The sequence below is a fragment of the Nitrospira marina genome (assembly GCF_059568365.1).
On record NZ_JCANTH010000001.1, the window covers coordinates 3863594 to 4094279 of the forward strand.

The 230686-nt window shown below is 50.2% G+C and carries 202 protein-coding genes, 4 tRNA genes and 1 pseudogene (2 of these 207 cut by a window edge); 72 read left to right on the forward strand and 135 right to left on the reverse strand.

The features are described 5' to 3' along the window. The 10 genes from aroA to folD all read right to left on the reverse strand — a co-directional run. Positions 1-688, reverse strand: the 5' portion of a protein-coding gene (gene aroA, locus LX98_RS16650; RefSeq protein WP_496429938.1) for a 3-phosphoshikimate 1-carboxyvinyltransferase. 611 nt of this gene lie to the left of the window's left edge; only the first 688 of its 1299 coding nucleotides appear in the window; its start codon is at positions 686-688; its stop codon lies off the left edge, out of view. Further along, positions 685-1572 carry a prephenate dehydrogenase/arogenate dehydrogenase family protein gene (locus LX98_RS16655; protein WP_496429939.1) on the reverse strand — a complete coding sequence of 296 codons (888 nt, stop codon included), beginning with the start codon at positions 1570-1572 and terminating at the stop codon, positions 685-687. Before LX98_RS16655 ends, aroA begins: the two co-directional genes overlap by 4 nt. A gap of 37 nt (positions 1573-1609) precedes the next feature. Beyond that, on the reverse strand, positions 1610-2623 hold the full coding sequence (aroF, locus tag LX98_RS16660) for a 3-deoxy-7-phosphoheptulonate synthase (RefSeq protein WP_496429940.1): 1014 nt from the start codon (positions 2621-2623) through the stop codon (positions 1610-1612). 22 nt (positions 2624-2645) lie between these two features. Next, positions 2646-3731, reverse strand: a complete 1086-nt coding sequence (gene hisC / locus LX98_RS16665; protein WP_496429941.1) for a histidinol-phosphate transaminase — start codon at positions 3729-3731, stop codon at positions 2646-2648. 127 nt (positions 3732-3858) lie between these two features. Further along, the gene (gene pheA / locus LX98_RS16670; protein ID WP_496429942.1) at positions 3859-4941 is read right to left on the reverse strand and encodes a prephenate dehydratase; all 1083 of its coding nucleotides are present in this window, start codon (positions 4939-4941) and stop codon (positions 3859-3861) included. A 155-nt stretch (positions 4942-5096) separates the two neighbouring features. After that, entirely contained in the window at positions 5097-6068 is a 972-nt protein-coding gene (locus tag LX98_RS16675; protein ID WP_496429943.1) for a methyltransferase domain-containing protein, read from the reverse strand. Positions 6069-6432: 364 nt separating this feature from the next. Further along, a complete protein-coding gene (locus LX98_RS16680) occupies positions 6433-7110 on the reverse strand; it encodes a hypothetical protein (protein ID WP_496429944.1) in 678 nt (225 codons plus the stop codon). A gap of 69 nt (positions 7111-7179) precedes the next feature. After that, a complete protein-coding gene (locus LX98_RS16685) occupies positions 7180-7461 on the reverse strand; it encodes a hypothetical protein (protein WP_496429945.1) in 282 nt (93 codons plus the stop codon). Between the two features lie 192 nt (positions 7462-7653). Next, positions 7654-8442 (reverse strand): 3-methyl-2-oxobutanoate hydroxymethyltransferase, encoded by a 789-nt coding sequence (gene panB / locus LX98_RS16690; protein WP_496429946.1) that lies wholly within the window; start codon positions 8440-8442, stop codon positions 7654-7656. Positions 8443-8470: 28 nt separating this feature from the next. After that, on the reverse strand, positions 8471-9328 hold the full coding sequence (gene folD / locus LX98_RS16695) for a bifunctional methylenetetrahydrofolate dehydrogenase/methenyltetrahydrofolate cyclohydrolase FolD (RefSeq protein ID WP_496429947.1): 858 nt from the start codon (positions 9326-9328) through the stop codon (positions 8471-8473). A gap of 210 nt (positions 9329-9538) precedes the next feature. Between folD and LX98_RS16700 the strand changes: the two genes are divergently transcribed. Further along, positions 9539-10513 carry an NHL repeat-containing protein gene (locus LX98_RS16700; RefSeq protein WP_496429948.1) on the forward strand — a complete coding sequence of 325 codons (975 nt, stop codon included), beginning with the start codon at positions 9539-9541 and terminating at the stop codon, positions 10511-10513. Continuing rightward, the gene (locus tag LX98_RS16705) at positions 10510-11181 is read left to right on the forward strand and encodes a hypothetical protein (RefSeq protein WP_496429949.1); all 672 of its coding nucleotides are present in this window, start codon (positions 10510-10512) and stop codon (positions 11179-11181) included. Before LX98_RS16700 ends, LX98_RS16705 begins: the two co-directional genes overlap by 4 nt. A gap of 37 nt (positions 11182-11218) precedes the next feature. On the opposite strand, the gene LX98_RS16710 is transcribed toward LX98_RS16705, so the two are convergent. The 22 genes from LX98_RS16710 to LX98_RS16815 all read right to left on the reverse strand — a co-directional run bounded on the left by LX98_RS16710 (position 11219) and on the right by LX98_RS16815 (position 29800). After that, positions 11219-11686, reverse strand: coding sequence for a peptidylprolyl isomerase (locus tag LX98_RS16710; RefSeq protein ID WP_496430624.1), 468 nt, complete (start codon positions 11684-11686; stop codon positions 11219-11221). 175 nt (positions 11687-11861) lie between these two features. Further along, positions 11862-12611 (reverse strand): ribonuclease III, encoded by a 750-nt coding sequence (gene rnc, locus LX98_RS16715; RefSeq protein WP_496429950.1) that lies wholly within the window; start codon positions 12609-12611, stop codon positions 11862-11864. A 171-nt stretch (positions 12612-12782) separates the two neighbouring features. Next, positions 12783-14036 carry a beta-ketoacyl-ACP synthase II gene (fabF, locus tag LX98_RS16720; RefSeq protein WP_496429951.1) on the reverse strand — a complete coding sequence of 418 codons (1254 nt, stop codon included), beginning with the start codon at positions 14034-14036 and terminating at the stop codon, positions 12783-12785. Between the two features lie 121 nt (positions 14037-14157). After that, a complete protein-coding gene (acpP, locus tag LX98_RS16725) occupies positions 14158-14388 on the reverse strand; it encodes an acyl carrier protein (RefSeq protein ID WP_312646215.1) in 231 nt (76 codons plus the stop codon). 56 nt (positions 14389-14444) lie between these two features. Further along, complete coding sequence (fabG, locus tag LX98_RS16730) at positions 14445-15188, reverse strand: 3-oxoacyl-[acyl-carrier-protein] reductase (protein ID WP_496430625.1); 744 nt, start codon at positions 15186-15188, stop codon at positions 14445-14447. 41 nt (positions 15189-15229) lie between these two features. Further along, positions 15230-16165 (reverse strand): ACP S-malonyltransferase, encoded by a 936-nt coding sequence (gene fabD, locus LX98_RS16735; protein ID WP_496429952.1) that lies wholly within the window; start codon positions 16163-16165, stop codon positions 15230-15232. Positions 16166-16236: 71 nt separating this feature from the next. Further along, positions 16237-17052, reverse strand: a complete 816-nt coding sequence (locus LX98_RS16740; protein WP_496429953.1) for an SDR family oxidoreductase — start codon at positions 17050-17052, stop codon at positions 16237-16239. A 121-nt stretch (positions 17053-17173) separates the two neighbouring features. After that, entirely contained in the window at positions 17174-18148 is a 975-nt protein-coding gene (locus tag LX98_RS16745; RefSeq protein ID WP_496429954.1) for a beta-ketoacyl-ACP synthase 3, read from the reverse strand. Between the two features lie 21 nt (positions 18149-18169). Beyond that, positions 18170-19165, reverse strand: coding sequence for a phosphate acyltransferase PlsX (gene plsX, locus LX98_RS16750; RefSeq protein WP_312646210.1), 996 nt, complete (start codon positions 19163-19165; stop codon positions 18170-18172). Between the two features lie 45 nt (positions 19166-19210). Further along, the gene (gene rpmF, locus LX98_RS16755) at positions 19211-19393 is read right to left on the reverse strand and encodes a 50S ribosomal protein L32 (RefSeq protein ID WP_312646209.1); all 183 of its coding nucleotides are present in this window, start codon (positions 19391-19393) and stop codon (positions 19211-19213) included. Between the two features lie 38 nt (positions 19394-19431). Further along, positions 19432-20049, reverse strand: a complete 618-nt coding sequence (locus tag LX98_RS16760) for a YceD family protein (RefSeq protein WP_496429955.1) — start codon at positions 20047-20049, stop codon at positions 19432-19434. Positions 20050-20099: 50 nt separating this feature from the next. Next, positions 20100-20351, reverse strand: coding sequence for a 30S ribosomal protein S18 (rpsR, locus tag LX98_RS16765; RefSeq protein WP_376753428.1), 252 nt, complete (start codon positions 20349-20351; stop codon positions 20100-20102). Next, positions 20351-20761, reverse strand: coding sequence for a single-stranded DNA-binding protein (locus tag LX98_RS16770; protein ID WP_496429956.1), 411 nt, complete (start codon positions 20759-20761; stop codon positions 20351-20353). The genes rpsR and LX98_RS16770 overlap by 1 nt, the downstream gene beginning before the upstream one ends. Then, positions 20745-21092 (reverse strand): 30S ribosomal protein S6, encoded by a 348-nt coding sequence (gene rpsF, locus LX98_RS16775; protein ID WP_312743999.1) that lies wholly within the window; start codon positions 21090-21092, stop codon positions 20745-20747. Before rpsF ends, LX98_RS16770 begins: the two co-directional genes overlap by 17 nt. Before the next feature lie 506 nt (positions 21093-21598). Next, positions 21599-22171: an aminoacyl-tRNA hydrolase gene (pth, locus tag LX98_RS16780; RefSeq protein WP_496430626.1), complete on the reverse strand. Its 573-nt coding sequence runs from the start codon at positions 22169-22171 to the stop codon at positions 21599-21601. Between the two features lie 9 nt (positions 22172-22180). Further along, the gene (locus LX98_RS16785) at positions 22181-22900 is read right to left on the reverse strand and encodes a 50S ribosomal protein L25 (protein ID WP_496429957.1); all 720 of its coding nucleotides are present in this window, start codon (positions 22898-22900) and stop codon (positions 22181-22183) included. 44 nt (positions 22901-22944) lie between these two features. After that, positions 22945-23886 carry a ribose-phosphate diphosphokinase gene (locus tag LX98_RS16790; RefSeq protein ID WP_312743993.1) on the reverse strand — a complete coding sequence of 314 codons (942 nt, stop codon included), beginning with the start codon at positions 23884-23886 and terminating at the stop codon, positions 22945-22947. Positions 23887-23998: 112 nt separating this feature from the next. Further along, entirely contained in the window at positions 23999-24946 is a 948-nt protein-coding gene (ispE, locus tag LX98_RS16795; protein ID WP_496429958.1) for a 4-(cytidine 5'-diphospho)-2-C-methyl-D-erythritol kinase, read from the reverse strand. An 18-nt stretch (positions 24947-24964) separates the two neighbouring features. Beyond that, positions 24965-26197 (reverse strand): type II secretion system F family protein, encoded by a 1233-nt coding sequence (locus LX98_RS16800; RefSeq protein ID WP_496429959.1) that lies wholly within the window; start codon positions 26195-26197, stop codon positions 24965-24967. A 55-nt stretch (positions 26198-26252) separates the two neighbouring features. Then, entirely contained in the window at positions 26253-27365 is a 1113-nt protein-coding gene (locus LX98_RS16805) for a PilT/PilU family type 4a pilus ATPase (RefSeq protein ID WP_496429960.1), read from the reverse strand. Between the two features lie 24 nt (positions 27366-27389). Beyond that, the gene (locus tag LX98_RS16810; protein ID WP_496429961.1) at positions 27390-29213 is read right to left on the reverse strand and encodes an ATPase, T2SS/T4P/T4SS family; all 1824 of its coding nucleotides are present in this window, start codon (positions 29211-29213) and stop codon (positions 27390-27392) included. A gap of 14 nt (positions 29214-29227) precedes the next feature. Next, positions 29228-29800, reverse strand: coding sequence for a CDP-alcohol phosphatidyltransferase family protein (locus tag LX98_RS16815; RefSeq protein ID WP_496429962.1), 573 nt, complete (start codon positions 29798-29800; stop codon positions 29228-29230). A gap of 169 nt (positions 29801-29969) precedes the next feature. On the opposite strand from LX98_RS16815, the gene LX98_RS16820 reads away from it, so the two are divergent. The 22 genes from LX98_RS16820 to LX98_RS16925 all read left to right on the forward strand — a co-directional run bounded on the left by LX98_RS16820 (position 29970) and on the right by LX98_RS16925 (position 53936). Next, the gene (locus LX98_RS16820; RefSeq protein ID WP_496429963.1) at positions 29970-30287 is read left to right on the forward strand and encodes a hypothetical protein; all 318 of its coding nucleotides are present in this window, start codon (positions 29970-29972) and stop codon (positions 30285-30287) included. Positions 30288-30849: 562 nt separating this feature from the next. Further along, the gene (locus LX98_RS16825) at positions 30850-31731 is read left to right on the forward strand and encodes a mechanosensitive ion channel domain-containing protein (protein WP_496429964.1); all 882 of its coding nucleotides are present in this window, start codon (positions 30850-30852) and stop codon (positions 31729-31731) included. 301 nt (positions 31732-32032) lie between these two features. Beyond that, a complete protein-coding gene (locus LX98_RS16830) occupies positions 32033-32557 on the forward strand; it encodes a sigma-70 family RNA polymerase sigma factor (protein ID WP_496429965.1) in 525 nt (174 codons plus the stop codon). Next, positions 32554-32736: a hypothetical protein gene (locus tag LX98_RS16835; RefSeq protein ID WP_496429966.1), complete on the forward strand. Its 183-nt coding sequence runs from the start codon at positions 32554-32556 to the stop codon at positions 32734-32736. Before LX98_RS16830 ends, LX98_RS16835 begins: the two co-directional genes overlap by 4 nt. 15 nt (positions 32737-32751) lie before the next feature. After that, the gene (locus LX98_RS16840; protein WP_496429967.1) at positions 32752-33606 is read left to right on the forward strand and encodes a mechanosensitive ion channel family protein; all 855 of its coding nucleotides are present in this window, start codon (positions 32752-32754) and stop codon (positions 33604-33606) included. A gap of 96 nt (positions 33607-33702) precedes the next feature. Next, positions 33703-33912, forward strand: a complete 210-nt coding sequence (locus tag LX98_RS16845) for a lipopolysaccharide assembly protein LapA domain-containing protein (protein WP_496429968.1) — start codon at positions 33703-33705, stop codon at positions 33910-33912. Positions 33913-34466: 554 nt separating this feature from the next. After that, complete coding sequence (locus LX98_RS16850; RefSeq protein WP_496429969.1) at positions 34467-34907, forward strand: Asp23/Gls24 family envelope stress response protein; 441 nt, start codon at positions 34467-34469, stop codon at positions 34905-34907. Positions 34908-35012: 105 nt separating this feature from the next. Next, complete coding sequence (locus LX98_RS16855; RefSeq protein WP_496429970.1) at positions 35013-35444, forward strand: Asp23/Gls24 family envelope stress response protein; 432 nt, start codon at positions 35013-35015, stop codon at positions 35442-35444. Positions 35445-35461: 17 nt separating this feature from the next. Continuing rightward, positions 35462-35797, forward strand: a complete 336-nt coding sequence (locus tag LX98_RS16860; protein ID WP_496429971.1) for a hypothetical protein — start codon at positions 35462-35464, stop codon at positions 35795-35797. 4 nt (positions 35798-35801) lie between these two features. Beyond that, the gene (gene amaP / locus LX98_RS16865; RefSeq protein WP_496429972.1) at positions 35802-36386 is read left to right on the forward strand and encodes an alkaline shock response membrane anchor protein AmaP; all 585 of its coding nucleotides are present in this window, start codon (positions 35802-35804) and stop codon (positions 36384-36386) included. 24 nt (positions 36387-36410) lie between these two features. Beyond that, complete coding sequence (locus tag LX98_RS16870; RefSeq protein WP_496429973.1) at positions 36411-36617, forward strand: hypothetical protein; 207 nt, start codon at positions 36411-36413, stop codon at positions 36615-36617. Positions 36618-37164: 547 nt separating this feature from the next. Then, entirely contained in the window at positions 37165-37305 is a 141-nt protein-coding gene (locus LX98_RS16875) for a hypothetical protein (protein WP_496429974.1), read from the forward strand. A gap of 427 nt (positions 37306-37732) precedes the next feature. Then, positions 37733-38212: a hypothetical protein gene (locus LX98_RS16880; protein ID WP_496429975.1), complete on the forward strand. Its 480-nt coding sequence runs from the start codon at positions 37733-37735 to the stop codon at positions 38210-38212. Between the two features lie 223 nt (positions 38213-38435). Continuing rightward, positions 38436-39269, forward strand: a complete 834-nt coding sequence (locus LX98_RS16885) for a mechanosensitive ion channel family protein (RefSeq protein WP_496429976.1) — start codon at positions 38436-38438, stop codon at positions 39267-39269. 4 nt (positions 39270-39273) lie between these two features. Further along, positions 39274-40137 carry a CBS domain-containing protein gene (locus LX98_RS16890; protein ID WP_496429977.1) on the forward strand — a complete coding sequence of 288 codons (864 nt, stop codon included), beginning with the start codon at positions 39274-39276 and terminating at the stop codon, positions 40135-40137. Continuing rightward, positions 40134-41438: a magnesium transporter gene (mgtE, locus tag LX98_RS16895; RefSeq protein ID WP_496429978.1), complete on the forward strand. Its 1305-nt coding sequence runs from the start codon at positions 40134-40136 to the stop codon at positions 41436-41438. Before LX98_RS16890 ends, mgtE begins: the two co-directional genes overlap by 4 nt. Positions 41439-41627: 189 nt before the next feature. After that, positions 41628-42662 carry a CNNM domain-containing protein gene (locus LX98_RS16900; RefSeq protein WP_496429979.1) on the forward strand — a complete coding sequence of 345 codons (1035 nt, stop codon included), beginning with the start codon at positions 41628-41630 and terminating at the stop codon, positions 42660-42662. A gap of 233 nt (positions 42663-42895) precedes the next feature. Beyond that, positions 42896-46306, forward strand: a complete 3411-nt coding sequence (locus LX98_RS16905) for a hypothetical protein (protein WP_496429980.1) — start codon at positions 42896-42898, stop codon at positions 46304-46306. A gap of 83 nt (positions 46307-46389) precedes the next feature. Next, positions 46390-47592 (forward strand): hypothetical protein, encoded by a 1203-nt coding sequence (locus LX98_RS16910; RefSeq protein ID WP_496429981.1) that lies wholly within the window; start codon positions 46390-46392, stop codon positions 47590-47592. 685 nt (positions 47593-48277) lie between these two features. Beyond that, on the forward strand, positions 48278-49591 hold the full coding sequence (locus LX98_RS16915; protein WP_496429982.1) for a TolC family protein: 1314 nt from the start codon (positions 48278-48280) through the stop codon (positions 49589-49591). After that, the gene (locus LX98_RS16920; RefSeq protein ID WP_496429983.1) at positions 49588-50805 is read left to right on the forward strand and encodes an efflux RND transporter periplasmic adaptor subunit; all 1218 of its coding nucleotides are present in this window, start codon (positions 49588-49590) and stop codon (positions 50803-50805) included. Before LX98_RS16915 ends, LX98_RS16920 begins: the two co-directional genes overlap by 4 nt. Continuing rightward, positions 50802-53936 carry a CusA/CzcA family heavy metal efflux RND transporter gene (locus LX98_RS16925; RefSeq protein WP_496429984.1) on the forward strand — a complete coding sequence of 1045 codons (3135 nt, stop codon included), beginning with the start codon at positions 50802-50804 and terminating at the stop codon, positions 53934-53936. Before LX98_RS16920 ends, LX98_RS16925 begins: the two co-directional genes overlap by 4 nt. Positions 53937-54234: 298 nt before the next feature. On the opposite strand, the gene LX98_RS16930 is transcribed toward LX98_RS16925, so the two are convergent. The 5 genes from LX98_RS16930 to LX98_RS16950 form a co-directional block, all read right to left on the reverse strand. Then, positions 54235-55071 (reverse strand): hypothetical protein, encoded by an 837-nt coding sequence (locus LX98_RS16930; RefSeq protein WP_312646172.1) that lies wholly within the window; start codon positions 55069-55071, stop codon positions 54235-54237. A gap of 821 nt (positions 55072-55892) precedes the next feature. Next, complete coding sequence (locus LX98_RS16935) at positions 55893-56702, reverse strand: hypothetical protein (protein ID WP_496429985.1); 810 nt, start codon at positions 56700-56702, stop codon at positions 55893-55895. Between the two features lie 517 nt (positions 56703-57219). After that, positions 57220-58461: a metallophosphoesterase gene (locus LX98_RS16940; protein WP_496429986.1), complete on the reverse strand. Its 1242-nt coding sequence runs from the start codon at positions 58459-58461 to the stop codon at positions 57220-57222. Between the two features lie 154 nt (positions 58462-58615). After that, on the reverse strand, positions 58616-60019 hold the full coding sequence (locus tag LX98_RS16945) for an ATP-binding protein (RefSeq protein ID WP_496429987.1): 1404 nt from the start codon (positions 60017-60019) through the stop codon (positions 58616-58618). After that, a complete protein-coding gene (locus tag LX98_RS16950) occupies positions 60012-60692 on the reverse strand; it encodes a response regulator (protein WP_496429988.1) in 681 nt (226 codons plus the stop codon). The genes LX98_RS16945 and LX98_RS16950 overlap by 8 nt, the downstream gene beginning before the upstream one ends. A 274-nt stretch (positions 60693-60966) precedes the next feature. Here LX98_RS16950 and LX98_RS16955 point away from each other — a divergent pair, with 274 nt between their 5' ends. Further along, positions 60967-62124 (forward strand): LbtU family siderophore porin, encoded by a 1158-nt coding sequence (locus LX98_RS16955; RefSeq protein WP_496429989.1) that lies wholly within the window; start codon positions 60967-60969, stop codon positions 62122-62124. Between the two features lie 64 nt (positions 62125-62188). Here the strand turns inward: LX98_RS16955 and LX98_RS16960 are convergent, their stop codons facing one another. The 6 genes and pseudogenes from LX98_RS16960 to LX98_RS16985 all read right to left on the reverse strand — a co-directional run. Then, on the reverse strand, positions 62189-62659 hold the full coding sequence (locus LX98_RS16960; RefSeq protein ID WP_496429990.1) for a carbohydrate-binding protein: 471 nt from the start codon (positions 62657-62659) through the stop codon (positions 62189-62191). Between the two features lie 208 nt (positions 62660-62867). Beyond that, positions 62868-63446 carry an antibiotic biosynthesis monooxygenase gene (locus LX98_RS16965; protein ID WP_496429991.1) on the reverse strand — a complete coding sequence of 193 codons (579 nt, stop codon included), beginning with the start codon at positions 63444-63446 and terminating at the stop codon, positions 62868-62870. 115 nt (positions 63447-63561) lie between these two features. Continuing rightward, positions 63562-63924, reverse strand: a complete 363-nt coding sequence (locus LX98_RS16970) for a nuclear transport factor 2 family protein (protein WP_496429992.1) — start codon at positions 63922-63924, stop codon at positions 63562-63564. 72 nt (positions 63925-63996) lie between these two features. Beyond that, positions 63997-64677, reverse strand: coding sequence for a DNA-3-methyladenine glycosylase family protein (locus tag LX98_RS16975; RefSeq protein WP_496429993.1), 681 nt, complete (start codon positions 64675-64677; stop codon positions 63997-63999). A gap of 88 nt (positions 64678-64765) precedes the next feature. After that, on the reverse strand, positions 64766-65542 hold the full coding sequence (locus LX98_RS16980) for a methyltransferase domain-containing protein (RefSeq protein ID WP_496429994.1): 777 nt from the start codon (positions 65540-65542) through the stop codon (positions 64766-64768). A gap of 57 nt (positions 65543-65599) precedes the next feature. Beyond that, a pseudogene (locus LX98_RS16985) lies at positions 65600-65713 on the reverse strand (steroid delta-isomerase); the annotation flags it as partial. Between the two features lie 556 nt (positions 65714-66269). On the opposite strand from LX98_RS16985, the gene LX98_RS16990 reads away from it, so the two are divergent. The 3 genes from LX98_RS16990 (at position 66270) to LX98_RS17000 (ending at position 68280) form a co-directional block, all read left to right on the forward strand. Further along, a complete protein-coding gene (locus LX98_RS16990) occupies positions 66270-67250 on the forward strand; it encodes an HNH endonuclease (protein ID WP_496429995.1) in 981 nt (326 codons plus the stop codon). Between the two features lie 203 nt (positions 67251-67453). Further along, positions 67454-67651: a hypothetical protein gene (locus LX98_RS16995; RefSeq protein WP_496429996.1), complete on the forward strand. Its 198-nt coding sequence runs from the start codon at positions 67454-67456 to the stop codon at positions 67649-67651. 41 nt (positions 67652-67692) lie between these two features. After that, entirely contained in the window at positions 67693-68280 is a 588-nt protein-coding gene (locus LX98_RS17000; RefSeq protein ID WP_496429997.1) for a DUF1353 domain-containing protein, read from the forward strand. Positions 68281-68528: 248 nt separating this feature from the next. Here LX98_RS17000 and LX98_RS17005 read toward each other — a convergent pair whose 3' ends face one another. The 4 genes from LX98_RS17005 to LX98_RS17020 all read right to left on the reverse strand — a co-directional run bounded on the left by LX98_RS17005 (position 68529) and on the right by LX98_RS17020 (position 71554). Continuing rightward, positions 68529-69611: a serine hydrolase gene (locus LX98_RS17005; protein ID WP_496429998.1), complete on the reverse strand. Its 1083-nt coding sequence runs from the start codon at positions 69609-69611 to the stop codon at positions 68529-68531. Between the two features lie 42 nt (positions 69612-69653). Continuing rightward, positions 69654-70172, reverse strand: a complete 519-nt coding sequence (locus LX98_RS17010) for a DivIVA domain-containing protein (RefSeq protein ID WP_312646158.1) — start codon at positions 70170-70172, stop codon at positions 69654-69656. A 23-nt stretch (positions 70173-70195) separates the two neighbouring features. Beyond that, positions 70196-70495, reverse strand: coding sequence for a YggT family protein (locus LX98_RS17015; protein ID WP_312646157.1), 300 nt, complete (start codon positions 70493-70495; stop codon positions 70196-70198). A 309-nt stretch (positions 70496-70804) separates the two neighbouring features. Further along, entirely contained in the window at positions 70805-71554 is a 750-nt protein-coding gene (locus LX98_RS17020) for a YggS family pyridoxal phosphate-dependent enzyme (protein ID WP_496429999.1), read from the reverse strand. Positions 71555-71669: 115 nt separating this feature from the next. Between LX98_RS17020 and LX98_RS17025 the strand changes: the two genes are divergently transcribed. Further along, positions 71670-72104: a hypothetical protein gene (locus tag LX98_RS17025; protein WP_496430000.1), complete on the forward strand. Its 435-nt coding sequence runs from the start codon at positions 71670-71672 to the stop codon at positions 72102-72104. Here LX98_RS17025 and pgeF read toward each other — a convergent pair. The 17 genes from pgeF to asnS form a co-directional block, all read right to left on the reverse strand. After that, a complete protein-coding gene (gene pgeF / locus LX98_RS17030) occupies positions 72101-72856 on the reverse strand; it encodes a peptidoglycan editing factor PgeF (protein WP_496430001.1) in 756 nt (251 codons plus the stop codon). The two genes, LX98_RS17025 and pgeF, sit on opposite strands and share 4 nt — an antisense overlap. A gap of 4 nt (positions 72857-72860) precedes the next feature. Then, positions 72861-74057, reverse strand: a complete 1197-nt coding sequence (ftsZ, locus tag LX98_RS17035) for a cell division protein FtsZ (RefSeq protein ID WP_496430002.1) — start codon at positions 74055-74057, stop codon at positions 72861-72863. A 112-nt stretch (positions 74058-74169) separates the two neighbouring features. Further along, positions 74170-75423: a cell division protein FtsA gene (ftsA, locus tag LX98_RS17040; protein ID WP_496430003.1), complete on the reverse strand. Its 1254-nt coding sequence runs from the start codon at positions 75421-75423 to the stop codon at positions 74170-74172. A gap of 3 nt (positions 75424-75426) precedes the next feature. Beyond that, entirely contained in the window at positions 75427-76248 is an 822-nt protein-coding gene (locus LX98_RS17045) for an FtsQ-type POTRA domain-containing protein (protein ID WP_496430004.1), read from the reverse strand. Continuing rightward, positions 76245-77213: a D-alanine--D-alanine ligase gene (locus LX98_RS17050; RefSeq protein ID WP_496430005.1), complete on the reverse strand. Its 969-nt coding sequence runs from the start codon at positions 77211-77213 to the stop codon at positions 76245-76247. The genes LX98_RS17045 and LX98_RS17050 overlap by 4 nt, the downstream gene beginning before the upstream one ends. Positions 77214-77287: 74 nt before the next feature. After that, positions 77288-78208: a UDP-N-acetylmuramate dehydrogenase gene (murB, locus tag LX98_RS17055; protein WP_496430006.1), complete on the reverse strand. Its 921-nt coding sequence runs from the start codon at positions 78206-78208 to the stop codon at positions 77288-77290. Positions 78209-78246: 38 nt separating this feature from the next. After that, on the reverse strand, positions 78247-79626 hold the full coding sequence (gene murC, locus LX98_RS17060; protein ID WP_496430007.1) for a UDP-N-acetylmuramate--L-alanine ligase: 1380 nt from the start codon (positions 79624-79626) through the stop codon (positions 78247-78249). Between the two features lie 312 nt (positions 79627-79938). After that, the gene (gene murG / locus LX98_RS17065; RefSeq protein ID WP_496430008.1) at positions 79939-81027 is read right to left on the reverse strand and encodes an undecaprenyldiphospho-muramoylpentapeptide beta-N-acetylglucosaminyltransferase; all 1089 of its coding nucleotides are present in this window, start codon (positions 81025-81027) and stop codon (positions 79939-79941) included. Positions 81028-81044: 17 nt separating this feature from the next. After that, on the reverse strand, positions 81045-82223 hold the full coding sequence (ftsW, locus tag LX98_RS17070) for a putative lipid II flippase FtsW (protein ID WP_496430009.1): 1179 nt from the start codon (positions 82221-82223) through the stop codon (positions 81045-81047). Next, positions 82224-83645: a UDP-N-acetylmuramoyl-L-alanine--D-glutamate ligase gene (murD, locus tag LX98_RS17075; RefSeq protein ID WP_496430010.1), complete on the reverse strand. Its 1422-nt coding sequence runs from the start codon at positions 83643-83645 to the stop codon at positions 82224-82226. A 13-nt stretch (positions 83646-83658) separates the two neighbouring features. After that, positions 83659-84735, reverse strand: coding sequence for a phospho-N-acetylmuramoyl-pentapeptide-transferase (gene mraY / locus LX98_RS17080; RefSeq protein WP_312646141.1), 1077 nt, complete (start codon positions 84733-84735; stop codon positions 83659-83661). Positions 84736-84865: 130 nt separating this feature from the next. Continuing rightward, positions 84866-86281 carry a UDP-N-acetylmuramoyl-tripeptide--D-alanyl-D-alanine ligase gene (locus LX98_RS17085; RefSeq protein ID WP_496430011.1) on the reverse strand — a complete coding sequence of 472 codons (1416 nt, stop codon included), beginning with the start codon at positions 86279-86281 and terminating at the stop codon, positions 84866-84868. 15 nt (positions 86282-86296) lie between these two features. After that, positions 86297-87811 (reverse strand): UDP-N-acetylmuramoyl-L-alanyl-D-glutamate--2,6-diaminopimelate ligase, encoded by a 1515-nt coding sequence (locus LX98_RS17090; RefSeq protein ID WP_496430012.1) that lies wholly within the window; start codon positions 87809-87811, stop codon positions 86297-86299. Positions 87812-87814: 3 nt separating this feature from the next. Beyond that, on the reverse strand, positions 87815-89584 hold the full coding sequence (locus LX98_RS17095) for a penicillin-binding transpeptidase domain-containing protein (protein WP_496430013.1): 1770 nt from the start codon (positions 89582-89584) through the stop codon (positions 87815-87817). Continuing rightward, positions 89581-89928, reverse strand: a complete 348-nt coding sequence (locus LX98_RS17100) for an FtsB/FtsL family cell division protein (RefSeq protein WP_496430014.1) — start codon at positions 89926-89928, stop codon at positions 89581-89583. Before LX98_RS17100 ends, LX98_RS17095 begins: the two co-directional genes overlap by 4 nt. Continuing rightward, complete coding sequence (gene rsmH, locus LX98_RS17105; RefSeq protein WP_496430627.1) at positions 89925-90845, reverse strand: 16S rRNA (cytosine(1402)-N(4))-methyltransferase RsmH; 921 nt, start codon at positions 90843-90845, stop codon at positions 89925-89927. The genes LX98_RS17100 and rsmH overlap by 4 nt, the downstream gene beginning before the upstream one ends. 186 nt (positions 90846-91031) lie before the next feature. Next, a complete protein-coding gene (gene asnS, locus LX98_RS17110) occupies positions 91032-92333 on the reverse strand; it encodes an asparagine--tRNA ligase (protein ID WP_496430015.1) in 1302 nt (433 codons plus the stop codon). 112 nt (positions 92334-92445) lie between these two features. Here asnS and LX98_RS17115 point away from each other — a divergent pair, with 112 nt between their 5' ends. Beyond that, positions 92446-92766, forward strand: a complete 321-nt coding sequence (locus LX98_RS17115) for a rhodanese-like domain-containing protein (RefSeq protein ID WP_312646130.1) — start codon at positions 92446-92448, stop codon at positions 92764-92766. A 50-nt stretch (positions 92767-92816) separates the two neighbouring features. On the opposite strand, the gene LX98_RS17120 is transcribed toward LX98_RS17115, so the two are convergent. The 15 genes from LX98_RS17120 to LX98_RS17190 form a co-directional block, all read right to left on the reverse strand. Continuing rightward, positions 92817-93746: an NAD-dependent epimerase/dehydratase family protein gene (locus tag LX98_RS17120; RefSeq protein WP_496430016.1), complete on the reverse strand. Its 930-nt coding sequence runs from the start codon at positions 93744-93746 to the stop codon at positions 92817-92819. A 66-nt stretch (positions 93747-93812) separates the two neighbouring features. Continuing rightward, positions 93813-94595, reverse strand: a complete 783-nt coding sequence (locus LX98_RS17125; protein WP_496430017.1) for a TlyA family rRNA (cytidine-2'-O)-methyltransferase — start codon at positions 94593-94595, stop codon at positions 93813-93815. 66 nt (positions 94596-94661) lie between these two features. Next, entirely contained in the window at positions 94662-94907 is a 246-nt protein-coding gene (xseB, locus tag LX98_RS17130; RefSeq protein WP_312646127.1) for an exodeoxyribonuclease VII small subunit, read from the reverse strand. A 112-nt stretch (positions 94908-95019) separates the two neighbouring features. Beyond that, entirely contained in the window at positions 95020-96363 is a 1344-nt protein-coding gene (gene xseA / locus LX98_RS17135) for an exodeoxyribonuclease VII large subunit (RefSeq protein WP_496430018.1), read from the reverse strand. 9 nt (positions 96364-96372) lie between these two features. After that, positions 96373-97152 carry a TIGR00282 family metallophosphoesterase gene (locus LX98_RS17140; protein WP_312743874.1) on the reverse strand — a complete coding sequence of 260 codons (780 nt, stop codon included), beginning with the start codon at positions 97150-97152 and terminating at the stop codon, positions 96373-96375. 20 nt (positions 97153-97172) lie between these two features. Continuing rightward, a complete protein-coding gene (gene rny / locus LX98_RS17145; RefSeq protein WP_496430019.1) occupies positions 97173-98735 on the reverse strand; it encodes a ribonuclease Y in 1563 nt (520 codons plus the stop codon). A 707-nt stretch (positions 98736-99442) separates the two neighbouring features. Beyond that, positions 99443-99736, reverse strand: a complete 294-nt coding sequence (locus tag LX98_RS17150; protein ID WP_312743868.1) for a cell division protein ZapA — start codon at positions 99734-99736, stop codon at positions 99443-99445. 16 nt (positions 99737-99752) lie between these two features. Then, positions 99753-99986, reverse strand: coding sequence for a cell division protein ZapB (gene zapB / locus LX98_RS17155; protein WP_312646122.1), 234 nt, complete (start codon positions 99984-99986; stop codon positions 99753-99755). A gap of 49 nt (positions 99987-100035) precedes the next feature. After that, a complete protein-coding gene (locus LX98_RS17160; RefSeq protein ID WP_496430020.1) occupies positions 100036-102288 on the reverse strand; it encodes a transglycosylase SLT domain-containing protein in 2253 nt (750 codons plus the stop codon). A gap of 358 nt (positions 102289-102646) precedes the next feature. Next, entirely contained in the window at positions 102647-103495 is an 849-nt protein-coding gene (locus tag LX98_RS17165) for an HDOD domain-containing protein (protein WP_496430021.1), read from the reverse strand. A 215-nt stretch (positions 103496-103710) separates the two neighbouring features. Further along, positions 103711-105558, reverse strand: a complete 1848-nt coding sequence (locus LX98_RS17170; protein ID WP_496430022.1) for a PAS domain S-box protein — start codon at positions 105556-105558, stop codon at positions 103711-103713. A gap of 117 nt (positions 105559-105675) precedes the next feature. Next, the gene (locus tag LX98_RS17175; protein ID WP_496430023.1) at positions 105676-107139 is read right to left on the reverse strand and encodes an ATP-binding protein; all 1464 of its coding nucleotides are present in this window, start codon (positions 107137-107139) and stop codon (positions 105676-105678) included. Continuing rightward, positions 107136-108422, reverse strand: a complete 1287-nt coding sequence (locus LX98_RS17180) for an ATP-binding protein (protein WP_496430024.1) — start codon at positions 108420-108422, stop codon at positions 107136-107138. Before LX98_RS17180 ends, LX98_RS17175 begins: the two co-directional genes overlap by 4 nt. Before the next feature lie 280 nt (positions 108423-108702). After that, a complete protein-coding gene (locus tag LX98_RS17185; RefSeq protein WP_312646115.1) occupies positions 108703-109266 on the reverse strand; it encodes a response regulator in 564 nt (187 codons plus the stop codon). Next, a complete protein-coding gene (locus LX98_RS17190; protein ID WP_496430025.1) occupies positions 109266-110051 on the reverse strand; it encodes a sensor histidine kinase in 786 nt (261 codons plus the stop codon). Before LX98_RS17190 ends, LX98_RS17185 begins: the two co-directional genes overlap by 1 nt. An 833-nt stretch (positions 110052-110884) precedes the next feature. Between LX98_RS17190 and LX98_RS17195 the strand changes: the two genes are divergently transcribed. Next, positions 110885-114379 (forward strand): acyl-[ACP]--phospholipid O-acyltransferase, encoded by a 3495-nt coding sequence (locus LX98_RS17195; RefSeq protein WP_496430026.1) that lies wholly within the window; start codon positions 110885-110887, stop codon positions 114377-114379. A 187-nt stretch (positions 114380-114566) separates the two neighbouring features. Here the strand turns inward: LX98_RS17195 and LX98_RS17200 are convergent, their stop codons facing one another. Further along, positions 114567-116252 (reverse strand): tetratricopeptide repeat protein, encoded by a 1686-nt coding sequence (locus LX98_RS17200; RefSeq protein WP_496430027.1) that lies wholly within the window; start codon positions 116250-116252, stop codon positions 114567-114569. A gap of 1298 nt (positions 116253-117550) precedes the next feature. Beyond that, positions 117551-117625 (reverse strand) — tRNA-Thr (locus tag LX98_RS17205). A 265-nt stretch (positions 117626-117890) separates the two neighbouring features. Between LX98_RS17205 and LX98_RS17210 the strand changes: the two genes are divergently transcribed. Both LX98_RS17210 and ubiA read left to right on the forward strand, forming a co-directional pair. After that, positions 117891-118364, forward strand: coding sequence for a DUF2914 domain-containing protein (locus LX98_RS17210; RefSeq protein ID WP_496430028.1), 474 nt, complete (start codon positions 117891-117893; stop codon positions 118362-118364). 144 nt (positions 118365-118508) lie between these two features. Further along, complete coding sequence (ubiA, locus tag LX98_RS17215; protein ID WP_496430029.1) at positions 118509-119357, forward strand: 4-hydroxybenzoate octaprenyltransferase; 849 nt, start codon at positions 118509-118511, stop codon at positions 119355-119357. A gap of 264 nt (positions 119358-119621) precedes the next feature. Here ubiA and LX98_RS17220 read toward each other — a convergent pair whose 3' ends face one another. The 31 genes from LX98_RS17220 to serC all read right to left on the reverse strand — a co-directional run bounded on the left by LX98_RS17220 (position 119622) and on the right by serC (position 154554). Continuing rightward, complete coding sequence (locus LX98_RS17220; RefSeq protein WP_496430030.1) at positions 119622-120659, reverse strand: c-type cytochrome; 1038 nt, start codon at positions 120657-120659, stop codon at positions 119622-119624. Next, positions 120656-121492, reverse strand: coding sequence for an ethylbenzene dehydrogenase-related protein (locus LX98_RS17225; protein ID WP_496430031.1), 837 nt, complete (start codon positions 121490-121492; stop codon positions 120656-120658). Before LX98_RS17225 ends, LX98_RS17220 begins: the two co-directional genes overlap by 4 nt. Positions 121493-121536: 44 nt before the next feature. After that, positions 121537-122265, reverse strand: a complete 729-nt coding sequence (locus tag LX98_RS17230) for a c-type cytochrome (RefSeq protein ID WP_312743831.1) — start codon at positions 122263-122265, stop codon at positions 121537-121539. 27 nt (positions 122266-122292) lie between these two features. Further along, positions 122293-122931 (reverse strand): c-type cytochrome, encoded by a 639-nt coding sequence (locus tag LX98_RS17235; RefSeq protein WP_496430032.1) that lies wholly within the window; start codon positions 122929-122931, stop codon positions 122293-122295. A gap of 60 nt (positions 122932-122991) precedes the next feature. Further along, positions 122992-124800: a cytochrome ubiquinol oxidase subunit I gene (locus tag LX98_RS17240; RefSeq protein WP_496430033.1), complete on the reverse strand. Its 1809-nt coding sequence runs from the start codon at positions 124798-124800 to the stop codon at positions 122992-122994. A 119-nt stretch (positions 124801-124919) separates the two neighbouring features. Beyond that, on the reverse strand, positions 124920-125750 hold the full coding sequence (locus LX98_RS17245; RefSeq protein WP_496430034.1) for a hypothetical protein: 831 nt from the start codon (positions 125748-125750) through the stop codon (positions 124920-124922). Between the two features lie 79 nt (positions 125751-125829). Further along, positions 125830-126942, reverse strand: coding sequence for a cytochrome b N-terminal domain-containing protein (locus LX98_RS17250; RefSeq protein ID WP_496430035.1), 1113 nt, complete (start codon positions 126940-126942; stop codon positions 125830-125832). A 28-nt stretch (positions 126943-126970) separates the two neighbouring features. Continuing rightward, positions 126971-127915, reverse strand: coding sequence for a Rieske 2Fe-2S domain-containing protein (locus LX98_RS17255; protein ID WP_496430036.1), 945 nt, complete (start codon positions 127913-127915; stop codon positions 126971-126973). Between the two features lie 26 nt (positions 127916-127941). After that, the gene (locus LX98_RS17260; protein ID WP_496430037.1) at positions 127942-128754 is read right to left on the reverse strand and encodes a c-type cytochrome; all 813 of its coding nucleotides are present in this window, start codon (positions 128752-128754) and stop codon (positions 127942-127944) included. A gap of 24 nt (positions 128755-128778) precedes the next feature. Continuing rightward, positions 128779-130494, reverse strand: coding sequence for a cytochrome ubiquinol oxidase subunit I (locus tag LX98_RS17265; protein ID WP_496430038.1), 1716 nt, complete (start codon positions 130492-130494; stop codon positions 128779-128781). A gap of 38 nt (positions 130495-130532) precedes the next feature. Further along, on the reverse strand, positions 130533-131093 hold the full coding sequence (locus LX98_RS17270; RefSeq protein ID WP_496430039.1) for a c-type cytochrome: 561 nt from the start codon (positions 131091-131093) through the stop codon (positions 130533-130535). Positions 131094-131901: 808 nt separating this feature from the next. Continuing rightward, positions 131902-132249, reverse strand: coding sequence for a hypothetical protein (locus LX98_RS17275; RefSeq protein WP_496430040.1), 348 nt, complete (start codon positions 132247-132249; stop codon positions 131902-131904). Between the two features lie 88 nt (positions 132250-132337). Beyond that, a complete protein-coding gene (hpnH, locus tag LX98_RS17280) occupies positions 132338-133354 on the reverse strand; it encodes an adenosyl-hopene transferase HpnH (protein WP_496430041.1) in 1017 nt (338 codons plus the stop codon). Positions 133355-133459: 105 nt separating this feature from the next. Continuing rightward, positions 133460-133535 (reverse strand) — tRNA-Cys (locus tag LX98_RS17285). Between the two features lie 89 nt (positions 133536-133624). After that, the gene (gene ispG / locus LX98_RS17290) at positions 133625-134821 is read right to left on the reverse strand and encodes a flavodoxin-dependent (E)-4-hydroxy-3-methylbut-2-enyl-diphosphate synthase (protein ID WP_496430042.1); all 1197 of its coding nucleotides are present in this window, start codon (positions 134819-134821) and stop codon (positions 133625-133627) included. Between the two features lie 9 nt (positions 134822-134830). Beyond that, on the reverse strand, positions 134831-136726 hold the full coding sequence (gene dxs, locus LX98_RS17295; protein ID WP_496430043.1) for a 1-deoxy-D-xylulose-5-phosphate synthase: 1896 nt from the start codon (positions 136724-136726) through the stop codon (positions 134831-134833). Between the two features lie 122 nt (positions 136727-136848). Next, complete coding sequence (locus LX98_RS17300; RefSeq protein ID WP_496430044.1) at positions 136849-137589, reverse strand: TRAP transporter TatT component family protein; 741 nt, start codon at positions 137587-137589, stop codon at positions 136849-136851. A 70-nt stretch (positions 137590-137659) separates the two neighbouring features. Beyond that, positions 137660-138868 carry a BamA/TamA family outer membrane protein gene (locus LX98_RS17305; protein ID WP_496430045.1) on the reverse strand — a complete coding sequence of 403 codons (1209 nt, stop codon included), beginning with the start codon at positions 138866-138868 and terminating at the stop codon, positions 137660-137662. 12 nt (positions 138869-138880) lie between these two features. Next, positions 138881-139540 carry an ABC transporter substrate-binding protein gene (locus LX98_RS17310; RefSeq protein ID WP_496430046.1) on the reverse strand — a complete coding sequence of 220 codons (660 nt, stop codon included), beginning with the start codon at positions 139538-139540 and terminating at the stop codon, positions 138881-138883. Between the two features lie 65 nt (positions 139541-139605). Continuing rightward, a complete protein-coding gene (gene mlaD, locus LX98_RS17315) occupies positions 139606-140049 on the reverse strand; it encodes an outer membrane lipid asymmetry maintenance protein MlaD (protein WP_376753427.1) in 444 nt (147 codons plus the stop codon). A gap of 124 nt (positions 140050-140173) precedes the next feature. Continuing rightward, on the reverse strand, positions 140174-140941 hold the full coding sequence (locus LX98_RS17320; protein WP_496430047.1) for an ATP-binding cassette domain-containing protein: 768 nt from the start codon (positions 140939-140941) through the stop codon (positions 140174-140176). Positions 140942-140949: 8 nt separating this feature from the next. Then, positions 140950-141717, reverse strand: coding sequence for an MlaE family lipid ABC transporter permease subunit (locus LX98_RS17325; protein ID WP_496430048.1), 768 nt, complete (start codon positions 141715-141717; stop codon positions 140950-140952). Further along, a complete protein-coding gene (locus LX98_RS17330) occupies positions 141714-142499 on the reverse strand; it encodes a phosphorylase family protein (RefSeq protein WP_496430049.1) in 786 nt (261 codons plus the stop codon). Before LX98_RS17330 ends, LX98_RS17325 begins: the two co-directional genes overlap by 4 nt. Positions 142500-142580: 81 nt before the next feature. Beyond that, the gene (gene shc, locus LX98_RS17335; RefSeq protein WP_496430050.1) at positions 142581-144749 is read right to left on the reverse strand and encodes a squalene--hopene cyclase; all 2169 of its coding nucleotides are present in this window, start codon (positions 144747-144749) and stop codon (positions 142581-142583) included. A gap of 164 nt (positions 144750-144913) precedes the next feature. Then, positions 144914-146221 (reverse strand): nucleotide sugar dehydrogenase, encoded by a 1308-nt coding sequence (locus LX98_RS17340; protein WP_496430051.1) that lies wholly within the window; start codon positions 146219-146221, stop codon positions 144914-144916. 112 nt (positions 146222-146333) lie between these two features. Further along, on the reverse strand, positions 146334-146780 hold the full coding sequence (locus LX98_RS17345; protein ID WP_496430052.1) for a prepilin-type N-terminal cleavage/methylation domain-containing protein: 447 nt from the start codon (positions 146778-146780) through the stop codon (positions 146334-146336). A 368-nt stretch (positions 146781-147148) separates the two neighbouring features. Further along, the gene (locus tag LX98_RS17350; protein WP_496430053.1) at positions 147149-148900 is read right to left on the reverse strand and encodes a tetratricopeptide repeat protein; all 1752 of its coding nucleotides are present in this window, start codon (positions 148898-148900) and stop codon (positions 147149-147151) included. Positions 148901-148982: 82 nt separating this feature from the next. Next, positions 148983-150338: a replicative DNA helicase gene (gene dnaB, locus LX98_RS17355; protein WP_312646074.1), complete on the reverse strand. Its 1356-nt coding sequence runs from the start codon at positions 150336-150338 to the stop codon at positions 148983-148985. Next, positions 150325-151653: an ATP phosphoribosyltransferase regulatory subunit gene (gene hisZ, locus LX98_RS17360; protein WP_496430054.1), complete on the reverse strand. Its 1329-nt coding sequence runs from the start codon at positions 151651-151653 to the stop codon at positions 150325-150327. The genes dnaB and hisZ overlap by 14 nt, the downstream gene beginning before the upstream one ends. A gap of 71 nt (positions 151654-151724) precedes the next feature. Next, on the reverse strand, positions 151725-153308 hold the full coding sequence (gene serA, locus LX98_RS17365) for a phosphoglycerate dehydrogenase (RefSeq protein WP_496430055.1): 1584 nt from the start codon (positions 153306-153308) through the stop codon (positions 151725-151727). Positions 153309-153471: 163 nt separating this feature from the next. Beyond that, positions 153472-154554 carry a 3-phosphoserine/phosphohydroxythreonine transaminase gene (gene serC / locus LX98_RS17370; protein WP_496430056.1) on the reverse strand — a complete coding sequence of 361 codons (1083 nt, stop codon included), beginning with the start codon at positions 154552-154554 and terminating at the stop codon, positions 153472-153474. Between the two features lie 204 nt (positions 154555-154758). Between serC and LX98_RS17375 the strand changes: the two genes are divergently transcribed. Next, positions 154759-155037, forward strand: coding sequence for a hypothetical protein (locus LX98_RS17375; protein ID WP_496430057.1), 279 nt, complete (start codon positions 154759-154761; stop codon positions 155035-155037). Between the two features lie 52 nt (positions 155038-155089). Here LX98_RS17375 and LX98_RS17380 read toward each other — a convergent pair whose 3' ends face one another. Both LX98_RS17380 and LX98_RS17385 read right to left on the reverse strand, forming a co-directional pair. Continuing rightward, the gene (locus LX98_RS17380) at positions 155090-156109 is read right to left on the reverse strand and encodes a tetratricopeptide repeat protein (protein ID WP_496430058.1); all 1020 of its coding nucleotides are present in this window, start codon (positions 156107-156109) and stop codon (positions 155090-155092) included. Between the two features lie 43 nt (positions 156110-156152). After that, positions 156153-157643 (reverse strand): FAD-dependent thymidylate synthase, encoded by a 1491-nt coding sequence (locus LX98_RS17385; protein ID WP_496430059.1) that lies wholly within the window; start codon positions 157641-157643, stop codon positions 156153-156155. A gap of 187 nt (positions 157644-157830) precedes the next feature. On the opposite strand from LX98_RS17385, the gene LX98_RS17390 reads away from it, so the two are divergent. The 3 genes from LX98_RS17390 to LX98_RS17400 all read left to right on the forward strand — a co-directional run bounded on the left by LX98_RS17390 (position 157831) and on the right by LX98_RS17400 (position 161055). Continuing rightward, entirely contained in the window at positions 157831-159195 is a 1365-nt protein-coding gene (locus LX98_RS17390) for a sodium-dependent transporter (RefSeq protein ID WP_496430060.1), read from the forward strand. A 129-nt stretch (positions 159196-159324) separates the two neighbouring features. Then, positions 159325-159495, forward strand: a complete 171-nt coding sequence (locus LX98_RS17395) for a hypothetical protein (RefSeq protein ID WP_496430061.1) — start codon at positions 159325-159327, stop codon at positions 159493-159495. 930 nt (positions 159496-160425) lie between these two features. After that, a complete protein-coding gene (locus tag LX98_RS17400; RefSeq protein ID WP_496430062.1) occupies positions 160426-161055 on the forward strand; it encodes an acyloxyacyl hydrolase in 630 nt (209 codons plus the stop codon). Between the two features lie 363 nt (positions 161056-161418). On the opposite strand, the gene LX98_RS17405 is transcribed toward LX98_RS17400, so the two are convergent. Together LX98_RS17405 and LX98_RS17410 are read right to left on the reverse strand one after the other, a co-directional pair. Further along, positions 161419-163023, reverse strand: coding sequence for an FG-GAP-like repeat-containing protein (locus LX98_RS17405; protein ID WP_496430063.1), 1605 nt, complete (start codon positions 163021-163023; stop codon positions 161419-161421). A gap of 726 nt (positions 163024-163749) precedes the next feature. Then, complete coding sequence (locus tag LX98_RS17410; protein WP_496430064.1) at positions 163750-166569, reverse strand: InlB B-repeat-containing protein; 2820 nt, start codon at positions 166567-166569, stop codon at positions 163750-163752. A gap of 966 nt (positions 166570-167535) precedes the next feature. Between LX98_RS17410 and LX98_RS17415 the strand changes: the two genes are divergently transcribed. Then, complete coding sequence (locus LX98_RS17415; RefSeq protein WP_496430065.1) at positions 167536-169101, forward strand: glucan biosynthesis protein; 1566 nt, start codon at positions 167536-167538, stop codon at positions 169099-169101. A 697-nt stretch (positions 169102-169798) separates the two neighbouring features. Here LX98_RS17415 and LX98_RS17420 read toward each other — a convergent pair. The 9 genes from LX98_RS17420 to LX98_RS17460 all read right to left on the reverse strand — a co-directional run bounded on the left by LX98_RS17420 (position 169799) and on the right by LX98_RS17460 (position 181185). Further along, complete coding sequence (locus LX98_RS17420; protein ID WP_496430066.1) at positions 169799-170674, reverse strand: aldo/keto reductase; 876 nt, start codon at positions 170672-170674, stop codon at positions 169799-169801. 101 nt (positions 170675-170775) lie between these two features. Continuing rightward, positions 170776-171333 (reverse strand): DUF427 domain-containing protein, encoded by a 558-nt coding sequence (locus LX98_RS17425; protein WP_496430067.1) that lies wholly within the window; start codon positions 171331-171333, stop codon positions 170776-170778. Between the two features lie 286 nt (positions 171334-171619). Further along, entirely contained in the window at positions 171620-172486 is an 867-nt protein-coding gene (locus LX98_RS17430) for a DUF6279 family lipoprotein (protein WP_496430068.1), read from the reverse strand. Positions 172487-172657: 171 nt separating this feature from the next. Next, positions 172658-173299 carry a redoxin domain-containing protein gene (locus LX98_RS17435; protein ID WP_496430069.1) on the reverse strand — a complete coding sequence of 214 codons (642 nt, stop codon included), beginning with the start codon at positions 173297-173299 and terminating at the stop codon, positions 172658-172660. Positions 173300-173985: 686 nt separating this feature from the next. After that, positions 173986-174318 (reverse strand): P-II family nitrogen regulator, encoded by a 333-nt coding sequence (locus LX98_RS17440; RefSeq protein WP_312646053.1) that lies wholly within the window; start codon positions 174316-174318, stop codon positions 173986-173988. A 27-nt stretch (positions 174319-174345) separates the two neighbouring features. Further along, the gene (locus tag LX98_RS17445) at positions 174346-177597 is read right to left on the reverse strand and encodes a putative inorganic carbon transporter subunit DabA (RefSeq protein ID WP_496430070.1); all 3252 of its coding nucleotides are present in this window, start codon (positions 177595-177597) and stop codon (positions 174346-174348) included. A gap of 40 nt (positions 177598-177637) precedes the next feature. Beyond that, complete coding sequence (locus LX98_RS17450) at positions 177638-178804, reverse strand: hypothetical protein (RefSeq protein WP_496430071.1); 1167 nt, start codon at positions 178802-178804, stop codon at positions 177638-177640. 84 nt (positions 178805-178888) lie between these two features. Next, positions 178889-180583 carry a proton-conducting transporter transmembrane domain-containing protein gene (locus tag LX98_RS17455; protein WP_496430072.1) on the reverse strand — a complete coding sequence of 565 codons (1695 nt, stop codon included), beginning with the start codon at positions 180581-180583 and terminating at the stop codon, positions 178889-178891. 525 nt (positions 180584-181108) lie between these two features. Continuing rightward, positions 181109-181185, reverse strand: a tRNA-His gene (locus LX98_RS17460). Between the two features lie 238 nt (positions 181186-181423). On the opposite strand from LX98_RS17460, the gene rpsT reads away from it, so the two are divergent. Continuing rightward, positions 181424-181696 (forward strand): 30S ribosomal protein S20, encoded by a 273-nt coding sequence (rpsT, locus tag LX98_RS17465; protein WP_496430073.1) that lies wholly within the window; start codon positions 181424-181426, stop codon positions 181694-181696. Positions 181697-181719: 23 nt separating this feature from the next. On the opposite strand, the gene holA is transcribed toward rpsT, so the two are convergent. The 6 genes from holA to LX98_RS17495 form a co-directional block, all read right to left on the reverse strand. Next, complete coding sequence (holA, locus tag LX98_RS17470; RefSeq protein WP_496430074.1) at positions 181720-182808, reverse strand: DNA polymerase III subunit delta; 1089 nt, start codon at positions 182806-182808, stop codon at positions 181720-181722. Positions 182809-182857: 49 nt separating this feature from the next. Further along, positions 182858-183529 carry an LPS assembly lipoprotein LptE gene (gene lptE, locus LX98_RS17475; protein ID WP_496430075.1) on the reverse strand — a complete coding sequence of 224 codons (672 nt, stop codon included), beginning with the start codon at positions 183527-183529 and terminating at the stop codon, positions 182858-182860. Between the two features lie 43 nt (positions 183530-183572). After that, positions 183573-186203 (reverse strand): leucine--tRNA ligase, encoded by a 2631-nt coding sequence (leuS, locus tag LX98_RS17480; RefSeq protein WP_496430076.1) that lies wholly within the window; start codon positions 186201-186203, stop codon positions 183573-183575. 312 nt (positions 186204-186515) lie between these two features. Then, positions 186516-186764, reverse strand: coding sequence for a hypothetical protein (locus tag LX98_RS17485; protein WP_496430077.1), 249 nt, complete (start codon positions 186762-186764; stop codon positions 186516-186518). Positions 186765-187099: 335 nt separating this feature from the next. Next, positions 187100-188842 (reverse strand): excinuclease ABC subunit UvrC, encoded by a 1743-nt coding sequence (gene uvrC, locus LX98_RS17490; protein WP_496430078.1) that lies wholly within the window; start codon positions 188840-188842, stop codon positions 187100-187102. A 31-nt stretch (positions 188843-188873) separates the two neighbouring features. After that, a complete protein-coding gene (locus LX98_RS17495; protein WP_496430628.1) occupies positions 188874-189272 on the reverse strand; it encodes a VOC family protein in 399 nt (132 codons plus the stop codon). Positions 189273-189498: 226 nt separating this feature from the next. Between LX98_RS17495 and LX98_RS17500 the strand changes: the two genes are divergently transcribed. The 15 genes from LX98_RS17500 to LX98_RS17570 all read left to right on the forward strand — a co-directional run bounded on the left by LX98_RS17500 (position 189499) and on the right by LX98_RS17570 (position 206364). Further along, on the forward strand, positions 189499-190875 hold the full coding sequence (locus tag LX98_RS17500) for an outer membrane protein transport protein (RefSeq protein ID WP_496430079.1): 1377 nt from the start codon (positions 189499-189501) through the stop codon (positions 190873-190875). Between the two features lie 94 nt (positions 190876-190969). Next, on the forward strand, positions 190970-193330 hold the full coding sequence (locus LX98_RS17505; protein WP_496430080.1) for an ATP-binding protein: 2361 nt from the start codon (positions 190970-190972) through the stop codon (positions 193328-193330). 681 nt (positions 193331-194011) lie between these two features. Beyond that, a complete protein-coding gene (locus tag LX98_RS17510) occupies positions 194012-194866 on the forward strand; it encodes a shikimate dehydrogenase (protein WP_496430081.1) in 855 nt (284 codons plus the stop codon). After that, a complete protein-coding gene (locus tag LX98_RS17515) occupies positions 194863-195369 on the forward strand; it encodes a shikimate kinase (RefSeq protein WP_496430082.1) in 507 nt (168 codons plus the stop codon). The genes LX98_RS17510 and LX98_RS17515 overlap by 4 nt, the downstream gene beginning before the upstream one ends. A gap of 1016 nt (positions 195370-196385) precedes the next feature. Beyond that, positions 196386-196883: an MEKHLA domain-containing protein gene (locus LX98_RS17520; RefSeq protein ID WP_496430083.1), complete on the forward strand. Its 498-nt coding sequence runs from the start codon at positions 196386-196388 to the stop codon at positions 196881-196883. A 361-nt stretch (positions 196884-197244) separates the two neighbouring features. Beyond that, positions 197245-198306 carry a glucokinase gene (glk, locus tag LX98_RS17525; RefSeq protein ID WP_496430084.1) on the forward strand — a complete coding sequence of 354 codons (1062 nt, stop codon included), beginning with the start codon at positions 197245-197247 and terminating at the stop codon, positions 198304-198306. Positions 198307-198539: 233 nt separating this feature from the next. Next, positions 198540-199241: a ribose-5-phosphate isomerase RpiA gene (gene rpiA, locus LX98_RS17530; RefSeq protein WP_496430085.1), complete on the forward strand. Its 702-nt coding sequence runs from the start codon at positions 198540-198542 to the stop codon at positions 199239-199241. 163 nt (positions 199242-199404) lie between these two features. Continuing rightward, the gene (locus LX98_RS17535) at positions 199405-200961 is read left to right on the forward strand and encodes a Do family serine endopeptidase (RefSeq protein ID WP_496430086.1); all 1557 of its coding nucleotides are present in this window, start codon (positions 199405-199407) and stop codon (positions 200959-200961) included. 113 nt (positions 200962-201074) lie between these two features. Further along, on the forward strand, positions 201075-201422 hold the full coding sequence (locus tag LX98_RS17540; protein WP_496430087.1) for a cupredoxin domain-containing protein: 348 nt from the start codon (positions 201075-201077) through the stop codon (positions 201420-201422). Positions 201423-201604: 182 nt separating this feature from the next. Then, a tRNA-Glu gene (locus LX98_RS17545) sits at positions 201605-201682 on the forward strand. Positions 201683-201800: 118 nt separating this feature from the next. Beyond that, entirely contained in the window at positions 201801-202895 is a 1095-nt protein-coding gene (locus tag LX98_RS17550; RefSeq protein WP_312646021.1) for a deoxyhypusine synthase family protein, read from the forward strand. 84 nt (positions 202896-202979) lie between these two features. Continuing rightward, positions 202980-203684, forward strand: coding sequence for a thioredoxin domain-containing protein (locus LX98_RS17555; protein WP_496430088.1), 705 nt, complete (start codon positions 202980-202982; stop codon positions 203682-203684). Positions 203685-203801: 117 nt separating this feature from the next. Continuing rightward, complete coding sequence (locus LX98_RS17560) at positions 203802-204062, forward strand: hypothetical protein (RefSeq protein WP_312646018.1); 261 nt, start codon at positions 203802-203804, stop codon at positions 204060-204062. A gap of 32 nt (positions 204063-204094) precedes the next feature. Continuing rightward, positions 204095-205528: an aldehyde dehydrogenase family protein gene (locus LX98_RS17565; RefSeq protein WP_496430089.1), complete on the forward strand. Its 1434-nt coding sequence runs from the start codon at positions 204095-204097 to the stop codon at positions 205526-205528. A 245-nt stretch (positions 205529-205773) separates the two neighbouring features. Next, positions 205774-206364 carry a pyruvoyl-dependent arginine decarboxylase gene (locus LX98_RS17570; protein WP_496430090.1) on the forward strand — a complete coding sequence of 197 codons (591 nt, stop codon included), beginning with the start codon at positions 205774-205776 and terminating at the stop codon, positions 206362-206364. Between the two features lie 401 nt (positions 206365-206765). On the opposite strand, the gene xth is transcribed toward LX98_RS17570, so the two are convergent. Next, entirely contained in the window at positions 206766-207542 is a 777-nt protein-coding gene (xth, locus tag LX98_RS17575) for an exodeoxyribonuclease III (protein WP_496430091.1), read from the reverse strand. Between the two features lie 108 nt (positions 207543-207650). Here xth and LX98_RS17580 point away from each other — a divergent pair, with 108 nt between their 5' ends. Further along, positions 207651-208271 (forward strand): hypothetical protein, encoded by a 621-nt coding sequence (locus LX98_RS17580; RefSeq protein ID WP_496430092.1) that lies wholly within the window; start codon positions 207651-207653, stop codon positions 208269-208271. 104 nt (positions 208272-208375) lie between these two features. On the opposite strand, the gene LX98_RS17585 is transcribed toward LX98_RS17580, so the two are convergent. The 3 genes from LX98_RS17585 to LX98_RS17595 form a co-directional block, all read right to left on the reverse strand. Then, on the reverse strand, positions 208376-208906 hold the full coding sequence (locus LX98_RS17585) for a DUF2726 domain-containing protein (RefSeq protein ID WP_496430093.1): 531 nt from the start codon (positions 208904-208906) through the stop codon (positions 208376-208378). Between the two features lie 54 nt (positions 208907-208960). After that, complete coding sequence (locus LX98_RS17590) at positions 208961-210121, reverse strand: anhydro-N-acetylmuramic acid kinase (RefSeq protein WP_496430094.1); 1161 nt, start codon at positions 210119-210121, stop codon at positions 208961-208963. Between the two features lie 86 nt (positions 210122-210207). Continuing rightward, a complete protein-coding gene (locus LX98_RS17595) occupies positions 210208-210642 on the reverse strand; it encodes a GNAT family N-acetyltransferase (protein WP_496430095.1) in 435 nt (144 codons plus the stop codon). A gap of 361 nt (positions 210643-211003) precedes the next feature. On the opposite strand from LX98_RS17595, the gene LX98_RS17600 reads away from it, so the two are divergent. The 17 genes from LX98_RS17600 to LX98_RS17680 form a co-directional block, all read left to right on the forward strand. Beyond that, positions 211004-211729: an alpha/beta hydrolase gene (locus LX98_RS17600; protein WP_496430096.1), complete on the forward strand. Its 726-nt coding sequence runs from the start codon at positions 211004-211006 to the stop codon at positions 211727-211729. Between the two features lie 284 nt (positions 211730-212013). Beyond that, on the forward strand, positions 212014-212262 hold the full coding sequence (locus LX98_RS17605; protein ID WP_312646008.1) for a BolA/IbaG family iron-sulfur metabolism protein: 249 nt from the start codon (positions 212014-212016) through the stop codon (positions 212260-212262). 4 nt (positions 212263-212266) lie between these two features. Further along, complete coding sequence (locus tag LX98_RS17610; RefSeq protein ID WP_496430097.1) at positions 212267-212599, forward strand: glutaredoxin domain-containing protein; 333 nt, start codon at positions 212267-212269, stop codon at positions 212597-212599. Positions 212600-213085: 486 nt separating this feature from the next. Beyond that, a complete protein-coding gene (locus tag LX98_RS17615; protein WP_496430098.1) occupies positions 213086-213757 on the forward strand; it encodes a tetratricopeptide repeat protein in 672 nt (223 codons plus the stop codon). A gap of 138 nt (positions 213758-213895) precedes the next feature. Then, on the forward strand, positions 213896-214579 hold the full coding sequence (locus LX98_RS17620; protein WP_312646005.1) for a prepilin-type N-terminal cleavage/methylation domain-containing protein: 684 nt from the start codon (positions 213896-213898) through the stop codon (positions 214577-214579). 130 nt (positions 214580-214709) lie between these two features. Continuing rightward, positions 214710-216395 carry an ATPase, T2SS/T4P/T4SS family gene (locus LX98_RS17625; protein ID WP_496430099.1) on the forward strand — a complete coding sequence of 562 codons (1686 nt, stop codon included), beginning with the start codon at positions 214710-214712 and terminating at the stop codon, positions 216393-216395. Continuing rightward, complete coding sequence (locus LX98_RS17630) at positions 216388-217599, forward strand: type II secretion system F family protein (RefSeq protein ID WP_496430100.1); 1212 nt, start codon at positions 216388-216390, stop codon at positions 217597-217599. Before LX98_RS17625 ends, LX98_RS17630 begins: the two co-directional genes overlap by 8 nt. After that, positions 217596-218399 carry a hypothetical protein gene (locus LX98_RS17635; protein ID WP_496430101.1) on the forward strand — a complete coding sequence of 268 codons (804 nt, stop codon included), beginning with the start codon at positions 217596-217598 and terminating at the stop codon, positions 218397-218399. Before LX98_RS17630 ends, LX98_RS17635 begins: the two co-directional genes overlap by 4 nt. A gap of 281 nt (positions 218400-218680) precedes the next feature. Then, positions 218681-219601, forward strand: coding sequence for a prepilin-type N-terminal cleavage/methylation domain-containing protein (locus LX98_RS17640; protein ID WP_496430102.1), 921 nt, complete (start codon positions 218681-218683; stop codon positions 219599-219601). Then, on the forward strand, positions 219537-221084 hold the full coding sequence (locus LX98_RS17645) for a hypothetical protein (protein WP_496430103.1): 1548 nt from the start codon (positions 219537-219539) through the stop codon (positions 221082-221084). Before LX98_RS17640 ends, LX98_RS17645 begins: the two co-directional genes overlap by 65 nt. After that, complete coding sequence (locus LX98_RS17650) at positions 221081-221668, forward strand: hypothetical protein (protein ID WP_496430104.1); 588 nt, start codon at positions 221081-221083, stop codon at positions 221666-221668. The genes LX98_RS17645 and LX98_RS17650 overlap by 4 nt, the downstream gene beginning before the upstream one ends. After that, positions 221635-222150 carry a hypothetical protein gene (locus tag LX98_RS17655; RefSeq protein WP_496430105.1) on the forward strand — a complete coding sequence of 172 codons (516 nt, stop codon included), beginning with the start codon at positions 221635-221637 and terminating at the stop codon, positions 222148-222150. The genes LX98_RS17650 and LX98_RS17655 overlap by 34 nt, the downstream gene beginning before the upstream one ends. A gap of 28 nt (positions 222151-222178) precedes the next feature. Beyond that, positions 222179-223789, forward strand: a complete 1611-nt coding sequence (locus tag LX98_RS17660) for a secretin GspD/PilQ domain-containing protein (protein WP_496430106.1) — start codon at positions 222179-222181, stop codon at positions 223787-223789. Continuing rightward, positions 223786-224613, forward strand: coding sequence for an AAA family ATPase (locus LX98_RS17665; RefSeq protein WP_496430107.1), 828 nt, complete (start codon positions 223786-223788; stop codon positions 224611-224613). The genes LX98_RS17660 and LX98_RS17665 overlap by 4 nt, the downstream gene beginning before the upstream one ends. A 28-nt stretch (positions 224614-224641) precedes the next feature. Then, on the forward strand, positions 224642-226042 hold the full coding sequence (locus LX98_RS17670; protein WP_496430108.1) for a tetratricopeptide repeat protein: 1401 nt from the start codon (positions 224642-224644) through the stop codon (positions 226040-226042). A gap of 422 nt (positions 226043-226464) precedes the next feature. Continuing rightward, a complete protein-coding gene (locus LX98_RS17675) occupies positions 226465-229725 on the forward strand; it encodes a response regulator (protein ID WP_496430109.1) in 3261 nt (1086 codons plus the stop codon). 294 nt (positions 229726-230019) lie between these two features. Beyond that, a protein-coding gene (locus LX98_RS17680; RefSeq protein ID WP_496430110.1) for an HD domain-containing phosphohydrolase crosses the window boundary here: on the forward strand, positions 230020-230686 show its 5' portion. It continues 437 nt past the right edge of the window; only the first 667 of its 1104 coding nucleotides appear in the window; the start codon lies at positions 230020-230022; its stop codon lies off the right edge, out of view.

A 230686-nucleotide genomic window follows, 5' to 3' on the forward strand; every position in this document is an offset into this window, starting at 1 on the left:
CGATCGGCTTTCCATCAAAGGAGGGTCGCCCTTGAAGTTGCACGGTGCACCCATCAACCTGAAGGGGAACTCCCAAATAGGATAAGAGACGCTCCGTATGATCTCGGGATCGTCGAGGCTCCTTCACAATGGTGGTCCCTTCGGCAAAGAGCCCGGCCAAGAGGACGCACGATTTAATTTGGGCGCTTGCGACAGGGGATTCGTAGAGAATCCCCTTGAGCCCGGTTCCTTGAATAGCCAAAGGAGCCAACTCACCGCCACGTCTTCCCGAGATGACGGCCCCCATTTGACGGAGAGGAGTGACCACCCGGCCCATCGGACGACTTCTCAGAGAGGAATCACCAGTCAGAACGGAAAAGAAATGTTGCCCGGCTAAGACGCCGGCCAAAAGGCGCAAACCCGTACCGGAATTTCCACAATCCAACACATTCGAAGGTTCCTGCAGGCCCCAGAGTCCTTTGCCGGTCACCTCAAGTCCCTCAGGCGTTTCCTCTACATCAGCGCCTAGGGCACGAATCACATCAAGGGTATTCAGGCAATCCTCGCCTTTAGAGTAGCCTGTAATACGTGTTCGGCCCTGCGCCAAGGCTCCAAAGATGAGGGCGCGATGCGTAATGGATTTGTCCCCCGGTACCGACAGGCTGCCACGAAGGGGTTTTTTGGTCGGAAGAATGGTGAACTGATTCATATCAATCGTTCTCGGGAGGCTTTGGCCCGTGCAATCGCCTCGTACAATCCAGGTGCATCCCGTTTGCTCAACAACTCCCGAAAATTTTGTAGCTGTTGAATATACCGATCAACCATCTCGACCAAATTCCCATGATTGGCCACACAAATATCCCGCCACATTTCAGGAGAACTGGCCGCAATCCTCGTGGTATCGCGCAACCCTCCGCCGGAAAAATTCAGCAAGTCCGCCGGCTGAGATGTTCGTCCTTGCAATGTCTCCAGGGTGTGCATGAGAGAAAAAGCCGCGATATGAGGCAAATGACTCACTGCACCGAAGACCCAATCGTGGTCCATGGGATCCATTAACGCCACCACAGATCCGACAGTTTCCCAAAGGTGACGAACCCTTTCCAAAGCCTGGGCATTCGTATGGGGAGTCGGAGTCAGAATACATCGAGCGCCTTGAAACAAATGCGAATCGGCGTGCGCCACCCCCGATTTTTCTTTCCCGGCAATCGGATGGGCGCCGATAAAAAATGTCGAGGGAGGCACCCGGGCTTCAATTTTTGAGACCAGTTGGCCCTTCACGCTCCCAACATCACTCACGATGGCCGACGGGGCCAGATCTTTTCCCCACAGATCAATTTGGGAGAGGTAGGTCTCTACAGGAGTGGCCAGGACAATTAAATCCGATTGGCTCACCGCCCGATGTGCCTCCAAGGCAAACTGATCAATGGCACCCATTCGAACGGCGAGTTCGAGATTTTCTTGTCGACGACCGATCCCCACGACCGTTTTGGCCAGGCCCTGTTCTTTCAGTGCAAGGCCGAGAGAGCCTCCAAGCAAGCCTATCCCGATAATGGACACGTGGCGGAACAGCGGTTCTAAATGGGAAGTCGACATGATGGAAGGCAAAAGTGTCGGAATCTCAAAAGAACAATCAAAGTTCCCGGCCGACAGCCTGCGCCACCTTTTGTAAATCATTCATGAGTTGGGTAAACCGGCTGGGCTTCAGCGATTCCTCTCCATCGCACAAGGCACATTCCGGATTAGAATGGACTTCAATCAACAAGCCGTCAGCTCCAGCCGCAATTGCGGCTTTGGCCATAGGGGCCACAAGCTTCCAATTCCCGGTTGCGTGACTTGGATCAACAATAACAGGCAAATGCGTCATTTCTTTCAGGGTGGGCACCGCACTTAAGTCGAGCGTATTGCGATACTGAGGCTCAAAGGTGCGAATTCCCCTTTCACACAGCATGACATTCCGATTGCCACGGGACATAATATATTCTGCGGACAAAAGTAACTCTTTAATCGTGGCCGACAGCCCACGCTTCAACAAAACGGGTTTGTCATAGGCCCCAACCTCTTTTAACAGTTCAAAATTTTGCATATTGCGGGCGCCAACTTGGATCACATCCGCCTTTTCCAAAAAATGTCCGAGATCACGAGCATCCAAAATTTCACTCACTACCGGAAGGCCGGTTTGTTTCCTGGCCTCAGCCAAAAACTCCAATCCTTCCTGTCCCAACCCCTGAAAGGAATAGGGCGATGTACGAGGCTTATACGCGCCGCCACGCAAAATGGTGGCACCGGCTCTAGCCACTTCTTGGGCGATGCCCACCGTAATTTCTAATTTCTCCACCGCGCAAGGACCGGCCATAATCACGATCCGACTTCCTCCAACCTTCACGCCGGCCACGTCGATGACGGAATCGTGTTTTTGAAATTCACGGCTCACTAACTTCCAGGGAGCTAGAATCGGAGTCACACTTTCCACACCGGGAAACACGCTCAAGGGTTGCCCTTGCAGCACCCGGTCATCGCCAAGCACCGCTACAATGGTCCGTTCTTTCCCCTTCGTGATTTGCGTGACCATCCCTAACGAACGAAGACGATCAATTAAGTGATCAACATTCTGCTCTGTGGCTTCGGGTTTTAAGACGATAACCATTAAATGAATCAGAATCCTTGCGCTAGGACAGGGTGGAGAGCACTCGGGTTAACGATTCAAGAAAGCGCCGATTTTCGGTCGGTTGCCCAATGGTCACCCGGAGCATTGGCCCACGAATATGCCGGACAATGACGCCTTCCCGAAGCAACGCGTCAAACGCACGCCTTCCATCAATCCCTACATTGAAATACAAAAAGTTGGCTTGACTGGGAACGGGCTCTAAGCCCATGGTGATCAGCCTCTCTTGCAGAAACGTCATTTCGGCTTCATTCATAGCCCGGCTTTTGGCCACATGATCGTCATCGGACAGGGCTGCTCGTGCGGCTTCTTGAGCCAGGCTATTCACGTTGAAAGGGGGACGAACACGATTTACATATCCGGCGATTTCTTTGGTCGTACACCCATAACCCACTCGCAACCCTGCCAATCCATAAATTTTTGAAAATGTCCGTAGTACCACTACCGGCCGCCCCTCACGAACATACTGCAAGCTGTCCGGAAAATCGGGATGTCGCACGTATTCATAATACGCTTCATCAAATACGACGACCACATGATCAGGAAGTCGAGAGAGGAAGCCATCGATTTCCCGTGCCGTCAGCATGGTGCCCGTGGGATTATTCGGATTGCAGAGAAAAAAGAGCCGCGTGCGGTCGGTGACCGCGTCCACCATGGCTGCTATATCATGGACCCAATTTTTCAAGGGCACTTCTACCGGTACACCATGCCCTCCCAACACAGAGAGCTTGTACATGACAAACGTCAGATCGGCCATGACCGCTTCATCACCAGGAGAGAGAAACGCGCGAACTAAGAGACTAATGATTTCATCTGACCCATTGCCCACCAGAACCTGATCATCGGAAACCTTCCACCGCTCAGCTAACGCTTGCCGAAGGTAGTGAGCCCCGCCATCCGGATACCGGTGAAGCGACGCGGCTGCCCCTGCTAAAACCTGTAGCGCATTTGGCGAAGGACCCCAAGGATTTTCATTAGAGGCCAGCTTAATTGCCTGAGTTATTCCCAGTTCCCGCTCTAATTCGTCCAAGGGTTTCCCTGGAGAATATGGGGTTAAGGAAGCGATTGTGGGATGAACACGCAATGGCATGGGCTTACATTCTTTCTTTTGTACACCTGCGGGAAATATCAGAAAACTTCATTTCAACCTGAAACGATCCTGTGCCCCAGCCCCTTCCGAACCTCCATACTTCAAGGGCCACAGGTTGGGCCAGACTCTACTGATGAGAAGAATACGAACCCAGAACCTTCATCATCAAACAACGAGACCTGACTTCCTCCAGGGCCTTTTTCAGGCGATCATCGTCCTGATGTCCCTCCAAATCCATATAAAACAGATATTCCCAGACTTTTCGTCGGGTAGGCCGTGATTCAATTTTGGTCATACTAATGCCGTGCGATGAAAACGGGCGGATCAGGTCATACAAAGCTCCAACCCGGTCCTTTGCTGAGACAATGATCGAGGTTTTATCACGACCGGTTGGTTCAGCTCCCTTTTGGGATAAAATGAGGAACCTGGTGAAATTATTAATGTTATCTTCAATTCGTGATCGCAGAATATTCAACCCATATAGCTGGGCAGCTAATTCGGAGGCAATGGCCCCTGCTGTTGGATCACTCACGCACCGTTCAGCAGCCCGAGCCGTACTTGGCTCTTCCGCAAAATTCACAGAAGGCAAATTGGTTTCCAGCCAGTTTCGGCATTGGGCAAGGGCATGCGGATGAGAATAGACCGTCTTGACTTCTTCTAATTTTTCCCCTTTCGAAAGAAAGTGATGGGAAACTTCCAGCATCACTTCACCATAAATCAACAAGGGTGAATCCACGAACAAATCTAACGTATGGTTGACCACCCCTTCCGTTGAATTTTCTATGGGAACCACGCCAAACCGCATACGTCCCCGTTCCACTTCATCAAACACATCCTTAATACTATTGACCGACACGTAGTCGGCCGATCCCCCGAACTTCCGCATGGCAGCCAGATGCGTAAACGTGGCAGGTGGCCCTAGATACGCGACCGTTTGTGTTCCCTCGAGAGAAAGGGACGCCGACATAATCTCCCGGTAAACATGACGCAGGGCCTCACTAGGAAACGGCCCTGGATTCTTGCGCATCAACCGTTCCACGATCGCCACTTCCCGCCCAGGCGTGTGAAGATGGGCAGACGAATCCTGTTGTTTTTTCAGATGCCCAATTTTAATGACGTATTGGGATCGCTCATTTAATATGTTCAGAATGTCGTCATCAAGCCGGTCGATCTCTTGACGGCATTGTTGCATGTCCTCTGGAAGCTCCATGAGACTCATCCTTTATTCTGCAAAATCTGCAATTTAGGCAGGAGCATACAAGGAATACCATGCTCTGGCAAGCAGGCGTTTCCCCCTGTCAGTTTGCGACTTTCCTTCATAAATAGGGCTACATTTCCCGACCACTAACGCTGGGTCTTTCCCGGTCAGCACGGCACCAGGAATACATACCGCTGAAGGCGATCACTCAAACACCGATCGGTCGCTTTGATCGTCCAGTCGGAAAAGGTGGCGGTAATCCAGTCCAAGGTCATAGAGGAATCCCCATAGGTCACGTCACCGTCGATCGGGGCCCAGTTGTGCGGATTGAAGGCGAAGCCTTCTTCGCGATGTCGAACGGCTAGGGCCACTTTCTGCTCGGGTGATGTATGAGGGTCATGCTCCCAGTTTTCGACAGGGCGAATGGTCATGGCCAACAGGCCATCATCCGCAATATATTTCCGTAAAGTGTTCAACGAGGTTATCATCGCTCTGCGGGACAAATGAGTATACACAGAGAAGGCATAAATGAGGTCAAACTTTGTCTCCCCAACCGGTAGGGACGTAGGCAAATACTCGGATACTGCGAAATTTGTGCACAGTCCCGACTCCCGGCAAAGCTCAATTGATTGTTCCCGGGGATCAACCCCGAAGATTTTTTCCTCGGCAGTGAAGTAATAGAGCAATTGCGCGATACGCCCATAACCGCATCCGAAGTCTAAGACAGTGGCATTATCCAATTGCCTCCCGGTCACGCGCGTGTAGTTATAACTCAACGCACGCACGAACGCCGTGGTTTCCTTGAGCAATGCCACCCCATGGTTCCCCGTCCAGCTTCGCTGAACCTCATCACTCGCCATCGAAGGGAGTAATCGTGAAAGCTTGGGGTACCCAGGATCAGGCATGGACAAAATAACCAAACCGAAGTCATCAAGACTGAGTTGACGAAGACCGGTTATGGCATCCCGACGAGTAACCACCCCTGGGTCATTCTCCAATGCACGCATGACCTCCCTGATATACCCAAACATATGGTCTTTGGTGGAATCCACACTCACGGACACAGAAAACGCGGATGGAAGCTCCTTTAACAGCTTCAACCCATAGGGCCTTAATATTTTTTTAATGAAGTTTTTCATCGCCTGTTGAACATGCTCCCCATTCAATTTCCTCTTTCATCCTGTCAGAAAGCTTGCAGACGTCCGCGTTCAGATGAGCATAGTGATTAACAAATTTAGGGGAGAAAGTCATAGGCTGGCTTAACAGGTCGAGGTCGCGGAAAATGGATAATGAGCCTTTCTTAGACTGCTCGTGAACTCCCGTGATGCCCATGCACCAATCAAGACGAAAAGTTTGAAATCTAATGACTAAAGTTGTATCCAATCATAGGTAGCCCCAAGAAACCCACAATAACGCTTTGCGGAAAAATACGCACAAACCCTTTCCCCTTTTCCTAAGATTAGGCGAAATAATACTGTTGCGACCGGCAAATTGATTACCATATTAGCTGGCCTCTTCCCGCCATGGGTAGGTTGCATCCATATTCCTTTGAACATCTTGTAGCTTTCTCTCTGCCCACACAGCAGCCTCGGAAATAGCGTCATCAGGTGTGTCTAGTGAATATGCCTTCTCCAAAATGACGTTGCTAAAGGTCGAAGCGGCAGCTGTCATCCATGAGCCACCTTGGCCATCGACCCGAAGAAGAACTGTCACCCAGCGATTCTGCTTGCAGAGTTCAACCTCTGTCAGATGCCCCGATTTTGAAGAATCATCTACTATGACGAATTGAGCGATTGCACCGATAGCCACTACTTTTTGTGCAAGATCGTGATAGGGGTGGTCTGGAACATCCTTAATCAGCAATGGATCGTACCCGAGATGCTTTAATGCATCCCCGATGGCGACAAGACGAGCCATTCCGTCTTGGTCATAATGGCCCCAAGAGTAGCACTGTTTTCTGCTTAAAGGTTTCAATGTACTGACGAATAGAGTCGTGTCGTTCCTGTGCTCTTTTGCTTTCGACAAGAGCTGCGAGAACTTCATCCTTCGCTCGCGAGATAGCTCTTTCTCGGCTCCAAAATTGAGCAGAACGGTTACCGTACATTTCGCCATAATGAAAATGATGTCTCCAGTCCCTCGCTTCAAAATTGATATTTTTAATGAAGAGCTCTGCCCCGTCATTCATCAGCCGAAATGGAAAAGCACCGCTTAGCGTCGCATCTGAAATGCCGCTATTTGAGCCAATAATGCTCAATAATGGCCCGTTTCGCGAAGCCAAGCTGGTGCGGACACCAGCAGGCCTTCAATTCTTGCACTGCCTCTCTGTGTCTCGATGACCGTGGTTTCAGCTGGGAAGTACTCGATGGCTGTTCCAAATTGCGTGGACACATATCCAATAATGCGAGCTGGCAAGAGGGAGAGATGAAACAACTCCTTCCCGATCTCGGACGAAAGATAACTATCGGCTGTATTCGAAAGGCAAGAATGAAAGACTTCTATGTATTCCCGTAGGCTATCTTCAGTGACATTCATTACTTGTACCCGAGAAATTTGAAATAATTAGACTGATCCGCATAGCAACAAACCCTTTGATGAGTTCACAGAGTGACGAAGTTAGTCAAGTTGCTGATGGAAAGCGGGTAGTCTGGAAAGATTGAAGGTTGGCAGAGTGTGGAAAACGTTCAGCCCAGAGATCGTAAGGAGTATGGGGTAAGGATTTATTTTTTAATGATAACTTTCAGCATGGGTGGGGAATTTTCCGCATTCAACTTCTTCTTTATACCGCCGGAGCGCCTGCAAGGCATCCGCCTTCAGATGTGCATAGGGTTTGACAAATTTCGGGACAAAGTCATCGAAAAGGCCTAACAGGTCGTAAAGCACCAACACTTGCCCGTCACATCCTTGCCCGGCGCCAATACCAATGGTCGGTATTGAAAGGGTTTCAGTGATGCGTCGTGCCAGTTCGGTCGGCATGCATTCCAGGACCACGGCAAATGCCCCGGCGGCTTCCAGTGCCTTGGCATCATTCACAATAGTTTCGGCTTCATCCTGGGCCTTCCCCTTAACCGAATACCCGCCCGATTGATTCACTGACTGTGGTGTCATACCAACGTGACCCATAACGGGAATGCCAAAACGCGTCATGGCCTCTACCCGATCAATCACTGCTATTCCCCCTTCAAGTTTCACGGCGGCGGCCCCCGCTTGCAGAAAGCGCCCCGCATTCCGCACCGCATCTTCCACGCTGGGCTGGTAGGACATAAACGGCATATCTCCAATTACCATGGCTCGTGTGGCGGCCTGAGCCACTAACCGCGTGTGATAGAGCATGTCTTCCATGGTCACCGATAAGGTATTAGACTTGCCTTGCACGACCATCCCAAGAGAATCGCCCACGAGAATGACGTCCAGCCCGGCCTGCTCCACAATCCGCGTGAACAGCGCATCGTAGGCGGTCACGACCGTTAACTTTTTGCCCTGTTTTTTATGTTGTATAAATTCAGGAATCGTCATGTACGCCAACTTCTGTGTAACCTGAGGGTTATGTGCCGACTGTCCGTTTGGCAGATTCCACGGTATTCTGAAGCAACATGGCGATTGTCATCGGACCCACACCGCCGGGAACGGGTGTGAGCCATCCCGCTCGCTCTGTAACCCGTTCAAAATCCACATCCCCGACTAACTTTCCATCGGCTAATCGATTAATCCCCACATCAATCACGGTCGCCCCCGGTTTCACCATCTCTGGGGTGACGAAGAGAGGTTTCCCGATTGCCGCAATCACGATGTCGGCTTCACGAACGACGGCGGGAAGATCTTTGGTGCGGGAATGACAGATGGTGACGGTGGCATGTCGATGCAAAAGCAACATGGCCACGGGTTTTCCTACAATATTACTCCGACCAATCACTACGGCTCGTTTCCCGGCAATATCTTGTCCCGTCGACTCGATCATCTGAATGACCCCCTTAGGCGTACAGGGAACAAACACCGGGTCGCCTGTGACTAACCGCCCGACATTGACCGGATGAAACCCGTCGACATCTTTCTCGGGAGAGACGGCTTGCAAAATTGCTTGACTGTCCATGCCGGGCGGCAAAGGGAGCTGGACCAGGATGCCGTGAATTCGAGTATCGGTATTCAACTGGTGGATCAATCGCAATAAGGTCTCTTGAGTCGTGGACGCCGGCAGACGATGTTCCTGGGGATAGAGCCCGGCTTTTTCACAGGCTATTTTCTTGTTCCGAACATAAACAGCTGAGGCTGGATCGTCTCCCACTAACACAGCTGCTAATCCGGGCTTGACCCCTGTGTCTTTTTCGAGAAGGCGAACCTCTTCTGCAATGCTCTCTCGAATCGCCTGGGCTAAGGCTTTGCCATCAATTATCTGTGCGGACACGTTGACTCCTTCACTTGAAAATGGTCAAACCACTTGTTTAGGGTATTTTACGATATCAGGCAGGGAAAATCTTCGTCAACGAAATGGCTGCCTTATCCTTCCTTGACACCCTACAAAATCCTCACTTACCATGCCACTTTAGCTTTTCCTCTAGGCATCCCTTGTTGCTCTGATCGTTAACATCGTCTCAGCGAAAGTTCGGTTGTTTTCATGAAACCATATTGTCTTGCTGCCTCTTTCAGGAATGGGATCCTTACCAGTCTGTTGCTGCTGAGTTGTTGGACGGCGATCTATGCCGAGGAGGTGACGAATTTAGCGTTCCCGCAAAGCATGATTGCCGATGGAGGGCAGGTCTATTTCATCGCCAATGCCAACGGAGACCCTGGAACACGTGAAAATAAGGGTTTTATTAGTAAAGTGACGACAGAGGGTAAGATGATTGACCTTCACTTTATCCAAGGTGGGGAAAAGTCGGTCACGTTGAACTCACCGAAAGGGATGGCCATTGTGGGTTCAACACTTTATGTGGCCGATCTAAATGTGGTCAGGGGATTTGACAAAAACACTGGACAATCACTCAATTCTATTCCCTTCACACAATTTCACAGTCAATCCCTTGCCGGGCTGGTGGCGGATCCTCACGGCGGGCTCTTTGTCTCTGATGCCGATTCCAATACCATTTATCACATTGAAGACCCCACCCACGATCATACCGTGAAGGTTTTTGCCCAGCATGAAAGCTTATCGCACCCGCGTGGACTTTCCATTCATCCCAGGAATGGGCATCTGGTCGGTGTCGGATGGGAGGATGGGAAAATTTTTGAGATTGACGAAAACGGGACGATTCAGGAGTTGTTTGCCAACACTTTGTTTACCGGTAGTTTCCATAATTTAGACGGTATTGATTTCGACAAATATGGCACCATGTATGTGTCCGATTTGACAGCAGGGAAAGTCTGGAGAATTTTGGCCAATCACAAAAAAGAGGTGATTGCGGAGTTTCTGTTGTCCCCTGCGGGAATCGGAATCGATCGGGTCAATCATGTGATTATGGTTCCCTACCTGTATGTGAATGGTGCAGAGATTAATGGTCTTGAGCGTCCCTCTAATGCTAAACCTAACAAAAAACCCCGATCCTGGTCTGATTATGGAATGGGCTGGCTCAAGAAGAATCCCGGCGAATGAGTAAATGCCTCTATTGTCATCAACGTAAAGGCAAACGGGCTTGTCCCGCACTTGGAGGCATGATTTGCAGTCAATGTTGCGGCACAAACCGCATCACGAATATCAGTTGCCCGACTTCCTGCGTCTTTCTCGAGAGCAATGATGACTATCAGCAAAAACGTGTTGGGAACAGGTTTGAACTCGAACGGCGAGGGTTCTATCGACAATTACTGGATCTCGGTGGAGAACGGGCGACTGAAATATTTTATGTCTTTGAGGCTCTAGCCTATCGATTTTTTCAAGATCGGCGTGATGCGGAAGATGCCGAGGTGCTGGAAGGCCTCCAAAGCCTTCGACGAAGCTTCAGTCTGATCCAAATACCAGAAGCCGGATTGCCAGCCTTCGGTGAAGAATTACGAAAGGAATTTAAGGTCTTTGGTGAGCGCCAACCATTAGAACCCACACTGGTCACCAACGTGTTAGACCAAGCCCAAATCTTTATTCAAGAATTTTCCGGACCAGGGATTCGTTCCCATCGCTTTTTACATGGATTACTCGGCTATATTCGGGAACGCCATCCTGATGTGGCAGAACAACTCGCCCGCCAAACCGGTGCGGGAGGGCGCATCATTATTCCCAGTGGATTTGATTATGCACCTGACCAACCTTCCACCGAACCGGTCAATTGATCGGCATCTTACATCCACATTCTGGCCATTCTCTGAGTTATTGAATCAGATCTATCGTCATTTCAATTCGCTCTAGAGGATTATCCTTCAGGTCACGAGGCTGGCTCACGATCGTATCGATGACGTCGAGACCTTTCACGACTTCCCCAAACACGGTGTACTGGCCATCCAAATGGGGAGCCTTATCCGCCATAATGAAAAACTGCGATCCCGCGCTATTGGGATCTGCCGTGCGGGCTGCGGAAAGAATGCCTTTTTCGTGAATAATCCGATTAAATTCTGCTGGAACCGTGTAGCCAGGGCCCCCGGTTCCGTATCGGCTTCGATTGGCTGGATCTTTGGTCAAAGGATCCCCCCCTTGAATCATAAATCCAGGAATGACCCGATGAAAAATGGTTCCATTATAAAATCCTGACTTGGCTAATTTGAGAAAACTTTCAACATGCTTGGGTGCTAGTTCCGGAAATAACACGGCTTCCATTTCTCCAAACTTCGTTTTAATCAGAACGTGAGGTGCCTTGGTCTCAGCCTTCGATGGTTCTTCCGCTGCCGCCTCGTTTGGGACAGGAGAACCACCGGCAGTGACAATGGTGAACAGTCCGATCACCATCAAGAGCTGACGTAGACCGCTGGCTAAAGTCCGTGGCTGCAACACACCCCTCATAATTCCTCCTCCATGGCTAATCTATTGATTTCTTGATTGAATGATTGGGCCCGTCTGAAACATCAAGCCCAGCCTGTGCCATCGCTTGCGCTGCCGCAGCTTGTTCGGCCTCTTTTTTCGTCCGACCTTCTCCCTGACCCATTATTTTTCCTTGAATTTCCACCGTGACAACAAAAACTTTTTGATGATCCGGGCCGGATTCTCGAACTAGTCGATATTGGGGACTTGCTCCAAATTGTTTATGCGTCCACTCTTGCAAACGGCTTTTCCCATCCCACCCCACTGAGGACACAGAGTTGTTCTGTAATGAAGAAAATTCCGTGGTCAAAACTTTTTGAATAAACGCTCTCGCGTCACCCAACCCCCCATCAAGATACACCGCCCCAATGATCGCTTCAAGGCCATTGGCTAACAGCGATATTTTTTCTCGGCCCTTGGTGGCTTCCTCCCCCCGACCCAATCGTAACCACTGCCCTAAATTGAGACGGCTTGCTGCTTTCGAAAGAGTGGATCGGCTAATTAATCCGGCTTTAATCTTGGAGAGTTCGCCCTCTGTAGAGTCCGGGAACATCGCCGCAAGACTTTCGCTGACAACCAATCCCAACACCGCATCCCCTAAAAATTCTAACCGTTCATTGTGGGGACTCACCGCCTGGGGTTGAGTTTGAGAAAATGAACGGTGGGTGAGCGCCTCACATAGCAGGGCTTGCTGCTTAAATTTATACTCCAACGATTCCTGAATGTCTTCAAATGCAAGAGCAGCCACGAGATCTACAAAGAATTGGTAATATTGACACGCATGATCGTTATTCTCTTATCTCTTGAGTTAAACGTCGTAGTATATCATATCTTTTCGTGGCGAGGTCGGGGCAACGGCACCCGACGTCCCGAGAGGCACCCCTCTCGAAACAATCTAATCAGGAAGGGACCATGCTGCCTACTCTTCCTTCCAACGCCGGAATACCAGACAAGCATTGACCCCACCAAATCCAAATGCATTGGATATGGCTACATCAATGGCACAGGATCTGGCATGAGTTGGAATATAATCCAAGTCGCATTCGGGATCTGGCGTTTCCAAATTGATCGTCGGAGGAATGATGCCATGGTGCATAGCCAAAATAGAAAAGACTGCTTCAATTCCCCCGGCAGCCCCCAATAGATGGCCGGTCATGGATTTGGTTGAACCCACAGGAATGGAATAGGCCCGGTCCCCAAAGACGTGTTTGATGACCTGCGTTTCAATCCGATCGGCGAACGTGGATGTGGCATGAGCATTAATATATCCCACAGATTCTTTGGCGATTCCCGCATCCTGAATCGCACGCTCCATACAGGTCACCGCACCGGCCCCATCATCTGGTGGGGCGGTAATATGAAAGGCATCGCTATTCATGGCATAGCCGATCACCTCGGCATAAATGCGCGCGCCTCGAGATTTGGCGTGTTCCAATTCCTCTAGGATCAACACACCGGCACCTTCGCCAATGACAAACCCGTCACGGTCTTTATCAAAAGGCCGACTGGCCCGTTTCGGTTCATCATTTCTCCTGGACAACGCCTTCGCCGCGGCAAATCCAGCAACTGCTGTCGGGCAGATGGTCGATTCCGATCCTCCCACCAGCATCACATCGGCCTCTCCCCGCTGAATCAGCCGAAATCCGTCCCCAATACAATGATTCCCTGTGGCGCAGGCCGTGACCGTACAGGCATTCGGACCCTTAGCACCAAAACGGATCGCCACCTGCCCGGATGCCAAATTAATAATGACCATCGGGATAAAAAATGGGGAAACCCGGTCGGGGCCACGTTCCAGCAACACCTTATGATAATGTTCAATGGCCGGAAGACCTCCAATGCCTGCTCCAATATAGACCCCCACACGGTCCGCCTCATCCGGGTTCACGACAAGCTTGGCATCATCCACCGCCTCCTGACTGGCGGCAAGGGCAAAATGGATAAAGGTATCCATTTTTTTAATTTCTTTTTTCTCAATAAACGTCGAGGGATCAAAGTTCTTAACCTCCCCCGCAATCTGCACCGAATACTGACTGGCATCAAATCGGGTAATGGGTCCGATTCCGGATTGGCCTTTGCATAATTTATCCCATGTGTTGGATACACCAATATCTAAAGGTGTAACCAATCCCAATCCTGTCACAACCACTCGTCGTGGTTTCCATTCAGTCATTGAGGCACTCCGTACATATCATGGCTGGAAAACCCAGATAATGAACCCTGGGCTTTACCTCCTCGACGCACGCGATCAACTATGGACAAACCGCACCTTCGCACAGTCATCGATGATCTTTTCAGACTTTTTCTTTAATAAAATCGATGGCCGCCGAGACCGTTTGAATTTTTTCTGCATCTTCATCCGGAATTTCGATCTCAAACTCTTCTTCTAAGGCCATTACCAATTCCACGGTATCTAAGGAATCAGCTCCAAGATCTTCCACAAACTTGGCCTCAGGGACCACGTCATCTTCTTCAACACCTAATTGTTCCACAATAATTTTTTTGACACGCTCTTCAACTGCCATTGTTGGCTCCTCCTCCTTACAAAGTTTATCGAATGACACATCCTGTTGCGCATGGGCTAGGACGCCATATGCATCCCGCCATTTACATGTAACACATGCCCGGTAATATACCCGGCCTTTTCTGAACTCAGAAAACACACTGCATCGGCAACATCCGAAGGTTGCCCTAACCGCTTTAATGCAATTTGATTCAGTAATCCCTCTTTAATTTCTGGCGAAAGATGTTGGGTCATCGCCGTATCAATAAATCCCGGAGCCACGGCATTGACTGTAATATTTCGACTGGCATACTCCCGGGCAATTGTTTTGGTGAGACCAATCACACCCGCTTTTGACGCCGCATAGTTAGCCTGGCCCATGTTCCCGATCGCTCCGACAATCGAAGCAATATTGACGATACGACCACTTCGCTGCTTGCTCATGGAAGGCAGAACGGCCTTGGCACAGAAAAACGTGCCGGTCAAATTGACCTGGAGAACGGCATGCCAATCCTCCTCTTTCATCCGCATCAGCAAGCCATCTCGCGTAATACCTGCGTTATTGACCAAGATATCCACTCGCCCCCATTCTTTGAGGACGCGTTCCATCATTCCCTTGGCCTGTTCCCAATCGCCAACATTGACCGAAACCGCCAACGCTTTGCGACCTAACTGTTGGATAAGATCCACGGTTTCTTGACAACGTTCGGCATCAAGATCGGCGACCACCACATCCGCACCTTCCTTGGCCAAGTTAGTCGCAATCGCCTGCCCGATTCCTTGGGCACCACCCGTCACCACTGCAATTTTTTCCGTCAACAACATTGGTCAAATCCTTCTTGAAAATTCGATCCCGTTTGTCCCTAGGCGTAGTGCGACAGGACGTGGGCGTAGGATTCCTGATCCATCACATTCCACGTGGTGGCCTCAGGAACGATGCGCTTCACTAATCCCGTCAAAACTTTCCCTGGGCCGATTTCCACGAAATGTGTGATGCCCATCAGCGCCATGGCCTGGATGGTTTCCTGCCACCGCACCGGAGAAGGTAATTGTCGAACAAGGGACTCACGAACCTCCTCCGCTGACAACAAGGCTTTCGCTTCCACATTATTAAACAACGGTACCTTTAAAGCAGACCACTTCAGAGAATCAATATCTTTTTTTAAGCTGTCAGCAGCAACCTGCATCAATGGAGTATGAACGGGGACACTGACCGGAAGCGGCATGACCCGCTTCGCTCCACGTGCTTTGGCCAAGTCTGCCGCATGTTCCACTGCAGCTTTTTCTCCCGCAATGACCGTTTGGCCTGGAGAATTGAAATTGGCCGGAGCCACAACTCCCACAGATCCTGCTTCTTGACAGATGCTTCGAACATCCTTTTCCGAAAGGCCTAAAATCGCGGCAACTAACCCGCTTCCAGGAGCCACGGCCTCGGCCATATAACGTCCGCGCTTCTGTACCAAATTAACCGCTTCTCGAAAATCCAGCGCGCCGGCCGCTACTAATGCGGTATATTCGCCCAGGCTATGACCGGCAACTGCAACGGGAAGAAGAGGACCTTCACGGACCAGTTGAAATGCCGCGAGACTAGTCACCAGCAATGCCGGCTGCGTATATTCGGTTCGATTGAGTTGCTCCGACGGCCCCTCAAAACACAAGGCGGCGATATCATACCCCAAGATATCGGCGGCTTCCCTATAGAGGGCCTGAACCGCAGGACTCCTATCAAAAAGAGTCTTGCCCATGCCAACAGACTGAGAGCCTTGCCCAGGAAACAGAAAACCAAATACTGGCTTCATGCTTGGCGTTCACTCTTTAAAATGCCAGGACTCAGGACAGTCCACCACATGGCTCCTCCCACTTCCTGAAACTAGTCAACAATAAACTCTCCACCATCCACACAAATCACATTTCCAGTGACCCAATGAGCTTTCGGATGACTTAACAGGCCTAACGCATCGGCGACATCTTGGGTCGTAGTCAGCCGGTTTGAAGGATTTTTTCGTTTGGCTAATGTCAGCATTTCATCAGAACCGGGTATTTTACGCAAAGCCGGAGTATCGGTGACACCTGCCATCAGGGAGTTTACCGTGATACCCAGAGGAGCCAGTTCCAGCGCTAATTGCCTTGTATGAGATTCCAGGGCCGACTTTGCAGCGGAAACCGCCCCATAGGTTCGCCAGACTCGTGCGCCTCCGGCGCTGGTCATGGAGAAAATGCGACTCCCAGTTCCCAAAAATTTTTGTGCCACTAAATCCTGCGTCCAATACACCAGACTATTAGCCATGACATCCAACGTCATATCCATTTGTGCTTTATTGATGGCCTCTGTATGGGATTCCGCAATATACGGCTTCAGGGTCCCAAAAGCTAACGAATGCAACAACACCCTGACACAGACTGGCCTCCCGGATTCTTCCCCCCGTTGCTTCAGTGCCTTCAAAATGTCGACACGCTTTTCGGGATCGGCCGCATTGACATTAAAAAACAGGACCTCTCGGCCGAGTGAGCGAATCTGGGAGGCAATGCGCTCCGCATTCGCTTGTGTTGATTTTCGATCAAGATGCACACCACAGATATTCAACCCTAAATTGGCCAGCTCCATAGCTGCCGCCTCCCCAAATCCACTAGAGACTCCTAGAATCAACGCCCAATCATTATCACCCCATGAGGTCGTTCCAGACATAATTCCCCTCTCTTTAAACCCCCAAAATATTCTGGTTTGCTCTTGATGGAAACCTCAGATTCTTCCTCTGCTTTTATGGCAATAATCTCATTCAGGTAGGAGAAATCCGCCGGCAGTCACATTACCAACGAACGACCGCTGAAGCCCAGGTTAGACCTGCACCAAATGCAGCCAATAACACCACACTCCCTTTATGAATTCTTCCCTCCCGGACAGCTTGATCGAGCGCCAACGGAATCGATGCTGCAGAGGTATTACCAAATCGATCTAAATTTATCATCAATTTTTCTCGAGCCAACCCCAATCGCTGGCCCACGGCATTCAATATCCGCATATTGGCCTGATGAGGAATGAATAGATCGACATCGTCCATTGCTAATTTATTGGCCTCTAATGCCTCTTTGGTGGCCTCCTCCATTGATTTAACGGCGATTTTAAACGTTTCATTGCCCTTCATTTTTATAAAACATCGTTTTTCTTGAAGAACCTCTTTGGATGCCGGTTCCCGCGATCCGCCTCCGGGAACCTGAATCATATCAGAGAGTCCGCCATTGGCATGCAAATGGGTGGAAAGGATCCCCGAACCTTCAGTACCTTGCCCTACCACCACCGCCCCAGCTCCGTCGCCAAATAAAACGCACGTATTGCGATCGGTCCAATCGGTTATCGCCGACATGACTTCGGAACCAATGACCAATACGTGCCGCATACCATTCTTCACATAAGCATCTGCAATAGCCAACGCATAGATAAACCCACAACAGGCGGCGGAAATATCACAAGCCGCTGCCCGATTTGCTCCTAACCGATGTTGGATGAGACAGGCAGTAGAAGGAAGAGGAGAATCACCTGTACAGGTGGCTAAAAGAATCAGGTCGATCTCCGATGGGGCTACATCAGCAGCAATTAACGCACGCTGAGCGGCCTCAACAGCTAAATCGGAACAGGCCTGCTCTGGGTCAACCACACGGCGCTCCCTGATGCCTGTCCGTTCAATAATCCAGGTATCCGAGGTCTCAACCATGCGCTCTAAATCCGCATTGGTCAGGACTCGCTTGGGTACATAGGCCCCTGTCCCTAAAATCAGACTATTCATATATGAAACACCGCGTTGAACTCACCTGCACCCTTGGGCAATGTCCCCTCGGATTTCCTCAATCAAGCCACCTTCGGCCAAAGCCTGGGCTCGAAGAATAGCATTTTTGATCGCCTTCGAGGAGGAACGACCATGACAAATCATACTGATCCCCTCAACCCCTAAAAGTGGAGCTCCGCCGAATTCGGCATAATCGGTTTTTCGCCGTAACCGCAGAAGGGGTCCGGCCACAAATAGATAGGAAAGCCGACCCAGAGCTGACTGGGCAATTTCTTTCATCAGCATTTTTTTTATCGCATCCGCCAAACCTTCAGAAATTTTCAAGGCCACATTTCCAATAAATCCATCGGTCACAATGACATCGGCATTCCCACTATAGACATCTCGCCCTTCAACATTACCAATGAAATTAATAGGGCTATCCTTCAACAATTTAAAGGTTTCTTTGGTGACTTCATTCCCCTTGGTATCTTCTTCTCCAATACTCAATAGACCCACCCTTGGACGATCAGTTCCCAGAAGATGCCTACCATATTCATGCCCCATTATCCCAAACTGAAAAAGTTGGCGAGCCGTACAATCAACAGTGGCGCCGACATCCAGCATGATTGCCTTACCCTGGCGAGTCGGCAATGTCGCAGCGATTGCCGGTCGTTCTACCCCTTGGATCAATCCCAAAAGAAAAAATGCTGACACCATCGTAGCACCAGTATTTCCGGCACTCACCAACGCGTCTGCTTGCTTATTTTTAACTAATTCTGTGGCTTTCCATATGGAAGAATCTCGTTTTTTTCTGGCAATCAACGCAGGAGATTCATGCATATCCACAACCTGTGGCGCATGAAAAATCTCAATGCCGGCTTTGGTGCCGCCGAGTTTGTCCAGATGAGATTGGAGAGAAGGTTCGTCCCCGACCAGGATAATCGAGAGAGAGGATTCCCTTGTAGCCTGTATGGCTCCTTCGACATTGGGAGATAATCCATGATCCCCCCCCATCGCGTCCACGGCTATTTTCATGGGTTTGGTGTTAAAAGATGACGGACTCGAGAAGGAAAATACCGTTTATCCCTCTTCAACCGAAATAATGGCGATGCCCTTATAGGTTCCACAATTTAAACATGTCGTATGAGACGGCTTGGGCTCATGACATTGAGGACACGTAGACAAATTTGGCGGGGTGAGCTTGAGATGAGATCGCCGCTTATCTCTCCGGGCTTTAGAAATTTTGTGTTTAGGATTTGCCATAATAGTCCAACTTTTCAGTTAAGAGGTGACTGATGCCTTCACGATCCTCTTCGAGCAGAAATAGAGGAGCGCTTTGGTGGATTTTTATTTGATATTGTTTGCTGAATTGCCACTGGAGCTGAGCTAGTCACTGGGGTACAACACCCACATATGCCATCATTTAAATTGTTCCCGCATACTTGGCACAACCCGAGACAGTTTGCATTGCATAAAGATTGAAGGGGAGTAGCAAGGATGACCTGCTCTCGAATAGCAGGAAGAAGGTCGATTTCATTTCCTGTAATCGGGTATACATCTTCCTCTGTCTCATTCTCATCGACGGATTTGTCACGCCCCTTTGTCCCTTTTCCTTTATCCCTGTGCGGCACAATCACATTGACCGCTTTCACGGCCTTTTTAAATTCCACCTCACACGATAGGGATAAATCTTCCTCAAATTGATCCAGGCAACGCACACATTCCCTGGCCATCTTTCCGGATATTTTCCCTTGAAAATGTGCTGACCGCTCCCCGGTCAGAAATAGATCTCCATGACAACTTAAATTCCCAATAGGGATTCCCTCATCATGGGAGAGCAATAAGTCCGAGGGCCTCAACTCATGATGAATTTGAAGACCTGTGGGGGGAACATCAAGTAGATTGATGGTTATAGACATTTAACAACCACACCTTTCTACCTGCCCCGTTTCGAAGAATATTGGTGACCTCAGTGTTCTTCTGCAAATGAAAGAATAGCCACATGCCTGGCACGCTTAATGGCTTGGGTTAATTTTCTTTGATGCCGCAAGCAATTTCCAGAGGTTCGACGAGGAATAATTCGTCCGCGTTCCGTGAGAAAATTCCTTAATAAATTTGCATCCTTGTAATCCAGGGGCGTCTTATCGAAGCAAAAGCGGCACACTCTTTTCCGCTGAAACAATCGTCCTTTTTCCACAGAAACCTCTCCTAGGCTAAAAATTAGGGCATGGGGTCTGGATAATACTCTTCCGGATCATAGGTAGACTCCTCACTCACTCCTGCCCCAGAGGTACCCGAGGAGGATTTTTTCGGCAAGAACGTTACTGTTTGAGCAACGACTTCATGTTTGCTTCTCTTCTGCCCGTCGTCCGTTTCCCACCGCCGTTGTTGTAGGCGACCATCAACGATGGCCCCGTCACCTTTATTAAGGTACTGACCACAATGTTCAGCCTGTCGTCCAAACACGACAATATCAACATAGCACACCTCTTCTTTTTGATCATCGGCCTGACGATACCGACGATTAACCGCTAACGGGAAATTAACCACAGGAGTGCCGCTGGGTGTATACCGAAGCTCGGGATCTCTAGTCAGATTTCCAATCAATATGACTTTATTGAATCCCACCATCTTCTGCTTCCTCCACACTTGCTTCACCTACCGCTACCAAATCACTTGGGTTCAGCCGCACCGTCATGAATTTCATCACCTGGTCTTCCATGCGCTGAAAGCGCTCCAATTCAAAGACGACCGTAGGTGGCCCTTCAAATTGAACCGTAATATAGGTCCCCTTTCGCTCATGTTGAATATCATAGGCCAGCTTCTTTTTCCCGCTATTATCCAACTTTAAAATATTCGCTCCAGCCTGACTCAGGACTTCCTTCATTTTTTCAATCACTCGCTCATTTTCTGTTTCCGCTTGAACGGGACGAAGAATACACAATGATTCATACAGTTTCATACGTAACCTTTCCCTCTGACAGTATTTTTCTAGTTTTCAGGCAGAGCAATCGTGTTGTATCACAAAAGGGGACACAAGCTACCATAGGGTAAAATGGAGTGTCAAACCTCTCTCAGGAATAGAACGTGCTAATTCAGAATCTAAAAGCCTGCCATTGTTTTTTAGTGAATCTGGCCGTTTAGCACTTAAAAACAAGCGGCAGGCTGTGGAATTCTGATATCCAAACCCAAAACGGGATACAGGTCCCTCACCAGGAGAGATGCACTTTAAAAACAGTCAAAATCCACTCACCCCTTCATCTAATCTCTAATCTCAATGTCCTGCTGAATGATCATTCAGGTCGGCGAGAGAACATCCGCTCCCATTCAAAACTTTTTGAATTTCCAAGGTCATTTTCTTCATGCAAAATGCCTGAAAACGAGAGAGGCTGCCTCAGCTCAACCCTACGAATTTTTACCGGACGGTTGATCCACTATGGCCAGGCAGAATGGTCAATACACGAATATTTACAGACCTGTCTCAGAGGACCGCACATGAAATCGATTCATGGCAATAGCCGGCCCTTCACAAATAAGGCATTCCAACGCATCAACGGCTTTCGGAAGAATTGAGACAACCTGCTCCCACTCTTCTGAAAGAAATGGTGAAAGCACAAAATTCGCCAGGCTTTCATTGTTCTGAGGACGCCCTATGCCAACCTTAACCCTGGAGAATTCTTCCGTTTCCAGGCAGGACAAAACAGACCGCAGACCATTATGGCCACCAGGGCCACCTCTGGTTTTGATCTTGATCATTCCCAGAGGCAGGTCCAGATCATCGTGGACAACAATAAGATCAAACAAGTTGGGAGACAACTTCTGAAGAACAGACCGAACGGCAACCCCAGCTTGGTTCATCCACGCAAGGGGAAGAAAAAGCAAAACCGGATGGCCTTTAACTTCACCTTGACCGAGAAACCCATCTTCCTGCTTGGCCCAAGTCACACTCCAACGATCGGCCGCCTGCTCAAGAACCATCCAGCCAAGATTGTGTCGCGTGTATTTGTAAGACTCTCCTGGATTTCCAAGTCCCACCACCACATGCAAGGGCTACTTCTTGCCTTCCTTCGCTTTACTGTCTGATGCGGCCTTCGTTTTATCTGCCGCCGCCACAGCCCCTCCGGTGGCAGCCCCCTCTGCAGGTTTTTCTGCTGTGGCAACTGGAGTTACCCCTTCAGCCACCTCGCGAGACAAGAGGGACTCTAGTTTCGCTTCGGACATCTTCGTGGCAACATGGGCAACCATGAGATCCTCGTCATCCAAAATCTTGAGACCTGTCGGGACAGTAACTTCCTTCACATGCATACCATCACCAATCCCAAATCCTGACGCATCGATTTCAATATGATCCGGAATTTGAGCCGGCAAACACTCAATATGAAGTTCGCGCATCACCTGATGCAAAATACCCCCCTCTTTCACGCCAACAGGGACTTCTCCGATAATCGTCACGGGAACTTTAACGCGAATGGCTTTTTTCATTGAGACTTCAAAAAGGTCCACATGGAGAATCGCCCCGGTAATGGGATCAATTTGGTGGTCTTGGAGGACTGCGATTCGTTCTTGCCCCCCGGAAATCCGAACAGTCAGCAATCCAGTGTGACCAACCTGAGAAATTACCAGATTGCGGGCCGTCTTGTGGTCCATGGCCACAAATTCAGACTTTCCTCCTCCGTATAGAACTCCAGGAATTTTCCCTTGTCGCCGTAGTTGCCGCGCAACGCCTTTTCCAGCCTGATCCCGTTTTTCAACTTCAAGTTCATATTTCATCGTCTTGCCCTTTTCTAAAGAGAGTGAATGAACAGTTAGCTAATTTATACGAACAAGGATGTCACCGACTCTTCACGATGAATCCTCAAAATCGCCTCACCCAACAAAGGAGCAACCGTGAGAGTCTTCAATTTTGGACATTGCTGATCCTTCCCATTTAAAGGAATGGTGTTTGTTACCATTACCTCACGGAGACAAGACGATTGCAACCTCTCCAGTGCTGGACCAGACAGGACTGCATGGGTACTCCCAGCCCAGGCTGACAAGGCTCCGTTATCCATACAGGTTTGAGCTGTCTGGACAATGGTTCCCGCCGTATCAATCATGTCATCAAACAATAACGCATGCTTATCCTGAACATCACCAATAATATTCATCACTTCAGCCTGATTTGGGGATTCCCGCCGCTTATCGATAATCGCGAGGGAGGAATTCAGTCGTTTGGCAAATGCTCTCGCTCGCTCGACCCCTCCCGCATCAGGGGAAACGATCACCAAATCAGAAACATTTTGCTTTTTAATATAGTCCAACATCACAGGCATGGCATAAAGGTGATCAACGGGAATATTAAAGAATCCTTGAATCGGTCCGGCATGAAGATCCATGGTCAGAATCCGATTCGCGCCGGCTGCGGTGATCAAATCCGCAATTAATTTGGCACTAATGGGCACTCGGGGTTGATCTTTTCGATCTTGCCTCCCATATCCGTAATAAGGAATGACCGCCGTGATTCTGGAAGCTGATGATCGTTTGACCGCATCAATCAGGAGCAACAACTCCATAATCGAAGTATTCACCGGGTGGCAGCAGGATTGAATCAGAAAAACATCGCCTCCCCGAACATTCTCATCAATTCTAACCCTGATCTCCCCGTCACTAAAGGTTGTAACCGTTGCCTGACTCAAATCCTGCCCAATATACTGGGCAATTTCTCTGGCCAACGCAAGGTTGGAGTTACCCGTGATCAATTTTAAATCTCTGAGCATGGTGGTAGTCTCAACTTGCCTGGGTGAACCTGAACCGTAGCAGATTTTCAGGAGAAAAAGCAGAGCAAAGGTAATTCTACGATCGACGCCTTGTCAACTCAAACCAGCGAATTTACACGTTGGAAACCTGAGAAGTAGAGCCAACATGGAACGGGTCATGAGGTAAATCCGTCGAACCCATCGGGACATCAAAGATTCTCCAGCTCGTATCACGGCGCAACCGGGTGGATGCCTGTCGAGCTTCTTCCTGAGTGCGGAAAATCCCAAATACGGTGGCTCCACTCCCTGATAATAATGCGGCTTGAGCCCCAAAGGAAAGCAACGTGTCTTTAATGAATCCCAAAATCGGATAAAACGAAAACAACGGCGATTCGAAATCATTTTCCATTATCCCGATCACTTCTTCCCAGGAAAGACTCAATTCACGATCTATTTTATCCGTAAATTCACCTAAAGGTCTGACGGCCTCCCGTTGGGAGGACAGCTGTTTATATGCCCATTTTGTCTGTATCGGAAAGCCGGGATTGACGAGAACGACCCACCGTTCGCCTTTGAGAGAACAGGCCGCCACCTCATGGCCCCATCCCCGGACCACCGCACAAGGTGCTTTAAAAAAAAATGGAATATCACTTCCAAGTGTTGCACCCGCCTCACACAAGTCAGATAAAGCCCAATTTAACCCTAGCAAGTGGGTAAGGCCATACAGAGTGGCAGCGGCATCACTACTCCCCCCTCCCAGACCAGCCGACAAGGGAATAACTTTGGTTAGCTCAATATCAACCCCTACATTCTTTTCAGAACGCTGAAGCACCAATTCAGCCGCCCGATAAACCAAATTTCCCTTATCCAACGGCAACGGAGCATCTCCACACGTTAAGACAAGACCATCCCGATCAGGGTTAAGTCTAATTCGGAGAAGATCAAAGACATCGACCGTATGCATAAGAGACCACAAATTATGATACCCATTGGGCAATCGATCCAATATCCGAATTAAAAGATTCACTTTGGCCGGTGCCCGCACGACGATTTCGGTCACAGCCATATCACTCCCACTCATGACGAAAAACCTCCAGACTCACCCAATAACTGAACCGATAGAAAAAATGGGAAGATACATCGCCACAACGACAAGGGCAATCCCACAACCCACGACCAGGATAATAAAGGGCTCTAACACCGACGTTAACGTAGCTACCGTCCGATCGACCTCTTGCTCAAAAAGTTCCGCAATTTTTTCCAGCATAACATCAATGGAACCGGTCGATTCTCCCACTTTAATCATTTGAGGAACCATCGGCGGAAAAACATGGCCCGTTCTCAAGGTCTCGGAGAGAGGTTGTCCATTTTGAACTGCTAGGGCCGCCAGTTTAATGCTTCGCTCGAATATTTTATTACCAGTCACCGTTCCCGCCACGCCCAAAGCCGACAGCAACGGAACCCCACGACGAACTAAAAACCCTAATGTTCTGGAAAAACGCACGGTTGCTGCTTTTTGGATCACGGATCCCAAAAGGGGGACCCCTAAGACCCACCCATCAATGGCCTGTCGACTTTTCGGATTTTTGAGAAACCACCGGATACCCATACCCAAACTGCCACAAAATAACATCAACAGAAAAAAGTGATCCCGAACCCCCTCAGCCAGGTCAATCACCACTTGCGTCAACCAGGGAAGCGATTCGCCCATATCTTGGAATAAGCCAGAAAAAAGAGGGACCACCCAAATCAATAAAAAGATCAGGACAATCATCGCCACAGTCACGAGCAAAGCCGGATATGCTAATCCAGAGAAAATTTTCGCCCGCAACTGAGCCTGTTTATCAAGGTACACTGCCAGTTGGGTCAAACTCTCATCCAAGCGACCCGTCGTCTCTCCTACTTCCACCATACTCCGGTAAAATTCACTAAAGACGGTCGGGTTGCGTTTTAAAGCATGAGCTAACAAGGTTCCGCCCTCTACATCCTCTCGAATATGTTTAACCACTTGTTGCAAGGTCAGGTTTTCAGCTTCGCTGGAGAGAATGTCCAGGCATTCCAAAAGAGGCACACCCGCACGAATCAAGGTTGCCAGTTGATGGGTAAAGACCACCAATTCTTTACTGCTCACGCCTCTCCAGCTCCACCCGCGGCTCCAGCCGGTCAGCTGGCCACGGAGATTGAATACCCTTCCGACTTTTTCTTGCAGACCCGTTACCAAAACGTCCTGCCTACGAAGAAGTTGCAAGGCCTCACTGGAAGTAGCAGCCAAGACTTCTCCGTGGACCGTCTTTCCATCCAAATTTTTCGCACGATATTCAAATCTCGGCATTTCGAATTCTTGCTCGCTTTCTCTGTGGGAGATCAAAGAAGGATCTTAATGTCATCTACATCCGAGGCCGCAACCTGGCCAAGGACATCGCCCCGGATCGCTCCCGACCCGTGCGCTCCAATAGCTTGGATAACTCATCAGGAAGCGTTGTGAGTCCCATAGCAAGTTCAGAGGATATCACTCCCTGGCCAGCCAGGTCGGCCAACGCTTGATTCATGGTCTGCATGCCATATTGAGCTTGTCCCGTTTGCATCATGGAATACATTTGATGGATCTTGTCTTCGCGAATCAGATTCCGAATCGCCGGAGAGGTAATCAGAATTTCCAAAGCCAGAACCCGGCCCCTTCCCTCTGAACGTGGCAAAAGTCTTTGTGCCAGAATGCCTTCCAGCACCATCGATAATTGGATACGAATTTCTTGTTGCTGGTGAGAAGGAAACACCGAGACCAATCGTGTCAGCGTGTGAATCGCAGAATTCGTGTGCAAAGTGGCCACCGTAAGGTGTCCGGTTTCAGCCATGGTGAGAGCCGCGTGAATGGTCTCAAGATCTCGCAATTCGCCCAAAAACACCACATCGGGATCCTGCCGTAAGATACCTTTCAGTGCGGACTGGAATTCGCGGACATCGGATCCCACTTCCATTTGAGATACCAAACTTTTTTTGTGCGAATGCAGAATCTCAATGGGGTCCTCTAACGAAATAATATGGGCAGACCGCGCTTCATTTATATGATCCAACATCGAGGCCAATGTCGTACTTTTCCCGCTACCGGTCGGCCCGGTTACCAAAATCAGTCCTTGGGGCTTCCTCATCAATTCCGCAATAATGGGCGGTAGCCCTAATTCTTCAAACGTCGGGATCTTCCCGGACACTGTTCGAATGGCCATGGCCAATGATCCCTGCTGGGTATAGATATGGACCCGAAACCGCCCGATAGCAGGCACGCTGTAGGCTCCATCCCAGGCTCCGGTCTGCATTACCTGATGATGCTGTGCTTCCGTCAACAGACACGCGGTTAACTGAGACATGTCCTGGCTGGTCAGTATCGGAGACTCCATCGGGCGTAAATGCCCGTCCACACGGAGGCGAGGCACACTGCCGGAAACCAGGTGCAAATCCGATCCGCCCTGCCGGCACAATTCACCTAGGAGTGCAGTCAATTCCATTTGGCATCCAGTCTTCTGACGTCCCTACACAAAAGCATCAGATCTCGTTTCGGCAAACACCTCACCAACAGTCGTCAAGCCATCTTGAATTGCCGCCATCCCCGCTTGTCTCAGCGTGCGAAATCCTTCGCTTATCGCACAGGTTATCAAGTCATTCGTCGATGCCCGTGCTAAAATTCTTTCATGCAGTCCTTCAAAGATAGGCAGGGTCTCAAATAAGGCTATGCGTCCTTTAAATCCGGTCTGATGGCAGGACACACACCCACGCCCTTTCATCGCCTGAACCGCCCCGAGCGCATCACCATCAAAACCCAGCTCCCGCAGCTGAAATTGAGATACCGGCTCCAGCTCCCGACAATGATCACAAATTTTCCGTACCAAGCGTTGGCCCACAATGAGCGAGACGGCGGAAGACACCAAAAACGGCTCAATGCTCATATCGATGAGCCGTGTTATCGCCCCTGGGGCATTCATGGTATGCAGGGTTGAAAGAACTCGATGGCCAGTTAGAGAAGCCTGAATCGCGATTTGCGCGGTTTCCCGATCACGAATTTCCCCCACCATCATGACGTCAGGATCCTGCCGCAAAAAAGCACGCAACCCGGCGGCAAAATTCAATCCAATCTCTTCATGAATTTGCATCTGATTGATGCCCTGGATTTGGTATTCCACGGGATCTTCGACAGTAACAATATTCATCTGAGGAGTATTCAGAAATTGTAACGCGCTGTATAGGGTTGTCGTCTTCCCGCTCCCCGTAGGCCCCGTCACCAGGATCATTCCATAGGGATTTTCCAGAGCCGTCGTCAACCGGTCCAAATCAGGTTGGTTAAGCCCGATATTAGTTAAATGTAACGCAAGCCCGGACTGATTCAAGAGACGCAAAACCGCTTTTTCGCCAAACAAACATGGCAGAATGGCCACTCGAATATCGACGTGGGGAAAGCCCTCTATCTTCATCCGTCCATCTTGAGGTAACCGACGCTCTGCAATATCCAGATCGGAAAGAATTTTCACCCTGGCGAGTAATGCCTGATGAAGGTCTTTAGGCAGATTTTGAATCGGGCACAAGACGCCATCCAACCGAAAGCGAACCCTGATCATGGTCTCCATCGGCTCAATATGAATATCACTCGCCTCCATTTCAATGGCCTGCTGAACGAGCCCATTCACAACTTCCACAGCTGAAGAATCTTTATCAATTTTCACATGACGCTTCAGTCGAGACATTTCTGCTTTGTCCTGTAGCATTATAGATCTTTCTTGATCGTGCAAACCCTTACCAGAGGCACAGACAAGGCCTACAGGCTTTCCCATCGAATTCGGTGAAATCCGGTCGCCATTTCCCCAGTTTTTGAAAGTACCCTCCTCATCCTTTTGTATAGATTCTGTAGTTGAGGAAGATCCATCTGGACACTGGCCATACAGATGGGAGATCGCCGTCCGTAAATCCGATTCGGTAGCTACCATGGGGATGATGTGCAACCCTGTCCGGAACCGCAAATCATCTAACAAAGACGCATTCGTGGGGTCGGCCATAGCCAGACTCAGTCGTGAAGTGGTTTTCCGCACCGGCAAAACGAGGTGCCGGCTGACAACGTCATAAGGAATCAACCCCCGAAGACTCCCGTCAATCAAGCACGTAGACAATTCTACAGTGGCAACTCCATAATGCTGGCTGAGAAACTCCAATAAGGTGGATTCAGACAGAACTCCCATCCGAACCAGAATGCTCCCGAGGCGCCCCCCTTCTCCCTGCTGAATATCAAGCGCCTGAGACAAATCCCCTGAAGAGATCACTTTCGCCTCCACTAACTGTAGGCCCACCCGCTCTCGATTCAACTGCATCCTCCTGTTTACCCTTATTTCTTGCCTGAAGAATTGAGCCGTTGAATTCCCCGGAATAGATAATGCACTCCAGAACCGGTCGTCAGGATAACCATTACCGAGAGAAAGGGAATGATGCTTTCGGAAGGAACACGCCCGGTCGCAAAGAGTATCACTATGATGACATAGCAAATTTGGGCAAAAGTGGTACCTTTTCCCAACCAGGTGGGAGTAATATCAATGTCGATTTCCGTTAAATTAGCCACTATGGTCCCCGTGAGAAGAATGGCGTCACGACTCACCACAAGAATCACCGCCCAGATCGGAATAAAATGGAGAACCGATAAGGTCACGATGGCCGACATGAGGAGTAATTTGTCAGCCAGAGGATCGAGATACTCGCCGAGGCGAGTGCGCTGATCGGTGATACGGGCAATGGCCCCATCCAGGCCATCAGTCACCGCCGCGACTAATAATGTCACGAGGGCATAATCATAGTATTCGTAGAGCAAAAACCCAACGAAGACCGGAACAAGGAGAATTCGGAGGACTGTGAGGCTGTTGGGAAGGTTGATTGGAATGTCGGCACCCGATAACTTGCGGACCATTTCGCCACAACCCCTTTTCCACAAACGTATTTTTCCTGAGCGTAGGGAAGGTTACGTTGGGATTCTGAGGGAAGTCAACCACGCTTGCGACCCCCATCAAGGCAGCCTATAATCGATTTTCACAATAAGAAAAATACCGCTACCCATCGTTAAGCCGGAGCCAGACCACATGACATCGCTTCCCTTATCCTTTCGAGTCAGAAATGCCGTCGTGGAAAAACATCAATTGGAGGGCATGGACCCTAGTGACCGATATTTCAATCGAATGATCCCAATTAAACGAGTGGAACGCGGATACTCGGGAACGGTCATGTACGAAGCACTGAATCTCCAATCCCAGGTCTATCGAACCGTGCAGGAGAGCCTGAAGGACCTCATCGATCAACTTCGGGAATTAGGTTTTACCACCATGCGCACCCGCCTCAATTTCAAAGGCCAACAATACCTGGCGGAAAAAGAAACCTGGGTTGATTATCTCGACGCCTAATCTTGGGGCTCCCACCAACCATTAACATGATGACCTTTCTATTCCAAGGACCCTTTCTCGATCTCCGACAATAGCCACATGTTGTTCGTTGGGGCGTTTTATCCACCGCACCCGGAGCCGGACGGCCTGGACGAACCCCATAGGAGTCTTCGTGGAACGGATCTCACCTCGAAGCACGGACGGTGCCACCAAACAATCCGACGACATCCGGGCTGGATCTTATACAGCTAATTTTTGAGATCCACTTCAACATCCCTCATTTTCTGCCCGTCTACACCTGAGCCACCGGCCTTACGCTTCGGGGCAAGATGGGCCTCAGCTTCCTTACGAGTTGCACAGCTTCTCACCTAAAGTGGGCGGGAAAACGGGACATTTTAATCCCAAATGGCAAGATTCATCTGTCATATTCTCTTCCCTCCGCTTTTTTCTCCTCTATCTTTTCTGACATTTTTTTGGTTAATTCATCTAATCCGCCACTGCAAAAAATGGCAACCCTCCGAAAAAGTCTCTTCTTCAATTTCAACGAGGCAATAAATTAAAAACATCTCAAAGGAGCACCACCATGGATCTTTCAACGGTCCTGAACGCTTTGGATCACTTTTTTACCTACCCTTTATTTACCATCAACCAGACCCCGATTACTCTCTCGTCTCTGGCATTTTTTGCCTTCATCATGGGTGGTTTTATGATCATCAACACCCTGATACGACGTTTTCTCAGCAACCAATTACTCAAACGCTCGAAGATGCCCAAGGCGACACAATACACCTTAACCCGCATTATTCAATATTTACTGCTCCTCGTTGGGACCGTGATTGCCTTTCAAGTCATCGGTGTCGACCTGAGCGGTCTTGTCGTCATTTTTGGATTTCTCTCCGTCGGAATCGGATTCGGCCTACAAAACCTGACGTCCAATTTCATCGCGGGACTCATGTTGCTGTTCGAACAACATATTCAAATTGGGGACCGCATCACCGTGGGAGACACCGAGGGAGATGTGGCAGAAATCAACATTCGATCCACCACCATTCGTTCTTTAAACAACGTGGCTATCGTCGTTCCCAATTCCGAATTTATCTCTTCCACGGTGGTCAACTGGTCTCACGGTGACCCCAAAACCCGATTGGAGATTGAAGTGGGAGTCTCTTACAATTCAGATTTAGACAAGGTGATACATTCACTTTTGGAAGCGGCTAAAGAGAACCCTAGGGTTTTACCGCACCCGGAACCGAAGGCCTGGCTGATGAGTTTCGGAGATTCTGCCTGGAACATGCGTTTATTAGCCTGGGTGGAAGATCCACAAGGCAGAAGGCAGATTCAATCCGATATTAATTGCGCCATCGTCAAGAAATTTCGGAAGAATGGCGTGGAAATTCCCTTCCCTCAAAGAGATCTTCATGTTCGATCTCCTTTACCTCTCCCAATTTCACCAACTGGATCCTGAGGACTTCATGACTTTTCCGAACGAGTGCCTTAATCGCCTGCATTGAGGAAAAACGTCTTTTCAGTCTCCGCGATAATAATATAGCTTCAAATCAGGGATGAGGTAGCTTTATGGACCCTACGCCCAGCGCCAGGGCTTTCTCATTGGCCGTGGCCCCATGTGTCCTCCATCATAATGTCGTTTGAGAACCTTTGACGGGATATGTACACTTTGGCCTTTTTAAATGTCTTTTCTCAGAGGAAAACCAAGTCGCACAATCACATTGTACCGTTACGCTCAAAATAAAAAGCCCATTCCTTCTATGGCACCCCACCAACAATCTACCGATAACGATCTGGTCGATGCCCTCACACAAGGCGATATTCAAGCCTTCGAAGGTTTATACGATCGTTATGCCAATAAAGTTTTAAAACGTTGTTTTTTCATTTGTGTCAATCAGGAGGAAGCACGGGATTTAATGCAGGAAATCTGGATAAAGGTCTTTCTACATCTCCATGATTTCAAGAAGCAGGCCGCATTTTCCTCGTGGTTGTATCGCCTGACTACTAACCACTGCCTCAACTACATCAAATCAAAGGCCCATTCTGAACAATCAGGGATGCAACATCCATTTGAAGAACTCATTCACGAGGACCCAACCTCGACAATTGACGTGCATCACCTCCTTCAAAAACTTCCACTGGAAGACCGGACCATCCTGGCCATGAAATTTATGGGTGAGTATACCTATGAAGAAATTTCTGCCGTTTGCGAAATCAGTGTCAGCGCAGCCAAAATGCGGGTGTCACGATTGATCACAAAACTCCGAGAGGAGGTCAACACATGAATGACGAGGAAGATCTGGTCTTTGAACAGGTGCTGGATGCCTTACATATACCGGAACCTGATCAGAGGACCAAGGAACAAGTCATGAAGGCCGTATTTTTCCTCAGCGTGGCAAAGGAAATCGGCGCATTTCACGCATCGATCCCTGGAACGTTACTTGACGATTCAATGAGTGAATGAGAGGAGACCCGTATTATGATAGGGACGCGATATGAACTCATGGAATGGGGTAGGGTTGTCCTCGTTTATTTTCAACAATTCCTGGAAAAAATAGTTGGATATTTACCCCAGGTGCTTGGAGCGATCATCATTCTGGTGATTGGTTGGCTAGGAGCAAAAATATTAAGAGGGCTCACTACAAAAGTGTTGCGCGTCTGTGGGCTTGTGGAACTTAGCCAGAAAATCAAACTCCATGACTTATTAACGAGGATAGGGATTAGCAGCAGCCTCGATCAAATTATTGGAGGCTTAATCTATTACATGGTCCTTCTCATCGTACTTATTTCGGCCTCTGAGATCCTGGGATTTACTGTCGTCCTCAACACACTGAATACCTTAATTGCCTACCTTCCCCACATCCTTGGGGCCTTTTTGATTCTAATCATTGCGTTATATCTTGCCAAAGTCATCAAAGAGGGCATCATCTCGGCATCCTCAAGCCTGAACATTGCTTATGCGGGAGCCTTGAGTTCAGTGTTGGAAATTCTGATTGTCGGATTTGGCATCGTCATGGCCATGACCGAATTAGGATTGGACATGACCATATTCAGCGCCAACATCACCATCATCATTACCGGCATTGTATTGGCCATGGCACTTTCAATTGGCCTGGGGAGTCGGTCCATAATTTCAAATGTTCTTGCCCGATATTACATCGCCCAACTCTTTCACGTCGGAGATAAAGTGTCGCTGGCCGGACAAAGAGGAACCATCATTAAGCTTACTCCTGTGTCCGTTCTCATAAAAACGGAAAATGAAGAACAGCTGTACATTCCGAACGAACGAATCATTGAGGAAGGATCCAATAGTCGGAAATTCGACATGAGATGAACAAATAACTCGTTATTCTTGAAAGGAAACTGACCTTTCACAACCAACCCATCAATATTCACATGGGAATTTTCAGCTCTGGAATACGATTGTGTCATGAAAAAATTGAAATCGATTGTAGCTATTGTATTAGGAGCGCTTGTCGTGCTGATCGCCTTTCAAAATATGGCCTCTGTGGAATTAACATTACTTTTCTGGACATTCGAAGCACGTCGGATTGTCTTAATCGCGATTTGCGTTGTCATTGGGTTTTTTTTAGGACGAATCACGTCTACCCACAACCAGCCGTCTCAAGAGAATCAATAGGGGGCTTTCGAAATAATGTTCTTATGATATTCGGTAGACTGAGACTTCATGGACAAGGGCCTCCCTTCTTCCCACCGATATTCACTCATCGAGTGATCGATTTCGGCAGTTATATGCCCGTCATGTAAAACTACCATTTATCTTTGGAAATCCCCAAAAAATTTGATTTGAGCGTATCCTCCTCGCCCTCCTTCTTCTGTGAGATGTCCCGACGGAGAACAGGGCCCAGCAAATTTCCTCTCTCAATCCCCGACAAGCGGTTTCACGGGAATGTGTGATATGCGCTCGTTGGCATCATTTGTACCTCCTCAACTCGCACAAGGCATCCTCTTCGAGGATTTGTCAAAAATGCCTTTAAGCCATTGTTTTTATTGAACAAATAATTATGTGACCATTTCCCACTTTGAGTTGTCTAAATACATGAAAGAACGAGGACCAATGAAAGAGAATTGCCAATAAGATCCAATAAAAAGAAAAAGATCGGATTAACTTTTCCTCAAAATCCCAGGCTTTCTCATCATCAATTTATAACTTATAAAAGGTGGAGGTACACCATGGCAGATTCCAAAGACGCTCAACGAGGAAATTCAGAATTAGCAACTAAAGATGGGAAAACCACTATCTCAAATGAAGTGGTGGCCAAAATTGTCGCGCTCGCTACCAGGGAAATAGCTGGAGTCCATGAAATGGGATCATTGGGCTTGGGTGATGCGCTAACGGGTATGGCCCAACGAGCATCAAAATTAGGACAGAGTACCCAAGGCGTAAATGTTGAAGTGGGAGAGCGAGAAGTGGCGGTCGATATCAAGATCGTCGTGGAGTATGGCGTGAGCATTCCCCAACTCACCACGGCCATTAGACGAAATCTAGCCACGCGCGTGAACACTATGACAGGCCTCACGGTTAAAGAAGTGAATATTGACGTCACCGGTCTGTATTTCGCCGAAGAAGCCAAAGACAAGCCTGCCGAACGACCGGAGCCACGCGTCGCATAACATCGACATGGGGCGTAAAGGCCATGCCCCATCCATCGCTTACCCTTTCATTCCACAGTGACCGGATAGATTCCTGCTATTTATCTTGATGAGGAGAACTGCCTAATGACTGAAGGCATCACGACTACAAACAATCCAGGCCAACGAGTGCCTCAATTAGGGAAAACCACTATTTCCGATGAGGTCGTGGCCCAACTGGTAGAAATAGCGGCCAAGGAAGTCCAGGGCATCCATGGGATCGCAAAACAAGGGATGGGTGAACAGATCGCAGGCTTGACCCAGCGGTTAACGGGAAAAGGCCCATCGGGACAAGGGATCATGGTTGAAGTCGGGGAACGCGAAGTGGCTATTGACTTGCGCATCATTGCGGATTACGGGGTAGTGGTGCCTGATCTGGCTACCAATCTCCGTCAAGCCATTATCGAACGCATTGAACGACTTCTTGGTCTCATGGTGAAAGAAGTTAACATCCAAGTCAGTGGGCTCTTCTACCCCGAAGATAAGCCGGCCGAGGCCGTGGCACGCAGGGTCGAATAAACGAAACGGGAGTTCACATGACCCAATCGATTGCACCACTTGATGAACGACTGATTATGGATGCGGTGACCATGAGTGTATCTCGCATTCCAGGAGTCGCTCTCCTTACCGGTCCCAAAGCCACCCTTTCCACTGTAGGGCCAGGATGGCGGGTATGGGGCATTGCGGTTCATCGAGAAGAAGGAACGCTGAATCTTTCCATCGAACTCTCGGTGACTATTGATAAGGATAGTTCAATGCCGGCACTCTCGACTCGCGTGCGCGGCATGGTGCGTGACGAGATCCAAGCACTCACTCCAGAAGCGGTGGGATGGATCAATATTCGAATTGGCGATGTCCACCTCACAGAATAAGTCTATGAATATTTTCAACCGATTCTTGGTGATCCTTGGCATCCTTCTTTTAGGGTCGGGATGCAGCGCCATTCTGATGATAATGTTGGGCATGTGGGACCCTGAACAGATGATGCCATCCCCATGGCATCAGGTCTTCATCCCATTGACGCAATTAGAGGGAACAGATTGGTGGAGTGTAGTGGGCGTATGCCTTGGGCTGCTGTGTTTGGGCCTCTGCCTGTTGTTCGTAGAGTTCATCCCACATTCCAGCAAAAAATCGGCAGTGACAGTGAAAAAGGACAATCTGGGACACATCACCGCCTCCCGGGCGAGCATTCAAGACCTGGTCAATCGGGAAGCGGGAAAGATCGAAGGAATCTTGGAAAGTTCGACCAAAGTCAAGGAAGGATCAGATGGCATTCATCTCCATTGCCGCCTGACTGTGACCCCGCAGGCAAGCGCCGATGTGCTGGGGCCTCAAGTACAAGGACGTGCAAAGGAAGTCGTCGAACGCTATTTAGGAAAAAATGTGATTGGGATACACATTCAAACCCAAATGGAACCGTTAAAGAAGAATATGAGAAAAGTGCAATCCCGGGTTCGCTAAGGATTGCAAGAAGGAGTGAATCAGGTGAATAACCTCTTGTCCGCATTGTCAGCCATGACCCAAGGCCTGGGGCATGTGGCGTCCATCGTCCTGGCAGCGTTACTGATCATTCTTGGGTGGTTGGTCATCGTCAACCCTGCCCTTCTTGGATGGATTGTCGGTTTGATCCTTATGCTGGTCGGCATCGCCATCCTGGCGGGAGTGTTTGCCCCTGCTGGCCGTGACCGTTAAGCAGAGCAATCTTATGACGAGCTATTACGAAAATAGATCAATGAGTCAAAACGGCGCTTTTGGGTGATTCTGCGGTCAGTGGCATGGATATTCATGTGGAGACCTTTAAAGGACGGGTCCATTAAATGAATTAGTGGATACCATCACCGAAGCCACCAAAGCCGAAGGACTGGTTTGAGACGTGAAGGGCGTGGTGCTAGTCAAAAATAACATCACCGTTAACTGAGGATCAAACTTACAGATCTGGAAATTAGGAGGTTGGTGTGATTCTCCAAACATCTGAAACCAGAGCCAGTCGACAGAGAGTCTCCTCCCTACTGCCCTTCTTTTGAAGAGGGCATTTCTATCCTGTCCCTCCGGAGTCCTTCTTTAAGAAGGAGTGAAGCCAGTGTTGAGCCAACATTTCACATGCGGCCCAACACCGGCGCTCCGCACGGGGATTTACAGGGTCCTTGGCCAGAGCGTTAAGAATGGAGAAGATAAGACTCACCTGCATCAGACTCGAAATATGACAATCTTCTCATGATGCCCAGGAGGCACAACACACATGACCATAATGCTCATCGTATTTGCCGGAGTAATGGTGTTAGCTATTTGCCTGGCAATTCTCAATTGGTATTATTGGGGAAGATCAACCAAAGAGCGGCATCACGCTAGACATACTTCCCTTACCGACAAAACGGATTGACTCAGGCGATGGAATCCATGACATGGAAGCATGACGTTGCGGAGGGAAAGAACCGGTGCTAGCGGCAGCGTTATCTAAAAATGTGAAGAAGGGTTCCTAAGAAAGTAAGCTCTGGTTTTTTCTAAGGTCTGAGGGAAACCCGCAAAGGCTTCTAAAGAAAACCGGCATGTTAGTTGTTATCTTTGTGATGGTCATTGTGTATGATTAACCAGAATCTTGGCTTTTCACCAAACGGGCGGCATTTAGAATCTCCAGAAACATATGAAAGACTTGAGAGAAAAAAGTGAGCAGGGCTCGAACGCCGCAGGAGATCTGACGGGGGACGGGCTCGTATGCTTCCAATCTTTCATTCGCTGCCGCATGAATATTGTCTTCCTTTGAACAGGAAAAGCTGGACAATTCCACTGAAACACCGGAGAAAACCTACATGAAATCCTTGATGGTCTACATGACGGTGTTTGTCTTAGGAGTAGGATTGGGTTTAGGGGCACCATATCTCGCCGCCCGATATGCCCAACCCTATATACCCCAATTCCTTCAGGAAACCGTTCATCCCCTGACGGGGACCGTCACACATAAGGAACGCCAGCAGGACCGCTTGTTAATGACTGTCACCACGCCAAATGGCACCATCCTGGCGACCTTTCGAAAACAGGTTCCAGAGATTGACCTGCTTGTGGAAGAACAGGACTCTGTTACATTGGACGTCAAGCAATATGAACCCTTTGTGACTGACCCACCGGTCATTAAAGTCAACAAACTCACACGGCAGGTCCCCGAAAAACCGGCCCAACCCTCACAATCTTCGATCGAATCCGAACCTTTGCCGGACTCTCCGTTGAACCAGGCCCCCGCATCGGGAGAGCCATCTGAGGACACAGAACCATCTCATCTGCCTCTCAATTAATGCCTGAGGGCCCAGGGGACGAGAAAACCCCACGGGATAACATGGTGGGCTCAACAACGCCAAATACCACTCTGGTAAGGACATTCTCTCTCAGGATGATCGAACGCCCCGCAAAACTTATCGGTCCACCCGGCCCCATGAGGAATCCTCTCTCTGATCGTCCAGCTCGTTATCGGAAAGTTTACCGTATTTCTGCTTATTTATTTCTAAGGAGGTCAATCCCATGGATATCACCCTTTGGACCGCAACCCTTGAGGAATCGATTGAGTACAGCTTCAAGCTGTTAATGGCCTATCTCCCAAAAAGCCTAGGGGCTTTGATGTTGTTAGGCCTGGGAATTCTCTTGGGAAAAATTGTTGAAGCGGGAACAAGCCGCGTGTTGCATATGATCGGCGTCGATCGTTTACTGGGCGGCACCGGTGTTCTCACACTGCTCAAAAAAATCGGCAGCCAAAAAACAATTTCACAAATTGTCGGCCTTTTAGGATTTTGGCTGGTATTTCTCCTCTTTCTGATTTCCGCCACCGAAGCCTTAAGTCTCGCCCTTTTGTCCGAAACTTTAACCGGACTGGTCCACTATCTGCCCAAAATCGGCATGGCTACCCTTATTCTCGTTCTGGGCCTCCTGGCCACGAACTTTGTGCGCGACCTGATCTCTGTTGCGTGTGATTCTTCCGGAATCCGGCAAGGCACCATCATTGCCCAAACGGTCTATATAGCCGCTACTTTGCTTGTGCTGGTGACGGCTATCAATGAATTGGGAATTGACACCTCGCTGCTTAATCAAATCATTGTCATTCTCATTGCCGGCCTTATTGCCGGAGCCGCCTTATCCTTCGGAATCGGTTCCCGTTCAGCCGTGAAGAATCTGATTGCCGCCCACTACATTCAGCCCATTGTCCGAATTGGGGAAAAAATTCAGGTTGGCGCCTACAATGGCACCGTCACAGCCATAACTCCCATGGTCGTCGTCCTGGATACGGCGAAAGGACGGGTCGTGATTCCTGCCGCGCAATTTACTGAAGTCACCAGCATTCTTTCTCCAACGGAGGGATAAGCCGATGAATTTGACCCAACAGCTTCGGGAAACCTTTATCCAGGAACATCCATTAGAGGCCGCACGCTACGTGGAGGAACTTCCGGCTCAGTCGGCGGGAGAAATGTTGCAGACCATGGAACCTCAACATATCGCCGCCTTTCTGGAGTATTGTCTTCCCGGCCCAACAGCCGAAATTCTTAAACAGTATCCACCGGCCACCAGCGCAGTCATACTCAGCCGGTTATCCTCCCGTTCGGCACGGGCAGTCCTCCGACAATATGATTCCCCCACACAAACCTCTCTTTTGGGTCAGGTTGACCCGGCCATCGGCGCACATCTTCGGCGATCAATCAATTTGCCGGACCATACCGCCGGCAGCCTCGCCGATCCGCATGTCCTGACGCTTCCCCCGGACATCACCGTCGCGAAGGCCTTACAGCGGGTGACCCAAACCGTCGGGCAAGCCATCTATTATTTATACATCATTGATCATCAGACGATCCTGCGCGGAGTCATCCTCCTGAAAGAGCTGCTTGGAGCCGAACCGACGTTCACCGTGTCCTCCATCATGCAGCAGGACGTGAAAGCGATCCCATCCTCGGCCAATGCCCTCGACATTGTTGCCCACCCCGCATGGGCTCAATACGACAGTCTTCCGGTCATTGATCAAGACCGTACGTTTGTTGGCGCGCTTCGACATCGAACACTGAGGCAATTTCTCCAGTCACGTTCCGGCGAGTATCAACCGGCATTTCTCTCCGATGCCCTCCTGCAACTGTGGGAAGCGTATTCCCTTTCAGGAATTGGCCTGATGACCGCCCTGGGAGAATCCCTGAGCACATCGACACCGCCCACCTCTCCCCGGAAAGAACAGGAAACACCATGACGACACCTGCAACGACTGAACAGATGCATCAGATCTTTATTGCCAAATTTCCTCATGAAGCCGCCCATGTGTTTGAATCCTATGATCCCCAGGAGGTGATCCCCATACTTGCCGACCTACCCCCCACCATGATCGCAAAGGTCCTCTCGGTCATGTCACCCTCATTGGCCGCCGACCTGCTCGGAATCATTCCGCAACCCTTACTCCTGAGTGCGCTCCCTCACCTCCAACCCGCGGTGGCCGCCTCTCTCCTCCAGCGAATGCCCGATGAGACTCGTGTAGCCATTTTGGATGCCCTACCCCTGCACGTCTCAGCCGACATTGGACCATTCATGGAGTATTCGGAGGATTCGGTCGGCATGCTCATGGATGTAAAATTCTTTGCGCTCCCGGAAGACCTGACCGTCGAGGAAGCCATCCGACAGGTTCGAACCCATGACACCCAGCATCTCAATGAAATCTACATTATTGATCGGCGCCAGATCCTTGTGGGCCTCCTATCCCTCAGAGATCTGTTTTTATCCCCTCCAAAAAAGAGCCTTGCGGTCTTGATGAAACGAGAATTACCGACCATTCATCCCCTGGAAAATCAGGAACAAGTCGTAGAAATTTGCAACGAATGGAAGGTCCTGACTATCCCGGTCACCGATTTGGACGGCCGCCTCCTCGGGATCATTAGCAGTCAAGACATCATTCAGGTTGAAAAAGAAGAGGCCACCATTAGCATGCAAACCATGGTGGGTGCCAGTAAGGACGAACGAGCCCTGTCGCCGCCCGGATTCGCCATTCGAAAACGTCTCCCCTGGCTGCAAATCAATCTGCTCACGGCCTTTTTGGCAGCGTTTGTGGTGGGATTATTTGAGGACACCATTGCCAGATTTACGGCTTTGGCCGTTTTGCTTCCTGTCGTAGCCGGGCAATCGGGGAATACAGGCGCCCAAGCCCTCGCGGTAGTCATGCGTGGTTTAGCGTTGCGGGATATCCGTCCTTCCCAATGGCTCCGCGTGACCTTGAAAGAATCCTATGTCGCCTTGGCCAATGGAGTGGCAGTGGCCGCGACGACCTGTACCGCCGTATTTTTCTGGAGTGGATCATGGGGATTAACCATGGTCATCGGCGTCTCCATGGTTATCTCCATGGTGATGGCGGGGTTTTCCGGAGCAATCATACCCATCATCCTTCGATCTCTGAAACAGGATCCGGCTCAATCATCATCAATCATCTTAACCACCGTAACCGATGTGGCAGGATTTTTTAGTTTTTTAGGGCTCGCGACGGTGTTTTCAGCTCTCTTAGAATAGGCACCCGCCTGAAACTATGAAGTAATAGAGGGATTAGGCTCCTGCTGATTGTGACCCTGGCCAAACTTGGCGGGCGCGTCAATTGTCCAAGCCCCAATATGTCACTCTCACCCGGACGACATCTCTGTTTCCGAATAAAGGAAATAATGCATCTCCCTCACACTTAGGGGTGCATTGAGACATTCAGGTATGACGATTTCACTACTCAGTTGGATTGGTATCTTTGTCTGTTTGACCGGTTCGGCCATGTGCTCGGGCTTGACCCTTGGGTTCTTCAGCCTAAGCCGCATTCACCTGGAACTCTTAGCCAAGCAAAGTGACATGGCGGCCAACACGATCTTGCAAATCCGGCAGGATGCCAACTTCCTTCTTGCCACACTTCTCTGGAGTAACGTGGCCGTCAATGTTCTCCTGACGCTTCTCGCCGAAGATCAAATGGTCGGCCTATTGGCGTTTTTTTTCTCGTTGTTTGGGATCACCCTTTTTGGAGAAATTCTTCCACAAGCGTATTTTTCAAGAAACGCATTGAGATTGGGGGCAAAATTCACCCCGGTGGTTCATTTTTTGCAAATCATCTTCTATCCCGTGGCCAAACCCTCGGCTCTTCTCCTCGATCGCCTGGTCGGGAAAGAAGGGATTACCTGGCTCAAGGAACATGAGCTCGATACTTTAATAAAAATTCATGCACAAGCTCCGGAAACAGATATCAGCGGAGTCGAGGGACATGGAGCATCCAATTTTCTCAATCTTGATGATATCTCGGCCCTTGAGGAAGGATCGCCGCTTCATCCTCAAAGCATCATTTCGCTCCCCTTTAAGGGGGACAAGGTGCATTTTCCCCCAATCACGCCTTCCGCCGCCGACCACTTCGTTCAGCAAATCCATGGGTCAAAGGAAAAATGGGTGGTGATCACGGATGAAGAGCAAGTTCCTCATGTCGTATTAGATGCGGACGGGTTCCTAAGGGAACTCCTGGTGGAACATCGAGACAAACCTCTTCGACATTGTCACCGGCCCATTATTCTTAGGCACACCCATATTCCCCTCGGGGAACTTTTGACGCAATTCAAGGTCAATCCGGAACACCTTGAGGATGACGTCATTGACCACGACCTGATTCTGATCTGGACACCAACACACAAACGGATTATTACCGGCGCCGACATCTTAGGGCGACTCCTACGCGGGATTGCCAAACGGAAGCCACTGATCAATTTCAGGTAAAGGGATAGGACATGAAAGACTAAGGAACTTTCGGAGAAAATGAACCATGAGGCACAATTAAGTTCATTCGTTCCACGCTATGATTTAAGGAAACCACGTGTGTCAACGAATGTACTGGGGCCTTTTGATGAACCCACCGCATCATCCACGAAACATGAAAACGCAACAGAAGACTAGCCCTTGATCTTGATCAATCATATCCCCTCATGGTCATTCAGGGAAGAATGAGAGTGATGAAGCCATCCGAATTTCGAACCTTTCCAATGTCATTCTGGCTTCCACGGATTCTGTGGAGCATCGTGGCGTGCGGAGTGCTTGCTGTGGGAATGCTGCTCTTCACTCTTACCGTCTTGTCGGATACCAAGTGGGTCAAAGAATCCTTGATTTCCATGTTGGAAGGTACGGTCGGAGGACCCATTCAGATTGAAACCTTAAACCTGAATCTGTTTCCCTACCCGGCCATCCACTTGGTGGGCTTATCCTTCGAAACCCATGACCCTGGCTTTGTGGCCATTCATGCCAACCAGGTAGAAGTCGACATCGGATGGGGATCGCTCTGGAACAAAAAAATATTCATTAATCGTGCCGTGATCGATCAGCCGGAATTGACGATTGAAGTTCCTCTGGTCACGAAGGAAAAAGAGCCGGTCACCCGACAGTTTCCCACTATTCAGGAATTTGCCATTCGTAACGGAATTCTCCATCTGATCCATACTTCACCGCTGCCAGGGCAGAAAACGGTACTCGACTGGGAATCAATTCAACTCTCGGTCATGGAGGTGGAGTCAGAAGGATCGGCACTCATTCATCTCTCAGCTCAGATTCCGGAACCTCAGCCTTCCTCGGCCCTCACCCTCGATGGGACGATGACGCTTCTCGAAAAAGATGATTCCTCACCCCGCCTAGAGGACCGATCGGGTTTTCCCGCTGTGGAAGTCCAAGGGCAGCTTGACGTTTCTCAATTTCATCTTGGCCGACTGGTTCAATTTCTGAGAGGACATACCTTGGAGAAACCGAAGCCGACGCGAGCGAACTTGCAAGGAAACGTCTCCTATATTTTCCAGCAAGAAAATGACCTCTACAGCTTTCGGAATTTTCAGGTCTCCTTGGATGAATGGTCGTTTTCCGGTCAGGGCAGCATCGCGAATGTGCTCCATGAGTCCCCATGGTTGAACATCTCAGGATCAACTCAACCCATTGCCATAGAACGACTCCAGGAACTCTTACCGGACGACTGGATACCGCCACAACTTCAAACTTTTCTCCAAGATCATCAAGTCACCGGAACGATGGAACTTCAGAGGGGATCTTTAAATGGGCCATTGGATGGGGATGAGTCCTGGGAAGCGGAAGGAACCGTTGCGTTGGAAGGAGGTCAATACCTTCCCGCCCCGGGCCAACCCCTTATTACCAATGTCGGAGCGACGATCACCTTTGCTCCCTCTATGGTTCAGATTTCTCAGGTCCGCGGAACCATTACTCCGTTAACCATGACAGCCCCGGAAGCCAAACTTTCCCGTGAAAAGGAGATCGTCCGACTTTCGATTCCAACATTTCGGATTTCCGAGGGGGACTGGAACCTCAAAGGGACAGTTGCGTTCACCAACACTCAAAATGCTCCCCCAACCCTGACAGTCTCGGGATCGGCCTTGCCGATCTCCATCCAACGTCTTGCCACCATCCTACCCGAACCATGGCGCCCTGTTTCGGTTCACACCGCGCTGAAGGAACGAGACATTGATGGTGAGATGGAACTCCTCACCGGCTCAGTAAGGTGGATAGGGGATGAAGCCAACACCATGATGGCGGAAGGAGTGATCCGTGTGGCAAACGGGCACGTCCTGGTCGATCCCCATCATCCCCCTATAACGGAAATCTTTGGAGCGGTGGTCTTTGATGACAATCTTGTCCGGGTATTGAATGCAAAGGCCTCAGTGGAATCATCCAAGCTGCTTGTGAAAGAAGCGACCTTGGAATGGAAGGACCCGGACATCCTCATAGACCTGCAAGGGAAAGGACTCTTGTCCGCTCACGATGTGTATCAGGCCCTTCTTCGCGACCCTCGAAGTCACTCTCTTGCGCAACCATTGTCCCTCTATCATGACGTTCAAGGAAACATGCACCTCTCCACACGGGTAACCGGCCCTCTGACTCACCCATCTCAATTGCATATTCTTCATGGAGACCTCATGCTTGACGGCCTGCACCTTTCCACCTCCAAGGATAGGCTTCCTCTCAATCAGGTTACCGGCCATCTGTCGTTTGATGAGAAACAGATTCAGATTCACCGGTTTAATGGAATCCTTGGGGAAAGCCCGGTAGACATCAAGGGCCAATGGTCATTTCGCCAAGACTCAAAAGCTTCAAACCTCACCCTCACAGGGAGGTGGTCTTCTATTGACCTTCAGACCCTCTTTCCTTCAGTCGTCCAAACCTTTTCCACATTTGAAGGTCTTATCGGAACCACCTTTACCTTGTCGGGCTCGAACCTTCGCCCTGAGTATCATGCAGAGTTGGATTTCACCAATATTGCTCTTACGACCAAAGGTCTGTTTCACAAACCATCTGGAGTTCCTGCAGTTGTTCAAGCCAAAGGAATCATTAAAGAGGATAAGGCAATCAGGATGGTAAAGGGCACATTATCCATTCCTCCCTATACCCTCGAAGCACAAGGCCAATTATCGTGGTCTGCTCGACCCTATGTTCGTGGGTTCCTTCAAACCGAAAGTGGAACGGGAGCCATGTTTCCGCCAGGCGTCGTCATCGGTGAAAAAAATCTGGGTCTCTCCAGTTTAGGCATCACATGGGGTCTTGAAGGAAAGAATTGGGATTGGACGACTTGGTCTATGAAAGGAAAGATCGAAGGGACCAACCGAAATTCTGAATCGACAACATCCAACACAAATAAAAAAGTTAAATCGGCCTCCTTCCAATGGGCGCAAAAGAATCAAAGAGGGAAGGGTGAGCTCACACTCAAAGACATTCCCATCGAAAGCCTCTTGGGACCTCAGTCCGATACTCCATCTCCCTTGACAGGAACGGCGTCTTTGGTAACCTCGCTACACATGAGTCTTGGAAACCCGGAGCTGATTCAGCGCTCGCTGACGGGGAAAGGACATGCGCAACTCCGGCAGGGACTGATACAGACCGGTCCGGTCCTGTCAAAAATTCTGGGCATTTTGAATGTGCCCGGTTTATTAATGGGAAAAGTCAACCTGCTGGAAGAGGGACTCCCGTACGATCAAATAGAAGGATCGTTTGCCATAGAGAATGGGCTACTGAGTTCCCAAGATTTGGCACTGAAAAGTCCGGTCATCAAGTTAACCGCCGCAGGCACCTATGACCTTCCCACCGAAAAGCTCAATGGCATGGTAGCCGTCAGCCCGTTTGGGGCCTATTCGGGTTTACTCAAGGACATCCCTCTGTTTGGCTCTTTAATGAAGGGTGACCGAAAGGGCCTTATGACCGCGTTATTTGAAGTCAAAGGACCCCGAACCGAACCGGACATTACTTACTTACCGTTGGAATCCTTTGCCGGAGGGCTGAAAGGGTTAGCGCAATTTGCGGTCGATGTCCTCAAAAATGTCGTCACGCTTCCTATTCCGGATACCGAAAGCCAAAATGCAGAACGCACTTCCAGGTAACACATCGGCAGAGAAGCCCATAAACCAGTTTTAGGGATAAATTTCAGTAGGAGAAACAGCAATTACTAAGGGAGAAGGACAAGTTGAATAAGAAACATCATCGTCTATCTTTTAGGTTTTCATCCATTTTCTGGATCCTGCCTGTTCTTTTGACCGGCTGTTTTTCCCCGAAAGCTCTGGAACATGTGGTCATTGCGTATGACCATTCGGTCACCAGATCCCTGGTCGAACAATTGCTCCTCAATATTGCCAGATCCCATCATCATCAACCGGTGCATTTCACAGCCATTTCCAGCATTGCCGCCACCTTCAATTATCAATTTTCGGCCGGGGCTACCCCGCCGCTAGGGGGGTTAGATGGCGGATTTGCTTTGGCGCCCGTCTTTGGGGGCAGCATCGCTGAAAACCCCACGTTTACCATTAGTCCCATTGAAGGAGAAGATTTTACCCAGCGTCTCCTAACCCCTCTCCGGGAAGGAAAATTGACCCTCCTGCTGAGACAAGGGGTCGACATTGATTTACTCCTCCGGCTCATGGCAGGAGAAATCCGTACCACCACCAATAATCAGGAAACCGCCTACTATAATCGACCGTCTGATAAGACCGGATATCCCAAATTTCGACAAATCGTCCTTCATCTTTCCCGGTTACAGGACAACAATCAGCTGTATATAGAACCCTTGGTATATGATCGGGAATGGATCCTGCCTTTATCCTCGTTTTCTGCTGGAGACTTTCAAGTCCTGGAAAATAACTATCGCGTCATTATGGATGCGGATAAGCAGATTTTTACCATTCAAAAACGATCGATCGGGCATACCGTGATTACGAACTACGACCCCACCACCATCTCAAATAGAGAGCGGTTGGCTCTGCAGGCCAAGGCGGATCGTTGGCCGCCGAACGATATCCTGGTCGATATCCGACCCGACAACCCGGGAGGCGAATACCCGATACAAGGGGCCTTTCGGCTCCGGAGTTTCCACGGCATTCTCAATTTTCTGGGCCGATCCATCGCGAATGAGCCGGAGTATCATGTGGATCCGGATCCAGGAACCGGAATCGTCTCAGAAAACCCGGTCCGGGTCTTGGACATTATCGAATCCACTATTGAACGCCCTAATACCAAACTTTCCGTCACCCATGAGGGACATTATTATTCCATCGCCGACGAGGAGAAGCGATCATGGAATCAGGAGGCATTTCGCCTGCTGTACCAACTATTTCAAATGACCGTCACCGACGCCCCACGCGGGAATGTCCCCAGTATCACCATTGCTAAATGAAAATTATTCGCATAAACGATCCATTTCACTTGCGGGGGTGAACCCCTTCTACCTCCCGGAGAAAACAATGCGGGGGTAGACTTATGGGTTTCATATTTTAAATCTCCGCCTTCAGGGTCCCCCCTATTCTGTTCCAAGGTGTCCCAAGAAGTGTGAGGGTGAGTTAACCACTCATCGTCACGCTTGACCCCACTAACCGGGGAGGTGACAGTTTGTCCCTTTCCGGAACAGCCTTTCCCTGGAGTTCCTTCCTGCTCCAACCTGAACCCATTCATCTCAACTGTAATCGGCTTAAACCTGTTGTTTACTATAATGGTTTCCGAAAGCCCACTCTTTGCCAATAAAACTAATTCATGGAATACCTCTTGCAGAGTTATATTTATGAAGACCACGTAAAGATCTTCTCTACAGGGAGCTATTCCTATTTCAAAGGAAGGGATAGGGGATGGGGAAATGTTAGGCGTATCTTCGGCAAAATTTCCCGACATCGGTAAAATTATCATCTTGCTCTCAGGGGTTCCAGGGCGATATGGGACACCCCTTTTTCCCTGGGATCTCTTCTCCCACCACCGGTTCCCAGGATTCACAATGCGGAAGGAAAGGTTGCCATTGGGTAGCTTTTATTCTCTCCTCTCCTCCACCTCGTGGTGATCCAGGCGTCCCCGGATCAATTCCTGCCACCAACATGACATTCCTCATACGTTTCATCCACTGCCTGTTTCTTACGGTAGTCATGGTTGGGGTTCAATTCGAAACGGCATGGGCGCAACCGGATTCAGCCAAAGCTTCAAAGCGGGCACTAGGCACAGTTCCCACCACGGTGACCTTGAGCTTGGACGATTCCTTATCCTTGTTCTTGGAAAAAAATCTTGATCTATTAATGACGAAATATGGGATCGATAATGCCAAGGGAATCGCCATCACAGCGAAACTTTTTCCCAACCCGACTTTTTTACTGTATGGAGGAGCCGCATTTACCGGTAAGCAAACCTTTGAAGGCACTCGCTATATCACTCCACAGCTCGAACAGATGTTTTTACTTGCCGGGAAACGGGGCTATCGGATGGAAAGCGCGGGCTATGGCATCCAGGCTTCCGAGGCGACATTCACGGATGCCATTCGTCAACTGACGCTCACCCTGAAAGACACCTATTACCAGGTCCAATTGGCATCCCGGCGGCTTGATCTCGCGAAGGATAATCAGGAGCGGTTTCATCGGATCTTAACCATTGGGGAGTTACGCTTTAAAAAAGGCTTCATTGCCGAAGTAGATCTCATTCGTCTTCGCCTCCAGGCAGTAGACTTCGGAGCACAGGTCATCAAATTTACGCAAGAAGTCCAAACCGCACTCGCCGACCTCCGACTACTCTTGGCCTTCCCGCCCACAATGGATCTGGTGTTAACCTCCGACCTTATTTATAAACGGGTAACACCTGATATGGAAAGACTTCGGACGGAGGCGTTGAACAAACGTCCGGACCTTCAAGCCAGACGGTTCGTCCTTTCCCAGCAACAAACCAATTTAAAATTAGCCAAATCACTCAGGATTCCCGATCCCATTGTCGGAGGCGCATTCACCATGCAGGGGCCGCAAGGCGGGAGCAACCAACAATTATATAGCCTCAACCTGGAAGTGCCGCTCCCGGTCTTTGACCGCAATCAGGGAGGCATTGCTCAGGCCGAAATCGCCATTCAAGTCGCGCAAGTCGATCTTCACAAGACGACCTTGGAAGTACAAAATGAGATTGAAGTGAATTACCGGAATTTAATCCAATCTCAACGTCTGGTGGAGGCCTATCAAGCAGGTGTGCTGGACGATGCCAAAACCACATTCTCGATTCTCGAAAAAGCCTATCAAAAGGGGGGAGTCACGCTGATAGATTTACTCGATGCCGCCCGCACCTCACAAACCATCCTGCAAAACTATTTGGAAGCCCTCTTTGATTACCAACGCAACCTCTTCCTTTTGGAACGAGCCGCCGGCCAGGATATTTTATGACATCCGCACCTCGTTTATACCCGTGCGTTCTTTTTATGATGATTCTCAGCGGGTTCGCCTGCAGCCAGGAAAGCCCATCAGAAATCTCCGCGACAACGGACCTGGCCCCTGCGACAAGCGACAAGGCCCACCACTCCCTCACAACAGCGGAAACACAAATTGTCACAGCCATAGTGACCGTTGGGCCCTCCCACCCCGTCTTGTCCTTAGCAGGAAAAGTGTCCTATGGGGAGGATCGGTATTCAAAAGTCTCTTCAGCCCTGGTCGGTCGGGTACAAAAAATACATGGCCAATTGGGGGATTTCGTGAAAGCGGGAGATCTCCTGGTCACCATTGAAAGTCCAGAGATTGCTTCGGCGTATTCGGAATTCATCAAAGAACATTCTGACTTATCTTACGCCCAACGGGCTTACAGTCTGGCCAAAGACCTGTATGAAATCAAAGCGCTCCCTCAAAAAGATTTAAAGCAGGCCGAAAACGATTTCGTGAAAGCCAAGGCGGAATTCCGGAGAGCCCGGGAAAAGCTCCTGGCCCTTCAAGTTTCCAAGGAGGAACTCGATAAACCCATAGCCGACCAAACGATTACGTCAACCTATCAAATCCGAAGTCCCCTTTCCGGCACCATCGTGGATCGGGCCGTGACCCCGGGACAATCGGTCAACGGGGATCCCAATCAAGTGCTCTTTACGGTAGCGGACTTAAGCACCGTGCAAGTCATTGCGGACGTCTACGAACGAGATCTGGGACTTGTGCAAGTCAAACAACACGCGACGGTAATCGTCGAAGCCTATCCCGAAACCGCATTTCCAGCCACCATCTCAGCCATCGGGGATGTCGTGGATCAAACAACCCGGACCATTAAACTCCGGGCGGTCGTGGACAATAGCGGTCGAAAACTCAAGCCGGGGATGTTTGCCCGTTTGAATGTCAAACTGAGCGAGAGCCTTCCTTATCCTCTTATTCCTCAAGAAGCCGTGCTGGAAATTGACGGCAAGATGTATGTCTATGTCGCGGATAGCGAAAATCATTACATGAAACGTCCGGTCAAAACCGGACTCCCCTTCTCCGGCCACATGCCCGTCCTCCACGGTCTCGAGGCAGGCGAAACGATCGTCGTAAAAGGGGCCGTACTCCTCAAAGGCCAGGACATGAATGTCGAGGACGAGGGATTGTCCCCGGAACACCTTGCCACCACTTCTCCCCGGAAATCATGATCGGCAGACTTGTCGAGCTGTCACTCGTCCAACGTGCTCTGGTCTGCACATTCGGGATCTTCCTGCTCTTTGGAGGCCTCTATGCCTTTCATATCCTTGACGTGGTCGCCTACCCTGATCCCTCACCGCCCTTTGTCGAAGTCATTTCTCAAAAATCGGGATGGTCCGCCGAAGAAATGGAACGAATCATCACCATTCCCATTGAAACCGCTCTCCAGGGCATTCCCGGCCTTACCAATGTCCGTTCCTTGTCTCTTTTTGGATTAAGTGAACTCAAGGTCTATTTTGAATTTGGCACCAATTGGTATACCGTCCGGCAGGAAGTGCTGAATCGGCTCCACACCGTGGATCTGCCCGATGGCGTCAAACCGGAACTCTCTCCCTGGTGGGCTATCGCAGAAATTTATCGATACGAATTAGTGGGAGACGGCTATTCTCTCACCGACCTCAAAACCATCCAGGACTGGCAGGTCCGGCGTGAATTTAAACAGGTACCGGGCATCATTGATGTGACGGCGTTTGGAGGGACCACAAAAGAATATCACGTGGACCTGGATCCCGGCGCCCTGCTCACCTATGGAGTCACGCTTGCTCAGATCAAAGCAGCCCTCGCCAATAGCAATGCCAATGTCGGTGGCAGTTATTTGGCCTTAGGATCCCAAAGTTACAATGTCAGGGGAGTGGGATTTATCAATAGTTTAGATGACGTGGCCAAGGTCGTCGTGGCGGTGAAGGACGGCACTCCCATCTTTATTGAAAATCTCGGAAAAGTGTCCATTGGCAATGCGATCCGTTTGGGACAAGTCGGCATTAACGAGGTGGAAGACACACTGGAAGGGGTGATTCTCCTGCAACGGGACACCCAGGCTCTGCCCACCCTGGCACGCGTCAATCAAAAGGTACAGGACTTAAACCAAAAAAAGCTTCCCGCAGGGGTCCACATTAAAACCATTTATGACCGGACCACCATGATCAACACCGTCATTGAGACGGTCGTACACATATTAATCAACGGCATGATATTGGTGCTCATCGTTCTCCTGTTTTTCCTGGGACACTTCCGGACAGCCCTGATCGTCGCCTGCACCATTCCACTTGCTCTGCTATTCACCTTTTCCGCCATGGTCATCATGGGACAATCCGCGAATCTCATTTCTCTGGGCGCGATTGATTTTGGGATTATCGTGGATGCCCCCCTGGTCATGGTCGAAAGCATTTTCTTTTATCTATGCCACCATGCCAAACCCGGGGTCACACCTCCTCAGCTCATTGCGAGGGCCGCCCGGCATGTAGGACGACCGATCTTATTTTCGACGGTGATTATCGTGGTGGCGTTCATTCCCCTTTTCACCATGACAGGGGTCCCCGGGAAAATTTTCGCGCCCATGTCCATCACCTATGGCCTGGCCCTGGCTGGCTCCCTGCTGCTGGCCTGTACTCTTGCCCCGGCCATGTGTTCCTTCCTGCTCAATGGACCGATGCGGGAACAGGAACCCAAACTGGTTTCGATGCTCAGGCAAACCTATCTAAGGGCTCTTCGCTGGGGACTTCATCACCAGAAACAGGTGCTAAGCGCGGTGGGAATGCTATTGGCCGTGACCGTATTAGCACTCAACTTCATGGGTGGAGAGTTCATGCCGGCGTTAGAGGAAGGGAACCTCTGGGTGCGGATTCGCATGCCGATCGATATCCGGTTTGAAGATGCCGCAGCCTTGGCCAGCCGCATGCGGAAAATGTTTATGGAATCCCCCGAAGTGGCCACTGCAGTCTCCCAGCTCGGACGCCCTGATGATGGAACAGACCCCGAAAGTTTTTTTAATGTGGAATATTACGTCAATCTCAAACCCCGGGCTGAATGGCGCCCGGGCCTGACTAAAGAAGGTCTGATCGAAGAAATTGAGAAACGTCTTGAAACGATCCCCGGCCTCAAGGTCAACTTTTCCCAACTCATCCAAGACAGTGTGGAAGAAGCCATGTCGGGCGTGAAGAGCGAAAATTCCATTAAGCTCTACGGGCACAACCTCACAGAACTTCAATCCCTTGCGGAAAAAGTAGAGGGTGAACTCAAAAACATCCGCGGAGTGAAAGAACTCAGCATCAACCGGACCATGGGACAACCCAACCTCCTGATTCAAGTTGACCGGCAAGCTTGCGCCCGTTACGGCATACAAGTCGGCGATGTGAATGCGATGGTTCAGGCCGCCATCGGTGGGGAAGCCGTCACGGAAGTGATCGAAGGGGACCGGCGATTTGAATTAGTGGTTCGGTTCCTTCCCCAATATCGACAAGACGAAACCACGATTGGGCAAATCCAGGTCAGTTCTCCCGAAGGAGTCGGCATTCCCCTAAAACAATTAGCCACGATCGTCCGGCAAACCGGGGCCTTTATGATTTATCGAGAAAATCACGAGCGATATATCCCTATTATGTTCAGCATCCGTGACCGGGATCTGGTAAGTACGATTCAAGAAGCCCAACGACACCTCGAAGACCGGATCACACTCCCGGAAGGGTATCATCTCGAATGGGCGGGGCAATATGATCAATTGGTCAAAGAACAACAACGCCTGATGATTGTCGTGCCCCTGACCATGATCCTGATTCTCTTTTTGCTGTATCTCACGTTTGGCTCATTCCGGTACGCCTTCATCGTGCTCGCCACAGTTCCCTTTGCCATGATTGGAGGGGTACTCTCTCTGGTCCTGACCCATACCCCCTTTAGCATTTCCGCTGCCGTAGGATTTATTTCCACATTGGGGATCGCCATTCTTGGAGGCGTCTTAATCGTCTCAAGTATCCGGGAGTTGGAACAAAACGGCATTCCTCTCAAGGAGGCCATCCTTTCAGGAGCGGAGTTGCAGATGCGACCGGTGTTAATGGCCACTCTGGGTGCCGCACTTGGACTAGTTCCCGCCGCGCTCGCAAGTGGTATCGGTTCCGAGGCTCAAAAGCCCTTGGCCCGCGTGGTTGTGGGCGGCATGTTGACCGCCACCTTTCTCATTTTATTCGTAGTTCCCATCCTGTACCAAATAACCAGTCAGTACTCTAAGAAACGGTCCCGACCTCAGGCCGATTCCGAAAAACAGGAACTCATCAATCAGAACGCTACTCCTAGCAGTGAGGATCGATAACGGTTCGCCCAGCCTGCGTTCCACCCCTACCCGATTTGCCGAATTTTCCGAAAAAATTTGAGCTCCCTTTTTCTCGGGGGATTCTATGAGAAATTTTCTGGGAACTAGCGGTTAATCTTTACCCTTCAAAAAATTTTTCCGTGACCACCTTAGGGAATCTAATAGAATTGAAGAGCTTAGGGAGAAGGGGGAACTCCGAACAATTATCCGATAGAATGTTGAGGTCGGCGGAATTGGACTCCACGCTTCTCGGTCGTGGAGCCCGGAAATCCCGCCAGCGTCAATTCAGCAATTACGGCTATTCCAGATTAAAGCAACTTTCTACAGCCGTCTGATTATAATTGGCCTCTCTGGCCAGCACTTCATACTTGAACTCTTCGCCCTGCGCTAGAAACTCCGCGGGAATTGTCACTTCTGTTACCCCAGGGGGGAGGATAAGGCTCGTCTTAGAGGTGAATTCCTCTCCCATCACGTCCACGTCTACTTCTAGGACGACCTCATAGTTGTGAATGACGACAGCCACGGGAGGCTGGACGCCGGCCCCGCCTCCATTGGGGTCTGGGTGTGATGTCATCACGGCATCCCAAGAGATGGTGACCGGGGCGCTGGTCACCGTCACATCGTACCCCGGATCCTCCTCGTCACATTGCTGGGCCATCGGCAACCCATTCACATATGGTTGAGGTGGAGCCGGCATCACATGGGAGAGCTGAACTTCACTCTCCAGTTCATTCCCGTCAAGCGCTTCTCCCTCTATCTCATACGTTCCCGCAGGAAACCGGTGAAAAAACCGTTGCGGCGAAAGCTCCTCAAACGTGGGTTCGGCACTTTCAAAGAAAAACTCTGTCAATCCCTGGCGACCTAGGCGCCCGCTGACTCTGACGTTTAGCATTTTTCGTTCATTCGGGTCTTCGATTTCGAGCTTTTTCCAGGCGTCGCCGTCGATAAGCGCATGAATACCCAAATCTCCGTCGGTGTTATTAAGTTCGAAGAAGATGTGCGCTTCCGAAAAGGGAATCTCATCCTCATGGTCTCGCTTGTCGCCTTTAGCCCATACCCCTTGGACCGTGCTTGTCAAAACGAATCCAAGAATAGCTACCGAGAAAACCGCATATTGTGGAATTCCTCTTTTCATGGTTTTTTCTCCTTGTGAAACTTGTGGTGTTTAAAATTCTTTAACCAGCGGCCTAACAGGGCCTCTAATAGCGCATGTCTTACAGGAGCCAAGACTTTTCATTCATGGCACTGTTCGCTGAACCGCACTGAGCAGGTGAGCTTTTTCCCAACATGCCTCCTTTCTTGGTCATAATTAATTGTGCCCATCCGGTAACAAGCTCATGCACCATGCATCCCGTTCTACTCAGGAACTTACAAGGAGAAGCTCGCGAGAACATGGCCGCAGAATTACCAACTGGTAAGGAAGGAGAAGGAAAAGAAGTTAGGGTGTGGAGATGCGATAGGAAAGAGACGAGGGAAGGTCTTGTGCCTTGGATGACTTACTCATCCTGATAAATTTCCAACCATGCACCCGTGTTACTGAATGAGCAACACTGCACCGCAAGTTCGCCCCCTCTCGTGAAAGGCTGGTGCCACAATGGTTCATTATTATTCTGAAAGAATTCATGTTCCTTAATTGAGCCGGCTGAATTTTAAGATGGGAATGTAACTGAATACGGATCATGAGGCACACAACCAGCCAGCGGGAAGCAGGGATCCCACAGGAGTAGAGGATCCCCGCTAGAGGGTCAAGATTTTCACATGACCCTCGTTCCCCCCCTTGAGTCCCCCGCTGGATGAGGCTCCCATTGTTTTGCCAATGGAGCCACAGAACCACAGGAGTATCGACTCAAAAGGCACGGTCTTTTCAAAACCCAGCACCTCTCAATGGGTGCGAAATTCACGCTTTGCCCCCTCTTGCAGCACTTCACATTTGAACTCTTGGGCCTTGGGTCAAAATTACGGTTCATCAATTTTTCGGAGCGCCAGATCGCCGTCCAACACCAGTCCCACACCCTGGCAGTACCATTTCTCCGAGAGTTCCTTTTTATCCAATGGTGTGGTTTCATCGATTTTCACGCAGTGTTCGAACGTCCCGGCGGGGACGGTGATTTCCAAGCCCATCTCCACATGTTCGGCCCGATCGAGCGCTTCGGCGTTGGGAGCGAGTTCCTGATAGTATTTTGCTCCTAACAAGAAGGCACCTCCGGGAAAAATAATTCCCGGCAAGGCGTCGTCTTCCCCGGCACGCCATTGTCCGGGATGGGAACCATCGGCTATCGTGACATCTTCACCAAAATAATACACATCCTGAGTCCCCTCACATTCCCCAAAGAAATTCCTGGAGAGTTCCTTAAATTCTCCATCAGCGGTTTCATATTCTTCAATCACGCGTGCAGTGACATCCACCATCTTCCCGTCATACTCGAAAGAGAGGATCTCGAATTCGGGCAAGACCGTGATCCGCAATTCCTCCATCTCGTCGCACTCCCCATCCGCAAAACACTGCATATTGTCATAGTGCAGGACACGGTTTTCTACCAACTTAAAATAGGCGTTACTTCCCGATGTGGAAAATTTACAATCCGTAACGGGAAAGTTCTCCGTAAACTCCACCTTCTTATGCTTATGTTTAAAATGTTTATGGTGAGAGTTTTTGTGTTTATGATTATTTTTGGCCCATCCTCCTTCCGGCAGTACAAGCCCGCCGATGATAAGGGCGAACAATGCAACAAATACCGTATTCCATGATTGGGGTGTGGTGTTCATGGAAAATCCTCCTCGTTAAACATTGGTGAAAACACTCTGACACGTTCAGCATCATGGGGCTCTGGCGACCCGTGCCTTCATACATCAACGCGTTCCGTCCATGGCATTGACCACAAAGGACGAAGTGGCCGATGAACCGTTTTGCAACATTCCTCCTTTCTTGAGCATGTTTGTGTAGGCCATATGTTCCGATTGACTCAGGACTATACCCGGAGAGGTTCATGAGAACCTGGCCGCAGGATTACCAACTGGTAAGACAGGGGGAAGAAAAGAAATCAGGCTGCAGAAGGGATAATGGGGAAGGTATTGATGAAGCTACTGGCTTGTGAGGATTGAATTGTCACGGTGCTCAGGCATTATGCGCCCGTCTAACAAAAGGGAACACACTACAGTCACCTCACAACAGTATGGGAAGTGACGCTCTGCAATGGGTGCGGCCAATCCACAACATGATTGTTTATTCACTACCAACAATTGAGCCTCCCAGGACTTTCAATAGTAATAATTGGTAGACCGATTATTTGTTATCATCCGTCGGATCCGAAGGGGAATAGGATTCGGTATTATGTATCAATGTCTTGGGCTTTGAAAGTGAGACACAAGACCCCGATCCCACATCATACGGTTCGCCCCCTTCTATAGGAAGGAATTGCCATGAGTAGTTCTGAGAATTCAAATCGAGCCGCAGAACACCAAATGAATCTGCTCGAAAAGCTTCACTGTTTTCGATTCGTTTTTTTAACGGACGCAAGGGAGCCCCTCCGGTTCCGACCACAAATTGTCGGAAGCCGCGGGAAAGATCTTTGACCCCTTCCGGATTCTGAGGAGCAAACCGTTCGTAATCATGAGCATGTCCCGTCAAAATCACTGAGACACCACGGGCATACAGAGTTTCCAGGATGCTCTTCATTCGGGAACTTCCGGCGTTCTGACCGGAACTGAAAACCGGATGGTGCCAATAGGAGAGGATGCATTGGGCTTTCGTCGCAGCCAAGTCCTGTTTCAGCCACTCATGCTGTGGCGTGACGCCTCCCTCCTGGTGCGTAGGTTCGATTTTGCTGTTGAGGGCAATAATATGCCATTCACCAAGATCAAAACTGTAATACCCCTTTCCCGCCTCTCCGGCCCGCTTTCCCCAATAGGCGAAATACGGCACCGCGCCTTTAGTCTTGTATTCATGGTTCCCCGGAACGGGATAGGTTCTGGACTTGAGCGGCCCCCATGTCCGCTCATAACATTTATTAAATGACTCTGATGAACCGATGGGGTACCCCAGATCACCGATTGCGAGAATGGAACCCTTTAAACCATGAAGCAGTTTCGAAGTTTTTTCTGCATTAGCGTAATGGTCGTTTTCCTCACGGACATGCAGGATTTCAAGCAACTCATTGAAGGCCGACTCCTCCTCTTCTCTCTCTTCCCCCTCATCTTTAGCCAAGACACCCACCAGTTCTAAAAGTTCTTCCCACCAGGGATCTTCCCCATCACATTTGGCAATGTCCCCGGCTGCGAATATGGTTATAGTGGTATCGCGCATTTCCCTATTGGACATCTCATTTTCTTCATCCAAACCAGGTTCTTCGTCATTGGCATCATTCAACGGGGGACTTCCGAACTGAGGTGGTTTCGAGCCCTCCTCTTCTGAAGCTGCCCAGCTCTTTGTCATGGAATCGTCATGATGAACAAAGGTGGGCCAGAGAGGCAGCTCAAAGATAAAGAACGCACCGGCAATGACAAGGGCACGTATATTAATATTCATACCACCACAAGTGAAATATTTACCTGATTTGAGAGTCAGGATCTGTCTGGAGATCTGATTCTTCCGGATAATTCCGCCGCAACTCCACAGGGCTAAGTCGACCGCCCCCTCCCCGCAAGAATATCAACTGGCCATTCTGATAGTATGCGCGATGCTAATCCGTGGAAGGACCGATAGAGAGAACACTGGTAAAGCTACTGCCATGTGAGGATTCACTTGTCACGGTGATATCGCCACCATGCGCTCGTGCCACGGATCGGGCAAAACTTAATCCCAAGCCACATCCCTCTTGTGAGCGGCTGTGCTCACATCGGAAGAACCGGTCAAAGATGCGGGGTTGATCGGATGGTGGAATGCCAACACCCGTATCCGTAATTGTGAGACGACAGTGGTGTGGAGATCGGATTAACTCAATACTGACCTGCCCTCCTGATTGAGTATATTTCATGGCATTGTCCAACAAATTGGCCACCATGCGCTGAAGATGGTGTTTGATCCCGTAAATATGGCAATTCGGTTCAATAGAGACTTTGAAGGTGATGTGGTTTTCTTCCGCCACCGCTTCGAATAATTCACAGAGGTCAGTCAACAGTTGCGAAAGGTCAACCAGTCCTTTTGATCCATTGATGACCCCGGCGTCGACTTCAGCCATATCCAGCGTGGTATTAATGAGATGCATGAGACGATCGCATTCTCTCATGGTTTCCGTGGCCAAGATCTTATTGTTACTGGTTGAATTGGTTTCGGCAAGCGCCCCTTCGGACATGGCTCGAATGCGTGCCAGAGGACTACGCAAATCATGGGCAATATTGTCTGTCATTTCCCGCATTTCACGGATGAGTCCTCGAATGCGTGCCGCCATGGCATTAAAGGTGTCCATCAGCGTTTGAATTTCCTCCTCCCCCGCCTTGACGGTCACCTGGCGATCCAAATTGCCTCGCTCGATATCCTTGGCCGCGCGGCTAACCTCCTCAATTCCGCTGACCGCTTTCCTGGCAATCACCCACCCCACCCCGCACGCCAAAGGAATGCCCAGAAAAATCATTCCGGCAAACACCTTAAACAACAACTCCATAATTTCTTCTTTTTTCTCCAGCGTTTCACCGATCAGCAACACCTTATCCTGACCAATCTGGCTCAATACCATCCTGACGGGATAATCATGGTGAGGGAATTCCACGGTTTTCAATACCGGAGTGGTTGGGGCCATATCGTTTTGGAAAATTAAGGCCGTTTTGGCGTCGAGGTCTTCCCACTCCGAAACATCGGTACTAAACACGACCTTTCCTTTTAGGTCCAAAACTCGTAAGAAAACCTCGGTTTCATCACTCGAATTGATTTCCCGTATAATCTCCCCAGTGACTTTTTCCAATCCCCCTTCATCCATTAATTCTCGAAATTCCGCAATATCTTCCTTTAAATCCTCATCCATGCGATGATTAAAGACAGTATCGAGGTAAATGTATAAACCCAACATGGCCACAAGCAGACAGATCAGAAATGTCGAGGCGTACCAGAAGGTCAGGCGAAAACTCAGGGTATTGGGAAGTTTAATCATTGGTTTTCTTTACGACATATCCCAGACCTCGAACGGTGTGAATAAGGGGAAACTCAAAATCCCTATCCACTTTTTCACGAAGCTTGCTGATACGGGCTTCCACTACATTGGTACCGGGATCAAAGTTGTAATCCCACACACGCTCCATAATCATGGTTTTGGACACCACATGGCCTGCGTTACGAATCATATATTCCAGTAAGGCGAATTCTTTGGGTTGGAGATCAATTTTCTTTCCCGAGCGAACGACGGTTCGCGCTAACAGGTCCAACGTAAGATCGTGAAACGAAAGACTTGTGGGTTCAATGACATGCTGCGATCTTCGAAGCAAAGACTCCACTCGTGCCTGCAATTCGCTAAATGAAAAGGGTTTGACGAGATAATCATCTCCCCCATGCCGCAGCCCAGTAATACGATCGTCAACCGTTCGCTTGGCACTCAAGATAATGATGGGGAGATTCCTCCGCTCCTGGCGTAAGCGATCAAGAATGGACAGGCCATCCAATCCGGGTAACATGAGATCAAGGATTCCCACATCGTATTCCTGCGTCAGGGCGGCATGAAGTCCAATCAACCCATCAGTAAAATGGTCAATGGCAAAGCCAGCCTCCCTCAGACCCTTCTGAATGAAGTCCGCAATAATCTGATCATCTTCAATGAGAAGAATTCTCATACCAGAGACCTCCGGACCATACACAATTTCTTCGAATGTATCTTGCCTGAACCGGATTGGAACAAGTCAAGGTGCATCCGGCCTCTCAAAACCTGCAGCGACCCTCGTTCGCTTCTACAGAAGAACTCATTGTATCCAAAATGGTCCAGGTTGCCACATTACCATATGGTGAATTCGCCCCCAGGCCGTTGAATAGTTTTCCGGTGTCTTGCCATAGTCCATGTTGAAAAATTTGATGTACTCCCGCCAACCGCCGCTTATGGGACCATCTCACATGACAACCTTGAGAGTGGGTTTCCTAAGCTGGGCCCTACTTATGTGTCTTTTGCTCCCCAACCTTGCCACTGCTCAAGAGGAACCTTCCATCCCGGAAAATTCTTCAACCGGGGAAGACTCTTCCAAGGACAAATTAAAAAGAGCCCCATCCACAGTCAGAATTTACCGGAGCCCGGAAGAGCGAAGAGAGGCGGCCGCTGGAACACAACTCACCCCGTGGCTCAAATTTGGCGCGGTGGTGGACATTGAAAAGGAATGGCAGACCAATAATTTCAAAAATGGGATCAAGACGGTCGACAATCCGGATACCGAACTGGCCATCGAACTCGGGTTTGAAGTCACGTCGATTGAGTGGCTGGAAGCTGAACTGCTGTTTGCGATAGAGGACAATGGTAGCGAGCACTATCAGGAAGTTGATGAAGGCTTCGTCGGAGTGAACCTGGATGACTTTGGGGCAAAAGTGGGCTTGCTATACTTGCCGTTCGGGGAATTTTATTCACACTTTGTCACGGGACCATTAGTGGAATTCGCACAAACACGAGGACCCGGCGTGATCCTGGACTATACCCTGTGGGACGCGTTGGAACTATCAGCATATACCTTTGATGGCAAGGTGGATAAAAAGGGGCACTCCGGCAAGCACCAATTTGATTGGGGAGTGGCCGCCGAGTTTGTGAATGAAGACGAAACGATTCGAATTGGTGGCGGATATATCTCAGATCTTGGGGAAGGCGATGCAGAATTCTTTCTTGACTTCAACAATACCTTTCAACAACATGTCCCGGGATGGACGGCCCATGGCCTTATAGCCTTGCCTCCGTTTGAGTTTACGGGCGAGATCGTGCATGCCACGGAGGCGATTAAGGAATTCGACCAGGGTGCCGACAAACCCCTGACCTACAACCTTGAACTCGCGTACTATCCCTCCCAATTCCCATGGATACAATTTGCGCTCCGGTACGAACACAGCACCGAATTGGAAGGTGAACCTCAAGAGATCTATGGCATCGGGACAAGCTTACGGCCCCTTGATAACTTGAGCCTATCTTTTGAATATTTACGAGGTACATTTAAAAATAATTTTTCCCTCGATGACAACGACAATGTACAAACCAGCTACGACCTCATTGCCATTGCAGCCACCTTTCTATTTTAACATTTATGAATCCCGTCCTTCGGATAAGCGCATACACTCACGAAGGTCATGGCACTTATAAGGGTTAGGCCAGCCGCAACTTGGCCAACGACGCAAGCGCATTCCCACCACTGGTGTCCGGTATGATGCTCAACTCAAGCATATTGACCGCCGTAAGGTCGACATTATGGTCTTCCGTCTGTCGGGTTGCCCCTTCGGGACTGAAGTTCCACTGCTGACGCACGATTTCCCTGAACGACTGCCCGCCATCCGCCGACCACCGCAACACATACTCTTGCGTCCGCCCGATGCGGGTTTCGGCGAAGTCCAGCCAGATCCGCCGGAGCGGTTGTGGAGTGGCAAAGAGAAGCCGGATCGTCTGTTTGCCCGGCCCTGCGGCACGCCACCCCGAAGTCCCACCGGGCACCAACGCTGCCTCAATGGGATAAGCGGCGTCCTCCGAGGTGATTTCCACCTCCGCAAGCTCCTCCACATTCAGCCACTCCCCTGGCGGTTCGCTTCCCTCCTGAACCTGGCCGATAACTCTCTTGCGCATTCAGTGTGCCTCCTGATTTCAAGCTGGAAAAATATCCAACTGCCTCACTATGGATGATTGGGTTCCTTATGAGTCTACCGATCTGGTCCACCAGCAGCAAATGTCTCTGTGCCATACGAAGTCACCCATCGTGTCCTTCACAACACCAAGTTGAGCGCAGCCTCGTGTCCACGGCTGGAGCGATTTTCGAGGCGAGTGCTTCTCGAAATCAGGTAAACAACCAGCGTTGGATCAGCTTGGTGTAATGCGGCATAACGAGATAGACCATGACCCATACCACCGAACCGGTGCCAAGCAGCAAGTCCAGATAATGATTCTGAGGTATTCCCATTTGCCGCAGACCCAATGCAACAACCAGGGGAATGACGAGCACCAACGGAAAGATGGCGGACCATGTTACGAGAAATTGTTTCCAGCGGACAGGCACCTTCGCCCTCGCGCCTTCGGGCGTGAACCAAAAATCCAAACCACTGCGTATGAAAAAATCATCATCTTGAGCAAGGAGTGGCCGCACCTGTTCAATGAGTCGCTTGCGATCTTGTGAACTCATCCATCCCTGGAGATGCTCCCTGGTATCAAACCGGATGATGACCGTATAGGTTGCCGTGAGTCCGGGAATCGGACGGATAATCTGCAAATCCAGGTGGCCCGGGTAGCTTCTGCATAGCGGACCGATTTCGTTCAACCAGGCGTCATAGCCCTCTTGCTGACCGTCCCGCACGCGATGCGTAATCACAGCGGTGGCGCCCCGTCCTAACGTGCTCGAAGAGGAATGTTCATGATTCACAATGTCGACACCTCATATTATTAAGAAATTATGGACGCATAACATCGGTATCCTGGGCATGGTGCACGGCAAGACGTTCCATACAACGATATGCGAAAGGGCAGGATTCTGCTATTCATAGCTTGTCAGGAATGGGCAAGCCATGTAATCGCAGAAATGACAGCTTGTCCCAATACCCGCGTTGGAAGACAATCTTATCATTCAGCACCTGAAAAAATCCGCATCCCCTCAACCCAAGCGGGTCCCGCCACTCAAGAATGGCCCAGTCATCGATTTCAAAAATGCGTTCGACGATGCAGCACATCTCCGCCCTGGCAAATTCCTCCGCGAACATCTTGTGAATAGCCGCTTGACCCACAACCGGATCATTCGCCACCTGGTGATTCACCGCGTCTTCAGCGCAGAAGTTGGCAAGGGCCTCAGCATCCGCACGATTAAATGCCTCCACCCATGATCGAACAATTTCTCCTGGTTTCATGTGGTCACTCACTCCTGGAAAAAGCCGACCCCCGCTACAGCGTCGGCTTTAATAAATGCTTCTGAACTAACCCTATACACGCATCCCATTGTTATCCGACACGTACTGCCCTCTGACGGCAAGGTAATGCGCCCACAAGATCCTGGCGGCAACCGAGCGCCACGGCGCCCAGCCGCTGGACAGGAGCTGCTGCTCATCTTTTGTCGGGAGAATCGTCAGGTGTTTCACTTCACGAAGTGCGACGGCCAGCGCCAAGTCCCCTAGAGGCCAGACATCGGGACGTCGGAGCGCCATAAGGTAATAGATATCCACGCTCCAAGGCCCGAGCCCTGGTATAGACAATAAAATCTGACGTCCCCGATCATCCGGACCATTGGCCACCGAACTGAGATCAAGACTTCCGTCGAGTATGCGTGCTGCCAGACCAAAACAATAACCGGCTTTCTGCCTGGTCAACCCGAAATCCTTCAACCCGTTCACTTGAATGGCATAGACCGCTTGCGGAGTCATCGCACCCAGATGACCGGTAAGCCGCCGGTACATCGTGCGCGCGGCGGCCAGTGACACCTGCTGCTCCAAGATAATCTGAATGAGAGTAGGGAATCCCGGTACTCGCCCCCACATCGGAGGCTCGCCCAACCGACCGAGGACCGCACCCAGATCAGGGTCCACGTCCGCCAACTGCCGCGCCCCTTGGCGAAGTGAGGCGGGGGTCAGGCTTCGGAGTGTCCTGGCAGGCAATGGCATTGGCATCTACGACTCTTGTTTCAGTGCGTGTCGCAGAAGACACCGAGGATGATCTCGCTTCACTCATGCACGCGTCGCAAGGGTCAGAAGGTACTCACGGCCCCAACGCACCTTGCCGTCCGCAGGCGTCACGTAACCACGGTAAAGATCGATCAGATCTTTGCGGAAGAGAGCCGCCTTCTCCGCCGGGAGTACTTGATAGGCACGGTTGAGTAGGTCCATACCAGTCGATAAACAGATCGGCAATCTGTTCGGGAGTGTCCGCATATTCCGGGCAGTCGTACCGTTCGAAATGATAATCACGAAACGACGAACCGAACCACTTCTTCACCTGCTCCTCATCGCCCCACAGAAACGGGCTCGGAACGCCGGCCGGAGGAGGAACATATTTCCCGGTGACGCTGAACATCCGCCCGACCCCGCTCTCCCGCGTCCAGGCCTGAATCGCGATACGTCCACCCCGCTTGGTTACCCGTGCAACCTCGCTGGCCACCTTCTGTTGATCGGGCGCGAACATCAGCCCGCACGAGGAGACGACGATATCGAAGGTGCCGTCCGGGAAGGGAAGGTCTTCCGCGTCTCCCACCCTCCACGTGATGTCGACGTATCCCTCTTCCGCTGCACGCTTCTTCGCGATATCGAGAAGTTCGGGGGTAAGGTCCAGTCCCGTGACCACTGCACTTCGCGCGCGCGCCATGAGCGCGGTATTGCCCGTTCCACAGGCTACGTCGAGCACCAGCTCGCCAGTCCGGATGCGCCCGCTACGCACCACATGGTCAGCGACAGCCCTGATCCCTTGGGCGATCTGATTGTAGTCACCGGCTGCCCAGGTGGCTCGATGTTTCTGCTTCAGCTCCGTGAAGTCCGGCATTCAACACCTCCGTTCATGTCGCTTGGCGACTCGTTTGCCTCTCTGTGAGCCTGATATTCATAGCTTGTCAGGAATGAGCAAGCTATGTAATCGCAGAAATGACAGCTTGTCCCAATACCCGCGTTGGAAGGCAATCTTATCATCCAGCACCTGAAAAAATCCGCACCCCCGTTAGACAAACCACTCTGGAAAACGTGAGGCGAAATACTTTGGGGATCATACAGAATATATGGTTCTGGCCCTATAGCTTTACGATGTGTCTCGGGAATCTATCTTGGGAGTTGCCAATAAAAACACCTTAAAGGGAGAAACGCATTGCACTATCTTCTCCAACTCTCGTATCAACGTGATGTTCTGTGGTGCCGGGTTTCGCCCCGGCAGGCGAGGCCCTTTTGTTTCGGCAAAAGGCCCCAAAACCATTGACGCCCCGTCTGGCCTCATGAGAGTGGACGGACGCAAGCCTGTGGAAGGCGGACCAACTCGCAAGGCTCAAACAAGGCCCGCCATCGAATGAGAGCGTCCCTCCCTCGGGCCAGCCGGCAGGCGTCGACCATGGAAGACAACCTTTCAGGATCTTTCATGAAAAAGCGCCGATCTCCCCATTAAGGATTCCCCAATACTTCATGACCAAATTTTCTGCACAAATGAACCAGCCAAAGACGCCCAATAAATTGACAAATTTCTTCAATTGACTAAGAATCTCCACACCACTCTTGGATTTCCTAAAATGAACAGTATTTGCTTTACATGCAAAGAGCCCTGTGTCCTCACTAAGGAACATGTTATTCCGCAAGCCTTGGGGGGAAGGCTCAAAGCGAATTTGTATTGTAAAGTTTGCAATGAAAACTTGGGCAAGGAAATTGATAGTGAAATCACAAAACAGTTTGGCAATATTGCTACCATTTTAAAAATCAAAAGAGAGCGCGGCAATCCACAGCCATTTGAAGTTGTAGATATCGATAGGGGAATTAACCTTGGTTTCGACGGGGAGACACTTAGCCGGAGGGATCGAGTAGTAAAGAAGGAGACCGATGGGAAAACACTAAAATCTGCTGATGTTACCGCACGCTCTAGAAAAGAGTTAGAAAAAATATGTGCTTCTATTCAAGACCATTACGAAGTTACTGGCGAGAGCAAAACATTCCAAGAGCTTCATTCAGGACCAACAGATACATATTATGAGATTACAATAGACAACACATTAATTCGAAGAGCAGTCACAAAAATCGCCTATAGTCTATTGTGCGTCAAAATGCCAGAAAACATCATTTTCTCATCTGCTTTTGAGAAAGTCAGAACCTATATAAAAGAGGGCAGTGGCTCTGACTTGGCCTGTGCAAATTTTGTTCATACCCAATTTATGACCGATTATATGCGCCCGCTTCACAAAATTCATATCTGCTTAAACCGTAACCATAATATTGTTGTGGGGTATGTTTCTCTTTTTGGACTTTACCGCTTTACCGTCTTACTTTCGGATTTATTTATAAGTCAATTTGAGTGGCCAGGACTTGATTACACCTTCGATCCTGTACGTCGCCAAGAAGTATTCGGTAGAGAATGTATTCGCGCACCTGCTATTACAAAAGAGAACATTCTTCATCCGAAGCAATCAAAAGAATTTGTACAAAACGAATTGAGCAAAGGAGAAAGAGTCATAGAAAGTTATGTTGATAATTATGAATTCTTACGTGGCGAATTCAGTTGAACAAATACTTAACATAGTTCTATTAGCTGACCACATTGCCTAGAGAGGGGCTGGACGCGAAAAGTTGGAACTTAGAATACTTCAATATCTCTTCTCCGATCAGCATGTGAGTTACGTCCAGGCTTGGCCCTCTCCACTTCCTTTTGCCTGACGCCTGCTGACTGGCTCTGAGGCGGATGCTCTTATTAGCAGGCAGACCTTGTTTGAGCCTTGCGAGTTGGGCTGTCCTCCAAAAGTTCGCGTCCGCCCTATCCGATCTGGCCAGGCTGGGCGTCATTGGTTTTGGCTACTTTTGCCGAAACAAAAGTAGCTCGGCTGCCGGGCCGAAACCCGGCAATGCTCGAACAAAGGTGTCTGACGAACAGGAAATCAATAATCCGGATTTTATGGTAATCCCCTAAACATTAGTTAGGGCGCACAACAGTTTGCCAAGGAGACTCGCATGCGTTTAGGAATCCCATTTCTCATCGTAATCGCTCTCTCCGGCTGTGCCAGTCCAACATACCGCGAAACTCAAGAGAGTAAGTTTACTGGAGCGCTTGATGTTCGGTGGGTCAAGAACGACTACTTTTTGTTTCTCCCTAACAAAGACCATCCCTTTATGCTGGTCCGGGCAAACGGCCAGTCCATCCAACCGGGGCCTATGTACACAGACGGCGGCTCGATCCCACGATTCTTGTGGGGTATTAAAGGCTATTCTCCTTGGGGCTATGCACCTGCATACATTGTTCATGACTGGCTCTTTGAGGCGCACCACTGCGGGTATGAGCCTGATAACCAACACACCTTCAACGATTCCGTAGCTGTCATTGCGGAAGGCCTGAAGGCCGTCATGGAAGCCAATACCGAAGTTCGCAACTATTTTGTTTTTGACAGTGTGGTCGCCGCGGTCGGGTCACCCATTGCGAAACGCTTGTGGCAGGATGGGTCGTGTAAAGTACCTCCGCTTGAGATTCAAGCACTCAATGAAAAGGCTTTTCGAGGTGAGGAGCTACCCGGGGATTTACTCATGACAATCACGTTCGAATGAAATAGGTAACCAGTTAATCCATTTCGCGCATTCGACGAAGGACGCTTCTACGCTACCAGGAGCCTGCTGACTGGCCCAGGGCGGACGCTTTTATTAACAGGCAGACCTTGTTTGAGCCTGGCGAGTTGGGCTCCCTTCCGAGACCTCGCGGCCGCCCTATCCGGTTTGGCCAGGCAGGGCGCCATTGGTTTTGGCTACTTTTGCCGAAACAAAAGTGGCTCGGCTGCCGGGCCGAAACCCGGCAAGGATTACCCCAATTCCTGAATAATCGCATCATGCAATTTGGGACGGAAAGCTTTGATGGCTTGATTGTCCCGGGTTGGGTGGACTCGGTTGGAAAGAAAAATAACTTCAAGGTCACGGACGGGGTCTATCCAGATACTCGTTCCGGTAAACCCCAGGTGGCCGAATGATTCCGGCGAAAACCACTGGCCGGAGGAGGAAGGTTGGGAAGGCCTATCCCAGCCTAAGGCCCAACTGGTTCCAGGCTGTGCCGCCACAAATTGTTTCACCAGGTGAGAATCAAATAGACCGGAGTTGCCTTTATAACTTTTCAGCCAGACTTGGGTAATCTGTCCTACGGCTTCGGCAGTTCCAAAGAGTCCTGCGTGCCCGGCAATGCCTCCCAGCGCGAACGCATTTTCATCATGCACCTCCCCCTGCAAAAGACGCCCACGCCATGGATCCTGTTCAGTGGGTGCGCACCCACCAATTGATGCATCCAATGTGGCAGCCACATTCGGCCCTCGATAGCCGAGTGGGCTCGCATGTAGGGGCCCATAGATCCGACTCCGACAAAAATCGGCCAATGATTGATTCGTGATCCGTTCCACGATCAACCCGAGCACCATATAGCCCAAATCACTGTAGAGGCTTTTGGGGGGTGCCACTGCTTCTATCGGTTCCTTGAGGATTAACTCCAGAAATACCGTGGCTCGTTGCTGACGGGATGGGACATCTGAGGGGAGAGCCGGAGGAAATGACCTGTAAAACGGACGCCAGGCTGGAAGACCGCTTTGATGAGAGAGCACGTCCTTTAGTCGCACCCGGCCTAATGGAAAATTTTTCGTTTCAGGGAGCCACGTGTCGATGGACGTTAGTAAATCCAGATGTCCATCCTGCACCAGGAGCAGAATAGCCGATGCGGTCGCCAGAGGCTTGGTGAGGGAAGCGAGGTCGTAGATTGTCTGAAGTTGGACAGGATACGCATCAGGAAGTCCGGAGGTAAGACCCACGGCATGATGCATCCGAAGATAGCCCTGGTGCCGAACGAACAAGACCGCACCAGGAAACACCTGCGCATGAATTCCTTCAAGGAGGATACGCACCATAGGATCGGTCTGATCCACAATGTACTGAGGAGGTCAAAACGTCTAGCCTGCTTCCCGGTGGGAGGCGCGCTCAGCACTCATTTCCGGCTCGCCTTCCCCTTCAAACGCGTCGTCCGGTCGCTCTTCAATTTCTACTAACCGATGGAAGGAACTCAGCGTCAACCGTAAGCGATCCAACACCAGCGCCCGCTGCTGTTTGAGTGTGGAGATCATTCGACGCATTTCGGCAAGTTCGGCCCGACTTTGCGCCAGAATTTCTTCGGCTTTCAACTCGGCCTCTTTCACCAAAAGATCCGCATCCCGTTGGGCACCATGCTTGAGTTGGTCGACAAAGGATTGGGTTGAAATAAGCGTACTGGTCAACGTGGTTTCCGCTCGTTTGAGTTGCCCCACTTCATCATCCTTCCCGGACAATTTCTCTTTGAGCACCAGGTTGTCCTTGGTAAGTTCCTCAACCGACTCGGCGATTTCTTCCAAAAATTGGTCCACCTGCGTCTTGTGATACCCTCGCCATTGGGTATCAAAGACTTTATGCTGAATGTCCAACGGTGTAATTTTCATGACGACTCCTTTCCCCTCACCGGCTAGTGCATTCTGAGCGCGAGATCCTTCAAAGATGCTACCACGGCAATCTGGAAAAACATAATAATAAGGATAGCAATGATCGGAGATAAATCAATTCCCAATCCGAGCATGCCAACCCGACGCCGGATTTGAGAAAGGACCGGCTCCGTCATTCTTTCTAAAAACTGAACAATAGGATTCCAGGGATCAGGGTTCACCCAGGATATCAAGGCTCGAATAATGATAACCCACATATAGATCCATAAAATCGTATCCAGGATGGTCGCAATCGCCTGTAGAACGTTACCCGCAATAAACATGATCCTCCTTTACAGATAAGAGTGATGAAAAAGCCTGCCCTGAGTCTGGCCGAAGGGATCCCCAGTGGCGTTCCCTGCCTTCGCCGGGCCCCCTTCGCCGAAGGAGCGACAAAGGCTGAAAGCGGCTTCGCGCAGGCAAGTTACCTGGCCGGCCTCACGTATTCCCTCATACGGTCCGCCCGTTCAAGTGGCTGCGGCTTTGCTGGACGTGCCTTCTTGAACACTCTTTTTTTTTGGCTCTCGATTACCCACATGCCGACAAACGGAAATCTTTTTAAATATACAACAGCGTTATCGACATCGGCCGTGTCATTCCACCGTGCCGGGGCTGACGGCTTTCCCTCGACTTCCAAAAATAGCCGTGCCGATCCGAACCATCGTCGCCCCTTCTTCTATCGCGATCTCGTAGTCATGAGACATGCCCATGGACAACTCGGTCATCCGTACACGACGCCATGTCTGTCGAGCCAGCCCATCTCGCAATCGACTGACTTGCGTAAAATAGGGACGAACGTCTTCAGGATTTTCCTTCCAGGGCGGAAGCGTCATGAGCCCCTGGATTTCGAGGTGAGGGAGCCGGTCTAGCTCCTCTATCCTGGCTTCCACCTCCTGTGAGGTAAATCCTCCCTTGCTGGCTTCCTCCCCGACATTCACTTCGAGTAACACGGCTTGTTGAATCCCAATTTTCCCGGCCACGGCATTCATATTCTCGGCCTGCTCCAGACTTTCCACGGAATGCAGCAACGAAAAATTCCCGACAAGATCTTTAAGTTTCCGACGTTGCATCCGACCTATGAAGTGCCAGTCTAAGGCGTCTCGTGGCCCCAGAGTTTGTCGCTTTTCCTGAGCCTCCTGAAGCCGGTTTTCTCCAAAAATTCGCACGCCCGCGCTATAGGCTTCCTCTAAATCGACGGCGGGGACGGTTTTGGTCGCCGCCACCAACCGAACTCCGGAAGGATCCCGCCCGACACGAACGGCGGCCTGCCGGATGTTCTCCTGGATAATCTGAATCCTATGGGTAATAGAGTTGGAAACGTGGCCATCCTTCAACAAGAACACCGAAGATTTTTCTTATGACTTCTATTGTAAACGGGATTGCCGCTTGAGTCACGGGCAGGGATGAAAGAGGACATACTGAATATTGGACTCCTCGCTCTTTTACGTGGAGCCCTGATTGGTTCGTCTCCCATGTTCCGATGCCTGCCGTCTGGCCCAAGGGAGGGATGCTCTCATCTGCTGGCGGGCCTTGTTTGAGTCCTTCGACCAAACTCAGGATAAACTCCGCGGGTTGATCCGCCTTCCACAGGCTAGCGTCGTCCCCTCTCATGAGGCCAGACGAGGCGTCAATGGTTTTGATGCCTTTTGCCTGCACCACAATAGTCGCGCTCTTCGAGACGCCCCAGGCAAATCCTGGCCTGCCGGGGCGAAACCCGGCAACAGAGAACATCACATTGACACAAGAATTGGGGGCACCAATGCCATACCCTCTTCTATCAGCACTTTTTCTTGGAAACCACAAGATGGGGCGAATCGCTTAGGATGGGGTCAGCGATGCGTCCCTACATCGCATAAAACCTTGCCACTCCTGGCAAGCGAGATCAATCCTTAGGCAGCAGGCAGGATAATTCCACTATACATGCTCCCATTCACCTGCCCCTCCCTTCTGTAGGAATAAAAGAGATCGTCCCGACAATGGGTGCAATGGTCCAACCGTCCAATCTGAGAGTCAGGAACGCCACCGGCGCGGATCTGATGATAAATCAGTTGCTTGAGGTCTAAGACCCCTTTGCCTTCGTGGGTTTCTTGAAGCACCCCGGGCCATACTGGATACCGGCTTCGCAACGGGTTGATGACCTGTTCATCGACTTCGTAACAACACGGTCCGATAGAGGGACCGATCGCCAAATGCATGTGCTCCGGCTTTGCCCCGAATTCATTTACGCAAGACCGGATGGTTTCTGCCACGATGCCGCCCACGGCGCCGCGCCATCCGGCATGAATGGCACCAATCACTCCCCTGGCCTTCTCAACCAGCAGCACCGGGACACAATCCGCCGTGCGCACGACCAACAGGGTCTCAGGTTGATTGGTGACCAACGCGTCCCCCTCGGTCTGCTCTAAGGCACCTAGCCCCATATGGGTGTAAATAACGACCACCCGGGTACTATGGATTTGCTTGAGCGCGACGACAGCAGGAAACTCCCGCGGCCCGCTCGCAATGTGCCCAAGTTGTATATGGGTGGCTAACCCTACCGGCGTACTCCGGGTCCCGAAGAAATGCCGCACAGGGATCATTTCACTCGTCAATCCGTCATCAGACACTCCGGATCCCTTGGGTAAGGAACCTTTCTCCATGTTCATGGGATTAGTTCTCCGCTTTCCTCCGTAAAAAAGTCGGCACATCCCAATCATCATCCACCAACAGGCTGGTCTTTTCAGGAACCGGTCTGGCAGTCGCCTGTCGTCGCATATAGGTGGGCCGGTCGAGATCCTCAGAACTGTTACTAGCCCCATTTTCTGCAGGCACAGCCACCAATGCAGGTTTTTTGACAGGCTCCACCACAAGGGTCGGTTGATGCGCATTGGAAAACCGCATGACCGACTCGGTCTGTTCGAATCCTGTGGCAATGACTGTCACGGTCAATTCATCCCCTAGTTCGGGATTAATGACCTGACCCACGATGATATTGGCTTGAGGATCTGCCGCTTCCCGGGCAATATTGGACGCTTCGTTTACTTCATGCAACGTGAGATTGGGCCCGCCGGTAATATTTAACAACAACCCTCTTGCCCCTTCCACGCTTCCATCTTCCAGCAAGGGACTGGCAATGGCTAGTCTGGCCGCATCACTGGCTCGGGTCGGACCTCGACCCGTTCCCATCCCCATCACCGCACGCCCGGAATAGCCCATGACGGTTCGCACATCGGCGAAATCCACATTGACCAAACCCGGAGTGGTAATGACATCAGAGATTCCTTGAATGGCCTGACGCAGCACATCATCCGCAATCTTGAACGCCTCCACAAGCGGCGTACTTTTATCGACCATTCCCAGAAGTTTCTGGTTGGGAATGATCAAGAGGGAATCCACGAATTTTTTTAATTCACGGATCCCTTCTTCGGCAAAGCTGGTCCGCCGGTTTCCTTCATATTGGAAGGGTTTGGTCACCACCCCCACCGTGAGAATGCCCAACTCTTTGGCAATCTTTGCGGCAACGGGAGCACCGCCCGTGCCCGTTCCTCCACCCATCCCTGCCGTGACAAAAACCATATCCGCCCCTTCCAGGGCCTCACGGATTTGGTGTTCACTTTCCATTGCCGATTCTTTCCCCACCTCAGGCTTGGCTCCTGCCCCCAGGCCCCGCGTCCGCTCCGGACCCAATTGGATTTTGTACGACGCAAGCGAGCGGCCCAGGGCCTGCAAATCGGTATTGGCCACGACAAATTCTACCCGGCTTAATCCGGCTTCAATCATCGTATTCACCGCGTTGCACCCGGCACCTCCGACACCGACCACTTTGATGTTAATAACCGATTGCTCCTCATCAGACAGTGAAAACATACGACTCCTCCTTTCTACCACTCCCCTGGTCGCCCGTGGGGACATTTAATTGATGACTCACCTTGGCTCGCGAAGTAGGCACGGATTCATGATCCTCCTTTCTTGTCATGATTTAAAAAAAGTTCATGATCCATCCCTTCATTTTCCCGACCAGACCACCGGCCCAACGCCCGGATTTTTTGCCTTTGCCGGCTCCCGGGCCCACTAGTTCAAACTCATTTTCGTGACTCACCGAATGGACGATAAGCCCGACAGCCGTCGAGTAGCTTGGATTACTGACTATTTCCCGTAAACCTTCCACCCCGATTGGCCTCCCTAACCGCACCGACAGATTCAGCACGTGTTCCGCCACTTCGGCCATACCTGGGAGTAAGGAGGTTCCGCCCGTCAACACGCCTCCAGCCACCAGCATGCCGTCATACCCGGCACGACGGATTTCACGAAGCACGAGCTCGAACATTTCTTCCACCCGTGGAGATAGAATTTGCGCGACCAAGGCTCGAGGCATAACCCGGGGCGGGCGTCCTCCGACACTCGGCACTTCAATGGATTCGTCCTCATTCACAAAGAGACTACTGGCCACCCCATATTTCAGTTTAATTTTTTCCGCCTCCTCCGGCGCGGTTTTCAATCCCATTGCCAGATCCCCGGTGAGGTGGCTCCCTCCGATGGGAAGAACCGCCGAGTGCCGGATACATCCCTCGACAAAGATCGCGATATCGGTGGTTCCTCCCCCGATATCCACCATCACGACCCCCAGGTCCTTTTCCTCATGAGTCAGCACGGCCGCGCTGGAGGCTAACGGCTGCAACACAATATCGACGACATCCAATCCAGCCCGGCTGACACACCGGATAAGGTTTTGTGCCGAGGTGACCGCTCCGGTCACAATATGCACGTCGACTTCCAACCGTGATCCCGCAATGCCCAATGGATCGCGAATCCCTTCCTGATCATCCACAATAAATTCCCGAGGAAGCACATGGAGAATTTGGCGGTCTGGAGCCGGCACGGCGCAGGCTCGTGCGGTATCGACGGCCCGACGGACATCCGCCTTGGTCACTTCTCGTTTTTTTAAGGCCACCACGCCTTGCGCACTTTCACTCCCGATATGGCTTCCCGCAATCCCCGTATACACCGAATTGATTTGAACCGCCGACATCAATTCTGCTTCCTCCACGGCCCGCTTGATGGACTCCACGGTACTGTCCATGTTGACGACCATGCCTTTTCTCAACCCGTTCGAACGATGTGAGCCCACTCCGATCACATGAATGGAGCGATCATCCTGGATTTCCCCCACCACCGCACAAATTTTTGTTGTCCCGATGTCCAGTCCCACGACGATGTGTTCTTTTTTGGTCATGTCCTATAGTGTCCTCTTGCGAAAAATGACTTTTTGAGCAAATCGCAAATCCACTTCTTGCGACCGACCTTCAATTTTATCCTTCACGGTGGGATACAACACCAAAAATCGTTGCCACTGGTCTTCCACCTCACGCCCGAATTGAAACCGGACATTGGGTAGATCCACGATCGTTGTATGAGGTTGCGACACATCAATCCGTGGTCTGCCCGAAAACTGCTGGGACAGTAACTCAGCAATGTGAATACCCTGCTTGGCGCGTCGATGGCCTTCGGCTTGGTGCTGTGTCATAAATGTGGAGGTCACCCCATCAACAATGGGCAATGTCGCTCCTGCCTGAACCTTCCCTTTCGGCAACAGATACCCTTCTGCATCCAGAAAATAGGGTTCGGTTGGTGATCTAAACACCGCTGCCGGCTGACGCTCAGTCACCTGGATCACCAGTGAATGGGGCAACACCCGCTCAAAGTCGACCGACCCAATCCACGGATGCGATTCCAACCGGGTCGCGAGCAGCTCTGAATCCACAGAGAACAAACTGGTCTGTGGCGCCAAGTCCAGCTTCGTCAAAATTTCATCGCGCGTGACTCGATCCAAACCCACAACCGTGATCTGTTGAATTTCCGTCCACTCATCCGCCCACCGCATCACCTGACGTCCTCCCACCACCACCACCACGATAAGACAGGCCAGGAGACCTCCGATCACGACACGTCGGACCCGCAAGGCTGTCGATGACGACTTCGCTTTCCCCGGTCCTCCGGTTTTTTTAAGGGGCCGGTTTTTTCGAGGCCGTTTCGTGTTAAGAGGTTCTCCCGATATCATAACGCAGAACTCCTGGTGCTCCTCATTTTCCCGGAGGACGGTACCATCCTTTTCGGTAGAGCTTCACGCAAAATCCGTTCAACCAGATCATCATAGTCCCACCCGATCTGTGCCGCTGCCATGGGAAGCAAACTCCGTTCAGTCATGCCGGGAATCGTGTTCAATTCGAGAATATACGGACGTCCGTTGGTATGAATGCGAAAATCGACTCGAGCGGCACCGCGACACCCTAACGCCTGATAGGCACGAAGGCTGTAATCACGGAGAGCGTTTTCCAGTTTTGAAGAAAGCGAAGCCGGACACTCATAACGAGTTGCCGCCTTTCCATATTTGGCCGTAAAATCGTAAAAGCCTCCGGGAACGATGATTTCTACGCCCGGTAAGACCTCGTTGCCAAAAACGCCCACCGCTATTTCCCTACCGGGAATATATTTTTCCACCACTGCCTGCTCCCCATATCGATAGGCTTCTTGCAAGGCCTCCTTCCATTGAGATGGCTTGCGAACGATCGAGACACCAAACGTGGACCCCTCCGCACAAGGCTTCACCACCACAGGCAAGCCTAAGCTGGGAGGTGGACGAACCGGGATCATTTTGCCGGATACGGTCATACCTGGCGGGACAGGTACCTTGGCAGCCTGAAGGACCACGCGCGTCAACCCCTTGTTCATGCAGACGGCACTCGCCGTCACGCCCGATCCGGTGTACGGCATCTTCATGACTTCCAACATCCCCTGAACCGTGCCATCTTCCCCTCCGGGTCCATGCAAGGCGAGAAAGGCCACCGAAATTTTTTTTGCCCGGATCTGATGTGGCAATGTGGTATCGACTTCAATGGGAATGACCGTATATCCACGTCGTTTCAACGCATCACAGATTGAACGCCCCGTCTTGAGCGAGATCTCTCTCTCAGCTGAAGATCCACCCATCAGCACACCGATTCGCAAAGATTTTTGTGTCATCATTCTCTGTGTCTTTACCTTGTGATAAGCCTTTCACTCTGACTGCATCTCTTCGTCACCCCCGTCAACCCTGGTCTCTACGATTCTCCAATAATTTTCCATTCAAGCTGAAGCCGGACTCCAAACTTTTTCGCCACGGTTTGCCGGACTTTTCGAATCAAGGCCAAGATCTGGTCGGCGGTGGCCGCTCCTCTATTCACAATAAAATTGGCATGTTTGGTCGATACTTCAGCATCACCAATCCGCACACCCTTTAATCCTGCGGCTTCAACTAACCGTCCGGCAGAATCTCCCGGCGGATTTTTAAACACGGACCCAGCATTCGGAAGGGTTAACGGCTGGGTCTCCCGCCGGTACTGCAGATAGGTTTTGGTTTTCGCCTCCACCTGCGCTTTATTCGAGAGAGCCAATTGGACCCACGCGCCAACGACGACGCCTTTGGGGAGCGTTGCCTTCCGATAAGCAAATGACATGTTGGAAGCCTCAACTCGTACGCGATGTCCACGAAGATTCACCAAATCAACGGCATACAAGACCTCCTGCATTTCCCCCAACCGCGTACCGGCATTCATCACCACCCCTCCACCGACGGTTCCCGGAATCCCCGCCGCCCACTCCATTCCGGACAGATGATGCCCAACCGCAAATTGCATCAGTCTGGGCAACCGCACGCCCGCCTGGGCATATACCACGTGACCGGCTTCCTCATGTATTCCGGTTAAGTGTTTCAATTGCATGACAATGCCTCGAATCCCTTTATCGCGAACAACCACATTGGTCCCGCCTAATACCACAAAGGGAATCCCTTCTGTTCGAGCCCCTACGAGCACGCGAATGACGTCTTCCACATCCAGGGGAAAGATCAAGACATCCGCAGGGCCGCCCACCTGCAACGACAGGAGAGGCGCCAGGGATTCGTTCCAGTGGACTTCTCCTTTCACATGCTGCACGGCTCGTTGAAGCCGTTTCGCTGTCAGTGTCAGACGGCCGGTCTTCACCTGTACAATCCTCGACTTCCATGACTCACCACATTCGGTTACAACGATTCCAACAATTCAGTTCCGACTTTCCAGACATCCCCCGCGCCAAGGGTCAACAGGACATCGCCCTCACGAAGCTCCTCACGCAATTTGGTGATCAAACCGGAGTCACGATTGAGCCATTGGACAGAGGGATGACCAGACGCCCGAATGGTATCGGCCATCATGTGTCCGGTGATCCCGGGGATCGGCGCCTCACCGGCGGGATAGATATCCATGACATACATGCGATCCGCCTGTTCGAACGCCTTAGCAAACTCGTCGGCAAGGTCCCTGGTTCTTGAAAACCGATGCGGCTGAAACACCACGATCAACGGGCGCTGCCACGCGGCTCGCGCAGCCGCCAAAGTGGCACGAATCTCGGTTGGATGGTGCCCATAGTCGTCCACCACCACGATGCCGTTTTTTTCTCCACGAATCTGGAACCGTCGCTCGACTCCGGCAAACGCCGCCAGCCCTGCCCGGATCAAATCCACGGGCACATCCAATTCCAATGCCACCCCGATGGCCGCTAACGCATTGGCCACGTTATGTACACCCGGAATACGAATGCGGAAGGGCCCAAGCTTTTGATCCCGGTAATGCGCCCGAAATTCCACACCCATCGCTTTGGTTTCAATATCCGTCGCAAACAAATCAGAGGTCAGCACACCCGAAAAATCACTCATGCCATACGTGTGATATCGCTTCACCACCCGAGGCAGGAGCTTGCGAATCCAGGGATCATCGGCACATACAATCGCCACGCCGTAGAAAGGAATCTTATTGATAAATTCTAAAAACGCCTCTTGAAGACCATCCATGTTTCCGTAATGATCGAGGTGCTCACGGTCGATATTCGTCACGACCACAATGGAGGGTGACAACCGCAAAAACGACCCGTCACTCTCGTCGGCTTCCGCAATCAGCAGATCACTCCGGCCTAAACGCGCATGGGTACCCATGGCATTCACCTTGCCCCCAATCACGAATGTGGGATCAAGGCCGGCTTGCGCAAGAATCGATGCGACCATCGACGTCGTGGTGGTTTTTCCATGAGCGCCGGCGATGGCAATGCCGTACTTCAATCGCATCAGCTCTGCCAGCATTTCCGCTCGCGGAATGACCGGGATCACCTTGGCCCGGGCCGCACGAATTTCAGGATTGGACCCGGCAATGGCCGACGACACCACCACCACTTGCGCCCCTTCCACATTCGATTCCTGATGCCCGATAAACACCGTGCCTCCCAATTCCTCTAACCGGCGGATCGTGTCAGACACTCCCACATCGGAGCCGGTCACCTTATACCCTAACGTGAGGAGCACCTCTGCGATGCCACTCATCCCGCTTCCTCCAATACCGACCAAATGAATGTGTTGAATTTTTCGAAACATAATGTTTTAGACTTCCAGGGTTGAAGAGAGGATCACCGAAGACGGTCAGTTGATGCGCCCCCTGCTGGGGACGCATGGCCTGTAGGTCTGGAGGTATCACCTCAATACCGAGTCGGCCTACCGGGCTCGCGACTTCCCCACAAGCCCTTCGCATGACACGACGACTATTTTGGATCTTCCAGACGTGGCCCTGACAGGACTTGCTCTTCATTCCCTGTAAGAGTCCCTCCTCATTAAAGATTGAATAGCTTCAGACAATGGTTTCACTTTGACTCTATTGCTTGTTCATCCGTGTCATATTTCCCCTGTGTCTCACGACGCGACCGGATGCCCCGCCAGTGAGAGGCATTCATTCACCATTTGCTCTGTGGCGTTGACTTTCCTGAGGATCCAGCTCTGTCCTGCCATTTCCTGTAGGTGGGGAATATCCAACATTAATCGTTCAATTTCTTCTGCCAGCCGCTGCCCGGTGAGGTCGGATTGCAGGAGTACTCGAGCCGCTCCGGCTGCTTCCATGGACCTGGCATTCATCTCCTGATGATTGTGTGTCGCCTGGGGAAACGGGATCAGGATTCCGACTTTTCCATATGCTGATAACTCAGCCAATGTGCTGGCCCCCGCCCGACAGACGATGAGATCCGCCTTGGCAAGTTCCTGAGGCATGTCAAAGAGAAAGGGGCGGACATCTACTTGAATGCCCAATTGTGCATAGCCGGCCTTGACCCGTTCGAAATCGTCCGCTCCGGTTTGATGGGTGATGGTCACCTGCTCCCGCAGCCTCGATGAAATCTCCACAGCCTTCATCATGGCCGAATTAATCGCCCGAGCCCCTTGGCTCCCGCCAAAGATCAACAGATGTGAGATCTTCTGCGGAGGAACCGGAGGTCGTTCCAAGGCAAAAGCCTTTCGAATGGGTGTGCCAATCACCTTGACTTTCGATGAGGAAAAGAACGGTTTTGCACTGTCAAAGGCTAGAAAGACTCTGTCGGCCAAGGGGCCCAACACCCGATTGGCCAATCCCGGCATGGCATTCGGTTCCAACAAGACTCTGGGAATATTCAACAGCCAGGCCGCCACGACCACGGGAGGACTAAAATACCCGCCCGTCCCAATGACCAGATCGGCTCGATGACCGCGGAGAATCTGGATCGCACGCCACAACGACTTCGGGAGCAGCATGAGGGAACGCACCATGCCAACCAGCCCTCGGCCCACAAAACCTTCAACCGTGATCGGTTCAAACCCAAACCCTTCTTTCCCTAGAATTTCTCCCTCTAACGACTTCCCCGTCCCGACAAACACAATGCTCCCTCCAGGGTCATGCTGTTGAAATTCCTTGGCATACGCGATAGCCGGAAACATATGACCTCCCGTCCCACCCGCAGCAATGACGACCCGCATTACACCATTCTCTTCACTTAAGGGCCGGCTCGTCCCTGTCGGGCCACACTCAGCAAAATTCCGAGAGCTAACATGGTGACCAGGAGCGACGACCCTCCGTAACTGACCAAGGGAAGCGTTAAGCCTTTTGTCGGCAACAGCCCACTCACAACGCCTGCATTGATCAGGGCCTGAACACCCAGGAGCATGGTAATGCCCAAAGCGAGATATCGCCCAAACAAATCAGGTGCCAAGGCCGCAACCCGAAATCCTTTACACACCAAAATGGCAAACAGGGCCAACAACCCGCAGGTTCCAATGAGGCCCAGCTCTTCTCCCACCAGGGCCAACACGAAATCGGTATGGCCTTCCGGAAGAAACATCAGCTTTTGCTTGCCCTGCCCAAGACCGACACCAAATAATCCGCCATTTTCCAAGGCCAGGATGGACTGGACAAGTTGGTAGCCTGCACCTTGTCGGTCCGCGAACGGATTCATAAATGTCGTCATGCGTTCCCATCGTTCAGGACTCATCCAAATGAGAGCACCCACACCCAAAATCAGCGGCCCGCCCAAATAGGACAAGTGCCGCACTCTCGCTCCGGCCAGATACATCATGCCGACGAACACCAGGCTGATGACGACGGTACTTCCTAAATCCGGCTCCACGACAATGAGCCCACACATGATGCCCACCATCGCCACAGGGGGAAGAAACCCTCGTTTCCAATCAGTGACTCGCCGTTGTGGATTGGAGAGAAACGCCGCGAGGTACAGCACAACAGCCAGCTTGGCCATTTCCGTGGGTTGAATGGAAAAAAATCCAAGTGCGAGCCATCGTCGAGCACCATTGATTTGAGGGCCCACAGCCAGGACCAGAAGTAATCCAACGATACATCCTCCGACAACCATGGGAATCCATTGCTTCCATTGGCGATAGTCGATGAAGGACCCGACCAACAGGACGCCAAATCCCAGCAGCATCCACACGATTTGTCGTTGGAGGTAATAGGTGGCATTGGTAAATTTATTTTCCGCCATAACTCCACTGGCACTAAACACCATGACCAATCCCCCAAGGGACAGTGCCAGGGTGATTCCCACGATCAGAGGATCGATCCGCTTGGAACCGATGCCCTGATTCCCAGGGAACAGATCCGCCCATGCCCGCGATTCCACATGGGAGTTTTTACGCCGCAAGATAGCTGGAATACCCATTTATTGAAGTTCTCCGACAACCCGCTTAAATTCCAGTCCGCGATGATGATAATTTCGAAACATATCGAAACTGGCGCACGCCGGGGAAAACAACACCACATCCCCACTGGACGCGAATGTCACGGCCTGGGACACCGCATCCGTCAAGCTGGTTGCGAGGGTCACCGGCTTGATCTGATCCAGGGCCTGAAGAATTTTCTGAGTCGCTTCTCCGATCACCACGACACCCTTGACCTGTCGTTTAATACTGTCAGCCAACTGCGAAAAATCACCGCCTTTGTCTTTTCCACCAAGAATCAAGACCAAGGGTTCTTGAAAGCTCTGTAAGGCTTTGAGGGTGGCGTCCACATTCGTGCCTTTTGAATCATTGACAAATGTGATGCCCTTCCACTCCCGAACCACCTCTAAGGCATGCTCAAAGGTCGGCGTAACCTGAAGAGCACGAACCATATCCTCTGCTGAACATCCACAGAGCAACCCGACACACATTGCCGCCATCGCATTTGCCACGTTATGGTCTCCGCGCATCGGGAGGGCATCACGTGAAGCGATGAAAAAATCCTTCCCGTGCATCCGTGCTCTCATCTCGCCTGCTTCGAGATACACCCCCTGATTCACTTTTTTGGTAAGACTGAATTCACAGACGCCTGCCCGTGCCGACAAGGCCAGGGTTCTCACCACAGGATCGTCCACATTAATCAGCGCCCAATCCTGAATCGTCTGATTTTCAAAGATACGCTGCTTGGCGGCCCGATAGTCTTCTTGAGTGGGATGTCGATCCAAATGATCCGGCGTCACATTTAACAATGCGGCAACCCAGGGCTTAAACAGGTGGATCGTTTCTAATTGGAAGCTCGAGACTTCTGCGACAATATACTCATAGTCCGGCCCAGGAAACGGGTCCGTTTGCTTACGCACCGCCTCACATAATGGAATACCCAGATTGCCGCCCACAAATGCCCGCTTTCCACAATGTTGCAGGATCGATCCAATGAGGCGTACCGTGGTACTTTTCCCGTTGGTTCCGGTCACCGCAATGATCGGAGCCCGAAGAAACCATCCGGCTAACTCAATTTCCCCAATAACCGGGATGCCCCGTTGGACAGCCTCCTGGAGAAGACGATGGTCTTTGGGGACCCCCGGACTGACGACCAGGAGGTCGAGGTCTCTCAACCCGTCGGCAACGTCATTCCCTCCGAACACTCGAACGCCTCGAAGACGGTACGCGGCGGACGCGGACTCAACATCCTGACTTGTGTGTTCCTCGACGATCGTCACCACCGCGCCAATGTCCAGAAGGAGATCGGCAGCCGCCCTGCCGCTTCGTCCGAGGCCAAACACCGTGACACGCTTGTTTGGCCAACTCGTAATGGGAAACACGGGAGTGACGTTCACGGCTTCCATGGCTCCACAGGGTTCCACAAAGATCCTCTGCTTAGCGTAATTTTAATGTGCTAATACTTAAGAGGCCCAAAATGATCGCAATAATCCATAAACGCACAACCACTTTGGGCTCTTCCCAGCCCTTCAGTTCGAAATGATGATGCAATGGGGCCATAAGAAAAATTCGCTTTCCCCTGGACTTAAACGATGCCACTTGAAAAATCACGGACACCGCTTCCATCACGAAAACTCCGCCAACCAGGATCAATAACAATTCATGCTTGCACACCACTGCCACCGTCCCTAAGGCCGCACCCAGGGGCAAGGATCCCACATCGCCCATGAAGACCGACGCGGGATATGTGTTAAACCAGAGAAAACCCAATCCCGCCCCAACAATGGAGGCCGTCAGAATGGCCAATTCCCCGGCTCCTTCAATATGAGGAACGAGCAGGTACCCGGAGACCAATTTATTTCCGACCGCCCAGGCTACCACCGAATAGGCCATCGCTGAAATAATGACCGGTCCGACAGCCAACCCATCCAGCCCGTCAGTGAGGTTCACCGCATTGGAACACCCCACAATGACCAGAACGGCAAATGGGATGTAAAAGACTCCTAAATCGGGAGTAAAGTTTTTAAAGAACGGCACACTGAGTTCCGTGGAATATCCAGGAGAAAGATAAAAAAAGAGCCCTATGCCCAACGCCACTCCTAACTGTCCAACGATTTTTTGGGTAGCCGTCAATCCCTTGGATTGGCCACGTAAAATTTTAATGTAATCGTCCACAAATCCGATCATCCCGAAACCCACAAGCGATAAGAGGACCAACCAGACATAGAAATTGGAGATATCCGCCCACAACACGGTTGAGAGCAATACCGAAAAGATGATGAGCAATCCTCCCATCGTAGGGGTACCGGATTTTCCCAGATGCGATTGCGGGCCATCAGTTCGTATTTTTTGCCCGAGTTTCAAGGTCTGCAATTTTTTGATCATGGGAGGGGCCAGAAAAAACACAATCAGAAAAGCGGTCACTGCCGCATAAATAATGCGGAAACTGAGATACCGAAAGACATTGAAGATGGCAAATTCAGTATGAAGGGGATAAAGCCAGAGATACAGCATTAGGATTTACTTTCTTCAGGTAGAGGGAAAGAAGCCTCGCCCAGATATTGTTGCTCATTCATCATCACTGTTAGACGTTTCACTCTCGAGGACTCCTTATGGCCCTGGTATCCAGCCCGATTCATGCAGCCTAGGACCCGGGGCGGACGGCGTCGAGCACTCGTTCCATTTTTGCTCCACGGGAAGCCTTAATGAGCACAGCATCCCCACGCTTCACAATGGTTTTCAGCAAAGCTCCGGCTTCCTTGGCATCTTTCACCACGGACACCTGTGTGGGTCCATGTACTTTTTGAGCACCTTCGAACATGTTGCGTCCAAACCCACCACAAGCAATTAAATGGGTGACATGGTGCTTGGCAGCATGGCGTCCTATTTCCTGATGAAACTGCGCCTCTTTAGGCCCCAACTCAAGCATGTCACCCAATACGGCGATCGTCCTTCGGGCAGCATTCAACTCAACAAGCGATTCCAACGCGGCTTTGACTGAAGCAGGGTTGGCGTTATAACAATCATAGAGATACAGCACTCCACCCCACCTGCGAATCTCCGACCGCATCGGAGCGGGGCGAAACTTTTGTAATCCCGAAACGATGTCATCGCCCGACAACCCCATGGCACAACCCACTGACGCGCCGGCCAGGGCATTGGCAATATTGTGCGGGCCCATGATTCGCACGCTGGCTCGTTTGGCCAATTTTCGATGAGGTAAGAACAGGCGAAATTCCGTTCTCCGTCCGTTCCACTCCAAGCCGGCCGCCCGAACATCCGCCTGAGCCGACATCCCGAATGAGATCACCGGACATTTCGCTTTCCGGGAAAACATCTTAAAATATCGGTCGTCTGCATTCAGAATTGCCGCACCATCAGTTCGAGGAAGCCAGTCCAATAGTTCAGCTTTCGACGTGGCCGACCTGGCCATTGTGCCGTAAAATTCCAAATGGTCTGGACCGACATTGGTGATTACCCCTGCCGTAGGCCTGGTCATGTCACACAATTGAGTCGTTTGCCCCACTTGATCCACCCCCATTTCAATGACGGCAGCCTGGTGTCCGGAGTGAAGACCCAGGAGCGTCCTGGGTACGCCTATGGCATTATTAAAATTCCCGTGCGTTTTATGGACGCGCCAGCGGGTCGCCAGCACCTGATACACCATTTCCTTTGTCGTCGTTTTTCCATTGCTGCCGGTAATGGCCACCACCGGGATTGAAAAGCGCAATCGATGGAATCTGGCTAAGTCCTGGTAAGCTTGCAAAGTATTGTTTACCGCCACCACCATGACAGGACCCGGACCAGCCTGACGTACTTGCGTCAACATCTCCCGGGCCTGCGCCTCCTCAACCACCACACCTCGGGCTCCCAGCTTGCAGGCCGTTTTCACAAATTCATGACCATCGAATTTCTCCCCTTTCAAGGCCAGAAACAAATCACCGGATTTAATCTCCCGCGAATCCGTTTGCACTCGAAGCATTCTCCCTTTTTGTGGACCCTGTAGGAGTAACCTCCCCTCCGTCGCATCGAGCACTTCGGTGATCTCGAAAGCTGCCATCTTGAATCGTCGGCCCTACCGGGAACCCATCTGTCGATGGATGGCCTTCCTGGCTTCTTCGCGATCATCAAAATGGATTTTTTGAGTGCCGAGAATTTGGTAGTCTTCATGCCCCTTCCCCGCAATCAACACCAGATCTCCGTCCCTGGCTTCTGAAACCGCGGCATGAATGGCTTCGGCTCGATCGGTAATGATCCGATAGGAACACCTTTCGTCCGGAAGCAGGGATTGAATGCCCAGTTCGATTTGAGTCAGAATTGTTTCGGGATTTTCCGTTCGTGGATTATCGGACGTGACGATCACCACATCGCTATGTCGTGCCGCAACCTGCCCCATCTTGGGCCGTTTTCCTGAATCCCGGTCACCCCCACAACCAAAGAGGGTAATGATGCGTCCTTTTGTAATGGCCTGTGCCGCTCGAAGCAACCGATACAGCGCATCTTCGGTATGCGCATAATCCACGACGACCGTAAATGGTTGGCCTTCATTGATGCGTTCGAATCGTCCCGGTACATTGGCCACTGACTGCACGGCTTGTTCAATCATCGGAACCGTCATGCCCATTTCCAGGCCAATTCCGATTGCAGCCAGCATATTCGACACATTATGTTCTCCCACCAACTGACTGTTGATTGTCAACGGGCCCTTGGGACTGTTCACCAGAAATTCCGTTCCTCCCATAGAAAGACGGACGGACTCGGCTTTGATGTCTGCGTGGGAATGAAGCCCATAGGTCCAGGTCGGAATGGAACAATATTGAAGAATCAGGGAAGCCCGTTCATCATCGGCATTGACGAGGGCTCGTTTGGGGCGGGTCTTCTGACCGCTATCGACGCATTCGGTAAATAAACGGAGTTTCGCCTGAAAATAGGCATCCAACGTGTGATGAAAATCTAAATGGTCTTGCGTTAGATTGGTAAACACGACGATGTCGAATTCACAGCCGGCTATCCGATCTAAGGCCAACGCATGGGATGAGACCTCCATGACCGCGACATCCATTCCGGCATTAACCATGGCGCTCAACATATTCTGTAGCTCGACAGGAGCCGGGGTGGTATGTGACGCCACACGTCGCTCTGTCCCGAACACATAGCCCACGGTCCCCAACAGCCCCACATGATGTCCTTGAGCTTCCAGCAGGGATTTGGCTAAATGCGTCACCGTGGTTTTGCCATTCGTCCCCGTGACCCCCACCATGTGCAGGTGGACAGAGGGCATACCGGAAAGTTTTGCCGCCAACAATCCCAAAGCCTTCCGGGAATTTGTCACTCGAATGAGCGCAGACGAGTTTCCTGCTAATGGTGGATTCTGTGTCTCAAACCCCTCCTCCACCACCACACCGACTGCCCCTTGCTTTTGAGCCAGTCTCACAAACTGATGTCCATCATAGTGCTCCCCCTTGATGGCCACAAATACTGAACCAGGCTTCACTTGTCGGGAGTCCTCGGTAACGGACAAAACCTCAGCCTGAAGATCCCCTTCACTTACCACCGTATCCAGTGAGGCAAGAAGCTCTTGAAGCGTCACAGATTACTGCACAATGGGCTGCGGTGAAGAAATTGGCGAATTGGCCGCAGCCGTCCGAATAACTGCGGATCCACCTGGCAACACTCCCAAATGGGGCAGGACGCGCTCTGCGACCTTTCGAAAGACCGGCGCGGCAATTTCCCCACCCCAGTTCCCAATCGTCGGCTCATCAATGACGACTAACATGGCAAGACGCGGGCGCTCGACTGGTGCAAATCCGACAAACGAGGCAATCACTTGTGAAGAAGAGTAGGACCCGGTTTTCGGGTCAATTTTTTGAGCCGTCCCCGTCTTTCCCGCAGCTCGATATCCGGCAAGCCTGGCACGCTTGCCCGTTCCTGCCTCTACGGCCATTTCGAGAATTCTAGTTAACGTGTCGGTTGTCTCAAGCGAAATGGGTCGCCGTTTGGGTTGCGGATCTTTGGTCAAGACAGCCTGTCCGTTTGAATCCAGGATCGAAGATACGACGTAAGGCGTCATCAGCCAACCACCATTGGCCACCACTGACATGGCTGTGACCATTTGAATCGGGGTGACGGCGATTTCCTGACCCATGGCAATGGAAGAAAGGCTTCGACCACTCCATTTATTGGGCTCTCGGAGTATCCCTGAAGACTCTCCCGGAAGATCAATTTCGGTTTTTTCTCCAAACCCAAACGCTTTTAAATATCGAAAAACCCGGTCTTGCCCTAATTCCATGGCGACTTTGATCGCACCCACATTACTCGATTGCGCCACCGCTTCGGAAAACGTCATCCAACTGGTTTTTGCCGGATCATGAACAATGGTCCCTGCCACCGACATCTTTCCATCACCCCCATAAATTAACGTGTCTGGAGACATCACCTGCTCTTCAAGCGCCGCCGCTGCCACCACAATTTTCAACGTTGACCCCGGCTCATAGGGATCCGTCACCAGTCGATTTCGCCAATCCTGAGTGGAAAACTGCCCTAAGTGGTTAGGGTCGAAGGTCGGATGCAGTGCCCACGCCAGAATCGCTCCGGTTAAGGGATCCATGATCACAATGCTTCCAGATTTCGCGCCGCTTTGCTTCAAGGCGTGGGCCAACTCCGCCTCCGCGATGAATTGGACAACCTCATCTATGGTCAAGGTGAGATGATACCCAGTCGACAAGGGTACAGAATCATGACTTGGGGGTGAGGCAAGCTTTCTGCCCAAAGCGTCCCTTTGGTATTTCACCAGGTTTTTTTCACCCCGTAGATAAGATTCATATTGAAGTTCCACCCCTTCTAATCCCTGGCTATCAATTCCGGCAAACCCCACGAGATGAGAAACCAATTCTCCCTTGGGATAAAAACGATGTGGCTCTTTGGTCAATCCCAATCCGGATATATTCAACGCCTCCACTTTCTTAACGACCGGTTCCGGAATATTGCGTTTAACCCAAACGTATGGCTGATTTCGTGTGAACAAATCGCGTAATTCCTTAACCGGCATTTGTAAGATCGGCGCTAAGGATCGGGCAACCCGTTGTGGATCATTCAAGGACGGCGGCCTCACATACAATGAGGACACTTCAACATTGAGAGCCAGTGGATGACCTTGTCGATCAACAATGACCCCTCGATCCGGCTGAACGATCACAGTCTTTTCGTGTTGCTGTTGTGCCTGATGAGCACCAACGTCCGCTTGAAGGACCTGTAGGTAAAACAGTCGGCAACCAATAAGCACAAACCCGCAAAGGAGACCCAAGCAGACAATGCCACTTCGGATCCGACAGACGGGATGAATGTCCTGAGATGGCGTTTTCACGGAAGGCTCACGACGGTATTGTCATATTCACGGACCAAACGCACTGGAAAATTTCCACCCGATTCAGACTGGGGTAACGTATCCAGCGAGACCATAACGATCTGTCCTTCCTGAGCCACGGTGAGTCCCAATTGACTTTGCGCCCGTTGGGCCACTCGTTGCGGATCCGTTAACTGCGACAGCCGAACCTGCAAGCCTTCTTGCTGTTTTTTGAAAACCGCACGCTGAGTTTCTAACTCTTCAATGGCATACCCCAGTCGCCACATGTCTATCTTGACCCCAACATAAAGCAGACACCACACCCCCAATAGAATCATGACGCCAAGGAACACGTTTTTCCTCATAGGGTCTCTCCTTCCGGAAGGCGCTCGGCCACACGTAACTTAGCGCTTCTGGCACGAGGATTATGTTGTATTTCCGACACACTCGGAATCACAGGCTTCTTGACCAGCAATGCAACTTTTTGATGCTCTTTCTGCGCTAGAGAGCGAAACGTCTGCTTTACAATACGATCTTCTAACGAGTGAAATGCGACGACACACACCCTTCCCCCATTCTTTAACAGGTCAATGGCATCCCGGAGAGCCGGCTCGAGCAAGTCCAATTCACGATTCACGCGTATCCGAAGCGCCTGAAAGGTTCTGGTCGCAAAATGTAAGCGCCCCTTTTTGTAGGCAAAAGGAAGCGCACCATCAAGGATAGATACCAAGGCCTGCGTGGTCTGAATAAGACCGGAGCTTCTGGCCTGCACGATTGCACGGGCAATTCGACGGGAATACCGTTCTTCACCGTAGGTAAAAATGACATCCGCTAACTCTTTTTCCGGAAGACGATTCACCAGATCAGCTGCTGTTACTTTCTGGGTTTGATCCATTCGCATATCCAATGGCCCACTCAGGGAAAAACTAAATCCACGCTCTGCCTGGTCCAACTGAAACGAGGACACCCCTAAATCAAACACAACCCCGTCAACCTTCTCATAGCCAGACTCCTGAACAAAATCTCGAATGTGGGAGAAATTCCCATGTAATATATTTACAGACGATTCATATTCACTTAATGTCTTCTTCGCAAGAGCAACGGCCTGATAATCACGGTCCAAACCAATAATATGAGCATTTTTTCCGGTTTTTTCCAGTATCTTCAGCGACGTTCCACCAATCCCCACAGTACAATCAACATAGATCCCACCCGGAAGCGGATTAAGCCAAAAGCAGATTTCCTCTACGAGTACGGGTATATGAACATCATTCATGCACAGCTTGTTTCATTTTTACAATATATGTGGAAATCATCCCACTTTCTCCCACATCTGGAAGTATACAACCCTCGCCTATGATGTCAAGCACTCAGAAAAGGTTGTAATAAGGTAGGAGTTAGGGAATAAGAAATTTAGTAGCCATGGCCATAATAAATGTGAACCTCAAGGTATTCCCCAAAAAATATTTTAAGGATACAACGTATAGAGCATCCTGGGGAATGGAATCGTTTCTCGAACATGGTCCAATCCACAAATCCAGGCGACGACTCGCTCAATTCCCATACCAAAACCAGCATGAGGAACCGTTCCGTATCGTCGCAAATCCACATACCACTTAAAGGCCTCGTCAGGAAGGTCGTGAGCTTTAATTTGCGTCAGCAATTCATCCAGATCATGGATTCGTTGGCCTCCTCCAATAATTTCTCCATATCCCTCCGGCGCGAGCATATCCATACATAACGCCAAGTCTGGCCTCTCTGGATCTTTCGCCATATAAAATGCTTTGGCGGCAGCCGGATATCGATGAACAATTACCGGACGATCAAATTCTTGCGCCAAAGATGTTTCGTCATCGGCTCCGAAATCATCGCCGAATTGAATAGCGACCCCCTTTTGTTGAAGACGCGTCAGGGCCTCTTCATAGGTTATTCGCGGAAAGGGTTTGGCCATGGCTTCTAATTTAGGAATATCCCGCTCTAAGATTTCCAGTTCAGGTCGACGAGTTTCCACGACTCGCTGAATAACCGTTGAAACCAATTCCTCTGCCAGTTGCATGGCATCCGGTAGGTCGGCAAAGGCCATTTCCGGTTCAACCATCCAAAACTCCATCAAATGACGTCTGGTTTTTGATTTTTCCGCTCGAAAGGTTGGACCAAAACAGTATATTTTCCCAAAAGCCGTTGCAGCCGCTTCTCCATATAATTGACCGCTTTGGGCTAAATAGGCTACCTGGTCAAAATATTGAGTTTGAAATAAGGTCGTGGTGCCCTCGCAGGCGTTTGGGGTAAAAATCGGTGTATCAATTAAGGTAAAACCTCGATCATCAAAAAAATTCCGACACGTCCGAATTATTTCATGGCGAACCCGTAAAATGGCGTGCTGGCGTCGCGACCGCAACCAGAGATGCCGATATTCCATCAGGAAACCAACTCCATGGTCTTTCGGTTGGATGGGAAAGGGTTCTGCAATGTGCAACACTGCCAATGTGGACACATCAAGCTCAAATCCACCTGGCGCTCGAGCATCCTTTCGAGGTTTTCCAGTCAGAATCACAGAAGACTCCTGGGTTAACTGACTACACAAAGAAAACTGGTCGTCGCCAACTTCACCTTTGCTTAAAATAGCCTGGAGATCTCCTGTGCCATCACGCACCGTCAAAAAGCTCAATTTTCCGCTCGAGCGTCGGTTACGGATCCATCCCTTGATGGTAATGTCCTGGCCTTCAAATTGTGAAATCTGCTCAATCGAGACGACCGACTGTTCCGGCATGTTGCTGCTCCCTCCCGCTCTCGAAAAGAAAAAATTGACACCCTGAAAATTCAGCCGCTATGATCATTCGTCTATAAAGAGATACCTCAGGAACGTAAGGAGGCTTTCAAATATGAGTTACACCATCACTGTCAGCGAATTAAAAGCTCGCATGGATAAAGGCGATAAAATTTTCTTGTTGGATGTCCGAGAACCCCACGAATACTCCTTGGCAAAAATAGAGGGATCAGTGCTGATTCCTCTTGGCCAGGTTCCCCATTCCCTGAAACAATTGGACCCGAGCGCTGAGATTGTCGCGTATTGTCATAAAGGAATGCGGAGTGCGGATGCCGTAGGGTTTCTTTTGCAACAGGGATTCTCGAATGTTAAAAACCTGATTGGAGGAATTGAAGCCTGGTCCATTGAGATCGATCAATCCGTTCCCAGGTATTAACAGAGAAGCTACCAGGTGAAATCATTCTCTTTCCACGCGCAACGGAGAGGTTATTTTCCGGTTCCACGAAAAAAATCGACGGTCCGGGTAAGCCCTTCCTGCAAAGTAACCTGAGGATCCCAGCCAAATACCTCTCTGAGTTTTGTCACATCCAACACACTCCTGAATTGCTCGCCTTTCTTTGCCGCTCCATATAGCTCTTTGCATTGACACTTCGTTAAACTTTTAATAATTCCATAACATTCGTTGATAGTCGTCTCCTGACCAGTTCCCACATTAAAAATTCCCCGAACATCCTCTCCCAAGGTCACCAAGATCGCTTCCACCGCATCATCCACATAGATAAAATCTCTTGTCTGCTTCCCAGTTCCATTGACAATCGGTTGCCCACCATCCAACATTTGTTTTGAGAAAATAGCCACGACCCCTGCCTCCCCCTCAGAGTCCTGCCTGGGGCCATAGACATTCGCAAAACGAAGCGTCACATACCGGAGTCCGGTCGCATTGGCGTAATAGGCTAAATATTTTTCCCCAGCCAGTTTACTGATTCCATAAGGAGAAAGAGGTTCTGTCCGGTGTGATTCTGCGGCCGGAAATATTTCCTGTTCCCCGTAGACCACACCACCCGACGATGCAAAAGTCACCTTTCGCACACCCTGCTTCACGGCATGCTCTAAAACATTAATGGTCCCTAAGATATTGACTTGCGCATCAAACCCCGGATCATCCGTGGAATGGCGTACACTCATTTGCGCGGCCAGATGGACGACAATAAGGGGACGCTCATTACGGAATACCCGTTCAATCCGCTTACTCTGAATATCCATTTTATAAAACTGAGCTTTTTTATTGACATTTTTTCGCTTCCCTGTAGAGAGGTTATCGACAACAATGACCTCATTGCCTTCCTGAATCAACCGGTCAACCAGATGGGATCCAATGAATCCAGCTCCCCCGGTCACCAGAATTTTTGTAGACATGCCCGGCTTTCTCCTTTTACATGATTAGGTTAAGGGGATACTAATTGGTTGGTTGGTTGGGTTCCTTCAGTACTCATCTTTCCGTTTTTTCATTCCCACCAACATTTCTTTATTTCCTTTTTTTCCCAATAGGGTCGAATCCATGACACCAATGACGTCGAGACAAAGGCTACGGACATAATCCACAAAACCATCCCTCACCTGCTCACGCAATCGTTCATCACGGACAATGCCTCCCTTTCCGACTTGTCCTTTCCCAACCTCAAACTGCGGCTTGACCAATGCGACAAGATACGCCTGATCACGCAGGACAGGCAAAATCACCGGCAATACCAAACGTAGGGAAATAAATGAAACATCGATTACCGCCAAATCAACCGGTTCAGGAATATCGCGGTGGCCCAAATGCCGGATATTGCAACGATCCATGACCACAACACGAGGATCCGTTCTCAGCTTCCAATCTAACTGCCCATACCCTACGTCAATGGCATAGACTCGATTTGCGCCACGTTGCAACACACAATCCGTGAATCCCCCCGTGGAAGCACCCACATCCATCACCACACAGCCTGAACAGGAAATAAAAAATGCATCCAAGGCAGGTGCCAGCTTTTCACCGGCTCGGCTGGCATATGCGCATTCCGGCTTCGTCAATTCCAGCGAAACAGTTGTCGCAACCAGCTTTCCTGGCTTATCAATAAGGACCCCATCGACTTTCACCCGACCGGCAAGAATAAGTCGGCAGGCCTGTTCTCTGCTTGCGACCAATTCCTGATTCAGGACAAGGGAATCCAGTCGTTCTTTTGAGGGTCTCCGGGAAGGAGCTGATGGCTGAGCAGCCTTCATATGTTCATGCCCATGCAGCAGACAATGCGAAGATCACCGATTGAGAGAGAGAGTCGTGGAGGAAATTTACGATTCTGGTAAATTGGAATCCTCAATCGAAAAAGCCTGTATACGCTTTCTTCCATCCTTGTCTTGAACAAGGATCTCCACTTTGCGTTCTGCATCATCCAGCATTTTCAGGCAGGTTTTTGAGAGCTTGACTCCTTCCTCAAAAATCCTCAAGGACTCATCCAAGGAAAGCTCCCCGCGCTCCAACTCGGCCACAATAGTTTCCAAGCGGGACAGTGCTTTTTCAAATTTCAGTACAGCCATAAATATTGTCCGAAGATGATCAGTGATTCAGTTCTCTCGTATCATGGGTTCATGATCTATTAACCTGACATGTATTATAGCCATGCGGGAACCTTAAGCAAAAGAGAATTTCTTACGGTGAAGGATGGGTACGCTTTACCAGACAAATCAATTCGCCTTCATGAAGTCTGGCGCGTACAGACTCTCCCACAGAAACTTCTGTTGATTGCTTTACAACTTTTCCATTTTGCAGCTTGTGAACAACGCTATACCCCCGCGCTAAGACCGCGAGAGGACTTAATTGATTCAGCTGAGACATCCACAATTCTGTTTGATGGCGTTTATCAAGAATGCATCCCGACATCCCTCGAACAAGCCGAATCCCTCGGTCAACCAAAGCCCGTTGATGCCGATGAATGTCAATCAGGGGATTCCTCTCCCAAATCGAGGACTGATGCCTGAGCAACTGGACCTGGAGATTCCTGCACCAGTGCTTCATTTTGACATAGAGTTGCCGCTCTAACTCATCCACCTGTTGCACGAATTGTCCAAGCACGAGTCTCGGCTCAGGCAATCGTCCGGTCAATTCCTGAACTTGCCCTCTCCACGCGACACATAAACTTTTCATGGACCGTTCCAATCGCACTCGTTGATGCCCCAGATGATGCCTAACCGTTGAGCAATCCGGAACCACCAACTCTGCCGCAGCAGAGGGAGTGGGAGCCCGAGAATCAGCAGCTAGATCTGCGAGCGTCAGATCGGTTTCATGACCAACAGCGGACACCACCGGAATCCTGGAAGAGGCGATAGCCCTCACCACAACTTCTTCGTTAAATGCCCAGAGGTCCTCCAACGACCCTCCACCACGCCCGACAATTAACACATCCAGTTTGCCTAATTGGTTGAGCACCCCGATAGCCTTGGCGATTTGTCCGGCAGCTTCATCCCCTTGCACGGGAACAGGAGCAATCAGAACCTGTGCAAAAGGCCAGCGACGATGAATGATGGTCAGCAGATCATGGATTGCAGCACCGGAAGGTGACGTCACCAGACCAATCCGATGCGGATACAGAGGAAGCACCTTTTTCCCCGAAGCTTCAAATAATCCTTCGGCTTCCAACTTTGCTTTCAGTTGAATAAAGGCTAACTGGAGCGCACCAACGCCCTTGGGCTCAACCACCTCCAAGAGCAATTGATAGTCTCCTCGTGGTTCATACACCGATAGGCGACCGAACACGAAAACATCCAAACCTTCCTGAAGCGAAAATTTCAGGCGTTCGACCTGACTGCGGAAGAGCACAGCTCTGATCTGACTCGATTGATCTTTCAGGGTAAAATACCGGTGTCCAGAAGACGGGCAGCGAAGATTAGAAATTTCCCCTTCAACCCAGAGTGGAGGAAAATTTTGTTCGAACGTTGAACGAATCTGTCGAGTGAGAGTCGAGACCGTAAGCACTGAAGGGAAAAGCCCTGGCACAGAAGTACGTTACTCAAACACACGAAGACGCGTGATGTGAGTGGTTTTTCCAGTTGAGTAGTTAAGATTTAACACTGCCGCACTTAAAACCGAAGGTCCTGTTGCCACTTCAAATCTTTTCGGAAGTTGTGTCAGAAATTTCTGAATCACCAAGTTTGGTTTCATTCCGATGACGGATTGAACAGGGCCGGTCATCCCGACATCGGTTAAATACCCCGTTCCCTGAGGTAAGATTTGTTCATCAGCAGTTTGAACATGCGTATGCGTTCCAAGGACCGCAGACACCTTGCCGTCCAAAAAATACCCCATCGCCATTTTTTCTGAGGTGGTTTCGGCATGCATATCCACGAGAATACAGTGAGTCTGAGTCGTTAATTGAGCCAATTCGCGCTCCGCAACCCGAAAAGGGCAGTCCACCATGGGCATAAACACTCGCCCCATGAGTTGCAAAATCCCCAGACGCTCCCCATGAATGGTTTCTACGACACACGTGCCTTTTCCTGGAACTCCGTCAGGATAATTCGCGGGACGGATCACGCGCTGCTCTTTTTGCAGATACTCTAAAGCTTCACGTTTATCCCAGGCATGATTGCCCAGTGTAATGACTGAAAGACCCAAATCAAACAAGTCTTCAGCCACTTCCTGTGTGATGCCAAACCCACCTGCCGCATTCTCCCCATTGCCAATAACCAGATCAATCTGATGCTCCTGAATAACCTTTGATAGATGCTTTAAGATCACCCGACGGCCGGGCTCTCCCATGATATCTCCGATAAACAGTACGTTCATGATCTCCTTTACTCACAGAGCTATTTGGCAAATTCGATAAAGCGATTTTCTCGAATGACTGTTACCTTAATCTGTCCAGGGTATGTCAGTTCTTGTTCAATCTTTTTGGCCAAATCTCGTGACAGGGCAAAACTTTCACTGTCGTTTAATTCTCCCTGCCGAATTATAACCCGAATTTCACGTCCAGCCTGGATTGCATAGGCCTTATCAACCCCTGTAAACCCAGTAGCTAACGATTCCAGCTTTTCCAATCGTTTGACATAGGCTTCGAGAGTTTCGCGTCTGGCACCCGGGCGGGCGGCCGAGAGAGCTTCCGCCGCAGCCACTAATACCGATTCGGGACAAAGCGGCTCAACTTGTTCATGATGGGCAGCAATGGCATTCACAATGAGTTCCGACTCTCCATACTTCTTTGCCAATTCCGCCCCGAGCATCGCATGCGTACCCTCCTCTTCATGACTAACCACTTTTCCTATATCATGCAGGAGGGCACCTCGTTTAGCCAACTTCACATCTAACCCCAGCTCTGAAGCCATAATCCCACAGATATAGGATGCTTCCCTGGCATGATATAAATTATTTTGGCCATAACTGGTTCGATATTTCAGACGCCCCAATAATTTGACAATTTCAGGGTGAAAATCTGAAAGACCGACTTCAAAGATAACTTTTTCAGCATCGTCTCTCATTAACTTATCTAAGTCGCCTTTGACCTTTTCTACGACTTCCTCAATCCGAGTCGGATGAATGCGCCCATCCTGCATGAGACGTTCAAGTGCAATTTTCGCGACCTCCCTCCGAAGAGGATCGAATCCGGACACGATCACTGCCTCCGGGGTTTCGTCAATAATAAGATCAACGCCGGTTGCAGCCTCCAACGCCCGAATATTTCTTCCCTCGCGACCAATAATCCTTCCCTTCATGCTATCATTCGCGAGAGGAACCACCGAAATCGTGGCCTCGTTGACGTAATCTCTTGTGATCCGCTGTATCGATCGGGTTACAATTTCTCTAGCCTCTCGTTCAGCGGTTTCTTTAGCCTCATCCAAAATTCTTTTTGTTAACAACGCCGCATCCATTCGTGCTTCACTTTCAATTTCACCCAACAACTGGCGCTTGGCTTCCTCGGCCGTGATTCCTGCCACCTGCTCCAGGGCAAGCCGGTGCTCCTTAATGGCTTGGTCGCACGCGGCAGCTTTATTGACCAGAGCTTCTTCCTTCTCCTTAAGGGAACGCTCTTTTCGTCGCATCTCCTCATCACGTTTTTCAAATTGGTTGATCTTACGCTCGAGGGCCTCTTCTCGCTGGATGATTTTTCGATCCGCGGCTTGAATTTCATTCCTCTTTTCCTTTTCTTTTGTTTCAAGTTCAGACTTGGCTTGAAACAGCAGATCTTTTACTTCGATTTTTGCTTCTTTGACTAGATTTTCGGCCTCTCGTTGAGCATTTTGGGTGAGCTGTTGAGCTTGGTCTTCAGCTGCTGACCGACGCTTCAAGTCTCTCTGTTGCTGATACACCTTCGATAACACAAATCCAAGAAAAATCCCGATAACCACTGCAAGTATGGGAATTACCGTGTCCATTGGTTAGCTCCTATTCCTTTCCTCATGTAACAATCACGAGAAAGATTTATCTTCCCTCTGTAGGCGGAAACAGACCCGCAAAACCACAGGGGAAAATCAGAAAAGGAAGGAAAACGAAAACTGGAGAAAGGCCTATCTGATATGACAGAAGGCCTATATTTGTAGCAAACGAGGAGGAGGAGAGATAGGGCAACTCTCTAAGCCAAAAGGGCCCATAGCAACACGCAAAGGACTCACCCAATGAATCCAGTCTTCACAGTTACTGCTTGAATTAGAAGAACATGGATACAATCCAGGCCAAAAATTTAAAATTTTTAGATCAAAAGGCGAGCCATTTGGATAGAAATGAGCAATTTGCCTCGAAAACAACGATTTCCAAAAATTCAACCTGCCCTTAAATAAAATTTCCCTACCTCGTACAATCCCATCATACAAAAAACCCACAATGACTATGAAAATACTTGTCATAGTGGGCCTCCAGTTCAATTCCCTCCACAAGAGGGATATTCCTTTCTTTCTTTGAAATTCAATAACTTATGAAAAGTAAAATATCAGAAGACGATAAGGAATTTCAATAATAAGTCAGATGAATGATGGGAATAGACGGACAACATTCCGCCAACCAATGAAACGAAGCACTTCAACCAATTGATTTCAAAGGTAATACCTAATTATTGCTGGACAAGAGGAAATGAAGGAGAGAATGGTTAATGCGGGTTGGCCGCGAGGTGTTTTTCTATCGTTTCCAGTAGGACTTGAGTCCGTCGCTCAATTTCAGCTTCTCCAAACTGCCGGTGTCTCTCCTGTCGAAAAAGCTGATCCGTAATGTTAATTGCGGCCAAAATAGCCAGCTTTGTGGGAGTGCTTGTTCGGGTTTTTTGGGCGAGGGTACGCATTTGTGCATCAACATACCCGGCCAACTCATGAAAATACGCCTCATCTCCCTCTCCCTGGAGAGAGATTCGATGACCAAAGATTTCGACTTCAATGGTCCTCGTCATTCTTAAGTCCTGTAGATTAATCGTTTGAACGGTCTAAAAATTCAAGCTCGCCTAGCACTTTTTCAATTCTGGACCGAATCGTAGTTCGCTCCTCTTCCCATCCTTCAGACATTTCTTCGTGTTTGGCCAGGCGTTCCCGAGTGGATTCCAACTCCTGTTCAAGATGGGATTTATCCTGCCGTAGTTCAATGACCAGATCGAGTAATTTCTTAACTCGAACCTCCAACGTTTCTAATTTCTCTACGCTCACGTGCACGCCTCCTTATTCGCAAGGTCAAACGAGGCGGACTATAATTCGTTCAACAAAACCTGTCAAGAGAAACACCTCGGCAGGCATCTCCAAACAATGTCCGATAAATTCGATAACTTCCAAGTACGCGTTTCACATATCCACGGGTTTCTCGATATCCAATCAGTTCGATAAATTCATCCGGATCTCGATGACCATTTTGCCCAATCCACCGTCTGACCGCCTGAGGTCCAGCGTTATACGCGGCTACTGCGTAAATAATATTGCCCTGAAATTCATTCAGTAATTGTCCCAGGTAATACGTTCCCAATTGAATATTGCGATTGGGCTCATCCAAACCTTTTCGATCAGAATCGGAATCCCGTAATCCCAATTGACGACCAACTTTTTTGGCTGTCTCTGGCATGAGCTGCATCAGGCCAATCGCGCCAACCGGGGAGACAACGCGAGCACTATATAGGCTTTCTTCTCGTATAAGCCCCGCGACTAAAAACGGATCCACATGCTTTGGGGCAAACGATTGAATGACACTTTGGTAGCCCATGGGAAAAGCTCCCAACCAGGCGGCAGACGAGGAATGTAGCTGTCCTTTCCGCAACGTCCCGCCAAAATGACGAATAGATAATCGAATCCCGACGTCGTAGGCCCCAACTTCGCTTGCTAATGAGACCAATTGAGGAAAGGCTTTGGGATCCGCTCCGAATCGGGCAAAAACAACCTCAAGCTCCTTGACTGCCTCCTTATACAGGCGAAGGGTTCGTAATTCTAGAGTTTTTTGATAATGGATATCCTGCTGAAGATGAGCTGGCGTCTCCACATTCATCATGTCTGTTGATGCCAACACCGCCCATTGTTTCGTCGAAAATTCCGTGGGACCGAGTCGAATCTCCGCCAATTGCCCGTAGTAGGTAAAGGGGTAGTTCTGGCTTAGATTTTTTAGACGTTCGCGCGCGGGTTCCATCTGCCCAAGACGTTCCTGGGCACGGGCCAGCCAATAGAAAGCCTGTGAAGCCGCATGCAGAGAAGAATCGGTTTGGGGAGTTCCAACTGCCTGGATAATCTCCTGAAACATTTCAATGGCTTCAATGAATTGTTTCTGTTGATACTGAATCCACCCCACTCGCCAAAGCGCATCCAACCTCTGCGTCAGCGTGTGAGCCACAGTCGCTGCCCGCTTATAGGCCTTCCCTGCCTCGAGCCAGCGCGCATGATCTTCCAACCAAATGCCATAAAAGGTGAGGAGCAACGATTGCTGATCACCTGTTACTTTTTCAATCGACAGGGCTCCGACAAGAGCCTCCAATTCTGGTCCTTTCCCCTGACGCAAATACACTCTTCCCAACCATACCCATGCATCATCTCTTCTGGAGGAAGAGGAACGCGATAGTGAGGTCAGAATCCCTTCTGCCTGGTCATACCTTTTTAAACGCACTAAGGCCATGGCCAAGGTATATTGGACCTGAAAAAGCTGATGAGTGGGAGGCGATAGAGACGTAAAGTGTTGAAATTCCTGCACGGCTTCTTCTAAAGCCCCGCCACTATATAATGCCATGCTACGCTTGTATCGCTCTTCTAGTGAAGGTAAAAACAAAGAACCCACTTCCCGGCGTAGCCACGACTCAGCCTGCACTCGCTCCGGAGCTAAGGGAAATCTCCACCATAATTCACGGAAAATCTCAACAGCCTTTTCACGTTGTCCCATCTGAGCAGAACAAAGACCCATTTGAAAGAAGGCATTTGCAGATTTGGAATGGTCAGATTTTATACTGAGAGCTTGAGACCACATGGAGAGAGCGGCTTCACAATTCCCCAGATTTGCCAAAACATCCCCTCCAGCATAGAGTGCGTCAGCTCGAAGCAAAGAATCTGAAAAATGCTCACTAAACTGCTGAAATGCCTCTGCGGCTTCCTTCCCCAAACCAGCATGGGCATATGCCTGCCCCATCCAAAAGGTGAGATAATCCCTCAGAATAGGGAAATCACGAAGAGAGGCTTGCAACAGTGTAATGGCCTCAAGCGGAGACGATTCCTTGAGCCAATATCCATAACGAATCCCGGCATGTTTGGCCAAAGCGGAATTACCATTGGCTGCGACAAACTCCTTGAAAAACTTGGCATGATCCAAGCGGGCTCCAGGACCAGTTCCGGAAGATTCTAGTTGTTCAAGAAATTGCGCGACACATCCTTCAGGATTTTGACACGGGGCAGAAGGAGGGTCCAAGGAGACGACGGTCTGAGGAAGGAAAAGGATGCATCCTCCCACGATCACTCCGCCAATCAGATGTATCGACAAAATCTTCATGACTCTCCTCAATAGCATTTTCTACCAGCTTACCCAGTATTCGTCATGCATACAATTACCAGAATGCCAGAAAATTTCAATCAGTAAAGTGATAAATCGGGTCGTCCGGGTGACTGACCTTCATCCCTCTTAATTCCATAACACGGGAAGACACTCTTCAGACAAATCCTACACCCTCTTCTTGGCAATGGGAACCCAAAGATTTCCGGAGTTTTAGACCAGACTAGAGAAAGAAAGAAGTAAAAAAAATTACGAGGCAAATACTAACGAAGGTTAATGATAAACACCTGCGAAAGACATGGGCGGGACATTGGAGGGCATGCGGACCGTCGGCTACTGAATGGAGCGATACGAGGGTTCAATGAATCGCCAGTTGCGGAATACTTGGCATCCAGCTTTGCCAAATCGGTAGATCTTCCCACAGACCTAAACGGGTTAAATACGCTTCTCCTTCCCTCCCAATGACTCCATCCCAATTCTGAGCGATCCCTCCCCCTTCAACAAAATTTCCGGAATACACCGCCGTCAAAGGACCGAAGGTCGCATGGGGAACCTTCCATGGATCATCATGAAACGCCGCAATCGCCAGCAACACATCATCTATATCCCACCGCGCCAGAAAAGTGGCTCCACTTTCCCCGTGAGTATACCCTAAGACCCGTCTTTCCAACTCCCCCAAGCTCCCTCCTCGGCATTGAGATATCTCTACGACCGTCGTAAATGCCTCCGGATGCTGAGTCAAAAACACAAGCATGCCAATATCATGAAGCACCCCTCCCACAAACGATTGCCAGACCATGCGTGGCTTCGATCCCTGATGCAAGGCAATCCGTGCAGCCAGGTATCCCGTTCTGAGGCTATGCCGCCACAAAGCGGCAATACACGAAGACTTTACTGCACATCCCTCGGATAAGAGAAACACTTCGATCCCAAGGTCTAACGCACGCTCCAGATCAACCGGGATCATTCCCGCATCACCCCCTACTGCCTGCACATGCATTTCCACCTCAAGGTTAAGAGAAGGTGACGCTTGAGATGGAAGCTCATCAAATTTTGTATGCCTGACCTTCAGTAACCGCGGTGAAAAAGATCTGGACCAGGGGGCCAGTGGCCTTCCAGCATGAAACGAAGACATCCGATTTTTATGAGTTCTTTCTCCCTCCCCCTTCCAAAAATCATCATCGGTTTGATGCCAATATTCAATCATGTGAGATACTCCAGGAAACACAGAAAAATTGCAGAGGACTGAAAGCTTCCTATCACCACTTCAAAATTTTCTCGGTTTCACCAGACTGACTCTTGAGGTAGGAATCCGTGAGACAGTCCATGAAAAATGCCAAACAAAAGGAAGAGACAACAGAACGACACAACGCTCATGAAGAGACGGTCAGAAAAAACGATGGAATTCGCTGGATGAAGAAGTTACAAATCGGGAAAATGAAAATTCCCTGGAAGGTCTAGAAAAAATGTGGCGCCTCGCCCCAGACCCTCACTTTGAGCGCGAAGCGCCCCGCCCATATTTTTTGCCACCAACGCACCGTGATGCAGACTCAAACCCCGTCCTCCATATTTGGTGCTATACCCTTGACCAAAAATTTTCGTAATGTCGTCCGGAGGAATCCCGCTCCCGGTATCCTGAACTTCCAAGCAAAGAGAATCCGGAGGGCCAATGATGAGCTTGATACGCACAACTAAGTCCCTCTGGGCAGCCGATTCCATGGCCTGACAGGCATTGCGAATGACATCCACCAAAATTTGAAGGAGCTGATGCTTATCCACGTTAAGCTGTGGCACCTTTTGAAACTCTTGAATCACCGCAACGTTGGTTTCCTCCAACATCTTTTGATTCACGGCCAGAGCCTCCGCTATCACCTCAGCGACACATACCTGTTCCGTCATCCCGTTGGGCTTAGCCAGATCCTGTTGGGCCGCAACACATTGCTGAGCATGCCCGGCATTCTCCCTCAAGCGCTCCAATTCCAACAATGCCACTCGCTGCTCTTCCTTCAATTGCCCCGATAATTTCCCCAAATAATGCGGTACTTGCTTCCCCTTGGGGTTTTGCGATAAGTACGTTCCAAGATCTTCACGATGCTTATCCAATAATTGTGAGATCCGACCTACATCCCCCACCATCGAATTTTTTAAAAGATCCGTTATGACCCCAATGGATACATTAATGCTATTTAACACATTGCCCACATTATGCAGCACACCCGTCGCCACTTCGGCCATTCCCAACTGCCTTGAGGTTTCCATTAACTGCTCATGCAATTGAAGCTTCTCTTCTTCCATCCGTTTTCGTTCAGTGATATCCTGGGCAACACATACCAACCCCTGAAATTGCCCCTGCAGATCCTGCATCATCGAACCAGAGACCGAAATGGTAATTTTTTGTCCCTCATGAGTCAGAAAACTGGATTCCACCCCACTTACCGATCCTTGAAGTAAGAGATTTTCGATGATAGCACCTTGGGAAAATTCCTCCCCAAAAATCAAGCCGGGCGACTGTCCAATGAGCTCATCCTCCTGATAACCCAAAAGGTTTAGTAAAGAAGGATTCACCGCCCCAATGGTCATATCGGCGTTTATGACTAGCAGAGAGTCGGCCATCGATCTGAGAATATTCTCAACATAATATCTGGAAGCCGCCAATTCGCCACGAGCAGATTCCAATGCCCCCGTCGCCTCTTCGCCATTATGTGCATCAATATCCAGGTAGGGGGTAGAGGAACAACCGATTTCATTAGAGTCGGTTGCCCTATCAAACGCCGGTTGCACGGGATTCGGTAACGGCAGACTCAAACAACTTGCTAATTGAAAGGCCTCTTCTCCAAGAAATGGGATCCGAAGTGCCGCCCATTGCTGGGGCCGGCTCACAACCAGTCGATGGGGCCAGGATGCGCGATCAGAGGGAAGACAGAAGATGCACCGTAAGGTCTGATCACATTTCCACAGCCCCTCAGCCAGATCTCGCACGATCTCCCATTCCCCTGCACGACCCTCAATAACAACGAGAGCAAAAGGGTTGTTCGCAACTTGAGCCTCTGCGAACTTCGCTAATGCCTGAGGCCCCATTTCCACGCCGACAAGGGTGAACTGCGGTAAAGATGGCTGAACACCGGAGCTCTCAATACTTTTGTCCCTTAATAGGCTCTCTACCGGCCGAACATTCACAGACGGCGCAGACAGCGCGTCGCGCAACAAGTCTTGGATTTCGGGATGCGTCCAAACCAGTAATACAGGGCGATGCGCAGGAATCGGTGCCATAAATTATAATGAAATTAAATTATTCTCCCCAATGTCCACAAAGCAAACGTCAGCAATCTATTTCGCCCAATCGGTAAAGCCCTGTGGGTCATATTTGGAACTGGCCATCAACTCTTCTCATCGCTGAATGGGGAGCGTGACTATAAAGGTTGATCCTTCTCCCAGCTTGGAACGAACGGAGATGGCTCCACCGCACTGCTCGACAATACGTTGACACACTGCTAACCCAATCCCTGTCCCTTCGAATTCCTCTTTCCGATGAAGTCGCTTAAACATCCCAAAAATATTTCCGAACTGTTCCGGCGGAATACCAATTCCCTGATCATGAATTTCGATTTGACAAAGCTTCCCATGCTGGCCTGAACCTGTGTGACGTCGATCTTGAATAATCGTTGCTGTAATACGAATGACAGGTGACACCCCCGGCTGATGAAATTTCAAGGCATTCCCCAGCAAATTTTGTAACAATTGTCTGATTCGAATCGCATTTCCATAGATGATGGGTAATTCTCCAAGTTGAACGACAGCCCGCGATTCCTCGATTCGGGCGCCGAGATCCAATAGAATTTCCTCAACCAACTCGCGCAAGGCAAGCTTCTCCTCTGCCATTTGCGGAAACTCGACCCTGGAATACACCAACAGGCTTTGAATCAGCTGTTGCATACGACCGGCCGCATTTTTGACGCGTTCAACATAACCCAGACCATGAGTGTTAAGAGCTGATCCATACTTCAACCGTAAGAGATCAAGAAATACCTGTATGGAATGAAGCGGTTCCTGTAAATCATGAGCTGCAACCGACGCAAATTGCTCCAAGTCGCGATTCGACCTGGCCAATTCATCACTTTTGTGACGCAATATGACTTCGACCCGTTCACGTTCATGAATTTCATTCAACGCATGGTCCCGAACAGCAGAAAGTTCGAGAGTGCGTTCCTCGACATCACGGATCGCGTGAGCTAACTGCGCCTCAACCGCTTGTCGCCCGAGTATAGCCTGCTCCAAACGACGGTTGGTTTCTTCTAAGAGGCCCGTGCGCGTCATGAGGACCTGTTCGAGATCAGGAACCTTCAACCGGGCCTGCTGGGCCCAATGCCACTTCATCGTTAAAACCGTAGACAATTGCCACACCTCAATCGGATCAAAGGGCTTACGTAAAATTAATATTTGATCCCGGCGTCCAAATCGAGGCAATACCTCTGACCAACCACAATCAGGATAGGCCGTACACAATACGACCTGTACGTCAGAATCCTCATCCCAAATTCGCTCAACCGTTTCAAACCCGTCCCAGCCATTGGGCAATTGCACATCCAAGAACACCACGGCAAAGGGAGAACCCTCCGCCTTAGCTTGCGTGACCAGATCACGCCCTGACGCCCCATTGTCCACACAATCGAGATCGAAGGATTCTTTTCCATACTGCAGGAAGGGCTCCTCAAAAAGATCATGACTGCCCTCCGAACACGCATCGGAAATGAACCCTATGGCGGGACACAGAATTTTCCGAAAATCCTGTAAAACGTTCGGGCTATCATCGATCACTAAGATCCGTCGATTAAGAGAACAGACGGGATTCATGACTGTCCTGCCCCTGCCTCAACCGGAAGGATCAGTGTCAAGGTTGCGCCGGCGCCAACCCCTTTGCTATGGGCCTGCAATACTCCACCCATACGCTGAATCTTGACCATCGAACTATGCAGACCAATCCCATTGCCATCGTGTTTGGTCGTAAAACCGCGAGTAAACATTCTGGCCAAATGTTCAGGCGCTATTCCCATGCCCGTGTCTTGAATGGTGATGACAACGGAAATGCCGTCTTCCGTCCGAACTTCGACTCGTATCGTAAGCTGGTGCTCAACTCCGTCCTTTAATTGCATCGCCTGTTTAGCATTTCGTAGCAGATTCACGAGAATTTGAAGGAGCTGATGCCGATCGGTTACAACAGCCGGGACAGGCTGATAATCTCGTTGGATCCTGATCCACTTCGCATCCCCAGGTTGAAAACTTAACTCTACCGCTTGATCCAGAAGTTCCACCACAGAGAGAGCCTCACTCGTGCCCCGAGACTTCGCCATCGTCTGATGTGAAATGATAATTTGTTTCACATGATCAATATTGCGAACCAGGCCTTCCAACTCTTTTAGCACGTTCTGTTGCTCTTCTATGAGGTGGTTCCCCAATTTCATAATCGCCGGTGGAATCCGCTTTCCTTTTGGATCCTGAGTGAGGAAAATTTCCCAATTCTCATTATGCCCTTTTAACAGTTCCGCAATTCGATGAACCAAAATCACTGAAGACTGATTAATCAACTCATGGACCACATGCACCGCAACATTGACGCTGTTGAGCACATTACCCACATTATGCAACACGGTTGAGGCGACATCCGCCATCTCAATTTTATAAGAGGCATCTTCCACCTGCCTGCGCAATTGCTCCCGTTCGATCAAGCCCCGACGTCGAACTAACCCCTCTTGAATGGCCCAGGGAATCGCGACACCCGCCACATGCTCATTTACCAGCCAATCAATAGCCGATTCGTTTATTCCCTCCCCATCGTAAATATCATCATGAATCAATCCCAAAATGAACGCAGTGCCACAGGTTTTTTTGATATCGCGCGCAATCTCCTCACCCCTCCGCTTCACGCGACAGTCCACGAAAATGAGATCAAATGGGTTGTCAGAGTCAAAACAGGGGAGATGCACTGAGGTATAGTCAAGCCAGGTGATCTGAAGCATGGAACCCCGAGAAGCCAACACCCTTTGATATGATGGGGAAAGATCTCTCTCCTGAAGTCCCACGATCCCCACACGGAGAAGCGGATATTCTGAAAGCACCTGCCTATTAGATTCCGACATGCCGTGGGCCATCACATGAAGGGGATAAGGAGAGAAGATCAATAAAGAAGGAGAAATAGCTCATCAACAAAAACAACAGCCATCCACGGTGAACAACTGAAATTTCGACTTGAACATCCAGGGTATTTCATTCTCAGGAAGATGCGAATTAACGCTTCCCTGACTTTCCGACATATGGCGCACTCTGTAAAGAGAGGCCATCCCCTAATCCACAAATATCCTTCAAAAAAAGAGAATATCCCATACGCACGCATTTACAGAATATGAGAGAGCATTTACTTCAGTGGGCTTTGATTGTTTCCTCGGCCCGTTCTTCTGCCCATTTGGCTAATAATTCCAACTGCGACTTTGCTTGACGCGATTCCGCCCAGCGTTTGGTAAGGGAATTCGCCAATTGCCAAACTTCAATATTATCAAACGGCTTTCGCAAGATGAGGAGTTGGCCATTGTTATTCAATCGTTGAATGACATCTTCCCATGCATGATCCGAGAATGCCGTACAGATCACAATCTGCAAATCAGGATCTTCTTCCCACAGATGCTCTACAGTCTCTACGCCATCCCAGCCTGGAGGCATGCGCATATCCACAAAGGCAACCGCATACGGCCGTTCAGCCTTCATCGCATCTTGCACCATCCGATGTCCCATTTGCCCCTGATCCGCAGTTTCAACTTCAAACTTCTCGACAATTTTTTGTTCTTCCACATCATCAAACAATTCGGCCCGAACCTCCTGAAGCAGCGAGGTGTCTAATGATCTCTCAAGAATTTTTCGAAAATCATCGTGGATCGCCACATTATCATCAATCACCAAAATACGACGGTTGCCTTGTTCCTTCTCCATTACCGTTCTCCCTCCATGTGAATAACTGGCAAATCAAGGGTAAATATTGCTCCCTGCATTGGACCGTCACTCCACACCCGCAGCGATCCAGCAAGCTCTTTGGCCGCTAAAGCACTGGCATGAAGATTCGGCAACAGGTCTGATTGCTCCCCCGGAGCCTGCGGGAAAAACACCCGCGTGAGACAATCTAAAGGGATTCCGCTTCCAGTATCAGCGACCTGCAAGCGGACAAACCTTTCGCGGTCCGGACAGGGCAACACAGATAGGGTGAGGCGATGGGTCCGGTCGGTTATCTTCCGCATCCCATTGATCGCGTTCCGGATCAAATTCACCACAATGCAGAGGAGCTTGGATACCTCCAAAATACCTTCGCCAACCATTTGATACTCCCGACACACTTGGACTCCCATCCGATCCAATTCACCCCGATGAGGAGCCAAGGCCTCGTCCATAATCGTTGCAAACTGAATGGTATCTTTAAATCCCCCGACCCGAAGGGGTGCTTGCCCAACCGTCAGAAAATATTCCAATTGTTCAAGGTGATAATTGAGTGTGGTCAATTCTGTTAGAATGTGGAGGTGGTTCTGTGCCAATTCCTCACTCAACTGCCCCAAGAAATGTGGAATTTTTTTCCCTTTGGGATCCTGAGTGAGGTACCTTTCATATTCATGGCTATGGGCCTCCAACATATCTGCAACCCGCCCAACATCTGCCACATGAAATTCCCGAAGCCGATGGCTGATGAGCCCGGCAGACACATGTATGCTATTCAAGACGTTTCGCATTCGATGGAAGACGGACTCCCCCACTGCTCCCATTTGTCCTTCCGAAACACCTGATGATTTCGTCTGAGTCGTCATCGCGAAAATAGCCGTCGAGGTTCCTTTACCGAGATGGCGTTTCAACTAAAATTGCGTATTGCGAAATCTAATGATTCAGGAGCGTTTGCACGAATCCCGGTTATAAAAACGGAAGAAAACAGGCCAAAACATCTCAACCGAATCCTTGGCGCGGTATATGGGAATGAATCGGCTGTATACGAAGAAACCTTAAGAGCCTTGGAAGCTAAACCCGCATGTTCCTGCATCCTGAGAAACGCCGGATTCTCAAGAGATAAGGATTAGCCATGGATAAAAAAGCACGTGCTGTAGCTGGCCTACGCATGCACTTCCAGAACGGTGAAGGATTTCCGGATCATTTAAAACGGAAGTGTCCCTTCACGAGAGGTATTGATCGAAACTCCACGTAGGTACTGGTGTGATTTCTTTGATAAGATGTGTTGTTCTCAAGGATCGAACCATGATTTCGCCAATCACTACAAAGGATCAAATACATGGACCAAAAAAAGATTGACGGAGAAGAATGGTTCCTACAAGATAACTCAAATTAGTTATCTCGCTATCCGAAAAATGACTTCCCCCCTTTTGAATTATCAGGGCGGTCTCGACTTCTTTTTACTGGGAAATAATATAAACCATGCTACCTTTTGACCATCTCAGGCTACGAGTATACCCAGATTCTTCAGCCCTCGGAGTCCTATTCAGGGCAACAACCAACAGATAGTTTCGGTTTCGTTATGAAGCATATTTGTTTAATATCTCCTTGAACTCAAGGATAATTGAAAAAAAACCAATACTCACAACTCGTAATCCCGGTGACTGATTCTTCCTCAGCCTCCCCACCACCTGCAGCTCAGTCTGTAGCTCTCCGCGGGCTGCTCGTCGCGCAATTTTTTGGAGCTTTTAATGATAATGCCTGGAAACTCATTGTCGCCCTCCTGGCTATTAAGCAAGTCGCCGCCTCGGTAGGTGCCTCTGGGCCGGATTTTGAAGCAGCCTCCCAGACGACCACCACACAAGCCTTTGTCATCTTTACCCTTCCCCTGATGGTGGTTTCGGCTTTTGCCGGAGTCTTTTCCGATCGGTTCAGTAAGCGAACCGTCATCGTCGTCATGAAAGCCGTAGAGGTCCTGTTGATGGGAGCCGGTACCGCTGCCCTTTTTTGGAATCCGCTGGGTGGAGTCCTCCCCCTCCTGGTACTAGCCGCCATGGGTGCCCAGAGCGCCATTTTTAGTCCTTCCAAATATGGAATTCTTCCTGAACTCCTGCCTCACCATCGTCTGTCATGGGGAAATGGTCAACTCGAGATGTGGACCTTCATCGCCATCATTGCAGGGACCGCATTGGCGGGTCCCCTGCTGGACCTTTCCGGCCAAACCCCATGGCTAACGGGATTAGTGCTTATGGTGTGCTCGGGAATAGGTTTATGGGCTTCATTGTTTATTCCCACAGTCCCACGGGCTCGCCTTGAGGGCGGAGTGCGAGAAACCTGGAAAGCCGCCATTGAAGCCCTTCGATTAGACCGAGTCTTGAAATTGGGCATCCTGGGGGCCATGGCATTTTGGACGTTGGCCAGTTTGGTTGGGCAAGATGTGTTGATCTACGCAAAAGCCGTCCTTCAATTATCTGATTCTCTTTCAGGGCTACCCCTGGCAGCCTTCGGAATCGGAGTTGGCATTGGCTCCCTGTTGGTCGGAAAACTCTCAGCGGCAAAAGTGGAATTAGGCTACCTTCCCTTGGGAGGCACCGGGATAACCGCCAGTCTTTTCGCCTTAGGGTTTGGGGAGCCACAATTAGGAGGAACCCTCATGGCCATGGGATGTCTCGGCCTCGCCAGCGGATTTGTGGTGGTCCCGCTCAACGCTCTCATTCAATGGCGATCCCCGGCTGATCGACGAGGGGCCGTGATTGCCTTTGCCAACACCCTGGTCTTTGGAGGAGTACTTTTGGGATCTCTGGGATCAGGATTCCTGTCAAAGATCGGACTAAGCGCCAGCAATATCTTTCTCGTATCAGGCATCGGGAGCGCGACTTTAACCATTTGGGCGCTTCGAGTTCTTCCCGAAATGTTTATCCGGTTGATGTTAGTCTTGTTCACCCACACCATTTATCGACTCACCATCACCGGGCGGGATCGTATTCCGCAAGAAGGCGGGGCACTTCTGGTGCCCAACCATGTCTCGTTCATTGACGGACTGCTCCTACTCGCCACCACCGATCGCCCTATTCGATTTCTCGTCGACCAACATTTTTATGACCATCGCGTGCTCCATCCCTTTGCCAAAATCATGGGGGTCATTCCAATTTCCTCGAACGGATCTCCCAGAAAAATTTTACATGCGTTACGGCAAGCAGGAGGGAGTCTCGATCGAGGCGAACTGGTCTGTATTTTTCCAGAAGGCCAAATTACCCGTACCGGCAACCTCTTACCCTTCCGGTCGGGATTCACCCGTATCGTGAAAGGCCGGGATGTCCCCATTGTTCCCATCAACCTTGACCGTGTCTGGGGGAGTATCTTCAGTTTCATCGGTGGACGATTTTTAGCAAAATGGCCGACCTGCTTCCCCTATCCCATCACGCTCTCTATCGGCGATCCCCTCCCCTCCACCACGTCTGCTGAAGAGGTGAGGCAAGCCGTTCAAGACTTAGGAGAAGCCGCATGGCGTTTACGAAAACCCAGCCGACGCCCTCTCCATCACAGTTTTGTATGGTCCATGCGCAAACACCCTTTTCGCCTCATGTTTGGAGATGCGACCACACCTCACGTGTCCTGCTTCAAGGCGCTGACAGGCGCTATCGCCTTGGCAAGAGCACTTAGATCTTGCTGGGAAGGACAACACACGGTTGGAATTCTACTGCCTCCGAGTGTGGGCGGCGCACTCGCCAATGTGGCTGCAACTCTTTCAGGAAAAACCACCGTCAATTTGAATTACACCCTTGGGGTACAAGGATTGGAGGTTGCCGCCAAACAAGCCGGTTTAATAACGGTTCTCACCAGCCGCATCTTCTTAAAAAAAGCCAAAGTCGAATTTCCGGCTTACCTCACTCCCATCTGGATCGAGGAGATTCGAAACACGATTGGGTTGCAAGCTCGGCTCACCGCGGCGTTGTTAGCGCTCTTCGCTCCAATCCGGATGTTGGAGCGTCACTGTGGAGCCACAATTCACCCTTCTATCGATGATATCGCCACCATTATTTTTAGTAGCGGGAGCACGGGAGAACCTAAAGGCGTCCTGCTGAGTCATTTCAACCTTGATTCAAACGTGGAAGGTATTGCCCAAGTCCTGCACCTGGATCACAAAGACCGACTTTTGGGGATTTTGCCGTTTTTTCATTCCTTCGGATATCTGACAACACTGTGGTTTCCACTCATTCATGGAGCCGGCGTGATCTACCATCCCTCTCCCTTGGATGCCGGGCCCATTGGAGACCTTATCCACCAGCATCGAATTACCATCCTCTTAACGACCCCGACTTTCCTGCAATTATATCTTCGCCGCTGCACCCCGGAACAATTCGGTTCCCTCCGGATCGTACTCACAGGCGCAGAAAAGTTACCCGACCGGCTTCTGATCGCATTCGAAAAACGATTTGGCATTCGTCCCATTGAAGGATATGGAGTCACAGAATGTTCGCCCGTGATTGCGGTCAATTGTCCAGATTTTCGAGCTTCGGGGTTTTTCCAATCTGCCACTCGGTGGGGAACGGTCGGACAGCCGCTTCCAGGCGTGTCTGTCAGAATTGTTGATCCTGATACTGAACAACCGTTGCCGATCGGCACCCCAGGTATGCTCTTAGTCAAAGGGCCAAACGTGATGGATGGGTATTTAGGCCGTGAAGATTTGACGGCAAAAGTGATACGACATGGATGGTACACTACCGGAGATATTGCCGCCCTGGATGAGGATGGGTTTATTACGATTACCGATCGCCTATCCCGATTTTCAAAAATCGGTGGCGAGATGATCCCTCATGGACGGGTTGAGAATGCGTTACTGGACGCGTCAGACGCCGAAACCATGGTTTTGGCTGTCACCGCCGTACCTGATGAACGGAAAGGGGAGCAGCTGGTCGTCTTACACACCCTCGAAGAATCGGCCATTCCGGAGATCTTGGAAAAGGTCTCGGCTAGTGGATTGCCCAATCTGTTCATCCCCAAACGGGACAATTTTATTAAAGTTGATCACATCCCCGTATTGGGAACGGGAAAATTGGACTTGCGTACCTTAAAACAACTGGCACTGGAAAAACTCTCAAATGCACAACTTCCTTAATACCAGTCAGTGAACGTGCTCCCCATTGGCTTCATCTTGGGTTAACTCATGGGCACAAAGTGGCAAAAAAATGACTGTCCAAAAAGTACCTGCCAAACAAACTCAAATTACAATAAAATAGGGTTCGCTGCGGCACAACCTAGAACGGGATCATTTGACCTTCGAATTCTCTATCAAATGCTTCTGTCTAATCTGAGGCAACAATCCGAAATCTCACATCATCAGCTACGTTATAGGCCGAGGCCTCGTCTCCCACAAATAAACTACAACGATAGAGTCCGGGTTTCCAGCCTTCTTCCGGTGAAATTTGAAACCGAAAGTATCCGGATTGATCATTCATGCTCATGATAACCCGATCCTGGACTAACGCGACCTGACTGGACAAAATCTCAGACTTTTCAAGAAAGCATTTGGCAGTTAAGGGGATTTCATCGTAGGAAGGTGTGACTAAGCCAAATACCACATATATTTCTGGTTGAGTAACGGGAAAAGTGTCTCCCGGGTCAATGGGAATAAATTCATGAGACCCCATAAGCAGATCATCACGCATCACCATCTCTGCGGGAATGGCGAATCGGAACCAACTGAAATCCGCGTCACGCCCCATTAGGGATGCTCGGGAATGAACCGGTTCCAAACCCTCTAGGCTTCTTGTTGGTCGTTCCTCAGTTTGAACCGGCGGCGTATCGGGGATAACAGGATCAGGGCTGACTGGGCTGGGAACGACTGTGGACTTTGGGGTACTGGGAAGATGCGTCCGAATGTTCTCCAACCATTGTGCCACCTTTTGCATATCGAGAACCGGTGCCCCGGCAACGATTGGAGCATCATCGGTACTTTCCTGGCTCTCCTCAGACGCAACTCTTGGTGCAGAGCCTAACTCTTCAAGTAATTCAAAATGCATCAACGCTTCAGGCCATCGTTCCAATTCCACCAGGCACTGACCAATACGAAAAATAGAGTCCAAATACACCTCATTGGACGCACCCTGATCAATCCCCTTTTGGAGAAAGTCGATGGCTTCCTGATAGCGATTCAATTCCATTAAAGTCTGACCGAGTTCATAAGCGGCTCGATGATCGGAAGGTTTGAGGGTGAGAACTTCTCGAAATACCGGCTCGGCTTCTTCATACCTGCCGGCCGTAAAGAGTTTCCAGGCCTTATTACGGATCAACCCCCATTGCTTAAGATCTGCCCCAGTGCCCTCCGGGGTAAAAATGGGTTGATAACGGCGCCCTCTCTCCTTTGTGGCCCCATACACTACCATTAACAAATTGCGAGCAGCAGCTTCGACCGGAGAGCCTTTTGGGACATTTTGCAATACCCCTTCCACTTCTTTTCTGGCCCCTTCATAATCCAAGACATCAAAAAGCGCGCGGCCTAAAGACAATCGCCATCCCGGCATATCCGGAGCCAGGAGGACCGCTTGGCGATATGATTCAAGTGACTCCTCTAAACGATCAAGTTTCCGGAGTTCTTGTGCTAGACGCAGATGAATCAGAGGGTTATGAGATGATCGCTTGGCGATACCCCTTAGCTCGGTAATGGCCAAATCTCCCTCTCCTATCCGAATCAATACACTCCATTTTGCCCAACGGACTCCCAACGATTCGTGCTCACGTTCAAGTATGGCATCATAGACCTCTAAGGCTTCCTGGTTCCGACGGATTGTCGTCAGAATGTTTCCTCGAAGTTTTTGGATAATTGTTTTGTTGGGAAAATGGGGAATTTCCTGGTCAAGGATATCTAAGGCTTGGCTAGCGGATCCTTTCATCCACGCGGCCCTTGCTTGGTTGATCACCTCCTCTTCCGACTTCATTCCCTCCGCATAGGCAAACACCGAGGTCCCGGCAAAAAGAATCAGAAGAAGCACCGACCCATAAATGGCTCCTGTATTCTGTGGAGGTCGAGCCGATAAACTAGATGTATGGATTAACAACTTCATAGATGGGTTAAGTAGCGTGATGACAGTATGATGATTATACCTCACCGCAAAAATTGGTGAAAAAACGGGATCCAATACCAGGAAGAAACCCAATCATTCTTTGGCATAATCCACTCCACCATGCAGATACAGTCTCTCCGGCTCAGCTCAACACCAAGGAAATCCCGTAACCAAAAAATTATTGTAGATGAGGAATAACGCGCTGTCGAGCGCTAATGGAAGGGAATGGCTGAGGACAACCCGATTCCCGGGTTGTCCTGAAAAGAGTTGACTGAAATTACCATAAGGAAGATTTTGCTCTTGATCGATTCTGCGATTCCGTTGACGGGCATTTGGCCCTAACGTTCGGTTGTGTAAGACCATAATCCTGGAACGCCTCATTACGTTTGTTCGCCATTGCAGATGAAATTCCTAGATATACCCTTCTGGCAGATTCGGACAATTGCGGGTCGAACGGTGCCCCTCGAAACGCTGCTTCGGCCGCCTTCCGTTCATCATAAGTCAATGGTCGATTTTGTTTTTTCATAACTCCTCCGTATTCATAGTTATATAAATTACAATCATTAATGTACTAAAGGGCGCGGCTCTTTTTCGGCTTGAATCCGTTTTCCACAATTCAAGCAAGCAAAATACAAAAGACTTAATCCAACCTCTAAATCCACGGCGCGTTCTAGCACCATTGATCCCTGACATTTTTCACAGATTTTCATAATGTCCCTCAAATAATAAGTGTTCCTGTTCTCAGCCTCGGTTAAGCAAACCATGTGCCTCTCTTCCGAACTCACCAGACAACCACCATTTACATAAAAACTAAACGAACAGGGATGATTGAGGTGTTGGAACACCACGATAGTCTGGATCGACAAAATCCTGGTGTTAAATCCGTTGACAGTTGGCTCTAGCCGACCTTGGGCAGTAGGGTGAGATCATGTGCTTTGAGAGCAGGTTAATTTGAGTTGCATGGCGACAAGTCGGTTAGGAAAACTGACAGGAGTCACGACACTCAAATTAGATAAAGGGTCGAAATATTTTCTCTAGCTTGAGAGCCTGAATTTCAGAGGAAGGTAAGGAGAAATGCTAACGAGTTAGATTCTGACCGAAAAAGAAATGGCAACCATGTAGGCTCTATGCTTCCAAATTAGATTACCGCCACTCGTTGTGAAAGAAGAAAAAAGCCGAATCTCTTGGACCTATAACTTTAGAAGCCTGTCCGATAGGATATTGGCTGGAGCCGGCGAGTGGGATTGAACCACCGACCTGCTGATTACGAATCAGCTGCTCTACCACTGAGCTACGCCGGCTCACATTGGAAAGAATCAAATCGCGAAAGACAGAACGCTCTGGAGCACTACCTTGGTAGGTCTTATTTGTGGTCGTTTATACCTTTCGTCGCTTAGTAACGTCAACTTCCAAAGATTCTGGCTCTTTTCGAAAAATGGAGGATTTTGGCCGAGCAATCGTAGGTTCCGCCCATTTATCCTCACCTCACTCTCTCCATTGACAAGGCCGCAGGTATATTTTAGTTTCTTGGGTTGACGTTGTCTCAAGGTCCATATGAGGGTGGAAGTGGGTGATCGAGTAAAACACATAATTAGGGGAATCGGGCTCTTGATCGGTTTGGCAGGTACCCCCCTACTGGCACAGGCTGACTTTCTGGTTAAGACTGTCGTGTTATCCAAGGAAGTGAAAAAGAGAACCCCACAGGGAATTTTCCTGCCTCCGGCCTATTGTGAAAAAGATAAAAACGGGCAAGCGGCCATTCCAATGGTTCAAACCTCAAAAACCTCTCACGTGATATTTTGGACCAAAATCGAAGCAACCTCAACAGGAAAAATTCGTCACAGTTGGCATCACAAAACCGACGGAACATGGACAAAAATTTCAGAAGTGGATATCCCGATTCAGCCTTCTCCAGGCTATCGCATGTGGAGCAGGAAAGCACTACATCCGGATTTACATATCGGCGAATGGATGATCGTGGTTGCCCCTTCCAAAGAACCGGATCGAATCCTTTGTATCGCACGATTTACGGTGAAATAAACCTATAGGGCTTCTTTAATCATGGGATTCACATTTACATGAACCAGAACTAAGGGGTTATTTGCTCTGATCAGGCGGATTAATCCATTCTCATGTCGCACCATACGCTTCACTTATTCTTATAGTCATCCCTACATACGGTCTATGCCTTCTTCCGTTGCATTTGCCAATCTAATCCGGTTGTTCAATCAAACAGGGACTCTACTTTTACTGTTCCCCACGCTTTGGTCCCTGTTTCTTGCTTCCGGGGGTTGGCCCAGCCTTAAACTCCTTATGATTTTTATTTTGGGATCATTCCTCATGCGAAGTGCGGGAGTGATTATGAATGACCTGGCAGACCGGTCATTCGACCGGGAGGTCCAACGGACACGGCATCGCCCCCTCGCATCCGGCCAATTAACCTCTTCCCAGGCAGTAGCATTTCTGGCTGTTTTGCTGGGGCTAGCAGCCATCTTGTTATTGTTCTTGAATCCCCTGACGCTTGCTTTGAGTCCTGTGGCATTGCTGCTTGCTGGGGGATACCCCTTCTGCAAACGTTTCATCCATGTCCCCCAATTTGTTTTGGGGTTAGCATTTGGGTGGGGTGGCGTCTTGGCGTGGGCCGCTGTTCGCAACGAATTGGATCTTTCGGCCTGGGTTCTTTTAGCCGCAACGGTTTGTTGGGCGATGGTCTACGATACGATTTACGCCATACAGGATAAAGATGATGACCAAAGAATTGGAGTCAAATCCACCGCCATTCTCTTTGGATCCTTCACCTGGCTTGGGGTGGGAATTGCCGCTTTGTGTATGCTGGGGTGCCTGGCCTTGGTCGCCAGAATCAATCATCTGGGAGTTGAATATTCTTTCACCTTAGTGGGAGTAGCTGTCATATTGGGCTATCAAGTCCTTCTTCTCCGCTCAAAGATTTCAGGGGATACAGCCTTGTCTTTATTCAAACAACATATCTGGATTGGAGTTCTTATTTTAGGAGGAATTTTGATGGGGCTTTGATAGGAACACTTGGGAAGTATTACAAATCGACCCCTTGCTTTAATTTTTATTAGCCAAACACCTCCCTCAACTCTTAGGCACTTCTTCTTTTTCTAATATTCCACCTGCCCTGGTCATCAAGAGCATTTCCCGATGCTTTTGATCTTACGGCCATCGGCGTTTAGCGGTTCCTGGCGGAAACTAAAATCATAGAAGAGCGCCTAGTCAGGCTAAGGTTTAGCCTAAAAAAGACACTTCTCAAGAAGAGAAAGGGCCATTGGGAGATTATTCTGACGTGGAACTCTGATTTTCAGGCTTTGGGGCCTGGAGCGTCCCGAGATAATAGGTGAGAGCCTTTGCATCTGGCTCTGAAATCCCCAAATTTGGCATTCTGGTATGTTTTTTCATGGCTTGGGGATATAGAATCCATCGATAGACCCATGTAGGATTGAGGCGAAAGCCTGCTCGATCCAATGCAGGGCCAACCACCCCGCCTTCATCGTTGAGACTATGACATCCCTGGCATCCATATTTATCATTATATAACTGCTTTCCCAGTTTAGCTTGAGCCGCGCGGTCTTCTTCAACAATGGAAAGATCAGGTCGTGCAACTTGTGGCTTTTTCGGTCGTTTTAAAAAATTATCAAAGGCGGCTTTTGCCGTTTCATATTTTTCATTGGCGGCAAGAAACACTTCTTCTTCAGGAATTGTCACTTCTTTGGGTTCATAACTTTCAAGCTGCTCATCAGTCAACGTTTCTTCATAGGCTGCTTGTGCGGCCTCTGCCTTTTCGGTGGCTGCCTCATAGGCCGCCTTTGTGGTTTCCATCTCTTGCTGGGCCACCTGCAATGCCTCTTCTAATTCCTTCTTTCTTGTTTCCAAATCATAGGTCAGCGACATTCCATGAAGGGTTCGAACGTATCCCACAATTGACCAGATTTCTTCCTCCGACAGCGTATACTTAAAGGTCGGCATGGTTGGTACTGCAAAATAGTTCTCATCATCAATGACTTTTTGATCCGTGGTATCTTTCATGTCCCGATAAACGGTATGGAAAATCTCCTCATCACTGAAAGTGGACATTTCGGCATTGGATGCGAGATTTTTAGGTCGGGGGTCCGACATGCGCTCCCAATTGAATCCTTCTCCCTGTTGTCCGGTCTCCCCATGGCAATGACTACAATAGTGGTTATAGAGCTTTCGACCCTTCGCCGTCCTTTCATCCTCAAAAAGCGCACAGCCAGAAAATAGCGTAAAGGTTATTCCGAGTACGGCCAACCCGATGACTCTCATATCGCGACCGCCTCCCGCTACCCGCTTCATACTGATTGCCCCTTTCTCAGTTTTCTGACTATCACCAATTCAAAGGCCGCTGCGAGGGCTAACCCCAAAATAACCCAACCAAAAATGGAATTATCTGCACTCGGTTCTGCCCGAACATACCACCAAGTGGAGACGGCTTTCTGGCCCCCCTTTTCCTTTACCAGACCATCCACAACCGCCCCATCCCAAAAGGCAAATGCTACATTACGCCATTCGCCTTCCTCTACTTGGACATCCTGAGCATCCTCGGTTTTCAATAAACGGGAAAAAACCACTTTCCAAATACCATTTTGCCAAACACCTTTTGCTTGAACATCCTGGTGGGGTTGGGTTTCCAAGGTCTTAAACCCTTTTGCGCTCATATCAACTGCCTTGCCACTTTCATTTTTCCAAAACCAAATATTTACCGGTCCCCCTTCAACCTGCAACATTTCTTGACCATGCGCGAAATGAGCCATTTTATCACCCACCATAAATTCAAGTGCTGCGGCATCGCCGGCATCTTCAGTAGGATCTGCATATTCCACGAGAATGGCCAACTCTTGGCCATTATGAACCCCTTTGACCTTGACCGACTTCACCGTCACCTCCTGGATTCTAGGAGGCCAATGCACCTGGGGCGCCAGGTTGAATTCAGAACTAGGCACCGAATCCCATTGTGAAGAATTTGGGTCTTCTGACGGCAAGCTGCCTTCTAATTGATATAATCGAACCGAGACACTACCTGGCTCATCTGAAGCAGGAGGCTCATTGGCAAAGGCTGACGAAAATCCCAGGACCCCGAACAGCCCAATAATGGATAGTGTCCTGAGGCTTCCTAGTCCGTTCAACATGTCATATTCTCCACTCATTCATCCACAACATAAATGGCTTGAGTCTATTCTTCTTCTTCTTCCCAAGTCCGAGGGGATTGGTGTGCCCCATCATATTCACCCATAATAATTTTCCAAATAAACTCTTCTGGCAATTCCTCTTCCCATCTGGGCATAGCCGATTTCCAAGGCATGCCTTCTACGGGTAAACCCACTCCGCCTTTTTTAATTCTCCAGAACAAATACGCCTCTTGTAATTGCGCAATAGTTCCTGGATCACTAAAGTTGGCAGGAGGAGGATTAAAGCCAGGGGCGGCTGGACCCTTTCCATCATAATTTGCTCCGTGACAGGGTGAGCAGTAGGCGGCATACAGGCCTTTGCCCATCATAATATTCTCAGGGGTTTTGGGATAAGGGTTTGATAAGCCGACAAATTCGCCTGGCGGGGCCGGATGAATGGTCCGGTTTTCGGCAGGTGGAAGGTCGCTAGGGACCAAACGACTGTACGTTTGCCATCCCACCAAAAGGGGGAACATAACCAACACCGCCAACCGGGCCATCTGCCCTGCTCCCGTCTGTCCTTTCCCCGATAAAAATCTGAAGATTGGCCCCATCATGGCCTCCAAGGAAGGCGCACTCATGGTTCCATAGATCATAATTCCACTCAGAACAAGAGCCAAATATAGGTAAATTAAACTGGCTGGAAGAGGTGCCGTCACTAATGGAAGAAGGAATTTCAAAAATATGAACATTCCAGCAAGAATGATAGCTCCACTAATAATTGGGCCTTTCATGATATTCTCCTCATTGCGGCTATTCCGTTATCGATCCGCCAAATTCTGCAATTGGGGTTTAAGTGTAGAGGAGACCGAAGCCACCTTTAAAGAATTGGCTGTTTCCTGCACAGATTCCATTATATCTTCAACTTTGATACTGATGGGCTCCCCACTCATTTTTTGGAGAAACGCAATGACCGAATAAATTTCCTGTTTGCTTAAGCCGATGGGATCCTGGTCGATATGGGGCATCTGAGCAGGATATTCTTTTGGAATACCACCATGTCTGTAGTCCAAATAAATATAGGCTTGAGGCTGGGTTAGACTTTCATAGATAAATTCAGCGGACAGTTTTGCTCCAATGCCATTTAAATCAGGGCATCTGGACGATTCGCTTGGTCCAATGGAATGGCACAATGCACATTGTCCCTTACTAAAAAATATTTTTTGCCCAATGGAAGCCAAGTCATCTGGACTTTGAACGCTGGCAAGATCGAAGGTTTCCACCGCCGGAGGCAAAGACGCCATTTGGGGAACACTCAAGGCAATTAAGCTAAAGACTCCCAACACCATTGCGACAAAACCAAGCACCCGAAGGAACATGCCCTTAATAAACAACAGGATGAGAATACCCACCCCAATGACACACATGCCGATTATCTGCAATAGCGCGACTTCACTCATGTTTCCTCACCCATGCTTTTCAAAGATGTATGGCTCTTGAGTCTTTCTCTTACTCCATTCCTATTCGAGTTTTTCCCCTGAACTCGGTGCACCACCAGCCATTGCCGGGGCGGTGTGGCCAGGAATTCCCATAGTAGATCCCTTTGGTGGCTGGGCTTTGGCCTTATCTCCCAAGGTCGCCACCCAAAAAATAAACGCAACGATCAGGCAAAACACAAATGTATTAAGGGACATAAATGCCGCGGCATACCCCAACGCAGGTGAATAAGCATAATCCGAGGTGTCCCTCATGACGCCATAAATGTGCCAGTGCACCCGAGATGATGAACGTGCATATCCCATTAGTGACATGAGCAAAATCACCATCACCGCATTTAGGACCAAGCTATATCCTGCTCGAATGGGCATTTTTCCCCATACCATTTCCGTTGTCGTTTTAGCACTTTTCATTAACAAAGCGGTTAATGGGGTGAACGTAACCATGATGAACAGCACAATTAGCACCTGGGCAACCGAGAAATAATTAATCCGGATAATGGCTGGGACGAAATATCCCCATACCCCAAGAACCACAACGGCGATACCTGCGATAACCAGTAAACCTCCCATAATAGCTTTGGCAGCTTTGGCCCATCCTGCGGTTTCTTGTTTTCCCGCCCGCCAATACATAATGAAACTCATAAACGTTACGAGTATCATGATATTGGACACGGTCATTTTTGCGGACATCACCCCGAACACCCCGAGTAAAGGATGGTGGGTACCACCCATTTTTTGTGCTTCCGCCAAGCTTGCCACCAAGGAATGCGGAGTCATCCACACACCGAGGCACAATAACAGGACGATCAACATCCCCATAACCGGTTTTTTATATTGGTTTTCAGAACCTGGAATGCGGTGGGTAATTCCCAACCAAAAATAATAGTTGGCTCCGAGGAAGAGCACTCCAATGAGCATAGCCTGAAGGATAAACAGCCATGCCAAGAAACCACCCATAAGGGTAATCCCCATTTGTTGGTTATATTGGTAGACCTCCCGCATAAGCCAATAGCCCGCAAATGGGAGGGGTAACATACCAAACACACCAATAAAATTCCCGACATACCCCATCCAATCGTAGTGCTCCCGCTCTTCACGTGATACTGCGAGTAAATAGCGGACACCCGCATACGCTCCGACTATAAATCCACCCAACACTACGTTGGCGATCAATCTATGGATATTGACAGGCCACCAGGTTGGGTTTTGCATAGCCATCCAAGCCCTAGCCCAAGCATCGCCCTCCCCCACCACCACCGGACTAGCCTGAAAGGTTGCCCATGAGTTGGGGACGATCATGATTCCGAGGGCAAAAAGATTTAAAAGAAAACCTAAAAAAAGATGGAAAGTCTTTTTATTTCCCTGCATATAATCCCAGCCATACCAATACATATACAGGGTAGCCGTTTCCAATAAGAAGAGCAGACAATAGACAAGAAAGGAAGGGAAAAACATATCGGTCAGGTAGGCCATCAACTTTGGATAGAGTCCGATCAGAAGAAACAGAAGGATCCCGCCGAAGAGGGCTGTGGTGGCATAGGCTGACGTTAGGAGCTTTGTAAACTCTTTGGCGAGCTTGTCATACCGTTGTTCTTTGGTTTTCCATCCAACCAACTCGCATATCCAGGCAAAAATCGGAACACCTAATACGAACCCAGCCAGCAACAAATGTTGTTGGGCGACAACCCATACCAGGTTACGACTACCGATTCCAGGGACATCCCGATATTCCACCGACATGGCCTGAATCTCAGCACCTCCAGCCGCCATAGCCAAAGCCGGGAGAAAGAGAAGTGCCAAAAAACTTCCAAATTTAAGCAATCCAGGCATTCTATTCATTCCTTGCACAACGGTTGCGTGTCGTAATTGGCTGGCCGATGTCATTCTGGCCCCCCTTCGATCGTTCATTATTTTGTTCAAGGCTACTCACCAGAACCTCCAAACCTTTTCTATGGCTTTCCTTCATCCTCTACTGGAGGTTGCTTTTCAGCCTTATTTTCCGGTTTGGCTTTAGGTGAAAGGTCGCCAGCTTCTAAAGACGTTTTAGTATCTCCAGACTTTTCCTCCTGAAGCTTACTCACCACAAGTTCCGCGTTGGCCAGAACTTGCTCCGTTTCCTTCAATACCTTTTGTGGCTCAACTTTGACCACTCCTTTTTTTTCAAAAGTATAAACATACTCTTCATGTGGGTGTGGCGTCGTAGAAGGCAGGAGAACCCAGAAAAGAAACACTAGAACGATCCCCGCTCCAGTAAATGCCGTTAGGAGCAGAGGTTGATCCGATGGAATACGTAAGCTGTCCCAGAAATTAGCCTGGTCCACTGCTGACCCTTTTACCGGTGTCGCATTTTTTACAAATGGTTGAGCGAGCCACCCTAGGCCATACAGCCACCCCAATAAACAAAGAATAAGTACAATAGACGACACACTCCCCCACATCACCAGCTCAAGACTTATCTGTTCAGCGACGGGAATGACGAATATATTTTCTTTAATAGATTCAACAATACTGGAAACCACCGACTGAGCGGTTTCCGTCACCGTGGACACCACGATCATGATGAGTGGTAATGCCAAAGCACTAAAGGCTACCCATCGAATCCAAAGATGAAGACCAAAGCCTGGTTTCGGATTAACCTTTAACCTGTCAATAAATACGGTTCTCGCACATAGACCAAGAGCCCAAATATCCACGGGTATGGAGACAAGTAACAATAGAAAAAGTCCACTCCCCTCCCATGGATGCATATGTGCCGCAAGCAACAACAAGGCGATCACCATCTTTATTGGAAATCCGGTCCAGAATGTAGGCCAAAAAACTAAAAGCCCTAACTTCGTATTTGACATATGTTCCCAGAGATTAGTCTAAAAAGTGCCGGTTTATAATGGCTGACACAGTAAACACCAGAATAAAAACCATAATCACCGTCCAACCAATCAGAGCCATTGGCCGCTTAAAAATATTTCGCTCTGAACTTGTATCCAAAAAAGGCAGGGCCGCTAAAAACGCCATAAATGCCCCTGGTATGGCCATAGCTCCAAGGAATTGGCCAAACTCCCCGCCAAAAATTTTCAAACGAAGCAACTGAAACAAGAACAAGAAATACCACTCTGGCTCAGGATGATAATCCCCAGGATCTGGAGTCGCTTGTTCCAGCAACACGACTGGCTCAATGAAAGCAAGCGAGCAAATGATTAAAAAAACAGTGGCCATGGCCACAATATCTTTCCAGATTTGACGGGGAAAAAAGTAATCCGTTTTGGCCTTAATCTCCTCTGGTGTGCCCCTAAACGGACCTGCTGGTCCAGCCTTTCTAAAAAGAAAAATATGAAGGCCAGCCAGCCCCGCTAAGGCAGCCGGCAAGACCATGACATGAATAACAAAAAATCGGCTTAGGGTCATTTGTCCTGGGGTGGGACCACCTTTAAGAAAACGAGCCAAAAAATCCCCTACGATTGGAGTTTTATCCATGATTTCTACGCCAACCACTGTTGCCCAGTATGCGCGTTGATCCCATGGAAGGAGATAACCTGTAAAACCAAAACCCATCACAATGCCAAATAAAGCCAAACCGACTAACCAGACCAACTCTCTGGGCTTTTTATAGGCACCCCATAAAAATACTTGGGACATATGCGCGAAGACCATCACTACCATGGCAGAAGATCCCCAAAAATGGTAGCTCAGAAGAAACCACCCATAGTCCACTTCATGAATGATATATTGTGTACTCGCGTAAGCGTGATCGGTACTGGGGACATAATAAAACATCAATAGTATCCCCGTGACGACTTGAAGAATAAAGATAAATAGCAATACAGAGCCAAAAGCATAGGCCCAGCGAGAGCCGCCAGGAATTGGCTCATTCAGCATTTTGGCCTGAATATTTTTCAGGCCCACCCGCTCATCAACAAATTCAACAACCTTTTCGAATGCGTTTTGTTGACTTGCGACTTGACTGTCTTCCTTCATGCGCCTTTCACCATTCCATCCTAGGCTTTTACAGAAGCCGAATTTGGTTATTAACCCCGGCTTTATATTCAACATCAATGATCTTCACTTCTCCACCGGCATCAACTTTCAGAGGAAGCACATCGAGCGGTCTCGGTGCCGGCCCTTCGATAACTTTTCCAGCTTCATCATAAATACTCAGATGACAAGGGCACAAAAACACCCCATCTGGAAAGTTTTTCGTTTTTCTCCATTTATACCCACAACCCAGATGGGGACATTTCCCAGAGTAGCCGATATAGGGAGAGTTTGCTTTGTTGACCCAGATGACATCCCCCTTATCATCATAAAACTTTCTATCATTTCCCTCGTATACGGCTTGTTGTACGGCCGGAGTCGCCTTGACCACCCAAATATTTTTCTCAATCTGTTGCTCTGGCATAAAGGCTTCTTTAAATCCCCTGGTAAATTTAAATTGGAAGCCAATATTTTCTTTATTTACCTTCTTTACATTGCCCACGGAAAACCAGGCATTATCGTAGGGTTTGAACATGGGCTTCATGAGATACTTCAACACAGGATACACCAAGGGCAAGGCTATTAAGGTCCCAATCGCATGTGTCATATTGGTAAAAAATGTGCGCCTGGGAACCCCTTGCTCCAATCGCGGAAGAGGGACCAAAATCTCCCCGGGCTCAACATGCAAATGATCCTCCAAATGCGCAATTTCAACTTCCTTAATCGTGACGTACTGATCTCGCTCCAGTACTGGAAATTGACCGAATTCTTCGGGTGAACACCGAAGGACAATTTCCTCCTCGCTCACTACTTCATGGATTTGGTCAATCGGAATCTGGCGTTGCGCCCCGTGCCCATTCAATTCTTGAACGATAATATGGCTGATTTCGTGGGAAAGTGGATCAACAATAACCTTAGAAATCTTCCCGACTTCCTTGTTCGCACACAATGCTTTTGCTGTCAATTTTGGTTGCATAGCCAGGGAAAAACCTCAGATGTTGTTTAATTCATTTTTATTGGCTTCGGAGTTTTAACTGACTCGTCTTTTAACGAAGCAAGAAAGGCAACAAGCGCATCAATTTCTTGTGGGAACATGAGATCTTTATACTTATCAGGCATTTTCCCTTTTTCGAAATCCTTATCGAATCCTTCTGCTTTCCAACTCTTGGGATCAATAATCTTTTCTTTCAACTGTTCAACAGTCATAAGATTACCGATATTATCCATCTCAGGCCCACGTTTTTTCCCACCTTGTCCATACAGCTTATGGCAGTTGTAACATTCCTGTAGTTCCCATTGTTCTTTTCCAAGAGATACAAGATCGCCGGAAGCTGCTCCACCCCCGCCTGCACCAGTCGCCACCGCCACCTCAACTTTAGCATCAGCACCTAAGGAACTCAGTTGCTTCGAAATAGCCTTAGCCCGTTCATCCAATTCTTTTGCCCTGGCTATTAATTCATCGGCCTTCCCTTGCTCTGTTTGGGCCCGGCGAAGCTTCAAGACTTTTTCAATTTTCCCCTTTTCATCCTCCGGGTCAAACTGTGGCAGAATCGACGCTCCGGCAATATAGAGACCAGAGAGCAGGAGGTAAAATACCACCAACGCCCCAACCGCCTTCACGCCTTCCAACCGTTTCATCGCTGGAGCATCTAAAAGAATGAACACCAAAGCCCCTAGTATCGCGTAAAGAAAAAACATGATCTGAAAGACTGGTGGGAAATGGGTGTATTTAGCGCCCACCACCAACAACACCCCAATAATGACCCCCAAGGTGGTCTTCTTCATGACACTCTTGGCAAAACTTTGGTTAGCCATTTGTTTCCTCTTTTTTCAACCTACTCATTTAGCTTCAACCGGCACTGACGATGCCAATGATGTAGCCGGCTTCGGACTTCCCGCTCTCAGCGTGACAAGGATGGCAAAACTCACGACAGCGTAAAACACAATAGTAACTCCCGTTATCCACCATGCCGAGTAGGCTAAGGTCGGCGTAAACGCTTCAGGAGTAAAATCGGGAACGAGGTTATAGACATGGTAATATTTTCGAGTTAGCGAGCGTACCGCGCCCATGAGGCCCATCGTCCAGATGGCGCTAAAGGCCAGGAATATGAGGACGAACTGGGATGCGAAATCAATTTTTCCCCAGACGATCGTCCCACGTTTAATGGCGCGGTTATAAAGCAGATAATTGACCACAGTCAGGAATACGAGAGTAAAGGCTGCAGCATTCTTCGCCGGCATGAGCGCTAATTCACTCGCCCACGAAGGCAACTCGTTTTCCTCGGTGGCCAAGCCTTGTGTAGCCACAAAACCATGAGGAGTCATCCAAATCGCATCAGCCACCACAATCATCAAAAAGCCGACTTTAATCATGGTGAATGCCGACACCGTGAAATTTTTGAGACCAGGAACTTTTCCAAGAATTATAGGAAGGACGACTATTATCACTAAGACAATTAATGATTGCCATTCAGGCGGAGGGAACATTTTCCATGTAAATCCCATGATGGCTGGCAGGAGCAGCACTACCACCGCCACAAATCCTGATATCCGTACCTGTTCAACACCCTGTATTCGCTTTAGACTTAGCCATATATAATAGTTACTGGCCAGGAAGATGAGTCCGACCATGGCACCTTGCATTTCAAAGAACATCGACAGCTGATCAGCCATCATGTAGGGACAAATCGAGGCATCATAGTCACAGAGCTCATAGGCCAGGAGATAGCCCATGAACGGAAGAAGCAAGAGCGCCCCTACCCCGATCATGTTACCCACAAATCCCATCCAGTCGTAATAGGCCCTCTCCTCATCTGTTTTTGACCCCATAAACATATAAGCCGCAATTAGCCCGGCAATAAATCCCCCAAACGTCACATTTCCCACCAGGCGATGAAGGTTCAGGGGCATCCAGCTAAAATTCGCCATTTTGTCCCAGAGGCTGGCCGTTTGAATAAACTCTACCAGGGACAAATCTCCTGCCGCTTTAGCCGGAGTATTCATGAAAGCCGTTGGACCGTCAATGACAAAGAGTGTCACGGTTCCAACAATATTCAGAAGTATCCCCAGAGCAATGTGTCGCCCTTTCTTCGCTCCCTTCATGGAATCCCATGAATAAAAGTAGGTATACAAAACAATGGTTTCAAGAATAAACAGCAGAGGATAGATAACCGCAAACACAAGGAAAAAATGCTTAATCAACCATGTCGAAAAGTCAGGGTACGTCCCGAGCAGAACAAAAATAAACAATCCTCCGGTCAAGGCAGTCATGCTATATAAGATGACCGTCACCTTAATAACTTCCTTGGCCAGACGGTCATACTTGGGATCGTTATTCTTATATCCAAGCCATTCGGCCACCACTGCAAATATCGGAGCGCCTAAAATAAACGCCGCAAATAAGATGTGAAGTTGAGCGACGACCCACACGGCCGTTCGATTTCCCGAATAGGGAAAATCCACAAGGGGAGCGTCAGGTACCTGTCCAAAGGCAGTAGCCCCACCACACAGGCCCAACGCTAGAATTATCCATAGACTTCGATTCAGTGTTTTCAAGGGTCCCCGCCCTCCTTATTTTTCATTCAATTCCTGTATTACTCTGCCGCTTTTTCAGCCTCTCCACCAGCTGGAGCTTCGGCGGCAGGAGCATCACCTCCAGGCGCTGACCCGGCCGTTCCCGCAGGAACCCATTGCTTTTTCGCAACATCATATTCCATGCCCTTGAGGCCGAAGGTCGCTTCATACGCAATGACTTTCCAAATGGCGTCCTCGGAAAGCTTGCTCTTCCACGCCTTCATTTTTGTCCCAGTCACTCCTTCAGAAATTCGCCAAAACCATACCGAATCCGAATACAGTTGCATTTGCTCTGTCCGACGGAAATCCCGCGCACCGGCCTTAACAGGCTTTCCATCTTTTCCGTGGCAACTTGCACAATTGACATCAATATTCTGCTGACCGGTAAAAATCGCTTGGCCCTCTTCCAGTATCTCTGGATTATTCCAATAGCCAGCCGGCATATGCTTATCCGCATATTCCGGTGGAGCAGGAGGAGGCGGTTGCGGGGGACCTTCGCCACCACCACATGCTGACATCAAAAGGCCCAAGACGGCCAAACCACTGACTAAAAGGCTTTTTACTGTTTGATACTCGTTCATTGTTCCCCCTCGTTTACCTGATTCCTGATTTTCCAGATTCGACCTTCCTCAAAAAATCTTAGTCACTACGGAACGACACGGCATGATTGCCAAAAGCTTGGCGAAAAGATTCGCTCCGTCCCTGTATCAATCCGGCCAAACTCCACTCTCCGAGTCGACCCAAACGCTCCAGATGGAATAACCAAGAGATGCCCCTGGCTTTCATTGTTGAAATGGAAATCGACTTTGTTAAATCCATGTCATCTGCGTTCCATTCCTCGAAACATCTGTCAGAGCATCCAGCACGGAAACAACAGCCGGCTCAAAGCCATTCCCGCCCTTTCCACAATCCAACCCTCGATCGTAAAGCGACGGTCTACATTATGAAGAGCATAAAACACACGGATAGGAAAAATGGTTTAACAGAGTAAGAATTCAAGGTAGAACGACGTGACCGGAGTGCACTATATGCGTACACCCTACATCCCTCAGTTTTCACGAGCCTTCACATTTCCTTCCAATGAAAATACTCTGCCAATCCTATTTATCCCATTCAAAAATCTTTGGGCTACATAGGTCTCCTGGGCCCAAAAAAGTTCAGGACTTCTATCACAGTCAGAAGCCAACCGTCAATTATCTCTTCCGTTCTTGCGCGCTGTTTCCCACTCGCCATTCCTGTGTTTTCAGAGAATAAACATATTAGTGCATGAGTCGAGAGAGAAATAAATTTCTCATCACGCCAGAGTCCGATGATAAGGAAAACCTGCTTTGGATTATATGGATGCTTCAGAACATTGGAGGGATAAGAAGGCTTGGGAGAATTGTGTCTTTAAGACCTTGCCTCGGGCTTCTTCCACTTTTGCGCCCAGTCCTCCCACGATCGACCAAACGCCGTATCTTGCCCGGAGAATACGATTCCAGTCACCTCTTGGTATAAAACCGTATGAGGCTGCTGATCTCCTGGCAGGAATAGCTTAATATACGGCTGAGGAGCCTCCTCCTGACGATCAAATACAAAACCTATAACCTGCTCCCCTGTTTTCAGGTGAATCGTCACATCGCCTCGATAATCAAATATGCGATCCATGGCTTCGTGCAATTCTTTCTCATTCGAAGGCTGCAGATGCCGGCCTTCCCATGATTGGGGGGTATCTGTCGAAGATACATCTAAACTCATGACGACCCCTTACTTACAGCTAAACGTGGAGACAATTTCCAGAGGACCCAGAGTTGAGGAAAGAAAAGAAAAACACAGAGGAGGAGCCTCACACAGCATTGGGAAACAGGGTCGCTCTGACGGTCCCAAAAAACCCACTCCATGAGCTGAAGGTATCTTTCACGGCAGAGGCTTCATACCCACAATGCACCATACAATCCCGGCATTGTTCATGTCGGCCCGTCCCATAACGCTCCCACTCCGTTTCTTCCATTAATTCTCGAAAAGTGGATACGTACCCATCCTGCAACAAATAACAAGGGCGCTGCCATCCAAAAATATTGTACGTGGGATTCCCCCAAGGAGTGCACTCATACTCCCGTTTTCCCATCAGGAATTCAAGAAATAACGGAGATTGGTTGAACTGCCAAGCGCGTTTACGTTGAGCCAGCAATTGCGCAAATAACGAATGCGTCCGATCACGACTCAAAAAACTATGCTGATCTGGAGCCTTTTCATAACTATACCCAGGAGAAATCATCATGCCTTCCACACCCAACTCCATCATTTCATCAAAGAATCGCCTGACACGAGCAGGCGCCGCATCATTAAATAATGTCGTATTGGTCGTCACTCGAAAACCTTTGGCTAAAGCGGCTTTAATGGCTTTCACGGCAACATCATAGACGCCATCTCGACAAACGGCATGGTCATGCTCTTCCTTGAGACCATCCATATGGATGCTAAATGTAAGGTATTTCGAGGGAGTATAGTCCTGTAATTTTCGTTCAAGCAGAATGGCATTTGTACAGAGGTAAACATATTTCTTTCGCTTCACTAGCCCTTCGGCAATGGCTGGCATTTCAGGATGAATCAGGGGCTCTCCTCCAGGAATACTCACAATAGGTGCACCACATTCATCAGCAGCAGCCCAACATTGCTCAGGCGTCAGGCGCCGATTCAAAATATGATCCGGGTACTGGATTTTCCCACACCCTGCACATTCCAGGTTACACCGAAAGAGCGGCTCTAACATGAGCACAAGGGGGTATCGCTTCACACCCCGTAAGTGCTTTGAGAGGGCATAATGAGCTACGGTATACATTTGAGATACAGGTACCGACATTGTTATTTAACTCCCTCTAGATTTTTACCATATTTCAAGAGCATCCATATCCTACCCCCGGCATAAATTCAAAACCAAGGCCTGGGTTAAACAGGATAAAATAAATGGAGGCGCCGAGCGGGTTCGAACCGCTGAATCGCAGTTTTGCAGACTGCTCCCTTAGCCACTTGGGTACGGCGCCTTTGCGAGCTTATTATAAGAAGTCTATTTTCTCTTGTACAAGAGAAAGTCTGACTTTCTCTTTCTTTAGTCCTCAAAAGGCTGGAATCATTACTGACGAGGCAACACGGGAAGTTCTCTGGAGACAGATCGTATCGGGCTTAAGGAAAGATCTTCCATTGGGGATTGCTGAATGGAAACGCCATCGGGCGTCTCCTGAACATTGACGCTCGGTCCCTGACCACCCTGCTCTTTGGCCATCAACTCCACTTCTTCAATCAAAGTATGAAGAAGTTCTTCAGATGGCACACGTTTATATAATTTCCCTTTTTTAAACAGAATTCCTACGCCTTGACCTCCGGCAATTCCAATATCAGCTTCTTTCCCTTCACCAATTCCATTCACGACACAACCCAAGACAGATACGGTGATTGGGGTGGTGATATGTCCCAGTCGATGCTCTAATTCGTTAGCCATTTTCACCACATCAATTTCCACTCGCCCACATGTCGGACAAGCAATCACATTGACACCACGATGACGAAGCTCCAGCGATTTCAGAATTTCAAACCCAACCTTGACTTCTTCCACCGGATCGGCCGCTAAAGAGACCCGAAGGGTATCGCCGATACCCTGAGAAAGCAGCCAACCTAACCCAATAGCAGATTTCACCGCACCGGTCATCGCAGTTCCCGCTTCGGTAACGCCGATATGCAATGGGTAATTGGCTTGCTGGGCAAACAACCAATAGGCATCCATCGCCATGTGCACGTCAGAAGCCTTTAGGGACACCTTCATATTGGTAAATCCAACATCCTCCAATGCATGAACCGCGTTCAATGCCGACTCGGCAAGTGCTTCAGCCGTAGGGTAGCCATATTTTTCAAGAAGATGCTTCTCTAAGGAACCCCCATTCACGCCAATTCTGAGTGGAATGCCATTGTCATTGACGGCCTGAATCACTTCTTCGGTTTTCCACCATGGCCCAATATTCCCTGGATTAATACGGACGCAATCCACAACTTTGGCGACTTTTAGGGCAAGACGATGGTCAAAATGGATATCTGCGATCAAAGGTACCGTCATTTGTGATTTTATTTTTGGAAGCGCATCAGCTGCTTCCATATCGGGCACGGCTACCCTAATTAATTCACATCCAGCTTTCTCTAAGCGGTGAATCTGCTCCAGAGTTCCAGCAACGTCCCTCGGATGAGGAATTGTCATAGACTGGACCGATATGGGGGCATCCCCACCAACTGTGACCGATCCAACCTGGATTTGTTTGGTTTTTCGTCGAGAAATATACACGAGAATAGACTAGCGTATCACTGCTTGCAGGGAAACCCGGTCGTGCAACGCCTTGGCCTGATCATAAATCCCATCTGCCGTGAGACCATACTTTTCCCTGAGCAAATCCTGAGGCCCTTGCTCAATATACCAATCCGGTAATCCGAGTACTTTGGTCGGCATACTCCAACATTCTTCCTCGGATAAAAACTCTAGTACAGCAGATCCAAATCCGCCCATTCGGCACCCTTCTTCAACCGTAATTAAGCATTTCACTTTGTTGGCAATTTCTCGAATAAGGGTTTTATCTAGAGGCTTTACAAAACGTGCATTAATAACAGCCACCGATACGCCTTCTTCTTGTAGGCGCTCAGCCGCTTTCATCGCCTCCGAAACCATGACCCCAATCGCGATAATCGCCACATCTCGCCCATCAGATAACAGTTCACCCTGGCCGATTGAAAGAGGAATGGGCTCAGAATCTAGTGGCACCCCAAGGCTACTGCCGCGAGGATATCGAACCGCCACCGGACCATCATGCACCAATCCTGTTTGGACCATATGTTGAAGTTCATTTTCATCTTTTGGGGCCATAATTACCATATTGGGAACATGCCGCAGAAACGCAAAATCAAACGCCCCATGATGGGTCGTTCCGTCTTCGGCCACCAATCCTCCCCGATCAATACAAAAGGTCACCGGCAGATTTTGGGTTGCCACATCATGCACAACCTGATCATAGGCCCGCTGCAGAAAAGTCGAGTACATACAGATAACCGGCCGCATATTATCCGCGGCGAGACCAGCTGCATATGTCACCGCATGCTGCTCGGCAATCCCAACATCAATCAAACGGGAGGGAAACTCCTTTTCAAACTCAGACATTCCCGTTCCCTCGCACATCGCAGCCGTAATGACCACCACCCGCTTATCTTTTTTGGCTTGACGAATCAGAGTTTTAGCAGCGATTGAACTATACGAGGGGTGACCGGGCTTTTTCATCGGTTGCCCAGTCTTCGAATCAAACGGTGAACAGGCATGGAACCAAACAGGATTCTTCATTGCCGGCTGAAAGCCCAATCCTTTTTTGGTAATTACATGCAGGAGAGTGGGCCCTTTTAATTTCAAAACATTCTCCAACGTCGGGAGTAAATGCTCAAAATTGTGTCCGTCAATTGGACCGACATATCGAAAACCCAACTCTTCAAATAGCAGACCCGGGAGCAGCAAGCCTTTGGCCAGCTCTTCGGCCCGAATCGCCATTCGCTTTACGGGTTCTCCAATTTGCGGGATGGTTTCCAGAAGTTGAGAGGTTTCTTCCCGAAGTCTTGTATAGAACTCCCCGGTAAAGGTCCGGTTAAGATAGGCGGAAATAGCTCCGACGTTTCGGGAAATCGACATTTGATTATCATTCAGGATCACCACACAGTCCCGGCCCATGTCTCCGGCATGCTGCAATCCTTCCAATGTCATTCCAGCAGTGAGGGCCCCGTCTCCTACCACGCAAACTACCTTATTGGACTTGCCTAATTGCTCACGTGCCTCCACAAAGCCCACGGCAGCAGACACTCCGGTTCCGGCATGTCCGGCATTAAACGTGTCATAGATGCTTTCTTCTCGTTTACAAAATCCGCTTATTCCCCCAAACTGGCGGACCGTATGGAATTGTTCACGACGGCCCGTTAATAATTTGTGTGTGTAAGCCTGATTACTGGTATCCCAAACAATTTTATCGTCTGGCGTGTTTAATAAATACTGCAAAGCCACCGTCAATTCCACCACGCCTAAATTGGAGGCTAAATGCCCCCCCACATGGGAGATCACCTCTATAATGAGTTCCCGAATTTCCTGACAAAGTTCAGGGAATTGGTCCCGAGAAAGTTTCTTTAAATCTGCTGGGCTTTCAATCCTTTTTAGCAAGGACATTGCGCATCCTTTCTGAAAGAACCTAACGTGTTGTAGGGGAATAACTAAAAATGTCCAAATTCCGACATGATTAAACAAAATCATCCCATAGCCGCTATTGCCTGTCAAGCATTTGTTCAACTTCAGGGGTGAGCATTGGAACGGTCAACATCCATCTGGGTGAGGGTCTGCTGGAGCAAGGCTTCGGCTTCCGGTCGATGAATCCGTTCCCATATCCATCGCTTTTTAAGAGGGGGGGTATTTACAACCCGGGTTAGCTCCCTCATTGCCTCCAAATTTTGTCCGTGCTTCAGGTACCATTTCGCAAGATCCAACCCTGCCGGTGCATACCTGCTATCGAGAGAAACCGCTTTTTTCAAATGCTCTCCAGCTACGTTCTGATCGCCTCCTAACACCCAGGGTAACTCCTCATACATCCGCCCTAACATATGGTGAGCCTGAACATTGTTTGGATCAAGTTCCAACACCCGATTCACATGCTTCTTTAACTTCTGAATCGTCAATGCCGCTGCAACCAAACCCTCCAACTCCGCCGCACTCCCAAGATTGGCGGCATACAAAAAATGGGCATCTGCAGAAGACTCACGAAGACCAAAGGCTTTTTGAGCGAGACGGGCTCCTTCCTGGAAAGCTGCCAACTTCTGCTCCCGATCAACGTACACCCCGTAACCTAGATCCAAATACAAGCCTGACATCCGAAGCAAGCGCGATAGGTCGTTTGAATTAGCTGCTCCCTCCCTCACCAAAATTTGCAGCTCCCTTTCAAGACTTTCGGGAGATTGCTGGGAGGTTAAGTCCTCACCCTGCAATGCCCCCGAAGGGAGAATGAAGACTCCTATGAGTAAGAGGACCCCTATTGGCATAAATAGACGCATATTTCTTGATCTTGTCAATACAAGTTTTTTCGGAAAAGCAGATTGACTATGTGCTGTATTAGAAAGGATAGTTGAGACCAGCAAATACCGCTCCACCTTCCCTACTGTACCCCCAATCCACCCGGGCCATGACATTGGGACGGACAATGGCTCGGAAGCCTACGCCAGGTGTAACTTCCCAATCATGAAATTGGCGAAATTTAAAATCCTTATAGGTTCTCCCCATATCCACAAATGGCGTTAATTCACATTCTATACTGACATTGAACATCTTCATCCCAAAAAGATGTATACGTTCCTCCACATTAAATGCCACCATATGTTTATCAATAAACCGGTCCTTCCCATATCCTCTCAGGTTGTCTTCTCCTCCCAAGGAACTTTGTTCGTAAAAGGGGATCCCATCGCCAAAACTTAATTGCAGCATCGCTCGGGCCACGAAAATATACCGTTTGGAGGGACTCGGCATCAGGTGCCTGATATCAAACCCTGAACGAAAATACAACAGATCTTCTTCTTTCCCAAAATCAAAGTTCTGCGCCAATTCCCCAAATGCTTCAACTCGGGTGCCCGCGGTCGGGGTATTGAGGTTATCTCTGGAGTCATATTGGAACACCAGACGGTGGGCCAAAATTGTCGCACCTTTTATCCCCGGATCACGCGGGAACCGATCCTTAGTATATGGCTCGTCATCTACACCTCCCGGTTGAATTTCAACATTTCGAAACCTTTGGTTGACGGATAATCGCGTCACATCATTCAAATGGATACCAAGGTTCCAATGAATTTGAATTTCACGCCCCGTATAGTTTGATTCATTACCTTTGGGAGTGGTTTGCCCTAAACCATAAAACCGCTTGGTCGCATTTTTGAAAAATTGTGCTCCAACATCCACAAAGAACAGCCCTTCGATAAACCCAGGATCCTGGTAACGAAACTTCAGTTTTCGTTCGATTTCCTCAGTATACGAACCGACCGTCTCCATTTGCCTCCCACCAGACCAATAATGAAAATAGTTCAAGGTTCCCCGGACCCCTAGAAATGAATTGTGAATCAGCATCGGGGCAAAGAGAGAACGGAGGTTACCTTCCGCATCTGAATTCAATGACGGGGCAATCAACCCAAAGTCTTGTCCATCATTTTTGGAGGTAGAAAACGCAGGAACCACAAAAAAAGAATTTTCGGCGAGGACCTTAGAAGAGGGAAGGATAACGCCGCCCAGGGCCAGGCACGACAACACCAGGCCCCACAAACGAAACGATATCACAAAACCGAATCCTTAGGACGAAGTCCCCAGGTCGGATTTTGAACGAAGCTTCTCGAGAAGGGCTTCAAACGATGAGGAGTTAATAATACGGGAAAATTGCCCACGGTAATTTTTCATCAAACTCACTCCATCAATCACTACGTCATACACCCGCCACTCTCCATTTTTTTGCAACAGACGATAGTCCAAGGGTATTTGCACTTTCGGAGACACCACTTTGGTCTGGACTTCAGCGAATTCTCCCTTTTCGCGCTCTTTGAGGTACTCCACTTCTTCTCCAGAATACCCGTCTACATTGCCGACGTAGGAATTTGCCAAAAACTGCTGAAATAAAGTCACAAATTCTTGTTGTTGCTCTGTACTTAATCCCTTCCACTGAGAAGCCAGGGTACGCTTGGCCATTTCGGCATAATCAAATCGCTTTCCGATGATTTCTTCGAGCTTCGCTCGCCGTTCCGTCTCTCTCGCGGGGTCCTTCAACGCTTGATCCCTCAGCACCACAAAAACCTGATCAACAGTTTCCTTGACTGCCCCCGTTGGAGTACCTCCTCCCCACGCGGCAGTCAAACAGGCAAAAGAAACCACTATCCACCCAAGTAATAATACCGCCACATTTCTTGAAAAATGTTTAAACTGCACCGTTCGAGGTTCATCAGCTCTCGTCCTCATCATTAACTCAGGTTTCTTAACCAATTCCCTTTGCATATTTCCTCCACCTCTATTTCACTAGACAAGCATCACTCAACGTTGCCATGGATAAATTGACTAATCACCTGCTCTAGGTCAATTCCAGATTCCGTGTCCACAATGGTCCCACCAGTCTTCAAACGTTCTCCCGCTCCTCCGGGAGATAATTCCATGAATTTTTCTCCGATGATGCCACGAGTCTTGATTGAAGCAATCGCATCGTCAAACACCGTGATCCCATCCTGAATGGCAAGGACCACTTGTGCCCGATCGTCGTTCAGTCCGATTTTTTTTACTCGGCCCACCTCTACTCCGGCGATTTCTACCGACGCGCCGTTTTTCAACCCGGAAGTGGAAGAAAATTCTGCCTGGAGTTCGTAATAATCCCCTCCAACCAGCTCAAGCTTTCCAAGTTTGATCGCCAAATACCCAAGGCAGATGACCCCCACTAACACAAATATTCCGACGATTAATTCAAGTTTTCCACGTTCCATCATAAAAATTCAGTTCGGGTAATTGATGTTTTATTGGGTAAGGCCCGGGAAGGATAATGCTTATAGTTCAGGGGGACACCAATATCCATCTCATTCCTTAACCCACTCTCGAGATCCGGAAGATTCAGACGGGAGCGGGGTGATTTCCATTATTGACCGAAATAAACTCACGCACCACAGGATCGGCAGTCTGCTGAAATTCATCTGAAGGAAACATAGCAATAATCTTCCCATTCTTTAACATAGCAACCCAATCAGAGATAGGGAAGATCTCTGGGATTTCATGACTCACCATCACACCGGTAAATCCAAAGGTTTTATGCATGGCCAAAATGAGGTCATGGATGGCATGGGCCATCAACGGGTCCAACCCCGTCGTCGGTTCATCAAACAAAATAATCTCCGGCCCCATTACCAGTGCCCGGGCCAATCCTGCACGTTTTTTCATTCCTCCGCTCAGTTCTGCAGGAAATTTATGGCCCATCTTGTCCAACCCTACCCTCTCCAGCATCTCTGGTACCCATCGACAAATTTCCTGTTCAGACATCATGCGTTTTTCTCGCAAGGGAAAAGCGACATTATCAAATACATTCATAGAATCAAACAAGGCAGCCGATTGAAACAACATAGCAAATTTTTTGCGTATGTCATTCAATTCTTGGTCATTAATTTGCGTAAGGTCCGTTCCATCAATAATGACTCGGCCTCGATCCGGGCGAATCAATCCAATGATGTGCTTAAGCATCACGCTTTTGCCCTCACCGCTCGGACCGATAATCGTCGTAATTTTACCTTTAGGAACATGGAGAGTGACCCCTTTGAGCACAGCCTGTCCCCCTAAGGTTTTTTCCACACCCTCCAGCTTAATGACCATCGGTAGACTCGTAGACATGCGTAACGTTACATAAGGACGGAGGTTAAAAAATAGTCCCACACCAAAATAAGAACTGCCGCCAAGACCACAGATTCAGTGGTAGCTTTTCCTAGACCCTCGGCACTCATTCTCGTGTAGTACCCTTTATAGCAGCAGACCCAGCTGATAATCAGGCCAAAACTAATCGACTTTAAGATCCCCCCATAGACATCTTTCCATTCCACCGCCGATTCGATTGAACTCCAATAGGATCCCCCGCTGACTCCGAGCAACTTGACCCCAACCAGATACCCTCCCCAAATTCCTACCACGTCAAATATAGCAACCAACAAAGGTACCGAAATAAGCGACGCAACAACCTTGGGAGTAATCAAATACTGCAAAGAATTGATCGCCATGGTCTCCAATGCGTCAATCTGCTCGGTAATACGCATAATCCCGATTTCTGCGGTCATGGCTGATCCCGCGCGAGCCGTTACCATCAATGAGGCTAATACCGGACCTAGCTCACGGATCATGCTTATCGCCACCGCAGACCCTAGCAGACCTTCAGACCCAAACTTCCTCAGGGAATAGTACCCTTGAAGCGCTAACACCATCCCGGTAAATAACGCCGTCAGAATGACAACAAAAGAGGACTTGAAACCCACAAAATGCATTTGCTTGATAATTTGAGCGATTCTCAATGGTGGTCGGAACAACCATCCAAACGTCCGTACCAAAAACACAAACATGGCCCCCATTTCTTCTATCAAGAAAAGAGTCCGTTTCCCAATTTGTTGCAATAATATCATGGAATTTTGGCACCAGATTTATTGATAGCCACAGAGAAAGTTTGGGCTGAAACAATCGGGAAAAAATTTTTAAAAAAACCAGAAAGTTGGATTCCGGCCTGCCTCGAATGTCGATACAAACGAAAAAATCCCTTCCAACATCGAGGTGAGGATAGGACCTGTCCTATACCACCAACCCATCCAAATGGCTTGAGAAACATATTGAAGTCTACCGGTAAATCCTCGTTAATACCATCAGAAATTGCACGAATAATCAGAAAAGGGAAACCGTACTGCTTCGCCACTTCGCCGATAGCTCCACTCTCCATATCTACAGCCATCGCTCCGGTCCGTTCCCCCAGAATACGTTTTTGTGAAGCCTGTGTCAGCACACGATCCGTCGTTACAAAACAACCAGCTTGAAGAAGGCACCCATCCACCAATGGGACCCTTAATGCCGTCTTGACCCACTCCGGATGACACACAATTCGTGGCAGATCAGAATCTGAGAACATCTCTGTAGGCTCCCCAAACAGAACCTCTTGACCGACCACCAACGATCCGATTGGGGAAGAATTGAGAGCGCCGGCAAAACCGGTAGAAATGACGACATCCCATGCTTCGCTCCCTAAAATTTGCCGGCTAACCCTTTCAGCCTTTCCTGGACCTATTCCCGTCTTCACTAACAAGACATAGGCTGAAGCGCCTTGACTCTCTAAGCCGGCATACCCTGGGCGATTGGCAGAGCACACACGGGGAAGAGTCCGGCCAACAGCGTTAAACTCTACATGGGTTGCAGTCAATATGACGATTCTGGTCAGAGGAGGCTCCTGCCATCATCGGGGAATGGGAAATGTGCAAAAGGCAGGTAGTCAGGACCGAAATTACACAAGCTGACTCTGGCGTCTGGCCACTTGGGCGGCCTTTCGTAATTGATCGGCCCTTGCTTCCCCGGTTATCTTTACATTCCGGTACATACCCAGGGCCCAGATGGGGAAATACTTAAAATATCCATGATACCGTAAATAAAAGACTCTGGGGAACCCGGTACCCGTATGAAACGGTTCCTCCCAAACTCCATTCTCACGTTGATGGCGAATGAGCCAATTGACTCCACGGACAACGCTAATGGAGTCCGATTCTCCAGCTTGCAGGAGGGCCATGAGCGCCCAGGCCGTTTGAGATGCCGCACTTTCTCCTCGCCCGGCCTTCTCCACATCAGCGTAGGAATCACAGGATTCCCCCCAACCCCCATCAGAGTTCTGAACGGACTCTAGCCATATCACCGCCTGCTGGATCCACGGCACCGTCATATCAATGCCTATTGCACGAAGGCCTGAAAGGACACACCAGGTCCCATAAATATAATTGACCCCCCATCGGCCATACCAACTTCCGTTTGGCTCTTGCTCCTTACGTAAGAACTCAATTGCCGGGTTCACGGCAGGGTGAGACTGGTCATACCCTAACGTTCCTAACATTTCCAAGCATCGCCCGGTTAAATCGGCTGTACTGGGATCCAAAAGAGCCTGATGATCTGCAAATGGAATCTTATTGAAAATTAATTTATTGTTATCCTTATCATATGCGCCCCAACCACCATCTGACCCCTGTAACGCCAAAGCCCATTGAAACCCTCGTTGAAGGACCTCATCTGAACCGAACACGTCGGCAGGATTGATCTTGGCCAACCCTGTCACCACAGCCGCGGTATCATCGACATCGGGATACCATTCATTTTCAAATTGGAACGCCCATCCACCAGACCGAGCTTTTGGAGCCGACACCGCCCAATCTCCCACTTTTTGACACTGACGTGCTCGCAACCAGGCATCCGCACGTTGCAGTGAAGAATGGTCCAGCGCAAGGCCCCGTTCGATCAGCGCATTAATCGTTAAGGCTGTATCCCAAACTGGAGAATGACAAGGCTGTAAATGCAGCATAGTGGGCGTTGAGGTATTACCGGGATTCGAGTAAATTTCAAGTGCTTCTATTTCCCTCAATGCTTTTTGAACCAACGGATGATCGGTAGAGTATCCCAAAGCTCGAAGGGCAAAAATTGAATAGGCCATTGCCGGATAGATGGCTCCCAATCCTCCTTCTCCTCCCATATGTTCAAGCATCCAAGACCGTACGCTACTCAAAGCCTTTTTTCGGAGGGCCTTTATGGGATAGGCCTCATAAAGGCGAAGCAGCCCATCGACCCAAACAAAAAAATTCCGCCAGCTTATCAGGGTGGAATCCCTGTGCAACGGTGGGACATGAGCATAGTCCACCTCCTGACGAGGCTGAAGAAAAAGTTCTTCAATCCCTTGTTCCTTGGAGATGGTGCACATAGGTCGATGGGCAAAAACAATTAAAAGCGGGATAATGACTGCACGGGACCAATATGAAACGGCATATAAATTAAAATAAAACCATCGAGGGGCTAAGAATATTTCTGGAGGCATACACGGTATCCCGCGCCAATCATATTGTCCGAATAATGCTAAGGTAATCTTGGTGAAGACATTGGCCTGAACGACACCACCCTTGCCGAGAATGAAACTTCTCGCACGTTGCATCACGGGCTCATCAGGAGAAACCCCTGCCAGTTTAAGCGCAAAATAGGCCTTCACCGATGCACTGATGTCTGCAGGCCCTCCTGAAAAAATCGGCCAACCCCCATCTTCGAGCTGAGTATGAAGTAAATACCGAGTAGCTTTCCGCTCTCTATCCAGATCAACCACATCCAGAAACCGTCGAAGCATCACATACTCAGAGGTCAAGGTCGTATCCGCTTCCAACTCCTCAACCCAAAATCCCTGTTCAGGATCTTGCATGTTCAGTAACCAGTCTTCCCCTTTTTGAAGAGCTGATTCCAGAGCACTCATATGGCCAAGATTGGCTGTCCGGTGGAGAGTACGGTCCAGAGAAACATCCGGATGGAGGTTATGGGAAACCAGCTTAAGGGGCGGTGGCTTTTGCTTTACACGATAGGGTCCCAACTTTGGAGTCAGGGTCTCAAAGATATTCCCCGATAACCGTACTAAGAATTGCTTGAGCAACTTCATGCGGTAGTTCTTTCAGCGATTCAACTTTTATTAGTGCAATTGTGGGGGGAGTGTGCCCAAAAATGAGAGATTCACAAGACACAAAAAAGCCCTGCTTAAACAGGGCTTTATAACTAAATACAGTTAGACTGTCAAGCCGATTGTGTTTTTTACTGAAACGCTCCTTAGGTTGAAAGCAACACAATACGATCACGGTGATGGTTCACCTGACGAGTTCCGTTCCGGGTATCAAATACCACGGGAGCGTGCTCAACGATCAACTGGTAATCAAAAGCAGAATGCGCGGTCAAAATCAGGGCGCACGCACTGCGCTTTAACAATTCGGGATTTATCTGTTGAGATTTATATTCCTTTCCTTGGATTATAAGGGAAGGAGTAAAGGGGTCAGAATATTGCAGCGTTGCTCCTTCATGTTGCAATAGTTCCATGACTTTTGTGGCAGGCGATTCACGTGGGTCTTCAATATCGGCTTTATAAGTTACTCCCAATACGAGAATGATTGAATCTTTTAAGCATTTACCTCGTTGATTTAAAATCCGCTGGACCTTATTCATTACGAAATAGGGCATATTTTCGTTGATCTCCCCAGCCAGTTCAATGAACCTGGTATGGACATCATACTCTTTTGACTTCCACGCTAAATAATATGGATCCAGGGGAATGCAATGTCCGCCCACACCAGGGCCAGGATAAAAAGCCATGAAGCCAAAGTTTTTTGTGGCAGCGGCATCAATCACTTCATAAACATTAATATTCATCCGGTCACACAACAAAGTGAGCTCATTCACTAATGCAATATTCACTGACCGAAAAACATTTTCAAAGACCTTCGCCATTTCCGCGACACGTGGAGAGCTGAGAGGGAAGATTTTCACGATGGATTGTTCATAAAAGGCTTTGGCAACTTCCCCGCAAACTTTGGTAACACCACCCACCAACTTAAAGGTATTATGAGTCTTAAACTTAGCATTTCCGGGGTCAACCCGTTCCGGCGAAAATGCGACAAAGAGATCTTTTCCAGCCGTTAAACCCTTTGCTGTCAAGGCAGGTAAAATGACTTCCTCGGTTGTTCCTGGATAGGTTGTACTTTCTAGTACAACGAGCATATTCGGATGTGAATAATCGGCAAGATGCCCAAGAACTTTGACAATCGCCGAGATATCCGGTTCCTTATTTTTGGTCAGAGGAGTCGGCACACAAATAAGTATGACATCGCACTGCCGCAACACGGAAAAATCAGTTGTCGCCTGTAATTTTTTTTGCTCTACGACTTCTCGTAACTCAGAGTCCACCACATCCAAAATATAATTGCGCCCTTGGTTTACCATTTCAACCTTGGCTACAACTTCATCCACCCCAAATACATGGTACCCGGCTTTGGCTTGAAGAACGGCTAAGGGAAGCCCCACATAGCCCAATCCAATCACTCCAACATTGGCTGACCGATTTTTAATTTTTTCGAGTATGTCCACTGTTGCTCCCCTTTTGAAATCACGTTAACCGATTCAGTTTAAGTTCGGGGGAAAATCAACTTTTCTTGAGTTAATTCCCCCGTTGAATGCATGGCGCTCTGACACGACAAAACTAGGAAGACACATCATTCGTCACATTCGTAATGACCTTTCCCTCATTTATGGTCCACACGTCGCAAGTTGCATCTCCATCAATGTTTCCAATGGCAACCGCCGTAAAGCCTAATGTACTCACAGAATCCAAATTTGGGTCGGTACACCCGGGAGGTAAAGTTCCAAGATTGGCATTACCGATTTTATAAAAATATCGCTGCGAAGACCCACTCATGGCAAACCCAATGGCATTAAAATCATCTATATACCCATTATTTTCAGCAAAATAGGCAATTTCTGCGGTATGGATTGCCACCAAATTGCTTTTGGCCTCCGTTTGCTTGGCCTTGGCTTGGTAACGCAAAAAATTTGGAATGGCTATAGTCGCCAAAATTCCAATAATTGCCACCACAATCATCAGCTCCGTCAAACTGAAACCCTTTTGTTCATTGAGTTGAGTCAGCATCCTACAAATCCTCCATGGAGTACTATCCTCCAACAGATTGTTATATATTTCACCTTCGGATGATGGTACACCTGGTCTTCTCAAGTAGCCAGGGCTCCAATGATAATTAACACGGCCTTAAAGACGGCAATAAAACGGCATTAAACATCAAAAAATTCATATAACGGACCATTTCAGGGACACAAAAAGGGAGGACCACATCGTCATGCAAGGCAAATAACGAAAAGGCGTGACTATTTATTCGCCAGAAAGTAAGCAAATCTTAAGAATCAGCGGCTGAAAATGACTCAGACACGGAACCTATCAAGAAGGCTCATACCACCTTTTATATAAAATGGAGGTATCACTTGATAAAGAATGGTGAGAACCTATGGGGCCAGAGTAGACTGATGGGAAAGGGTAGGAACCGGTTCCCCAAAACCGGCCTCACGAAACCGCTTGCCCAGCAGCTTATTTGTTGAATCGAGTTGCAGTGAATGCAGCCAGGCCTCTCGTGCCTTATTTCGTTCATCTTGCTTTAAGAAAATATCCCCCAAATGTTCATAAATAACAGGATCATCGGACACTAAAGAGACCGCTCGTTGAATCGTTTCCAGTGCTTCTTCAATGCGTCCCAGCTTATAGAGTGCCCAAGCCAAACTATCCACGTAATACCCATTATTCGGTTTTAAGGCGACGGCACGTTGCGTAAGGGACAAGGCCTGCTCCCCCTTGATGCCACGATCGGCATAGCTATACCCCAAATAATTCAAGGCATCCGCATGTTCCGGATCCAACTCCAAAGCCTGCTCCATTTCCCGAACCACATTTTCGAAATGGTCTAATTTGTCATAGACCGTGCCTAAATTAAAATGGAGTTCGGCATTTGAGGGGTCATGGTGAATACCCTCCTCTAATCTGGCCTTGGCCTTGTGATATTCCTCCATTTGAAAATGGGTCAGCCCCAACAATAAATACGGCTCTGGCCGCTTAGGATTGAGGCTAACGGCCTGATCTAAATACGAGAGAGCTTCCTGGTTGCGTTTTAACCGATAGGACACAAAGCCTAAATGCAGAATACTATCAAAAAAGGTATTGTCCATTTGGACATTTGTTCGATAGGCCTGAATCGCGCGGTCATAATCCTTCATTTCCTCATATAACAATCCCAGAAAGTCACGAACGCGCAATTCGTTAGGTCTCACGCGCAAGATGGCGTTCAACTGCTCGATTGCAGCTGGAAAATTCCCCATCTCACCATAAATTTGAGCCTTAAGAATCTGCGCATGCAAATCATCTGGATTTTGCTGGAGAAAATAATCCAAATGGCTTAAAGCCTTGTCCGTGTTATGTTGACCAATATACAGACGAATAACACGCAAGCGGAATTCCCGATGATGCGGATTTACCTCAATCAAGTAGCGCTCCAAAAGTTCAATAGCCTCCTGAGGCTCCTCTGCTTCTTCGGAAATGGCCACTAACTTCAGGTACGCCCTTTCAAAGGTGGGATGAAGAGCAATGGCGTCCTGAAAGTGTTCCTTGGCTTCCTGTTTCGTTTTTGCCTCCAGAGCAATCACACCCAAATAATAATGGGCTTCTGCGGAGCCAGGGACATGAACTAATAAGTCATGGAATACATCTTCAGCCATTTGAAGCTCTTTGATGTTTAACAAAAGAGTCCCATGAGAAATGTATATCCGTTCATCCTGAGGAAAGTGTCGTTCCCCTTCAGCCAAAATTTCCACGGCCCGTCCGGTATCCCCTCCCCCGGCAAAAATTTTCGCCAAATCGAAAAACATTGGTGCCTGAGAAATTTCCGACACAGGGATTTGTCTTGCTAGGTCCACAGCTTCAGTCAGATGCGACATAGAGAAGTGCAGTTTGGCAAGGCGAAATTTTAAAAACTTCGAATCCGCGTCAAATGCCAAACCCGCCTGATACTCCTCTAAAGCCTTTGTGGCATTGTTATTCAACTCGGCAAGAGAACCTCGAAGGAAGTGATAGTAGGCCTGAGGGTGGACAGTTTCCCGCGTCACCATGGACGCTTCTTGTCCATTCAAATTGGGAGGGGGAGCTGTCCCGCAGGATACCACCAGAAGTGGAATTCCCCACAAAAGGGTTCTCAGATGACCCAACCACATTGGGAATGTCCGTCCTGACCTAACCTTCTTCGCCATAAATTGCACTCTTGTAGGATTCATATACTGTCCCTCAACAATTTCTTTATACTATACCAGCCTGTCTCTCTCTCGTTAAGTTATTAAATTTGGCATATCGGTCATGAAATTGCAGATCCACTTCTCCAATCGGTCCATTCCGATGTTTTCTCACCAGGATTTGCGCAATGCCTTTCTGCTCAGTATCAGGCTCATAGACCTCCTCACGATAGATAAACATTACCACGTCGGCATCTTGCTCAATCGCACCCGACTCGCGCAAATCAGCCAGCACGGGGATGGGCGGTTTTCGATTTTCCACCGCCCGGCTTAACTGAGAAAGGGCAATCACAGGGATATTCAATTCTTTTGCCAATCCTTTTAAGGCCCGTGAAATATCCGAAATTTCTTGTTGGCGAGATTCTGAATCTCCACGCCCTTCCATCAATTGCAAATAATCGACTACCAGGAGGTCCAACCCATGTTCGGCTTTCAACCGTCGAGCTTTCCCTCGCATTTGCTGAAGAGTTAAATTTCCGGAATCGTCTATGAAAATCCTGGCCTGCTCCAGCCGACTCGCTGCCTCAGTTAAAGCTACCCAATCATGCTTCGTTAACTGCCCAGTCCGGAGAGCATGAGAGTCTAACAGCGCCTGGGAACTCAACATACGCAGAACAAGCTGCGCACGAGACATCTCTAAACTAAAGATTCCGACTACGGCATTGGATCGAAGAGAAGCATACTCGACCATCCCTAAGGCCAAACTGGTCTTCCCCATACTCGGCCTACCCGCCACAATAATTAAATCAGATGGTTGAAGCCCAGCCAGCATATTATCCAAGTCCGAAAATCCGGTGGGCACTCCGGTGATCCGTTCTTTTCGGCTATACAACCGATCAACAATCTCAACACTATCCTTAATAATACTACTGACAGGCGCAAAAGTTCCTCCCAAATGCCCCTGGGCCAATCGAAAAATTTCCCGTTCGGCGAATTCAAGGAGTTCATTCGTCCCCGTCGTCCCCTCATAGCCTCGCATAGCTACCTCGGTGGCGGTTTGAACAAGGCCACGAAGCAAGGATTTATCTCGAACAATATTACTGTGATACCGGATATTGGCGGCACTGGGAACCACCTGGACGATTTCTGCAATATACGAAGCGCCCCCGATCTGGTCGAGTTCGCCGGTCCCTCGCAAATAGTCTGTCAGAGTAATTTGATCAACAGGTTGATTCCGCTCTGACAATGCCACCATGCCACGATACACGATCCGGTTTCCCGTTCGATAAAAGTCGTCCTCCGACAAGATTTCCATTGCTCGATTAAGCGCCGCATTATCAAGAAGAATGGCGCCAAGGACAGATTGTTCCGCTTCGAGATTTTGGGGGGGAACTCGGATTTCTGGTGCTTCAGATATTGCCATGGCTGAATGCTTGTAACCGTTGAGGAAGTTCTTGAACTAGCATCCGGGTTTGCCGGGGCTTTTGAGAAGAAGACGTGAATTCTAATAAAAGCACCGATTGCGGGGTGGATGTCTTTTCTATAAAAATCATGGCACACGGCACCCCTCGACGCCGAGCAGCTGTAGTAACCCAGCTCAAAGCCGATTTTGGAGAACCTTCTATCATTTCTTCAATCACATAAATCCCAGCCCCCCGTAGTCGCTGAGCAAGGGCAAAGGATGCCTCAGACTGATGAGGAGAAATAAAAATTCTGACAGGCTTCAATCCATTGCCGCCCACCTTTTTTCCTCCCCGCTCCAAGGCGGAAAACACGCGGTCCAAATCCAACCCTAATCCAATGGCAGAAAGGTCCCGGCCAAACCGCCCAACCAAATGATTGTAACGCCCTCCTCCACCGATTTCACTCCCGAACGTAGAGGTAAAGACATCAAACACGACACCATCGTAATAGTCAAAACCACGAAATTCACCAAGGTCTAAAAGAATATGATCTTGCACGCCGTTTGCGATCAATTGCCGATACACCTGCATCAGACGTTGTAAGGGCTTAAGCAATTGCGCATCCTTCCCAGCGATTTGCATTCCCCATTCCAGCACTTCGTCACGGCCGTACCGTTCGGGCACCTGCAATATGTCCTTTACCTTAGAACGAGATAACCGTTCAGTCTCTAAAATTTTTTCCAGCTGAGGAAGGTCCTTATGGGCTGCCGCAATTTCTGCCTGCTTTCGCCCACTAAGAGACAGACCGGATTGGGCCAACAACGCTTTAAAAAATCCGACATGACCAAGAGAAATCTTCCATTCTGGCAATCCAATCCGTTCCAGAAGCCCCGCCAATAAAGTCACGACTTCGGCATCAGTTTGAGAAGTATCCTTGCCAAGCAGTTCACATCCGACCTGAAATACTTCACGGTCCCGTCCACGATGTTCCGGTTCATACCGAAAAACCGTGGTCCGATAGGAAAACCGCAAGGGAAGAGCATCTCCTCCGAGTCCCATGGCCACCATCCGGGCAATCTGAGCGGTCGCATCAGGTCGCAAGACCAGAATTCGCCCTGACCCCCAATCCGCAAATTTATAGCATTTCTCCAGGATTTCAGGAGCCAAGCCCACGGCTAAAACATCAAGATATTCAAAGGTAGGGAGAATGATTTCCTGATAACCCCAGGTTGAACAATGAGCCAACAATTGATCTTCCAACCACCGAACGCTTTGCGCCGTATGGGGAAGTAATGTAGCTGTACCAATAGGGATAAGCGAGCGGAGTGGTTTCATGAGGCGTATGGAAGCGAACCTGCCAACTCGAAATGTTTGGCCAAGATAGTCTGCAGAAAGAAGCCGACAAGCTAGCTGAGATCAACCATGCGAACGGACAGAATATCTTTTTCTTTCTTGAGAAGATCCAACACGGCGGAAGCAAGCGGGGCATCCAGACCAATAATCAGCAGTGCTGATGCACCACGCTCGACTCTGGCGCATTGCATCCTGGCAATGTTGACATCATGCTGGCCTAAAATCTGACCAACCATACCAATCACCCCAGGGCGATCCACGTTATCGATCAAAATCATTTGGCCTTCCGAGACCACCTCAACCTGAAATTGGTTGATTTCGACAAAGCGCGGTTCCTGACGATGAAAAAGAGTTCCACCCAGAGAATACGTATGAGAACCGGCTTCGACTTTGATCCGGATTAAACTGGAGAAGTCTCCGGCATCACTACTCTTCACTTCCTTAACTTCAATGCCACGTTCTTTTGCCACAATAGGGGCATTCACGTAATTAATGACATCTTCCAAAATAGGAGAGAGAAGGCCCTTTAACACAGCGACGGTCACGGGTGCCACGGTAAGTTGAGCCACTTCACCAAAATATTCAACCGTAACGGATTTAATCCCTCCATCTAATAATTGGGCCTGAAATCGACCCATACGTTCGGCCAAGACCAAATAGGGTTGCAGTTGGGGAAGCACTTCAGGAGCCACAGAGGGAACGTTCACAGCCCCTCTGGCAATGCCTCGCTTGAAATAATCAACGAATTGTTCAGCAATTCCAATTGCCACATTCTCTTGAGCTTCTTCGGTGGAAGCACCTATATGAGGGGTGCAAATAAAGTTATCAAGATCCATGAGAGGATGCTTGGGATCCACTGGCTCATTTTCAAACACATCAAAGGCCGCCGCGGCAACTTTCTGGGATTTCAACGCTTCGCATAAATCCAGTTCATTAATGATACCGCCTCTGGCACAATTCACGATCATGACTCCATCTTTCATCTTTGCTAGGGTCTCGGTGTTAATGAGGCCTCTCGTTTCATTGGTCAAGGGCGTATGAACCGAAATCACATCAGAACGATGGAACAGTTCATTTAATTCCACCACCTCAATCCCCATTTGTTTGGCCCGCTCCACGGCCAAATAGGGATCATAGCCAATGACATTCATGGACCATCCCTGGGCCAATTTTGCAACATACGACCCAATCTGGCCTAACCCTACCAACCCCAACGTTTTATTATAGAGTTCCGTTCCCATGAACCGGGTTTTTTCCCACTTACCGGCCTTCATGGACATGGTCGCCTGTGGAATCTTTCGACTCATCGACGCAATCATCGACATTGTGTGCTCCGCAGTGGTGATGGTATTTCCACCTGGAGTATTCATGACCACAATACCGCGCCGGGTTGCCGCCTCACTGTCAACATTATCCAATCCGGTTCCGGCACGTCCCACAATACGAAGACGACTGCCTGCCTCAATCACGTCTTTAGTGACTTTGGTTGCAGACCGAACAACTAAACCTTCATATTTGGGAATTTCTTGAAGCAATTCCTCTTTCGTGAGCTTGGTTTTCACATCCACCGAAAATCCGGCCCGCTCTAGGACTTCAACTCCTTTAGGGGAAAGGCTGTCACTCACTAAAATATTCATAGTATCTCCAATATAGGGGAGGCCCCACTTTCATTCCCACAGGGAAATCTTGAGCAATCTTGTCATTGTAGGGACTCTATTACACGCAGGGTTGTCGCAAACATATGCGTACTATTATCTTGTATATTGACGAGTCATTCTCAACCGGATTTCCGATGAGAGGTTAGGCTTTGCGTTTCTCAAAGTCCGCCATGAAATCAATTAACGCATCGACGCCAGCTTCAGGCATGGCGTTATAAATACTGGCGCGCATTCCGCCAACAGAACGATGGCCTTCAAGTGTTGTTAATCCTGCCTCCGTCGCTCCTGCAAGAAAGGTCTTATCCAAATCCGGATTGGCCAAGACGAAAGGGACGTTCATCCAGGAACGAGAGGCCTTTTCTACGGGATTTCGGTAAAATCCAGACCCATCAATTGCTGCATAGAGTTTACCGGCCTTCCGTTGATTAAGGGCACTCATCGCCGAAAGCCCACCTTGTTTCTTTAACCATTTAAACACCAAACCGGCAATATACACAGCATAAGTTGGCGGTGTATTCAACATAGAATCCGCTTCTGCTTGTTTGGCATAATCGTACACGCTTGGGGTAATCGGCAACGCATTTCCGATAAGGTCGTCCCGCACAATCACTAATGTCAAACCGGCTGGGCCAATATTTTTTTGTGCGCCAGCATAAATGATTCCGAACCGACTGACATCAATGGGACGCGATAAAATGGTGGATGAAAAATCGGCAACTAACGGCACCTCGCCGGTATCTGGGACCCAGTGAAATTCAACCCCACCGATCGTTTCATTGGGAGTGTAATGCACATAAGCAGCATCCTGACTAAATGCCCAACCTTCGAATGGCGGAATACTCGTAAATTTATCGCTTTCGGAAGATGCTGCAACATTGACCACACAATATTTTTTTGCATCGCTTACGGCTTTTTTGCCCCAGGCACCGGTTAGAATGTAATCAGCTTTACTTTTCCCACGTAAAATATTCATGGGAATGGTGGCAAATTGCGTGGACGCCCCGCCTTGCAAAAAAAGCACTTTATAATTAGCAGGTACTCCCAATAAATCGCGGACATCTTGCTCGGCTTCTGCAGCCACCGAGACAAATTCCTTCCCACGATGGCTCATTTCCATGATTGATGCACCAGAGCCACGCCAATCCGGCAATTCGCTCTGAGCCTGCTTTAACACTTCCTCCGGCAAGATCGCCGGACCCGCACTAAAGTTATATAACCGCGCCATTATCTGACTTGTCCTCCATGCCTAAACTGGCGTCATACCTATTGAATTACAAACTTCACCAGTGTGAAAAAGAGGTTACGCTAGCACAGGGTCCTAGACCAGTCAAGAAGAGGACGCAACCTTGTTATTCCAATTTTGGATACCCTACAATGACCGGCGATTGGAGACGGCTTTCATAGATTTTCAAGAAGGTTGGAGAACAACTTGGGGACACAAACGGGTCTGAGATTGGAACAACGGGGTGACGGGAATTATTATAAAGTCATTCTCCACATCGGGAGTACTTTGATCCCCATCAGTGATGACATTGTTGAGGAATTGCGAACCCAGACTGCGCTTCCACCTGATCAATTTTTCGCGCTTTTCCTCAACAAGGTGGGATACTCGTCCTACCTACAAGAGCAGATAGGCCGGGAAGTACGAAACACCGGAGACCTCAATCCTCAAATATCAGCCATTCAAGATTTTTTTCGGCAGGGATAACTTTACACCGCTTTCGAAGAATGCCTGATGCCTGTCCGTCCCCTTCTATCAATTATCCAAGCAATTTATCCATAAAATTGAGAATGCGCATCTTCTTGTCCGGGTCTTTTTCTAAAGTCAGTGCCCGCTGATAATGCTGCACCGCCAATTCCGGCTTTCGCTTTTCTTCATAAATCCGGCCAACTCCGAATGTCGCTTGGGCATCATCTGGGTTTGCTTTGAGCGCTCGACTGAAATAATCCATGGCAAAATCGTCTTGCCCCTTATCATATAAAAACCAGCCAATCGCGGTCGCGGCCGGCGCAAAGTTTGGTTCCAGCCGAAGGGCTTCTTCGTACTGTCGTTTCGCCAAATCCAGTCTCCCCTTGTTTTCGTAAAGGCCTCCCAAGGCGAAATGAACTTCAGCATCATGAGGATCAATCTGCAACGCCTTTTTATATTCTTCAATCGCCGGCTCAATTTTACCTTGCTCCGCTAAGGCACAGGCCAGATTGGTATGCCCAAAGGCATCATCGGGACGGAGCTTCAGGACTTCCCGATATTGTGGAATGGCCATTTCCAACTGCCCTTGATCCTGATAGGCCACCCCGAGTTTGAGGCGAGCCGCCACATAAGAGGGGTCCCGCTTAATTGCTTCGCGGTAGGCTTTAACGGCCTGATCGATGCGATCTTTGGCCTGATAAATTTGCGCCAGGAAAAAGTATGGATAGGGAGAGTGGGGAGCCAACGCTGCTACTTGTTCATAACTGGCCACCGCCTCCTCCAGCCGTCCGGATTGTGTATAAAACACTCCTTCAAATAACAAAAAATCCGGCGCATCTGATCCCTGAACCCGCAAGCGTGCCATCCATTCCTGAAGCAGTTGCACATCGGCCTCTTCTCCAAAAGCCCGAGGATAGATCTTCCACGCTTCGGCAAAATCCCCCCGCAACATGCACACGACATTCAGCGCGAAATAGGGCAAAGGCCCGCAATCAGCCTGTTCAGACCACTGTCGTGCCTCTGCGTAGACCACATCCCATTCTCCCTGGCAAATGGCGTCATTAATTACATGCTCATAATCTATACTCATGCCCACATCCTTTTAATCGAGTTCAATAATGCTTATTCATTCGCTACCGTGTCAGCGAATCTTCAATATCTGGCGACGTGGCCTCCATGAGGCTGCCTAGATACGGATGGCGCTCAAGCATCTTTTGTTTCATAAGCCAGGCCACGGTTCGATACGACCAATGGCCCTTTACCCCGGACCGCAATTTGGCAATATACTCAACTTCAGCAAAATCCATTTTAAACAAACACCGAACACGAAACCCAAATGGAATGGCATAGAGAGCCGCTTCCTGATTACTGACACGCAACCGCTCTATATCCAGTCGCACGGCATCCATGGCTTGCCGATATTCTCTCTCCACTCCTGCCTCCGATAAAACGGACGGTACCTCGTACCCATGAATCGTCGTAAAATTTTGCTGAATCTGCTGACAACGCCGGTGCCGGTGCATATCCCGCCACCCACCGATATCCATCAGAATGTCAAAGATAAAGGCATACCCGGAGCGGAATTCCTTGATCAAATCGTCATGAGGACCACGACCGCGTAGCGCGGCATCGACCACTTCCTGCTTCTCTTTTTCCGACCACTGTTGTACCCATTCAAGGAGGAACCGGTAAGGGGCATGGCTCACTCGGTATACCAGCGTCGTCACTAATTCATCCAATGGTGCATGCGGTTCCAGCAAATCAACCGGCTGATCCCTCCCTTTCCAGGATTGCGGATCATCATAGCCGACCTGTTTGAGTCGCCCTTTCACCTGGCGAAGTACGTCCTTATATACCGAACCTTGATATTCGTTAGCCCCCGCATACCGGGCTAAGGTCGGCGCCAAGGCCTCTAACCCTTTGGTCTCTTCTTGTTGCAACTCTGCCCATAGCGTTGAGGGTGATTTGGCACATGCAGCCTTCAGATCTTCTCCAATCCCCTTTAATTCCGGCAATTGAGCAGACAGCAACCGCGTGATTTGCTTTTCCAATGTGCGAATACTGACCACTTGCCCCACATTCGTCATCGCCGCCAGTGGAAGCAGATAGCGAATGACATCATAGGTTCGAGCACTGAGGGTTCGATCGTAATCTGCGGATTTCATACTCTCCGGCCTGGGATATCGCTTTCCCAAATGGGTTTGGATCGGATCTTTCAACAACCGATAAATGTTATAGAGGCTGCCAAGGATACCGCGATATTCCCCTTCGATTTCCGTATTAGCAATCTCGCTAGGCACGTAACAGCCGGCTGCCGCAAAATTTTGATAGCGGCTGGATTTGGCTTGCCCATCCCACAGGGGTTCATCCTCAAGACGAATAGCCGCCAGTTCAGAAATATGTTCGAAACACACCGTCGCATGCCCAAGATCGGCAATCGAACCGTGCCCATAGGCAAAATAAAACTGCTCCCAAAATTTTTCGGAAGAATGGGAATGGACCCATCGCAGACTTTCCTCAATAGAATCCGGTGAACGACTATATCGAGCCAGGGCATAGGCAGATTTTTCCGGCGGCATGGGGGCCAGAGCAATCACTTTCCGATTTCGTTGCTCGTCACTCATCAATTCAATCCTTCCAACTTATCCCAAAGAAAACACAATCGAAACAGAGAAGACGACACTATAGTCAGACAGGCGTGACATCTCAAGTCAGGCATTATCTCTCCGCCAGGCATGCTCCAAGGACCTTGAAAGTGCCTGACACCTTCACTACACTCCACCGGATCTCCAGGTAGAAATCCAATCCTCAATGAATATTTCCGATCGACAATCCATGCATGGCCAATGGTCCTCCCGATGGACCTTCATCCTTGCGGCCACCGGTGCGGCCGTGGGGTTGGGTAATATTTGGAAATTCCCCTACCTCACGGGACAAAATGGAGGAAGTGCGTTTGTTCTGGTGTATATCCTTTGCGTGGCAGCCCTGGGGATCCCCTTGATGATGGCCGAAATTTTGTTGGGCCGGAGAGGACGTTCCACACCAATTCGTTCTATGCAAGTGCTGTCGGAAGAAACCAACACCACCCAATGGTGGCAAATTATTGGCTGGTCCGGCACTTTGGCGGGCATGTTGATCCTTTCCTACTACAGTGTCATTGGCGGCTGGACGCTGGCCTATATTTTCAAGTCAGGCGCGGGGACCTTCAGCGGGACCACGGGCCAATTTGCTGCAGACACCTTTAGTAATTTTGTAGGGAACGGAACCACCCTCTTCATTTGGCACACGATATTTATGATCCTGACCATGACCGTCGTGGCAGGGGGAGTCAAAGGGGGATTGGAAAGAGCGATTCAATTTCTCATGCCGACTCTCTTCCTGCTTTTGCTGCTTATGGTCGCTTACAGCATGACCACGGGTTTTTTTGGAAAAGGTCTAGAATTTCTCTTTACCCCGGACTTCAGTAAATTGACAGGCGCAAGCATGCTGACAGCCATGGGTCAAGCCTTCTTTAGCCTCAGTCTTGGCATGGGCACCATCATGATCTACGGCTCGTATGTTCCCAAGGACACGTCAATCGCCTCCACCTCAATTATCATTGGCCTAGCTGACACCCTTGTTGCCTTATTAGCCGGCATGGCCATTTTTCCAATCGTATTTGCAAACAATATGGAGCCAGGCTCCGGTCCAGGTCTCATTTTTCAAACACTGCCCGTCGCGTTCGGCAATATGCCCGGCGGCCTTGCCTTCGGTTCGCTCTTTTTCATTCTCCTGCTTGTAGCCGCCTGGACGTCGTCGATTTCTTTGATCGAGCCCCTAGTCACATGGCTCATTGAAACTTTTGGACTATCACGAATCAAGGCTTCCCTGTATTCAGGGGTCACCACCTGGCTGATTGGCCTCGGAACAGTCTGGTCATTTAACTGGTGGGCAGAAATCAAGTTTTTCGGTTTAACCTTTTTTGACCTGTTAGATTTTGTGACATCCAATCTCATGCTCCCCCTGGGTGGGATTCTCATTGCCCTCTTTGCCGGGTGGCTCATGAAGGCCGAAAGCACCCAATCCGAACTCAACATTCATCATCCCAGCCTCTACTTTGCCTGGCAGTCCCTCGTACGTTACATCGCCCCCATTGCTGTATTTATTGTCCTATTGAACGCCATCGGCATTTTATAGGAAGAAGACGACAGGTTTCCCTGATCATTCCCGCATGTATGAGGCAGAACTTCTGAAATTTCCGGCCAAAATCGGTCAAGAATTTTGGATACTCAACCGACAAGACTCCTGAACGAAAGGAGAATCCCCATGAGTGAAATTTCCGCATTAGCGGCCGCCAACTTCCTCACCCAAGCTTCGCTTCCGCTCATCCAAGCAGCTGTTGTTCCCCAACCCCAAGGAAATCCGTCATCTTCTTCCACCCAAGACACGGTATCGCTTTCCTTAGAAGCCAAAGCCCTGCACGCCAACCACAGGTAGTCTCAACCTGAACGCTGTCCAGGGCAACCATAATTGTAAGCCAGGGGACAGCATCGATCATGTCAACTGTCCTCATTAATCCCTTCATACTTCTAGTCTGGTAATTCAGGGGAATCTGTAGCAAGCATCGTTCAACTCTGTCATTCATCCCACCACATTACAAACGCGATTCAATTTCAGAAAACGTACCATCCACTTGAAGTGAAGCCGGGTCGAATCCCTGTCTGCAGCGGGGGCCCAAACATCTACTCGGCAACCCGTGAACACTCCCCTCTAAGTTTACTTGACCCCAAGAACCTCAAGACTCACAAGCCCTGGGAATTGGTCTAAAGCACGACTCACTCTTTGTCCGCGCGATCACTTGCCAGGCTTCTCGGGAAACCGTTTGAGTTGCATAGATTTTTGGTTGGAAACTTTCGAAGCTTGATCACTGGAAAAAATGGGAATTCTCTTTGGTGGAGGAAACGAAAGGTTTTTATACGAATTGAGGGAAATAGCTCTGACTCAATCGATCAGAGTCAGGTTTCTTGAGGTGAAGGGCACTGGTCAGACTGGGTTGAATGATCCTTGGGGAGGGCTTGTTCTGAAAGATGAGCCAATTGATTGGCCCGGTTAATGAGTTTATCTAACTCGCGGACGGCCAAAGACAGTCGCGCAAGGGGATCTTTCACAGCTTTCTTGGATGGCGAGTTCAAAGATAAAGGGGAAGATTCCATTTTTTTGACCTCAATAATCTAAAGATTGTAACCCTTTAGATTAAAAAGTTCATTGAATTGTTGGTTCCAATTATGGGAAATTCCTGCTCATTGTTGGAACTTCTTAAAATCCTCCCAAGGGAGTTGCGGAAACCGGAAGCTGAATGAAGCTTAACTTGCAAATTCTCTGACTGACTCATCGGAAAGATTTGCAGACAAACAAAAAGGCATTCTAATGTTTAAGGGATTTAAAAGGGAACAATTCATCATCGAAATGACTGGCGTGCTGTTCATGCTCTTTATGGTTGGAACGGCGTGGGGTGCGGATTTTGATGCCAGAAATCGTGTGACCAAGGGCACCCTCGAATTCGGATTTCTCACCGGGTTTTGGCAAGGGAATAACGCCTTCGGTAATGAACCGTCAGCTAATCGCAGCGCCGTCTATTTCCTACCTCAATTGGGGCTGGTGTTGACGGAAGAACTTAGCTCAGGTTGGACCTCCGGTAATGTCGAAGTGTTAATTGAACCGTTGGCTGCTCACTATTACCAACCGTTTAGCGCCTCAGCGTTCGGAGGCTCGTTAATGGTGAAATATAATTTTCTCAACTTTGGACGGTGGATGCCATTTTGGGATGGTGGAGCAGGCATGTTGTGGACAGACCTGGGACCCCGGATTCCCGAACAAAGCACGCAATTTAATTTCGTCCTCCAAACGGGTCCGGGTGTCTCGTATTTTGTGACAGAAAACACGGCGGTGACCCTCGGTATTCGCTTCCATCATATTTCCAACGCAGGGATTGGCGAACGGAATATTGGGTTGAATGGCTGTCTCTTCAATGTCGGTATATCGTTTTTTTCCCCGTGAGATATGATCGATCGAGAACCCGCAATTCTTGGGTACTCGCCTGCTCGTGCCCATGCTCTGAAAAAATCTGTCTCAACCCTTCCCGTGGTTGTCGTCTCTAGAGCATTTAGAAAGTTTTTGAACACACCAAAGGGAGGACAAACCGGAGAAAGGGGAATCAACTTCTTAGACGGGAAAAACGCTACTATGATGGATCTCTTTCCCCAACAAGGATTTGAATAACCACGGTATTCAGAGCAGGCTTCAAGGACTCGGATTTGCCCATTTTCAATGGGCGAATCAAAAGTTGGGACAAAGTAACGATCTTTGATAGAGAAGCTTACCAAACGAAAGTTCTGCGCTCACCAACCTTGCACCAATCACCTACGTGCTACCGGGAAACTCTGTCGAGGACAAGGTCAGGCCATCCATGAGCCAGACCGCCACCTGTCCTGTACTGCGATTATGCCAGATCACATCGGCCTTTCCATCTCCATCTGCGTCACCAACCTGCGCAATACGCCACCCCGAGGGCATACCCGGTAAAAAACCGGATACCTCAATCGCCCCTCCGTCCATCAACCAGATCCCCACCTTCCCGGTACCGGTATGACGCCAGACCATATCAGTCGTCCCATTTCCGTTCAGGTCACCAAAGCCTGCTTTCTCCCACTCTGATGTGGTCCCTCCGAGGAATCCCACCGAGGTGATCGTCGCCTCATCCATCATCCACACGGCAGATACCCCTCCGCTATGGCGCCAAATGATGTCCGCCAGTCCATCCGCATTTACATCACCTATCCCAAGGATCTGCCATGCTAAGGGCACACCGGGCAGTGAACGGAATCTGCTAATTGATGGCCCATCCATAAGCCAGACCGCAACAGCTCCGTTTTGCATATTGTGCCAGATGAGATCGGCACTTCCATTGCCGTCCATATCGCCCACTCCCTTAATCACCCAATCTAAGGAAGCGCTCCCGGGGAAACTGGCCGACGTGATCGTCAACCCGTTCAAAAACCATACAGCCACCGCGCCACTTAGAGTGTTGCGCCAGACAATATCAGCCATTCCGTCATTACTCACATCCCCCACTCCAACGATCTGCCAATCGGATGAGACCCCACCCAGAAATCCAGAAGAACCAATCAACCCACCATTCATTAACCACACCGCCACCTCACCGGTTCTCACATTGCGCCAGACAATGTCCGCCTTGCCATCTCCATTGAGATCGGAACTGACAGGGGCACGAGGAGAGGGTTCCTCTATTGGAGGCTGAAGGCCAAGAAATACCCCCGATTCTGAGGTAAAGCTTACCCCCTTTGGCAAAATTAATCGGATAGTCGCACTTGGATCGCTGACATCAATGAGGTTATTCATCTCGACCCTGGCCGATAAAAACGCCTCAATGGGTAGCTCCTGCCCATCAACAACTGTGACTCTCACCTCCAACTCCTTTGGATCCGGTAGAGGAAGCCCAAGAGCCTGGTCACTCATTTCTCCCAAACGAATGATCGCATTGGTAAAACAATTGGAAGACAAATCCCGACAAGAGGGAAACCCGTCGACCCTCATAGAAAATCTGATGTTTGCAATGGCCACGTCCGGAGCCAGCCTAAACCTCAATCGGTCATTGATTTCAATGGAGGCCAATCCCATGCCCTCTTGCGAACTTTGATCAGGTGTCGTCGAGGTCACTTTAAGCGCGAGGGTTCCAGTGGCTAAATTAGCTGTGGCATAGGCAGAGCCGGCTTCACCGTCTGGTCCGATTACCGGACCAGTGTCCAAGTGGATTTCAGTACGTCCATTTTCCTCGACAACTGAATTCCCCCCAATCGGCCCTGAAACACCAATTTCGATTTTATACGCGAGGCTTTGGGACGGGACAGACAGACAAACCATCCCCACCAGAATTAGGGATATGATGGTCTGGCTCAGACCGGTTACGTAGGGTATTATGTGTTTTGCCATCAATTGATTTGACATAAAAGATTACATGAGCAAGGTTGAGTAACTTTATCGGATAGACAATTCCATTCTTAAAAATGATGCACCACATTCCAGATCTTCCCTCCCTCGCCATTTCTTTTTTTTCTTACCAGACTCCTCAAAAACGTCAGCCTTTCTATTGAAACTCAACCGGAAATTACGGAGATTCCGGGTTGAAAACAGAGGGGACCCGCATGGCGATTCGTTTCTTCGATCGGAAGAAAAGCAAACAGGTTTGGGTGAAAAGGTAGGACGTCATCCCATTCGGAATGGTTTGACCAGGAAGCAGGGCACATGAACCGGACGAACACATTTTTATAAATTAGCAGGAGAGAGCAAACCGTCGTGGAAGAGAAAACCAAAATAGCGATAGGAACAAGGGATTTGTCCCGGAAAAATCGGCGGGATGCGTTGACATGCCACAGAAGTGCAAGGAGAGACCCTTTCCATTAATTAGCAGGGAAAGTCTCTTGCCGTATCAAGAGAACAAAAAGAAAGGCCTCACACCCGAAGATGTGAGGCCTTCATAAAGAAACAAGATATTGTCCAACCGCTAATATCTTAAGTTTCCCTTCTGTCGAAACAGCCGGACTGACAGTTCGGCTCACTCGGCGTTTAGTAAAACAAGTGTCCCCGGCAAAGCTACAATGAAACCAACATTCCCATGTTCGCCTTTGCGGTTGGGCCTCCTACATTAAACCGTGCCATATTACGAGATCATCCTTATTGAATCTCCCAGTCAGTAGAGGTGCCGCGCGGAAATTTGGTATCCATGACGTCTTTCCCGTTCATTAACCACAGCGCCACCGCCCCACTAGTGCGGTTTTGCCAAATGACGTCATCCTGCCCATCCGCATTCACATCACCCATTCCCGTGATCTGCCAGTCCAGGGGCACTCCACCAGGAAACCCGACAAAGGCCACAGTGGGCCCGTTCATAATCCAGATAGCCACCGACCCATTTAGCTTATGGTGCCAAACGATATCGGCGGTTCCGTTGCCATCCACATCCCCAATTTCCTTAATGACATAAGTGAGAGGCGCACTCCCGGGAAATCCCGTCGACGTATGGGTCAAGCCGTTCATGAACCACACCGCCACCGCCCCAGTCGTCGTGTTCCGCCAAATCACATCGGCTTTTTCATCGGCATTCACATCACCGACGCCGGTGATTTCCCATTGCACAGGCGCACTGCCAGGGAACCCAAATTTGGTAATGGTCGACCCGTTCATAAGCCAGATAGCCAAGCCCCCGCTGACGCTATTGTGCCAAATAAGATCCGCGGTTCCGTTGCCATCCACATCACCGATTCCTTTGATTACATATTTGAGGGACGCGCTCCCGGGAAATCCCGTCGACGTGTGGGTCAACCCATTCATAAACCACACCGCCACGACCCCCGTCGTCGTATTTCGCCAAATCACATCGGCCTGGCCGTCCGCATTCACATCGCCCATCCCCATGATCTGCCAATTCGCTGGAACACCACCCAACACACCGGTGGTGGTCACCGCGGCATCGTTCATGAGCCAGCCCACCACAAGCCCATTGAGGCTATTACGCCAAAGGAGGTCTGCCGTTCCGTCAGCGTTCAAATCGTTAGATAACTTCCTCGCACCCTGATTGTTCGCAGTAATAGTCAGATCTGAACTTGGAAAGAACTCACCGTCCGTCGCGGTCAACCGCAACACATAGGTCCCAGCTTCGCTGAAGCTTGCGGTCGTACTCAGGGATGACGCATTTGCAAAGGTCACTGTCCCGGGACCGCTAAACTTACTCCACGTGCTGGTCACGGTCCCCGGCGTGGCCGGCAGGCCATCATCCGTCACCGTGCCGTTCAGCGAAGCCGTATTCGGAAGGGCAACTGTGATTGAAGGCCCCGCACTCACCGACGGCGGTTGATTTCCGGGATTCTGGGTAAAGGTGGCCGTCACCGTCCGTGCGGCCGTCATACTCACCGTGCAGGTGCCCGTGCCCGTGGCCTCACACCCGCTGCCACTCCAGCCTATGAACGTCGAACCTCCACTCGCCACCGCCCTCAGCGTCACTGCCGTCCCATTGGCATAGCCCTCGGTACAGTCGTTCCCGCAGGAGATGCCTCCGGGCACGCTGGTGACCGTCCCACTGCCCGTCCCGGCTTTCGTGATTGTCAGGGTCCGTTGCACGGCCGTAAACGTCGCCGTCACCGCACGCACGGCCGTCATATTCACCGTGCAGGTGCCCGTGCCCGAACAGCCGCCCCCACTCCAGCCCGCAAAGGTCGAACCTGCACTCGTCACCGCCGTCAGCGTCACCGACGTCCCATTGGCATAGTTCTCGGTACAGTCGTTCCCGCAGGAGATGCCCCCGGGCACACTGGTCACCGTCCCACTTCCCGTCCCGGCCTTCGTCACTGTCAGGGTCTGTTGCACGGCCGTAAACGTTGCGGTCACCGTCTGTGCCGCCGACATGGTCACGATACACGTGCCCGTGCCCGAACAGCCGCCCCCGCTCCAGCCCGCAAAGGTTGAGCCTGCACTCGCCACCGCCATCAGCGTCACCGACGTCCCATTGGCATAGCTCCCCGAACAGTCGTTCCCGCAGGAGATGCCCCCGGGCACGCTGGTCACGGTCCCACCGCCCGTCCCGGCCTTCGTAACCCTCAGGGTCCGTTGCACGGGCGTAAACGTCGCGGTCACCGTCCGGGCAGCCGACATGGTCGCGATACACGTGCCCGTGCCCGAACAGCCGCCCCCGCTCCAGCCCGCAAAGGTTGAGCCTGCACTCGCCACCGCCGTCAGCGTCACCGACGTCCCATTGGCATAGTTCTCGGTACAGTCGTTCCCGCAGGAGATACCCGCGGGCGCACTGGTGACCGTCCCACTACCCGTCCCGGCTTTCGTGACTGTTAATGTCCGTTGCAGGAGCGTAAACGTCGCGGTCACCGTCCGCGCAGCAGACATACTCACTGTACACGTGCCTGTGCCTGTGCACCCGGCACCGCTCCAACCAGCAAAGATTGACAGAGATGTCCCGAAACCAGTCGGAGTGGCTGTGAGAGTGACGGAAGATGGTGGTTGAACAAGGTCGTAAGGTATGGTTTGGCTATTAAATATAGTGAATGTCGCCGTCCCCGCCCCACTTCCAGCAACCTGCCCCGTTCCAGTTCCCGCAAAATTGACAGTTAGATTGACAGGAGGGGAGACCGGGGGATTCACCGGAGCGAGATTAAAGGTCACGGTTACCGACCTGGCACCATCCATAAGCACGGTGCACTGATTTCCGGATGTGTTTGCACAACCAGCCCAACTGCTGAAGACTGACTGTGATGCCCCAATCCCGGTCGGTGCGGCGGTAAGCGTGACAGAGGAATTTTGATCATAGTCAAGCGTGTTACTGGAAAAAATGTTCAAGGTACCAGTCCCCGGCGAATTTGCTTCAACCCTTCCAGTGCCTGAGCCGGCAAAGGTGATGGTCAAGCCAACGGCCTGAGCCATGGACGGAAACACTCCACCTAACAATACCAGGACAAAAACGATAGCCCCCAAAGGCAATACCTTCATGTGAGCTTTCCGCATTGTGCGTCCTTTCTCATTTCGTTTTATCAATATTCTCTAGAGCGCTTATGGCTTTTACATATCTTCAGGCTGTCTGGTTAACAAAAAGGCATTTCTGTCCACCGTATATGGCATTTCAATTAGTTTTCAAGGCGTCGTGATTAGGATCAGGGAAGCCATGATCCGGAAGAATATATAGAAATAGTTTGGGAATTGCCTGGATCAGGCAGGTAGGCATGTCAGGAAAGGACGTTGGGGGCATGACACTATCCTGGTCCACGATAACTCAGCTTAATTAAGAAGATTTCGTAGTTTATATCATTCTACATATTAATGGAACAAAAAAAGTATGCCCTGAGAGAACCACCGAATGATTAAACCATTCATGTCATTCGAAGACAATATTCCGATAATTTTAGGAAAAATGCGTTCCTCTCTATTCACGGGAAACCCACGGACCCAGGCGAGTCATGCAGAAAAACCAATCAAAAATAGAATGAGGGAACGGGATGGCAAGGAGAATGGCACCAATGACCATTCGAATGCTTCTCATTGTTCTTCGTGTGACAATCCAGGGTAGCGTTTTTCAGTTCCCCTCAAAATTATCAAAAATTCGCACTCACATGTGTTTTTTACGCGTATTCCCTCCGATCCCACGTCCGGCCTGCTGAACCGCCGATTGACCCTCCGATGAGTTCTTTGGTATTTATCTGATCCTCCCAAAATCCCGTTTAATTATCACCAAACGTCGAACCGAGGGTCAGAATCGGAAGCCCTCAACGGAGTCCAAAATATGACTGTGGGTGGTTGTTTTCTCAAGAGTCCCGCTGCTTCGGGGTCACTTGTCATTTCTTCAAAAACTGTAGAGAAAATTCCTAGGCTGTCCACACCGGTACCTCCTCTCTCTTACAGGAACCAGCTCCTGGAGAACAATTGCCCCTCGAATCTCCTAACATATTCGGTGGCCCGGATATGCTGAATCGCCGACAGTTTCTCTTGGTGATGGGCGCTCTCGGTGCTTTAGCTGGACTCCCAAAGTCGCAAAGTAAAGCCGGGACCTCCGGAATCCAGTTCGGTACGGCCAAACCTTTCTCATTTGATGAGCTGAAGCGGCGCGCCAAGACGATGGCCACCAGGCCCTATGAGGAGCCGCTGGTCCGTCATGACGAAGTCTTGGAATCAATCGACTACGACGCCTTTCAGCAGATCGTATTCAAACGCGAGCGGGGACTGGGCGAGGACGGTAGCGTGAATTTTCCGGCTCAATTCTTCCATCTCGGCCGTTATTTCAAAGTGCCGGTAAAGGTTCATGCGCTTGAGGGTGGCCAGTCCCGAGAAATTCTCTACCGTTCCGAGTACTTCACCTTCGGCGGAACCAGTCTCGGCAAAATCTTCCCGGATGATCTTGGCTTCTCCGGCTTTCGCCTCCAAGATGGACCGGGAGCGACCACCGATTGGATGGCGTTTCTCGGCGCCTCCTATTTCCGTAGCTCCGGGGAGCTCAATCAATACGGCCTCTCGGCAAGAGGGGTGGCGATCGACCCGGCCCTCCCCACCCCCGAGGAATTTCCACGATTCACCGAATTCTGGTTGGAACCAGGAGCCCCGGACAGCAAGGAATATGTGATCTATGCCCTGCTGGACGGGCCGAGTGTGACTGGTGCTTTCCGCATGGTCTGTATTAAGAACCAGCAGATTGTCATGGATATCGACGCCAATCTCTATGCGCGCCAGGACATCAACCGCCTGGGGGTCGCGCCGCTGACCAGCATGTTCTGGTATGCCGAGAACAATCGCCATCAGATCAGGGACTGGAGGCCGGAAATTCATGACAACGACGGTCTGGCGATGTGGACGGGCGCAGGCGAACGTATTTGGCGCCCACTCAACAACCCGTCATCCGTCATGACCAACAGCTTCGTCGACACCAACCCCAAGGGTTTTGGGCTGCTGCAACGGGATCGCGCCTTCTACCACTATGAGGATGACGGTGTGTTCTATGACCGGAGACCGAGCGTCTGGATCGAGCCGGTAGGTGAGTGGAACGAAGGCGAAATCCAATTGATCGAAATACCGACTGACGACGAAATCCATGACAATATCGTCATCTATTGGCTGCCGAAGGAACCAGTGAAGGCCGGCTCCGAGTGGCACTACGCCTATCGGCTCCATTGGGTGGCAACCGAACCTTTTCCGTCCGAAACAGTCGCCCGGGTCAACCATACCCGACTCGGCAATGCCGGCATTCCCGGGCAGCCGCGCCCGAAAGGCGGCCGGAAATTCGTGATCGACTTCGAGGGTGGGCCGCTCAATGAGGTCGAAAAGCTGGACAAGGTTCAACCGGTCATCAGCACGTCCAAGGGCCGAATCGACAACGAATACGCGCTGCAGATAGTCGGCACCAAAAACTGGCGAGCGTTTTTCGATCTCTATGTGGAAGGCAAGGAGCCGGTCAATCTCCGCCTCTTTCTCAAACTTGGAGATCGAACCCTGACCGAAACCTGGCTCTACCAATACCTGCCCTTTAGCTATGACTAGCTGGGGGCTGTTAAAAAAATCCGCCAGCGGCGTTCTCGCCATTTTTCCGTGCTCACGTACTGGACGTACGCTCTGCGCGCAAAACAAAAGTTGTGCCCTTTGGGACACAGCAGGCAATTTGCGGCCTTCCCTTCGACGTGACTCAGGGCAGGACTGGACGAACCCTTCGAAAGGCTCAGGGCATGCTTTGTTGAACCGCCCCGATGCCTCTAATAGGCAGCGTGCCTGGGCGTCAATATGCCCTTGGAAATTGGTTTTATTCAACACTCCCTGCAGGGAAAGTTTTTCTAATTAAAAGTTTCCTGCGGGAGGTCTTTTTCTACCAAAAATTTATCCTACCTAGCCTTAGCCACGCGATGAGCGTGTGTGGCATCAAAAACGTACCTACACAAACAGGGTCGCCTCCGTGTAAAAATGAATGTGGCGAGTGACGGGTTTTGAATGTACAGGGAGAATCACGCATCTCAACTGGTTCGCGAGTTGTGATCTGACAGGAAAGGAGGCATGGAATCGCCTGTCCGCTACTCCGAAACCTCACTGCAACCGTAAAAAATCTTGGTCGTTGGGTTTTTTCCTGGAAGCATTTGACGAGGAATTAAGACTAGGGTATCCGAAGGAATTTAGAAATTTTAATATGAAACGATGGGAACCGGAATTACTTGCATTCTTCTCGACCTCAAGCTAAAGAGATGGAGGCTTACACTAACGCTCCGAAATGAGTTCCCCACTGAGAAGCTAGAACGCGGCCGGCCCTGAGAAGATTCTTCTCTTCCCGGTCATTCAGAGGTGTAAATGTGCGCGCTCGTCGAAGGTTGTCCTTCAATTCCCCTGGTGTGGCCATTCCAATGACTGCACACGTAACTTGGGTTACGTTCAAGGCATAGCGAAAAGCCATATCTAAATGGGAAATAGGCATCAAGCAATGGCTTAGGCTGTCTCCCCCTGATTTCTGCTCCCCTCCAAACACTTTCATGGCAATCAGTCCCAGGTTCAAGCGGTTGGCAACCGTCCACACTCGCTCTTCAAAATTGTAGGTATGTCGGTCAGCAGAATTGACGACATTGAGCAAAACATCGACCTCAACGCGTTGAATGGCATCGGCAAACCTTCCAGGACGATTGTGGCCGGACAAGCCGATGAATTTGGTCAATCCCAATGATTGGGCTTTGACCAACCCGTTGTAAGCTCCCTTGCGACCAAACACCACAGCGGGATCCATTTTGTCAGCCCCAAGACTATGCACAAAGACCAAATCCGCGTAATCCGTTTGGAGTTCTTTAAGGTTGCGCTCTAATAGACTTAGTGCGCCATCATAGGTGGGGTCATAACATTTGGTGACTAAAAAAATCTCTTGTCGCCGCCTCTTCAGCAGGTGGCCCAATTGTTCCTGGGCTTTCCCATATCCTGCAAATTCGGGTGCGGTATCAAAATATTTCACGCCCGCATTGAGGGCAGCCTCAAATAAATGCACCGCCTCGCGGTGAGTCAGCCGTTTTCCTGCTTGCGCAGTGCCAAATCCAAGAATGGGTAAGTATATTCCGGTTTTTCCTAGCACCCGTGTCGGCAGAGTCATGATCAGGCTTCCTTTTACACCTGCTCTCTTCTAAATTTTCAAACTCTTTTGCCTGTTCGGTCAACTCTGTTGAGAAAATTTGTTATGGAAACGTGCCGCCCCTACCATCCCCCCGTACCCGTTGGGCCTTTAAACGGGCCAACAATTTCCCTGGTCACCCATCCTCCATAAAACCCGCCCGGTTGGGGCAGCACACGCTCATCATTGACGTAGCATTCCACGCGACCGGGGTAGAAGGAAAAATATCCGGCGATGGATTCAAATCCCGGATAAGGATGAGGATATATCCAGGCAACCGGATCCGCCTCATTCTGACCTTCAGCCAGGATCCAATACTGGGCGGTTCCTTTCCATTCACAAAGAGATGAAGCGCACGTAAGAACCAGACCGGACACATCCACATCAGCGGGGGGAAGATAAAAAGTCGGAGGGCTCGCGGTCTCCAAAAATCGAAACGTGGAGCTGGAATCAGCCAGAACCCTCTCCCGAATACGGACCACCACTCGACGATGATCAGTTATCAGACGAGGAGGCCTCGGATAATCCCAAACGGATTCCTGGCCAGGAGAGGGCTTTTCCGCAAATGGCGGTCTTTCCTGTCCCCGATATTGCCATTTGGAACGAGCCGCCCGTAACCATTCAGGCACATGTTGGGTCATAAGATTCCCAAGGTTTTCCGGAAAAGTGATTGGGGCATCATCGTCCTCATCCGGTTATTCAAAGGTCAGAATGGCCCAAGATGCCCACAGAATTATCAACAATTCACCGAGGAGAAGACAGCCCAAAACTGCAAGAAGAATTTTGTACCACATGGGACCCATAAGTTGTTCGTAAGACCATCTGTGATTGGAATATCTCAACGGCCCTGGCTCCCTCAATTTCGAAAGATCATTCATGACCGGCACGCGGGCGGGTCGATCAATCTCCCAGGTGTGTCTTGTTTGCCTACCCGATCAATCCATGTATATCGTGGATCAACCCTTGCAGCTTCCTGGAGAAATGTGCCCGTTGATCTCCGGTCAGAATCCCGTCAATGTCCAAGACGGCCCGTTGAATTTCTTCACGCCATTTCCTGGAGACCACGAGATAATCCTCCGTGGCACCGGTCTTGGAGTCGGCCAGCCACTGAAAGAGATCCTGTTCCAAACTAAAAGGATCATGAGCGGAACGAAGAAGTTCAAGCAATTTTTCCTGCCGGCTTTTGCGATGGGCCAGCCACATATCCGTGGTATCGGGGATTTTCCTCATTCTCTCACGAATATATGCCTCTTGGTCCACCGACAACTCTCCGACCCATGTGGTCAGGGTTTCCGATGTGGTTGCCACGCGTTTATCCAAACGCACCTCCGGGTCGTCTCCGATCTCGGACACAAGCTCTCGATAGTCTTGATCCAACATTTCTTGGAAATGACGTATTTGGACAGGCGTGACAGTGGCTAAAAATTCCGCACCCGGTGGAGAGGCTCGCCTGGCAAGATGAACACGAAAGTATTCCACCGACGCAAAAATGTTCTCCAGCTCTGCTTGACTCAGTTCATTTTTCGAAAATTCATCTATTTGAGCGAGAAATTGCGCGTACTGGGGAAGTTGATGGTGTCGATGCCAGACATGAAATGCCTCGACCTGGAGATCCAAATAGTTTTCCTGAGAAGCAGACAGAGCAAAATACCTATCCAGTTTCCATAAGAGAATCCAATCAGCCGTCGAATATGTAATGTGGAGAGTGTTGCAGGAAACCAGCAAGGGGCATAAAAGCAGAATTCTGAACAATCCCCGCCAATATGACCGATGGAGGAAAAACAAACCTTGCATAGAGTTACCCTGCAAAAAAAGATCAGGTCGATACACCCTCGCTTTCTATTTTAACCTGACGGGTCACATCTAATCAGCCATGAGGTGGCATTAAAGTTAATTTCACATACTGGCGGAAAGAATTATCAAATAAAAAAAGGGGCCACGGTTGCTGAGCTTACTCGAGCCATTTTAAGCCGAAAAGGCCAAAGCCCGTTCAATGTCTGCACGAATTTCTTCGGAAAGGGGAACAACATCGGAAGAATACCTGGCAATCACCTTGCCTGTTCGGTCTACGAGGAACTTTTCGAAATTGTACCTGACTTGTTTATCGGCATGGCCTTGGGTCGTTAACCAGGTAAAGAGAGGGTGCTGATCACTTCCTCGCACACGGGTCTTGGCAAACAGAGGAAAGTCGACCCCGAATTGTGTGGTGGCGAAGAGGGCAATCTCCTCATTGGTCTCGAGTTCCTGTCCACCAAAATCGTTGGAAGGGAAGGCCAACACTTCCAAACCCTGAGATTGATACTGACGGTACAGTTTCTGTAAGTCCCTCAATTGTGCTGTATATCCGCAGCGACTGGCGGTATTCACCATGAGGAGCACCTTACCCTTAAATCGCTCAAGGGACACCGGCCGGGTCGAGATATCAAAAAGGGTGAAATCATAGACGCTATGTGGCCTTTTCTGTGGATCAATCGTCATTAACACTTTCCCCGAAGAGGGAGCTGGTTGTTCCTTTTCCAAACGGTTCAGGGTATAGGGATCTTCAAAATTACACCCGCAGATGAATAGAAAAATCCCACTCACAAAGAGGAGAAATATGTTTTCCATTTTTGGCATTTTTCTGGCTTTTTTATACGCACACAAAGGGTTTTAGAATACCCACGTGAACCCGTCCCCCTAATTTGCTTCCTTACCTTCTTACTCTACTTCCTTACTCTACTTCCGCTTATGGGCAAGGAACCAACACATTCTGTCCAATCCTTAGACAACCTCATTGTGCCCCCGGAGCCGCTTCACACCACTAGCGTTTTACCTGACCGAATTACCGGATAATCGGGGGGGTAGGAAATTGTTCCAACTTTCAGATCAGCCGTGAGACCAGGCTTAATGGAAAAACATAATTTAGTTACAAAGGGAAAAAAAGCATGGAGAGAAATAAGTATTTCCACGGTTTCCAGGCGAGAGGGAAGAAACCTCGAGACCTTCAACTAAAATTTTGATAGGAAAAAAACGATATGACAGGATGTCGAGAATTGGAAAGGATGGGTGAACGATTATGAGAATTTTTTGAGAAAAAATCCTGACCTGAATAGTATGAATCTTATCTCCTTTTAATTATTAAATTCTCCCACGACTTGCTTTGTGCCCTGCCGATGAGGAATGGCAGGACAAAAGCGGGACAATTTTTCTTTTCTCATATCCTTACAGGCCGACACCATTCATTGTCGTCTTTTTTGTCACCCCGAGAGGATGTCGTACTCGATCTGCGTTCCACATACTTATCCACTAGGGGATTAGGAATCGGTAGTTAGAAAATGATCGGGCCTCAAAACACTGGCATCCAGAACAAACACGCTTCCCGAATGCCGCTCGAGGAAAGGTTTCAGCGCAAAAAGAATGGGCTCAACCTTTTCCTCAGGAACGACAGTCAGGACCATTTGCAAACTGCTCGTATCATTAAACATGAGGTGACCCTCATGGTATCCGCTGTGGCCTTTTCCCGAAATATTACTGAAGACGGTATACCCGCTCGCTTTGATTCTATCCAGGACATCCGTGACAAAACGGATATGTTCTCCTTCAATAATGATCTTGATCTCTTTCATGGGAAATAGCCTGATGCTCATGGCCTGTCCTGCCTCCTCGCAATGATATTAAAGAATGATCCGCCAATCGTCGGATGAATGGTACAGAAAAAACTCCATGGTGATCGGATCAAGGGCCACCAGATTGACCCACTGATTGCCCATCAGCTTCTGCAAAAGGTCATGCCTCGCAATGATGGCGGATAGGCGTTCCATGGGCGCCTCGATGATGGCCATCAGCCGCATCGGTTCATGGTAAGGCGTGGAACCATCATAGACGGTCTGCACGGGCAGTCCGATGCGCATGTCGCTTTGTGAGCCATACATCACCCCGATCCGGCCAACGACGTTATGGTACACTTTGCTCCCGGCTCCGTATACCTCCGGATCTACCGTTGAAAAATAATGTTCCATGTTGATCCAATTGCCTACAACCAACGGCGCGGTCATGATAATTTCCAGATATTTTCCTGTGGGGTCCTGCAGGTAATCATAGGAATGTAAGAACGTCCGCCCTTCCAGATTGATACCCCTCGTCAATAACCGCCGCCCGACGATGAACGCCGTGTGTCTTGACAAGCCCCATTCGGGCCTTACTTGAGACCAATCCATACTTCGCCGTTTGGCCAGACGCAGACTTCTTGCCAGCGACGGCATGCCGTGTTCGTCCGGAAGGCGGGCCAACCGTTCCTGACTATTTCTGCGTCCCGCCTCCTCCAGATCGTGCTCAAGACGCAGGAGGTCCTTCCGGTGAGTGGCTGGGACATCTTCCAGATCGAACAATTCCACCTCGTCCGTGGTGGTATTATGCTGTCCCGGTAAAAAATGCGTATCCGGCGGGATGTGAATGCCTTTCTGGGCGAGAATCTGCCGGACATAGGGTTTATTCGCCATTTCCACAAAGGCCCGGGCGTTGGAATACCCCTCGTTGCCTCCGCAGGCGCCGCAGTCCAGCGCCGACTCATAGGGATTGTTTTCCGAGACACTTCCATGGGCGCAAATCAATATCAACCTGGAAAAGCCCTGTGTAAAGCCGAGGATCCGCAGGGCGGTTTCTACGAAATAGGCCTGTTCTTTAGGAGTAAATCCTACCTGCGTGATCCGGTGCATGCGCCGGCTCACCGCCCGTTGATGAATCCCGTGGTTCTGACGTAATTCCGCGAGAAATTGGTCATGGGTGGCGGTATTCCATCCTAACAACCGGCTTAAGGTTTCTTCGTCCTCACTGTCCGTTTCAGCTTGATAAAGAGCCTGTTTGCGAAGACGATCCACTTGATCATGTAAAACGGCTAGGCCCATACGGCCGTACCGTTCAATTAACAGACGATGAATGGTCGCCCGATGTTCGGCCGCCACCATTTCTTCCGCTTCCTCATGGGACAGCTTGTCGACGGTTAACGTGGTCCCGATCGGAATCGCAAACCATTCTTTCACCCACGACGTGAATGTCCGGTACCAGGCAGGCGCAATAGTCTGACCGAAGAGCCGGAACCCGAAAAACCAGCCGATCGCTTCGACCATGACATAGGGTGTAATCACATTTTCTTTCAGATCATGAAGTAGCGCATGTCCGGTTTTCGCCAGATTCTGACGTTGGAGGTATTGTTCAGCCGCTTTGCCCTGATAGGCCCTGGGAATTTCCCTGACCCGGTGTTTGGGTTTGAGCAGGACTGGACATTGATCCGTTTCCTGTTCGCTGCCGAATCTCTGAAAGCAGATGGGGACTCCGAAAAATCCGGCGAATCCGAACGTTTCATTTCCACCCACTTCCTCCAGATGCCGCCGGAAGCCCTCAGATCGCACATCGATGCAGAACATGGCCTGGGCCGGCGGTCTGGAAAACTTGGGTTTTTCCTCCTTGGAATCACTTTCATGCACGATGGCCAAATTGGGAGCAAGGCTTTTGACGAAGCCTTTCAAATAACTCGTCTCGAACGCCTGTAGCCAGAGGGGCCCATGCGTGGAGTCGGGAAAATTCGTGATCCATCCCACCAAGGTTTCCACAGTGTCAGGCGGACATTCCGTCACGTCCTTCAGGGCAATGCCGAGGGAATCGGCCAGATGATGAAGGATCAAGGCGTGCCCCTTTGCCGTTCTTTCACGTTGAATCCTTCCCCATGTACCGTCCGCTTCCCGTCCCCATGCATCAAGAGTTTGCAAAGGAAGGGGGTCCACGGTAAACATCCCTTCGTCCAAAGCCGGTAGCATCTCCGGATCTAGGTTTCCGGTACGAAAAACTTTGTAGAGACTGAATCCAAACGGGAACTGCTCCAGGGAGGACGTAATGGCCGAATAGGTGCCGGGTATCCCGAGTTGTTGATGGCACAACCTGCTCACCAGCTCACGCTCATAGAAGAGCCGTACCGCCATATACTGAACCAGATCGACGGGAAACGCCTTCTGCCACTCATGGTTCACCTGATCGGCACGCCACTTGAGAAATCCCGTCCATCCCGGCAATTGGGCCAAATGCAGGGTAAACACGTTGCTCCAGAGATTCTGAGGCAGATCCAAATCCTGGAGGCAGGCCAGCACGGCATCTTCCGGCCGGTCAGGAAGTTGCTGAAGTTTCAGCTTCCAGTCCGGGATGCCCAGAAGAATACCTGTGACCTCCTTCTGAGCCAGGGCTTTCCAACTCCCATAGAAGGTCTTTTCCCGCATAGGCATGGACCAGGGAGCGTGGCCTTCGTCCAGAAACCCGGCACACCATTTGATGAGTTCCTCATTGATCTGCTGCTGAAGAGAAGTTTCAAATGTCTGGTCGCACCATGCAGCAAGTGTATATTGATTGGCGACATCCTGGCGTGCGTGGTCTGTCTTTTGGCGCAACGACAGGTCGGTATCCTTGAGGATGCCGCCGGATTGCAGGCGGGTGAACAATTCCCTTACCTGGGAGTCTCGACGCAGACTGTCGAATACGGCATCACTGATATCATGGGGGATCGTCCCGCTCCCATGAATCAGGATCGTCCGCAAGACTTCGATGTGAGAAATATTTCGCGTGCCGATGGTGACATACCGGTTCTCTGAGAAGGGCATGACGGCATCGGTAATCGCCTCATCCAGGATCCGGCCCTGCCGGTATAGGTTTCGATATTCCTCATTGGGAAGATACCCGCGGCCTCCCAAAAATTTTTCGGCTTGGGCAATCGCCTGGTGGATATTCAAGTGTTCCAGGCCATGCAGCGGGTTGTGGTGAATGAAGGTCTGCATGGGCCAAAATTGGGAAATGGTTTCCCCCGCCAAATGAATCAGCGATCTGACCTCGATGCGTTCTAATTCTTTATGAGATTCGACTTCACGTGCCGTGGAAACCGTCATCTTCTGCATCCTCTGGTGTTCTGCATAGGAGTATGTAAGATTAAGCGGGTATTCCGAAAATGCCCGCTGTGCCCATTAACAGGATGAGTGTCCACATTTCATACAGCGACAAATCGCGATATGGCACGTCGGATCGGGCCTTTCCAAATGCGGTCTGATGCAGCATGGTGGTAAAGACCCAGCTGACTGAGAACCACACGATAAATAACAACAGCAACACTGGGAACAGTGAGGCCTCGGGGCCGTTGAGCGGCATGGTCAAAAATCCGGCTACCACCGGCAGAAGCGGTAGCAGCATGACCAGTGAAATCATGAACGTGAAGGCCCCCCGAAAGCGCGGCAACCCGGAACCCAACCCTTGCAACGATACCAGATTATGTGTCCCATACCGTTCGCGTAAAAAGGCAAAGGACTGCAACATCCCACTCATCAGCAATGCGACCGCGATTCCATAGGGAACTCCCCATACCCCCACATGGGAAAACGTGGCGAGCAAACCCCACAGTAAGGCGAGGAGGGTGATGGCAGCATAGGCAATGCCTTCACGAGGGAGAAGATGTCCCGTGGCTTTCAAGGAAGCGTACCCGGCACTCACCAGCGCAAACACCGGAATGATCCACAGCCTTTCCAGATGAAAAAATTCCTCGACGTTCTTGAGTTGGGACAGACCTGTTGCCAGCCAGACCACGATCCACACCCCGGCGAGGGACTCCCGGGAAGACCGCACGACTCCCAAAAATGGCAGATGAAACGGGACCAGTGGCAAAAAGGTGACTAACAGAAAAAGCCCGGCGACCATGAGACCGGTTTCATCCAGGAAGAGCGTCACGATGCCAAACACCACAGCTAATCCGAGATGCACCAGAGCCAGGGTCTTTTGCAGAGAGGCAACCATGTGCCGGGACAGAAAGAACCCCCCATAGCCGAGCAGGCCGATCATGAATAGCCGGTTGATCGGCTCCACCGCGATCACTCCACCCAGACCCAGGCCGGCAAGCAGGATGATAGGTACCGCGTCATCAGATACATGGGAGGTGTCTTTTTGCCACAGGATGGCACAAAAACAGGAAAGAAGAATGGCGCCGGCCGGAAGACTGACAAAGGAAGAGATCTCCGCTTCCCAACTAAACGCGACGAAGGCCCCCCCGGCTATCAGTATAAAGGCTAATCCCACACCCCACCATGCTGAGGGCGAGGTCCGTTTCATGGTGTTTCCCGCCATGAAAAAGAACGGGACAAGAGAGAGCAGCAGCAACAGATCATGATCAATCGACAACTCACCTGATGACGGTTAATACCGGTACGCGACTTTCTGCGCCAAACGGAGCAGGGCACTGCCAGTTTTTTTATAGATGCCGTCCACATAACACCGGTTGATTAATAGAACCCAGCCGGCTTGCCGTATCGCGAGCACCCCATTCGGATTGAGTATTTTTTGGCCACGGGCCGTGGTGTACAGAACCAGCCAGCCGAACAGCACCACCAGCGTAGAAAAAATGATCACCGCATCGAACACCTGCGGCGGGAAGGCGGCGGCTGTGAAGAATCCATCCGCCTCGCCGGGAGCCGGATAAAGAAAATGCGTAAAGGCTTCGCCCGCCCATAAATAGACGAATCCGATGAAAAACAACGTCACGATCATGGCACCGGCAACCTTCCAGGAAGCCACGGCATGCAGGCGGTAAATGCTGAAAATGGCTTGTGAGGCCGTGACCCATCCGAAAAAGAGAAAGATCACCGCTCCATGATCATCGTGAAGAGGCACGTCCAGGACCCCATGGGCTACCAATAGAATAACCAGCGGCATGAACAGCGTGACGAGCAATCCTGTCGTCCACGTCAGTTTGTTCGGCAGCCGGGTCGGCTGATGGCCGGAGGCCGGAGGAAATTTCGGTTCATGCCGCGCGTCCTGAATAATACTGCCTGAGGCCAGAAAGAGGGAGGCTTTGAAAAATCCGTGGGCGATGAGGTGAAAGATGGCCAAGGCAAAAGCGCCAAGGCCGCATTCCATGATCATGTACCCCATTTGTCCCATGGTAGAAAAACCCAAAGTTTTCTTGATGTCATTCTGAACCAACATCATCGAGGCTCCGAGCAGGACGGTGAGGACTCCCACGATGAACACCAGATGGAGGGTCGAGGGAGACAGGGCGTACAATGGGGCCAACCGGTTCAGCAGGAACCCGCCGGCGTTGATGATCCCGGCATGCATCAGGGCGGAGACCGGGGTCGGGGAGTCCATTGTGTCCGGAAGCCAGACGTGGAGAGGAAATTGTGCGGATTTGGCCATTGCGCCGACAAAAATCAGCAGTGCGATGACCGGCACGATGCTGATTTCAAAAGTAGACCCAGCCCATAACCGGATCATCGGAGGATCCGCAGCCGCCCGTTGAAATACGTCCAAAAATTCGAACGTACCGAAATACTGATAAATAAGCAGGAGGCCACAGAGAAAACTGATATCCCCGATTCGATGCACCAATAACGTTTTTCGCGCATACTCACATGCCGCGGGATAAGAGAAATTGAAGGCCAATAGGAGATACAATACCCAGCTCAGGAGTTGCCAGAACAGAAACAACATCAAAAAGTTTGCGCTGGCGACTAGGGAGAGGATGGTGAAGGTCATCAACCCGAGTAACCCGAAAAACCGCTGGTACCCCGCGTCACCCTGTAAATAGCGGCGGGAATATAGATGAATGATGGTACTGACACTGGAGATGAGCACCATCATCACAGCCGTCAGTCGGTCGACCAACATCCCGAATGTCAGTGAAGGCGAGGGTCCGTGCCCCCACGACCAGAAGGTGAGCTGAAACGGGCCTTCGGTACTGACGTGGTACAGGGCCAGAAACGAGAAAACGCTGGACCCGGCAGTGGCAACGATCCCGATCAACGCCACGCGGGACGCCAGACGTTTACCCTGCCAACCAATCAGCATGGCGGCCAGCAGCGGAAGGAGAGGAATGAAAACGGCTGTAGTCATAGGAAACCAACCACAGTCTCAGAAGCGAGGCGGCATCGGGAACATCCCGAAAGCACAATCGCCGAGACGGAAATCCCTGTAATTAATATCGTGTTTCGTTCCAATCAAGCCTAATCCCTTTACTTAACGTTTGATGTGGCGATAAGCAATAATGTGTTAGACCCAACCCATGGGCCTTTCGGGTTCTCACATTTTGGTGCCATTGGGGAGAGAAAATCATGCCCGCTGAAACGCGCGGCCAATATCTCAGATCATTGGGACAGAAAATTAAATCCCGATTCTTTTTTAGATAAATTGTCCCTGACCGATCGATTGCCACGACAGGGACGGATGAACCGGCTTTTCACGGTCTGGAAATCGCCAAGAGTTTCAATCAACAAAGCAGGGCAGCCCCCTTTCCCTAATCCGAGACGCAAAGGATACGTGAGGCCGATCTATCTAGTTAGTAGGTGCGCTCAAAACGCTTTACGCGGAGACCTGTCCTTCTGATTATTTTTTTCAATTTGTGCAGTTAATAGAGAAAAATGGGGTGAGTGACGGGAATTGAACCCGCGACCTCCGGATCCACAATCCGGCGCTCTAACCAACTGAGCTACACCCACCGTCACATGGAAGTTTCGAGCGGAATGAAGAGGGCAATCTTATCAGAGGGCCATAGGTGTCGCAAGCCACATACCGTTAGCAGCCAACGAGGATGATGGATCTATTTTTTCTGAGAGAACCTCATATTTCAAGAGCCATAAAGCCTTTTAAACGCCCCAACAATTTACCACCGGTTCAATTGACCACTTTCATGATATTGTGTTAGAAATCACACTTCGATTTTTTCTGGAGGAAAATATGGCTAATCGACATCATTCAGCAATTAAAGCAGCTCGACAAACTCTGAAGCGCCAGGAACGCAATCGGTCTATCATGCGACGCGTCAGGACCTTTATCAAGAAAGTTCATGGAGCGGTCAAAGAGAACAAGGGCGAAGAGGCGAAGGCTTCTTTGCGAGAAGCGACCTCTGAGCTGCATAAAGCCGTAACCAAAGGCACGCTTCATCGGAACACCGCCTCCCGTTGGGTTTCCCGTCTTGCATCCCGCGTCAACGCACTCTCACCCAAATAATACGGTCAAATAGTTACGGGTTCTCACGCCTTGTGAGATTTGCGGCCACCGAAGACCTTGCTGCCTTGATCAGCGTTAGTGGCCCGGCAAAGTTGGATGACCAGGTCATCCAAGATGAGCTTCGGACGTGATGCCCGCCCCCCTTTAAGAGCCGAATCAGCTTGAGCGAATAATTCCCATGCTCGACGGAAGTGGGATGGCTTCCACCGCTGCACCTGCTGGATAAATTCCCGCGCACGAAAAGGAGGAATGCCTGCTTGGCGTGCGGCCTGTCCGGCATCATACCCTTCTTGCATCAACTCGTGCGTTTTCCAGATCTTCCGCATCTGCCACAAAAAGGCACCCAACATTCGTAAGGGTGCTTCGCCGGTTTCTAAATTTTTTGCCACGATATCCAATGCCCGCCCCTGATCCCCTCGCGCAACGGCTTCCGACCAATCAAACACCGAAATTCCCGGCGGTTTTCCCCGGACCGTTTCCACGTCTTGTGCCCGAACTCTATGGCCCTCCGGCATAAACGCCACCAATTTCTCTAATTCACCGGCCGTCCCATACAACCCTTCGGCAACCTGATCCTTCAATATCTCGAGGGCACTATCTTCCAACTGCAAGCCTAACTCTCTCGCTCGCTGCGTGACCCACCCTGCTCGCTGCCCCTCAAATAGAGAGGCGCATTCCACCACCGTCCCCCGCTTTTTAAGCTCTTGAACCCACTTCGTCCGGCCGTCTAATTTTGCTGCAGTGATGACCATCGTGGTCGTTTCATTGGGAGTCTGAAAATAGGGCATGAGAGCTTCCCCATCTCGAGCAGAGAGTTTATCTGCCCATTTAATGATGAGGAGTCGTCTCGATGAAAAAAACGAGGTCTCTTCCGAAATGGCTAATATCTCGGAGGCATCGGTTTCATCCCCATAGACGACATCGACATGAAACATCTGGGAGGAATCATGGGCCGGTAAATGGTCCGATGATTTTGAAGCATCCTTTTCCTGACCTGCCGCACGAAGAATGCTCAAGGCCTGATCCCGAAAATAAGGCTCTTCCCCGATCACCAAATACAGAGGGGACAACCCATGCCGGTTGATCTGACTTTGAAGTTCATGAACTTTCACGGTGAAAACGCCTCAAGAAGCAGGCAATCCTGCCAAACCATTCAGGTAATCAAGGCATCTGGGAGCCTGGAGCAATGAGTTCTCCGTACGGGGCTGAAATCTCGGAAAATTCACTACCACCCGGTTCCGGATCCGGGATGGTCTCTTTTCTATTCCTGTCAAAAACCCCCTGCTCCCTGGCCCCCAAAAATTGATCGGCTAAATCGGCAGCCACCTGTTGCCCCGCTTGTTCAACCGCCCGATCCTGCAAAACCCGGTTAAATTGCAATCCGGTCTCGGCATCTGACGTGGATGTGGCACCCACAAAAAATTCGGCTGTACTGGTTCCGATTTGAGACCATCGGACTTTCCCCGTTTTCCGATCCTTCACCTTCAACACCACTTTCACCGTAACCCGGCTTTCTTGTGTCTGCGTGCGAGTAAAGGCTAACGAGGAAAGCCCGACCGATAGAATCGCCCCCTCCATCACAAAGTCGGCGGAGCCATTATCGACAAATTCGGCGCTTCCGACCGATTGGAACGCCTGGCGAAAGTATCTGGTGTATTTGAATTCCAGGTTTGGTTCAAAGCTGTTATTTTTAAGCACAGGAAAGACCATACGAACCGGCGGTCCTTGCGCCACATGGCCAGCACTACCCCCAATGACCGGGCCAGGCCCCTCAACTGTGAATTGATACCCACATCCGGCAATCAGGCACAGCAACACTCCCCATCCGGTCATCAGGAATCTTACCCGCTGAAGGGGGCTACCCGGTCGGCCTGGGTTAGATGACAAAATTCACCAGCTTTTGTTCCACATAGATAATTTTGCGAGCGACCTTCCCTTGCAACCATTCCACCAACTTTGGATCCGCCTGAGCGCCTGCAATGATTTGCTCCTTTGTCGAACCGGCTGGAACCACGATCTTACTCCGAAGTTTGCCATTCACCTGGAGAGGAATCGTCCATTCGGCACTGGCCACCAGAACGGGATCAAAGTCAGGCCACGCCTGCCGGCTCACCCCTGGGCGCTTCCCTAAGAGTTCCCACAACTCCTCAGTCACGTGCGGAGCAAAGGGTGCCAGCAACACTACTAACGTTTGCAACGTTGTTCGCCACTCCGCTCGCTCGCCAGCAGTTAAGGCCTCCCCCGGAAATTCTTTCCAGAACCTATACAACTCATTGACAAATTCCATAAGAGCCGCAATGGCCGTATTAAATTGAAAGCCCCGCTCAAAATCTTCTGTGACCTTTTTAATCGTCTGATGCGTCGCCCGTTGCAATTGAGGGAGAAGCACCGACTCGCCGGACCCTGGATTGGCAGCCACCCCATTCACGACCGGAAGAAGATCCTGCACCAACCGCCAGACCCTGTTTAGAAACCGATAGCACCCTTCCACCCCGGTATCGCTCCATTCCAAATCTTTTTCCGGTGGTGCGGCAAACAACGAAAACATTCTGGCCGTGTCCGCCCCATAGCGATCGCACAAGTCCTCAGGGGAAGCTATGTTCTTTTTAGACTTGGACATCTTCTCAGTACGGCCTGTCACAATACTCCGCCCACAGTGAATACAGACCCGCTGCTCGCCCTCTTTTTTAATTTCGGTGGGAAGCATCCATCGATGCTCTTCACACCAGTAGGTTTCCTTGGTCACCATGCCTTGGGTGAGCAAATGAATGAAGGGTTCATCAGCTGTTGTGAGACCCAGGTCCCGCAAGACTTTGGTAAAAAAGCGCGCATACAGGAGATGCAACACCGCATGCTCGATTCCGCCGACATATTGGTCCACCGCCATCCAATGTTGTGCGGCTTGGGGATTCACGGCTTGTGTGGTGTCTTTGGGCGAGCAATACCGAAGGAAATACCAGGACGAATCCACAAAGGTATCCATGGTATCGGTTTCGCGGCGTGCCGGACCGCCACACGTAGGACAGGTGGCTTGTGAAAACGACGGAGATTCCTTAAGCGGAGACCCACCTTTCCCGGTGAACGGCACATCGTCAGGCAGCAACACCGGCAGGTCGCCTTCGGGAACCGGGACAATGCCACAGCGATCGCAATACAACATCGGAATGGGCGTCCCCCAATAGCGTTGCCTGGAGATACCCCAATCTCTTAAACGGAAATTGATGGTTCGCTTTCCCCATCCCTGTGTTTCCACATATTCGCCGATGGCCTGTTTGGCTTGCGACACGGACATGCCGGAAAAATTCCCTGAGTTCACCAGGAGTCCGGCGGCATCCTGTTCTTCATAAGCCGATTCCAGAGCTTCAGAGCCCAGTCGGCCTTCCGGATCTTGAATCACCAGCCGAACCGGGATGTGATAGGTTTTCGCGAATTCAAAATCTCGTTGGTCATGTGCGGGAACGGCCATAATCGCCCCCGTCCCATATTCATATAACACAAAATTCGCCACCCAAATCGGGATACGTTCCCTGGTAAACGGATTGATGGCGTAGGCGCCGGTAAACACGCCTTCTTTGTCCCGATCAACAGCCGTACGCGTCGCTTTATCCACACGAGACACACGAGTCACAAACGCTCGAACCCCTGAGGCCTCGGGTCTTCCGGCTATCAATTGTTCGACCAGGGGCGATTCTGGTGCAAGGCTCATGAAGGTCGCGCCATGAATGGTATCCGGTCTAGTGGTAAACACCCGGATCGCCTGTAGCCCGGCTACGGTCTCCGCTAAGGGAAAATCCAGCTCCACCCCTTCGCTCCGCCCAATCCAATGCCGCTGCATGGCCAGCACACGAGCCGGCCAGGTCCCCAACCGTTCACAGCCGTCCAATAATTCCTGCGCATAGGACGTAATACGGAAAAACCACTGCTCCAATTCTTTTTGAATGACGACCGACTCGCATCGCCAGCACACCCCTCCGTCTTTTCCTTCTTTCTCCAGGACCTGCTCATTCGCCAATACCGTTTCACAAGAAAGACACCAATTCACTGCCGAGCGTTTTCGATAGGCCAATCCACGCTCAACCATTTTCACAAAGATCCATTGATTCCAGCGGTAATAGTCAGGCTGAGACGTATTTACCTCCCGATCCCAATCATAGGACAGACCCATCCGCTGAAGTTGTCCTTTCATATAGGCCACATTTTCTTGAGTCCAGACGTTGGGGTGCACCCCTTTCTCAATTGCGGCATTTTCTGCCGGCAACCCGAAAGCATCCCATCCCATCGGATGCAACACGTTATACCCACGCATCGTCTTATAGCGGGCCACGACATCCCCGATGGCATACACGCGCACATGGCCCATGTGTATCCGGCCCGAGGGATAGGGAAACATCTCCAAACAGTAATATTTGGGTTTGTCCGAATCTTCCTGAACCTGGAACGTCCCGGATTGAGCCCAATATGCCTGCCACTTTGCTTCAACAGCCTGATGATCGTACGTATGCGCCATGCTTATGCCTTAAGAAAAAAAATACGGTGATCGCCTCGATGAATACGCCACAAATACATCCCTACTTCGTTCGTCACATGTATGAAGAAATGTCGGTATGGGTAAACACTTGTTCCGCGTCAAATTAGATAGGGATTTCCGGAACCGTGAGGGTCATTGCCTCCGAATTTGACGTTGGGAAGCGCTGCATTTTCAACAGTATCCTGAGGAATCTAGCATAGAGAAACCCACCCCACAAGCAAATCGCCAGGAGGCCGTTCAGACCACAGGATCGCGAAAAATTACACAGGGAAAAGGGGAAAAACAGAACGACTAAAAGGACCGCTTGTTCGCCTTGCGCGACTTCACGGAAATGGGTGAGGGAGGACGAGCGGTTGATCCGGAAATGGCACCAACCACTTCCTGATGTTTACGCTGCAGATGACGATGATGCTCAATTAACGGATCAAGGACTTCTCCACACATCAGACACCGCCAACCCGGCATCCAAATCTCGCCACTCGTGGCCATATCCACAAAGTGATCGACTATCATGGTCCCCTGACATCGAGGGCATTGCATCCGTCATACCTCCTTTTTATACGTGATGAATGTATCCATCGGTGAGGCCCTCACAGACCTTAAATTTTTCAAAGAGGAGAAGGGGAAGCCCCGTGTTTGTGGAACAATGGACAGCAGGACGATACAACCTCAAAAAAAACACTCTCTCTCTTACTATCTCATCACAGCAATCTTAATTTTTTCAAGGAAATGAAAAACCCACGTGCTCCAAACAAGATTCCCACGCAGCATTTCGAAAATCCGCCCACACCTGTTTTCGAAGAAATCCCTAATCACATTTTCCAAGAATTGGTAGGCATCGACAACCAGAGCCGACACCATAATCTGGCGGAGGACTAGGAACTCCCCTTCGAAGATTTTGCGGAACGCAGGGGAGGAAGAGGAATCATCGCATCCCCCCGCAGTTTGCGATGAAAGGTGATGGCAAAGCGATGCGCTTCATCTCGAATGGTTTGGACCAGCCGTGTTGCCGGTGATTTCAGGGGCAGTATGATGGGCGTCTTCCGACCCGGCAGAAAAATCCGTTCGTCTTTGTCACCCTTCGCTTTGGCTAAACCACAAATCGCGACATGTGAGAGACCAACGGCCGCCATCGCTTCCATGGCCGCGCCTAATTGTCCGGCTCCACCATCAATCACCACCAGGTCCGGCTCCGGCAAGGTTTTCCCTGGTTTGTTGGCCAACGATCCGCCGTATCGGCGTTTCACCACTTCATGCATACTCGCAAAGTCGTTGGCTCCTTCTACCGTTTTAATCCGAAATCGCCGATAGTCTGACTTCTTCATTCTGCCCTGTTCCCAAACCACCATGGACGCCACTGAATGGGTCCCCATGGTATTGGAGATATCAAAACATTCAATGCGGGTCGGAATTTGTGGCAACGCTAAGAGCGACTGAAGTTCTTCCACCGACTCACTGGATTCGGTTTGCACCCGAAGATGTTCATTGAGAGCCACGGCAGCATTTTCCTGTGCGAGCTGAAGTAATTCATATTTAACCCCCCGTTCAGGAACCAGTACACGAACGGCTTCCTCTTTTTTCTCGGACAACCACCGCTGGACCAGCGATTGATCGTCAAACCCCACAGGAAGCAAAACCTCTTTGGGAGGCACGACTGTTTTGGCATAAAACTGTTCGAGCGTCGACCTCACCAGTTCCTCATCGGTGACGCCGTGAGCGTCGGACCAGAAAAAATCCCGACGGCCGATCAACAGGCCGCCTCGCACAAACAGCATCTGGACATCCACTGCCCCTCCCAATCTGGCCAATCCCACGATATCCTGCTCCCGGGCGCTGATTTGTGCCACCCGTTGTTTGGCCAACATCCGCTCAATGTTTCCAATCTGATCACGCAGTCGAGCGGCTTCTTCAAACGCCTCCCGCTCCGCCGCATCCTGCATGGCTGATCGTAAGGACTCGAGCAATTCCGTGTCCCGTCCCTCTAAAAACCAACGAACCTGCTTCACAATCTGATGATAGGCTTCCTTCGTCTGATTTCCCGTGCAAGGAGCCATGCAACGCTTGATTTCAAATTCCAGGCATGCCCGCTCAGCGCTTCCATTAATATCGATCGTGCAGGTGGCCAGGGGGAACACCTTGCGAATAACTTTCAGGGTATCGCGCATAGCTCCCGTGGGGACATACGGACCAAAATATAACGCCTTGTCCTGTTTGACCCGGCGGACTATCGACAGCCTTGGAAAATCATCGTGAATCGGCAACCGGAGATAGGGGTATTGTTTATCGTCCCGGAGGACCACATTGAACCGTGGGCGATGCCGCTTGATCAGATTACTTTCTAAAATGAGGGCTTCGAATTCCGAGTGGGTGACGATTGTTTCCATATCCGCAATCCGCAAATACAGCACCCGGTTTTTAGGAGTGAGATCGGCCGCATGTTGAAAATACGATCGCACGCGGTCCGATAACACGGCGGCTTTTCCAATATAGATAATATCGCCTCGTCGATCCTTAAAGAGATAGACCCCTGGTTGCTTGGGAAGATTATTTAATATTCCGCTCAAGCGACCTGGTTGGTCCGAGAGGACCTGAGAAGTGCTCGTGGGTGTTTCCATCATTTCTTGTTTTCTTGTTTTGCCACCTTAATCATCAGACGATGGCGACTCCCGCTGGTCGTTGTATCAACTCAATTTCATAGCCATCCGGCGCATCGATAAAAATAAACCGGCTGCCGGATGAAGATTGGGTGGGGCCATCTGTGATCGGCACACCTTTGGCTTGGAGTTCCTGAATTGTCTGGTCCAAATCCTCCACTTCAAAGGCCAAATGCACAAGATCCTCTTGAACCTTGACCGTCCCGCTACTCGGAAAACTGCACAACTCAATCAATTCCTCACTATTGGGGACAACCAAAAATGCCAGATGCGAACCCCGTGGCGATACCTTTCGCTCCACGACTTCCAGCCCAAGGACCTCTCGATAAAAGCCCAGCGTCTGCTCCATGTCACTCACCCGCATACGCGTATGCAACAGTTTTTTCACCCGCATGCCATTCTCCTTTTCAACATTCACCTGTCCGACTTCAGAAACGGAATCCCTCTGCATGAGTCAACCTTCTTTGAAAAACAGAGAGAAAGTCCGCGATCTCCGGTCGGGAGGTATCACTTTCGCTATTGTCACTCGTTGCTCATCCCTGATCAAGATTGCTATCTTCTCTTGTTTTTCATAGACTTCCCCGGAATTTCTGATCGGTTCCCGCTCTCAAGGAGGAGACGTGACGACATTGATCATCTACCGCCTGATCGTTTTTTGCCTCATCCTTGGGCTCTTCAATACGCTCATCACTCCTCAAACAGTTCGTGCTGAAGGTTTTCGTATTCTCGATCATGGAGCTTCGGCTACCGGCCAAGGCGCGGCCTTTACCGCCCAAGCCGATGATGCCTCAGCCCTGCACTACAATCCAGCGGGTATGACCCAGTTAAAAGGCATCCAATTTTATGGAGGGACTCTCTTGATCGGTGGCACGGTCCGATTCAAAAGCGACCTCGGACCAACCGTGAAGGGTGGTGTTGGTGGAACGATCTCCACTCCCCCACCCAGTTCGTTATTCCTCACTGCAAACCTTCCGGCCTTAGGCCTGGACAATCTCCCGAATTGGACCGTAGGAATTGGGGTTACCACCCCGTATGCCCTGAATATCGAATACCCCGATGATAGCCTAATTTCTCCCATACTCACGAGCGCGTCCCTTCCCCTTATCGATATCAAGCCCACTCTCGCCTACAAGGTGAATGACTATATCTCTGTAGGAGGCGGGCTGGATATTTATACCTTTGCCAGCTTTTTAGGAGAAGGTCAGGCAGAGCTTCAACAGAATGCGGCTCCAGGCAATCCGTTTGGTATACCGGCTGGGACAGCCCTGGAAGCGAACGGGTCTGACACCGCCTTGGGATTTAACGCCAGTGTCCTCTGGACACCTTTCCGCAATCAAGACGGTCATCCACTCGTCAATCTTGCGTTTGTCTATCGGAACGGACCCAATTTGGACCTCAAAGGAGATTTTTTAGCCGGTGGAACCCGCCTTGCCGGTGCGACCACAAACATTCAACTCCCCGATATCTACACGTGGGCCATCGCCGGATGGCCTATTCGCAACGCGCAACATGAGTGGAAGGTCGAAGTGGATCTCGATTATGCGGATTGGTCCGGATTCAAAGACCTCAACCTGCAACTCTCTAATGGAGCCGTCATCCAAAATCCCCGCAACTATGGAGATGCCTGGATACTCATGGTGGGAACGGAATTCAAAGCCCTCTCCCCCTCTGCGCTCCCTCATTGGGATGTGGCCTTTCGAACGGGATACGTCAGATCGGAAAGCCCTATTCCCGACCGGACATTCGAGCCAGCGGTTCCAGACTCCGATTTTAATGCCTTTTCAGCCGGGATGGGCTTTCTCTGCCATGCTCCAGGAAAATTTTTGGGGATCCTCCCCTGTGACATTTTTGGCGCAAAAGCCATCGGGATGGATTTAGCCTATCAAGCGTTGCTGTATGATGAACGGAATGTTCAGAATAACCAACAACCTCTCTTAAACGGCAAATGGGATACCACTCTCCACGTCGGAGCCTTATCCGTGCGGATTAATTTCTAATGCGTCTTCCCTGATTTTTTGCTCCCCCCCTTCACCCTTTTCGCCGATTCCATTACAGTCCCTCTACCGGTTGACCTTCTCAATAGGGACATTCATGTTGCTCTTACCAAAATCCCATCGCATTGTGGAACGTCCACTCATGGAGTTTCGTCCATTCGGGAAGGATACTCAGGGTGCAACGATCCAGGATGTGAGCGGAATTGCCATCCGCGCCAATCTTGAATATCTGGAAGAGGCCATACAGCAACACCAGGGACCGGAGGCCGCAGAAGGGGCCTTGCGCACTCTTGTCGCCCTGCTGAACGAGCGAATTCCCGACCGGACCTATCATGTGACCGTCGATTTCCTCAAGAACCACTGGAACAGCTATTCTTATGAGTTTGCCATGTTTCTGGCCGAATTTTCTGTTCAGCTCTCGCACGAGGAGAATTTTCACTTCAATCTGGGGCGGGAAAAATTTCTCTCGCCCATCATTCAAATTCTCGGGCGGCCCTTTTCCATAGCCCAGATATATCGCCTTTTCCCGCACTTTGTCGAAAAATTCACCAAAGGTTCGCTCAAGCCGGAGGTTGTATCGGTCACCAATGGCCATGCCGTGATGCGGCTACAATTGTCCGAATCCACAATCAGACAGTTCGGCCCGTATCTCCAGGGCTGTGCCGAACGAATATGCCACACTACAAAGGCGACGGTTGCAGAAGTCCCGGCCCGCATGTTTGGAAAACGGGCTGCCTCGATCCAGGATCGGAGCTGTTTAGCCGAGGGTGACCCCCATTGTGAATGGGCCTTTACCTGGGAACCTGAGCGACGGACCATGCGGGGATGGATTTTGGGCGGACTCGCCTTGTGGCTGACCACGGTCACCACATTGAGAGTTTTTTCTCACGATCAACCCTGGTGGGTCAGTGCGGGACTTTCCCTGCTCCCCTTGCTCATTCTTCCCTTGGCAAAACGGCTTTGGGATGATCGGCTGGAGATTCAAGAGCGCGGGAAAATCATTCAAGAACAATTGGAGGCGGCAGAACAACGGCACGAAGAATTGCGTGAGGCCTACTTAGCACAAGAGCATACATTGATCGAGATCCGGCGACGAGTCGATGAATTAACCATGCTGCATCAACTCACCCTCCACATCGGCTCAACCCTTGACCGCGAAACCATTATCGGCTCAGGCCTCAAAGCCATTGTGGGCTCGCTCTCGTTTGACCATGCCTGGGCAGCCGTATGGGACGCACCGCATCAACATTTTCACAAGATTCAATCAGAAGGCATGTCGGAACAGTGGACGGCTTTGGTTCAAGACACCACCATTCCCTCAGCCCCACAGGACCTGCTTCACCGAACTCTCCACTCGCAAGAACCCATCCTCATAGAGGACATCACGGATATGCTGAGTCAGTGCCATCCCACCACTCGACAGATTTTGATGGAAGCCGGGACGAAAAGCGGATTCTCACTTCCCCTGATTAGTCAGAATCAACCACTTGGTGTGTTGATCGTTGGGAGTATGCACCAGAAAGCCATCCCCATCTCTGAACAAAACTTATTATCTACGGTCGCCCATGAAATGGCGATTGCCCTTGATACGGCGATGGCCTATGACGAGATTGAAGCCTTGAACATCGGCTTGGAAAACAAAGTGCAGGAGCGAACGCTGGCATTACAACAGGCTAACACAGACCTGGAAACCGCCAATCACCGGCTCAAGGAACTTGACCGGATGAAATCTCAATTTCTCTCACATTGCTCTCATGAATTGCGCACACCCTTAACCTCGATTAAGGGATTCACGGAAAATCTGCTTCATGGGATGGTTGGACCGCTCGCCGAACGCCAACACCTCTACCTCACCCGAATCAGTGCGAACGCCAATCGACTCACCCGTATGATTGCCGACCTTCTCGACTTATCGCGCATCGAGGCAGGGACCGTCCGGTTAGCCCATGGATCTGTGGCATTGTCCGATCTCCTTGAGGATGTCACACAGGAATTGCTGCCACTCACCCAAACCAAGGCCCAGCACCTGACGGTCGAACTCACAGAAAACCATTTGACTCTCTGGGGAGACCAGGACCGTCTCCATCAAATCGTCACCAACCTCGTCCACAACGCCCATAAATTTTCGCCACAAGAGGGACGCATCCTGGTGAGAGCTTCTCCCGCTCCACCGGGTCACATCCTCCTCACGATCTCCGATACCGGTCCGGGTATTCCTCGGGAAGCTCAGGCCAGCCTCTTTCAGCCTTTCTTCCAGGCTCACCGGATCCCGGAAATCGGCACGCAGGGGCTGGGGTTGGGACTCTCAATTGTGAAACAATTGGTGGAATTGCACGGTGGGACGATCTCTGTAGAAAGTCAGCCTGGAGAAGGTGCCACGTTTCACCTTTGTCTTCCGGCAGTCTGCCCTTCAACGCTCTCACCCTCCGCTCAAGCCTGCCATGAACCTCCAATCTAAGAAGGGGCGGTTGAAAAATGCCGCCAGCGGCGTTCTCGCCATTGTTCCGTGCTCACGTACTGGAAGTACGCTCTGCGCGCAAAACAAAAGTTGTGCCCTTCGGGACACGGCAGGCAATTTGCGGCCTTGCTGGACGAAATTTTTTGAACCACCCCGAGGCCTCAGGTAACGTGCCTGTGGGTCAATATGCCCTTGGAAATTAGTATTATTCAACACTACCAAGAATGCTCTCAAGACTGCCTACCTCAATACCAATCCCTCAGAATCAATTCTTCTAATCGGCTTGTCACAGGTCGGCAAAAAATTCCATGTAATCCCTCAGGATTTTTATCGACCTACCGATAAACGTGGATAGTATTGCCTACGACATTATTGGAAGGGAGGTGGAACCATGAAAAAAGTCGCGAAAAAGAAGCCGGCAAAAAAAGCCGCCGTGCGAATGAAAAAGTCTCCGGGGAAGAAAAAGGCGTCACGATAACGCCCCTCGGGCATCACACTGTGTAGGTCCGGGGAGTCGAAACTGCTCTCCGGCTTACACTTTTCCTTCTCCCATCGCCACACGCGCTTCCTCATTCATCTCGACCTCACAACCCACGTTCGCATTCGCACAAGTTGAGTTTGCAGTCCGGTTATGTGATAACTCCCGATCATTATTCCGCATGTATTACCAGAGCACCCGTTATGGACATTAATGCACAAACCCAACTCTGCGGCCTGTTAGGCAACCCGGTCGATCATTCGCTTTCCCCAACTATTCACAATGCGGCCTTTCGTCAATTGGGATTAAATTTTGTCTATCTGGCGTTTCCCGTCCAGGATCTTGAAGGCGCAGTTCGGGGCCTACGGGCGTTGGGCCATATTCGGGGACTCAGCGTGACCATCCCACATAAAGTCACCATTTTATCCTTGTTAGATTCCGTCGAAACGACCGCAAAACACATTGGCTCGGTGAATACCATCGTCAAAGACCGGGGCCTGTTAGTGGGCTCCAACACCGATGCATCCGGCGCGCTCCAAGCCTTGCGACAAGGTGGAGTGGAAACCACCGGACAACGGGTTGTCATACTAGGATCCGGAGGAGCCGCTCGCGCCATCGCCTTCGCACTCGGCGTGGAAGGCAACATTGAACATCTGACTCTCCTCGGCGTCGATGATCAGGAACGAATGACCTTGGCGACCGACCTCAAAGCCAAAACATCCATCCTCTTGCACGACAACTCCTTAACTCCTGAAACCTTGCAATCTGCATTGGCACAGGCCCAATTGCTTATTCATTGCACCCCCATTGGCATGCACCCAAAGGTCGAGGAAAGCTGTGTCCCCAAGCATCTGTTGCACCGCGATCTGACGGTGATGGATATTGTCTACAACCCACTCAATACGCGTTTATTGCAGGATGCACAGGCGGCGGGATGCCGCACCATCCAAGGGATCAACATGTTTCTCTATCAGGCTGTGGGGCAATTTGAACTCTGGACCGGCAAATCCGCACCACTCGAGGTGATGCGTAACGTACTCACCTCCCACTTTTCATGAACATTGTCTTAATAGGATACCGGGGGACCGGAAAAAGTACGGTGGCCAAGATCTTGGGGCAACGCCTGAAACGAACCGTCATGTCCACCGACGCGGAAATCGTGAAGGAAGCGGGACAATCTATTCCTCATATCGTCGAGCAATTCGGGTGGGATCATTTCCGCGGGCTGGAAACGCAGATGTGTCAAAAGCTCACCGGCCGGGACAATCTGGTTATCGACACGGGCGGGGGACTCATCCTTAAGGAAGAAAACGTCAGGATGCTTAAAGAGAATGGAAAGATTTTCTGGCTGACTGCCGAAGTTTCAACGATTGCCAGCCGGATTTCCGGCGATACGCAACGGCCCTCTCTTTCAGGCACCAAAACGTTCGTAGAAGAAATCGAAGAAATTCTGGAGATTCGCAAACCTCACTACCAAGCGGCCGCCGATCATGTCATTCCATCGGACCAAGTTTCCCCGGACCAAATTGCTGATGCCATTCTTTCCCACATTTCGATCTAGAACGTTCCCCCAGGGGGCCAGACCGAAGCCATCGGTCATTACCAAATAAAAGAGAGAGCGTAGGAGACTCCGCTGGGATCACATCCTGTCCGCTTTTTCTCCCATGTCGGCCATACGGCTTCGCCACGCCACAGACCAGGTTCTCACCCTCGCCCCATTCGGGGAGAGGAGACGCCAAACAGTAAAGGTTTGGGGAATAACGCAGTCTATAAAGCAGGCAACCACCTATGGTATCCATGTCGTTTTTGGAGATGCCGGGTTTCGCCCCGGCGAACGAGGTCCTTTTGTTTCGGCAAAAGGACCCAAAACCATGGTTGCCATGGCGTGGCCCTTCGGGTGCCCTGCGCCGTGTCGCCGACTCCGGCGACGCGCAAACTCGCGGAGCTTGTCCTGAGCGAAGCCGAAGGGCTCAAACAATGCGCGCCTTCCTCCGAAGTCGGCAACACGACTTGGCCTCGCCACAAGGCCACGGGATTCCAATGATGCTCTGTTTCCTGTGACGAATCTCGGCATCACAAAATTCGCTCGTGCTTCCTTGAGACGTGGTATGTGAAAATTCCCTTTCACTCTTTTCTTTATCCGACGCCTGCTGACAGGCTCAAGGGACGGACGCTCTGATCATTCAGCAGACCTTGTCTGAGCGCAGCGAGTTGGTCTGCTCTCCTAAGGTTCGCGTCTGTCCCCTCCAATGAAGCCTGTCTGGGCGTCACTGGTTTTGGCCACTTTTGCCGGAACAAAAGTGGCTCGGCTGGCGGGACGAACCCCCGCCCGAAAAGATATCAAGAAGGCGCTGGTTCCTTTTTTAGATTCAAGCCATCCTTGCCCAGGGAGCAGCCATGTAATCCACCACGGCCGGACCAGCTCAGATGATCTCGACTTGAAAGATGCATGATTGCCAGACCTATCCCCAAATGCGCTTTTCGCTGCTTTGGAAAATTAGGTATGCTTGGACCTTTTTAACGACTACATAAGAGCATTACACTGCTTCTGATTGGACGCTCCGCATCATCACCCGAATGAATCCCTCCACTAATAATCAAATGAACCCGTTAGCTGATCATTGGCGAAGACCCTGGGTTATCGAATGGTCCCAATATTTATTGGACAGTTATGTTCTCTGGCTCAACCGTGAACTCATCTCTCGGGAAGGGACCATACTGGAACAGGCGGAACGCTTGTTTAACTCCCCATTTGTGGTCGTCTCTCACGGATTGGAGGATGACCCTATCCTCAATTATGGAAACCGGACCGCGTTAATCCTGTGGGAAATGGATTGGAACCAACTGACTCAAACGCCTTCCCGGCAAACAGCCGAACCTGTGAATCGTGAAGAACGGGCCCGCATGCTGCATCAGGCTAAAACCAAAGGGTTCATTGCCGATTATCGTGGTGTCCGGATTTCCCGATCCGGAAAACGTTTTTTAGTGGAACGCGCCACGGTATGGAACATTCGCAATCCGGATGGGACTCCGCTCGGACAGGCGGCTACCTTTTCAACCTGGACGTTTATATAGGTCGTCGAACGTCTCCTCCTCACAGTATGGGTCTGTTGAAAAAAGCCGCCAACTGCGTTCTCGCCATTTTTCCGTGCTCACGTACTTCGTGTACGCTCCGCGCGCAAAAATAGCTGTGGCCTTGCTGTACGGACTTTTTTGAACCGCCCCGAAACCTCTGGCCTTCAAAGTTGCCATGGGGGCTTTAGCCCATGGAGAACAGTATTATTCAACACTCACAGTATATTCGACCTTTCCCCCGTGATGCGGAATTTCCAAGAGAGGCTCCCCAGGCTCTCCCTTGCCCTGAGTATTTTAGCTGGGCTATGGTGCCGCAAGTCTGAAAATTGACGCTTCAAGTAATTTTTACGGGAAACATGTCATGATTTTAGCAGCTGATGTTGGTGGGACAAAAATTAATCTGGCCCTGTTTGACTGGGATAAGGAACGGGTAGAGCCTATTCGTGAGGACACGGTCTATACGGCTGATTACGAGTCCTTCGAGGAAGTGTTGACCGAATTTCTTGAAGAGCCGCCTTCTACCGACACCGAATCGGAAGAGGCCCCGGACGACAGCGAGGCCCTTTCGTCTGAACCCGCCACTCCTTCTCCACTGAAACCCCTGACCGCGGCCTGTTTTGGAGTACCGGGACCGGTCTTGAATAATACCTGCAAAACCACAAATATTCCGTGGATTATCGAAGGAGACAAGCTCGCTGAGTTTCTGAATATTCCACATGTCCGTTTATTAAATGATTTGGAGGCTACTGCCTACGGGTTACGGCTCCTTCAACCGGATGAAATCGAGGATCTCAACCCCAACGCCTCTTCTTCCACACTTGATGGCACGCGGGTCTTATTGGCCGCGGGAACAGGCCTGGGAGAATCGCTACTCCTCTGGACAGGGAAGGACTACCACATCTGTCCGTCCGAGGGGGGCCACGCCGATTTCGCACCCAACAACGATTTGGAAATCGATCTGCTGCGATATTTGCGAACCAGCTACTTACATGTCAGTTACGAACGGGTTCTTTCCGGCCCCGGTCTCCATAGCATTTATCAATTTCTCCGGGACACCAAGAAAAACGAGCCCACCTGGTTTGCCGAAAAGCTCCCAACCGGGGATCCGACAGCATTGATTGCGGAGGCCGGACTGACAGGCAAACCAGAAATTTGTAAAGAGGCCCTGCAGATCTTCGTCTCTATTTACGGGGCCGAAGCCGGCAATATGGCACTCAAAACTCTGGCCATGGGTGGCGTTTATCTTGGTGGGGGCATTGCTCCAAAAATCATATCCGCGTTACGGGAAGACACCTTCATGAAAGCCTTTCTGGCGAAGGGCCGGTACAAACGATTATTGGCCAAGATTCCCGTTCGGGTGATTTTGAATCCCCATACCGCATTGCTCGGGGCGGCCTCCGTCGCTGCAGGCATGGCTGGCTAATACCATGCAATCAAAACATACCTTGTGTATGCCGCAGGACTCAGACCCCACATCCTCCCTTCGATATCATACTGACAGACCTTTGCCTCTGTTTTATTCCCCCTCGTCACAGCCGTTTTGCCCGATACCACTTGCAGAGCTCCGAATTTCGAGAAGGAAGGTCTGCTAGTTTCGATGAAACCAACGCCTTCGGCCCATTGCCAACGAAAAAATCCCGAGCGTGAGACCCTTCTATGCCCTCACCATCGACGCCATTGACCCCTGACCAGCAAAAAGCCCAGGCCGCCCGCAAAGCCCTTGAATTTATACAAGATGGCCAGATATTGGGACTCGGCACCGGTTCCACGGTCCATTACTTTTTGACGGCCTTGGGCCAGCTCGTACAACAGGGATTACGAGTCCGTGGGGTGCCAACCTCACAAGCCACAGCAGCTTATGCAACACAATTGGGCATTCCTTTACTGAACAATGATGACCCCTGGGACATTGATGTGGCGGTAGATGGCGCCGATCAGGTCGACCCCCAACTGAATCTGATTAAAGGAGGAGGGGGGGCGTTAATGCGGGAAAAAATTGTGGCAAACGCAGCTCAGCAATTCATTGTTATTGTGGATCAGGCCAAACAGGTGGACAGTCTTGGACTTCCCTTCCCCCTACCCGTTGAGATCCTGCCATTCGGCTGGCGTACGACACAACGGCATCTTGAGAATCTGGGATGGCCTTCCCCGTTGCGCCATAAAGCCGGCCAGCCATTCCTCACCGACAATGGAAATTATGTGGCGGATCTCCATATTCCTGAAATTACCGACCCCTCCACGGTCGAATTGTCTCTGAGCCAAATCCCGGGCGTGGTTGAATGCGGGCTCTTCCTGACGATGACATCCCTATTGATTACCGGCACGAATGATGGTCCCGTGCTCACCCGCGCTTCTTGAGTCATGGGTCTTCTCTGGTAGAATTAACCGAAGATTCGTTTGCCGTTGCATGCTACCGCCCTTGCAATCAAAGTTGATAAAATGGGAAACATGGATAAGGATCAAGAAATCAGGGGTCTGGCATAAGGACTCCCTTAACCGACAGAGGAAGAAGGTATTCTGCATGAGAGGACGATATCAGGGGCAAACATCCTCTGTGAGAAACAGACACCATTTTTGGAGAGTCGCGATCGCGGTGAGCCTCCTGGGATTCACCCATATACAATGCTCCCAGGCACCATCCTCCCCCCCTCCCGAGACTGCCCCTGCCATCACCGCAGACCCCAGGGAGACCGAGCTGCCCCTACCGGTCGTCCATGCAGGTGATTCGCCGACCGTGGTTAACGTCTCGACCCCTCTTCTGGCTTCGAACGAAACCTTTGTGAAAATCGCCAAAGAGGCCATGGCCTCGGTCGTGAATATTTCGGCGACCAAACGCACGGTTCAATCTCCCGGCACGAATCCCCTGTTTGAAGATCCATTTTTCCGAAGGTTTTTTGGAGAGGAATTTGAACGGCGGTTTAAACAACCCCGCGAACGGCAGGAGCAAGGCTTAGGTTCCGGAGTGATTGTCAGTGATGACGGGTACATCGTCACCAATAATCACGTGGTAGAACAGGCCGATGATTTGATGGTCCTCTTGGGAGATAAACGGAAACTTCCTGCGACACTTATCGGCACGGATCCCAAAACCGATTTAGCGGTGATCAAGATTGAAGCCACCGGATTATCCACTTTACCCTGGGGAAATTCTGCGGCACTGGAAGTTGGAGAATTGGTGTTGGCGGTCGGCAACCCCTTTGGATTAAATCAAACGGTCACAATGGGAATTATCAGCGCCGTAGGCCGCGCCAATGTCGGCATTGTCGATTATGAAAATTTCATTCAAACCGATGCCGCCATTAACCCAGGCAATTCCGGAGGTGCTCTCGTCAATCTACAAGGCCATCTCATCGGCATAAATACCGCCATCTTCTCCCGAACGGGTGGCTACATGGGTATTGGCTTTGCCATCCCCAGCCAAATGGTCAAAAGTGTGATGCAAAGCCTGATTGGGCACGGAAAAGTCATTCGTGGGTGGCTGGGCGTGTCGATTCAGGAATTGTCGCCGGATCTCGCGACTCAATTCGAGGTACCTGATACCCAGGGCGCGTTAGTGGGAGATGTCTTTAGCGAAAGCCCGGCGGGGCAGGCCGGATTGAAACGTGGTGATATTATCCGCACCTACAATGGCGTCACCGTGAAGGATCCAAACCATTTGCGCACGCTGGTGGCCGAAACGACACCGAAGAGTGCAATTCCTCTTGCGGTGTGGCGTAACGGAAAAATTGTCAATCTTTCGGTTTCCATCACTGAAATGCCTAAAGATACTGCTGCCTTGACAGAAATGGCTCCTAGTTCAGTCTCAGGGAACCACGCTCTCTCCGGGCTTTCAGTAGAACCCGTCCAACCTGGACAAACACGAGATGGCCAGGGGGTGGTCGTGACCCAAATCTCACCAAACTCTCCGGCAGAACGGGCAGGCGTTCAACCGGGTGATGTAATACTGGAATTGAATCGCTCTCCCATTGGATCCGTGAAGGATTTCGAACAGCTTGTGAAGCGACTGGAAGCTGGAGACTCGGTCTTAGTGCTCTTGCAGCGCGGAAAGGGCGCCATTTTCCTGACCATCAAACCCTAGCGACTGGACCAGAGCGTCTCCCTGGCCAGACCTGACACCCTGAGAGCCGAACATCCATGACGCCACTTTGTTTATCCGGGACATTTCTTCAAATAAGCAGATTATTCTGCTTTATGGTTTTTCTCCTATCCCCGGTTTCCACGCAACCAATTCTGTGGGCCTCTTCTCCGCAGATTGCCATCCAGGCTGAACCGCCATTTTTTTCTCCGAACCACCTGATGATCCGCCTGGATACCGCCCTCACCTGGAAAAATCAAACTCGAGAAGCCCATTCCATCGTGGCAGACGACTGTCAGTCCCGCTCCCAGTGCTCATTTGATTCAGGCGTCATTCGTCCCGATCATCAGTTTGTCTTAACACGCTTAGCCCCCGGGCAGTACCCTTACCATTGTGGACTCCACCCCTTTATGCGGGGTCTGTTAACTATCCATACCCCGCACTCTCCGTCCTCTGATATCTGATTTAAAAGCCATTTTTTTTGTTGTCGCGACTTGCCTCCCTTGTCAACACAGGTGATTGTACGTCTGCGATCACTGACAGCTGCCCTTTTTTCGTTGCATGCCATAAGTCCCTAATGGTACATTTCTGGGATGCCTGGTATGGGCAGAAAGTCCAAATTTTAATTACTAAACAGACACAGACTGGTCCCATCGTCTAGGCTGGTCTAGGACGGCACCCTCTCAAGGTGCAGACACGGGTTCAAATCCCGTTGGGATCACCAATCGCTATTAGGAGCTGAAGTCCGCCCCTTCCTGAATGTTCGCACCCGCTCCCCTTAGAATCAGACTCCTCGTACTCCCGTCTGGTTATGACTTTCATCTATGCCGTAAGGATCTGTGATGACTACGAGAACTTTTCACGATGGCGAAAGCGACGGCCTGGAAGCCCTGGAGGCTCTGGATCCGGAAACAATCGAATCTTTTTCCGACCTTCTCTCAGCCATGAAAAAGACCGCCTTTGGCGGGCGACGTCTGGGCGATGCCTTTGAGATTTTGGACAAGATGGTCGAGGATCCCGATTGTACCGTGATCTTAACCTTGTCCGGGGCCATGACCATCGCGAAAATGGGAAAGATTATCTGCAGCATGATCGACCGAAATATGGTGCAGGCCGTGGTATCCACGGGGGCGTTAATTGCCCATGGCTTGAGTGAAGCCGTAGGCAAAACACACTATAAATATCACCCATCCATGACGGATACCGAACTATATGAAAAGGGCTATAACCGCGTCTACGATACGCTGGAGATGGAATCCAATCTCAACCACGTCGAACGGGTTGTGAGCCAAACCTTAAAGCGCATGACTCCCGACACACCCATCTCCTCGGAAATTCTGACACGCGAAATCGGGAAAACTCTCCACGACCATTACGAAGGACCAGGGATATTGAAAAGTGCCTATGAGAAGGGTGTCCCGGTCTATATTCCTGCATTTACCGATTCTGAAATGGGGCTGGATGTCTCCATTTGGGCCATGAAGGAGAGACGACAATCTCAAGCCACACCTCAATCCCCCGATCTCTCCGATCAGGAAACCTGGCAAATCTTGCAGCAATCTCGTCCATCATTTAATCCGTTCTTAGATCTCAATAGTTATACGGAAAAACTGCTGTCTGCCAAACGGTTGGGAATTTTCACAATCGGAGGCGGAGTTCCCCGTAATTGGGCACAACAAACGCCACCATATATCGATATTCTCAACCTCCGGATGGGTACACAATTAACCCCTCCGCGGTATCAGTACGGTGTCCGCATCTGCCCGGAGCCTGACTACTGGGGTGGTCTCAGCGGATGCACCTATGAGGAGGGTGTATCATGGGGAAAATTTGTGCCTCGAAAAGAGGGGGGAATGTTTGCTGAAGTGTTGAGTGATGCCACAGTGGTTTGGCCACTTCTCATGATGGGGCTCCTGGAAAAAGCCCGTCGCCGATAAATTCAACCCCTTGGCACGATCAACCTCTTCTCTCGACACGGTCCACCAGGAATGCAACAATAATTAGCCCATAGCCATGGAGTGATGATGAACATTGCCCAACCCCGCAAATCGACCGTATTGCTTGCCATCCTTCTTGGCACCCTGCTGATGAGTCCCACGATTCACGGGAAAACTCCTGACTTTTTGATCCAGGATGATGATGTGGTGCGAGGGAATCCCAAGGCACCCATCACCCTGTTGGAATACTCGGATTTCACCTGTGGCTTTTGCGAAAAGTTTTTTCATGAGACCTTTCCTAAATTGCTTTCAGAGTACATTGAGACCGGAAAGGTGCGTTTTGTCTATAGGGATTTCCCGAGAGGCATGGGTAGTCCACTTCGAGCAGCCGATGCCGCTCGATGCGCCGGAGAGCAAAACGCCTACTGGCCCATGCATGATCGGCTCTTTAACAGTGGAGGCCAGTTGGCTCCGGAAAATCTCAAACAATATGCCAAGGAACTCAACCTCCACGGAGAACAATTTTCAGAATGCTTGTCCTCCCATCGCTATTTGGAAGATATTGAGAAAGATTTACAGGATGCGGGTTCCCTGGGAATTCGGGGGACGCCGGCTTTCGTTCTCTTTCCGACAACCGTGCCAGAAGATCCTCATCTTATTTTAATTCCCGGCGCCTTCCCCTATGAGACGTTCAAGGAAGAAATTGATAAATTGCTCAAGCTTCATGGAGGCTCGACTTCTTCACTGTCTTTGCCAGTCCTGTCCCCTACTCACATCGAAGGAGCATGAATCCTCCATGCAATCGCTTTCTACGCAATTCCTCATTGATCTGACAGCGTGATTAGGTGTACATTTGCACAGGCAATCCTGAAATTCATGTTTTTACCAACAGAATGGTTTTGAGTCATGACGGAATCCCAATCCTTTTGGCCTGTTGAATGCGCGCAAGGTGAACCTGATTTGTTTGTGTGCTTAACCTGTTTTGATGAAGTATTCAAAGCCAAGATGCCGGTCGACGGGTGTCCGAGCTGTGGAGCCATCGCCGCATTCGAACCGTTTAGTTTGGATGCGATTAGGGAATGGGGAACGGAGAATCTTATTCAGAAAGCTGAACGGTTGCCTTCTTCATCCCATCCCGGTTCTGACCAGCCAGCTTCATCAATCTAACCACCTCCATTGCACGAGGTTTTTACCTTTTCATGACTGTGGCCACGGCAAAGCCAATCCTTATCGGCGGCCAATGGGTCCAGACCTCCGCTGCGGAGCCGGTACGCAACCCCTATTCCAATGACGTGGTGGCCATGGTCTGCCAGGCCGAGCCTGAGCATATCCACCAGGTCACCAACTCTGCCAAACGAGTCTCGGCCGAATGTGCCAAGATACCGGCATATGCCAGAGCAAAGGCGCTCCTCCATATCGCCACAGGCCTTTCCACAAGACGGGAAATGTTTGCGGCCACAATTTGTCAGGAGGCCGGGAAACCGATTACCGATGCTCGCCGTGAAGTCGATCGGGCCATTCAGACCTTTCGCTTGGCCGCAGAGGAAAGCACGCGCATCCCTGGAGAAATCATTCCGATGGATCTCACCCCAGGAGGAGAGGCGTACTCGGGATCTGTCCAACGCTTTCCGATCGGGACGGTTCTTGGCATTACCCCATTTAATTTTCCCCTCAACTTGGTGGCCCACAAAGTGGCCCCATGCCTGGCAGCGGGAAACCCGATGGTATTGAAACCAGCCCCCCAAACCCCGTTAACTTCGCTCCTGTTGGGTGAAGTCTTTTTGACCACAGAACTGCCTCCGGAAATGCTGACGATCATCCCGTGTTCCAATACCCTGGCAGAACAAATGGTGACTCATCCCAATTTCCAAGCCTTGAGCTTTACCGGCTCTATGACGATTGGGTGGATGCTGAAAGGAAAGGCCGGATACAAACGGGTTCTGCTCGAACTCGGAGGAAATGCCGGTGTCATCATAGAACCGGATGCCAATCTTGATGTGGCCATAGACCGTTGCGTCGCAGGAGGGTACGGATATGCCGGACAAACCTGCATCTCTGTGCAACGAATCTTCGTCCATGAATCGCGTTACGACAACTTTCTCAAGGCCTTTGTCGAGGGAGTCCGATCATTGCCCATGGGCGATCCCTCCCTCGAAAACACCGTCGTCGGTCCCCTCATTAATGAACAAGCCGCCCGCCGAGTCGAGACATGGATCCAAGAAGCCGTTTCGCATGGGGCAAGAGTCATGACTGGCGGAACACGAAAGGATTCATTCATTGAGCCTGCCGTCCTGACCCACGTCAACAACAATATGAAAGTCTGTTGTGAAGAAATTTTCGGGCCGGTGGTGACCGTCACACACTATGCAGATCTTGAAGAAGCGTTTGCCCTCCACAATGATTCTGATTTCGGGCTCCAAACAGGTATTTTCACCAGCAACATCGACACCATGTATCGGGCATACTCACGGTTAGAAGTCGGCGCACTTCTGGTGAATGAAATTCCGACTTTTCGGGCCGATCATATGCCTTATGGAGGAATCAAACAGTCAGGGTTAGGGCGAGAAGGGGTGCGGTATGCTATTCAGGAACTGACCGAGCCTAAATTGTTGCTGGTCAAAAGGCCTTCTTAAGGCCTCCGTATTTTTTCTGCAACGTTCAGTCCTCACAATCTTGCACCTTGCCAACCAGTCTTGGTAAAAATACCGGCGTACGTGGCAAGGTTGTTCTTTCCCGTGGTGTTCGAATCGTCCAGGCTTTCCCATATAGAGTTTGTGCCAACAGATTGGAGAGCGAGGTTGTGAATCAGATTCGACGATCACCTAGTCATCTCCTGCCTATCCCAATCCACCACTAACTGATCGACGAAGGAGTCGCGATGGTCCCAACGCAAATGTTTCTCACCAGAGGTGTGGGCGTCCACAAGGAAAAACTGGCATCTTTCGAAGAAGCCCTCCGGAGCGCGGGAATTGCGTATTGCAATCTGGTGACCGTCTCATCCATTCTTCCTCCAGATTGTAAAATCATCTCGAGAAAACGTGGCGAACAGTTACTTAATCCAGGCGAAATTACCTTTTGCGTCATGGCCAGATCTGAAACCAACGAGCGGAATCGCTTGATTTCGGCTTCAATCGGCGTGGCCATTCCCTCTGGTAGGAAGGTTAATTATGGCTATTTATCGGAACATCACGCTTATGGCGAAACGGACGAAGAAGCAGGGGAATACACCGAGGACCTCGCGGCCCAAATGCTCGCAACCACGCTTGGCATCAAATTCGATCCAAATGTTGCCTGGAAGGAACGTGAGCAGGTATTCAAAATGGGAAGGGATATTGTCCGAACCCAGAACATTACTCAATCTGCGATCGGCAAACCCAATCTCTGGACGACCGTGGTAGCGTGTGCAGTCTTTATTCCTCTTGAAAACATCACTGAGGATCCAAAGCCCCGTCAGAAAAAATCAAAGTAGGGTCCTGGATTGATCAATCTATTCTGGAGGATAATTGTTTCTCTTTCTCGAGTCTTTAGCAACCTGACAAGACCCCATTCGAACATCTTTTTATCCAGTAGGAGTGCCCCTCCTTTACCACAATCGGTTCTGCAAGAGCCGCCCTTTTCCCTCACAGTGGGACTGTTAAAAAAAGCCGCCAGCGGCGTTCTCGCCATTTTTCCGTGCTCCCGTATTGGAAGTACGCTCTGCGCGCAAAACAAAATTTGTGCCCTTCGGGACACGGCAGGCAATTTGCGGCCTTCCCTTCGACATGACTCAGGGCAGGACTGGACGAACTTTTTTGAACCGCCCCGAGGCCTCTGATATGCAACGTGCCTGTGGGTCAATATGCCCTTTGAAATTAGTAATATTCAACACTCTCAGAGTGAGAATTCAGCGCACAAGACGGTATGGTCCGAGGGGCTTTCCGCACGACGCGGCTGAACATCCACCTTCACCGTGTGAGAATAGGGAAGAAGCGGCGGGGTAACCAGAATGTGGTCTATTCGCCACCCGCGGTTAGCTTCCAAAGCTCCTGGACGTCGATAATCCCAAAACGTAAATTGCTGACGATGCGGAAAATGATGTCGAAACACATCCTCGAATCCCCATGACACCGTCTCCTGATAGGCACGACGCACTTCTTCATGGAAACACACATGCTTGAGGTGTTTTTCGGGACTATGTACGTCAACCGGTTCGGGGGCCACATTCATATCTCCACACCAAACCACGGATTGTCCTGGTGAGACCACACGCGAGAAATACCGCCTCAATCGCTGGAACCACCTTAATTTATAGGCATACTTCGGCGAATCAATCGCAAATCCCTGTGGAACGTAGGAATTAATAATCATGATGCCATTGACCACCACTCGCACCAGGCGAGTGGAATCCTCCGGTAGCTCCCCGTCCTCAAAACCAAAGGCCACCGCTTCCGGCGCTGCCCGGCTGAATATGGCGACGCCGTTGTAGGATTTCTCACCACAAAAGTTGATGACATAGGGTAAGTCGGAAAAGGCTTGAAGCGGAAACTCATGATCCTGTACTTTAGTCTCTTGAAGGCACATAATATCTGGGTTGTGTTGCCGTAACCACTTGTGAAGGATACCGATTCGCTTTCGAATTGAATTGACATTGTAAGTCGCAATTTTCATTCTTCTTGAAACTCCTATTCACCAATCACGCTGCAGACATTCCTCAAAAAGAACAAAGGCAGATACTCCTCCCCAACCGATCCTTGGGTATGTGAGGTATATGAACTGATGGCTACCCGTAATCTCTTCACTCCTGACGAATTAGCCCTTTTGGCCGATCAGGATTTTTTTCGGAAGAAAGCCGAAATGTCGGTCAAAATCAAACAGGTCCTTGAACACCTCCATGAGCGGATTGAGGCAGAAATCGGCTTACATCACCTTTTGGCTCCTGAAGGGTTCGACCCTCAAGCCAGTCAATTTGTCAAAGGCGAACATCTGGAAAATTTCCCCTATCAATATGTGGATTTCCCAAGATTTTATACGCGTGAGAACAAATTCGCGTTCCGTTCCCTCATCTGGTGGGGACACCACATTGCCTTCGCTCTGATAGTTGAGGGCCCGCTTGTGAAGCAATATCGACGCAATTTATTTAATCGATACTCGGAGGTGGCAGACCATCATCTCTGCCTGTGTCTCAGCCCATCTCTCTGGGAGTGGAAAACGGGACCTGGGTTGACACTTCCGATTACCCAGGGTCGACGATCAGAAATCGCTGCAACACTCGACCATCGTACCTTCTTTAAAATTGCCAGGTTCCTTCCAATGGATGATCCGGCAGTACAAACAGGTACCATCGTGGATGAAGGTCTGAAAACCTTTCAGGCGATCCTACCGGTCATTACGGCTTAGGAGCCTCTCGGGCTTCGGATAAATCGTCGGCAGTTGTGCTCCCAGACACACACCATTCGTCGCACACCAGGACCCAATCAAAAAATACCCCTCGATTTTCGGTCCTATTCTTCCTCAGCCAGGCCTAGTAATCCGGTGAGCTGATCCACCGAATACGTCTGTGTGGTCTGAAGAATGATCGATTGAATTCCCGCCGCCTTCAACAGGGTCTCCACAAATCGATCTCGGTCTTCGCGTCCTGTCGTGGGCGGGATCTCCTTGTTCAAGGTAATCACTGTCATGACTTTAAGCGTCCCAGGATGGGCTAGAACGACATCACAGCGAACAGGCTGAATCGTTCGCATGGCTGTCTTTCGAGCTTCTTCATCTTTATCGACAACGGACAGGACACTTAGGAGCGGGATTTTGGCCAAAACCAGCATATGATCACGAGCCGCTAAGGTAATCAGATTGTAGAGCGTCGCTTCTTCCGGCGACATGATGGGTCGAGCGGTTACCACACTCTCCCCAGATTCAGGATTCAAAGCTGGTAGAACCCCTGCTGGAAGTGGACGGCGCCAGATCCATCGCAACAAAAACACGACTCCAAGCATGAACCCAGCCAGGAAAATCAGTGAAAGTCCGTTCTGAGACATCAACCTGTCCGTCATTTCACCAGTGGGAAAAAGCCCGAAATAAAAAGGAACATCCTAAGGAAGTCCGTGAATACCGGGAGTTATCGTCCCCAAAATAACCGAATGGCGAGCACCCGTGACCTTAGGCAAATTGGCACAGACACCCTTCACTGTTTGATACGCCAGCACTGCAAAGGCCTGCGCCTCAAAGGCCTGGCTGGATGCCCCACATTCATCCATGCGCATCACGGGAATGGGATCGAACACACCGGACAGTTCTGACCAGAGCCGAGCATTTCGCACCCCTCCACCGCCAAACACCAACTCATCAGGGACTTTCCTCATCCACTTTTGCGCTTGGTGAATCACCTGAGCAATAAACCGGCAGCTCGTCGCTAAAAGGTCAGAATTAGCCAAATGGCGACCCTTCGCTTGAGCCCACACGCGCTGGATATAGTCCTCTCCAAACATCTCACGCCCGGTGGATTTGGGAGGCCTTCGAGACACATAGGGATGTGTCAGCAGCCAACGAAGCAGCCTCTTATCTACCTGCCCCTTCATGGCAAGACGACCACCCCGGTCAAATCTCGCTATGCCCTTTGTCCCCATCGCCACCAATCCATCCAACAACATATTGCAAGGTCCTGTATCAAACGCCCGGACCTCTGACAGCTTTCCCCCGCCGGGTAATAGGGTTACATTAGCAATCCCTCCTAGATTGACCACCATTCGTGTGGCATGTTTCTGAGCAAAAAGAAGGGCATGGACATAAGGAGCTAATGGAGCTCCCTCTCCACCGACCGCAAGATCTCTGCCTCGAAAATCCGATACAGTCGTGATTCCGGTACGTTCCGCAATCACATGGGGATCTCCAATTTGCAGTGTCGAACGGATCTGACCAATACCGGGCTCATAGATCGCGGCAGGCCGATGATGAATTGTTTGACCATGCGAGCCGATCAACGCCACTCGTTGAGGAGAAATCCCGGAATGCTTGATGGCTAACAACGCGGTTTTAGCAAATACTTCGCCCAGGACCACATTGAGGTGACAGATCTGCCCGACGGTTCCCTGCTCACAAACTTGTAAAATTCGTTGCCGAAGCTTGGGAGCATACGGACGACCAACATGTTTGAGCAGAACACTCTTGAGACGATGTCCGGTTCCTCGAATATCTACAACTGCGGCATCCACCCCATCCGCCGAGGTCCCTGACATCATCCCCACAACAATCATCGATTACCTCGATTCAATGGCCTGCGTAACTCAATGGAATGACCCTCGCTATGTTGCAAGCCTTGCCATGGCCCATCTCTACCCATTCAATGGGTTGGTGGGGGGTTCGTGGGGGGAGCGACATGCTTGCTCCGATCCCAGACCATACCAGTCTGTTCTTTATCAGAAAATCCCAAAGAAGCGTAAAACCCCTGATAGCGCCTGGTGCAAAGCCAAAACAACTCCACCCGTTCCAACTTGGGATGCGTTAAAATTCGCTGGATAATCCCTTTACCAATATCCCGATCCTGATAGGCCCGATCCACGATCACATCCCAAATCGAAGCCCGATAGATAAAATCCGTCAACACCCTCCCATATCCGACGAGTCTTGAGTCATCCCAGGCGGAAATGGCCACATCCGTATGAGCGAGCATATGTTCAGTGTCTTCCAATGAACGATGACAAGCCCAATCCGTTTGGCAAAACAGTGCCAACAGCTGTTGCGCCTTAACGTCATGGGAATCCAAAAAATTGATCATGCGTTGGCAGATTGTGGCAAGATGTATTACACTAAGTCTACTAGAAATACGTGACAAAAAACTGGAGTCGTGCCGATGTCGATGTTAGTCAGAAAATGTCCAAAATGCAGTAAGTTATTTTGGAAAAAAGAAGAAGAGATCCTATATGCCGACGAGAATACCCTGAAAGTCGTCTGCAATCACTGTCACCAGACATTGCGAATTCCGCTCATCACAGAAGGCGCCAATGCCGGCGCCCCAAAAATGGGACATTAGGATTTTTCAACATTTCCCTTCCAGCATCGGAGTCGCGAGTTTACCAAATCATAGCCAATTGAAAATATTCTCCTCCTCTCTTCTTCATCATTAGACTTTTGACTGTATGCGACACGAACATTGGGCCGGTTTAGATGTCTGCATTACAGGTGGTGTGGATCGCCAAGGGAGCGGTGAGGGACCCCTTGTGGTTCTCTTGCATGGATTCGGAGCACCAGGGGATGATTTAGTCGCCTTATGGCGGTATCTAAATGTTCCGGATGACGTCCGTTTCCTCTTTCCTGCCGCTCCACTCCAATTGAACATGGGCTTTGGGGACGCCCGAGCTTGGTGGATGCTGGACATGGAACGCCTCACACAAGCCAGGGCCCAAGGGCAGTGGGAGGCATTGTCACAAGAAATCCCCCGTGGCTTGCCTCCGGCCCGCAATCAAATGCAGGATGTCCTCTCTCTTGCCACAGAAACCTTGTCCGTACCACCATCATCGCTGATCCTTGGAGGGTTTTCCCAGGGAGCCATGCTGGCGACCGATCTGGTCCTTCATACCAATATTCCCTTCGCAGGAATGGTACTACTATCGGGCAGCCTTATTGCCAAGCAAGAATGGCTTACTCGCCTACCCAATCGCCAAGGTCTTCCGGTATTTCAAAGCCATGGCACCGACGATCCTATTTTATCCTTTTCCATGGCGCAGCAACTTCGTGAGCATATCCAAACGGCTGGATTACCCGTCAGTTGGGTAGAATTCGGTGGGGGCCATGAAATTCCCATTCAAGTGTTGCAGGGTCTCGGAGCCTTTCTGCAATCACATCTCTATCCTTCTCCGCCTTAGAAAAATAATGCGGGAAAAAAGTGAGGAGTCAGGAGACAAGAAGGAGGACCCCATCCTCACCTTCTTCCTTAACTAAATCTACATTTTTTTCCTCACACCTCGTGTCTGACCTCACCTCGGTTAGGGCTCTTTCCACACCGCACGGACGGGACTAGATACACATCGTGCCCCCTAGGAACCATTCATTCTGAGAAGATTCCAGACCCGCATTGCGCAGAAAATTCTCTCTCCGGTATAGTGGGGTCTGAATATTACATCATTTTTCACCAGGATTAACTTTTTCTATGATGACATTTGAAGAGCTGAGCACTCAACTTCAGCAAGCGTTAGGCGATGCTGAAGTTTCGGTCCTTGATCGAACCGGTACCATGGACCATTTTACGGTCAAAGTCATTTCCAATGCCTTTGAAGGAAAGAATCTGTTGGACCGTCATCGAATGATTTACCAAGCCCTAGACGCGCCCATGAAAGACGGACGCATTCATGCCCTAGAAATTCAGGCCAAAACCCGCAATGAAGCCCAAGGAGGATAATCTTATGAGTACGCCTATTGAAGACGAAATTAAGAGAGAAATCGCCCAACACAAAATTCTCATTTACGGGAAGGGCACCAAGTCTGCGCCACAGTGCGGATTTACCGTGGAGACCATGGAATTTTTTAACAAATTCGGCTATCCCTATGAATTGATCAATGCCTTGCCAAATCCTGAAAAACGGGAGGCTCTTTCTAAAATGACCAACTGGCCGACTTTGCCAAAAGTTTTCATAAACGGTCAGTTTTATGGTGATACGGATGTTTTGGGCCCAATGGAAGAAAAAGGGGAATTGCAGCCACTTTTAAAAGCAGCGTTTCCCGATCAAGCCCCCTAATAATCCAAACCAAACGTTTCTTGGATCAACAAAGCCCACCTCAATAACTGGTGGGCTTTGTTATGTTTCTCAGACCTACCCCAGTCGGAACGCTCCTCAATCACGCAAACTCACAACACACCTCAGACGCTTCCTTCATTAATACCTCTAAGGACCCTGTGCCCGCTCATGGCCTCAGGGTTTGAATCGTGGCAGGGCTATCATGCCTTCCCTGAGCCCTCCGATTATCTCTCAACCACATGTATTCTTTTGTTGACCGTTCCTAGCTTATTGAGTTGTGTTTTTGGCAATTTGGTCAACACTTCACGCGTAATTCCTTAAGCATGTTGCCCATTGTCCGATAGGTTCAAACTGGAACAATTGAGGCAATGAGCCATCATGAGACATCCCATCTTAATACCAAGGGCAAAAGCCAAAGGAACATCTAAAGCGCTAAGGTCATCTTCGGGCAGGTTCATTCTCAGTATCATCATTGGTCTAGGAATAATGAACTGGTCTTCCGCCCAGGGAAGTCATTTGACACTTCCCGGCTCCCAAGACTTGAGTCATGGAGATGAATCCGACCCTCAGCCTTTCATCCGGCAACTAGAAAAGATCAACAACTATATCCCTCCTCACGCTCAGCCTGATCGCAAAAACGCCGCCTCATCAAAGATTGAGCACTCCGCTCTTCCTGCCAATCCCCTTCATCCGTCGCCCACCGAACCCAAACCTGCAGGATCTCAGCAATCCCATTCTCCTCCATCAAAGAAACCCATACACATTGCCGTCCTCCTTCACACCAATGACACACAAGACCAGACGAATACGGGATGGAGGTCATTGTTAAATGGTCGGCCCGAAGACGCGATAGCGGCTTATCAAGAATCCCTCAGGATCGACCCCAAATCAGCCGAGGCCTATCTCGGCATGGGCATCGCGCTGAAAAGCCTGGGCTTTATTGATCATGCCAAAGATGCCATTCAACAGGCGCTCGAACTCAACCCTCATCTTTCTTCAGCACTCGTTCATCTGGGATATCTTTATGCAGATGGCCACATCGGCCGCTCAGATTCCAAAGCCGCTCACCGACTTTTCAGTCAAGCATCTCAACTCGGGGATCCATTTGCCAGTATCGCACTCCTAGACCTGCAAACCCGCTCTCGGCCGCAATCCTGATTTCCGGACAAGGAGTGGGCTTAAGAATGGCATCCCATATGCCGATGGATTTTATATGGGCATGTCATCCCTACCATTTTCCCTATTCAGCCTGAAACTCGGGCAAACGACGCGCCCTGCGTAAAGGAGAACTGACAGATGCCAAAAAAACTATTCCGGCCGCTTCATCATTCCCAGGGGTTTACCCTGGTGGAAATGATCGGGGTATTGGCCATCATCGCCATACTGATTGCCTTGTTACTGCCAAAAATTTTCACTCTGATTGCCTCGTCAAAAGCCAGTTCCATGGCCGCCGCTGTGAGAACGTATGAGACTGCCGTCGCAAAGTATTATGGAGATATCGGAACCATCTGGCCTCTCAATGCCGCTGGAACTCCGGCACAAGAGACCGGAGGTAACAGCGCCACCGTTACCTCTCTTGGAGCTCGTTTAACGCTCGACGCCTCCGATCCGTTGAATACCGGAACCAATCAATGGAGCCGATTCCGAGGACCCTATCTGGAAAAATTTAATACCAATACGCCTCCGGGACTGGGCACCACCATGTACATGCCGGCGCAAACGGCAGTTGCACTTGGGACAGCGACAACAGGGACGAATGTAGGATGGGATCTGAAGGGTGATGATGGCAACAGCGATCTCCCCACTGGAGCCCGGGTGGCCTATCTCAGAGTCGACGGAGTTTCCGATACGGAATTCAATGAAATTGATGGAGTCATCGATGCCGGTATCGGTGCAAGCTTAACCGAACGCCAATTACGCGGACGCGTGAAATACAACCCCAGCAATGATCGCATGTATATTTATCTTACCCATCAATAATTCCCATCTTCGTTCATTGAGGGATGATTGAGAAAATCCCAACAATGGCTGTGCTCCCTCATCCTATGTGTTCCTCACAGGCGAGCACCCATTTGCCGTCGCCCATAAACTTCTCCTAGCAGTCTGGCCCATGCCAACCACCACACCACCCACAGCCCCACGGCCTCTCCTTGGAGCGTCTCTCCTCCAAGACGGCTGGATCACTCAAGAACAATTGGACTTGGCGATCCGGGAGACGAAGAGAAAAGGGGTGATGCTCGGCCAAACCCTCATTGGCCTGGGCTTCATTACCGAAAAAGTCCTGGCCCATTATCTGGCTGAGGGCACCCAAACCGGGTTAGTCGACCTCTCCACTATCTTTATCCCACCGGACATTGTGAATCTCATTCCCTACGACATCGCCACCCAGTTTCAAGTCCTCCCTCTTAGCAAACAGGGGAATGTGTTGAACCTGGCCATGGCAGATCCGTTGAATATTGTTGCGGTGGATACCATTGAAAGTCGTATCGGGCTCAACGTCCACACCCACACGGCCCCTGCCCAAGAGTTAATTGAGGCGATCGAGCGGCACTATGCGCACCGGGAATCCATCAAGCAACTGCTTGATGAATTAATGGTCAAAGGGATCTCCGATCTCGGGGAAGACGGAAGCCGGGTGGCGCCGATGATTCGCTTGTGCAATCAGCTCATTACCGCCGCCATTCAATCACGGGTGACAGATATCCATGTTGAGCCGGATGAGTACTATTTACGGGTCCGAATGCGCATTGACGGCATTCTCACACAAGAAATTCTCATTCCAAAACCACTGCAAGCGCCTATTACCGCTCGGTTTAAACTCATGGCCAATCTTGATCTCACAGAAAAACGAACTCCCCAGGACGGCCGGATCCCCTTTACGTTAGGCACTCGCCGAATTGATCTTCGTGTGTCGACGCTTCCAACGAATTTCGGAGAAAGCATTGTCCTCCGAATTCTGGATAAAGGGGCATTGAAGTTAGAATTCCTGGCGTTGGGGTTTACATCCAACGACCAATCGCGCATCCAATCCCTGATCCAACGTCCCCATGGCATTATCCTCGTGACAGGTCCCACAGGAAGTGGAAAGACCACGACGTTATATACGGCCCTCCGTCATGTCGATGCCAAAGAAAAAAGTGTGTTTACGCTGGAAGACCCGATCGAATATCAAATGCCTCTCATTCGCCAAACGCAAGTCAATCCAGACATCGGCATGACCTTTGCGGCCGGACTTCGTGCCCTACTTCGGCAGGATCCTGACGTCATTCTGGTTGGTGAAATCCGCGACCAAGAAACGGCCGATCTGGCGATGCGCGCGGCTTTAACCGGGCATTTGGTTTTTTCCACACTTCACACCAACGATGCGCTAGGAGCCATTCCCCGTTTAATCGACATGGGCGTGGAAGCGTTCCTCCTCGCCTCCGCTTTGACCGCCATTATCGGACAACGACTCGTCCGGTGTATTTGTCCCGAATGCAAGGTTGAACGAACGGATGCCGCCACTGTCCTTGCAGATCTTCGAGTGGAATTGCCGGACAACCTTCCCCCGACTCTCTGGATAGGAAAAGGATGCCACGCATGCGGCCAGACAGGCTATAAAGGCCGGGCAGGCATTTACGAAATAATTCAGATTGCAGAGGAACTACATGGGCCTATCGTGCACGGCCCGGATATGGCAGGTATCCGGGCAATTATCCGGCGGGATCGAATGCCAACGATGTTTGATGACGGACTCATGAAAGCCCTGCAGGGAATCACCACTCTTGAAGAAGTGTTGAGGGTGACCGGTGGCTAATTTTCAGTACCGCGCCATCGACGCCCATGGGAAGCCGGTTGAGGGAGAAATGGCGGCGCCGGATCTTTTCCACCTGGAACGGCAGCTCCAGGACATGGGACTCTGGCTCGTGCGCACATTGGAATCCAAACCGAAGTCCCTCGCACGAACCCCTCAAAAAAGAGGGAGAGTCAAACCCCGCGATCTGATGGAATTCTCCACACACATGTTTACCCTCCTCGAGGCGGGCATTCCCCTTAGCCAGGCTTTAAAAAGTCTGTCGATTGAGACACCCAACCTTCATTTGCGTTCGACCTTACAGGCAATCTTTCAACAAGTCGAGGCCGGAAACACCTTGCATGATGCCATGAAGCAACATCCCAGGATTTTTCCTCCTCAAATCACCAATCTGGTGCATGCCGGAGAAGACAGCGGCACCTTGACCGAGACCTTCAAAGAATTAGAACGATATCTGGATTGGCTCGATCAGATCCGTGGAGATGTCCGTCAGGCCACCATTTATCCGAGCATTGTCATGGTAGCGGTGATCGGATTACTGGTCTTGCTCTTTACGTTCGTCATTCCCCGATTTGTCCCTATCCTGGAAGGTCTGCATGTGCCTCTCCCGACTATCACCATTCTCATTATCACCCTCAGTGAACTTTTCGTCGGGAGCTGGTGGCTCTGGAGTTCGTTCCTCCTGCTCGGCCCAATGGTGTGGACCCTGGGGCGAAAATACCTGCCGGGATTCGCTCACTGGCGGGACCGCATGGTCTTACAACTCCCCGTTCTGGGGGAACTCATCCGGATGCTCACGATATCCAAATTTGTTCAAAATTTTGCCGTCTTGTATCGAGCCGGCATCCCTGTTCTGCAATGCCTGCAACTGTGCCAGGGACTGGTGGGCAATTCTGTGATGGAACGGGCGCTTCAGGACACCCAGCGCGCCGTGTCAGAGGGCTCCACCATCAATGAATCATTAAGCCGTCATCCGGTCTTTCCGCCAATGGTGATTCAAATGATCTCGGTCGGGGAAGCCACCGGAACATTACCCCACACACTCATGAATGTGGCGAATTATTATAATCGGGAAATTCCCCGCAGAATCAAAAAAGTGTTTGGCATTCTCGAGCCTCTGATTACTCTGGGATTAATCGCGATCGTGGGAATCGTCGCGCTATCGCTCTTTATGCCCATGATGAGTTTAATGGGTGGAATCCATTGACAGGCTATCTGGGCCAGCCTGGCGTCGCCATACCTTCCCCGTCCCGCCAACAGAATGCCTCTGACCCGGAAGCCGGAATGACCCTCATTGTTTTTATCGGCCTGTTGGCGATTCTATCTATCGGGCTCGCTGTTGTGTCGCCTTCCATGGTCAGAGTCTGGGATCCAACGAGTGAAGACCGTGAAACCCGTGATCTTCAACTCATCGCCAACGGAATCATCTCGTATCTTCGACAGAACCACGCGTTCCCCCCTTCGCTACTCATCCTTTCTCCTGACTTTGCGCCATTGCCTCCAGCCCAAATGACGCGAAACGCACGAGGGTTCCCCCGCTATTATGCGGTGCATCCCTCCATAACCGGATTCCAAAACTCGACCGGACTGACTGGCGGTGAACTCATCAATGCCCGGTTTCTTCTCATATCCAATCTCGCACAAGATGCGGCCCCGGCCATCACCACACCCGCCTCCTTTGAAACCTGGTGGAACATGAATGACAGCACGACCCCTCCGCTCATTATTCATCGTGGAACGGTCAGCCATCTTTTTTATATGGTAGACCTTATCCCCAACGGAAATGGCGGAAGTTTTTCCATTGACCACCAACCAACTCATTCCAACGGCGCGCTTCTTCCAACACATAGCCGCCTTCACCTTCTAGGCACCGAAATCGGTTTGGACGAGGACAATAGCTACAACATCCCTGATTTTGAGTTCTCTCTTACCACCAATACCGGTTATTGGTTCGATCCCTTGTGCGTCCCCACCAAACGATGGAACCCTCTGTCTCCGCCCTGTTAGCCGAAAACATTCTCGAGACTTTCTCGCTCTCTGACCCGGCAAAAAATGCCTGCTTTTCCACCTCTCTCACCTGCCTCCGGCGGATCGTTTCGTCCCCTTGTGGTCTTCGCAAACCCGTCATGAACATTTGAAAAGTTTAAGAAAATTAAGATTGGCTTTTTAAACACCGAAAGAAAGGTTGGTGGACTACCAGGCGGGATAGGCCCGATGGAGAGAAGAGTACGTACACTCACCCCCGAGACAACAACCTCGCTGAGAAGGAGCAAGTCGGGATCGGACTCATGACAAAACGCAACGACTTTCCCACTCAAGCCATAGGGCTCCAAACGGCCTCGATCGCGATCGGGACAGCCTGGCGTTCCGGCACCGGCCTCCAGTTCAGCCGGTGCGGAAACCGGAACACCGTTCAAAGAATAGGCCGGAAATTTTCCGGATTATTTGAAGCCTCACGCTGTCTATCTACAAATGGATTTACGCTTGTAGAAATGATTGGCGTCCTCGCAATCATCGCCATTCTCGCCAGTCTCATTGCACCAAACGTGATCAATCAACTGGCCGCCGTAAAGCGGGATGCGGAGGATGAACAATTGGCAACAATCGCCCAAGGTATTGAACTCTACCTTCGGCAGACCCGTTCCTTTCCGGCAACACTCACCGCGCTGAGTCCGGATTATGTCGCGGCCGCTCTAGGACAACTCACCACGAACCCTAATGGATTTCTCCGCTATTATTTCGTGCAACCCAACATCAGTGGATTCACCAACTCTACAGGTCTCTCCACGACGGCCTTGGCGGACGCACGATTTATGGTCATTACCCATCTGTCCCAAAATGTGAATCCCTCCATTACCACGGATGCCGACTTTGAAACTTGGTGGAACACCGATGAAACAGGAATACCGGATCTTAAAATTCATCGCAGGCACGTTGGCCATTTATTTCATCTCCTCAGCCTCTCTGCCAATGGAGCCGGAGGCAGTTACGCGGTCGATGGGAGCCCGACTGATTCCGGTGGCGGCACGCTTGTGCCGCATAGTCGCTATCACTTCTCGGGAACCACGGTTAGTTTGGACGAAGCGAATACATTTAGTGTCCCAGAAACACAATTTACTCTGACCACCGAAGCCGGATTTCAATTTGACCCCGACTGCGCGGCAGGATCCCAATGGCGAATCAACAGTAGCGGCTGCTATAGCCCCTGATACTATGATCGACACCCCGCAATCACCCACATCATTTGCCGACGCCCAGACACCTATGCTGGAGATCCCCCTGAACCTCCAGAAGACCCTGGTGAAGAAAAAACAGACGATTTTAAGCGTCAGCCTTTCCAATGGTCGCTTGAAAGCCTTATCAATTGTGAAAAATACTATTGGACGGAGTTGGGAACCAGGCCGGCACGTGTCCCTCGACACACTTCGCGAAGCATTGGAAGAAGCGATTTACCACACCCAATTTCCCGGCACGCACCTCGCCATGCTCGTTGACCATCCGCGGCTTACCTCGCGGACCATTCAAATCCCTCCGATGCCCCTCACTGACCTCCTTCCCTTTCTTGAACGAAAGGTCCAACAGGAAAAACCGTGGGAGGGCCCAGCGGCTTGGCGATACCAGATTGGCCTGGAAGCGCGAGGAAAATTACATGTCCACCTTGATATATGGCCCCAAGACTATATCGATAAGATCGTGCACATCTGCCAAGAGTCGGGGTTATCTCTTCGTCAGTTGGCTCCTCTTTCTACTCTGGGTGAGAGTCAACTCAGCACGTTGCCTGTCGAACCGGGAAAAGGTTCGATCCTGATAACCATGCTTGAAGGCAAAATCTTGATTGTCGCAGGAAATGATGATGGAACCCCCATTTGGACTCGACATCTGTTCCCCGCTCAAGACTGGGTTCCACTTGGAGAGCGCGTCGGAACCGAGGCCAACCGAACGATAATGTTTATCACACAACAAACCAATTTAAAGTTTCCCTGCATCTGGTTTTGGGACGATGAAGAACGATTAACGGCGGGTGAAATACAGCCACACGTCAACACTCCCCTCATACCATATCCCATCAAGCCGGACTGGAATTACTGGCTGTGGGTCGGTGCAATGCTTCCGGTCAATCTGCACAGCAACTTCACACCCACGCAGGTTCTCCAAGCTCCGCTACGAAAGACCCTCACCAAGGCTTTCGTCGCCATGCTTGCGGTTTTTATTCTTTTCGGAGTCGGAACAACCAGCGTCATCGAAGGTTATTTAGCCAGACATCGCACAGCGATGCAGACCATGACCGACCAGGTCAGCGCCCTCCAGCAGGATTACGCGCAATGGGAAAGTCGCCTCATGTCATTAGACACGAAACGGCAATGGGCTCATTCCGTCAGCGAAACCACCACGCCGGAATTAGAAGGCCCGTTTCTCAGCTATTTGGGATCCATTATCCCCACCCAGGTCATCTTGCACAAAGCCTTTGTGGAGCGAACCCAGGACGGATGGAACGTGGAGCTGGACGGGAGCACTTCTACCAATCTTGCGGCCACATTGCTTGTGGTGGATCAATTCGTACAACAGCTGACGGATGGACCATATCATGTGTCCCTGCATGAAGATTGGCGAGATCAACTCTTGACCCAAACCGCCACCTCAAGCAATGAACGCCCGCTCTATCGGTTCACCTTGAAGGGAACCATGTCATGAAGTGGCTTCGCCGCTTTGAGTGGCCCAACCCCCAACAGCTCAAAAGCACGGCACTCGTGGTGCTACTGATTGGCACGTTATCCATGGTGGGCTGGATGAGTCTGGATAAACTTTTCACCATTCAGAAGCGTCAATCGTTGAATCAAGATGCGATCGGCTTGGAACAACAGGTGTCGGAACTTCGCTCTCAATACCTTCGGGCTCGTCCGGATGCGCTTGACACCCATTTACAACTGGCTGAGCAGCGCTTACTCCACAACTTCACCCATTTGGCGCAATGGGCGCAAACGCTTCAAATCGAGGGGAAACAGTGGAATCTCCTCATCCAGTATCGAATTCTGAGCACAGAACGCACCACCTCTCCAATCCAGGGAGTGACATTGGTTCCATTGGAAATTCAAAGCAACTCGCAGGGAAACCCTAATGCATATCGTTCCTATCTTCGTTTCTTAAAAGCCCTGACCCGATCCGGACCAAGAGTCGACATTCAGCATGTGACGGTCATGGGGGATGGTCAACAAGCCACTCATTTAACCATTGGATTGTCGGTATGGATGAAAACCCACGATTCCGTCGAGCTTTAAAAAATCCGTTTGTCGTGATTGGTCTGTGCCTTCTCGCAGGATTCGCGGTCTATACCAATATCGTGGATACGGCATCCGATGCACCGGGAATCATCTCCGTGGGATTGAATCGACTGCTTTCTGCCCGGACTCTCCCTCCCCTTACACCTACGGGGCGACCCCATGACGATGGGGCTGGTCAATGGATCGAATACGCCAGTCGTGATCCTTTTGCCCCCATCGTGACGGCCTCTCAGGTTCAAACGGACCCGGCTTCGATGGGAGGGGGCCAAATAGAGGAGAAGCAGGTGATGAATACGTTCACCCTTAGAGCCATTGCCGTCGAAGGTGAACAACGGAGTGCAGTGATCAACCGGACCGTGGTGTATGAAGGAGAAATGATTAATGGGTATCAGGTCCTGTCCATTCAGCCCCAAGGCGTGTGGCTCAAACATCAGGGCAAAAACCAATGGTTAACATTTTCAAAAAAAGCCACGTCATAATTTTTCTCATCACTCTATGAAAGACGACATGCCACACAACACCATAGTGAATCCTCAGACGTTCAATATTTCCCATCGACCGTCCAACGGAACATCCATCACATATGGCGTACGAGTTTTTCAAAGTCTGGCTCTTTTGGGCATGCTCAGTCTGTGGGGATGCACCATCGCCAATCCAGATGGAGACCGGTCAATCTCAGATGCCAACACCACACAGACTTCGCAGAGACTTTCCCTGAGTTCTGATTTGGCCGCATCATCCGTGAACAACCCTCGGGCGACATTTTCCCTGGAGGATCGCATGTTGCTCACCAGCGATCTCCCCAAGCCACCGACACCGGCACCTGTCCCTTCTTTGGGTCCCTTGTATTCGTTTCGCGCGCAAGATCTGCCTGTCATCGACGCGTTGGCCTTATTTGCTCGAAGCAATCATTTAAATATTGTGGCCGGGCCAGAAATCACCGGCACCATTACCGTGGATTTTCATCATCTGCCTCTGGAACAAGCGATGTCGGCCATTTTGGAAGCCCATGGTTATTACTGGGAACACCACCAGAACCTGATCCAAGTCAGGCAATTCAAAACGAAAACATTGAACGTCGATTACATCCGTCTCGTTCGGAGTGGAACAGGACAAAACCGCGCGCAGCTAAGCTCCGGTTCCAGCGGGGGGAGCGGAGGCGGCGCATCACAGGACACTGGACAAATCACGGTGAACCAGGAGGACGAAATAAAGTTCTGGGAAGAATTGGAAATGCAAATTAAGACTCTGATGTCCGAAGAAGGACGACTCGTGGTCAATCGTCTCTCAGGGACTATTCAGATATCCGATCGGTATAAACGCGTCGATGAAATTGACGATTTCCTTAAAAGCGTTCACCAAGCCCTATACCGACAGGTAGAGATCGAGGTGCGGATTTATGAAGTCGCCCTGGATGATCAGTACAGTCTTGGTATTGATTGGAGCAGAATTAATTTTGATGGCAAAAATGGCGCCATTGCCCTCTCAAACATAATTACCGCGCCCTTTGGAGGTTTCATGGCGAAAGCTGCCACGACCACTATCTCCTTCGAGGATGGGAGTTTTGATGGAGTGCTCACAGCTCTGGAAGAACAGGGCGACATTCGTGTGATCTCTCAACCTCGCGTGGTCACCATGAATAACCAACCGGCCTTAATTAAAGTCGCCACCGATGAACCTTTTTTTTCCTCAACCGTTGCTCAAGGAACTGCCGGGAGTGGCAATATTGTCACTGAGCAGGTGCGATCCGTGACGGTAGGCTTGGTCCTTTCCGTTACCCCTCAAATTTCCGAGGATGGATGGATTATGCTGGATGTGACTCCTATACTTTCCCGACTCCGTGAAATTAGGGAATCGCCAGGCGCTAAAAGGGGGGAGGGCGGTGCCACTGCTCCGGTTTTAGATGTCAAGCAATCCTCCGGATTGGTTCGGTTGAAAGATGGAGAAATGGTCATTATCGGTGGACTCATCCAAGAGGAAAGCTCAGAAACCGAGCGCAAGGTTCCTTTCTTAGGAGACATTCCCTACCTTGGTCGGCTATTTAAGGGAACATACACAGCTAAAAAGAAAAGTGAGCTGGTCATTTTTCTTTCCCCTAAGATTATACGAGCCTCATGATGACGACGTTAGATCTCAGCATGTGCTACCAGGAATTGGGCTTTACGGAACCCCCATTTCGCCTGACGCCGGATACCGATTACTTTTTCCCCGGCAGCCACCATCTGGAAGCGCTGAACCATCTCAGATTTGGCATTGCCAGTGGTGGACTCACCATGCTGACTGGAGAAGTGGGTCTCGGCAAAACCCTGTTGTGCCGGCACCTGCTTCGCCATCCGCCGACCGGGGTCCGGTTCGCTTACCTCATGAATCCGGATCAGTCCTATTCTGATTTACTTGTATCCATTTATGAAGATTTGACCGGGACACTGCCTGAGGATCAGTCCCTTGGGGCCTTACAACGGGAACTGCCTAAGCTGTTGCTCCGTCTGGCCGTGGAAGGAGAACGGGTCGTCGTGTTGGTGGACGAAGCGCACCGGCTCAGTGGAAAAGTCCTTGAAGGACTTCGACTTCTCTCCAATCTGGATACCGAAAAGGATAAATTGATGTGTCTCCTGCTGGTTGGACAACCGGAGTTGGAACAAAAGTTGGCGACTCGGGCCTTTCGACCATTGCGGCAGCGCATTAGCGTTCGCTATCGGCTGGAGTCATTTACCTGGCAGGAGACTCGTGCGTACATCCGACATCGATTGCATATCGCCGATGCCAGACACCGATTTCATCTTGGTGTGGGAGTCCTCTGGCTCATTTATGCTTGGAGCCGTGGAGTCCCCCGCCGCATCAATCAACTGTGCGACCGGGCCCTGTTAGCCGCTTATGCCCAGGGCCGACATACGGTGACTCCCATGATGATCTGGCGCGCAACCAAGGAATTTCTCCCGTAGCGAGAGAAACCCGGAAATCCAACAGACCATGAGTATCATCGCAGACACCCTCCAGCGACTTCAGACCCAGACCAAAAGTGAAGGGACTGAGACGACCCAGCAGGCTCCCCTTGTCCTTCCGGCTAGAGGGAGAAGAGAACCGGGTTGGCACCGCCGGCCCTCTCCTTTAAAGTTTTGGTTGATCGGGATCGGCATGGCAATCGGATTGAGCAGTCTAGGGATGGGTGCTTACTGGATCGGCTTACATCTGGACTTCGGAATGCCAACGGAAGCCTCTTCTTTGCCCAGACAACGTGTGGCTCTTTTACACTCCCCTCCACTTTCGGAGACTCCATCTGCTGATTCGATTTCTTTTGAAGCCACGCAGATACCAACTGCTGACCCAGTTGAGAGCCTCCCAGTATCTGCTGCCCAGGAACCCGACGAGGAATCGCCCGCACCCCAAAAGGATGCTTCAGTGGAGCCATCCTCTCCATTGAAGGTCGAGCATGCTTACTCCAAAAAATTCGTGGGAGAAACACCGACTTCCCCCGCCCCTTCTACACCAGTAATAACCTCCACATCCGATAACCTTCAGCAGAAAACCGTGGGCACATCTCTTTCAACGCCACACACAGCAACAGACCCAGCACCGAACCCCCCGAGCACTGATCCGAAAAAAATCGCAACCAGTCCTCCAGTCCCCGTCCTTGCCCAAACAGAACAACGTGATCCGGACCTTGTCGAAGTCGTATCCGCCAAAGAAACACGCACACCCATCCCGTTAGAAGCCGATTTAGAGGATGAAAGAATCACTCTGGATGAGCTCACAACCGCCACGTATCCTGTGACTGACGAGGCACCTGTCCCTGTCAACACCGCAGCTCTTATTCTGAAAAATGAGGAATTTCAGATGAACGGTCACAACACAGGTCCATCTCAGCCATCTCCAGCCAACTGGCTCCATCGCGCCAGAGAACTTATTCAAAACGGTGAATACAAAGAAGCACAGGGTATGCTCTCACCCCTCTTCCATGATCCCCCCGTCACCTGGGAACCATGGTTTTGGATGGGAACGGCATACTTGGGGGCAGGCCAGCTTGACCAGGCCGATCAGTATTTTTTGAGCGGCCTCGCACGTAACGACAAAGTTCCACAATTGTGGATCCAACGAGCTCTGGTGGCCCAGCAACAAGGGAGTTTCCAACTTGCCGTGCATGAACTTCGGCAAGCCGAGGCACTCCAACCGGATTTACCCCATATCCATTTGAATATGGGCTATGCCTATGAGCGAATGGGAAATAACCGGTTAGCGAATCAATATTTCGGTAAATTTTTACAATTAACCGAAGGCCAGCCGGATTTTTTTTCTATCAGAAAAAAACTGTTGGCCAGTATGACCTCAACAACCAAGAAGCGGGGCTCAACAATGGCCCCCCCCCAAAACTGAAGAAAGAGCAATAACAAACGGAATACGTTGGCGCTTGGAGATGCTCTCGCCACCATATTACTGGAGGTTTCACTGCCCAGGGCGGTCATTAAGTTTGGGGCCTATTCACCATGCACAAAGTTCATTCGACTCCCTCGGGACGCAGGACTAGACGTCCTCCCATTAAATGTTTCCTTTTTGGGAAATATTCCCTTAGCTTCGGAAATTGGTCCAGAAGAATGCAGGGCGATGATCACACGAGTCGCTGCTGTATCTGCCCTGGAACAATTAGAAACCTTCGATTTAGGAATGAAACATCCTCTTCAATTGATCGCCTCCCATTACCAGGCCAGCCAGCTGCTCTGAGCGACTCAATTGAAAAAAGGACCGGTCCTCTCATTTGAAAGTCTGACCTCAACTCGTGAAGGCCCATTAAGACCGCCATGACATTCGCTCCGACTGGACATCGCGTCATTTGGTTCGTGTGGTTTCTCGTATTCCTTGGTGTGCTCCTTGGTGTTGTCACCCTAGGCCTGACGAGATATACGCTCTTTGAGGTACAAACCAACAAAATAGTTGCGATGGAAGCAGGAGCGTTACAGAGGGAAATGGGTAATGCGCTGAATCATCTCGGTGTGCAGGCAGTGAAACAAATTGAAAGCACCCTGGAGAATCCTGTTGAGAGCATATTCAACCCCGATCCATTTCAATCCTACGTACATGCATTGAGTGAGCGACTAGACCAATACCCCACCGGAGACACCCACGGCATTTTGAGTCAAATGCTAAAAACTGGTCAGCGTCTGCAAGCCCTCGGCGTGGAGGTGCGAAAGTGGGTCCAACATTCCGGGCCAATCTTGAAAGACCTGCAATCACAGCAGACCATAAAAATGGCTCGGGAACGATTGAAAAACTTGAGAAACCAAATTCAAACCTGGGAAGAGAAGACACGTCTAGCACAAACCATGGCCTACCGCAAAGGAAAACAGGCCTCTCCTTCGGAAGCGTTGGTGGTCGCCGATGACTTGCTCGCGCATCAGATTCGCCATGCCGCCCTAGGGGTGTCGATTATTCAGACAGAATTGGGAAACCTGTCCGTATTATTGGAAACCCTGTATGGCGAGCGCAATCCCGATCGGCTCATCGATTTAAAAGATTCCCAATTGCAACAAAATTTGACTCGACTCGCCCTGGGAATGAATATGCTGGGAGGAAACTCGCCCATTCCAAACGACACTGTTCAAAAGATTCTTCAGGATTTAGGGTCCATCTTCTTTGGTCAAGGGTATTCGATAGACAAGACACATCAAACCATAAAACTAGGCTCTGGAGGTCTGTATCGTTTCAAACAGAATTCTCTTCGTTTGGAGGCGGAACGTGCGGAATTCTATGTACGCTTGGAAGACATAAAAGAACAGATTGGTGAGGCTCAAGTGTCATTCGCCAAACTGGCGTCCCAACAAACCCAAGAAGTGACAAATAAATTCGAAAACTCCTTTGCGCAAAGCTGGAGATTCATGTTGACCCTCAGCCTAATATGTGTAGCCGGATTTTTATCCACAGCATGGATAATTTCCCGGTGGATTCATAAGCAATTGACGCTGTTAGAGACCTCGAAAATCCAGGCCGAGGCCGCAGTAAAAGCCAAATCCCAATTTTTAGCCACCATGAGTCATGAAATCCGCACCCCCATGAACGGGGTGATCGGGATGACGGGCCTCTTACTCGAAACCGATCTGACCTCGCAGCAACGCCAGTTGGCCAATACCGTGCGGTCCTCCGGCGAAACCCTGTTAACCCTCATTAACGACATTCTCGATTTCTCCAAAATCGAAGCCGGCAAGCTCGAGTTCGAGATCATTGATTTCGATCTGCGCACCACCCTGGAGGACACGCTCGACTTGCTGGCCGGACCAGCCGGCACCAAACAATTAGAACTCGTGGGGCTGGTCTCCGCCACGGTACCGACCGCCCTGCAAGGAGACCCCGGGCGCCTGCGTCAAATTCTCATGAATCTGGTGGGGAATGCCATCAAATTTACTGCCCGCGGTGAGGTCGTCGTCCAAATGGAGGTCCTCGATGACACTCCCGACACCGTCACCATTCGGGTGGAGGTTCGCGATACCGGCATCGGCATTGCCCCTGAGGCCCACACCAAAATTTTTCAGCCCTTTTCGCAGGCCGATAGTTCGACTACCCGCCAGTTTGGTGGCTCCGGCCTTGGCCTGGCCATCTCCAAACAACTCGTAGAACAGATGGGCGGAACCCTGGGGGTGGAGAGCAGACCGGGGCAGGGCAGCACCTTTTGGTTTACCGCGTGTTTGACCAAACAACCCGCCCCCGCCCAGTCCCGCACCCCCGCCAACACCCACCTGGTGGGCCTCACCGTCTGCGGAGTCGACGATCACCCCACGAATCGCCAGTTATTGGCGCAATACTTTCAGGACTTGTGTATGACTGGCTCTCTGGCCGCCACTCCCACGGATGCTCTGACCCTCCTCCAGCAGGCAGCCCACCACGGCAGGCCCGTTGACCTCGCCATCATTGATATGGAAATGCCGGATATGGATGGGCTGCAGTTAGCTCGCACCATTAAAGCCGACCCGAACACCGCGGCCGTGCGCCTCGTGCTGCTCACCTCCTTGGGGACGCGGGGCGATGCCAAGGCCGCGCAAGAGGCCGGGTTTGTCGGCTATCTGACCAAGCCCATTCGAAAAGACCAGTTACAGGTCTGCCTGGAAACAGTCATGGGCTATGAGCCCATGGACCCCACCGCCGTCTCGCGCCCGTTGATCACCTCACATCGGCTGCAGAAATGGTGTCGGCCAAAGGCGGCCCGGATTCTGGTCGCCGACGATCATCACGTCAATCAGCAATTGGCGGTTATGCTAGTGGAACGCCTCGGGCACCGTGCCGACGTCGTGGCGAATGGCCAGGAAGCCCTCGAAGCCCTGTCCCGGATTTCCTATGATGCCATTCTGATGGATTGCCATATGCCAGAAATGGATGGATATGAGGCCACGCGCGCGATTCGTGCGCAGGAAGCAAAAGAAGGAAAACATAACGAGTTAGGTGACAAAGAGCCGATTCACTCTCAACCCTTTCTTCTGACTTCTGATATCATTCTTCCCATTCCCAAACACATGCCTATCATTGCCCTCACTGCCAATGCCATGCAGGGGGACCGGGTCAAATGTTTGCAAGCGGGAATGGATGATTACCTGAGCAAGCCTATTCGTCCCGAAGAACTGATCCGCGTGTTGACAAAATGGCTGCCTCACCAGATTTTCGATATTCCAACTCAGGACGAAGGCCCATACCCCCTGCCTCATTCATCTCCTTCCGGATCAACAGGACAGCCTGCAGTCAACACCCAAACCTTAAAGGAACTTGAAGAACTTGGAGGCCGGGCGTTTCTGGAGTCCATGATTCAGAAATTCGTCGAAGACGCCCTCCAGTGCGTCACCCTCATCGAGCACGCGCTGGACAAACACAACCTCACCCAATTGAATGAGGCTGCCCACGGCCTCAAGGGGATTTCCCGAAACATGGGTGCCGACTCATTAGCACAATTAGCGGTTCAAATTGAAGCCACCTGTAAGGCCGGAGAAGTGGCCGCTCTGTCAAACTGGGAACCCCAACTTCACGACGTCTTCCAACAAACCCGGACCGAACTCGAGAATGTTTTTAACAGAGCGAAATAGGGGAAAGTGTTGAGAGGGAACAATCCTCGCCTTTGTGCTCCTCACCACTTTTAGCGTAAGACTCTTCCTCCAAACCATTCCTCCCTGCTCCCGGCTTCATTCCAAATCAAAAAGCACGTTACTTCAAGTTTCACTTGTTTTGACCGACATAAACAAAAGATAAATACCATCTCCAGGCGGAAAGAATCGCATAAGAATCGATGAAACGTCTGCCCAATCTCAATGCTGGTAGCCGGTCAACCAGGCTTCATTCTCGATGATTACGTTGATCCTTTTGATGTCATACGGACTACAATGATTTCCCAACAGCAATGCCAAAATGCCACGATTCTCATCGTGGATGATCAAATGACCAACATCATGTACCTGGAGAGTATTCTAAAAAACGGCGGGTACACTCAAGTCCATTCCACTCAGGATCCCACTAAAGTGATACCTCTGTTTAAAGAGCTGGATCCAGATCTGATTTGCCTTGATATCCGCATGCCTGAACTTAATGGGTTTCAGGTGATGGGGCAACTTAAAATTATTCACAAGCACGGGTTTCTCCCCATTCTGGTCCTTACCTCAGAAGAGGACCGGGAAACCCGCCTCCGCGCGTTAGAATCGGGGGCCAAAGACTTCCTGCCTAAACCATTCGACAAGGTGGAAGTGTTAATGCGAATCCGCAATTTGCTTGAAGCCAGTTTGCTCAACAAAACGGTGTCCCAACAAAATGACATACTGGAAGAAACCGTCCGGATCCGTACTCAAGAGCTCAAAGACACTCAACTGGAGGTGGTCCACCGCCTTGCCCGTGCAGCCGAACATCGAGACAATGAAACCGGCGCGCATATCATCCGCATGGCTCACTTTGCCGTGGTCTTGGGACGTGCCGCCGGCATGACAGAAGAAGATTGCGATGTGCTCTTTCACGCGACCCCCATGCACGACGTCGGGAAATTGGGGATTCCGGACCGGA

Excerpts from the sequence above, each read along its gene's own strand:
- LX98_RS16655 (WP_496429939.1), bottom strand. The coding sequence starts at position 1,572 with ATGTCGACTTCCCATTTAGAACCGCTGTTCCGCCACGTGTCCATTATC.
- aroF (WP_496429940.1), bottom strand. The coding sequence starts at position 2,623 with ATGGTTATCGTCTTAAAACCCGAAGCCACAGAGCAGAATGTTGATCAC.
- hisC (WP_496429941.1), bottom strand. The coding sequence starts at position 3,731 with ATGCCATTGCGTGTTCATCCCACAATCGCTTCCTTAACCCCATATTCT.
- pheA (WP_496429942.1), bottom strand. The coding sequence starts at position 4,941 with ATGGAGCTTCCAGAGGACATGCAACAATGCCGTCAAGAGATCGACCGG.
- LX98_RS16675 (WP_496429943.1), bottom strand. The coding sequence starts at position 6,068 with ATGAAAAACTTCATTAAAAAAATATTAAGGCCCTATGGGTTGAAGCTG.
- LX98_RS16680 (WP_496429944.1), bottom strand. The coding sequence starts at position 7,110 with ATGACGGGGCAGAGCTCTTCATTAAAAATATCAATTTTGAAGCGAGGG.
- LX98_RS16685 (WP_496429945.1), bottom strand. The coding sequence starts at position 7,461 with ATGAATGTCACTGAAGATAGCCTACGGGAATACATAGAAGTCTTTCAT.
- panB (WP_496429946.1), bottom strand. The coding sequence starts at position 8,442 with ATGACGATTCCTGAATTTATACAACATAAAAAACAGGGCAAAAAGTTA.
- LX98_RS16700 (WP_496429948.1), top strand. The coding sequence starts at position 9,539 with ATGAAACCATATTGTCTTGCTGCCTCTTTCAGGAATGGGATCCTTACC.
- LX98_RS16705 (WP_496429949.1), top strand. The coding sequence starts at position 10,510 with ATGAGTAAATGCCTCTATTGTCATCAACGTAAAGGCAAACGGGCTTGT.
- fabF (WP_496429951.1), bottom strand. The coding sequence starts at position 14,036 with ATGACTGAATGGAAACCACGACGAGTGGTTGTGACAGGATTGGGATTG.
- acpP (WP_312646215.1), bottom strand. The coding sequence starts at position 14,388 with ATGGCAGTTGAAGAGCGTGTCAAAAAAATTATTGTGGAACAATTAGGT.
- fabD (WP_496429952.1), bottom strand. The coding sequence starts at position 16,165 with ATGAAGCCAGTATTTGGTTTTCTGTTTCCTGGGCAAGGCTCTCAGTCT.
- LX98_RS16740 (WP_496429953.1), bottom strand. The coding sequence starts at position 17,052 with ATGTCTGGAACGACCTCATGGGGTGATAATGATTGGGCGTTGATTCTA.
- LX98_RS16745 (WP_496429954.1), bottom strand. The coding sequence starts at position 18,148 with ATGAATAGTCTGATTTTAGGGACAGGGGCCTATGTACCCAAGCGAGTC.
- plsX (WP_312646210.1), bottom strand. The coding sequence starts at position 19,165 with ATGAAAATAGCCGTGGACGCGATGGGGGGGGATCATGGATTATCTCCC.
- rpmF (WP_312646209.1), bottom strand. The coding sequence starts at position 19,393 with ATGGCAAATCCTAAACACAAAATTTCTAAAGCCCGGAGAGATAAGCGG.
- LX98_RS16760 (WP_496429955.1), bottom strand. The coding sequence starts at position 20,049 with ATGTCTATAACCATCAATCTACTTGATGTTCCCCCCACAGGTCTTCAA.
- LX98_RS16770 (WP_496429956.1), bottom strand. The coding sequence starts at position 20,761 with ATGGTGGGATTCAATAAAGTCATATTGATTGGAAATCTGACTAGAGAT.
- rpsF (WP_312743999.1), bottom strand. The coding sequence starts at position 21,092 with ATGAAACTGTATGAATCATTGTGTATTCTTCGTCCCGTTCAAGCGGAA.
- LX98_RS16785 (WP_496429957.1), bottom strand. The coding sequence starts at position 22,900 with ATGAAATATGAACTTGAAGTTGAAAAACGGGATCAGGCTGGAAAAGGC.
- LX98_RS16790 (WP_312743993.1), bottom strand. The coding sequence starts at position 23,886 with ATGCTCAGAGATTTAAAATTGATCACGGGTAACTCCAACCTTGCGTTG.
- ispE (WP_496429958.1), bottom strand. The coding sequence starts at position 24,946 with ATGAGTGGGAGTGATATGGCTGTGACCGAAATCGTCGTGCGGGCACCG.
- LX98_RS16800 (WP_496429959.1), bottom strand. The coding sequence starts at position 26,197 with ATGCCGAGATTTGAATATCGTGCGAAAAATTTGGATGGAAAGACGGTC.
- LX98_RS16805 (WP_496429960.1), bottom strand. The coding sequence starts at position 27,365 with ATGGAATTGACTGCACTCCTAGGTGAATTGTGCCGGCAGGGCGGATCG.
- LX98_RS16810 (WP_496429961.1), bottom strand. The coding sequence starts at position 29,213 with ATGCAGTTGAATCGAGAGCGGGTGGGCCTACAGTTAGTGGAGGCGAAA.
- LX98_RS16815 (WP_496429962.1), bottom strand. The coding sequence starts at position 29,800 with ATGGTCCGCAAGTTATCGGGTGCCGACATTCCAATCAACCTTCCCAAC.
- LX98_RS16820 (WP_496429963.1), top strand. The coding sequence starts at position 29,970 with ATGACATCGCTTCCCTTATCCTTTCGAGTCAGAAATGCCGTCGTGGAA.
- LX98_RS16825 (WP_496429964.1), top strand. The coding sequence starts at position 30,850 with ATGGATCTTTCAACGGTCCTGAACGCTTTGGATCACTTTTTTACCTAC.
- LX98_RS16830 (WP_496429965.1), top strand. The coding sequence starts at position 32,033 with ATGGCACCCCACCAACAATCTACCGATAACGATCTGGTCGATGCCCTC.
- LX98_RS16835 (WP_496429966.1), top strand. The coding sequence starts at position 32,554 with ATGAATGACGAGGAAGATCTGGTCTTTGAACAGGTGCTGGATGCCTTA.
- LX98_RS16840 (WP_496429967.1), top strand. The coding sequence starts at position 32,752 with ATGATAGGGACGCGATATGAACTCATGGAATGGGGTAGGGTTGTCCTC.
- LX98_RS16845 (WP_496429968.1), top strand. The coding sequence starts at position 33,703 with ATGAAAAAATTGAAATCGATTGTAGCTATTGTATTAGGAGCGCTTGTC.
- LX98_RS16850 (WP_496429969.1), top strand. The coding sequence starts at position 34,467 with ATGGCAGATTCCAAAGACGCTCAACGAGGAAATTCAGAATTAGCAACT.
- LX98_RS16855 (WP_496429970.1), top strand. The coding sequence starts at position 35,013 with ATGACTGAAGGCATCACGACTACAAACAATCCAGGCCAACGAGTGCCT.
- LX98_RS16860 (WP_496429971.1), top strand. The coding sequence starts at position 35,462 with ATGACCCAATCGATTGCACCACTTGATGAACGACTGATTATGGATGCG.
- amaP (WP_496429972.1), top strand. The coding sequence starts at position 35,802 with ATGAATATTTTCAACCGATTCTTGGTGATCCTTGGCATCCTTCTTTTA.
- LX98_RS16875 (WP_496429974.1), top strand. The coding sequence starts at position 37,165 with ATGACCATAATGCTCATCGTATTTGCCGGAGTAATGGTGTTAGCTATT.
- LX98_RS16880 (WP_496429975.1), top strand. The coding sequence starts at position 37,733 with ATGAAATCCTTGATGGTCTACATGACGGTGTTTGTCTTAGGAGTAGGA.
- LX98_RS16885 (WP_496429976.1), top strand. The coding sequence starts at position 38,436 with ATGGATATCACCCTTTGGACCGCAACCCTTGAGGAATCGATTGAGTAC.
- LX98_RS16890 (WP_496429977.1), top strand. The coding sequence starts at position 39,274 with ATGAATTTGACCCAACAGCTTCGGGAAACCTTTATCCAGGAACATCCA.
- mgtE (WP_496429978.1), top strand. The coding sequence starts at position 40,134 with ATGACGACACCTGCAACGACTGAACAGATGCATCAGATCTTTATTGCC.
- LX98_RS16900 (WP_496429979.1), top strand. The coding sequence starts at position 41,628 with ATGACGATTTCACTACTCAGTTGGATTGGTATCTTTGTCTGTTTGACC.
- LX98_RS16905 (WP_496429980.1), top strand. The coding sequence starts at position 42,896 with ATGAAGCCATCCGAATTTCGAACCTTTCCAATGTCATTCTGGCTTCCA.
- LX98_RS16915 (WP_496429982.1), top strand. The coding sequence starts at position 48,278 with ATGACATTCCTCATACGTTTCATCCACTGCCTGTTTCTTACGGTAGTC.
- LX98_RS16920 (WP_496429983.1), top strand. The coding sequence starts at position 49,588 with ATGACATCCGCACCTCGTTTATACCCGTGCGTTCTTTTTATGATGATT.
- LX98_RS16925 (WP_496429984.1), top strand. The coding sequence starts at position 50,802 with ATGATCGGCAGACTTGTCGAGCTGTCACTCGTCCAACGTGCTCTGGTC.
- LX98_RS16930 (WP_312646172.1), bottom strand. The coding sequence starts at position 55,071 with ATGAAAAGAGGAATTCCACAATATGCGGTTTTCTCGGTAGCTATTCTT.
- LX98_RS16935 (WP_496429985.1), bottom strand. The coding sequence starts at position 56,702 with ATGAACACCACACCCCAATCATGGAATACGGTATTTGTTGCATTGTTC.
- LX98_RS16940 (WP_496429986.1), bottom strand. The coding sequence starts at position 58,461 with ATGAATATTAATATACGTGCCCTTGTCATTGCCGGTGCGTTCTTTATC.
- LX98_RS16945 (WP_496429987.1), bottom strand. The coding sequence starts at position 60,019 with ATGATTAAACTTCCCAATACCCTGAGTTTTCGCCTGACCTTCTGGTAC.
- LX98_RS16950 (WP_496429988.1), bottom strand. The coding sequence starts at position 60,692 with ATGAGAATTCTTCTCATTGAAGATGATCAGATTATTGCGGACTTCATT.
- LX98_RS16955 (WP_496429989.1), top strand. The coding sequence starts at position 60,967 with ATGACAACCTTGAGAGTGGGTTTCCTAAGCTGGGCCCTACTTATGTGT.
- LX98_RS16960 (WP_496429990.1), bottom strand. The coding sequence starts at position 62,659 with ATGCGCAAGAGAGTTATCGGCCAGGTTCAGGAGGGAAGCGAACCGCCA.
- LX98_RS16970 (WP_496429992.1), bottom strand. The coding sequence starts at position 63,924 with ATGAAACCAGGAGAAATTGTTCGATCATGGGTGGAGGCATTTAATCGT.
- LX98_RS16975 (WP_496429993.1), bottom strand. The coding sequence starts at position 64,677 with ATGCCAATGCCATTGCCTGCCAGGACACTCCGAAGCCTGACCCCCGCC.
- LX98_RS16980 (WP_496429994.1), bottom strand. The coding sequence starts at position 65,542 with ATGCCGGACTTCACGGAGCTGAAGCAGAAACATCGAGCCACCTGGGCA.
- LX98_RS16990 (WP_496429995.1), top strand. The coding sequence starts at position 66,270 with ATGAACAGTATTTGCTTTACATGCAAAGAGCCCTGTGTCCTCACTAAG.
- LX98_RS17000 (WP_496429997.1), top strand. The coding sequence starts at position 67,693 with ATGCGTTTAGGAATCCCATTTCTCATCGTAATCGCTCTCTCCGGCTGT.
- LX98_RS17005 (WP_496429998.1), bottom strand. The coding sequence starts at position 69,611 with ATGGTGCGTATCCTCCTTGAAGGAATTCATGCGCAGGTGTTTCCTGGT.
- LX98_RS17010 (WP_312646158.1), bottom strand. The coding sequence starts at position 70,172 with ATGAAAATTACACCGTTGGACATTCAGCATAAAGTCTTTGATACCCAA.
- LX98_RS17015 (WP_312646157.1), bottom strand. The coding sequence starts at position 70,495 with ATGTTTATTGCGGGTAACGTTCTACAGGCGATTGCGACCATCCTGGAT.
- pgeF (WP_496430001.1), bottom strand. The coding sequence starts at position 72,856 with ATGAACATGGAGAAAGGTTCCTTACCCAAGGGATCCGGAGTGTCTGAT.
- ftsZ (WP_496430002.1), bottom strand. The coding sequence starts at position 74,057 with ATGTTTTCACTGTCTGATGAGGAGCAATCGGTTATTAACATCAAAGTG.
- ftsA (WP_496430003.1), bottom strand. The coding sequence starts at position 75,423 with ATGACCAAAAAAGAACACATCGTCGTGGGACTGGACATCGGGACAACA.
- LX98_RS17045 (WP_496430004.1), bottom strand. The coding sequence starts at position 76,248 with ATGATATCGGGAGAACCTCTTAACACGAAACGGCCTCGAAAAAACCGG.
- LX98_RS17050 (WP_496430005.1), bottom strand. The coding sequence starts at position 77,213 with ATGATGACACAAAAATCTTTGCGAATCGGTGTGCTGATGGGTGGATCT.
- murC (WP_496430007.1), bottom strand. The coding sequence starts at position 79,626 with ATGTTTCGAAAAATTCAACACATTCATTTGGTCGGTATTGGAGGAAGC.
- murG (WP_496430008.1), bottom strand. The coding sequence starts at position 81,027 with ATGCGGGTCGTCATTGCTGCGGGTGGGACGGGAGGTCATATGTTTCCG.
- ftsW (WP_496430009.1), bottom strand. The coding sequence starts at position 82,223 with ATGGGTATTCCAGCTATCTTGCGGCGTAAAAACTCCCATGTGGAATCG.
- mraY (WP_312646141.1), bottom strand. The coding sequence starts at position 84,735 with ATGCTGTATCTCTGGCTTTATCCCCTTCATACTGAATTTGCCATCTTC.
- LX98_RS17085 (WP_496430011.1), bottom strand. The coding sequence starts at position 86,281 with ATGGCAGCTTTCGAGATCACCGAAGTGCTCGATGCGACGGAGGGGAGG.
- LX98_RS17100 (WP_496430014.1), bottom strand. The coding sequence starts at position 89,928 with ATGAGGAAAAACGTGTTCCTTGGCGTCATGATTCTATTGGGGGTGTGG.
- asnS (WP_496430015.1), bottom strand. The coding sequence starts at position 92,333 with ATGCCGGAACAGTCGGTCGTCTCGATTGAGCAGATTTCACAATTTGAA.
- LX98_RS17115 (WP_312646130.1), top strand. The coding sequence starts at position 92,446 with ATGAGTTACACCATCACTGTCAGCGAATTAAAAGCTCGCATGGATAAA.
- LX98_RS17120 (WP_496430016.1), bottom strand. The coding sequence starts at position 93,746 with ATGTCTACAAAAATTCTGGTGACCGGGGGAGCTGGATTCATTGGATCC.
- LX98_RS17125 (WP_496430017.1), bottom strand. The coding sequence starts at position 94,595 with ATGAAGGCTGCTCAGCCATCAGCTCCTTCCCGGAGACCCTCAAAAGAA.
- xseB (WP_312646127.1), bottom strand. The coding sequence starts at position 94,907 with ATGGCTGTACTGAAATTTGAAAAAGCACTGTCCCGCTTGGAAACTATT.
- LX98_RS17140 (WP_312743874.1), bottom strand. The coding sequence starts at position 97,152 with ATGAACGTACTGTTTATCGGAGATATCATGGGAGAGCCCGGCCGTCGG.
- rny (WP_496430019.1), bottom strand. The coding sequence starts at position 98,735 with ATGGACACGGTAATTCCCATACTTGCAGTGGTTATCGGGATTTTTCTT.
- LX98_RS17150 (WP_312743868.1), bottom strand. The coding sequence starts at position 99,736 with ATGACGAGGACCATTGAAGTCGAAATCTTTGGTCATCGAATCTCTCTC.
- LX98_RS17160 (WP_496430020.1), bottom strand. The coding sequence starts at position 102,288 with ATGAAGATTTTGTCGATACATCTGATTGGCGGAGTGATCGTGGGAGGA.
- LX98_RS17165 (WP_496430021.1), bottom strand. The coding sequence starts at position 103,495 with ATGATTGAATATTGGCATCAAACCGATGATGATTTTTGGAAGGGGGAG.
- LX98_RS17170 (WP_496430022.1), bottom strand. The coding sequence starts at position 105,558 with ATGGCACCGATTCCTGCGCATCGCCCTGTATTACTGGTTTGGACGCAT.
- LX98_RS17175 (WP_496430023.1), bottom strand. The coding sequence starts at position 107,139 with ATGAATCCCGTCTGTTCTCTTAATCGACGGATCTTAGTGATCGATGAT.
- LX98_RS17180 (WP_496430024.1), bottom strand. The coding sequence starts at position 108,422 with ATGTCGGAATCTAATAGGCAGGTGCTTTCAGAATATCCGCTTCTCCGT.
- LX98_RS17185 (WP_312646115.1), bottom strand. The coding sequence starts at position 109,266 with ATGGAGAAGGAACAAGGCAACCGTCGTATTTTGGTGATTGATGATAAT.
- LX98_RS17190 (WP_496430025.1), bottom strand. The coding sequence starts at position 110,051 with ATGCGAAACGTCTTGAATAGCATACATGTGTCTGCCGGGCTCATCAGC.
- ubiA (WP_496430029.1), top strand. The coding sequence starts at position 118,509 with ATGCCTTCTTCCGTTGCATTTGCCAATCTAATCCGGTTGTTCAATCAA.
- LX98_RS17220 (WP_496430030.1), bottom strand. The coding sequence starts at position 120,659 with ATGAAGCGGGTAGCGGGAGGCGGTCGCGATATGAGAGTCATCGGGTTG.
- LX98_RS17225 (WP_496430031.1), bottom strand. The coding sequence starts at position 121,492 with ATGTTGAACGGACTAGGAAGCCTCAGGACACTATCCATTATTGGGCTG.
- LX98_RS17230 (WP_312743831.1), bottom strand. The coding sequence starts at position 122,265 with ATGAAAGGCCCAATTATTAGTGGAGCTATCATTCTTGCTGGAATGTTC.
- LX98_RS17235 (WP_496430032.1), bottom strand. The coding sequence starts at position 122,931 with ATGAGTGAAGTCGCGCTATTGCAGATAATCGGCATGTGTGTCATTGGG.
- LX98_RS17240 (WP_496430033.1), bottom strand. The coding sequence starts at position 124,800 with ATGCCTGGATTGCTTAAATTTGGAAGTTTTTTGGCACTTCTCTTTCTC.
- LX98_RS17245 (WP_496430034.1), bottom strand. The coding sequence starts at position 125,750 with ATGGTGATCGCCTTGTTGTTGCTTGCGGCACATATGCATCCATGGGAG.
- LX98_RS17250 (WP_496430035.1), bottom strand. The coding sequence starts at position 126,942 with ATGAAGGAAGACAGTCAAGTCGCAAGTCAACAAAACGCATTCGAAAAG.
- LX98_RS17255 (WP_496430036.1), bottom strand. The coding sequence starts at position 127,915 with ATGCAACCAAAATTGACAGCAAAAGCATTGTGTGCGAACAAGGAAGTC.
- LX98_RS17260 (WP_496430037.1), bottom strand. The coding sequence starts at position 128,754 with ATGGCTAACCAAAGTTTTGCCAAGAGTGTCATGAAGAAGACCACCTTG.
- LX98_RS17270 (WP_496430039.1), bottom strand. The coding sequence starts at position 131,093 with ATGAACGAGTATCAAACAGTAAAAAGCCTTTTAGTCAGTGGTTTGGCC.
- LX98_RS17275 (WP_496430040.1), bottom strand. The coding sequence starts at position 132,249 with ATGAGTTTAGATGTATCTTCGACAGATACCCCCCAATCATGGGAAGGC.
- hpnH (WP_496430041.1), bottom strand. The coding sequence starts at position 133,354 with ATGTCGGTACCTGTATCTCAAATGTATACCGTAGCTCATTATGCCCTC.
- dxs (WP_496430043.1), bottom strand. The coding sequence starts at position 136,726 with ATGTCCTTGCTAAAAAGGATTGAAAGCCCAGCAGATTTAAAGAAACTT.
- LX98_RS17300 (WP_496430044.1), bottom strand. The coding sequence starts at position 137,589 with ATGCCAATAGGGGTCCTCTTACTCATAGGAGTCTTCATTCTCCCTTCG.
- LX98_RS17310 (WP_496430046.1), bottom strand. The coding sequence starts at position 139,540 with ATGATGAGGACGAGAGCTGATGAACCTCGAACGGTGCAGTTTAAACAT.
- mlaD (WP_376753427.1), bottom strand. The coding sequence starts at position 140,049 with ATGGAACGTGGAAAACTTGAATTAATCGTCGGAATATTTGTGTTAGTG.
- LX98_RS17320 (WP_496430047.1), bottom strand. The coding sequence starts at position 140,941 with ATGTCTACGAGTCTACCGATGGTCATTAAGCTGGAGGGTGTGGAAAAA.
- LX98_RS17325 (WP_496430048.1), bottom strand. The coding sequence starts at position 141,717 with ATGATATTATTGCAACAAATTGGGAAACGGACTCTTTTCTTGATAGAA.
- shc (WP_496430050.1), bottom strand. The coding sequence starts at position 144,749 with ATGAAGTTGCTCAAGCAATTCTTAGTACGGTTATCGGGGAATATCTTT.
- LX98_RS17345 (WP_496430052.1), bottom strand. The coding sequence starts at position 146,780 with ATGCTGACTCAACTCAATGAACAAAAGGGTTTCAGTTTGACGGAGCTG.
- LX98_RS17350 (WP_496430053.1), bottom strand. The coding sequence starts at position 148,900 with ATGTGGTTGGGTCATCTGAGAACCCTTTTGTGGGGAATTCCACTTCTG.
- dnaB (WP_312646074.1), bottom strand. The coding sequence starts at position 150,338 with ATGGCAATATCTGAAGCACCAGAAATCCGAGTTCCCCCCCAAAATCTC.
- hisZ (WP_496430054.1), bottom strand. The coding sequence starts at position 151,653 with ATGAAACCACTCCGCTCGCTTATCCCTATTGGTACAGCTACATTACTT.
- serA (WP_496430055.1), bottom strand. The coding sequence starts at position 153,308 with ATGAATATTTTAGTGAGTGACAGCCTTTCCCCTAAAGGAGTTGAAGTC.
- serC (WP_496430056.1), bottom strand. The coding sequence starts at position 154,554 with ATGGCGCGGTTATATAACTTTAGTGCGGGTCCGGCGATCTTGCCGGAG.
- LX98_RS17380 (WP_496430058.1), bottom strand. The coding sequence starts at position 156,109 with ATGAGTATAGATTATGAGCATGTAATTAATGACGCCATTTGCCAGGGA.
- LX98_RS17385 (WP_496430059.1), bottom strand. The coding sequence starts at position 157,643 with ATGAGTGACGAGCAACGAAATCGGAAAGTGATTGCTCTGGCCCCCATG.
- LX98_RS17390 (WP_496430060.1), top strand. The coding sequence starts at position 157,831 with ATGAATATTTCCGATCGACAATCCATGCATGGCCAATGGTCCTCCCGA.
- LX98_RS17395 (WP_496430061.1), top strand. The coding sequence starts at position 159,325 with ATGAGTGAAATTTCCGCATTAGCGGCCGCCAACTTCCTCACCCAAGCT.
- LX98_RS17400 (WP_496430062.1), top strand. The coding sequence starts at position 160,426 with ATGTTTAAGGGATTTAAAAGGGAACAATTCATCATCGAAATGACTGGC.
- LX98_RS17405 (WP_496430063.1), bottom strand. The coding sequence starts at position 163,023 with ATGTCAAATCAATTGATGGCAAAACACATAATACCCTACGTAACCGGT.
- LX98_RS17410 (WP_496430064.1), bottom strand. The coding sequence starts at position 166,569 with ATGAAGGTATTGCCTTTGGGGGCTATCGTTTTTGTCCTGGTATTGTTA.
- LX98_RS17415 (WP_496430065.1), top strand. The coding sequence starts at position 167,536 with ATGCTGAATCGCCGACAGTTTCTCTTGGTGATGGGCGCTCTCGGTGCT.
- LX98_RS17420 (WP_496430066.1), bottom strand. The coding sequence starts at position 170,674 with ATGACTCTGCCGACACGGGTGCTAGGAAAAACCGGAATATACTTACCC.
- LX98_RS17425 (WP_496430067.1), bottom strand. The coding sequence starts at position 171,333 with ATGACCCAACATGTGCCTGAATGGTTACGGGCGGCTCGTTCCAAATGG.
- LX98_RS17430 (WP_496430068.1), bottom strand. The coding sequence starts at position 172,486 with ATGCAAGGTTTGTTTTTCCTCCATCGGTCATATTGGCGGGGATTGTTC.
- LX98_RS17435 (WP_496430069.1), bottom strand. The coding sequence starts at position 173,299 with ATGGAAAACATATTTCTCCTCTTTGTGAGTGGGATTTTTCTATTCATC.
- LX98_RS17440 (WP_312646053.1), bottom strand. The coding sequence starts at position 174,318 with ATGAGCATCAGGCTATTTCCCATGAAAGAGATCAAGATCATTATTGAA.
- LX98_RS17445 (WP_496430070.1), bottom strand. The coding sequence starts at position 177,597 with ATGACGGTTTCCACGGCACGTGAAGTCGAATCTCATAAAGAATTAGAA.
- LX98_RS17450 (WP_496430071.1), bottom strand. The coding sequence starts at position 178,804 with ATGAAACGGACCTCGCCCTCAGCATGGTGGGGTGTGGGATTAGCCTTT.
- LX98_RS17455 (WP_496430072.1), bottom strand. The coding sequence starts at position 180,583 with ATGACTACAGCCGTTTTCATTCCTCTCCTTCCGCTGCTGGCCGCCATG.
- rpsT (WP_496430073.1), top strand. The coding sequence starts at position 181,424 with ATGGCTAATCGACATCATTCAGCAATTAAAGCAGCTCGACAAACTCTG.
- lptE (WP_496430075.1), bottom strand. The coding sequence starts at position 183,529 with ATGACCGGATGGGGAGTGTTGCTGTGCCTGATTGCCGGATGTGGGTAT.
- leuS (WP_496430076.1), bottom strand. The coding sequence starts at position 186,203 with ATGGCGCATACGTACGATCATCAGGCTGTTGAAGCAAAGTGGCAGGCA.
- LX98_RS17485 (WP_496430077.1), bottom strand. The coding sequence starts at position 186,764 with ATGCAATGCCCTCGATGTCAGGGGACCATGATAGTCGATCACTTTGTG.
- uvrC (WP_496430078.1), bottom strand. The coding sequence starts at position 188,842 with ATGATGGAAACACCCACGAGCACTTCTCAGGTCCTCTCGGACCAACCA.
- LX98_RS17495 (WP_496430628.1), bottom strand. The coding sequence starts at position 189,272 with ATGCGGGTGAAAAAACTGTTGCATACGCGTATGCGGGTGAGTGACATG.
- LX98_RS17505 (WP_496430080.1), top strand. The coding sequence starts at position 190,970 with ATGTTGCTCTTACCAAAATCCCATCGCATTGTGGAACGTCCACTCATG.
- LX98_RS17510 (WP_496430081.1), top strand. The coding sequence starts at position 194,012 with ATGGACATTAATGCACAAACCCAACTCTGCGGCCTGTTAGGCAACCCG.
- LX98_RS17515 (WP_496430082.1), top strand. The coding sequence starts at position 194,863 with ATGAACATTGTCTTAATAGGATACCGGGGGACCGGAAAAAGTACGGTG.
- LX98_RS17520 (WP_496430083.1), top strand. The coding sequence starts at position 196,386 with ATGAATCCCTCCACTAATAATCAAATGAACCCGTTAGCTGATCATTGG.
- glk (WP_496430084.1), top strand. The coding sequence starts at position 197,245 with ATGATTTTAGCAGCTGATGTTGGTGGGACAAAAATTAATCTGGCCCTG.
- rpiA (WP_496430085.1), top strand. The coding sequence starts at position 198,540 with ATGCCCTCACCATCGACGCCATTGACCCCTGACCAGCAAAAAGCCCAG.
- LX98_RS17535 (WP_496430086.1), top strand. The coding sequence starts at position 199,405 with ATGAGAGGACGATATCAGGGGCAAACATCCTCTGTGAGAAACAGACAC.
- LX98_RS17540 (WP_496430087.1), top strand. The coding sequence starts at position 201,075 with ATGGTTTTTCTCCTATCCCCGGTTTCCACGCAACCAATTCTGTGGGCC.
- LX98_RS17550 (WP_312646021.1), top strand. The coding sequence starts at position 201,801 with ATGACTACGAGAACTTTTCACGATGGCGAAAGCGACGGCCTGGAAGCC.
- LX98_RS17555 (WP_496430088.1), top strand. The coding sequence starts at position 202,980 with ATGATGAACATTGCCCAACCCCGCAAATCGACCGTATTGCTTGCCATC.
- LX98_RS17560 (WP_312646018.1), top strand. The coding sequence starts at position 203,802 with ATGACGGAATCCCAATCCTTTTGGCCTGTTGAATGCGCGCAAGGTGAA.
- LX98_RS17565 (WP_496430089.1), top strand. The coding sequence starts at position 204,095 with ATGACTGTGGCCACGGCAAAGCCAATCCTTATCGGCGGCCAATGGGTC.
- LX98_RS17570 (WP_496430090.1), top strand. The coding sequence starts at position 205,774 with ATGGTCCCAACGCAAATGTTTCTCACCAGAGGTGTGGGCGTCCACAAG.
- xth (WP_496430091.1), bottom strand. The coding sequence starts at position 207,542 with ATGAAAATTGCGACTTACAATGTCAATTCAATTCGAAAGCGAATCGGT.
- LX98_RS17580 (WP_496430092.1), top strand. The coding sequence starts at position 207,651 with ATGGCTACCCGTAATCTCTTCACTCCTGACGAATTAGCCCTTTTGGCC.
- LX98_RS17585 (WP_496430093.1), bottom strand. The coding sequence starts at position 208,906 with ATGTCTCAGAACGGACTTTCACTGATTTTCCTGGCTGGGTTCATGCTT.
- LX98_RS17590 (WP_496430094.1), bottom strand. The coding sequence starts at position 210,121 with ATGATTGTTGTGGGGATGATGTCAGGGACCTCGGCGGATGGGGTGGAT.
- LX98_RS17595 (WP_496430095.1), bottom strand. The coding sequence starts at position 210,642 with ATGATCAATTTTTTGGATTCCCATGACGTTAAGGCGCAACAGCTGTTG.
- LX98_RS17600 (WP_496430096.1), top strand. The coding sequence starts at position 211,004 with ATGCGACACGAACATTGGGCCGGTTTAGATGTCTGCATTACAGGTGGT.
- LX98_RS17605 (WP_312646008.1), top strand. The coding sequence starts at position 212,014 with ATGATGACATTTGAAGAGCTGAGCACTCAACTTCAGCAAGCGTTAGGC.
- LX98_RS17610 (WP_496430097.1), top strand. The coding sequence starts at position 212,267 with ATGAGTACGCCTATTGAAGACGAAATTAAGAGAGAAATCGCCCAACAC.
- LX98_RS17615 (WP_496430098.1), top strand. The coding sequence starts at position 213,086 with ATGAACTGGTCTTCCGCCCAGGGAAGTCATTTGACACTTCCCGGCTCC.
- LX98_RS17620 (WP_312646005.1), top strand. The coding sequence starts at position 213,896 with ATGCCAAAAAAACTATTCCGGCCGCTTCATCATTCCCAGGGGTTTACC.
- LX98_RS17625 (WP_496430099.1), top strand. The coding sequence starts at position 214,710 with ATGCCAACCACCACACCACCCACAGCCCCACGGCCTCTCCTTGGAGCG.
- LX98_RS17640 (WP_496430102.1), top strand. The coding sequence starts at position 218,681 with ATGACAAAACGCAACGACTTTCCCACTCAAGCCATAGGGCTCCAAACG.
- LX98_RS17650 (WP_496430104.1), top strand. The coding sequence starts at position 221,081 with ATGAAGTGGCTTCGCCGCTTTGAGTGGCCCAACCCCCAACAGCTCAAA.
- LX98_RS17655 (WP_496430105.1), top strand. The coding sequence starts at position 221,635 with ATGGATGAAAACCCACGATTCCGTCGAGCTTTAAAAAATCCGTTTGTC.
- LX98_RS17660 (WP_496430106.1), top strand. The coding sequence starts at position 222,179 with ATGCCACACAACACCATAGTGAATCCTCAGACGTTCAATATTTCCCAT.
- LX98_RS17665 (WP_496430107.1), top strand. The coding sequence starts at position 223,786 with ATGATGACGACGTTAGATCTCAGCATGTGCTACCAGGAATTGGGCTTT.
- LX98_RS17670 (WP_496430108.1), top strand. The coding sequence starts at position 224,642 with ATGAGTATCATCGCAGACACCCTCCAGCGACTTCAGACCCAGACCAAA.
- LX98_RS17675 (WP_496430109.1), top strand. The coding sequence starts at position 226,465 with ATGACATTCGCTCCGACTGGACATCGCGTCATTTGGTTCGTGTGGTTT.